General features: G+C 67.1%; 196 protein-coding genes, 1 pseudogene and 1 riboswitch. Of the genes and pseudogenes, 121 read left to right on the forward strand and 76 right to left on the reverse strand.

The genetic code is table 11. The features are described from left to right. The 18 genes from dnaA to SriyCCGPB3_RS00090 all read left to right on the forward strand — a co-directional run bounded on the left by dnaA (window position 1) and on the right by SriyCCGPB3_RS00090 (window position 22,960). A complete protein-coding gene (gene dnaA / locus SriyCCGPB3_RS00005) occupies window positions 1-1,332 on the forward strand; it encodes a chromosomal replication initiator protein DnaA (RefSeq protein WP_005411730.1) in 1,332 nt (443 codons plus the stop codon). 275 nt (window positions 1,333-1,607) lie between these two features. Beyond that, window positions 1,608-2,708 carry a DNA polymerase III subunit beta gene (dnaN, locus tag SriyCCGPB3_RS00010; RefSeq protein WP_005411731.1) on the forward strand — a complete coding sequence of 367 codons (1,101 nt, stop codon included), beginning with the start codon at window positions 1,608-1,610 and terminating at the stop codon, window positions 2,706-2,708. Window positions 2,709-3,700: 992 nt separating this feature from the next. Next, window positions 3,701-4,795 carry a DNA replication/repair protein RecF gene (gene recF, locus SriyCCGPB3_RS00015; RefSeq protein WP_350259716.1) on the forward strand — a complete coding sequence of 365 codons (1,095 nt, stop codon included), beginning with the start codon at window positions 3,701-3,703 and terminating at the stop codon, window positions 4,793-4,795. A 112-nt stretch (window positions 4,796-4,907) separates the two neighbouring features. Then, window positions 4,908-7,367 carry a DNA topoisomerase (ATP-hydrolyzing) subunit B gene (gyrB, locus tag SriyCCGPB3_RS00020; RefSeq protein ID WP_164161464.1) on the forward strand — a complete coding sequence of 820 codons (2,460 nt, stop codon included), beginning with the start codon at window positions 4,908-4,910 and terminating at the stop codon, window positions 7,365-7,367. A gap of 67 nt (window positions 7,368-7,434) precedes the next feature. After that, window positions 7,435-8,280: a CPBP family intramembrane glutamic endopeptidase gene (locus SriyCCGPB3_RS00025; RefSeq protein WP_153856644.1), complete on the forward strand. Its 846-nt coding sequence runs from the start codon at window positions 7,435-7,437 to the stop codon at window positions 8,278-8,280. A 71-nt stretch (window positions 8,281-8,351) separates the two neighbouring features. Further along, complete coding sequence (locus SriyCCGPB3_RS00030) at window positions 8,352-9,158, forward strand: M48 family metallopeptidase (RefSeq protein WP_110710624.1); 807 nt, start codon at window positions 8,352-8,354, stop codon at window positions 9,156-9,158. 132 nt (window positions 9,159-9,290) lie between these two features. Further along, window positions 9,291-10,478 (forward strand): tetratricopeptide repeat protein, encoded by a 1,188-nt coding sequence (locus tag SriyCCGPB3_RS00035; RefSeq protein WP_049447424.1) that lies wholly within the window; start codon window positions 9,291-9,293, stop codon window positions 10,476-10,478. Between the two features lie 143 nt (window positions 10,479-10,621). After that, a complete protein-coding gene (locus SriyCCGPB3_RS00040; protein ID WP_094001762.1) occupies window positions 10,622-11,290 on the forward strand; it encodes an energy transducer TonB in 669 nt (222 codons plus the stop codon). A gap of 94 nt (window positions 11,291-11,384) precedes the next feature. Next, entirely contained in the window at window positions 11,385-12,146 is a 762-nt protein-coding gene (gene exbB, locus SriyCCGPB3_RS00045) for a TonB-system energizer ExbB (protein ID WP_005411738.1), read from the forward strand. 62 nt (window positions 12,147-12,208) lie between these two features. After that, on the forward strand, window positions 12,209-12,634 hold the full coding sequence (locus SriyCCGPB3_RS00050) for an ExbD/TolR family protein (protein WP_005411739.1): 426 nt from the start codon (window positions 12,209-12,211) through the stop codon (window positions 12,632-12,634). 3 nt (window positions 12,635-12,637) lie between these two features. Next, window positions 12,638-13,051: an ExbD/TolR family protein gene (locus SriyCCGPB3_RS00055; protein WP_005411740.1), complete on the forward strand. Its 414-nt coding sequence runs from the start codon at window positions 12,638-12,640 to the stop codon at window positions 13,049-13,051. Window positions 13,052-13,211: 160 nt separating this feature from the next. Continuing rightward, window positions 13,212-14,672, forward strand: a complete 1,461-nt coding sequence (gene cls / locus SriyCCGPB3_RS00060; protein WP_248858546.1) for a cardiolipin synthase — start codon at window positions 13,212-13,214, stop codon at window positions 14,670-14,672. 40 nt (window positions 14,673-14,712) lie between these two features. Beyond that, entirely contained in the window at window positions 14,713-14,982 is a 270-nt protein-coding gene (locus SriyCCGPB3_RS00065) for a hypothetical protein (protein ID WP_153856648.1), read from the forward strand. 9 nt (window positions 14,983-14,991) lie between these two features. Then, window positions 14,992-15,735 (forward strand): pyridoxine 5'-phosphate synthase, encoded by a 744-nt coding sequence (locus SriyCCGPB3_RS00070; RefSeq protein WP_164161457.1) that lies wholly within the window; start codon window positions 14,992-14,994, stop codon window positions 15,733-15,735. Between the two features lie 142 nt (window positions 15,736-15,877). Further along, on the forward strand, window positions 15,878-16,969 hold the full coding sequence (locus SriyCCGPB3_RS00075) for a PA0069 family radical SAM protein (protein ID WP_110710628.1): 1,092 nt from the start codon (window positions 15,878-15,880) through the stop codon (window positions 16,967-16,969). A 349-nt stretch (window positions 16,970-17,318) separates the two neighbouring features. Then, window positions 17,319-20,420, forward strand: coding sequence for a DUF6531 domain-containing protein (locus SriyCCGPB3_RS00080; protein ID WP_239496510.1), 3,102 nt, complete (start codon window positions 17,319-17,321; stop codon window positions 20,418-20,420). A gap of 15 nt (window positions 20,421-20,435) precedes the next feature. Further along, window positions 20,436-22,598 carry an RHS repeat-associated core domain-containing protein gene (locus SriyCCGPB3_RS00085; RefSeq protein ID WP_350259717.1) on the forward strand — a complete coding sequence of 721 codons (2,163 nt, stop codon included), beginning with the start codon at window positions 20,436-20,438 and terminating at the stop codon, window positions 22,596-22,598. Then, window positions 22,595-22,960 carry a hypothetical protein gene (locus tag SriyCCGPB3_RS00090; protein ID WP_162621978.1) on the forward strand — a complete coding sequence of 122 codons (366 nt, stop codon included), beginning with the start codon at window positions 22,595-22,597 and terminating at the stop codon, window positions 22,958-22,960. The genes SriyCCGPB3_RS00085 and SriyCCGPB3_RS00090 overlap by 4 nt, the downstream gene beginning before the upstream one ends. Before the next feature lie 10 nt (window positions 22,961-22,970). Here SriyCCGPB3_RS00090 and SriyCCGPB3_RS00095 read toward each other — a convergent pair. From SriyCCGPB3_RS00095 to SriyCCGPB3_RS00110, 4 genes and pseudogenes are all read right to left on the reverse strand, one after another. Then, a pseudogene (locus tag SriyCCGPB3_RS00095) lies at window positions 22,971-23,159 on the reverse strand (hypothetical protein); the annotation flags it as partial. 737 nt (window positions 23,160-23,896) lie between these two features. Beyond that, window positions 23,897-24,607: a 2OG-Fe(II) oxygenase gene (locus tag SriyCCGPB3_RS00100; protein ID WP_110710630.1), complete on the reverse strand. Its 711-nt coding sequence runs from the start codon at window positions 24,605-24,607 to the stop codon at window positions 23,897-23,899. Between the two features lie 108 nt (window positions 24,608-24,715). Continuing rightward, window positions 24,716-25,732 (reverse strand): class 1 fructose-bisphosphatase, encoded by a 1,017-nt coding sequence (locus SriyCCGPB3_RS00105; protein ID WP_014035428.1) that lies wholly within the window; start codon window positions 25,730-25,732, stop codon window positions 24,716-24,718. Window positions 25,733-25,997: 265 nt separating this feature from the next. Further along, window positions 25,998-27,200, reverse strand: a complete 1,203-nt coding sequence (locus SriyCCGPB3_RS00110; protein ID WP_088022996.1) for an aromatic amino acid transaminase — start codon at window positions 27,198-27,200, stop codon at window positions 25,998-26,000. A gap of 171 nt (window positions 27,201-27,371) precedes the next feature. Here SriyCCGPB3_RS00110 and SriyCCGPB3_RS00115 point away from each other — a divergent pair, with 171 nt between their 5' ends. Continuing rightward, window positions 27,372-29,462: a TonB-dependent receptor family protein gene (locus SriyCCGPB3_RS00115; RefSeq protein ID WP_350259718.1), complete on the forward strand. Its 2,091-nt coding sequence runs from the start codon at window positions 27,372-27,374 to the stop codon at window positions 29,460-29,462. A 79-nt stretch (window positions 29,463-29,541) separates the two neighbouring features. Here SriyCCGPB3_RS00115 and SriyCCGPB3_RS00120 read toward each other — a convergent pair whose 3' ends face one another. Then, window positions 29,542-29,886 carry a hypothetical protein gene (locus tag SriyCCGPB3_RS00120; protein WP_110710632.1) on the reverse strand — a complete coding sequence of 115 codons (345 nt, stop codon included), beginning with the start codon at window positions 29,884-29,886 and terminating at the stop codon, window positions 29,542-29,544. Window positions 29,887-30,032: 146 nt separating this feature from the next. Here SriyCCGPB3_RS00120 and SriyCCGPB3_RS00125 point away from each other — a divergent pair, with 146 nt between their 5' ends. From SriyCCGPB3_RS00125 to ligD, 3 genes are all read left to right on the forward strand, one after another. Then, a complete protein-coding gene (locus tag SriyCCGPB3_RS00125; RefSeq protein WP_032954739.1) occupies window positions 30,033-30,431 on the forward strand; it encodes a hypothetical protein in 399 nt (132 codons plus the stop codon). Window positions 30,432-30,595: 164 nt separating this feature from the next. Continuing rightward, window positions 30,596-31,501 (forward strand): Ku protein, encoded by a 906-nt coding sequence (locus SriyCCGPB3_RS00130; protein ID WP_110710633.1) that lies wholly within the window; start codon window positions 30,596-30,598, stop codon window positions 31,499-31,501. 3 nt (window positions 31,502-31,504) lie between these two features. Continuing rightward, the gene (gene ligD / locus SriyCCGPB3_RS00135; RefSeq protein WP_110710634.1) at window positions 31,505-33,991 is read left to right on the forward strand and encodes a DNA ligase D; all 2,487 of its coding nucleotides are present in this window, start codon (window positions 31,505-31,507) and stop codon (window positions 33,989-33,991) included. A 71-nt stretch (window positions 33,992-34,062) separates the two neighbouring features. On the opposite strand, the gene SriyCCGPB3_RS00140 is transcribed toward ligD, so the two are convergent. The 4 genes from SriyCCGPB3_RS00140 to SriyCCGPB3_RS00155 form a co-directional block, all read right to left on the reverse strand. After that, the gene (locus tag SriyCCGPB3_RS00140; protein ID WP_164162916.1) at window positions 34,063-34,455 is read right to left on the reverse strand and encodes a hypothetical protein; all 393 of its coding nucleotides are present in this window, start codon (window positions 34,453-34,455) and stop codon (window positions 34,063-34,065) included. Window positions 34,456-34,582: 127 nt separating this feature from the next. Next, on the reverse strand, window positions 34,583-35,611 hold the full coding sequence (gene adhP / locus SriyCCGPB3_RS00145; RefSeq protein ID WP_164162915.1) for an alcohol dehydrogenase AdhP: 1,029 nt from the start codon (window positions 35,609-35,611) through the stop codon (window positions 34,583-34,585). A 96-nt stretch (window positions 35,612-35,707) separates the two neighbouring features. Further along, window positions 35,708-36,346, reverse strand: a complete 639-nt coding sequence (gene eda, locus SriyCCGPB3_RS00150) for a bifunctional 4-hydroxy-2-oxoglutarate aldolase/2-dehydro-3-deoxy-phosphogluconate aldolase (RefSeq protein WP_164162914.1) — start codon at window positions 36,344-36,346, stop codon at window positions 35,708-35,710. A 116-nt stretch (window positions 36,347-36,462) separates the two neighbouring features. Then, a complete protein-coding gene (locus tag SriyCCGPB3_RS00155) occupies window positions 36,463-37,053 on the reverse strand; it encodes a cysteine dioxygenase family protein (RefSeq protein ID WP_088023016.1) in 591 nt (196 codons plus the stop codon). A 239-nt stretch (window positions 37,054-37,292) separates the two neighbouring features. Between SriyCCGPB3_RS00155 and SriyCCGPB3_RS00160 the strand changes: the two genes are divergently transcribed. After that, window positions 37,293-38,348: a LacI family DNA-binding transcriptional regulator gene (locus tag SriyCCGPB3_RS00160; RefSeq protein ID WP_110710637.1), complete on the forward strand. Its 1,056-nt coding sequence runs from the start codon at window positions 37,293-37,295 to the stop codon at window positions 38,346-38,348. Between the two features lie 110 nt (window positions 38,349-38,458). On the opposite strand, the gene phhA is transcribed toward SriyCCGPB3_RS00160, so the two are convergent. After that, window positions 38,459-39,352: a phenylalanine 4-monooxygenase gene (gene phhA / locus SriyCCGPB3_RS00165; RefSeq protein WP_110710638.1), complete on the reverse strand. Its 894-nt coding sequence runs from the start codon at window positions 39,350-39,352 to the stop codon at window positions 38,459-38,461. A 125-nt stretch (window positions 39,353-39,477) separates the two neighbouring features. Between phhA and SriyCCGPB3_RS00170 the strand changes: the two genes are divergently transcribed. Further along, window positions 39,478-39,960, forward strand: coding sequence for an Lrp/AsnC family transcriptional regulator (locus tag SriyCCGPB3_RS00170; protein WP_004153377.1), 483 nt, complete (start codon window positions 39,478-39,480; stop codon window positions 39,958-39,960). Window positions 39,961-40,047: 87 nt separating this feature from the next. Then, window positions 40,048-42,057 carry a hypothetical protein gene (locus SriyCCGPB3_RS00175; RefSeq protein ID WP_164162913.1) on the forward strand — a complete coding sequence of 670 codons (2,010 nt, stop codon included), beginning with the start codon at window positions 40,048-40,050 and terminating at the stop codon, window positions 42,055-42,057. Window positions 42,058-42,096: 39 nt separating this feature from the next. Here the strand turns inward: SriyCCGPB3_RS00175 and SriyCCGPB3_RS00180 are convergent, their stop codons facing one another. Both SriyCCGPB3_RS00180 and SriyCCGPB3_RS00185 read right to left on the reverse strand, forming a co-directional pair. After that, on the reverse strand, window positions 42,097-43,089 hold the full coding sequence (locus SriyCCGPB3_RS00180) for a patatin-like phospholipase family protein (protein ID WP_019337382.1): 993 nt from the start codon (window positions 43,087-43,089) through the stop codon (window positions 42,097-42,099). Window positions 43,090-43,422: 333 nt separating this feature from the next. Next, on the reverse strand, window positions 43,423-44,439 hold the full coding sequence (locus SriyCCGPB3_RS00185) for a TIGR00266 family protein (protein ID WP_164162960.1): 1,017 nt from the start codon (window positions 44,437-44,439) through the stop codon (window positions 43,423-43,425). 159 nt (window positions 44,440-44,598) lie between these two features. On the opposite strand from SriyCCGPB3_RS00185, the gene SriyCCGPB3_RS00190 reads away from it, so the two are divergent. Then, window positions 44,599-46,869, forward strand: coding sequence for a TonB-dependent receptor (locus tag SriyCCGPB3_RS00190; protein ID WP_164162959.1), 2,271 nt, complete (start codon window positions 44,599-44,601; stop codon window positions 46,867-46,869). 189 nt (window positions 46,870-47,058) lie between these two features. Here the strand turns inward: SriyCCGPB3_RS00190 and SriyCCGPB3_RS00195 are convergent, their stop codons facing one another. Then, window positions 47,059-47,904: an acid phosphatase gene (locus SriyCCGPB3_RS00195; RefSeq protein WP_180854268.1), complete on the reverse strand. Its 846-nt coding sequence runs from the start codon at window positions 47,902-47,904 to the stop codon at window positions 47,059-47,061. Between the two features lie 261 nt (window positions 47,905-48,165). Here SriyCCGPB3_RS00195 and SriyCCGPB3_RS00200 point away from each other — a divergent pair, with 261 nt between their 5' ends. Both SriyCCGPB3_RS00200 and SriyCCGPB3_RS00205 read left to right on the forward strand, forming a co-directional pair. After that, on the forward strand, window positions 48,166-49,044 hold the full coding sequence (locus tag SriyCCGPB3_RS00200) for a hypothetical protein (RefSeq protein ID WP_164162922.1): 879 nt from the start codon (window positions 48,166-48,168) through the stop codon (window positions 49,042-49,044). Between the two features lie 11 nt (window positions 49,045-49,055). Continuing rightward, entirely contained in the window at window positions 49,056-50,258 is a 1,203-nt protein-coding gene (locus tag SriyCCGPB3_RS00205) for a DUF4785 domain-containing protein (RefSeq protein WP_164162923.1), read from the forward strand. A 143-nt stretch (window positions 50,259-50,401) separates the two neighbouring features. Here SriyCCGPB3_RS00205 and SriyCCGPB3_RS00210 read toward each other — a convergent pair whose 3' ends face one another. Further along, window positions 50,402-51,223 (reverse strand): ABC transporter ATP-binding protein, encoded by an 822-nt coding sequence (locus SriyCCGPB3_RS00210; protein ID WP_110710645.1) that lies wholly within the window; start codon window positions 51,221-51,223, stop codon window positions 50,402-50,404. A gap of 151 nt (window positions 51,224-51,374) precedes the next feature. On the opposite strand from SriyCCGPB3_RS00210, the gene SriyCCGPB3_RS00215 reads away from it, so the two are divergent. From SriyCCGPB3_RS00215 to SriyCCGPB3_RS00235, 5 genes are all read left to right on the forward strand, one after another. Then, the gene (locus SriyCCGPB3_RS00215; protein ID WP_110710646.1) at window positions 51,375-52,577 is read left to right on the forward strand and encodes a DesA family fatty acid desaturase; all 1,203 of its coding nucleotides are present in this window, start codon (window positions 51,375-51,377) and stop codon (window positions 52,575-52,577) included. Beyond that, window positions 52,574-52,906 carry an EF-hand domain-containing protein gene (locus SriyCCGPB3_RS00220; RefSeq protein ID WP_110710647.1) on the forward strand — a complete coding sequence of 111 codons (333 nt, stop codon included), beginning with the start codon at window positions 52,574-52,576 and terminating at the stop codon, window positions 52,904-52,906. Before SriyCCGPB3_RS00215 ends, SriyCCGPB3_RS00220 begins: the two co-directional genes overlap by 4 nt. A 68-nt stretch (window positions 52,907-52,974) precedes the next feature. After that, window positions 52,975-53,625: a hypothetical protein gene (locus SriyCCGPB3_RS00225; RefSeq protein ID WP_180846551.1), complete on the forward strand. Its 651-nt coding sequence runs from the start codon at window positions 52,975-52,977 to the stop codon at window positions 53,623-53,625. Window positions 53,626-53,677: 52 nt separating this feature from the next. Then, complete coding sequence (gene mutM, locus SriyCCGPB3_RS00230; RefSeq protein WP_049422377.1) at window positions 53,678-54,490, forward strand: bifunctional DNA-formamidopyrimidine glycosylase/DNA-(apurinic or apyrimidinic site) lyase; 813 nt, start codon at window positions 53,678-53,680, stop codon at window positions 54,488-54,490. A 104-nt stretch (window positions 54,491-54,594) separates the two neighbouring features. Further along, window positions 54,595-56,199, forward strand: a complete 1,605-nt coding sequence (locus SriyCCGPB3_RS00235) for a glucan biosynthesis protein (protein ID WP_164162924.1) — start codon at window positions 54,595-54,597, stop codon at window positions 56,197-56,199. 522 nt (window positions 56,200-56,721) lie between these two features. Here SriyCCGPB3_RS00235 and SriyCCGPB3_RS00240 read toward each other — a convergent pair. Next, complete coding sequence (locus SriyCCGPB3_RS00240; RefSeq protein WP_008264720.1) at window positions 56,722-57,342, reverse strand: thymidine kinase; 621 nt, start codon at window positions 57,340-57,342, stop codon at window positions 56,722-56,724. 101 nt (window positions 57,343-57,443) lie between these two features. Here SriyCCGPB3_RS00240 and SriyCCGPB3_RS00245 point away from each other — a divergent pair, with 101 nt between their 5' ends. The 3 genes from SriyCCGPB3_RS00245 (at window position 57,444) to SriyCCGPB3_RS00255 (ending at window position 60,785) form a co-directional block, all read left to right on the forward strand. Next, window positions 57,444-59,420, forward strand: coding sequence for a UvrD-helicase domain-containing protein (locus SriyCCGPB3_RS00245; protein WP_164162856.1), 1,977 nt, complete (start codon window positions 57,444-57,446; stop codon window positions 59,418-59,420). Window positions 59,421-59,768: 348 nt separating this feature from the next. Continuing rightward, the gene (locus SriyCCGPB3_RS00250) at window positions 59,769-60,308 is read left to right on the forward strand and encodes a GNAT family N-acetyltransferase (RefSeq protein ID WP_350259719.1); all 540 of its coding nucleotides are present in this window, start codon (window positions 59,769-59,771) and stop codon (window positions 60,306-60,308) included. Between the two features lie 159 nt (window positions 60,309-60,467). After that, the gene (locus SriyCCGPB3_RS00255) at window positions 60,468-60,785 is read left to right on the forward strand and encodes a hypothetical protein (protein WP_024958820.1); all 318 of its coding nucleotides are present in this window, start codon (window positions 60,468-60,470) and stop codon (window positions 60,783-60,785) included. A 75-nt stretch (window positions 60,786-60,860) separates the two neighbouring features. On the opposite strand, the gene SriyCCGPB3_RS00260 is transcribed toward SriyCCGPB3_RS00255, so the two are convergent. Then, window positions 60,861-61,514, reverse strand: coding sequence for a YceH family protein (locus SriyCCGPB3_RS00260; protein ID WP_153856668.1), 654 nt, complete (start codon window positions 61,512-61,514; stop codon window positions 60,861-60,863). Between the two features lie 101 nt (window positions 61,515-61,615). Between SriyCCGPB3_RS00260 and SriyCCGPB3_RS00265 the strand changes: the two genes are divergently transcribed. The 4 genes from SriyCCGPB3_RS00265 to plsB all read left to right on the forward strand — a co-directional run bounded on the left by SriyCCGPB3_RS00265 (window position 61,616) and on the right by plsB (window position 67,313). Continuing rightward, on the forward strand, window positions 61,616-62,539 hold the full coding sequence (locus tag SriyCCGPB3_RS00265; protein ID WP_110710654.1) for a 5'-nucleotidase, lipoprotein e(P4) family: 924 nt from the start codon (window positions 61,616-61,618) through the stop codon (window positions 62,537-62,539). Beyond that, entirely contained in the window at window positions 62,536-63,261 is a 726-nt protein-coding gene (gene pyrF, locus SriyCCGPB3_RS00270) for an orotidine-5'-phosphate decarboxylase (protein ID WP_110710655.1), read from the forward strand. The genes SriyCCGPB3_RS00265 and pyrF overlap by 4 nt, the downstream gene beginning before the upstream one ends. Before the next feature lie 462 nt (window positions 63,262-63,723). Next, entirely contained in the window at window positions 63,724-64,677 is a 954-nt protein-coding gene (locus tag SriyCCGPB3_RS00275) for a hypothetical protein (RefSeq protein ID WP_110710656.1), read from the forward strand. Then, window positions 64,677-67,313 (forward strand): glycerol-3-phosphate 1-O-acyltransferase PlsB, encoded by a 2,637-nt coding sequence (plsB, locus tag SriyCCGPB3_RS00280; protein WP_350259720.1) that lies wholly within the window; start codon window positions 64,677-64,679, stop codon window positions 67,311-67,313. The genes SriyCCGPB3_RS00275 and plsB overlap by 1 nt, the downstream gene beginning before the upstream one ends. A gap of 121 nt (window positions 67,314-67,434) precedes the next feature. On the opposite strand, the gene SriyCCGPB3_RS00285 is transcribed toward plsB, so the two are convergent. Further along, entirely contained in the window at window positions 67,435-67,638 is a 204-nt protein-coding gene (locus tag SriyCCGPB3_RS00285; protein WP_004153435.1) for a YdcH family protein, read from the reverse strand. Window positions 67,639-67,729: 91 nt separating this feature from the next. On the opposite strand from SriyCCGPB3_RS00285, the gene ttcA reads away from it, so the two are divergent. From ttcA to SriyCCGPB3_RS00300, 3 genes are read left to right on the forward strand one after another with little or no spacing between them, the layout of a single operon-like run. Continuing rightward, window positions 67,730-68,650: a tRNA 2-thiocytidine(32) synthetase TtcA gene (gene ttcA, locus SriyCCGPB3_RS00290; protein ID WP_180846548.1), complete on the forward strand. Its 921-nt coding sequence runs from the start codon at window positions 67,730-67,732 to the stop codon at window positions 68,648-68,650. Window positions 68,651-68,686: 36 nt separating this feature from the next. Next, complete coding sequence (locus SriyCCGPB3_RS00295) at window positions 68,687-69,592, forward strand: recombination-associated protein RdgC (protein ID WP_005411825.1); 906 nt, start codon at window positions 68,687-68,689, stop codon at window positions 69,590-69,592. A gap of 59 nt (window positions 69,593-69,651) precedes the next feature. Next, window positions 69,652-70,431, forward strand: a complete 780-nt coding sequence (locus SriyCCGPB3_RS00300) for a M48 family metallopeptidase (RefSeq protein WP_110710658.1) — start codon at window positions 69,652-69,654, stop codon at window positions 70,429-70,431. A gap of 331 nt (window positions 70,432-70,762) precedes the next feature. Here SriyCCGPB3_RS00300 and SriyCCGPB3_RS00305 read toward each other — a convergent pair whose 3' ends face one another. After that, complete coding sequence (locus SriyCCGPB3_RS00305) at window positions 70,763-71,629, reverse strand: methylglyoxal synthase (RefSeq protein ID WP_180846547.1); 867 nt, start codon at window positions 71,627-71,629, stop codon at window positions 70,763-70,765. A gap of 168 nt (window positions 71,630-71,797) precedes the next feature. Here SriyCCGPB3_RS00305 and SriyCCGPB3_RS00310 point away from each other — a divergent pair, with 168 nt between their 5' ends. Continuing rightward, window positions 71,798-74,203, forward strand: coding sequence for an ATP-binding protein (locus SriyCCGPB3_RS00310; RefSeq protein WP_350259721.1), 2,406 nt, complete (start codon window positions 71,798-71,800; stop codon window positions 74,201-74,203). On the opposite strand, the gene SriyCCGPB3_RS00315 is transcribed toward SriyCCGPB3_RS00310, so the two are convergent. The 3 genes from SriyCCGPB3_RS00315 to SriyCCGPB3_RS00325 form a co-directional block, all read right to left on the reverse strand. Further along, window positions 74,189-75,634 (reverse strand): FAD-dependent oxidoreductase, encoded by a 1,446-nt coding sequence (locus tag SriyCCGPB3_RS00315; RefSeq protein ID WP_350259722.1) that lies wholly within the window; start codon window positions 75,632-75,634, stop codon window positions 74,189-74,191. The genes SriyCCGPB3_RS00310 and SriyCCGPB3_RS00315 overlap by 15 nt on opposite strands. A 61-nt stretch (window positions 75,635-75,695) precedes the next feature. Beyond that, the gene (gene gltB / locus SriyCCGPB3_RS00320) at window positions 75,696-80,150 is read right to left on the reverse strand and encodes a glutamate synthase large subunit (RefSeq protein ID WP_350259723.1); all 4,455 of its coding nucleotides are present in this window, start codon (window positions 80,148-80,150) and stop codon (window positions 75,696-75,698) included. Between the two features lie 175 nt (window positions 80,151-80,325). Beyond that, the gene (locus SriyCCGPB3_RS00325) at window positions 80,326-80,715 is read right to left on the reverse strand and encodes an I78 family peptidase inhibitor (RefSeq protein WP_110710661.1); all 390 of its coding nucleotides are present in this window, start codon (window positions 80,713-80,715) and stop codon (window positions 80,326-80,328) included. Between the two features lie 111 nt (window positions 80,716-80,826). On the opposite strand from SriyCCGPB3_RS00325, the gene SriyCCGPB3_RS00330 reads away from it, so the two are divergent. Beyond that, window positions 80,827-81,882, forward strand: a complete 1,056-nt coding sequence (locus SriyCCGPB3_RS00330) for a DNA topoisomerase IB (RefSeq protein ID WP_350259724.1) — start codon at window positions 80,827-80,829, stop codon at window positions 81,880-81,882. On the opposite strand, the gene SriyCCGPB3_RS00335 is transcribed toward SriyCCGPB3_RS00330, so the two are convergent. From SriyCCGPB3_RS00335 to SriyCCGPB3_RS00345, 3 genes are all read right to left on the reverse strand, one after another. Beyond that, window positions 81,860-82,168 (reverse strand): hypothetical protein, encoded by a 309-nt coding sequence (locus SriyCCGPB3_RS00335; RefSeq protein WP_099552786.1) that lies wholly within the window; start codon window positions 82,166-82,168, stop codon window positions 81,860-81,862. The two genes, SriyCCGPB3_RS00330 and SriyCCGPB3_RS00335, sit on opposite strands and share 23 nt — an antisense overlap. A 140-nt stretch (window positions 82,169-82,308) precedes the next feature. Then, window positions 82,309-83,376, reverse strand: coding sequence for a serine hydrolase domain-containing protein (locus SriyCCGPB3_RS00340; protein ID WP_110714234.1), 1,068 nt, complete (start codon window positions 83,374-83,376; stop codon window positions 82,309-82,311). Window positions 83,377-83,521: 145 nt separating this feature from the next. Then, window positions 83,522-84,469: a helix-turn-helix transcriptional regulator gene (locus tag SriyCCGPB3_RS00345; protein WP_110710663.1), complete on the reverse strand. Its 948-nt coding sequence runs from the start codon at window positions 84,467-84,469 to the stop codon at window positions 83,522-83,524. A 127-nt stretch (window positions 84,470-84,596) separates the two neighbouring features. Here SriyCCGPB3_RS00345 and SriyCCGPB3_RS00350 point away from each other — a divergent pair, with 127 nt between their 5' ends. The 5 genes from SriyCCGPB3_RS00350 to SriyCCGPB3_RS00370 all read left to right on the forward strand — a co-directional run bounded on the left by SriyCCGPB3_RS00350 (window position 84,597) and on the right by SriyCCGPB3_RS00370 (window position 90,955). After that, complete coding sequence (locus SriyCCGPB3_RS00350; RefSeq protein ID WP_239496512.1) at window positions 84,597-84,989, forward strand: hypothetical protein; 393 nt, start codon at window positions 84,597-84,599, stop codon at window positions 84,987-84,989. After that, window positions 84,979-86,199 (forward strand): MFS transporter, encoded by a 1,221-nt coding sequence (locus SriyCCGPB3_RS00355; RefSeq protein WP_110710664.1) that lies wholly within the window; start codon window positions 84,979-84,981, stop codon window positions 86,197-86,199. Before SriyCCGPB3_RS00350 ends, SriyCCGPB3_RS00355 begins: the two co-directional genes overlap by 11 nt. 17 nt (window positions 86,200-86,216) lie before the next feature. Then, the gene (locus SriyCCGPB3_RS00360; protein ID WP_350259725.1) at window positions 86,217-88,472 is read left to right on the forward strand and encodes a TonB-dependent receptor; all 2,256 of its coding nucleotides are present in this window, start codon (window positions 86,217-86,219) and stop codon (window positions 88,470-88,472) included. A 107-nt stretch (window positions 88,473-88,579) separates the two neighbouring features. Beyond that, window positions 88,580-88,966 carry a BlaI/MecI/CopY family transcriptional regulator gene (locus tag SriyCCGPB3_RS00365; protein WP_180855496.1) on the forward strand — a complete coding sequence of 129 codons (387 nt, stop codon included), beginning with the start codon at window positions 88,580-88,582 and terminating at the stop codon, window positions 88,964-88,966. Between the two features lie 3 nt (window positions 88,967-88,969). Further along, on the forward strand, window positions 88,970-90,955 hold the full coding sequence (locus SriyCCGPB3_RS00370; protein WP_197611612.1) for a M56 family metallopeptidase: 1,986 nt from the start codon (window positions 88,970-88,972) through the stop codon (window positions 90,953-90,955). A 67-nt stretch (window positions 90,956-91,022) separates the two neighbouring features. Here SriyCCGPB3_RS00370 and SriyCCGPB3_RS00375 read toward each other — a convergent pair whose 3' ends face one another. The 3 genes from SriyCCGPB3_RS00375 to SriyCCGPB3_RS00385 form a co-directional block, all read right to left on the reverse strand. Then, window positions 91,023-91,337, reverse strand: coding sequence for an I78 family peptidase inhibitor (locus SriyCCGPB3_RS00375; protein ID WP_153856681.1), 315 nt, complete (start codon window positions 91,335-91,337; stop codon window positions 91,023-91,025). 66 nt (window positions 91,338-91,403) lie between these two features. Next, complete coding sequence (locus SriyCCGPB3_RS00380; RefSeq protein WP_180846539.1) at window positions 91,404-92,420, reverse strand: ribonuclease H-like domain-containing protein; 1,017 nt, start codon at window positions 92,418-92,420, stop codon at window positions 91,404-91,406. Continuing rightward, a complete protein-coding gene (locus SriyCCGPB3_RS00385; protein ID WP_180859378.1) occupies window positions 92,417-94,906 on the reverse strand; it encodes a DEAD/DEAH box helicase in 2,490 nt (829 codons plus the stop codon). The genes SriyCCGPB3_RS00380 and SriyCCGPB3_RS00385 overlap by 4 nt, the downstream gene beginning before the upstream one ends. A gap of 212 nt (window positions 94,907-95,118) precedes the next feature. Here SriyCCGPB3_RS00385 and SriyCCGPB3_RS00390 point away from each other — a divergent pair, with 212 nt between their 5' ends. After that, window positions 95,119-95,637 carry a hypothetical protein gene (locus SriyCCGPB3_RS00390; RefSeq protein WP_153856683.1) on the forward strand — a complete coding sequence of 173 codons (519 nt, stop codon included), beginning with the start codon at window positions 95,119-95,121 and terminating at the stop codon, window positions 95,635-95,637. A 9-nt stretch (window positions 95,638-95,646) separates the two neighbouring features. Here the strand turns inward: SriyCCGPB3_RS00390 and SriyCCGPB3_RS00395 are convergent, their stop codons facing one another. The 10 genes from SriyCCGPB3_RS00395 to SriyCCGPB3_RS00440 all read right to left on the reverse strand — a co-directional run bounded on the left by SriyCCGPB3_RS00395 (window position 95,647) and on the right by SriyCCGPB3_RS00440 (window position 110,413). Then, a complete protein-coding gene (locus SriyCCGPB3_RS00395; protein WP_153856684.1) occupies window positions 95,647-97,779 on the reverse strand; it encodes an IgaA/UmoB family intracellular growth attenuator in 2,133 nt (710 codons plus the stop codon). A 249-nt stretch (window positions 97,780-98,028) separates the two neighbouring features. Further along, window positions 98,029-99,870, reverse strand: a complete 1,842-nt coding sequence (locus SriyCCGPB3_RS00400; protein ID WP_153856685.1) for a hypothetical protein — start codon at window positions 99,868-99,870, stop codon at window positions 98,029-98,031. Continuing rightward, complete coding sequence (locus tag SriyCCGPB3_RS00405; protein ID WP_153856686.1) at window positions 99,867-102,035, reverse strand: hypothetical protein; 2,169 nt, start codon at window positions 102,033-102,035, stop codon at window positions 99,867-99,869. The genes SriyCCGPB3_RS00400 and SriyCCGPB3_RS00405 overlap by 4 nt, the downstream gene beginning before the upstream one ends. After that, the gene (locus SriyCCGPB3_RS00410) at window positions 102,032-103,153 is read right to left on the reverse strand and encodes a BatA domain-containing protein (protein WP_153856687.1); all 1,122 of its coding nucleotides are present in this window, start codon (window positions 103,151-103,153) and stop codon (window positions 102,032-102,034) included. Before SriyCCGPB3_RS00410 ends, SriyCCGPB3_RS00405 begins: the two co-directional genes overlap by 4 nt. Further along, a complete protein-coding gene (locus tag SriyCCGPB3_RS00415; protein WP_248858634.1) occupies window positions 103,150-104,046 on the reverse strand; it encodes a DUF58 domain-containing protein in 897 nt (298 codons plus the stop codon). Before SriyCCGPB3_RS00415 ends, SriyCCGPB3_RS00410 begins: the two co-directional genes overlap by 4 nt. 7 nt (window positions 104,047-104,053) lie before the next feature. Then, a complete protein-coding gene (locus SriyCCGPB3_RS00420; RefSeq protein WP_153856688.1) occupies window positions 104,054-105,037 on the reverse strand; it encodes an AAA family ATPase in 984 nt (327 codons plus the stop codon). Between the two features lie 16 nt (window positions 105,038-105,053). Continuing rightward, window positions 105,054-105,761: a DUF4159 domain-containing protein gene (locus SriyCCGPB3_RS00425; RefSeq protein WP_049398588.1), complete on the reverse strand. Its 708-nt coding sequence runs from the start codon at window positions 105,759-105,761 to the stop codon at window positions 105,054-105,056. Further along, window positions 105,761-107,095, reverse strand: a complete 1,335-nt coding sequence (locus SriyCCGPB3_RS00430; RefSeq protein ID WP_153856689.1) for a TldD/PmbA family protein — start codon at window positions 107,093-107,095, stop codon at window positions 105,761-105,763. The genes SriyCCGPB3_RS00425 and SriyCCGPB3_RS00430 overlap by 1 nt, the downstream gene beginning before the upstream one ends. 21 nt (window positions 107,096-107,116) lie before the next feature. Continuing rightward, on the reverse strand, window positions 107,117-108,751 hold the full coding sequence (locus tag SriyCCGPB3_RS00435; RefSeq protein ID WP_110710676.1) for a TldD/PmbA family protein: 1,635 nt from the start codon (window positions 108,749-108,751) through the stop codon (window positions 107,117-107,119). 30 nt (window positions 108,752-108,781) lie between these two features. Then, window positions 108,782-110,413, reverse strand: coding sequence for a TldD/PmbA family protein (locus SriyCCGPB3_RS00440; RefSeq protein WP_350259726.1), 1,632 nt, complete (start codon window positions 110,411-110,413; stop codon window positions 108,782-108,784). A gap of 791 nt (window positions 110,414-111,204) precedes the next feature. Between SriyCCGPB3_RS00440 and SriyCCGPB3_RS00445 the strand changes: the two genes are divergently transcribed. Beyond that, window positions 111,205-111,819, forward strand: a complete 615-nt coding sequence (locus SriyCCGPB3_RS00445) for a DUF938 domain-containing protein (RefSeq protein WP_350259727.1) — start codon at window positions 111,205-111,207, stop codon at window positions 111,817-111,819. A gap of 73 nt (window positions 111,820-111,892) precedes the next feature. Here the strand turns inward: SriyCCGPB3_RS00445 and SriyCCGPB3_RS00450 are convergent, their stop codons facing one another. After that, a complete protein-coding gene (locus SriyCCGPB3_RS00450; RefSeq protein ID WP_350259728.1) occupies window positions 111,893-115,579 on the reverse strand; it encodes an indolepyruvate ferredoxin oxidoreductase family protein in 3,687 nt (1,228 codons plus the stop codon). Between the two features lie 168 nt (window positions 115,580-115,747). Here SriyCCGPB3_RS00450 and SriyCCGPB3_RS00455 point away from each other — a divergent pair, with 168 nt between their 5' ends. Further along, the gene (locus tag SriyCCGPB3_RS00455) at window positions 115,748-116,383 is read left to right on the forward strand and encodes a tetratricopeptide repeat protein (RefSeq protein WP_110710679.1); all 636 of its coding nucleotides are present in this window, start codon (window positions 115,748-115,750) and stop codon (window positions 116,381-116,383) included. 555 nt (window positions 116,384-116,938) lie between these two features. On the opposite strand, the gene SriyCCGPB3_RS00460 is transcribed toward SriyCCGPB3_RS00455, so the two are convergent. Then, entirely contained in the window at window positions 116,939-118,423 is a 1,485-nt protein-coding gene (locus SriyCCGPB3_RS00460) for an AAA family ATPase (protein WP_071228822.1), read from the reverse strand. A 123-nt stretch (window positions 118,424-118,546) separates the two neighbouring features. On the opposite strand from SriyCCGPB3_RS00460, the gene SriyCCGPB3_RS00465 reads away from it, so the two are divergent. From SriyCCGPB3_RS00465 to SriyCCGPB3_RS00505, 9 genes are all read left to right on the forward strand, one after another. Next, entirely contained in the window at window positions 118,547-119,176 is a 630-nt protein-coding gene (locus SriyCCGPB3_RS00465; protein ID WP_005420986.1) for a ParA family protein, read from the forward strand. Window positions 119,177-119,225: 49 nt separating this feature from the next. After that, window positions 119,226-119,702, forward strand: a complete 477-nt coding sequence (locus SriyCCGPB3_RS00470; RefSeq protein ID WP_110710681.1) for a SixA phosphatase family protein — start codon at window positions 119,226-119,228, stop codon at window positions 119,700-119,702. 4 nt (window positions 119,703-119,706) lie between these two features. After that, the gene (locus SriyCCGPB3_RS00475; protein WP_153856694.1) at window positions 119,707-120,324 is read left to right on the forward strand and encodes a YceI family protein; all 618 of its coding nucleotides are present in this window, start codon (window positions 119,707-119,709) and stop codon (window positions 120,322-120,324) included. Beyond that, window positions 120,321-122,372 carry a phospholipase D-like domain-containing protein gene (locus SriyCCGPB3_RS00480; protein WP_180855020.1) on the forward strand — a complete coding sequence of 684 codons (2,052 nt, stop codon included), beginning with the start codon at window positions 120,321-120,323 and terminating at the stop codon, window positions 122,370-122,372. The genes SriyCCGPB3_RS00475 and SriyCCGPB3_RS00480 overlap by 4 nt, the downstream gene beginning before the upstream one ends. Window positions 122,373-122,382: 10 nt before the next feature. After that, complete coding sequence (locus SriyCCGPB3_RS00485; RefSeq protein WP_010487227.1) at window positions 122,383-122,817, forward strand: hotdog fold thioesterase; 435 nt, start codon at window positions 122,383-122,385, stop codon at window positions 122,815-122,817. A 119-nt stretch (window positions 122,818-122,936) separates the two neighbouring features. Beyond that, the gene (locus tag SriyCCGPB3_RS00490; protein WP_110710684.1) at window positions 122,937-123,728 is read left to right on the forward strand and encodes a lysophospholipid acyltransferase family protein; all 792 of its coding nucleotides are present in this window, start codon (window positions 122,937-122,939) and stop codon (window positions 123,726-123,728) included. A 52-nt stretch (window positions 123,729-123,780) separates the two neighbouring features. After that, window positions 123,781-124,770 (forward strand): YheT family hydrolase, encoded by a 990-nt coding sequence (locus SriyCCGPB3_RS00495; protein WP_350260387.1) that lies wholly within the window; start codon window positions 123,781-123,783, stop codon window positions 124,768-124,770. 56 nt (window positions 124,771-124,826) lie between these two features. Beyond that, complete coding sequence (locus SriyCCGPB3_RS00500) at window positions 124,827-126,896, forward strand: tetratricopeptide repeat protein (protein ID WP_350259729.1); 2,070 nt, start codon at window positions 124,827-124,829, stop codon at window positions 126,894-126,896. Window positions 126,897-126,906: 10 nt separating this feature from the next. Then, complete coding sequence (locus SriyCCGPB3_RS00505; RefSeq protein WP_110710687.1) at window positions 126,907-127,515, forward strand: YbhB/YbcL family Raf kinase inhibitor-like protein; 609 nt, start codon at window positions 126,907-126,909, stop codon at window positions 127,513-127,515. 64 nt (window positions 127,516-127,579) lie between these two features. On the opposite strand, the gene SriyCCGPB3_RS00510 is transcribed toward SriyCCGPB3_RS00505, so the two are convergent. The 3 genes from SriyCCGPB3_RS00510 to SriyCCGPB3_RS00520 all read right to left on the reverse strand — a co-directional run bounded on the left by SriyCCGPB3_RS00510 (window position 127,580) and on the right by SriyCCGPB3_RS00520 (window position 129,944). Next, entirely contained in the window at window positions 127,580-128,113 is a 534-nt protein-coding gene (locus SriyCCGPB3_RS00510; protein ID WP_110710688.1) for an NADPH-dependent FMN reductase, read from the reverse strand. Window positions 128,114-128,248: 135 nt separating this feature from the next. After that, entirely contained in the window at window positions 128,249-129,076 is an 828-nt protein-coding gene (locus SriyCCGPB3_RS00515; RefSeq protein WP_110710689.1) for an META and DUF4377 domain-containing protein, read from the reverse strand. 73 nt (window positions 129,077-129,149) lie between these two features. Then, complete coding sequence (locus tag SriyCCGPB3_RS00520; protein WP_110710690.1) at window positions 129,150-129,944, reverse strand: undecaprenyl-diphosphate phosphatase; 795 nt, start codon at window positions 129,942-129,944, stop codon at window positions 129,150-129,152. 224 nt (window positions 129,945-130,168) lie between these two features. On the opposite strand from SriyCCGPB3_RS00520, the gene glnA reads away from it, so the two are divergent. The 14 genes from glnA (at window position 130,169) to SriyCCGPB3_RS00590 (ending at window position 142,338) form a co-directional block, all read left to right on the forward strand. Continuing rightward, window positions 130,169-131,578 (forward strand): type I glutamate--ammonia ligase, encoded by a 1,410-nt coding sequence (glnA, locus tag SriyCCGPB3_RS00525; RefSeq protein ID WP_004153533.1) that lies wholly within the window; start codon window positions 130,169-130,171, stop codon window positions 131,576-131,578. 350 nt (window positions 131,579-131,928) lie between these two features. Then, on the forward strand, window positions 131,929-132,267 hold the full coding sequence (locus SriyCCGPB3_RS00530; protein ID WP_004134334.1) for a P-II family nitrogen regulator: 339 nt from the start codon (window positions 131,929-131,931) through the stop codon (window positions 132,265-132,267). Window positions 132,268-132,288: 21 nt separating this feature from the next. Then, a complete protein-coding gene (locus SriyCCGPB3_RS00535) occupies window positions 132,289-133,719 on the forward strand; it encodes an ammonium transporter (RefSeq protein WP_153856695.1) in 1,431 nt (476 codons plus the stop codon). Between the two features lie 125 nt (window positions 133,720-133,844). Then, window positions 133,845-134,405, forward strand: coding sequence for a hypothetical protein (locus SriyCCGPB3_RS00540; RefSeq protein ID WP_350259730.1), 561 nt, complete (start codon window positions 133,845-133,847; stop codon window positions 134,403-134,405). Window positions 134,406-134,459: 54 nt separating this feature from the next. Continuing rightward, window positions 134,460-134,876, forward strand: coding sequence for an imm11 family protein (locus SriyCCGPB3_RS00545; RefSeq protein WP_324187365.1), 417 nt, complete (start codon window positions 134,460-134,462; stop codon window positions 134,874-134,876). 51 nt (window positions 134,877-134,927) lie between these two features. Then, window positions 134,928-135,434 (forward strand): hypothetical protein, encoded by a 507-nt coding sequence (locus SriyCCGPB3_RS00550; protein WP_075675710.1) that lies wholly within the window; start codon window positions 134,928-134,930, stop codon window positions 135,432-135,434. Between the two features lie 163 nt (window positions 135,435-135,597). Beyond that, window positions 135,598-135,906: a hypothetical protein gene (locus tag SriyCCGPB3_RS00555; RefSeq protein ID WP_162621982.1), complete on the forward strand. Its 309-nt coding sequence runs from the start codon at window positions 135,598-135,600 to the stop codon at window positions 135,904-135,906. A 122-nt stretch (window positions 135,907-136,028) separates the two neighbouring features. Further along, entirely contained in the window at window positions 136,029-136,775 is a 747-nt protein-coding gene (locus SriyCCGPB3_RS00560; RefSeq protein WP_110710695.1) for an N-acetylmuramoyl-L-alanine amidase, read from the forward strand. Between the two features lie 67 nt (window positions 136,776-136,842). Further along, complete coding sequence (gene mltA / locus SriyCCGPB3_RS00565) at window positions 136,843-138,009, forward strand: murein transglycosylase A (protein WP_110714237.1); 1,167 nt, start codon at window positions 136,843-136,845, stop codon at window positions 138,007-138,009. Between the two features lie 108 nt (window positions 138,010-138,117). Continuing rightward, on the forward strand, window positions 138,118-138,432 hold the full coding sequence (locus SriyCCGPB3_RS00570; protein WP_049435403.1) for a hypothetical protein: 315 nt from the start codon (window positions 138,118-138,120) through the stop codon (window positions 138,430-138,432). 81 nt (window positions 138,433-138,513) lie between these two features. After that, window positions 138,514-139,575, forward strand: a complete 1,062-nt coding sequence (locus SriyCCGPB3_RS00575; RefSeq protein WP_110710696.1) for a two-component system sensor histidine kinase NtrB — start codon at window positions 138,514-138,516, stop codon at window positions 139,573-139,575. Then, a complete protein-coding gene (ntrC, locus tag SriyCCGPB3_RS00580; protein WP_153856699.1) occupies window positions 139,568-141,016 on the forward strand; it encodes a nitrogen regulation protein NR(I) in 1,449 nt (482 codons plus the stop codon). Before SriyCCGPB3_RS00575 ends, ntrC begins: the two co-directional genes overlap by 8 nt. A 93-nt stretch (window positions 141,017-141,109) precedes the next feature. Further along, window positions 141,110-141,679, forward strand: a complete 570-nt coding sequence (locus tag SriyCCGPB3_RS00585; protein WP_110710698.1) for a superoxide dismutase family protein — start codon at window positions 141,110-141,112, stop codon at window positions 141,677-141,679. A gap of 32 nt (window positions 141,680-141,711) precedes the next feature. After that, a complete protein-coding gene (locus tag SriyCCGPB3_RS00590) occupies window positions 141,712-142,338 on the forward strand; it encodes a superoxide dismutase family protein (RefSeq protein ID WP_110710699.1) in 627 nt (208 codons plus the stop codon). Window positions 142,339-142,473: 135 nt separating this feature from the next. On the opposite strand, the gene SriyCCGPB3_RS00595 is transcribed toward SriyCCGPB3_RS00590, so the two are convergent. Both SriyCCGPB3_RS00595 and SriyCCGPB3_RS00600 read right to left on the reverse strand, forming a co-directional pair. After that, window positions 142,474-142,752, reverse strand: a complete 279-nt coding sequence (locus SriyCCGPB3_RS00595) for a hypothetical protein (RefSeq protein WP_350259731.1) — start codon at window positions 142,750-142,752, stop codon at window positions 142,474-142,476. A 99-nt stretch (window positions 142,753-142,851) separates the two neighbouring features. Continuing rightward, window positions 142,852-143,739 carry a hypothetical protein gene (locus SriyCCGPB3_RS00600; RefSeq protein WP_110710700.1) on the reverse strand — a complete coding sequence of 296 codons (888 nt, stop codon included), beginning with the start codon at window positions 143,737-143,739 and terminating at the stop codon, window positions 142,852-142,854. A gap of 93 nt (window positions 143,740-143,832) precedes the next feature. Here SriyCCGPB3_RS00600 and SriyCCGPB3_RS00605 point away from each other — a divergent pair, with 93 nt between their 5' ends. After that, window positions 143,833-145,128 carry an acetyl-CoA C-acetyltransferase gene (locus SriyCCGPB3_RS00605; protein WP_180846204.1) on the forward strand — a complete coding sequence of 432 codons (1,296 nt, stop codon included), beginning with the start codon at window positions 143,833-143,835 and terminating at the stop codon, window positions 145,126-145,128. Between the two features lie 118 nt (window positions 145,129-145,246). Here SriyCCGPB3_RS00605 and SriyCCGPB3_RS00610 read toward each other — a convergent pair whose 3' ends face one another. The 3 genes from SriyCCGPB3_RS00610 to SriyCCGPB3_RS00620 form a co-directional block, all read right to left on the reverse strand. Further along, window positions 145,247-146,542, reverse strand: a complete 1,296-nt coding sequence (locus SriyCCGPB3_RS00610; protein WP_110710701.1) for a heme biosynthesis HemY N-terminal domain-containing protein — start codon at window positions 146,540-146,542, stop codon at window positions 145,247-145,249. 6 nt (window positions 146,543-146,548) lie between these two features. Then, window positions 146,549-147,526 carry a uroporphyrinogen-III C-methyltransferase gene (locus SriyCCGPB3_RS00615; RefSeq protein WP_110710702.1) on the reverse strand — a complete coding sequence of 326 codons (978 nt, stop codon included), beginning with the start codon at window positions 147,524-147,526 and terminating at the stop codon, window positions 146,549-146,551. Between the two features lie 104 nt (window positions 147,527-147,630). Further along, on the reverse strand, window positions 147,631-148,440 hold the full coding sequence (locus SriyCCGPB3_RS00620; protein ID WP_350259732.1) for a uroporphyrinogen-III synthase: 810 nt from the start codon (window positions 148,438-148,440) through the stop codon (window positions 147,631-147,633). A gap of 35 nt (window positions 148,441-148,475) precedes the next feature. Here SriyCCGPB3_RS00620 and SriyCCGPB3_RS00625 point away from each other — a divergent pair, with 35 nt between their 5' ends. From SriyCCGPB3_RS00625 to SriyCCGPB3_RS00645, 5 genes are all read left to right on the forward strand, one after another. Further along, a complete protein-coding gene (locus tag SriyCCGPB3_RS00625) occupies window positions 148,476-148,943 on the forward strand; it encodes a YiiD C-terminal domain-containing protein (protein WP_110710704.1) in 468 nt (155 codons plus the stop codon). Window positions 148,944-148,975: 32 nt separating this feature from the next. Further along, the gene (locus tag SriyCCGPB3_RS00630) at window positions 148,976-149,401 is read left to right on the forward strand and encodes a hypothetical protein (RefSeq protein WP_110710705.1); all 426 of its coding nucleotides are present in this window, start codon (window positions 148,976-148,978) and stop codon (window positions 149,399-149,401) included. Window positions 149,402-149,458: 57 nt separating this feature from the next. Next, the gene (locus SriyCCGPB3_RS00635) at window positions 149,459-149,896 is read left to right on the forward strand and encodes a rhodanese-like domain-containing protein (protein ID WP_004153552.1); all 438 of its coding nucleotides are present in this window, start codon (window positions 149,459-149,461) and stop codon (window positions 149,894-149,896) included. A 100-nt stretch (window positions 149,897-149,996) separates the two neighbouring features. Then, a complete protein-coding gene (gene secB, locus SriyCCGPB3_RS00640) occupies window positions 149,997-150,515 on the forward strand; it encodes a protein-export chaperone SecB (protein WP_005407596.1) in 519 nt (172 codons plus the stop codon). Window positions 150,516-150,535: 20 nt separating this feature from the next. Next, on the forward strand, window positions 150,536-151,561 hold the full coding sequence (locus SriyCCGPB3_RS00645; protein WP_004134677.1) for an NAD(P)H-dependent glycerol-3-phosphate dehydrogenase: 1,026 nt from the start codon (window positions 150,536-150,538) through the stop codon (window positions 151,559-151,561). Window positions 151,562-151,649: 88 nt separating this feature from the next. Here the strand turns inward: SriyCCGPB3_RS00645 and SriyCCGPB3_RS00650 are convergent, their stop codons facing one another. Continuing rightward, window positions 151,650-152,126 carry a YybH family protein gene (locus SriyCCGPB3_RS00650; protein WP_164162372.1) on the reverse strand — a complete coding sequence of 159 codons (477 nt, stop codon included), beginning with the start codon at window positions 152,124-152,126 and terminating at the stop codon, window positions 151,650-151,652. 113 nt (window positions 152,127-152,239) lie between these two features. Here SriyCCGPB3_RS00650 and SriyCCGPB3_RS00655 point away from each other — a divergent pair, with 113 nt between their 5' ends. Continuing rightward, complete coding sequence (locus SriyCCGPB3_RS00655; RefSeq protein WP_197611584.1) at window positions 152,240-152,905, forward strand: Ivy family c-type lysozyme inhibitor; 666 nt, start codon at window positions 152,240-152,242, stop codon at window positions 152,903-152,905. Window positions 152,906-152,965: 60 nt separating this feature from the next. Here the strand turns inward: SriyCCGPB3_RS00655 and SriyCCGPB3_RS00660 are convergent, their stop codons facing one another. The 5 genes from SriyCCGPB3_RS00660 to SriyCCGPB3_RS00680 all read right to left on the reverse strand — a co-directional run bounded on the left by SriyCCGPB3_RS00660 (window position 152,966) and on the right by SriyCCGPB3_RS00680 (window position 156,606). Further along, window positions 152,966-153,340 carry a hypothetical protein gene (locus SriyCCGPB3_RS00660; RefSeq protein ID WP_110710708.1) on the reverse strand — a complete coding sequence of 125 codons (375 nt, stop codon included), beginning with the start codon at window positions 153,338-153,340 and terminating at the stop codon, window positions 152,966-152,968. Between the two features lie 480 nt (window positions 153,341-153,820). Further along, the gene (locus SriyCCGPB3_RS00665) at window positions 153,821-154,111 is read right to left on the reverse strand and encodes a hypothetical protein (protein ID WP_110710709.1); all 291 of its coding nucleotides are present in this window, start codon (window positions 154,109-154,111) and stop codon (window positions 153,821-153,823) included. A 210-nt stretch (window positions 154,112-154,321) separates the two neighbouring features. Beyond that, a complete protein-coding gene (locus tag SriyCCGPB3_RS00670) occupies window positions 154,322-155,014 on the reverse strand; it encodes a hypothetical protein (RefSeq protein ID WP_350259733.1) in 693 nt (230 codons plus the stop codon). 157 nt (window positions 155,015-155,171) lie between these two features. Next, window positions 155,172-155,444 carry a hypothetical protein gene (locus SriyCCGPB3_RS00675; RefSeq protein WP_010487149.1) on the reverse strand — a complete coding sequence of 91 codons (273 nt, stop codon included), beginning with the start codon at window positions 155,442-155,444 and terminating at the stop codon, window positions 155,172-155,174. Between the two features lie 211 nt (window positions 155,445-155,655). Next, window positions 155,656-156,606: a DUF2268 domain-containing putative Zn-dependent protease gene (locus tag SriyCCGPB3_RS00680; RefSeq protein WP_350259734.1), complete on the reverse strand. Its 951-nt coding sequence runs from the start codon at window positions 156,604-156,606 to the stop codon at window positions 155,656-155,658. Between the two features lie 206 nt (window positions 156,607-156,812). Here SriyCCGPB3_RS00680 and SriyCCGPB3_RS00685 point away from each other — a divergent pair, with 206 nt between their 5' ends. From SriyCCGPB3_RS00685 to SriyCCGPB3_RS00715, 7 genes are all read left to right on the forward strand, one after another. Next, window positions 156,813-157,388 (forward strand): OmpO family porin, encoded by a 576-nt coding sequence (locus SriyCCGPB3_RS00685; protein WP_004134798.1) that lies wholly within the window; start codon window positions 156,813-156,815, stop codon window positions 157,386-157,388. Between the two features lie 125 nt (window positions 157,389-157,513). Then, on the forward strand, window positions 157,514-158,278 hold the full coding sequence (locus SriyCCGPB3_RS00690) for a DUF6597 domain-containing transcriptional factor (protein ID WP_350259735.1): 765 nt from the start codon (window positions 157,514-157,516) through the stop codon (window positions 158,276-158,278). Window positions 158,279-158,349: 71 nt separating this feature from the next. After that, a complete protein-coding gene (locus SriyCCGPB3_RS00695; RefSeq protein ID WP_110710713.1) occupies window positions 158,350-158,718 on the forward strand; it encodes a VOC family protein in 369 nt (122 codons plus the stop codon). A gap of 60 nt (window positions 158,719-158,778) precedes the next feature. Next, window positions 158,779-159,105, forward strand: coding sequence for a hypothetical protein (locus SriyCCGPB3_RS00700; protein ID WP_180860422.1), 327 nt, complete (start codon window positions 158,779-158,781; stop codon window positions 159,103-159,105). Between the two features lie 99 nt (window positions 159,106-159,204). After that, window positions 159,205-159,525 (forward strand): hypothetical protein, encoded by a 321-nt coding sequence (locus SriyCCGPB3_RS00705; RefSeq protein WP_180860425.1) that lies wholly within the window; start codon window positions 159,205-159,207, stop codon window positions 159,523-159,525. Window positions 159,526-159,616: 91 nt separating this feature from the next. Further along, window positions 159,617-160,591, forward strand: a complete 975-nt coding sequence (locus SriyCCGPB3_RS00710) for a Dyp-type peroxidase (RefSeq protein ID WP_110710715.1) — start codon at window positions 159,617-159,619, stop codon at window positions 160,589-160,591. Window positions 160,592-160,676: 85 nt separating this feature from the next. Further along, window positions 160,677-161,090, forward strand: a complete 414-nt coding sequence (locus SriyCCGPB3_RS00715; protein WP_350259736.1) for a hypothetical protein — start codon at window positions 160,677-160,679, stop codon at window positions 161,088-161,090. A gap of 106 nt (window positions 161,091-161,196) precedes the next feature. On the opposite strand, the gene pnuC is transcribed toward SriyCCGPB3_RS00715, so the two are convergent. From pnuC to SriyCCGPB3_RS00740, 5 genes are all read right to left on the reverse strand, one after another. Next, window positions 161,197-161,766, reverse strand: a complete 570-nt coding sequence (gene pnuC / locus SriyCCGPB3_RS00720; RefSeq protein WP_164162367.1) for a nicotinamide riboside transporter PnuC — start codon at window positions 161,764-161,766, stop codon at window positions 161,197-161,199. A gap of 8 nt (window positions 161,767-161,774) precedes the next feature. Further along, window positions 161,775-163,964, reverse strand: coding sequence for a TonB-dependent receptor (locus SriyCCGPB3_RS00725; protein WP_350259737.1), 2,190 nt, complete (start codon window positions 163,962-163,964; stop codon window positions 161,775-161,777). Between the two features lie 70 nt (window positions 163,965-164,034). Beyond that, window positions 164,035-164,130, reverse strand: a riboswitch (TPP riboswitch). Window positions 164,131-164,239: 109 nt separating this feature from the next. Continuing rightward, window positions 164,240-165,364 (reverse strand): phosphotransferase enzyme family protein, encoded by a 1,125-nt coding sequence (locus SriyCCGPB3_RS00730; RefSeq protein WP_153856712.1) that lies wholly within the window; start codon window positions 165,362-165,364, stop codon window positions 164,240-164,242. 127 nt (window positions 165,365-165,491) lie between these two features. After that, the gene (locus tag SriyCCGPB3_RS00735; RefSeq protein WP_014035547.1) at window positions 165,492-165,899 is read right to left on the reverse strand and encodes a glycine zipper 2TM domain-containing protein; all 408 of its coding nucleotides are present in this window, start codon (window positions 165,897-165,899) and stop codon (window positions 165,492-165,494) included. A gap of 190 nt (window positions 165,900-166,089) precedes the next feature. Next, window positions 166,090-166,728, reverse strand: coding sequence for a response regulator transcription factor (locus SriyCCGPB3_RS00740; RefSeq protein WP_110710719.1), 639 nt, complete (start codon window positions 166,726-166,728; stop codon window positions 166,090-166,092). A 75-nt stretch (window positions 166,729-166,803) separates the two neighbouring features. On the opposite strand from SriyCCGPB3_RS00740, the gene SriyCCGPB3_RS00745 reads away from it, so the two are divergent. Continuing rightward, window positions 166,804-170,403, forward strand: coding sequence for an ATP-binding protein (locus SriyCCGPB3_RS00745; RefSeq protein WP_350259738.1), 3,600 nt, complete (start codon window positions 166,804-166,806; stop codon window positions 170,401-170,403). Here the strand turns inward: SriyCCGPB3_RS00745 and SriyCCGPB3_RS00750 are convergent. Next, on the reverse strand, window positions 170,397-170,798 hold the full coding sequence (locus SriyCCGPB3_RS00750; protein WP_110710720.1) for a c-type cytochrome: 402 nt from the start codon (window positions 170,796-170,798) through the stop codon (window positions 170,397-170,399). The genes SriyCCGPB3_RS00745 and SriyCCGPB3_RS00750 overlap by 7 nt on opposite strands. Window positions 170,799-170,863: 65 nt before the next feature. Continuing rightward, a complete protein-coding gene (locus SriyCCGPB3_RS00755) occupies window positions 170,864-172,540 on the reverse strand; it encodes an electron transfer flavoprotein-ubiquinone oxidoreductase (protein WP_350259739.1) in 1,677 nt (558 codons plus the stop codon). A gap of 258 nt (window positions 172,541-172,798) precedes the next feature. On the opposite strand from SriyCCGPB3_RS00755, the gene SriyCCGPB3_RS00760 reads away from it, so the two are divergent. Beyond that, the gene (locus SriyCCGPB3_RS00760) at window positions 172,799-173,962 is read left to right on the forward strand and encodes an acyl-CoA dehydrogenase family protein (protein ID WP_071228793.1); all 1,164 of its coding nucleotides are present in this window, start codon (window positions 172,799-172,801) and stop codon (window positions 173,960-173,962) included. A 334-nt stretch (window positions 173,963-174,296) separates the two neighbouring features. Here SriyCCGPB3_RS00760 and SriyCCGPB3_RS00765 read toward each other — a convergent pair whose 3' ends face one another. Together SriyCCGPB3_RS00765 and SriyCCGPB3_RS00770 are read right to left on the reverse strand one after the other, a co-directional pair. Next, the gene (locus SriyCCGPB3_RS00765) at window positions 174,297-174,776 is read right to left on the reverse strand and encodes a tRNA (cytidine(34)-2'-O)-methyltransferase (protein ID WP_005407625.1); all 480 of its coding nucleotides are present in this window, start codon (window positions 174,774-174,776) and stop codon (window positions 174,297-174,299) included. 69 nt (window positions 174,777-174,845) lie between these two features. Then, window positions 174,846-175,322 carry a hypothetical protein gene (locus SriyCCGPB3_RS00770; RefSeq protein WP_014035556.1) on the reverse strand — a complete coding sequence of 159 codons (477 nt, stop codon included), beginning with the start codon at window positions 175,320-175,322 and terminating at the stop codon, window positions 174,846-174,848. Between the two features lie 416 nt (window positions 175,323-175,738). Here SriyCCGPB3_RS00770 and SriyCCGPB3_RS00775 point away from each other — a divergent pair, with 416 nt between their 5' ends. The 4 genes from SriyCCGPB3_RS00775 to SriyCCGPB3_RS00790 all read left to right on the forward strand — a co-directional run bounded on the left by SriyCCGPB3_RS00775 (window position 175,739) and on the right by SriyCCGPB3_RS00790 (window position 181,268). Beyond that, window positions 175,739-178,588, forward strand: a complete 2,850-nt coding sequence (locus SriyCCGPB3_RS00775; RefSeq protein ID WP_110710723.1) for a M16 family metallopeptidase — start codon at window positions 175,739-175,741, stop codon at window positions 178,586-178,588. 211 nt (window positions 178,589-178,799) lie between these two features. Then, window positions 178,800-179,117, forward strand: a complete 318-nt coding sequence (locus SriyCCGPB3_RS00780) for a DUF4156 domain-containing protein (RefSeq protein WP_005407628.1) — start codon at window positions 178,800-178,802, stop codon at window positions 179,115-179,117. Window positions 179,118-179,220: 103 nt separating this feature from the next. Next, on the forward strand, window positions 179,221-180,237 hold the full coding sequence (locus tag SriyCCGPB3_RS00785; protein WP_014035559.1) for a 3-oxoacyl-ACP synthase III: 1,017 nt from the start codon (window positions 179,221-179,223) through the stop codon (window positions 180,235-180,237). 140 nt (window positions 180,238-180,377) lie between these two features. After that, window positions 180,378-181,268 (forward strand): alpha/beta fold hydrolase, encoded by an 891-nt coding sequence (locus SriyCCGPB3_RS00790; RefSeq protein WP_180854566.1) that lies wholly within the window; start codon window positions 180,378-180,380, stop codon window positions 181,266-181,268. Window positions 181,269-181,368: 100 nt separating this feature from the next. Here the strand turns inward: SriyCCGPB3_RS00790 and SriyCCGPB3_RS00795 are convergent, their stop codons facing one another. After that, window positions 181,369-181,794, reverse strand: coding sequence for a YkgJ family cysteine cluster protein (locus tag SriyCCGPB3_RS00795; RefSeq protein WP_097048174.1), 426 nt, complete (start codon window positions 181,792-181,794; stop codon window positions 181,369-181,371). Between the two features lie 104 nt (window positions 181,795-181,898). Between SriyCCGPB3_RS00795 and oleC the strand changes: the two genes are divergently transcribed. The 3 genes from oleC to SriyCCGPB3_RS00810 all read left to right on the forward strand — a co-directional run bounded on the left by oleC (window position 181,899) and on the right by SriyCCGPB3_RS00810 (window position 184,784). Next, window positions 181,899-183,557, forward strand: coding sequence for an olefin beta-lactone synthetase (oleC, locus tag SriyCCGPB3_RS00800; protein ID WP_164162952.1), 1,659 nt, complete (start codon window positions 181,899-181,901; stop codon window positions 183,555-183,557). After that, window positions 183,554-184,546 carry a 2-alkyl-3-oxoalkanoate reductase gene (gene oleD, locus SriyCCGPB3_RS00805; protein WP_197611574.1) on the forward strand — a complete coding sequence of 331 codons (993 nt, stop codon included), beginning with the start codon at window positions 183,554-183,556 and terminating at the stop codon, window positions 184,544-184,546. The genes oleC and oleD overlap by 4 nt, the downstream gene beginning before the upstream one ends. Before the next feature lie 82 nt (window positions 184,547-184,628). Further along, window positions 184,629-184,784 (forward strand): DUF1328 domain-containing protein, encoded by a 156-nt coding sequence (locus SriyCCGPB3_RS00810; protein WP_049429804.1) that lies wholly within the window; start codon window positions 184,629-184,631, stop codon window positions 184,782-184,784. An 88-nt stretch (window positions 184,785-184,872) separates the two neighbouring features. Here SriyCCGPB3_RS00810 and ddlA read toward each other — a convergent pair whose 3' ends face one another. Continuing rightward, window positions 184,873-185,967, reverse strand: a complete 1,095-nt coding sequence (gene ddlA / locus SriyCCGPB3_RS00815; protein ID WP_197611573.1) for a D-alanine--D-alanine ligase — start codon at window positions 185,965-185,967, stop codon at window positions 184,873-184,875. Window positions 185,968-186,391: 424 nt separating this feature from the next. Between ddlA and SriyCCGPB3_RS00820 the strand changes: the two genes are divergently transcribed. The 4 genes from SriyCCGPB3_RS00820 (at window position 186,392) to SriyCCGPB3_RS00835 (ending at window position 190,138) form a co-directional block, all read left to right on the forward strand. Beyond that, window positions 186,392-187,027 (forward strand): ubiquinone biosynthesis accessory factor UbiJ, encoded by a 636-nt coding sequence (locus SriyCCGPB3_RS00820; protein WP_110710727.1) that lies wholly within the window; start codon window positions 186,392-186,394, stop codon window positions 187,025-187,027. Then, a complete protein-coding gene (gene ubiB / locus SriyCCGPB3_RS00825) occupies window positions 187,024-188,679 on the forward strand; it encodes a ubiquinone biosynthesis regulatory protein kinase UbiB (RefSeq protein ID WP_110710728.1) in 1,656 nt (551 codons plus the stop codon). The genes SriyCCGPB3_RS00820 and ubiB overlap by 4 nt, the downstream gene beginning before the upstream one ends. 5 nt (window positions 188,680-188,684) lie before the next feature. Further along, a complete protein-coding gene (locus SriyCCGPB3_RS00830; RefSeq protein ID WP_153856723.1) occupies window positions 188,685-189,263 on the forward strand; it encodes an O-methyltransferase in 579 nt (192 codons plus the stop codon). 107 nt (window positions 189,264-189,370) lie between these two features. Beyond that, on the forward strand, window positions 189,371-190,138 hold the full coding sequence (locus SriyCCGPB3_RS00835) for a pseudouridine synthase (RefSeq protein ID WP_433963282.1): 768 nt from the start codon (window positions 189,371-189,373) through the stop codon (window positions 190,136-190,138). 75 nt (window positions 190,139-190,213) lie between these two features. Here the strand turns inward: SriyCCGPB3_RS00835 and SriyCCGPB3_RS00840 are convergent, their stop codons facing one another. Further along, the gene (locus tag SriyCCGPB3_RS00840; protein WP_010487093.1) at window positions 190,214-190,741 is read right to left on the reverse strand and encodes a DUF2059 domain-containing protein; all 528 of its coding nucleotides are present in this window, start codon (window positions 190,739-190,741) and stop codon (window positions 190,214-190,216) included. Window positions 190,742-190,874: 133 nt separating this feature from the next. On the opposite strand from SriyCCGPB3_RS00840, the gene arfB reads away from it, so the two are divergent. From arfB to dcp, 3 genes are all read left to right on the forward strand, one after another. Further along, window positions 190,875-191,306, forward strand: a complete 432-nt coding sequence (arfB, locus tag SriyCCGPB3_RS00845; protein WP_153856725.1) for an alternative ribosome rescue aminoacyl-tRNA hydrolase ArfB — start codon at window positions 190,875-190,877, stop codon at window positions 191,304-191,306. 4 nt (window positions 191,307-191,310) lie between these two features. After that, complete coding sequence (locus tag SriyCCGPB3_RS00850; protein WP_014035575.1) at window positions 191,311-191,913, forward strand: lysophospholipid acyltransferase family protein; 603 nt, start codon at window positions 191,311-191,313, stop codon at window positions 191,911-191,913. A 111-nt stretch (window positions 191,914-192,024) separates the two neighbouring features. Further along, entirely contained in the window at window positions 192,025-194,181 is a 2,157-nt protein-coding gene (dcp, locus tag SriyCCGPB3_RS00855) for a peptidyl-dipeptidase Dcp (RefSeq protein ID WP_153856726.1), read from the forward strand. A 183-nt stretch (window positions 194,182-194,364) separates the two neighbouring features. Here dcp and SriyCCGPB3_RS00860 read toward each other — a convergent pair whose 3' ends face one another. After that, on the reverse strand, window positions 194,365-194,811 hold the full coding sequence (locus SriyCCGPB3_RS00860) for a 3-dehydroquinate dehydratase (RefSeq protein ID WP_004153636.1): 447 nt from the start codon (window positions 194,809-194,811) through the stop codon (window positions 194,365-194,367). 3 nt (window positions 194,812-194,814) lie between these two features. Beyond that, window positions 194,815-195,216 (reverse strand): hypothetical protein, encoded by a 402-nt coding sequence (locus SriyCCGPB3_RS00865; protein WP_110710732.1) that lies wholly within the window; start codon window positions 195,214-195,216, stop codon window positions 194,815-194,817. Between the two features lie 182 nt (window positions 195,217-195,398). Here SriyCCGPB3_RS00865 and lepB point away from each other — a divergent pair, with 182 nt between their 5' ends. Both lepB and SriyCCGPB3_RS00875 read left to right on the forward strand, forming a co-directional pair. Then, on the forward strand, window positions 195,399-196,025 hold the full coding sequence (gene lepB, locus SriyCCGPB3_RS00870; protein WP_014035578.1) for a signal peptidase I: 627 nt from the start codon (window positions 195,399-195,401) through the stop codon (window positions 196,023-196,025). A gap of 124 nt (window positions 196,026-196,149) precedes the next feature. Further along, window positions 196,150-197,406, forward strand: a complete 1,257-nt coding sequence (locus SriyCCGPB3_RS00875) for an MFS transporter (protein ID WP_153856727.1) — start codon at window positions 196,150-196,152, stop codon at window positions 197,404-197,406. A gap of 82 nt (window positions 197,407-197,488) precedes the next feature. Here SriyCCGPB3_RS00875 and SriyCCGPB3_RS00880 read toward each other — a convergent pair whose 3' ends face one another. Then, complete coding sequence (locus SriyCCGPB3_RS00880; RefSeq protein ID WP_032956221.1) at window positions 197,489-198,397, reverse strand: LysR family transcriptional regulator; 909 nt, start codon at window positions 198,395-198,397, stop codon at window positions 197,489-197,491. Between the two features lie 275 nt (window positions 198,398-198,672). Beyond that, on the reverse strand, window positions 198,673-199,641 hold the full coding sequence (locus tag SriyCCGPB3_RS00885) for a LysR family transcriptional regulator (protein WP_012509737.1): 969 nt from the start codon (window positions 199,639-199,641) through the stop codon (window positions 198,673-198,675). Between the two features lie 109 nt (window positions 199,642-199,750). On the opposite strand from SriyCCGPB3_RS00885, the gene aceB reads away from it, so the two are divergent. The 4 genes from aceB to SriyCCGPB3_RS00905 all read left to right on the forward strand — a co-directional run bounded on the left by aceB (window position 199,751) and on the right by SriyCCGPB3_RS00905 (window position 206,682). Next, on the forward strand, window positions 199,751-201,373 hold the full coding sequence (aceB, locus tag SriyCCGPB3_RS00890) for a malate synthase A (protein ID WP_110710736.1): 1,623 nt from the start codon (window positions 199,751-199,753) through the stop codon (window positions 201,371-201,373). A gap of 64 nt (window positions 201,374-201,437) precedes the next feature. Continuing rightward, a complete protein-coding gene (aceA, locus tag SriyCCGPB3_RS00895; RefSeq protein ID WP_004153647.1) occupies window positions 201,438-202,739 on the forward strand; it encodes an isocitrate lyase in 1,302 nt (433 codons plus the stop codon). A 417-nt stretch (window positions 202,740-203,156) separates the two neighbouring features. Next, a complete protein-coding gene (locus SriyCCGPB3_RS00900; RefSeq protein WP_110710737.1) occupies window positions 203,157-204,197 on the forward strand; it encodes a GGDEF domain-containing protein in 1,041 nt (346 codons plus the stop codon). Between the two features lie 16 nt (window positions 204,198-204,213). Then, window positions 204,214-206,682: a putative peptide modification system cyclase gene (locus tag SriyCCGPB3_RS00905; RefSeq protein ID WP_350259741.1), complete on the forward strand. Its 2,469-nt coding sequence runs from the start codon at window positions 204,214-204,216 to the stop codon at window positions 206,680-206,682. Between the two features lie 10 nt (window positions 206,683-206,692). Here the strand turns inward: SriyCCGPB3_RS00905 and SriyCCGPB3_RS00910 are convergent, their stop codons facing one another. After that, on the reverse strand, window positions 206,693-206,977 hold the full coding sequence (locus SriyCCGPB3_RS00910; protein ID WP_110710739.1) for an NHLP-related RiPP peptide: 285 nt from the start codon (window positions 206,975-206,977) through the stop codon (window positions 206,693-206,695). Between the two features lie 126 nt (window positions 206,978-207,103). Here SriyCCGPB3_RS00910 and SriyCCGPB3_RS00915 point away from each other — a divergent pair, with 126 nt between their 5' ends. Beyond that, the gene (locus SriyCCGPB3_RS00915) at window positions 207,104-208,261 is read left to right on the forward strand and encodes a putative peptide maturation dehydrogenase (RefSeq protein ID WP_350259742.1); all 1,158 of its coding nucleotides are present in this window, start codon (window positions 207,104-207,106) and stop codon (window positions 208,259-208,261) included. A gap of 39 nt (window positions 208,262-208,300) precedes the next feature. On the opposite strand, the gene SriyCCGPB3_RS00920 is transcribed toward SriyCCGPB3_RS00915, so the two are convergent. The 3 genes from SriyCCGPB3_RS00920 to SriyCCGPB3_RS00930 are packed head-to-tail and all read right to left on the reverse strand — an operon-like array spanning window position 208,301 to window position 213,094. After that, entirely contained in the window at window positions 208,301-210,283 is a 1,983-nt protein-coding gene (locus SriyCCGPB3_RS00920) for an acetyl/propionyl/methylcrotonyl-CoA carboxylase subunit alpha (protein ID WP_350259743.1), read from the reverse strand. Window positions 210,284-210,309: 26 nt separating this feature from the next. Further along, on the reverse strand, window positions 210,310-211,920 hold the full coding sequence (locus SriyCCGPB3_RS00925) for a carboxyl transferase domain-containing protein (RefSeq protein ID WP_350259744.1): 1,611 nt from the start codon (window positions 211,918-211,920) through the stop codon (window positions 210,310-210,312). Between the two features lie 10 nt (window positions 211,921-211,930). Then, a complete protein-coding gene (locus SriyCCGPB3_RS00930) occupies window positions 211,931-213,094 on the reverse strand; it encodes an isovaleryl-CoA dehydrogenase (protein WP_014645571.1) in 1,164 nt (387 codons plus the stop codon). Window positions 213,095-213,254: 160 nt separating this feature from the next. Between SriyCCGPB3_RS00930 and SriyCCGPB3_RS00935 the strand changes: the two genes are divergently transcribed. The 3 genes from SriyCCGPB3_RS00935 to SriyCCGPB3_RS00945 all read left to right on the forward strand — a co-directional run bounded on the left by SriyCCGPB3_RS00935 (window position 213,255) and on the right by SriyCCGPB3_RS00945 (window position 216,206). Beyond that, a complete protein-coding gene (locus SriyCCGPB3_RS00935; protein WP_180846182.1) occupies window positions 213,255-213,863 on the forward strand; it encodes a TetR/AcrR family transcriptional regulator in 609 nt (202 codons plus the stop codon). A 205-nt stretch (window positions 213,864-214,068) separates the two neighbouring features. Continuing rightward, the gene (locus tag SriyCCGPB3_RS00940) at window positions 214,069-214,587 is read left to right on the forward strand and encodes a c-type cytochrome (protein ID WP_005407662.1); all 519 of its coding nucleotides are present in this window, start codon (window positions 214,069-214,071) and stop codon (window positions 214,585-214,587) included. Between the two features lie 173 nt (window positions 214,588-214,760). Continuing rightward, window positions 214,761-216,206, forward strand: coding sequence for an ExeM/NucH family extracellular endonuclease (locus SriyCCGPB3_RS00945; protein ID WP_350259745.1), 1,446 nt, complete (start codon window positions 214,761-214,763; stop codon window positions 216,204-216,206). A 60-nt stretch (window positions 216,207-216,266) separates the two neighbouring features. Here the strand turns inward: SriyCCGPB3_RS00945 and SriyCCGPB3_RS00950 are convergent, their stop codons facing one another. After that, on the reverse strand, window positions 216,267-217,124 hold the full coding sequence (locus tag SriyCCGPB3_RS00950) for an EamA family transporter (protein ID WP_110710743.1): 858 nt from the start codon (window positions 217,122-217,124) through the stop codon (window positions 216,267-216,269). Between the two features lie 43 nt (window positions 217,125-217,167). Here SriyCCGPB3_RS00950 and SriyCCGPB3_RS00955 point away from each other — a divergent pair, with 43 nt between their 5' ends. Both SriyCCGPB3_RS00955 and zapE read left to right on the forward strand, forming a co-directional pair. Next, entirely contained in the window at window positions 217,168-217,839 is a 672-nt protein-coding gene (locus SriyCCGPB3_RS00955; RefSeq protein WP_153856736.1) for an alpha/beta hydrolase, read from the forward strand. Then, window positions 217,836-218,936 (forward strand): cell division protein ZapE, encoded by a 1,101-nt coding sequence (zapE, locus tag SriyCCGPB3_RS00960; RefSeq protein WP_049429774.1) that lies wholly within the window; start codon window positions 217,836-217,838, stop codon window positions 218,934-218,936. Before SriyCCGPB3_RS00955 ends, zapE begins: the two co-directional genes overlap by 4 nt. Window positions 218,937-219,011: 75 nt before the next feature. On the opposite strand, the gene SriyCCGPB3_RS00965 is transcribed toward zapE, so the two are convergent. Continuing rightward, entirely contained in the window at window positions 219,012-219,848 is an 837-nt protein-coding gene (locus SriyCCGPB3_RS00965; RefSeq protein ID WP_350259746.1) for a DUF2884 family protein, read from the reverse strand. A gap of 552 nt (window positions 219,849-220,400) precedes the next feature. On the opposite strand from SriyCCGPB3_RS00965, the gene SriyCCGPB3_RS00970 reads away from it, so the two are divergent. The 3 genes from SriyCCGPB3_RS00970 to SriyCCGPB3_RS00980 all read left to right on the forward strand — a co-directional run bounded on the left by SriyCCGPB3_RS00970 (window position 220,401) and on the right by SriyCCGPB3_RS00980 (window position 224,812). Further along, entirely contained in the window at window positions 220,401-222,803 is a 2,403-nt protein-coding gene (locus tag SriyCCGPB3_RS00970) for a ribonucleoside-diphosphate reductase subunit alpha (protein WP_075675636.1), read from the forward strand. Between the two features lie 140 nt (window positions 222,804-222,943). Then, window positions 222,944-223,963, forward strand: coding sequence for a ribonucleotide-diphosphate reductase subunit beta (locus SriyCCGPB3_RS00975; RefSeq protein WP_008264781.1), 1,020 nt, complete (start codon window positions 222,944-222,946; stop codon window positions 223,961-223,963). Window positions 223,964-224,179: 216 nt separating this feature from the next. After that, complete coding sequence (locus SriyCCGPB3_RS00980; protein WP_180859430.1) at window positions 224,180-224,812, forward strand: hypothetical protein; 633 nt, start codon at window positions 224,180-224,182, stop codon at window positions 224,810-224,812. 34 nt (window positions 224,813-224,846) lie between these two features. On the opposite strand, the gene SriyCCGPB3_RS00985 is transcribed toward SriyCCGPB3_RS00980, so the two are convergent. Continuing rightward, complete coding sequence (locus SriyCCGPB3_RS00985; protein ID WP_110710749.1) at window positions 224,847-225,482, reverse strand: LysE family translocator; 636 nt, start codon at window positions 225,480-225,482, stop codon at window positions 224,847-224,849. Window positions 225,483-225,485: the final 3 nt, after the last annotated feature.

The raw sequence follows: 225,485 nt of genomic DNA on the forward strand, positions 1-225,485 counted from the left end.
ATGGATGCCTGGTCCCGTAGTCTCGAGCGCCTCGAAGCGGAGTTCCCGCCGGAAGACGTTCATACCTGGTTGAAGCCGCTGCAGGCCGATCTGCGCGTGGACAGCCTGGTGCTGTATGCACCGAATGCCTTCATCGTCGACCAGGTCCGCGAGCTGTACCTGGCCCGGATCCGCGAACTGCTGGCGCATTTCGCCGGTTTCAGCGACGTTTTTCTTGAAATCGGCTCGCGCCCGCGTCCCGTGGAGGCGCAGAACGCGCCGGTTTCCACGCCATCGGCGCACGTGTCCAGTGAACCGCAGGTGCCGTTCGCCGGCAACCTGGACAATCACTACACGTTCGCCAACTTCGTTGAAGGCCGCAGCAACCAGCTGGGCCTGGCCGCCGCCTTCCAGGCAGCGCAGAAGCCGGGCGACCGCGCGCACAACCCGCTGCTGCTGTACGGAGGCACCGGCCTGGGCAAGACCCACCTGATGTTCGCCGCCGGCAACGCCATGCGCCAGGCCAATCCCGGTGCGAAGGTGCTGTACCTGCGTTCGGAACAGTTCTTCAGCGCGATGATCCGGGCCCTGCAGGAAAAGACCATGGATCAGTTCAAGCGCCAGTTCCAGCAGGTGGACGCGCTGCTGATCGATGACATCCAGTTCTTCGCCGGCAAGGACCGCACCCAGGAAGAGTTCTTCCACACCTTCAACGCGTTGTTCGATGGCAAGCAGCAGATCATCCTGACCTGCGACCGCTATCCGCGCGAAGTCGAGGGCCTGGAAGCGCGCCTGAAATCGCGGCTTGCCTGGGGCCTGTCGGTCGCGATCGAACCGCCGGACTTCGAGACCCGCGCCGCGATCGTGCTGGCCAAGGCACGCGAGCGCGGTGCCGAGATTCCCGATGATGTTGCGTTCCTGATCGCCAAGAAGATGCGCTCCAACGTGCGCGACCTCGAAGGTGCGCTCAATACCCTGACCGCCCGCGCCAATTTCACCGGCCGCGCGATCACCACCGAATTCGCGCAGGAAACCCTGCGCGACCTGCTGCGCGCCCAGCAGCAGGCGATCAGCATTCCCAACATCCAGAAAACCGTTGCCGACTACTACGGCCTGCAGATCAAGGATCTGCTGTCGAAGCGTCGGACCCGCTCGCTGGCCCGCCCGCGCCAGGTCGCCATGGCCCTGACCAAGGAACTGACCGAGCACAGCCTGCCCGAGATCGGCGATGCCTTTGCCGGTCGCGATCACACCACGGTGCTGCATGCCTGCCGCCAGATCCGGACCCTGATGGAAACCGACGGCAAGCTCCGCGAGGACTGGGACAAGCTGATCCGGAAGCTGAGCGAATGATGCACGGATGCCGATGAGGCGTCATCGCACAAAACGGTGCAGAATCCGGTAGCAAGCGCGGGACACGTTGTGGATAAAAATGGCGTCTGAAATGGCGCCAGATCTATCCACAGCTTTCCCCCCCCCCTGGGGGTCGGTAATACAGAGGGTTTCGATGCATGAAACTCTTTTATTTACAAAGACTTAGCGTTGTTTTCCAGCGATTCTGTCTCTACCAGCACCACCAAGCTTTTGATTTATTCCACATTTTTTAAAGCATAGGGGCACGGAACCACATGCGTTTCACACTGCAGCGCGAAGCCTTTCTCAAGCCGTTGGCACAGGTCGTCAACGTGGTCGAACGCCGCCAGACCCTTCCGGTTCTGGCCAATTTCCTGGTCCAGGTGCAGAACGGCCAGCTGTCGCTGACCGGTACCGACCTGGAAGTGGAGATGGTGTCGCGGATCGCGGTTGAAGATGCCCAGGACGGCGAAACCACCATCCCCGCCCGCAAGCTGTTCGAGATCATCCGTGCTCTGCCCGACGGCAGCCGGATCACCGTCTCGCAGACCGGTGACAAGATCACCGTGCAAGCCGGCCGCAGCCGCTTCACCCTGGCCACCCTGCCCTCCAACGACTTCCCGTCGGTTGACGAAGTGGAAGCCACCGAGCGCGTGGCCATCGGCGAAGCGACCCTGAAGGAACTGATCGAGCGCACCGCGTTCGCGATGGCCCAGCAGGACGTGCGCTACTACCTCAACGGCCTGCTGTTCGATCTGCGCGGCGATGCCCTGCGTACCGTCGCCACCGACGGCCACCGCCTGGCGCTGTGTGAAACCGACCTGGCCAAGCCCAGTGGTTCCAAGCGCCAGATCATCGTGCCGCGCAAGGGCGTGACCGAACTGCAGCGCCTGCTGGAGAGCGGCGATCGCGAGATCGAGCTGGAAGTCGGCCGCAGCCACGTCCGCGTCAAGCGCGACGATGTCACCTTCACCTCGAAGCTGATCGACGGCCGTTTCCCGGACTATGAAGCGGTGATCCCGATCGGTGCCGACCGCGAAGTGAAGGTTGATCGCGAAGCACTGCGTGCCTCGCTGCAGCGTGCCGCAATCCTGTCCAACGAGAAGTACCGCGGCATCCGCGTGGAAGTCTCGCCGGGCAACCTGAAGATCAGCGCGCACAACCCGGAACAGGAAGAAGCCCAGGAAGAGATCGAAGCCGACACCACGGTCAGCGATCTGGCCATCGGCTTCAACGTGAACTACCTGCTGGACGCCCTTTCCGCCCTGCGCGACGAGGAAGTCATCATCCAGCTGCGCGACTCCAACTCCTCGGCGCTGGTGCGTGAATCCAGCAGCGAGAAGTCGCGCCATGTGGTGATGCCGCTGCGTCTCTGAGAGCAGGCTGTTCCACGTGGAACCGAACGACGCCCGGGATCTTCCCGGGCGTTTTTTTTTGCAGGTTCCACGTGGAGCATCGCGATGGCCGGATCTCCAGGTATGGGTGAATGGCTTCCTTGAGATTGCTGGTTGCCGATTGATCCTGGCTGCCCTTCCGATGCAATCGGTGCTGAGCGATTGGAATCCAGGTTGTGAGCTTGGGCGCTGTCCAGCCGCTTTCGATCGAGTATGCCGTTCTGGGTCTTCAGCCTGATGCACGTTCCCCGAACTTGCCGGAGGGGTGAAGCAGATCGTGGGGCGCAACGCTGCGGTTGCTTCATCTGCAGACGCCACTGTCCACAGGTCTCGTTGGGGTCGGATCGGGGCCGGCCTAGCTTCTAAATCTGGGTATAAATCTAAAGCATGGTGGTGATGGTAGGCCCAGATTTCGTGGAGAAATGTATTATCTATTTGATTTTGAAGAGATTTATGCACCTGAAACCCCCTGTATAGAGGCCCCTCAGGCTGGGGGGGAACCTGTGGATAGTTTCGCAGGTCGGGCAAAAGGGCTTTTTTATCCACAGCTTGCCCATACATTGTGTATAAGTCATACAGACCTGCTGTGGACAGCGTGAAACGGCGGGCTCGAATTCTTTGAAATCTGTGGAACCCTCCAGGGCATCGCATCGTAGATTTAAAGAAATCTGCGCGGTGCTCGCGCAAACCACTGTCGGGGCACCTGGCGATGCTCGCGGAATGGGGCTGAAATCGCTGAAATCTGAGGGACGGTACCCTGCGCCGCCGCTCAGAATTCAAGGATTCCCGGGCGTATCCAGACCCAGGCGAGCCCAGGTGAGGGAGCGCCACCACGTGGAACACGCGTAGGGTTGCCAGGCGGAGGCTTCAGCACAGTGGCGATGTCTGGCGCGGCACGGCTGGCTTGACCGATGCAGTAAGCTGATGGATTCCCTGCCCCTCTACCGCCTTGTGCGGATGGTCTTTCGCGCCCCATGCAGATCCGCCGCCTCGCCTTGCATCAACTGCGTCGTTTCAGTGCGGTGGACCTGTCGCCCCAGCCGGGATTGAACCTGCTGACCGGCGACAACGGTGCCGGCAAGACCAGCGTGCTCGAAGCCCTGCACTTGATGGCCTATGGCCGCAGCTTCCGTGGCCGGGTGCGCGACGGTCTGGTACGCCAGGGCCAGGAAGCGCTGGAAATCTTCGTGGAATGGGACGAACAGCGTGCCCATCACCCGCCCCACCGCCGAAAAGCCGGCCTGCGCCACAGTGGTCAGGACTGGAAGGGGCGACTGGACGGCGAAGATGTCGCGCAGCTGGGCAATCTCTGCGCAGCGCTGGCGGTAGTGACCTTCGAGCCCGGTAGCCATGCGTTGGTCAGCGGTGGTGGTGAACCCCGCCGCCGCTTCCTCGATTGGGGCTTGTTCCACGTGGAACCGGATTTTCTGTCCCTGTGGCGCCGCTACTCCCGGGCGCTGAAGCAGCGCAACGCCCTGCTCAAGCAAGGCGGGCCGTCGCGGATGCTCGATACCTGGGATCATGAGTTGGCCGAGGCCGGAGAACCGCTGACCAGCCGTCGGCAGCACTACCTGGAACGCCTGCAGCAGCGCACCGTGGGCCTGGCCGCGAGCCTGGCTCCGCAACTCGGTATCCAGGGATTGGAGCTGAGCCCCGGTTGGCGGCGGCATGAGTTTCCCCTGGCGGATGCCCTGCTTCTCGCCAGGGAACGTGACCGGCAGGCCGGGTATACCTCGGTCGGCCCGCACCGGGCGGACTGGAGTGTGGATTTCCACAGCATCCCGGGTCGTGATGCGTTGTCCCGCGGCCAGGCCAAGCTGACGGCATTGGCCTGCCTGCTGGCCCAGGCCGAGGACTATGCGGAACAACGCGGCGAATGGCCCGTGATCGCCTTGGATGATCTGGCCTCGGAGCTGGATCGCACCCACCAGGCGCGGGTTCTGGAGCGCCTGGTGGGTGGACCGGCACAGATCTTCATCACCGCCACCGAAACGCCGGCGGCGCTGGAAGAGCTGACCCACATCGCCCGGTTCCACGTGGAACATGCACAGATCGTGGCTGTGCCATAGTGGGCACACCAGGGCCGCTCGACCCCGGCTGGTATAATTCGGGTTGGAATCCTTTCATTCTCGGCGCATCGCCCCAAGCGGTGCCCGACCTGCGGAGCCTACGGCAAGCGCAATGAGCGACGAACAGAACACCCCGGCAAACAACGGCAATTACGACGCCAACAGCATTACCGCCCTGGAAGGCCTGGAGGCTGTCCGCAAGCGTCCCGGCATGTACATCGGCGACGTGCATGACGGCACCGGTCTACACCACATGGTGTTCGAGGTCGTCGACAACTCGATCGACGAAGCGCTGGCCGGCCACGCCGACCACGTTGCAGTGACGATCCACGCCGACGGCTCGGTTTCGGTATCCGACAACGGCCGCGGTATCCCGACCGGCAAGCACGAGCAGATGAGCGCCAAGCTCGGTCGCGAAGTGTCCGCCGCCGAAGTGGTCATGACCGTCCTGCACGCAGGCGGCAAGTTCGACGACAACAGCTACAAGGTTTCCGGCGGCCTGCACGGCGTCGGCGTCAGCGTGGTCAACGCGCTGTCGCAGAAGCTGCTGGTGGATGTGTTCCAGAACGGCTCCCACTACCAGCAGGAATTCAGCAACGGCGCAGCCGTGACCGCACTGGCCAAGCTGGAAGCCACCACCAAGCGTGGCACCACCGTGCGCTTCTGGCCGTCGACCGTCGCCTTCCACGACAACGTGGAATTCCACTACGACATCCTGGCCCGCCGCCTGCGCGAACTGTCGTTCCTGAATTCCGGCGTCAAGATCGTCCTTGCCGACGAGCGTGGCGATGGCCGTCGCGATGATTTCCATTACGAAGGCGGCATCCGCAGCTTCGTGGAGCATCTGGCGCAGCTGAAGACCCCGCTGCACCCGAACGTCATCTCGGTCACCGGCGAGCACAACGGCATCGTCGTGGATGTGGCGCTGCAGTGGACCGACTCCTACCAGGAGACGATGTACTGCTTCACCAACAACATTCCGCAGAAGGACGGCGGTACCCACCTGGCCGGTTTCCGCGGTGCCCTGACCCGTGTGCTCAACAACTACATCGAGCAGAACGGCATCGCCAAGCAGGCCAAGATCAACCTGACCGGCGACGACATGCGCGAAGGCATGATCGCGGTGCTGTCGGTGAAAGTGCCGGACCCGAGCTTCTCCAGCCAGACCAAGGAAAAGCTGGTCAGCTCCGACGTGCGTCCGGCGGTGGAAAACGCCTTCGGTGCGCGTCTGGAAGAGTTCCTGCAGGAGAACCCGAACGAAGCCAAGGCGATCGCCGGCAAGATCGTCGACGCCGCGCGTGCACGTGAAGCGGCGCGCAAGGCCCGCGACCTGACCCGCCGCAAGGGCGCGCTGGACATCGCCGGCCTGCCGGGCAAGCTGGCCGACTGCCAGGAAAAGGATCCGGCGCTGTCCGAACTGTTCATCGTCGAGGGTGACTCGGCAGGTGGCTCGGCCAAGCAGGGCCGCAACCGCAAGAACCAGGCGGTGCTGCCGCTGCGCGGCAAGATCCTCAACGTGGAACGCGCGCGTTTCGACCGCATGCTGTCTTCCGACCAGGTCGGTACGCTGATCACTGCGCTGGGCACGGGCATTGGCCGTGACGAGTACAACCCGGACAAGCTGCGTTACCACAAGATCATCATCATGACCGACGCCGACGTCGACGGCGCCCACATCCGCACCCTGCTGCTGACGTTCTTCTACCGTCAGATGCCGGAGCTGATCGAGCGCGGTTACGTCTACATCGGCCTGCCGCCGCTGTACAAGATCAAGCAGGGCAAGCAGGAGCTGTACCTGAAGGACGACCCGGCCCTGGACAGCTACCTGGCCAGCAGCGCCGTGGAAAACGCCGCACTGGTGCCCGCCACCGGCGAACCAGGCATCGAAGGCCTGGCGCTGGAGAAGCTGTTGCTGGCCTATGCTGCCGCCCTCGATTCCATCGAACGCAACGCGCACCGCTACGACCGCAACCTGCTCGAAGCGCTGGTTGATTTCGTGCCGATGGATCTGGACAGCCTGCGCAGCGCTGGCGAAGGCGAAGGCCTGGATGCACTGGCCAAGCGCCTCAACCAGGGCAGCCTGGGCAGCCCGCGCTTCAGCCTGGAGCTGCAGGAAGCCAATGACGAGCGCCCTGCAGCGGTGCTGGTGACCCGTCGCCACATGGGCGAACAGCACACCCAGGTGCTGCCGATGTCGGCCTTCGAAAGCGGTGAACTGCGCGCGATCCACCAGGCATCGAAGCTGCTGCACGGCCTGGTCCGCGAAGGCGCGACCATCTCGCGTGGCGCCAAGTCGATCGAAGTGGACAGCTTTGCCAAGGCGCAGAACTGGCTGCTCGAGGAGGCCAAGCGCGGCCGCCAGATCCAGCGATTCAAGGGTCTGGGTGAAATGAATCCGGAGCAGCTGTGGGACACCACTGTGAACCCGGAAACGCGCCGGCTGCTGCAGGTCCGCATCGAAGATGCCGTCGCCGCCGATCAGATCTTCAGCACCCTGATGGGCGATGTGGTCGAACCGCGCCGCGACTTCATCGAGGACAATGCACTGAAGGTCGCCAACCTGGATATCTGACACAATCTGGTGACGGCCGGTGCGCGGGGAGGCGCGCCGGCCTTCGACCCTTGAACGCAGGTACCTGATGTCCGCATCCGCCCCGGTTTCCGCCCCGCCCCCGATTCCACCGGCCTCGGTCGCGCCGCGTGCCGGCTCCCCGTTGGCGGGCTTCTTCATCGACCTGGGCATTGCCGCCATCACCCTGTTCGGCCTGAGCCTGGTCACCGGGCTTTTCTGGGGTTTCTACCGCGCGATCATGGTCAGCCGTGCCAATGCCGAGGCCAATGGCGGCGTGCTTTCGCCTGACGCAGTCGGCGCGGCGGTTGGCCAGCCGGGTGCCCTGGCGCAGATCCTGATGGCATTGATCGCTACCGGAGGCGCCGCACTGCTGTTGTACTTCTGGCGCCGTCCCGCCAATGCGGACGAACGCCTCGCCTCCCGCCAGGCACTGCGGCGTCCCTCGACCTGGGGCTGGACCCTGCTGGTGGCCACGCTGATCGTGCTCGGCAGCAACGGCATCGCCTTCCTGGCCAAGCAGTTCGGCATCGAGCCGGTACCGACCAACGTGGAACTGATGCAGAACGCGATCGCGCGTTTCCCGCTGTTCCTGGTGCTGTTCGCGGTGGTGCTCGCCCCGGCTTACGAAGAACTGCTGTTCCGCCGTGTGTTGTTCGGGCGCCTGTGGCAGGCAGGCCGCCCCTGGCTGGGCATCGTCCTCAGCAGCCTGGCCTTCGCCCTGGTCCACGAAGTGCCCGGCCTGAGCAAGAATTCACTGCTGGGCATGGCCCAGCTGTGGCTGGTCTATGGCGGCATGGGCGCCGCGTTCTGCTGGCTCTACCAGCGTACCGGTACGCTGTGGGCGGCGATCACCGCGCATGCGCTGAACAACGCTGTCGCACTTGCAGCGATGGTGTTCCTAGGGTCAATGTAACGCCGTGTCCGCTTGACGAAAGATTAAGCCGTTACGCTACACACTGCGCACATGAACACGGGGGAGCTTCCATGAAACACCTGCTGCTGGCCCTTGTCATCACCACTCTGGTCAGCGCCTGCGCGACCACGACCTCCCCGACCGGCCGCCGGCAGATGGTGGGCGGCGTATCGCAGGCGCAGCTGGACCAGCTCGGTGCACAGGCGTTCGCCGAAACCAAGCAGAAGGAAAAGATCAGCACCGACGGGCGCCAGAACGGCTACGTGCAGTGCGTGGTCAACGCGCTGGTCGCACAGCTGCCGCCTCAGTACCGTGGCGTACGGTGGGAGACCGCGGTGTTCGTGGACAAGGAACCCAATGCCTTCGCGCTGCCCGGCGGCAAGGTCGGTGTGAACACCGGCATCTTCACCGTCGCGAAGAACCAGGACCAGCTGGCTGCCGTGATCGGCCATGAAATCGGCCACGTCATCGCCCGCCACCACGAAGAGCGCATCACCCGCCAGATGGGCGCGCAGACCGGGCTGGCCGTGCTCGGTGCACTCGCCGGCGCCGCCTACGGCGAGGGGGCGGCCAGCACCGTGAACCAGCTTGGCGGGATGGGCGCGCAGACCGCCTTCCTGCTGCCCGGCTCGCGTACCCAGGAGAGCGAGGCCGACGTGATCGGCCAGCGACTGATGGCCCAGGCCGGTTTCAACCCGGCACAGGCGGTCGATCTGTGGCAGAACATGATGGCCGCCAGTGGCGGTCGCAGCCCACAATGGCTGTCCACCCACCCCGACCCGGCCAACCGGATCCAGGAACTGCGACGCGATGCACCGGCCCTGGCGCCGGTCTATCAGCAGGCGCAGGCGGCCGGGCTGCGGCCAAAGTGCGGATGAGTGCGCAGTTTCATGCTGTATTGCAGCACATAAAACGATTTCTCACGCCATCTGTTTCTGATACGTTTGGCGGCTCAGATTTTTCTGACAGTCCGACTTTGCCGCTAACCGGCGGTTCGATCGAGGTGAACGATGATTTTCCGTAACCACAAAGCTGTGCTTTCCGTCCTCGTCGCGACCGCCCTGACCGGCGCCGTGGTCACCGATGCCTTCGCGCAGTCCTCGCGCTCGTCCGAGCGTGGCAACCGCGGCGGCAAGCAGGCCAAGGCCGAGGTGCTGTACCCGAACGCGACCCGCCAGGAGCCGACGGTCAAGGCTTCGGCCAAGCTCGGCAGCAAGCTGCAGAAAATGATCGACAGCTACAACAAGGAAAAGTTCCCGGAGACCCGCACCCAGGCCGACGCGATCCTGGCCGACAGCGCCGCGAACGAGTACGACAAGTCGCTGGCTGCGCAGCTGGCCTCGCAGGCCGCGTACCAGACCGACGACACCGCTGCGGCGATCGCCTACCTGAAGCAGGTCCTGCAGTTCAACGGCCTGGACAACAACGGCCACTTCCAGTCGATGCTGATGCTGGGCCAGCTGGAGCTGCAGGAAGACAAGACCGCCGAAGGCCTGGCGACGCTCGACAAGTACTTCGCCGAGAGCAAGTCGACCAAGCCGGAAGAGCTGATCGCCAAGGGCCAGGCGCTGTACCAGCTGGAGCGCTACCAGGAAGCGATTCCGGTGCTGAAGCAGGCCATCGCCGGCTCGACCGAACCGAAGGACAACTGGAACCAGCTGCTGATGGCGGCCCTGTCCGAAGCCGGCCAGTCCGGTGAAGCGGTCAAGGAAGCCGAGGCCCTGGCCGCCAAGAACCCGAACGACAAGAAGGCCCAGCTGAACCTGGCCAGCATGTACATGCAGGCCGACCAGATGGACAAGGCGGCCGCGGTGATGGACAAGCTGCGCAGCAGCGGCCAGCTCACCGAAGAGCGCGAGTACAAGCAGCTGTACTCGATCTATGCCAACACCGAGCACAAGGAAAAGGACGTCATCGCGGTCATCAACGAAGGGTTGCAGAAGGGCATCCTGAAGCCGGATTACCAGGTTTACCTGGCGCTGGCCCAGTCCTACTACTACTCCGACCAGGTGCCGCAGGCGATCGATGCGTGGCAGAAGGCTGCCCCGCTGTCCAAGGACGGTGAGACCTACCTGAACCTGGCACGCGTCCTGCATGCCGAAGGTCGCATCCCGGAGGCCAAGCAGGCCGCCCAGCAGGCGCTGGCGAAGGGTGTGAAGAACCAGGCTGATGCCAAAAAAATCATCAACCTGAAGTAAGTAGGAATAACGCCTGAATGCCTGCTCAGTTGATGCGCAGGCGCTCAGGATTGGTATAAGCTTGGAGGTTCCTGCGGTGTCATGCACCGCTGATCAGGGATTCCGCCCCCGGCATCCCGGCCCCACTATTGAGCTCTTGGCGCATGACGGAACAACTAGTCGTTCACCGGTACGAACAACCCGATGACAAGGGGCTGAGCTGGCCTCGCATCGTCGGCATCGCGTTTGTAATTGCCCTGCATCTGGCCGCCTTCATGATGCTCCTCATTCCTGCCGTGGCTCCCAAGGCCGTTGCGGAGAAGGAGCGCAACGTCATGGTGACCATCGTCGATGCGCCGCCGCCGCCGCCGCCGCCGCCGCCGCCGCCGCCGCCGACCGATACTCCGCCGCCGCCGGTGAAGAATCTGTCGCCGCCGAAGCCGTCGCCGGTCCCGCCGCCGCCGCAGGCGCCGGTCGTGGATGTGCCGGAACCGCGTCCGAACGATATCGTCACCCCGCCGTCGCCGCCTGCGCCGCCGGCACCTGCGACCTCGATCGAGGCCAGCGTGGACATCTCGTCGAAGGCCATGAATCCGCCGCGCTACCCGCCGGCAGCCTTCCGCGCTGGTATCCAGGGCGAAGTGATCCTGATCATTGATGTCGATGCCAGCGGCAACGTCACCAATGTCACGGTGGAAAAGTCCAGCCGTAACCGCGACCTGGACCGTGCTGCGATGGAAGCAGCTCGCAAGTGGCGCTTCAACGCCGCTGAATCTGGCGGTAAGAAGGCGGCAGGTCGCGTTCGCGTCCCGGTCAACTTTGCGCTGAACTGATGCGTCCGGGTGGCCGCCTGGCCACCCCCGCTCCCGGTTCGATTGTTTAGCTTAGCTACACCCTTTATCACCACACACAACAAAGGTAAGCGTCATGCTGCAGGAAATTTTCATCGCCGCTGCTGCCGGGGGCAATCCGTCCAACGCCCTGTCGCAGATGGGCTTCGAGCACCTGATCCACGAAATGACCACCAAGCCGGGTGATTTCGCGGTTTCCTGGGTCGTGCTGCTGACCCTGATCGCCATGTCGGCCATGTCCTGGTACTGGACCGTCATCAACATCTTCCGTGCTACCCGCCTGAAGAGCGCCGCTGATCGCGTCGTCAGCCTGTTCTGGGACACCCCGAACGCGCAGGACGCCATCCGTGCGATGGAAGAACAGCCGGCTTCCGAGCCGTTCTCGAAGATCGCCCTGGACGCTGCCCAGGCAGCTGCCCACCACCAGCGCGCTGAAGGCGGTGCTACCGGCGGCGTCGGTGAGAACCTGAGCCGTTCGGAGTTCGTCGACCGCGCTCTGCGTCAGGCCGTCACCCGCGAAAGCAACAAGCTGCAGTCGGGCATGACCCTGCTGGCCACCGTCGGTGCAACCGCTCCGTTCGTCGGTCTGCTGGGTACCGTGTGGGGCATCTACGGCGCGCTGATCAAGATCGGTGCCACCGGCTCCGCTTCGATCGACGCCGTTGCCGGCCCGGTGGGTGAAGCGCTGATCATGACCGCGATCGGTCTGTTCGTCGCGATCCCGGCCGTGTTCGCCTTCAACTTCTTCAGCAAGATCAACAGCGCGACCATCAGCAAGTTCGATACCTTCGCGCACGACCTGCACGACTTCTTCGCCACCGGCTCGCGCGTCCGCTAATTGCGGCGCGCGTCACCCAGCGACGAACGTAAGTAGTCACCAAGATCTAGACGGAGCCCGTTATGGCTTTCAGTAGTGGTAACAGCGGCGGCCCCATGGCCGACATCAACGTTACGCCCCTCGTGGACGTGATGCTGGTGCTGCTGATCATCTTCATCATCACGGCGCCCCTGATGTCCCACAAGGTCAAGGTGGATCTGCCGGAAGCCAACCTGATCCAGAAGCCGGAAGACGCTGAAAAGCGTTCCGGACCGATCACCCTGGCAGTCAAGGAAGACGGCTCGATTTACTGGAACGACGAAGAAATCAACAAGCAGACTCTCGAGTCGCGCTTGGCGACCGCCGCCCAGCAGACCCCGCAGCCGCCGCTGAACCTGCGTGGTGACCGCACCACCAAGATGCGCGTCATCAACGACCTGACCAAGGTCGCGCAGGAGCAGGGCATGCTGGACGTCGGCTTCGTCGCGACCAAAGAAAAGGGGCAATAAGCCATGGCATTCAGTAGTGGTGGTGGCAAAGGCCCCATGGCAGACATCAACGTCACGCCCCTCGTGGACGTGATGCTGGTTCTGCTGATCATCTTCATCGTGACCGCGCCGATCATGACGTACCCGATCGCCGTGGACCTGCCGCAGCGCGTGCTCAACCCACCGCCGCAGCTGGTCGAACCGCCGCCGCCGATCGAACTGAAGATCGACGCCAGCAACCAGGTCTCGTGGAACAACAGCCCGATCAATACCAGCGAGCTGCAGCAGCGGATGGAGCAGGAGGTCCAGCGTGACCCGACCAACCAGCCGGAACTGCGCATCGACGCCAGCCCGGATTCCGAGTACGACGTGATGGCCAAGGTTCTGGCCGCCGCGAAGAATGCTCAGATGAAGAAGATCGGTTTTGTGCAGCAGTAATCGCAACACCGCAATACAACAGTCATGACGCGACTGCAGACGCCCCTGGAAACAGGGGCGTCTTTTTTTGTGTCCGAGGGGTCCCATCGGGGTCAGATCCCTTTTCCTGCGGAAAAGGGATCTGACCCCAACAGGCAGCATGCGCCGCTATGATCGGCGGATGCTCGCCCTCTTCGACTCCCTGCGCCATTGGCTCGACGGCATCGCCCACCTCGGCACGATCCTGGCGGTGGCCTACCTGCTGTACCTGTTCGCGCTGGCGGGCTGGATCATGCTGCAGAAGCGCGAGCCGGTCGCCACGCTGAGTTGGATCCTGTCACTGGCGCTGCTGCCCTACCTGGGCCTCTTCATCTACTACCTGCTGGGTCCGCAGAAGGTGAAGCGGCAGCGCCTGCGCCGTGGCCGCGCGCGTTCGGGCATGGAGCATTACAGCGATGTCTGCCCGCCCGATGCCGACTGCACCGAGCTGGCGAAGATCGCCCAGGCCACGACAGGACTGGCACCGAGCAGTGCCACCGAAGTGACCTGGCTGGTGGACGGTGCGGCGACCTACGCCGCCTTGCTGGAAGCGGTCGCACAGGCGCGCGACCACGTGCATCTGGAGTACTACATCTTCAACCCGGACCACGCTGGCACCGCCCTGCGCGATGCCCTGGTCGAGCGCGCCCGCGCCGGTGTGCAGGTGCGCCTGCTGCTCGATGCCGTGGGATCGTCGGCCCTGCCCCGCCGCTTCCTGCAGCCCCTGCTGGAGGCGGGCGGCGAGGCGGTCTGGTTCCACCCGCGGCAGCTGCTGAAGCCGTTCAAGCGCCCCTGGTTGAACCTGCGCACCCACCGCAAGCTGGTGATCGTCGATGGCCGCCTGGCGTTCACCGGTGGCATCAACATCACCGACGACGAAGACGAGAGCCGCAAGTCGGACGCCTACCGCGATCTGCACATGCGGATCCGCGGCCATGTGGTGCGCAGCCTGCAACTGGTCTTCGCCGAGGACTGGCTGTATGCCAGTGGCCAGGATCACTCGCGCTTCGACATCGCCCGCCTCTGGCCCGCCGACATGCCGCTGCGCGCGGATGGCCCGATCAACGCCCAGGTGCTGGTGTCCGGCCCGGATTCGGGCTGGGAAACCATTCACCGCCTGCACGTGGCGGCGATCCAGGAAGCGCACGCGCGGGTGTGGCTGGTGACGCCCTATTTCGTGCCCGGCGAAGCGGCGCGGATGGCACTGACCTCGGCCGCACTGGGCGGACTGGACGTGCGCCTGCTGGTACCGAAGATGAGTGATTCCTGGTTCGTCACCCAGGCCGCACGCTCCTATTTCGACGAGCTGCTGCACGCCGGCGTGAAGATCTACGAGTACGGCCCGCGCATGCTGCACACCAAGGCGTTCATCGCCGACGACGATGTCTGCATCGTTGGCAGCGCCAACTTCGACCACCGCAGCTTCCGGCTCAACTTCGAGCTGTCGATGATGATCAGCGACCGTGACCGTGTCGCCGCGCTGGCCGAACTGCTGCAGGGCGAATTCGACCGCGCCACCCGCGTGCATGACCAGGCCGGCCGCTCGCTGTGGCTGCACCGCCTGCCGGAGGCCTTCGCGCGGCTGGCCTCGCCGCTGCTCTGACGCAGCGCTACACTGCGGCGATCATCCGGGGAGCCCGACTATGTACTGGTTGTACCTGCTGCTGGCGCTGGGCTGTTTCGCCTTCGCGCTGAAGACGCCCAGCGCCGGGCTGATGAGCCTGTGCCTGCTGGCCGCCCTCGCCTTCCTGCTGGCCTGGGTACGCGGCCGCTATGTGGCCCGCTTCGGCGACCTGCAGCGCGACCCCGCCACCCTGGTCGATGCCGAGGAACTGCGTCGCCTGCGCGAGCAGGCCCAGGCCCGGCGCAATGATGACGCCACCGACCACGATCCGTCCCCTCTTTCCAAGTAGTCCCGTTCCATGACCCAGCTCAGCGTCAACGTCAACAAGATCGCCGTCCTGCGCAATTCGCGCGGCGGCGCCGAACCGGACGTGGTGCGTGCCGCCCAGGCTTGCCTGGATGCCGGTGCGCATGGCATCACCGTGCACCCGCGACCGGACCGCCGCCACATCACCGCCGAGGACGTGCTGGCCCTGTCCACGCTGACCCGCGCCCGAGGCGTGGAGTTCAACATCGAAGGCAATCCGTTCGCGCCGCCGCGAGAGGGCTACCCCGGCCTGCTGCCGCTGTGCGCGCAGACCCGCCCGGCGCAGGCCACCCTGGTGCCCGACAGCGACGGCCAGATCACCTCCGACCACGGCTTCGACTTCGAGCGCGACGCCGAGCGGTTGCGCCCATTGATCGCCGAACTGAAGGCGATGGGTTGCCGGGTCAGCCTGTTCGTAGACGCGGGCAACCCGCTGCTGGAGCAGGCGGCCGAAGTGGGTGCGGACCGCATCGAGCTGTATACCGGGCCCTATGCGGAGGCGCATGCGGCTGGCGATGCCGACGCGATGCTGGCGTTGTTCGCCACTGCTGCTCGACGAGCGCAGGCTGTCGGCCTGGGCGTCAATGCTGGCCACGACCTGTCGCAGGACAACCTCCGCGAGTTCCTGGCCCACGTGCCAGAGGTACTGGAGGTGTCGATCGGCCACGCGCTGATCGGCGAAGCGCTGTACGACGGGCTGGATGCCACGGTGCGCGGGTACCTGGCGCTGCTTTGATGCATTGCAGCCGAGCGTAGGCTCGGCTCTACAAGGTCTCTGCATCAATTGTAGAGCCGAGCCCATGCTCGGCTCAGCACAGTCCTGAACCCTTCAGGCGGCCGTCGCAGCCAATGAGACAGCCTCGACGTACCCTGCCGCAATGGGTATCGCGATCAAGGGCCGAGGTTCCACGTCCCACCTTGCCGGGCGCTTTGAAAGCACCGTCAGCGAGGCGGTGGACGACGGCTGGGCGGTCGACGAGAGCGAGGAATTCCTCGCCCCGCGCCTGCGCACCGAGGTGCGTGCCGAAACCGCACGCAGCATCATCACCCGCAACAATTCGCCGGACGTCGGCTTCAGCCAATCGGTGAATCCGTACCGCGGCTGCGAGCATGGATGCTCGTACTGCTTTGCACGCCCCTCGCATGCCTATCTGAATCTGTCGCCGGGCCTGGATTTCGAGACCAAGCTGTTCGCCAAGACCAATGCGCCGCAACTGCTGCGCAAGGAGCTGTCGAAGCCGGGTTACGTGCCGCAGCCGATTGCGCTGGGCATCAACACCGATGCGTACCAGCCGATCGAGCGCAAGTTCAAGCTGACGCGCCAACTGATCGAAGTGATGCTGGAGACCAAGCATCCGTTCTCGCTGATCACCAAGAACGCACTGGTCGAGCGCGACATCGATCTGCTCGCGCCGCTGGCCGCGGAGAACCTGGTCAGCGTGCATTTCTCGGTGACCTCGCTGGACCCGCATCTCTCCGCGAAGCTGGAGCCGCGTGCATCAGCGCCACATGCACGGCTGCGCGCGATGAAACGCCTGCACGAAGCAGGCATTCCGGTGGGCGTGATGGTGGCGCCGGTGATTCCGTGGATCAACGACAGCGAGCTGGAAGCCGTGCTGGAGGCCGCGCACGACGCAGGTGCCAGCACCGCAGGCTACGTGCTGCTGCGCCTGCCGCTGGAAGTGGCGCCGCTGTTCCGCGACTGGCTCGATACCCATCATCCCGATCGCGCCGCACATGTGATGAGCACGATCCAGCAGCTGCGCGGCGGCAAGGACTACGACAGCCAGTTCGGCACGCGCATGCGTGGCCAGGGCGTGTATGCGGAGCTGTTGAACAACCGCTTCAAGCTGGCACGCAAGCGGTTGGGCTTCAATGCGCAGAACAGCCATTGGCCGAAGCTGGATTGCAGCCGGTTCCAGAAGCCGCTGCCGCCGCGCAAGGACTCGCCGCAGGGTTCGTTGTTCTGAGGCAACCATCGGCGGGACCGATCACATTCAGCCGGATGACAGCGATGCGATGTACTTCGCAGTATCGGCGACCGACATTCGCGGACGCGCACTTCTGCGCTGTTCAATCCGCTGAACATCAGATTACTATTCATGCCCCTGAACCACTTGTTCAGGCGCGAGTTGGCACTGATCCAGAAATTCAAGGAACACCAAGAGCATGAAGCTCCGTTCGACAAGTACGTCTGTTACCGCCCTTCTGTTGATCCCATTGATGGTGACAAGTACCTGTTGGGTCCCTGTCGCTTCTGCGAGGAAGGCAACTCACGTCTATCTCCAGAATAACAATGGCAGTTCCGACGCCAAGGACATGGACAGGATCACCGTCACCCATACACGTGGCCCGGCGATCGGATCATCGGGTGTAATCTCCATCGGCCGAGGCGTCACCTACCACTCCGATATCTCCATGCCTGCCAAAACGGCGCTGGAACAGCAAACGGATGATCGCCGTGACGACTGCAGTGAGCGCAAGGGCAATCCTGTCGTGCTCTATACCGGCAACAAGGTAGAGATCGAGCGCGACTTCACCGTCAATGGGGAAATGGGCCTGTTCCTCGAGCGCACCTACAATCACCACTGGAGCGCTGCGGGCCTGTTCGGCAATCACTGGATCAGCAACTTCGACTACAGCCTGGCGTTCTCCAACGCGCAGAAGACGGCGTGGGCACAGCGCCCGGATGGCCGACGCATCAAGCTGATCTGGAATGAGGCCCAAGCGCGATGGAACGAGGATCGTGCCAAGCCGATCGCGTACCTGGTGAAGAACAGCGATGGAAGTTTCACGCTGAACAACGAAGAGCTTGGAATCGAGCGCTACAACACAGACGGCTACATAACCGAACTCCGTAACGAGCAAGGTGTGTACTGGAGCTTTGCCTACATCAACAAGTATCTGCAGACGGTCACCCACTCGTCAGGTCGCAGCATCCAGTTCACGTGGAACAATGGTCTGCTGACTCAGGCCAAGGACCCGGCTGGGAATGTCTACCAGTATGGCTATACCGCCGACGTGTTCGGAGCGGGCCGCGCCCGCCTTGCCAGCGTAACGTTGCCAGGTGCGCCGCAGACGACCATTACCTATCACTATGAAGACGCGCGCTATCTGGGGGGATTCACCGGAAAATCCTATAACGGCGTGCGGTACTCCACCTTCGCATACGATGCCAACAAGCGAGCGACGCTGTCGGAGCATGCCGGTGGGATAGAGCGGCATACCTTCAGCTACCTGGTCGAGAGCAGTGCGCCGGTGGCAGCACCTCCTGCGCCTGCCCGGCCGGGCGGTGTCCGCGGCAGCGAAGAGACCGGGTGGTGTGAGTACAACCCACGCCAGGGTCAGATCTGCATTCAACCCCGCTCGCTGCCGGGTGGTCCGATCCAACTTGCTGCACGTAGCGGGTCACAGAGCACGCTTCTGGCGGCAACGGATGACCGGACACGTCCGGTCAAGCTGAAAGTCAGCGAGACCAACCCACTGGGACGTACCACCACGTATGCCTACGAGGATGGTCGTCAGGTGTCGGTGACCGGAAGCCGGTCATCGACCTGCCCTGCGAGCTACAAGGAGCGAACGTACGATGCCAACGGAAACCCGGACATCGTTCATGACTTCGTCGACAACATCACCGACTTCGACTACAGCCCCGAAGGCAACCTGTTGAAGAAAAGCGAGGCCGTTGGAAGCTCGGCCGAACGCGCCACGCTCTATCAATGGGACGCGGCAGGACGTCATTTGCTGAAAGAAACGCTTGTCGGCGATGGCGAAACCACCTTCACCTACGATGGCAGAGGCAACGTCAGCTCTGCGACGATACGAAATTTGACGGCGGTGGGTGTAAACGGCCAAGCAAGAACCACACATTACACCTACACCTATCACGCTAACGGGCTGACGGCTTCCATCAAAGAGGATGGTCCTCTGGCACAGGACGACATCACGTCCACATTCGATGCGAAGGGAGATCTGTCCAGCGTCACCAATGCATTGGGACACAAGGTGACGTACTCGGCCTACAACGAACTGGGCTTGCCGGGTCGCATTACCGGTATCAATGGTGACGTCCGTGAAATTACCTATGACGCTCGTGGGCGTGTGTTGACGGATCGAATCAATACGGGCTCGGGTTGGGCCACGACGACGACGACCTACAACGCGACCGGCGACATCGCCAGCGTAACCACACCTGTTGGAATCAGGACCCAGTACAGCTACGACGCAGGACGTCGACTGCTGACCGAAGTGTATCCACTGGGCAATGGCACCTGGTCATGGACGCGCCATAGCTACGATACGGCTTCAAACCGCACCCGCACTGAGAAAGCCTTCACCGACTATGCCGGTGACAGCATGGTCAAGGGCGTCGTCGATGGCGTCATCCACGATACACAGTGGAACTGGTTCGTCAGCGGTTGGGCGTGTTCAACGGGTTCACGGAGCTCCATTCTGGTAGACGCGTATGCAGATGGTGGTGTGTACCTTGGAGGTTCGCAGGCAAACCTGGCGAGTGAGCCTGGCGTCGCAGCGGAGTGCGGTACCAGTGGAACGAGCTATCGGTTCGAGATTCCACTGACGCTGGCCAACCGGCAGAAGCTGGGGGATCGCAAGATCGTGGTGTACGGCGTCTCGCCGCTTGGCAGCAGCAGCAATCGTTCGCTGGGCAACTCGGGAGTATTTGCAATACCCAGCGCAAACATCACCGGAGATATCGGAGGTGTTGTGCAGGATGCCGGTTGGAACTACACCGTCGAAGGCTGGGCATGTTCGATCGGTGTGGATGCGTCGATCGACGTGCACGTATACGCGGGTGGAGCAGCGGGCGGCGGTACCTACGTGGCGAGTGCACGCGCGAATCATGCCTCTGATGCGAACATTGCCAACGCGTGTCAAGCGCAGGGCCGTGCTTACTACTTCCGTGTACCCCTGGATGCAGGCATGCGCGCTTCCCATGGGGGAAAGAGCATCTACATCCATGGCATCTCCCCCGTCGGCGGCCACAATCTCACCATCAATCGATCAGGTGCCTTCTCCATTCCGGCCATCACACGGACCGCCGACCTCGTCACTGCTTCTGCTGCGCCCACGCATATCTTCAATGGCCAGTCATCGAGCGTGACCTTCCAGTTCCGCAATACCGGCAATGTCATCTGGACTCCTGGCGACACCTACATGGTGCTCAAGACTCTGCGCACCAGCGATGCCATCGGGCTTTCAGGTCCGGTAGCGCCTGGCGCGGTCGCAACGTTCACCGTGAATGTTGCGCCGGTGAACAGTGGTAGTGGCGTGGCTCAGTTCCAGTACCTGGGTCAGCTGGCGTCGGGGCCTACTGCCTGGGGCCCACAAGGCCAGGTAACCGTGAGAGCAGAGAACGACAAGGGCAGTTGCAACCCGAAATTCTGTGAAGAACCGCGCTAAGGAAAGCCCAGGAACATGTCGAGCATCGCTTTGGCCCTGATAGGGCTCAATACCATTGTTTCCGCAGTGAACTACGAGTATGACGAGCTGGGACGGCTTGTAGCCGAGCGAACCGATCAAGGGCGGAACATCCGTTACGCCTACGATCTGGAGGACCGTCTGATCCAGACGACCGATTCACAGAATCGTGTGACGAAGTTTTCCTATGATCCTCGTGGACGCCTTCTGGTTCAGATCGACGCCAATGGTGGAACGACGCGCCTTGCCTATGACAAGGGAGATCATCTCACCTCCGTCACCGATCCTCGTGGACTGACAACGACCTATCAAACGGACGGCTTCGGGCAACTGTGGGCGCAGAACAGCCCCGATACGGGGCGAACCGACCATGAGTACAACGCGGTCGGTCAGCGGATCGCGACAGTGCGCAGCGATGGTAGTTCGATTGGCTATGGCTATGATGGTCTCGGCCGTTTGATTTCCCAGAATGCGGAAGGTCAGCAACAGACCTACGCCTACGACAATTGCCTCAATGGCAAGGGGCGGCTGTGCTCGCATGCCGCACCGGGTGCCAGTGCTCGATTCACTTACTCCCCGCAGGGACAACTGGTGAGCCGAACGGATCAGACCGGGCTGGCAGGCAAGGTCAGCGAAGGTACGGTCAGCTATACGTACGACGGCATCGGAAGGAACAGCACCATTACCTATCCCGATGGAGCCGTTGCCAAGTACGCCTACAGCAGCCTTGGCTACCCGTACGCACTTTCACTGACCAAGGGCGCCGTGACCCAGGAGATCATCGGTGCGAGCGAATACACCGCACTCGGCACGCTTCAACGCATGCCCTATGGCAACGGACTGGTGCAGAGTTACGCACTGGATGCGTCCGGCAGGTTGGAGGCCAAGGCCGTGCGCAACCATCAGACCACCGCGTTGAGCCGCACTTCGTATCGCTACAACGGTGACAATGAGATTGTTGGGATCAGTGACGATGTGACCGCGAACCTCAGCCAGACACTGGGATACGACCGCCTGGGGCGGTTGAATACGTTGGCGCGCTCCGGTGTTACCTATACGCTCAGCCACGACGCGGGTGGGAACTACACTGCGCTCAATGCCGCGACGGAAGCAACGCGCTACGCCATTGATGCGAAGAGCAACCGCATGCTGGAGTTCACCAACCAGGATGGAACCCGCACCTATCAGTACGACGCGCTCGGAAACCGCATCAGCGAAACGTCCGGTAGTCGCGTCTCCACCTTCACCTATGGTCCATTCAACCGCATGGTGCAGAGCAGTGTTGGTGGGCAGCGTACGGACTATCTGCTCAATGCGCAGGGCCAGCGCGTGGGTAAGAGCGGCGCAAGCTCAGCCACTCGCTTTTTCTACGCTGGACAGAACCAGCTGCTGTCCGAGCAGACGGGAACAACCTGGACGAACTATCTGTGGTTCGGGGGCGAGCTGGTCGGTATCGACCGCAATGGCGCGGTCAGTTTCGTGCACAACGACCACCTTGGCCGACCTGAGTATGCGACCAACAAGGCCCAGCAGGTGGTGTGGAAGGCGTACAACTACGCATACGGTCGCAGCGTTCTGAAGGACGAAATCGGCGGCCTGAACATCGGTTTCCCGGGGCAGTACTACGATGGTGAAAGTGGGCTCTGGTACAACGGATTCCGCGACTACGACGCGAGTGCGGGACGGTATGTGCAGAGTGATCCGATTGGGTTGGCGGGGGGGATGAATACGTACTCCTACGTTGCGGGAAATCCAGTTAGCTACATTGATCCGCTCGGATTGGCCCCTGCTTCGGGTGCGATGGCGGATTGCTTGGAGATGATATTTGGCCAGTCAGTTGCAAAGGTAAATATCCGCAACAAGGCTGTTGTTAAGAATGACTTCGTCACAACTCGTAAGAACTCGATTAGGCTTCCATCGTCTGTTTCTACAGAGGATTTCTTCGCCGACCATAGTTTGGTTCTACATGAGTACTATCATGTGCTTCAGCAGTGGAACACTGGTGAGTTGACGCGAGCCGGCTATCTTGCTGAGGTAGCGCGCTCCAGATCGTGGGAGCAAGGCAACAGGTTTGAGGATGCAGCGATAGCTTTTTCCAAGAGCCATGCCCAGGCTCTGAAGGAATGCCTGCAGCAGCAGACCGAGGAATGTGCCGAATGAAAATGAATCTTTCAGCCGCATTGAGTGTGCTGATTATGTCGGGTTGCTCGACTATCGGTGGAGATATGGTCATCCGAGTGTCGGGGTCGATACCATCATCTTCGACCACATCCCAGCAGGAGAAAGAATGTCAGTTGGAAATGATCTCTGCTGAGACCGGAGACATTCTGAGCTCCAAAGGTGTACGAAGCGAGTTCTCCACGATAATGATGGTTGTCTCAGGACAAAAACCGAAGAATTATTATTTCTCTGCTAAATGCAGTGATGGCAGGCTCTTCCGTTCAGAAGATGTTGCCGTTAGTAGTCGTCGTTCGTACAGCAGGGCGTTCGATCTTGGATCCCTTACCGAAGAATCGCCTTGATCGCATAATCTCATCGACCCAATAAATGGACTGACAGGGGCTTGCGCGGCGCGAAGGCACCAAACAACTGGGACAGGATCCGGTCGGTGGCGATGAACTTGTCGCGACCCTGCGGACGGTTGCCGCGATGAGCGAGGGTGAATGCAGCCGGCGCGGTTAGTTGGCTGCCGGTGCGCGGTGCGATCCTGCGGCCTTGGAACCGGATATCTCTGGGAAGTGGACTGTGCCAACAAGGCTGGTAATCACGCTTTTCCTCGGATTGATTTGCAGCGCGTGCGCATCGCTTTCTGGAAGCCAGAGATCAAGCAGCTTCTTTGTCTGGAATGCCAATTCTGATGTGGCTTGCTGTGAAAGGCCTGACTACAGGGAAGTTTCACTTGCGTGCCACCGGATTGTTGATGGTGACAATGTCGTAGTGGCGTTGCGCGAGTACACAGCGGCCAAGGTTGAGAATGAAAGATACAGGAAGCTGACATTGATCCTTCCCCCGAATCTGGCGGAGGGCGATGTCTTCAGTTTGTCGGAGGGTGATACCAGAGCGTTCTACAGCACTGGTCTTAGCCTGAGACCTGGCAGCACTGGATGCTACGGAAAGGCTGTTTCAGGTAGCGTCGAGATCGTCAGGAAATCCAACCAAAGATCTGATGCGGGTTCGCATCAACGCACGCTTTGATCTCGATAGCCCAGCAGGCTGGAAGGACCACTGCAAGATGCGCGAGTTCAGTTACGAATTGAATGCCATTCAGAGATCGCTGGGTCAGCTGGATGCATGGGAGGGAGTGCAAGCACCTGGGGATTCTCTTATCAGCGAGGGCAGCCCGGGTAGCGGTCTGCCTTAAGGGATAGCACCAACCGCTCGCGCCACGGCACAGGGTCTGGCCGGCGTGCTCCATGATTCAAACGCGGGTGCTGAGATCATCGAGTGACCAGCTTGTATCAACCACCCCCAAACAGCTTCTGCGCACTCTGGAACAGGATCCAGCTGGTCGCGATGAACTTGTCGCCGCCCTGTGGCCGATTGCCACGATGGGTATGAGTAAACGCAGTCGGCGCAATCAGCAGACTGCCGGTGCGCGGCGCGATCTTTCGGCCCTGGAACAGGAACTCGGTTTCGCCCTCTTCGAAGTCGTCGTTGAGGTATAGCGTCCATAGCATGTGCCGGTGCAGGGTCTCGGCCTGCGCGTCCTTCGGGTACAGCTCGCAGTGCCAGTACGGGTAGCCGCCCTCGCCTGCCGCATACCACTGCAGGTTGATCGCGCCCGGGCGCAGGCAGGTGCGGGCCAGATCGGCCAGCTGCTGCGGCGGCATGTCGGGAAAGTCCTCGGCAGACAGGCGTCGCGGTTGGCCGTTGCTGTCCTGGATCTGCAACATCAGCGGCGCAATCAACGCCTGTGGATAACGGCGTAGATAAGTCAGCAGGCCGTTGAACACCGCGATCTGCAGCTGCTGGTCGACATCCTGCCAGCCGTCCAGGCCACTGATGCGCAGATCCTTGCTGTGCTTGAGTTCCGGGAACACGCCACTGCCCACCGCACCGGGCTGCAGGCCACGCGTGGCGCGCAGGCGTTCAACGATCGCCACGCAGACCTCGCTGGGGACGGCGTTGTGGATGACTTCGATGAAATCGACCGGGCCCTGCTGGTGCATGCGTGCATTCCTTAGGCGGCAACGGCTTGATGGTGCCGTTTGCCGCCCTCGGTGTCACCCCACGGTCATGTCATCGAACGGCCATGACCGCTGTCAGGCGATCGGCCGTCAGCCCTGCGCGTCGTCGTGTGCGTGGTGGTAGCGCACGGCTTCGGCCACTTCCTCGCGCGAACCCAGGAACACCGGCACGCGCTGGTGCAGCTGGTCGGGCTGGATGTCGAGGATGCGCTCGCGGCCGGTCCAGGCGGCGCCGCCGGCCTGTTCGACCAGCAGGCCCATCGGGTTGGCCTCGTACATCAGGCGCAGCTTGCCGGCCTTGGACGGATCCTTCTTGTCCCACGGGTAGATGAAGATGCCGCCGCGGGTCAGGATGCGGTGCACGTCGGCGACCATGCTGGCGATCCAGCGCATGTTGAAGTTCTTGCCGCGCGCGCCTTCCTTGCCCGCCAGCAGGTCGCCGACGTACGCCTGCATCGGCGCTTCCCAGTGGCGCTGGTTGGACATGTTGATGGCGAACTCCTGGGTGGCCGCCGGAATCTGCATGTTCTCGGTGGTGAGCACGAACTCGCCCTTCTCGCGGTCCAGGGTAAAGGCGTGGGTGCCATGGCCGACGGTCAGCACCAGCTGGGTGCTGGGCCCATAGATGCAGTAGCCGGCGGCGATCTGCTTGCTGCCCGGCTGCAGGAACGCGTCATCGCCCGGCAGTTCGACGTTGGTCGGGCAGCGCAGCACGGAGAAGATGGTGCCGACGGAGACGTTGACGTCGATGTTGGAGCTGCCATCGAGGGGATCGAACAGCAGCAGGAAATCACCGCGCGGATAGATGTCCGGCACCGGCTGGCTGTGGTCCATTTCTTCCGAGGCGCAGGCGGCGAGGTGGCCGCCCCAGGCGTTGGCTTCGAGCAGGATCTCGTTGCTGATGACGTCCAGCTTCTTCTGCGCTTCACCCTGCACGTTGCCGGTACCGGCGTCGCCGAGCACGCCACCGAGGGCGCCCTTGCTGACGGCGATGGAGATGCTGGTGCAGGCGCGGGCGACGACCGCGATCAGCTGGCGCAGGTCGGCATTGATGCGGCCGGCGTGCTGTTCCTGGATCAGGAAGCGGGTCAACGAAGTACGGGACATGAGCGGGCAGGTCTCGGCAGCGGGAAAACGCCTATTGTCGCCCGTATGGTGGGGCCGTGCGTGAGCGCGGGAAGGCGTAATCGTTTCCAGATGCGTTGCGCTGTAGAAATGGGGCACTCTGCCTCTGTAGAGCCGAGCCCGCGCTCGGCTGCGCTTCGTCCGTCATACCGCGCAAGCCGAGCGCAGGCTCGGCTCTACAGGAACCAGGATCCAAAAACAAAGGCGCCTTTCGGCGCCTTTGTCTTCAAGCGACTGGAGCGTTGCTTCAGCCCTTGGCGACGGTGGCCACGGCCTTGGCGACGTATTCCAGGTTGTTCTGGTTCAGCGCGGCCACGCAGATGCGGCCGGTGCCGACGGCGTAGATGCCGAACTCGTCGCGCAGGCGTTCGACCTGCTCACGGCTCAGGCCGGAGTAGGAGAACATGCCGGCCTGTTCGTTGATGAAACCGAACTGCGGGGCACCGGCAGCGGCCAGCTTCTCCACCAGACCCTGGCGCAGGGCGTGGATGCGCTCGCGCATCTCGGTCAGCTCCTGCTCCCACATCGCGCGCAGTTCCGGGTTGGTCAGCACGCCGGCCACCAGCGCGGCACCGTGGGTGGACGGGCTGGAGTAGATGGTGCGGATCACGCGCTTGACCTGCGACTGCACGGCCTTGGCGTCAGCGGCGGTCGGCGCCACCATCGACAGCGCACCCACGCGCTCGCCATACAGCGAGAACGACTTGGAGTACGAGTTGGCGACGATGAAGCTGTCGATGCCGGCTTCGGCGATGATGCGCACGGCGGCGCCGTCCTGCTCGATGCCCTTGTCGAAGCCCTGGTAGGCCATGTCGATGAAGGGGAACAGCTGCTTCTCCTTCAGCAGCTGCGCGACCTGCTTCCACTGGGTGACCGTGAGGTCGGCGCCGGTGGGGTTATGGCAGCAGGCGTGCAGCAGCACCACGGTGCCGGCGTCCAGCTTGCCCAGGTCGGCCAGCAGGCCGTCGAAGTTGACGCCATGGGTGGTCGGGTCGAAGTAGGTGTAGTCCACCACCTCGAAGCCGGCCGCGCTGAACACGGCGCGGTGGTTTTCCCAGCTGGGGTTGCTCAGCGCAACGGTGGCGTGCGGCAGCAGCTTCTTCAGCACGTCGGCGCCGACGCGCAGCGCACCGCTGCCACCGACGGTCTGTGCGGTGGTGACGCGGCCGGCGGCCAGCAGCGGCGAGTCCTTGCCGAACACCAGCTCGCGCGTGGCCTGCGTATACGCCGGCAGGCCATCGATCGGCAGGTAGCCGCGCGGTTTGGCTTCAGCGGCGAGCTGCTGCTCGATCTGCTTGACGGCGCGCAGCAGCGGAATGCGGCCGCTCTCGTCGTAGTAGATGCCCACACCCAGGTTGACCTTGGTCGGGCGGCTGTCGGCGTTGTACGCCTCGGTCAGGCCCAGGATCGGGTCGCCTGGGACCAGTTCCACGTTTGCAAAGAAGGACACGGCGGTACTCGTTCGGTAGACGGAAAGGGGGAGGAATTGCGCCACGCGGCTTACGGCTTTGGGGCCGGAAACAGCCCATCGTAACAAAGCCTGCCGGGGCTGGCCGCCGCCATCGTCATCTGCCGCCCCGTACCATGGCGTGCGTTGCCGCCCGATCCATCAACCTGAATCATGAATCCTGCCGCACGCCGCCGTTGCCTGCCGTTGTCCGCTCTGCTGCTGTCGCCATTGGCGGCCATGGCCGAGCCTGCGCCCACCGCCCTGCCCGCCGTGCAGGTGCAGGCTGCGCGGGTGCCGGGCATCGACCCGTTCGCGCTGCCGGCCAGCCAGGACACGGTCTGGATCGACGCCAGCCGTGCTGGCACCGGCGCACAGCTGTCCGAGGCACTGGCCGGTGTACCGGGATTACTGGCGCGCGACCGGCAGAACTTCGCCCAGGATACGCAGCTGTCGATCCGTGGCTTCGGCGCGCGCTCGACCTTTGGGGTGCGCGGGGTGCGGGTGTTGATCGACGGGGTGCCGGCGACCATGCCCGATGGCCAGGGCCAGCTGTCGCACGCCAGCTTGTTGGGCGCCGAACGCATCGAGGTGCTGCGCGGGCCGTTCTCGGCGCTGTACGGCAATTCCTCCGGCGGCGTGCTGCAGGTGTGGAGCGCGCAGGGCCAGGCCGGCGACCCGTGGCGGTTGCGCGTGAACGCCGGCGCCGACACCACGCTCAGTGTCGGCGCGCAGCTGAAGGGTGCCGGCCAAGCGTTGGACTACAACATCGCCGCCAACCACTTCCGCACCGATGGCTGGCGCGACCACAGCCGTGCGCGCCGCGAATCGCTCAATGCGCGCATCGGTGGTGATCTGGGCGGTGGGCGGTTGGAGCTGCTGCTCAATGCGCTGGATGCCCCCGATGCGCAGGACCCGCTGGGCCTGAGCCGCGCCCAGGTGGCGGCGGATCCGCGCCAGGCCACCGCCGTGGCGCACCAGTACAACACCCGCAAATCGGTGCGCCAGCAGCAGGCCGGTCTGCGCTGGACCCGGGAGACAGGGGCGCAGCGCTGGCAGCTGATGGGCTATGCCGGCCAGCGCAAGGTGACCCAGTACCTGCCGATTCCGCCGACTGCTCAGGCGAACCCGCTGCACGCTGGCGGAGTGATCGATCTGGAGGGCGGCTATGGCGGCCTGGACGCGCGCTGGGGCTGGCACGGTGACCTCGCCGGCCGACCGTTGGACCTGGTGGCCGGGCTCAGCGCAGACCGCCAGCGCCAGCACCGCACCGGCTACGAGAACTTCATCGGCAGCGCCCTCGGCGTGCGCGGGCGCCTGCGCCGCGACCAGGTCGACACGGTGCAGAACGTGGACCAGTTCGCCCAGGCCTGGTGGCAGTGGAGCCCGCGCTGGTCGTTGCTGGCGGGCGTGCGCCACAGCGCGGTGCGCTTCGCGTCCGACGACCGCTACATCGTCGGTGCGAACCCCGACGACAGTGGCCGCCGCCGCTACCAGGCGACCACGCCGGTGGCAGGCGTCAGCTTCGAGGCCAACCCGCAGTGGCGGCTGCACGCCGCCGTGGGACGTGGTTTCGAGACCCCCACCTTCAACGAACTGGGCTATCGCGCCGACGGCCAGGCGGGATTGGCACTGGATCTGGCGGCGGCACGCAGCCGCAGCCTCGAGGTAGGCAGCAAGTGGCACGCACAGGATGGAACCCAGCTTGATATCAGCCTGTTCCGCGCAGATACCGACGATGAGCTGGCAGTTGCCAGCAATTCTGGTGGGCGCAGCACCTATCGCAACATCGGCCGCACCCGCCGCCAGGGTGTGGAACTGCAGTACCGACAGCCGCTGGCCGAGCAGCTGGAGCTGCAGCTGGCGTGGACCTGGCTGCAGGCGGAGGTGCGTTCGCCGTACCTGACCTCGAACACCCTGGTTGCTGCCGGCAGCCGCCTTCCCGGGGTACCGCGCCAGCAGGCCTTCGCCAGGCTGCAGTGGTCCCCCGCCGACTGGCAGTGGGCGCTGGAGGCCTCGGCCAGTAGCGATACCATGGTCAACGACGTGGCGACCGAACGTGCGCCCGGCTTTGCCCTGCTGCATCTGGAGGCCGGCCGTCGCTGGAACCTGCCGGGTGGCGAGCTGCGGGCCTTCGCACGGTTGGAGAACGTGCTGGACCAGGCCTACATCGGCTCGGTGATCGTCAATGACGGCAATGGCCGCTTCTACGAGCCGGGACCCGGACGGCGGGCCAATGTCGGCCTGCAGTGGTCGTGGCGCTGAAGTGGTAGTGCCGGCCGCTGGCCGGCATCGCGCGGTGCAGGACGTCAGGAGGTTGCCGGCCAGCGGCCGGCACTACCCGTCAGTCGGGGGCCTTGGCCGGCACGAACGGCGAGGTCGGGTCGCTGGCCGGGAACGTCTCCTCCAGCGCCTCGTCCTGATTGTCGCTGGCGCGCTGCTTGCGCTCACGCCGCTTGAGCGGGCTTTCCTGGCCGCCACGATGGCGGTCACCGCCGTCCTTGCGGTCCTGGGCGGCCTGTTCAGCCACATGCTTCACCGGCAGGTGGTCGTCACCGTGCTCGGCGTCGAAGAACGGTGCGCCGGTGCCGCGGTAGTCGGCGTTGTCGGCATCGCGCTTGCCGCGCTGCTCGCCGGGAATGGGCGGATGGTTCGCGCGCAGCGGGTCGCGGGAGGTCTCTCGGCTCATGGTCTGGCTACCTGCGCTCGGGGCTCCCACTACACCGCCCTGCAGGTAAAGCCGCCGCGAACCTGGCGTCATGAACATCTCGCTCACCCGCTGGTAACGCCACCGCGCGTATTCCTGCCCACCCGCCCCCGCTGCAGGAGCCGGCCATGCCCCGTCTTGAACGACCCGCACCGTCCGTGTTCAACGCCCTGCTCGATCCGCTCGGCCAGCGCACCGCGCAGCGCCGCACGCGCCGCCATGAGGATCCGCAGGCGGTGGCGCAGGACTACCTGCAGTACATGCTCAGCGACTACGAAGAGCGTCGCGGGCAGAACCACCGCAACTGGCGTGACCTGTGCCCGGTGTATGCCTTCGCGCTGACCACGCACGCCGCTGACTGGCCGCGTGGCGACGCTGCCGATACCTGCGAGGAACTGGCCGAGCACTGGGAACAGATGCGTGGGCAGTCGCGGCTGAGCTGGTCGCAGGCGCGGCCGGTGGTGGAAGACGCCTGGCGCGCGCTGGACCATATTCCGGCGGCGGCGGTGAGGCCGTTGCTGCAGTAGTGCCGGCCGCTGGCCGGCAACCCCAGGAAACTTCAGGCCGCGAGCCTCGGCCGGCCAGCGGCCGGCACTACCGCTTTCCGTAGAACCCACGTGCACGGCACGGACACGGCTGGTTTACGCTCTCCGGCCCACGCTGGGCACCCTGCCCCGCCAAAGGTGCGCCCATGGCCCGCCCGATCTGGACCGGCACGTTGTCGTTTGGCCTGCTCAACGTGCCGGTGTCACTGATGTCCGGCGAACGCAAGGTCGATCTGCAGTTCCGCATGCTCGACTCCCGCGACCGCAAGCCGATCCGTTTCGAACGGGTCAACGCCGACACCGGCGAGGAAGTGCCCTGGAGGGACATCGTCAAAGCCTATGAGTACGACAAGGGCAGTTATGTCGTGCTGGAGGAAGGTGATATCCGTTCGGCGGCGCCGGAAAGCCACGAAGCGGTGGAGGTGGAATCGTTCGTGGATGCGGCGCAGATCGACCCACGCTACTACGAGAAACCGTATCTGCTGGTGCCCGGCAAGAAGGCCGAAAAGGGCTATGTGCTGTTGCGCGAAACGCTGCGCAGTACCGGCAAGGTGGGCATCGCGCGGGTGGTGGTGCGCACGCGCGAATACCTGTGCGCGGTGATGCCGCATGAGGACGCGCTGGTGCTGATGATCCTGCGCTATCCGCAGGAGCTGGTGGATCCCGAGGACTACAAGCTGCCCACCGGAAAACTGTCCGACTATCGCATCACCAGCAAGGAAACGGCGATGGCCGAACAGCTGATCGAATCAATGGCCGGTGACTGGGATCCTTCGGATTATCACGATGAGTTCCGCGAGCGTCTGCAGCTGGTATTGAACAAGCGCATCAAATCCAAGGGCGGCACTACCCGGGTGGAAGACGAGCCCGCACCGCGTGAAGATGCCACCACCAATGTGGTGGATTTCATGGCGTTGCTTCAGAAGAGCCTGGACGCCAACAAGCGCACGCCGGCGAAGAAGACGGCAATGCGCAAGGCACCGGCGAAGAAGGCTGCGAAGAAGGCCGCCAAAAAGGCCGTAAAGAAGACCACGCGGCGCAAGGCAGGTTGAACCATGTCGCTGCACCAGTACCGGCGCAAGCGCAGACTGGGTGGTGGCGCCGGGCAGACGCCGGAGCCTGACGACACGCCCGCACGCGGCGATCCGAAGCGGCGGCCGACCTTCGTCATCCAGCTGCATCACGCAAGCTCGCGTCACTATGACTTCCGCCTGGAAATGGACGGCGTACTGAAGAGCTGGGCCGTGCCCAAGGGGCCTTCGCTGCGCGTCGGTGAGAAGCGGCTGGCCGTGGAGGTGGAAGATCACCCGTTGTCCTACGCCGGTTTCGAAGGAGACATTCCTGAAGGCCACTATGGCGCTGGCCACGTGGATGTCTTCGATCACGGCACCTGGGCCTGTGAAGTTGATCCACAGCAGGCGCTGGCGGCTGGAAAGATCGACTTCGTGCTGCACGGGCAACGCCTGGCCGGTGGCTGGAAGCTGGTGCGTACGGCAATGAAAGGGCGTCAGGTGCAGTGGCTGCTGATCAAGCGCGATGATGGCGAAGCGCGCGACGCGGAGGCGGATGACCTGCTGACGGCACCCACGCCGAAACGAGCACCTGCGGCGAAGAAGCGTTCCACAGCAAAGGCGGCGCGTGCTGCACCCGTCGCACGCACGACCACGCGCAAGGCCGATGCGCGTTGGCATGCACGCGCGCTGCAACTGCACGGCGCACGTGATACGCCCTATCCCCTTGGGTTCAAACCGCAGTTGACCGATCATCGCGACAGTGCCCCCGACGGCGAGCGCTGGCTGCATGAGATCAAGTGGGACGGCTATCGTCTGCTGGCCGATCTGCACGATGGCGAGGTGAAGCTCCGCTCGCGCAACGGCCTGGACTGGACGGCCGATTTTCCCGAGGTCGCGCAGGCCGTGCTGGCGCTGCCGGTGCGCGATGCGCGCCTGGATGGCGAGCTGGTGGTTCTGGACAAGGAAGGACGCAGCGATTTCGCAGCACTGCAGCGCGTGATCGATGGAAGCTCGAAGCAACCGTTGCGTTACATCGTGTTCGATCTTCCGGGTGTGGCCGGCGTGGACATCAGTCGTGCGCCGTTGCTGGAACGCAAGGCGCTGCTGAAGGATCTCATCGGGCCGGCGCCCGGCACACTGGCCTTCAGCGAACACGTGGTCGACCATGGGCCGCAGGTGTTCGATGCCAGCGGCGATGCCGGCTTCGAAGGCATCGTCAGCAAGCAGGTGGATGCGCCGTACGTAAACACCCGCGCGCGCAGCTGGGTGAAGGTGAAGCACGAAGACACCGACGAGTTCGTGATCGTCGGCTATACGGCACCCAAGGGTTCCCGGGTGGGATTCGGCTCGCTGCTTCTGGCCACGCCGGACAAGGCCGGGCTGCGCTATGTGGGCCGCGTGGGTACCGGCTTCGACGACGAGCGCCTGCGCGCGCTGCTCAAGGCACTGCAGCCTTTGGCAGTGAAGACGCCGGTGCTGCAGCTGCCGGCGCATGTGCCGTTCCGCGCCGCCAGCGTACGCTGGGTGAAACCGGTGACGGTGGCGGAGGTGGCGTTCCGTGGCTGGGGCAAGGAAGGCCTGCTGCGCCAGGCCAGTTTCAAGCGGCTGCGCAGCGACAAGCAGGAGGAGGACCTGGGAATGAGCACCGCAGATGCCGAACCCGGAGGTGAGGTCCAGATCACCCATCCTGAGCGGGTGGTGTTTCCAAAGCAGAAACTGAGCAAGGGCGACGTGGCCGACTACTACCAGCGCATGGCGCGCTGGATCCTGCCCGAACTTGGCGGACGTCCGCTGTCATTGCTGCGCTGCCCGGACGGCGTGGGCAAGGCCTGCTTCTTCCAGAAGCATCATGGCCCCGGCCTGGGCGATGCGGTACATGCGGTGCCCCTCCTGCAGAAGAGCGGCCGCGAGGATTACGTCTACATCGACGATGCGCGGGGCCTGCTGCAACTGGTGCAGATGAACACGCTGGAGCTGCATCCCTGGGGTGCGACCGTGGCCGACCCGGAGCATCCGGATCGACTGGTGTTCGATCTCGACCCTGGTGACGGCGTCAGCTGGGCACAGGTGAAAGCCGGTGCACGCGATGTGCGTGACCGCCTGCAGCAGGTGGGTCTGGAGAGCTTCGTACGCCTGTCTGGCGGCAAGGGGGTGCACGTGGTGGTGCCACTGCAGCCCAAGGCTGGCTGGGACGAAGCCAAGGCATTCTGCGAGGCGTTCGCACAGGCGATGGCGGAGCAGGCGCCGGACCGCTACGTGGCGACGATGAGCAAGGCCAAGCGCAATGGCGTCATCTTCATCGACTGGCTGCGCAACACCCGAGGCGCCACCAGCGTGTGCTCGTGGTCGCTGCGTGCACGCGATTCTGGCGGCGTGGCGGTGCCGCTGCGCTGGGAAGAACTGGCGCGGGTGAGCGCGGCTGACGCGTTTCCGATGGCCAAGGCGCTGGCGCGTGCGAAGCGGCTGAAGGGTGACCCATGGCAGGGCATCGCGCGATTGAAGCAGACGCTGCCGTCGCTGAAGCGGTAGTGCCGGCCGCTGGCCGGCACCTGTAGCGTGGCCGGGGTTGCCGGCCAGCGGCCGGCACTACCTGGATGCGCTCAGCGCGGATCGCGCGACGCGCGGCGGCCGAACCACCAGCCGGCCAGCAGCTGCAGCGGCAGTGACGCCAGCAGCGAAATGACGAACCACAGCGGGAAATCCGCGCCTGCGGTCCACATCGCGTAGCCGCAGCCGAGCGTGATCAGTGACCAGATCGAGAACCCATGCGAACGCGGCCAGCACGGTGCGTAGTAGGTGGCGAAGGAAATGCCGGCGATGCCGCCCAGCACACTGAAGGCCAGGTCCCATCCCAACTGCACGCTGTTGTCGCCCGGCGACATGCCCAGCAGCGGGGGCAGCCAGCTGGCGACGCTGCTGACCAGCGCAAGCGACAGCACGCCGCCGATCAGGGCGACGATGGACAGGAACAGGGTCTTGAGCAGGCCGGGCATGCGCGCATTGTACGGCTGCGCGAAGCGCCTGGCGTTGCCGGCCAGCGGTCGGCACAACCGGGGGATAGGCATGGCCGCCGCGTCCGTGGGAGAGGGGGACGGAGCGACGGCGGCCATGCACAGGCGGTCAGGCGGCGAAGTCGAGCACCACGCGGCCTTCGATCGTGCCCGCATGCATGCGCGCGAACACGTCGTTGATGTTTTCCAGGCGGTCGGTGCTGACCGTGGCCGCGACCTTGCCTTCGGCGGCGAACTGCAGCGACTCCTGCAGGTCCAGCCGGGTGCCGACGATCGAGCCGCGCACGGTGATGCCGTTGAGCACCATGCCGAAGATGTCCAGCGGGAAGTTGCCCGGCGGCAGGCCGTTGAGCGAGACCGTGCCGCCACGGCGCACCATGCCCAGTGCCTGCTCGAACGCCTTCGGTGACACCGCAGTGACCAGCGCACCGTGCGCGCCGCCGATCTCCTTCTTCAGGAATGCGGCCGGGTCGGTGGTGCGCGCGTTGACGGTGATCTGCGCGCCGAGCTGCCGGGCCAACGCCAGCTTGTTGTCGTCCACGTCCACCGCGGCTACGTTCAGGCCCATCGCGCGTGCGTACTGCACGGCCATGTGGCCGAGGCCACCGATGCCGGAAATCACCACCCAGTCACCGGGTCTGGTGTCGGTGACCTTCAGGCCCTTGTAGACGGTCACGCCGGCGCACAGCACCGGCGCGATCTCGACGAAGCCTACGTCCTTCGGAAGCAGGCCGACATAGTTGGCATCGGCCAGTGCGTACTCGGCGAAGCCGCCGTTGACCGAGTAACCGGTGTTGCGCTGCGTTTCGCACAGCGTTTCCCACCCACCCAGGCAGTGTTCGCAATGGCCACAGGCCGAGTACAACCAGGGGATGCCGACCCTGTCGCCTTCCTTGACGTGCCCTACCCCGCCTCCCACGGCCACGACGTGCCCCACGCCCTCGTGGCCGGGGATGAACGGCGGGTTCGGTTTCACCGGCCAGTCGCCCTCGGCGGCGTGCAGGTCGGTGTGGCAGACGCCACAGGCCTCGATCTTGACCAGCACCTCGCCCGCCCCCGGGCGCGGTACCGAGACTTCCTCGATCACCAGTGGCTTGCCGAACTCGCGCACGACAGCGGCCTTCATGGTCGAATTCATGTTCGGATCTCCGTAGTGCGCTTGCCCACAGAATGACGCCGGCACGAGGCCGGCGCTTTGATCACGATCAAACCTCTGACGATTCGTGCAGCAGGTTCAGCTGGCCAGCACTGACGCCTCGCGGGCCAGGCGCTCGATCGCATCCCAGTCGCGGGTCTGCAGCAGCGCCGGGGTGGTCAGCCACGAGCCGCCCACGCACAGCACGTTGGGCAGGTGCAGGAACTGCGGCGCAGTCTGCGCGCTGATGCCGCCGGTCGGGCAGAAGCGCACATCGGCGAACGGGCCGTGCCAGGCCGCCAGCAGCGCAGCGCCACCGGCCTGCACCGCCGGGAAGAACTTGAAGGTGTCGTGGCCGTGCTCCACGCCCAGGATCAGGTCCGAGGCGGTGGCGGCACCGGGCAGGTACGGCAGGTCGGCATCGCGTGCGGCGGCATACAGCGCCGGTGTCGCACCCGGGGATACGGCGAAACGCGCACCGGCCTGCTTCGCTGCCTGCATCTGCGCGGCATTGAGTACCGTGCCGGCGCCGATCACGGCATCGGGCACGGCCTCGACCATCGCCTTGATCGCATCCAGCGCCTGCGGCGTGCGCAGCGTCACTTCGATCACCGGCAGGCCACCGCGGAACAGCGCCTGGGCCACTTCGACCGCTTCATTCACATCTTCGGGGGTGTACACCGGAATCACCGGTGCCAGCTTCAACAGCGCGCGCAGGCGCGGATCAGCGCTGGACATCGTCTTGCTCCTTGCCCGACCGGGCATCGCGGATCGCCGCCGGGTCCGGCAGCGCAGCGGCGCATGATGCCACGTGGCTCACGACGGTGCTGGTGGTGCCCCGCCCTGCCCCCGGCTCAGGCCGGGTCGGCCTGCAATGCCTGGATGCGACGCTGGTACCAGTCACCACCGAGCGGATCGAACACCGCCGAGCGCTCCATCTGTGCCTCGTACACGTGTACCGAAATCGCCAGTGCTTCGTCGCTGGCGTTGCGCAGGGTGTGGTACTCGTGCGGCGGAATCAGGCTGCCGGCACTGCCGCAGCCCCCGCGCAGCACGGCGTGGCGGCGGAAACGCCAGCGCTCGCCGGCGCACTCCAGCAGTTCATAGCGGGTGATCTCCAGCTCGCCTGACCACACTCCCTCCACACACCACATGGCATCGTGGTCGTGCAGCGGCGTGCCCTGCCCTGGGCCCCAGCTCATGGCAATCACGCTGTAGCCGTGTTCGCGGCTGTGGTACAGCGGGCGTCGCGCGTAATGATCACTGACCGGACGGTGCACGCACTCGGGCAATTCGATGCGGCTGTCCGCGATGGCTTCCTGCAGCGCCAGCTGCAGGTCGGCGGTGATGCGTTCGGCATCACCGGAGGTCATCGCCGCGTCGACTGCGGCGATCAACCGGTCGCGGCCACGGAACGCCGGAAACGGAGAGGTCTGCAGGTCCATGCCCCGACTGTAGCGGAGCCTGGTTAAGGGAATGTTGGCGTTCGCGCGCGTCGCGTCCGCATTCAGGGTGAACACGCGCGGAAGAACGGTTCAGATGCACATCCAGTAGAGCGATCACAATGGAACCTCACGCAGCCGGGTCGGTCGAACACGACACGATCCACATCCGCTGCGACATTCCGCAACTTCGCGCCCACCGGGCGCAAGGCTAGACTTCTCCGACTTACCTGGTTCTATACATGTCAGTGCGAATTATTAGCGATGCCGCGTTGCCGGCATCGAAGGGCAAGGCTGCCACGATCAACGACATCGCACGACTGTCGGGAGTTTCCAAGAAAACGGTTTCAAGAATCATCAACAACTCGCCGCTGGTGCGCAAAGACACCCGCGACAAGGTCGAGGCGTTGATGCGCGAGGTCGGTTACGTGCCCGACCCGCTGGCGCGCGGCCTCGCGTTCCGCCGCTCCTTCCTGATCGGCCTGGTGTATGACGACCCGGGCGCCCAATGCATCGTCGATCTGCAGCATGGCGCGCTGGAAGCGCTGCGCGGCACCGGCTATGAGCTGGTGGTGCATCCCTGCGACAGCCAGTCTCCGGACTGTGCGCACGGTGTGCGGCGCTTCGTGCAGCAGCAGAAGCTGCACGGCGTGATCCTTGGCCCGCGTGCCTCCGAGTCGGCCGCGTTGACGGAGATGCTCGACGGCATCGAATGCCGCTACGTCCGCATCAACGCGCATGTGTCGGATGACGAGGCACAGGCCGTGGTCACCCACGATCGCGACGGTGCAGCCGCGGCAGCGGGCTACCTGCTCTCGCTCGGCCACCGCGATATCGCGGTGATTGCCGGTCCGGGCGATCGCCGTACCGCACGCGAGCGCACTCATGGCTTCCTCGACCGGCTGGCCCAGGTGGGCCTGACCCTGCCGGGTGAGCGCGTGCTGGAAGCGGGCGATACGTTCGAGTCGGGCGTGCATGCCGCCGAACGGCTGCTGATGGGCGGACAACGGCCCAGTGCGATCTTTGCCGGCAACGACGAAATGGCCGCCGGCGTGTACCAGGTGGCGTTGCGTGCGGGTATCGCGGTGCCGCAGCAGTTGTCGATCGTCAGCTACGACGACAGCCCGCTGGCGTCGCGGCTGTGGCCGCCGCTGACCTCGGTGCGTCGCCATGTGTCCGACATCGGCCGCGTGGCGGCGGCGATGCTGGTGCAGGCCGACGTGCCGGATGCGCCGACCGCAACCAGCGTGCATCCGCAATTGATGGTGCGCGGTTCCTGCCGGGCCGTGGACGCCTGATCGCCCTGCCCTCGCCTGTACTGCCGTGACGGTGCAGGCAGGCAGCAACGAAAACGGCGCATCCAGGTGCGCCGTTTTCTTTTCAGTGCGAAGTGCTGTGCGCCGTGGGCTTACACGTCGCCGCCGTCGGCCCAGCCTTCGCCGGTGCCCTTCTGGAACACGCGGTCATCGCCCTGCACATCGCCTGCCGGCAGATGCGCCTGGTCAGACAGTGCCGCGTAGATCGGGGTGAAGTCCGGTGACGTCGCCTGCATCAGCTGTTCGAAGCTGTCGATGACGAAGTAGGTCTTCTGGAAGGTGTCGATGCGGTACTTCGTGCGCATGATCCGCTGCAGGTCGAAACCGATGCGGTTGGGCGCGGCCGATTCCAGCGAGTACAGCGATTCGCCCTTCGACGACACGATGCCGGCGCCGTAGATGCGCAGGCCGTCGGGTGTATCGATCAGGCCGAACTCCACCGTGTACCAGTACAGGCGGGTCAGGTTCTGCAGGGCGTCCGGGCCGATCGCGTGGGCTTTGACGCCGCCACGGCCGTACGCCTCCATGTAGTCGGCGAACACCGGGTTCATCAGCAGCGGCACATGGCCGAAAAGATCGTGGAACAGGTCCGGTTCGGCGATGTAATCGATCTGGTCCGGGCGACGGATCCACCAGGTCACCGGGAATCGGCGGTTGGCCAGGTGGTCGAAGAAATCCAGTTCCGGCAGCAGGCCTTCGACGCCGACCAGGGTCCAGCCGGTGGCCGCGCCCAGTACTTCGTTGAGCTGGTCGAAGCGCGGAATCATGTGCGCGTTCATGCCCATCTCGTCCTGTGCATCCAGGAATTCCTGGCAGGCGCGGCCGACCAGCAGTTCGCGCTGGCGCTGGTACAGCGTGCTCCAGGTGGCGTGGTCGTCGGCGCTGTAGGTGTCCCACGGTTGCTCGACGAGCGCGGTGGTATACACCGGCACGTAGCCCTTGTCGGTCTGCTGGTGTTCGACGCGGCGGGGCTGGGCGAGGTCCATGGGGCACTCCTTGACGGGATACCCACGATGCTAGGGCAGGGCGCGCGCAACAGGGTTGCAAAAGTTGCGCCGATTGGCCTTGTTGGCGCAATATCCTTGCGTACTCACCATGTTGCGGGGCAACAATGGCCGGAGAAGTCCAGTTCGATCGCACGGATATACGTCTGCTGGCTGAAATCCAGCGGGATGGGCGCGCCACCAACGCCGAGCTGGCGACACGGGTGAACCTCTCGCCCTCGGCCTGCCTGCGTCGCCTGCAGCGGTTGGAAAGCGAGGGCGTGATCGTCGGCTATGGCGCGCGGCTGGAACCGCGCCAGCTGCGCCTGGGCCTGCAGGCCTTCGTGCGCGTGCAGCTGGAAAAGCACGACCAGGCCGCCATCGGCCACTTCGTGGACAGCGTGCAGGGCTGGGATGAAGTGGTGGCCTGCCATGCACTGACCGGCGACATGGACTACCTGCTGCACGTCTACGTGCGCGACCTGGAGCACTTCTCGCACTTCCTGCTGGACCGGCTGCTCAACGCCGGTGGCGTGGCCGATGCCAATTCCAGCTTCGTGCTGCGCACGGTGAAGGGCTTCCAGGCATTGCCGCTGTCGCAGCTGGAATGAACGCGCCGCTGCGATTTGACGGCGCCGGGCGGGTAGCCGAGCATCTCCGCCCTGCGCGCGTCGCAGCGTTCCTTTCCGGTTCCACGCATGTCCGAACTCCAGCACCCGCTGCCCACCACCACGTTCCTGCCGCTGCAGCGCAAGTCGCTGGCGCGCTACGTTGCCCATGGCACGCCACCGCAGACCGCAGTGGAGCAGGCCGGGCTGATGGCCGCGCAGCTGTGCCGGACGCGCCTGCATCCGGCGGCCGAGATCGAGCGCCTGCTGCATGATGCCTGCGCGTTGTTTGCCGGCAACGAAGGCGCGGCTGCACAGCTGGCCGGGCCCGGTGGCGGTGGCCAACCGGAGCTGGATGCCTGGCTGACCGCATTGGCTGCCCACGGCGTGCTGCTGGCGCCGGCGGAGATCCTGCAGGACGTCATCGCGCAGTCGCCACGGGAGTACCCGGGCCTGGCCCTGCAGCAGGCCTGCCAGGAAACCCTGGTCGAACATGAGATCCGCTTTCCCGCCACCTTTTCCAGTGACGATGACGAGGCCACGCAGGATGACGTCTCCGCCGCGGATGCGCGGTCGGTCGAGCACCATGGCCTGTACACCTCCGAGCAGGCCCGCGTGCTGCGCGCCATCGCCGCCAACCCCGATGAGCTGATCGACCTCGATGGCTATGCCGGCACCGGCAAGGGCCACCTGGTGCTGGCGCTGATGGATGCGCGGCCGGGCCGCTACACCTACGTGGCGCCCTCGCGTGGGCAGGTGGAAGCCTTCCGCGCCCGCGTGCCGACCAGCACTGCGGTGCGCCTGCTGACCCAGATCGAGTTCGCCAACCGCGTGGCCCAGCACGCCGCGCGCAGCGGCCAGACCGGTGGCTTCGTTGCCAGCTACCGGCGCAGCACCCGTACTCCGCGCGAGATTGCCGGCCGCATCGGACTGCAGGGCATCGGTGGGCGCAGCCCGGAGCAGGTGCTGCTGACCGCGTTCGAGGCCATCAACCGTTGGTGCGCGTCGTCGGCCCCGGGCTTGGCGTTCCAGCATTTCGACCGTTCGGTGCCCGCTGCGATGCTCGATGTGTCGCCGTACATGGCGGCCGCCGAGCACGTCTGGCGCTGCATGTTCGACGCCGAACTGCAGCGGGGCACGCTGCTGAGCCTCAGCCCGGCGCACATCGGCAAGTGGTTGGCCCTGCGCGGCGTCACCCCGCCGCTGGACATGGGCATGCTGCTGGTGGACGAGGCGCACGACCTGAGCCCGTCGTGGAAGCAGTTGCTGGCCGGCCATGCGCCTGGCGTGGTCAGCCTGGGTGATCCGCACCAGTGCCTGACCGGTACGGTGCCGCGCTGGGCCGCGTCGAAGGTGCTGGAAATGCACCAGTCGGTGCGCCAGGGCAACCAGGTCGAGGGCCTGGTCAACCAGACCCTGGCACTGGATGGACTGGGCCAGGAAAGTGGGCCGTTCGTCGGTGCCACCGACCGCGCCACCGGTGTGCTGCATTACCGCGACTGGGCGCAGGTGCCGAGCGAGGGCCTGCGCATCCATGGCAGCGTCGCCGATCTGGCCCTGGACGCGGCACAGCTGCACGCACTCGGGCTGCGGCCCTACCTGCATCCGGCATCGCTGCGCGCGCTGCGCGCGCTGCGCAGCGTGCTGCAGCGGCCACTGGATGCGTGGCGCCGGCGCCGCGACAGCGCATCGGACCAGGAATGGGAGCGCTTCCTGGCCACGCAGGCCGACGAAGGGCAGGGCGCGCTGGTCGAACTGTTCGGGTCTGCCGATCGGGTGCAGTCACTGCTGCTGGCGCTTGATGACCAGGACACGCCCGCTGAAGGGCGGGTGGCGCTGTGCCTGGCCGAACACGCGAAGAACCTGCAGTTCGACGTGGTCTCGCTGTCGCCCGGTTGCTTCAGTGCGGGGCAGGGCAGGCACATCTGGCACAACCCGGTGCGCGCGGTCTATCTGGCGCTGACCCGTGCGCGACGCCAGCTGCATGTGCCGGCCGATGGCATGGAACAACTGCAGCATACGGCGGCACTGCAGGAGCAGGCCCGCCAGATGCGCAGGCGCGAGCGGCAGCAGGCCAGCGGTTACCGGCCCGCGCGCTAGCACGCGCGTCGCTGTCTGGCAGCGACACGCCGGCTCAGGTCAGCACTTGTCCTTGCGGCCCATCAGCTTGCCCAGGCGCGAGGCTTCCTCGCACTTCGGCGCGGCCACCGGTGCCGGTGCGGCCGCCGCGGCACGTGCGCGCTGCAGCTGCTGGATCTTCGCGCGGATCTGCGGCATGGCTGCCATCGCGGCCTTTTCGCCTTCCAGGATTGCGGTGCCACGCTGGCTGAAATCGGCGGCGCCGATGTCCAGCACCTTCGGGCGGATGACGATGTCGGCGCGTGCCAGTTCCTGCTCGCCCAGGCGTTGGCCCATGATCGAGATGGACTGGTTGACGATGCCCAGCATGTCGGTCGGCGCCTTGCCGCTGGCCTTGCTGGAGATGTCCACGGCGATCACGAAGTCGGCGCCGAGCTGGCGCGCGGCATCCACCGGCACCGGGCTGACCACGCCGCCATCGATGTAGTTGCGGCCGCCGATCTTCACTGGCTCGAACACACCGGGAATGCTGCTCGACGCGCGCACCGCCTGGCCGACGTTGCCGCGCACGAAGATCGCACGCTCGCCGGTCTCCAGCTGGGTGGCGACGGCGGCGAACGGCTTCTTCAGGCGCTCGGCAGGACGGTTGGCAACCTGCTCGTTGACGTAGTCCTGCAGCTTCTGGCCCTGCACCAGGCCGCCGGAGAACAGGCGCACGTCGCGGATGCTGGCTTCGTCCAGCGCGACCGCCTTGCTCTGCATCTGGAACGCGTCCATGCCGCTGGCATACAGCGCACCGACCACGCTGCCGGCACTGGTGCCGGACACCACGGCCGGCTCGAAGCCATTGGCCTCCAGCATCTTGATCACGCCGATGTGGGCGAAGCCCTTGGCCGCGCCGCCTCCGAGGGCGATGCCGATCTTCACCGGCTTGGCCTGCGGCACCACGGTGGGTGCCGGCGGCGGCGTGGGACGGACCGGATCGCCACCGCAGCCGGCCAGCAGGCCGATCAGGGCGACGGACAGCAGCATGCGGGGGCGGAACAGGCTCATCGGCAGTGCGCTCGCGGCGCCGGATTCAGGAAAGGGCGCCAGCATACCGAAGCCGTGGCGGGGCGGGCAGGGTGGGAAACATCGCCCATTCATAAAGGTAGTGCCGGCCGCTGGCCGGCAATCATTGGGAACCTGGCAACGGTCCATGGGGCTGCCGGCCAGCGGCCGGCACTACCGGGACGCTCGCCAAGGTCCATGGGGCTGCCGGCCAGCGGCCGGCACGACCGGGATGCGCGCCAAGGTCCATGGGGCTGCCGGCCAGCGGCCGGCACGACCGGGATGCGCGCCAAGGTCCATGGGCTGCCGGCCAGCGGCCAGCACGACCGGGGGCGGTCAGAACCGGTTGTCGCCGTCCAGCATCCGGCCCAGGCCGCCCAGTACCGAGCCTTCGCCGCGGTTCTGGCCACCGCCCTGCGGCGCGGCCATCCACATGCGGCCGGCCAGACGCGAGAACGGCAGCGACTGCAGCCAGACCTTGCCCGGACCGGTGAGCGTGGCCAGGAACACGCCTTCGCCACCGAACAGCATGCTCTTGATGCCGGTGACCCGGCGTACGTCCATGTCCACGGTCGGGTGGTAGGCCACCACACAGCCGGTATCCACATCCAGCCGCTCGCCGGCCGCCAGCTCGCGCTCCACCACGCAACCGCCGGCATGGATGAACACCCAGCCGTCGCCTTCCAGCTTCTGCATGATGAAACCTTCGCCGCCGAACAGGCCGGTCATGATCTTGCGCTGGAACTGCACGCCGATCTGCACGCCGCGCGCGCCGGCCAGGAAGCTGTCCTTCTGGCAGATCAGGCGGCCGCCATGCTGGTCCAGCTTCATTGCCAGCACGGTGCCGGGGTAGGGCGCGGCGAAGGCGACCTTGCCCTTGCCGTGGCCGCTCTGGGTGTAGACGGTGGCGAACAGGCTCTCGCCGGTCAGCACGCGCTTGCCGGCGGCCATCACCTTGCCCATGAAGCCGCCGCCCTGGTCGCCGTTGGCGGCGCCGAACACCGTGTCCATCTGCACCGTGGCGTCCTTGAACATCAGCGCCCCCGCCTCGGCGATTGCGCTTTCGCCGGGGTCGAGCTCGATCTCCACGAACTGCATTTCATGGCCGACGATGCGGAACTCGATGTCGTCGGCGCGGCCGCTGGCCGCGGCGGGGACCGGCGGCGGGGTGTTCGGCATGCCCGGGGCCGCGGACTGCAGTTCGGGCACCTCGGCAATCGAGGTCCACCCGCTCATGCCCTGGCACCAGGCCAGGGCGCGCGGGTTGGCCTGCGCATAACGGCGCGCGGCCTCGTCATCAAGCGGGCCGATACGCTCGGCCTGGGCGGAGGCATGGAAGTACCACTGGGTCATCGCGGCGGCTCTGCAGGGCTGGAAAACCCCGAGTCTAGCGAGTGCACCGGGCGCCGGGAGGCGCGGCCATGAACGGCCGGCATTTGCGGGGCAGGTGCTGTATTGCAACAATTATCTGGTAGCGCCGTTTTACCACCCCTCCAAACACAGCCTACCGCCATGTCCCCGACCCGCACTTCCCGTGGCCGATTTCCGGTCGCGCGCCCCCTCGTTGCCGCTCTTTCCGCCCTGCTGCCGCTGGTAGCAGCCGCCCAGGAAACCCCCGCTGCCAAGGATCCGGTTGCCCTCGACGCCCTGCAGGTGACCGCGCAGCGCCGCGTCGAGAACGCCAAGGACGTGCCGGTCGCGGTCTCCGCGATCCAGGGCGAGAAGCTGGATGTGCTCGGCTCGGCCGGCGATGACATCCGCTTCCTGGCCGCACGCGTGCCCAGCCTCAACATCGAGTCGTCCTACGGTCGTGCCTTCCCGCGCTTCTACATCCGCGGCCTGGGCAACACCGACTTCGACCTCAATGCCTCGCAGCCGGTGTCGCTGGTGTACGACGACGTGGTGCAGGAAAGCCCGCTGCTGAAGGGCTTCCCGCTGTTCGACCTGGCCAACGTGGAAGTGCTGCGCGGTCCGCAGGGCACGCTGTTCGGCCGCAACACGCCGGCCGGCGTGGTGAAGTTCGATTCGGCACGTCCGTCGCAGGATGCCGATGGCTACATCCGCGTCGGCTACGGCAGCTACAACAGCTGGAATGTGCAGGGCGCCTACGGCGGTCCGTTGACCGACCGCTGGTCGGCACGTGTCTCGGCGATCTACCAGCGCCGCGACGACTGGGTCGACAACACCCGCGTCGGTGCCCCCAACAGCGGCTTCGAAGGCTATGACGAAGCCGCCGGCCGCGTGCAGTTCCTGTACGAAGGCGACGACTTCGAAGCGCTGTTCAACCTGCACAAGCGCAAGCTCAACGGCACTGCGCGCCTGTTCCGCGCCAACATCATCCAGAAGGGTGGCAATTCGCTGGTCGAGAACTTCGATCGCGACAAGGTGGCCAACGATGGCGTCAACTTCTCCGACCTGAAGACCTGGGGCGGCAGCGCGCGCCTGCAGTGGAACCTCGGCTCGGTGACGCTGCACTCGATCACCGGTTATGAAACCGCCGAATCGCTCAACCGTGGCGACATCGACGGTGGCTACGGTGCGGCGTTCCTTGGCGCCGGCAACTACGGCCCGGGCCTGATTCCATTCTCCTCGGAGTCGGCTGACGGCCTGCCGCACCATCGCCAGTGGACGCAGGAATTCCGCATCGAGTCCAACGAGTGGGGCCGCTTCGACTGGCAGGCCGGCGTCTTCTATTTCGATGAAGACGTGACCATCAACAACTTCAACTACGACTCGCTGACCCCGGGCAACCCGCAGACCGGCCACGTGGTGCAGAACCAGCGCAACAAGGCGTGGGCGGTGTTCGCCTCGGGTGACTTCGACGTCACCGACCGCTTCAAGCTGCGTGCCGGCGTGCGCTACACCCAGGACAAGAAGGACTTCAGCGCCAGCGTGCTGCAGGCCGTTCCGTTCGGCACCCCGGTCAGCGGGCCGTACCTGGCCAACACCGACGTCAACGACGTCAGCTGGGATGTCAGTGGCGTGTACAAGCTGACCGACAACGTGAATGCTTACGCCCGCGTGGCCAAGGGCTTCCGCGCGCCGTCGATCCAGGGCCGCCTGGCCTTCGCGCCGGGCCTGTCGCAGGCCGATTCGGAGAAGGTGATCTCGTACGAAGCCGGCATCAAGGCCGACCTGTTCGAGCGCCGCGCGCGCCTGGGCCTGAGCGTGTTCCGCTACAACGTTGACGGCCAGCAGTTGATCGCGGTGGGCGGCACCAACAACACCGCCACCCTGCTCAACGCTGACAAGACCATCGGCCAGGGCGTGGAGCTGGACCTGGAAGCCTATCTGGCTGACAACGTGCTGCTGACCTTCGGCAGCAGCTACAACGACACCGAGATCAAGGACAAGGATCTGGCGGTAGCGATCTGCGGCGGTGGCTGCACCATCAACGACCCGACCACCGTCATCAACGGTGGCACCTATGCGCTGGTGAACGGCAACCCGCTGCCGCAGGCGCCGAAGTGGATCCACAACGCGACCCTGCGCGTGGGCTTCCCGCTCAGCGATGGCAGCGAGCTGTATGCCTACACCGACTGGGCCTACCGCAGCGCGGTGAACTTCTTCATCTACGAGTCGCCGGAATTCCGCGGCCGTAGTTCGCTGGAAGGCGGCCTGCGCCTGGGCTACAACTGGGATTACGGCCAGTACGACGTGGCCGTGTTCGGCCGCAACCTGACCAACCAGACCCGCGTGGTCGGCGCGATCGACTTCAACAACCTGACCGGCTTCCTCAACGAGCCGCGTACCTGGGGCGTGGAGTTCACCGCGAAGTTCTGATGCGGTTGCTGCGTTGATGCAATGAAGAAGGGCCGGCGCAATGCCGGCCCTTCTGCTTCACACCCACCGGTTGCCGAATGGGGTCAGAGCCCTTTCCAGCGGAAAGGGATCCGACCCCGATGGCATCGGCATTCCGCGCTGGGGTCAGATCCCTTTCCGAAGGGAAGGGCTCTGACCCCGGATCACCGCTTACAGCGCGCTCTGCGGGCGCACCTTCAGCACCGCTTCCTCGGCCGCGCAGTCGCGGCTGGAGTGCAGGCCGGCCTTGCGCGCGGCAGCGATCTCCTTGCGTGCGGCCAGCAGGTCCTTGTTGAACGCGGCGTTGTCATGCAGGCGGGCCACGGCGGCGGCGCCCATGAAGCGGCCTTCGAGGATGTCGCTCTGCCAGTGCACGTTGCAGACCAGGCGGCTCTCGCCGTAGTTGCGGCCGCGGGCCTGGATGGCATCGGCGCGATCCGGTGCGATCTCCGACAGGATCAGGGCCCAGGCCCAGCCGATCGAGGTGTGGCCGGACGGATACGAGCCGTTCTTGCGCAGGCCTTCTTCGTCCTTCGGCGAGCAGGTCGGTTCACCATTGACCATGAACGGGCGCGGGCGCTGGTAGTGGTTCTTGGCGGCCTTGGTGGCGGCGCTGGCGTCGATCCGGCTGCGCTCCAGCAGGCGGTACAGCGCCGGGGTCTTCACCGCATCGACGTCGATGTCGGCGGCGCAGGAGAAGTGGTTGGCGCCTTCTGGGAAGCCGAGTTCCGCATCGACACCGGCCTGGGCGAAGCGCGGGCTGCCACGCAGCGCGCGGGCTTCACGGCTGACCTGTTCGTCGAGGGCGAGGGCGGCCGAACCGGCCACCGGCGGCGCCGGCACCAGGTCGAGGCTGGCCGGTACCGCGCTCTTGTCCAGATAGCCCACCGCCTTGGTGGTGATGTTGGCTTCGACGGCGGTCGGCTTGGTGGCGGTGGCGGTGGCGGCACAACCGGCCAGGGCCGCGATGACGGCGAGGCCGAGCAGCGGGCGGGCAGGGTGGGAAAGCAGCGACATGGACGGGCTCCGGAGGAAAAACATCGCGTCATGATCGCAGCCCGTATGCGGCACCGCAGTGGCCATCGGTCATACGGCCAGACCCGGCATGGTCATCCCGGCGATATGAAAAGCGTCATCGATTGACGTCAGTCTCCTGAATCCGGGCGCAGCGCACGGACTTTCACGCGACTGCACCGCGAGCATCGGCACAACAGCCAGCGCCAGGGCCGTCCAGTTCCAGCCGGGTCGGGGGGATCCGCTGACAGAGGGAGAGAAGCGATGCGCAGCACCGCAACAGGAAGTACCGTCCTGGCCCTGCTCCTCGGGCTGGCAATCGCGCCGACGCAGGCCGCCGATGTGGTCGGCGTGGCCTTCGTGCACGGCACTGGCGCGCAGACCAATGCGACCCAGGACTACTGGCAGCCGGCGATCATCGACACCGTGCGCCAGGGCCTGCCGAACAGCAGCAACTACGTCGTCATCAACTGCGACTTCACCCAGTACATGTGGAAGCCGGAAGCCGCCGGTTGCCTGGCCAACCAGCTGACCAGCTTCATCGACAGCCGTGGCATCACCCAGCTGGTGGTGATCACCCATTCCAACGGCGGCAACGTGATGCGCTGGATCCTGTCCAACCCGACCTACGACAGCCGCTATCCGAAGATCATCCGCACGGTGCGCAAGGTCAACGCGCTGGCACCGTCCTCGGCCGGCACGCCGCTGGCCGATGCGGTGCTCAGCGGCAACACCTTCGAAACCTCGCTGGGCTGGCTGCTGGGCTACAAGAACGACGCGGTGCGCCAGCAGCAGGTGGCGAGCATGGCCACCTACAACGCGCAGAACCTGTACGGCACCGCCGGTCGTCCTGCGCTGCCCAAGCCGTTCCGCGCCGTGGTCGGCAGCGACGTGGAATCGGCGGTGTGGGACAGCAACAGCTACTGCGGTGGCTACGCCGCCAATGTCGGCCTGGAGTTCACCCAGAACTGGCTGTCGTCCTGCTCCGATGGCTTCCTGGAGTGCAGCAGCCAGAAGGCCGCCGGCACCACCTGGTTCACCGACAAACAGCGCACCAAGGATGCCGAGCCGCTCAGCCACAACCAGAGCCGCCGCGAGTGCTTCGGCCTCGGCACGATCCTGCGCAACGACCTGGCCCAGTGAGGGAGATGACCATGACGATCCATTCCACCCTGCTGGCCAGCGCCGTGCTGGCAGTGCTGTCCCTTTCCGCCGCGCAGGCCGCGCAGCCGCTGCAGGCCGCCCGTGCGGGCGATCAGGTGCCTGCCGCCCTGGTGGCCGCACCGCTGCCCACCGATGAAAGCGAACACGCGCCACTGGCCTTTGCCTGGGCGCTGGACCCGGGACAGCCGCTGCAGGCGACCACGCCGTATGCCTCGGTCAGCCGCAGCTACTGGCAGCAGGTCGATGGCACGCAGCTGCAGCGCGGCCTGGACCTGCCGCTGACGGCACCGGATGCGGTGATCCAGCTGAGCCCGGCCGACGGTGCCCGCGCGCTGCCGGCCAACACCCTGCAGGTGCGCGACCCGGCCGGCCGTAGCAGCGTGGCGCGCAGTGTCGATGCGCGCGCACTGCAGGAGGCCGGCATGCCGGTGGGTGATGGCAGCAGCATGCTGCGTACCGGCGCGACCAGTGCAGTCGGTGCGTACACGCTGCAGAGCGCGCAGGCACAGGGCCGCTACGTGGTGCAGGTGCTGGAGCCGAACAGTCCGCTGCGGCTGGAAGTGCAGGCCAACCAGGCGCAGGTGCTGGCCGGTGGCAACGTGCAGCTGCAGGCACGGTTGCTGGAAGATGGCGCCACCACCGCGCAGCTGGCATCGCGTCGTGGCGGCCTCGGCGGTGAAGCCCTGCTCGTCGCACCGGATGGCCGCAGCTGGCCGCAGCGGCTGCTGCGCACCACCGATGGCAGCCTGCGCGCGCAGGTGCGGATCCCGGCCGATGTCGGCAGCGTGCAGGGTCTGTGGGAGCTGCAGGTGTTCGCCCAGGCCGATGGCGTGCTGCGCGATGGCAAGGTCGCCTTTGCGGTCGCACGGCCGACTGCCCGTTTCAGTGGCCAAGCGGCACCGGACCCGGCCAGCCGCCAGGTGGCGCTGCCGCTGCAGGTGGCAGCGGCCGGACGCTATGAGGCGCGGGGCACGCTGTATGCCACCGCCCGCGATGGCCAGTTGAAGCCGGTCGCACAGGCACATGCGGCCGCGTGGTTCGATGGCCCGGGCGCAGGCCAGCTGGTGCTGCCGTTCGACCAGGCCGCGTTGCCAGCCGGCTTCGGCGCACCGTACGAGCTGCGCGACCTGCAGCTGCAGGACCAGAGCCGGATGGCACCGATCGAGTCACGCGCGCTGGCGTTGCGGTTCTGAGGTTGCGTACAGCGGGCCGGGGTTCCGGCCCGCTGCATTGGATCCTGTAGAGCCGAGCCCATGCTCGGCTGCTTCTGCTCGCGGCGAACGGCAGTCGAGCATGGCTCGACTCTACAGACGGTTACGGAGAGCGATGCATCTGTCTATCCCGCGTACGCAGTCAGCCGCCCTTCCTGCTCGACCACCGTGATCGCGCCACCGAATACCGCGGACAGCGGTTCATTGCGCAGCAGTTCGGCGCGGGTGCCATCGGCCAGTACGCGGCCGTCGCGCAGCAGCACCACCCGCTCGATCTCGGGAATGATCTCTTCGATGTGGTGGGTCACCAGCACCAGGGTGATGCCCTGCTGTGCCAGCACCCGCATGGTCGCCACCAGCTGCTCGCGGGCGACCAGGTCCAGCCCGGTGGAGGGTTCATCCAGCAGCAGGGCCTGCGGCCGGTTGACCAGCGCGCGGGCGATCAGCACGCGGCGGGTCTCGCCGGCCGACAACTCGGCATAGGCGCGTTCGCGCAGCGACAGCGCGCCGGTCATCGCCAGTGTCTCGCCAACGCGTGCACGCATGTCGGCGGTTACCTCGCGGAACGCCGGCACCACGTAGCTGGCGAAGAAGCCGGACAGCACGGCCTGTTCCACGGTCAGCCCGGGCATGTCGGAGAGGTTGCTGCTGAGGTCGCCGGTGACGATGCCCAGCTGTGAGCGCAGGCGATCCACCTGCCAGCGGTTCTGGCCCAGCACCTTCACCGCCACCGAGCCGTCGCCCTGGGCCAGCGGGTACAGCTCGCGGGTGATCAGCTTGATGAAGGTGGACTTGCCGCAGCCGTTGGGGCCGAGCAGGGCGGTGTGCTGGCCCTGTGCGATGCGCAGGCTGAGCCCGTGCAGCACCTTCACCTGGCCGCGTACCACGGTGGCGCGGTCCAGTTCGATCAAGGGGGGCAGCTCCGCCAGGGGCGGGGCGGCGGTCATGGCGCTGGCGCGTGGATCAAGGCTCGACAACTCAGGTCCCCAACTGTGAACGGTGCCACGGAAGGCGGTGGCAATCACCGCCGCAGGGATGCAGTTTGCAACGCAAGCGCCCATCATGTCTGCCATCCCCGCGTCGATCCGGAGAGCCGCCATGCCAGATGCCCTGATGTCCCTGTTGACCGGTGGTGTGCTCGGCCTGGGCTGGTGGGCCATGCTGGGCGTGCTGCTGGTCTTCACCCAGATCACCATCTTCGCGGTGACCCTGTACCTGCACCGCAGCCAGGCCCATCGCGGGGTCGATTTCCACCCGGCGCTGGCCCACGTGTTCCGTTTCTGGTTGTGGCTGACCACCTCGATGATCACCCGCGAGTGGGTGGCCATCCACCGCAAGCACCATGCCAAGGTAGAGACCGAAGATGACCCGCACAGCCCGGTCACCCGCGGCATCGGCACGGTGTTCTGGCATGGCGTGGAGCTGTACCGGGAAGCGCGCGGCATGCGCGCGGACATCGAGCAGTACGGGCGCGGCACCCCGGACGATGTGATCGAGCGCCACCTGTATACCCCGCACGCCACGCTCGGCCCGGTGCTGCTGCTGGTGATCAACAGCGTGCTGTTCGGCCTGCCCGGCGTGGCCCTGTGGGCGATCCAGATGGCGTGGATTCCGTTCTGGGCCGCGGGCGTGGTCAATGGCCTGGGTCACTGGTGGGGCTACCGCAACTACGAGTCGGCCGATACCTCCACCAACCTCACGCCGTGGGGGTTCTGGATCGGTGGCGAGGAGCTGCACAACAACCATCATGCCTTCCCCAGTTCGGCGCGCTTCGCGATGCGGCGCTGGGAATTCGACATTGGCTGGAGCGCGATCCGCCTGCTGCAGGCGCTGCGCCTGGCCAAGGTGCTGCGGGTGGCGCCGGCCATGGATGTGCGCCCGAACATCGCGGTGCCCGATGCCGAAACCCTGAAGGCGCTGCTGTCGCACCGCTTCCAGGCGATGACCGATTACCAGCGCAATGTGTTCATGCCGGCTCTGCGCGAGGAAGCCGTGCAGGCTGGGGCCAAGCTGCGCCGCCTGCTGCCGCGCCGCCTGCGCCGTGGCCTGGTCAACGATGGCCGCTGGCTGAAGCCGGACAGTCGTGCCCAGCTCAGCGAATGGGTGGCCCAGCGCCCGCGCATCCGCACACTGGTCGAGTACCGCGCGCGGCTGGCGGTGCTGCTCGAGGCCCGCGGCCACGATGCCGCCGAGCGCCTGCATCAGCTGCAGGCGTGGTGCCGCGAGGCCGAGGAAAGCGGGATCGCTGCGTTGCAGGCCTACGCCGCACGGTTGAAGGGCTACAGCCTGGTGGGCGCGTGAGGGCAGGGTACGGGCTTGTGCTGGCGGTGCTGCTGCCGGGCGCGGCGCTGGCCCAGGTCACCGATACCACCAGCTACCTGCAGCGGATGGACAGCGATGGCGACGGCAAGGTCAGCGAGGCCGAGTACGTGCAGTGGATGCTGTATGCCTTCGACCGCATGGACCGCAATGGTGATGGTGTGCTGAGCGCCGATGAGCTGCCCGGTGGCAAGGGCAGGGCGATCAGCCGCGAGCAGCAGCGGCAGGTGATCGTGCAGCGCTTCCATAAGCAGGATGCCAACGGTGATGGCTATCTGGATGCACGCGAGCTGTCGGCGCCACCGCGCTGAGTGCAGGCTGGCCCACGCGCGGCCCGCCGGGCGATCATCGCGGCCACATGTTTCCGCAGGAGCCCCCCATGGATGATCGGATCGACGAGGAGCTGTTCGCCGAATGGCTTGAATTCTGCGCTGGCCGCAGCGAGCAGGAGGACTGGTACTTTTCCGGCCTGCTGCAGGGTGTGACTGACCCGGACACGCTGGCGGCGGTATTCGCCCGTTTCCCGCATGCCGATGCGCTGCAGTCGCGCGCGCTGGACGTGCTTGGCGCAGGCCACTGGGGCGAGCACCTGTACCTGCAGCCGGCCATCGCCGGCGATGCGCAGGCCGTGGCGGCCGCCGCGCGGACCTGGCTGGATGAGCTGGCGAGGGTGGCCGGGAGGGCCGGTGAGCCCGGGCTGCAGGCGACCTTGCGCGACGTACCCGTGGTGGCAGCCACCGCCGGTCAGCTGCAGGCGGCCTGGCGCGAATCGGGCCCCGCCGCCTATCTGCATGATGTCGTCTGTGATGTGGTGCGCGAGGCGCGCACGCTGGATACCCCACAGGTTGCCGCGCTGGACGAGGCGCTGTACCACATCGCTTCGGACCTCTACCTGGGCTGGTATATCGCCCAGCCGCTCTCCCCGGCAGCCGTCGACTTCGCGCCCTATCTGGCGTTCTGGCGCCTGGGCGGACGTGGCGCACTGGTCGAGGGCGCCTTCCTGGTGGAAGCGGCCGGCCTGGTGCCGTAGCTCGCCCCGGCCCCACCCGGCGGCTTCGTCTGGCCCCGCGTAGAATCAACCCATGCCTGAACTGCCCGAAGTAGAAACCACCCGCCGCGGCCTGGCGCCGCACCTGCAGGGCCGTCGCGTGCATGGCGTGATCCTGCGCCGCGCCGATCTGCGCTGGCCGATCCCGCCGGAAGTGGCCGAGCTGCTGCCGGGACAGCGCATCGAGGAGATCCGCCGGCGCGCCAAGTACCTGCTGCTGGATACCGCCATCGGCAGCGCGGTGCTGCACCTGGGCATGTCCGGCAGCCTGCGTGTGCTGCCCGGTGATACGCCGGTGCGCGCCCACGACCACGTCGACATCAGCCTGGACAACGGCCGCCTGCTGCGCTTCAACGACCCGCGCCGCTTCGGCAGCCTGCTCTGGCAGCCGGCCGGCGAGATCCACCCGCTGTTGCAGGGGCTGGGCCCGGAGCCACTGGACGACGCGTTCGACGGCGACTACCTGTTCGCCCGCAGCCGTGGCCGCAGCGCGCCGGTGAAGACGTTCCTGATGGACCAGGCGGTGGTGGTGGGGGTGGGCAACATCTACGCCGCCGAGAGCCTGTTCAAGGCCGGCATCAGCCCGCTGCGCGAGGCCGGGAAGATCTCGCGCGGGCGCTACCAGCGGCTGGCCGATGCGGTGAAGGAGATCCTGGGCTACGCCATCACCCGTGGCGGCACCACGCTGCGCGATTTCATCAGCCCTGACGGCGCGCCGGGCTACTTCGAACAGGAACTGCTGGTGTACGGCCGCGACGGCCTGCCCTGCCCGAACTGTGGCCGCGCGCTGAAGCACGCCACCATCGGCCAGCGTGCCAGCGTCTGGTGCAGCCACTGCCAGCGCTGAGCCGGCGGCCAGCGGCAGCTGAACGGGCAGGGCACGTCTCCGCTGCCCGTTAACGTTTGTCTGCCTATGATGGCCGACCTTCCCTCTGTGCCTGACGCGCCTGCATGCAACGACGCGACTTCATCCGCAATGCCTCCCTCGCCCTGGCTGCATTCGGCCTGCCGTCCCTGCCCGCATGCGCGGCCAGCAAGAGCGGCCAGATGGGCCTGCGCCGCCTCGGCCAGCCACAGCCGTTCGACTTCGCCACCCTGAAGGGCCAGGCGCGCGCGCTGGCCCAGGCGCCCTACAAGAGCCACAAGCGGGTGCTGCCGGGCCGCCTGGAGGGACTGGACTGGGACCAGTACCAGTCGATCGGCTATCGCCAGGACCATGCGCTGTGGGCTGACCAGCCGGGCAAGTTCCAGGCCAAGTTCTTCCATCTGGGCCTGTACTTCCATTCGCCGGTGCGCATGTTCGACGTAGTCGACGGCAAGGCGCAGGAGCTGGCGTATGACGGCGCGGCGTTCAACTACGGCAAGAGCGGCATCAAGGACGGCGAGCTGCCGGCCGACCTCGGCTTCGCCGGTTTCCGCCTGAACACCCGCAAGGACACCGACCGCGACTTCGCCGCCTTCCTCGGCGCCAGCTACTTCCGCGCGGTCGGCAAGGAGGGCCAGTACGGCCAGTCCGCGCGCGGCCTGGCGATCGACACCGGCATGGGCAAGCCGGAGGAATTCCCGGACTTCATCGCCTACTACCTGGAACAGCCGTCGGCCGATTCGGAGACGATCGTGGTCTACGGCCTGCTGGATTCGCCCAGCGTGGCCGGTGCCTACCGCTTCGCCATCACCAATGGCGACGTGCTGCTGATGGACATCGACAGCGCGCTGTACCCGCGCAAGGCGATCGAGCGGCTGGGCATCGCCCCGTGCACCAGCATGTACCAGGTGGGCGAGAACGACCGCCGCATGGCATGGGACTGGCGCCCGGAGATCCACGACACCGACGGCCTGTCGCTGTGGACCGGTGCCGGCGAGTGGATCTGGCGGCCGCTGCTGAACCCGCGCAACCTGCGCTTCAACATGTTCGTCGACCGCAACCCGCGTGGTTTCGGCCTGCTGCAGCGCGACCGCAACTTCGACCATTACCAGGACGACGGCGTGTTCTACGAGAAGCGCCCCTGCCTGTGGGTGGAGCCGAAGGGCGAATGGGGCGAAGGCTCGGTGCAGCTGGTGGAGATTCCCACCGTGGACGAGACCTTCGACAACATCGTGGCGTTCTGGAACCCGAAGGAAAAGCCGCAGCCGGGCCAGGAGCTGCTGGTCGGCTACCGTCTGTACTGGGGCGCCGAACCGCCGGCACGGCCGCCGCTGGCGCACTGCGTGGCCAGCCGCACCGGCCTGGGGGGCGTGGTCGGCAAGAAGCGCGAGTACTTCAGCTGGCGCTTCGCGGTGGACTTCGAAGGCGGCGAACTGGCCGGGCTGATCGACAAGGGCGAGGTCGAAGCGGTGGTGGAAGCCAGCCGCGGCCGGGTCGAGATCGTGTCGGCACGCCCGTTGCGCGAGATCAACGGTTACCGCGCGATGTTCGACCTGGTGCCGCCGGAAGGCAGTACCGAGCAGATCGACATCCGCCTGTTCCTGCGCAGTGGCGGCAAGACCCTCACCGAGACCTGGCTGTACCAGTACACGCCGCCGCCGGCGGGCGCGCCGGAGCGCACGCTGTACTAAGAGGGGTGTTGGGTTTGCAGGGCTTGCAGCCCTGCACCTGCTCAACGCAACAGCAACAGCGAAAGCTGGTATCCCGTGGAATGGCGGGGTGGGTCCGGTGGCGGGAGACGCCGTAAACCCATCCCTGGGGGCTTGGCCGCGGCATCCATGCCGCGGACACTCCCGCCACCGGACCCACCCCGCCTTCGACAGATCTCCGCGATCTGTGGGAATTGCTCTTGGGGTCAGATCCGTTTTCCGAAGGAAAACGGATCTGACCCTAGATCTATTTCGATATCTGACAGATGTGTCGACCAAGGTCGACACCTACCAACAGCCGTGGGGACCTGTCGAAGGTGGGGCGGTGTGGGTGGGCAGGACCGTTGGCGCCATGGATGGCGCCATCGAGCCCCCATGGACGGGTTTACGGCGTGTCCTGCCCACCCACACCGCCCCGCCATCCCACGGAATGCCGCTTTGGCTTTGGCCGTTGCCGTTGCGTTGAGCAGGTGCAGGGCTGCAAGCCCTGCAAAAGAACACCCTTTACAGCGGCAGGGGCGCCTGCGCCGGATCGATCCGGCCTTCGCCGCGGGTGATCTTCTTGAACTCGGCGCGGCTGACCGACACGTAGCGGTCGTTGCCACCGATCTCCACCTGCGGGCCGTCCTGTACCGCGTGCCCATGCTCGTCCACGCGCACCGTCATCGTCGCCTTCTTGCCGCTGTGGCAGATGGTCTTGATCTCCTGCATCTCGTCGGCCCAGGCCAGCAGGTACTGGCTGCCTTCGAACAGCTCGCCGCGGAAGTCGGTGCGCAGGCCGTAGCACAACACCGGAATGCGCAGCTGGTCGACCACTTCGCTGAGCTGCCAGACCTGGGCGCGGGTCAGGAACTGCGCCTCGTCCACCAGCACGCAGCCCATCGGGCCGTTGGCTGCCAGATCCTGCTCGACCCAGCGCTGCAGGTCGGTATCGCGGTCGAAGGCCATGCCGTCCGCACGCAGGCCGATCCGCGAGGCGACCACGCCGGCGCCGGCACGATCGTCCAGGCGCGGGGTCAGGATCGCCACCCGCATGCCGCGCTCGCGGTAGTTGTGGGCGCTCTGCAGCAGGGTGGTGGTCTTGCCGGCATTCATTGCCGAATAGTAGAAGTAGAGCTTGGCCATCGACGGATTGTACGCCGCAGCCCCGCTTCGCCGAAGCCGTTCAGCAACCCCACCGGCGACCGGCTGTGGTCGTCACCCGGCCCCGCTACAATCCCCATCCCATGCACGGTCTCAATCCCCCCCAAGCCGCCGCCGTCCTGCACATCGAAGGTCCGTTGCTGGTGCTCGCCGGCGCGGGCAGCGGCAAGACGCGCGTGATCGTGGAAAAGATCGCCCACCTGATCGGCTGCGGCCGCTATCCGGCGCGCCGCATCGCGGCGATCACCTTCACCAACAAGTCGGCCAAGGAAATGCGCGAGCGCGTGGCCAAGCGCCTGCGCCAGCAGGACGCCGACGAGGTGACCATCTGTACCTTCCATGCGCTGGGCCTGAAGTTCCTGCAGATCGAGCACGCCGCGGTGGGCCTCAAGCGCGGCTTCTCGATCTTCGATGCCGACGATGCCGCCGCGCAGATCAAGGACCTGATGTACGGGGCCAAGCCCGATGACATCGAGGACATGAAGAACCTGGTGTCGCGCGCGAAGAACGCCGGCCTGTCGCCCGAACAGGCGATGGCCGCCGCGCGCAGCAATCGCGAGAAGGAAGCGGCCAGTGTCTACGAGCGTTACCAGCTGCGGTTGACCGCGTTCAATGCAGTCGACTTCGACGACCTGATCCGTTTGCCCGTGCAGATCCTGGAGGAGAACCCGGAGATCGCGCTGGCCTGGCGTGAGCGCATCGGCTACCTGCTGGTGGACGAATGCCAGGACACCAACGATGCGCAGTACCGGCTGCTCAAGCAGCTGGCCGGCGACAAGGGCAACTTCACCTGCGTGGGTGACGATGACCAGTCGATCTATGCCTGGCGCGGCGCCAATCCGGAAAACCTGCAGCAGATGGGGCGCGACTATCCCACGCTGGAGATCATCAAGCTGGAGCAGAACTACCGCTGCTCCAACCGCGTGCTGCGCGCGGCCAATGCGCTGATCGCCAACAATCCGCACGAGCATCTGAAGAAGCTGTGGAGCGACCAGGCCGACGGCGAGCGCATCCGCGTGTGGGAGTGCCGCAACAGCGAGCACGAAGCGGAAAAGGTCGCTGCCGAGATCGCCTTCGTGGCGCAGTCGCGCAATGTGCCGTGGAGTGATTTCTGCATCCTGTTCCGCGGCAACTTCCAGTCGCGCCCGCTGGAAAAGGCGATGCAGCTGCTGCGCATCCCGTATCACCTGACCGGCGGCACCATGTTCCTGGAACGCCAGGAAGTGAAGGACACGCTGGCCTGGTTGCGGCTGCTGGTGAACCCCGACGACGACACCGCGTTCATGCGTGCGGTGCAGTCGCCCAAGCGCGACGTCGGTGCCGGCACGCTGGCCAAGCTGGCCGAGCTGGCGCAGGAAAAGGACATGCCGATGGCACAGGCCGCCGAGGCGATCGGCGCCCTGCAGCAGTTGCCGCCGCGCGCGGCCAACAGCCTGGCGCGCTTCACCGACATCCTGCGTGACCTGCGTGCACAGACCCGGCAGGTCACTTCCGGCGACATGATCCGCAAGGTCGCCAAGGAATCCGGCCTGCTCAGCGAGCTGCGCCAGCAGGCCAAGGAAGAGGCCAGCTACCAGCGTCGCGCCAACAACATCGAGGAACTGGCGCAGTGGTTCGAGGGTGGCCCACGTGGTGCTACCGCCGCCGACCTGGCCGGCCAGCTGGCGCTGCTGTCGCGCAGCGACAAGGACGAGGGCGGCAACCAGGTGCGCATGATGACCATGCATGCTTCCAAGGGCCTGGAATTCCCGTACGTGTTCATCGTCGGCTGCGAGGATGGCGTGCTGCCGCACCAGGTCAGCCTGGACGAGGGCAACCTGCAGGAAGAGCGGCGCCTGCTGTACGTGGGCATCACCCGCGCCAAGATCCAGCTGTGGATGAGCTACAGCAAGCTGACCCGCAAGTTCGGCGAGCACGTGCGGCTGAAGCCGAGCCGGTTCTTCGAGGAGATTCCGGCCGAGGAGATCCAGCGTGATGGCGCCGATCCGGTGGCGGATGCGGTGCGCAAGAAGGAACGGGCGAGTGCGGGGCTGGCGGCGATCGAGGCGCTGTTCGATTGACCGGCGAACGGCGCAGCCCCTCGTGGCTGGCGTCGTCCGCAGTGCATTCGTGAGCGGGCCAGGCGGGTGGGCTGGGCGGGACACGCCGTAAACCCGTCCTTGGGGGCTCGGCCGCGGCTTGCTCGTGTGCGCTGTCCTGCGCACACGGCAAGACCGGGGTTGGGCGTCCTGCCCAACCCGCCCGAGGCATGCCTCGGGCCCATGCCGCGGACGGTCCCGCCCAGCCCACCCGCCCGGCCTCTGACAGGTTCCGTGCGCGCCAGCCACGGAAAAGAAAAAAGAAAATCAAAAGCAACAGCAGCAGCCGGGGGCTGAGGCAGAATCGGGGTTTCGGCTGGAGGTCTGCGCGTGCATCCCATCGAAAGTGAACGCCTGCGCCTGCGTGCGATTGAACCTGATCGCGATGCGGCGCCGATGCTGGCGCTGTTGAATGATCCGGGCTTCGTGCGCTTCATCGGTGATCGAGGCGTGCGTACGCAGCAGGAGGCGCGCGACTACGCGGCGATGCGGGTACTGCCGGCCTATGCGCTGCATGGCTATGGCATGTATGCCATCGAGCGGCTGGCCGATGGTGCCTGGCTGGGCAATGCCGGGCTGGTGCGGCGGGATGGCCTGCCGGGGCCGGATATCGGCTATGCGGTGCTGTCGGAATTCGCCGGGCAGGGCTACGCCGGTGAGGCGGCGCGGGCGGTGTTTGCCTATGCGCGCGCGGAGCTGGGCCTGCACGATCTGTATGGCATTACCGATTTGGACAATGTGGTGTCCGGGAAGATCCTGCTGGGGCTGGGCATGGAGGAGCGTGGGGTGATCCAGCTGCCGGGCGTGGACAGCCCGAGCCGGCTGTATGCCACGCCGGGTGCGGTGGCGGTACCCATCGGGGGGGCATGACGCATCTGGACAAGCCGAATGAGGATTCTTGCATTTGGCGATAAACCGGCGAGTCGTCCGGTTCGCCGCCGATGCTTCCGGGTTTCATGAGGATGACCCACCTGCTGCGTTGGGCAGCGCTGTGGTCATTCCCGAAACCCGGAAACTCCAGGAGTTCTCATGAAGCTCATGCCTTTGGTCACGACGATGCTGTTGAGCGTGGTATCCGCGTCTGCATCTGCGTTCACGCTTCCCCAGATGAGTGACCTTTCACCGCACTCGAGCACGCAGGCCTGCCAGGGCGCGTGGAACGCGTCATCAGCCAGCCGCAGTTGCCATGTCAACCGTATTGATGGACGACCCGGCACGCAGTGCTACGTCGATGTCAGGTGTGTGCGCAACAACGGCAGCCAGCTGACCAATCAGTACACGATGGAGGAATGGGGCGTGCGCGCGCTTGCGAACTGCGATGGCTTCCTGAGAGTGGGAGGCTGCTGAACCGCCGATCGGTCCCGGGCGGATTGGTCCCGAGGGGGTGCCGGCCGGTGGCCGGCACTACCCTGCGGCTGCGCCTCAGTTACCGCGCAGTTCGGCCAGCTGCGCCTGCAGCTCGGCCACGGCCGCTTCCAGCTGGGCCACGCGCTCGGCCAGGCCTGGATCGGCCGCATCGCTGCCACCGCCGCTGCTGGCGTACCTGGCCGCAAGCGCCGCGCCATCCACTTCACCGCACAGCAGGTGCATGTAGCGGTCTTCGCGCTGGCCGCTGGCGCGCGGCAACACCACCAGCAGCGCGCGCTGCTGCAGGCGCTCGATGGCGTGGCGGGCTTCGTCGGCGTCGGCGAAGCGGTGCAGGCGCTCGCTGCGCGTGACCAGTTCGCCCAGGGTCTGCGGCCCACGCAGCAGCAGCATCGCCAGCAGCACGGTCTGCTGCCGGGTCAGGTCCAGCGCGGCCTGCAGGCGGTGCTCGTAGCGGTCGGCACGCGAAGAGAAGTGCTGGCGGGCCAGGCCCAGTGTCTCCAGTTGGCGCAGCGCGTGCTGCACGCTCCCGGCATCGACGTTCATCACCGGCTCGCGGGCGGTCTTCTGGTTGGCGGCCGACTGGGCGGCGTTGACCGTCAGCGGGTAGGTGTCCGGGGTGGTCGCCTCCTTCTCCACCAGACAGCCCAGCAGGCGGGCCTGCACCGCGTCGAGCAGGGGGACGTCGGGGGTCTGGACGGAATCGGTCATGGCGGCCTCCGGAAGGGCAACGGGTCAACCGCCAAGCATAGCCGTCCCCGGGCCGGCTTTGCCGGTAAAATGCGCCGGTATATCTGATTGCCGGTGAATCCATGCGTCGTCCCGTTTCCCTGTCCCTGACCCTGCTCGCCACCGCGGCGCTGGGCCTGTCCGCCTGCAAGCGCGTGGATGTGCCTGCCGCCGAAGCCACTGCGCCGGAGGCCCCGGCCGCCGCTGCCAAGGCCGATGGCGCGCTCGATGCCACTGCCAACGACAACCTCAATGCGGTGCTGTGGATGCAGCGTGCGCAGGAGTACAAGGCAATCACCGAGCAGACCTACCGTGCCGCCGCCGACCACCTGGATGCCGCGCTGAAGGAAGCCCACTGGGATGCGCTGGTGCCCGAAGAACGCGGCAACGAGGCCAAGGGCCTGAAGCCGGCCGTGGTGCTGGACGTGGATGAGACCGTGCTGGACAACTCGCCCTACCAGGCGCGCCTGGTCCGCGACGGCAAGGAATACGACGAGCTGACCTGGGACCAGTGGGTGGCCGAAAAGAAGGCCAAGGCCATTCCGGGCGTGGTTGATTTCGCCAAGGCCGCCAACGCCAAGGGCGTGACCCTGCTGTACATCTCCAACCGTGCCGTGCACCTGAAGGACGCGACCCTGGCCAACCTGCGCGAGCAGGGCCTGCCGGTGGCCGATGACAGCGTGTTCCTGGGCCTGGGTACCGTGGTCGAAGGCTGTGAGCAGGCCGGCAGCGAGAAGAACTGCCGCCGCCGCCTGGCCGGGCAGAAGTACCGCGTGCTGATGCAGTTCGGTGACCAGCTGGGCGACTTCGTGGAAGTGACCGCCAACACCAATGAAGGCCGTGACGCCCTGCTGCAGCAGTACCACGACTGGTTCGGCGAGCGCTGGTGGATGCTGCCGAACCCGACCTACGGCGGCTTCGAGCCGGCGCAGTTCAACAACGACTACAGCCAGTCGCGCCAGGCCCGCCACGACGCCAAGCGCGCCGCCCTGGACTACGCACCGTGAGCCGCGCGCCGCTGCCGCTGCGCGATGACGAGCGCCTGATCTTCGCGCTGGACGTGCCTGATCGCGTGCAGGCGCTGGAGTGGGTCGATCGCCTCGGCGACAGCGTGGCGTTCTACAAGATCGGCATGGAACTGCTCGCCTCCGGCGAGTACTTCCAGGTGCTGGACGAGCTGGCCCGCCGCGACAAGCGCGTGTTCGTCGACCTGAAGTTCTTCGACATCCCGGCCACTGCCGCGGCGGTGATCAAGCGCCTGTCGCAGTGGCCGGTCAGCTACGCCACCATCCACGGCTGGCACCCGACGATGATGGAAGCCTGCGCCGCCGCCAACAGCGGTGACATGCGCCTGCTGGCGGTGACCGTGCTGACCTCGATGGGCCGTCCGGACCTGGCGCAGATGGGCATCGATCGTGAACCGGTCGACGTTGTGGTTGAGCGCGCGCTGGCTGCCCAGGCCGCAGGCATCGATGGCGTGATCGCCTCGGGGCAGGAAGCCGGCCCGATCCGCGCCGCTACCGGCGCCGGGTTCTCGATCGTCTGTCCGGGCATCCGCCCCGGCGGCCCGGTCGGCGATGACCAGAAGCGTACCGTTGGCGTAGCCCAGGCCTTTGCCGATGGCGCCGATGCCATCGTGGTCGGCCGCCCGATCCGCCTGGCCGCTGATCCGCAGGCTGCGGCGCGGGCCATCCAGCAGGAAATCGCCTCCGCGCTGGCTGCGCGCTGAGATTCCGCTGCCAGGGCTGCAGGCTCGAACGCCATCCCGACCCGCGCGGGATGGCGTTTCTGCATCTGACCCGGGGAGCGGTTGTGCCCGAATCGCCGCAAAACCTGCCGTAGATGTCATGGACATCACTATCAGATGCCATGTAAATCAATAAAATCAATAATTTATACAATACTACGTGAAGTGTTGCCTTAACTTGAGCGGCAGCGTAGGATCGCCGCCATCCGGTCCTCGGACCGGACATGTGCCACAACACTGTCCTCCGGCCTCGTGCCGGCTTGAAGAGCCTGAGATCCCCGTGATCCCGGCTCTTTTTTTATGCCGGTGGCGGTTCTGGGGTCAGATCCCTTCTGCCTGCGGCAGAAGGGATCTGACCCCATTGGTTGGAAACCGTGACCGCGCGGCTTGCCGCTGTCACGTCGCAGGCCGCAAGATGCGGACCGGTCCGGGGAGTCCGAGTGAATGAGCGTGGCAGTGCGAGGAAGGTCTGCGCGTGGATGGGGGCTGGCAGCCATGCTGTTGCTGGCCGTGGCCGCCTGCCGTGAATCGGTCAACGATCCGGCCAAGCCGGCGGCCGAGCCGGTTGCGGCGGTGCAGGCGATGGCCCTGCGCCTGGCCGAAGACGATCTGGTCGGCTACGCGAAGCTGTCGGTACCGCCGAACCAGTACCAGCGCCTGCAGCAGGCCTGGGCCGAGGGCCACAGCCAGTGGCCGCTGACCGAACTGCCACTGGGCGACCAGCTGCTGCCGATGCTGGCCGCACTGCGCAAGCCCAATGCCGGTGCCGAACTGCAGCGCAGCTTCGATCGCCAGCTGGCTGGCCAGGCCAGCGCCGTACGCCAGGCCGCGCAGTCGATGGGCAACTTCGGCGTGCAGTACCTGCGCCACCAGAAGGGCTATACGCCCGGCCAGCAGGCCCATTACATCGCCCTGGTCGAAACCCTCGCCAGCTGGGCGCAGGGCGCGCCGATCAGTGACCGTGCGCGTGCACGCAGCACGATCGCCGCGCTGGTGGGCGCCGCCGGCAAGGTCGGCTTCGATGACGAGGCCGGCCTGCAGGCCGCGGGCATGGAAGGCAGCCTGCAGCAGCTGGCGCCGTTCATCCACACCCTCAAGGCGGTGCTGGGCAGCTACGGGTTGGGCGTGGATGACGCGCTGCGCAGCGTGCGGGGCGAGCTGCTGTCGGTGGAAGGCGACAACGCGCTGGTGCGCCTGCACTACGATCTGGCGGGGCGCGAGATGAGCCTGCAGCTGCCGCTGAGCCGGCGCGAGGGCCATTGGTACCTGACCCGCACCCTGGCCGACACCGATGCCCTGCTGCGCAAGGCCGACGCGGCCCGTGCCGCAGCGGCGCCGGCACCGGCCGAGACCCCGCCCGAGGGTGGGGAAGCGGCAACACTGCCGCCTAAGCCATAATGGCGCCGATGTCGAAACAGAACCCGCTGCCGTTCCCCGGCGAAGAATCCCAGTCGACGCCCGCCGATACGGTGCCGGCGTCCCCCTCGACCGGTACCGGCCCGAACCCGGTACCGCCGCCCGCGCACGCGCGTCCGGCCGGCCGCCGCCCGCTGTGGGCTCGGCTGCTCGGCCGCCTGGTCGAGCCGTGGCTGTCGCTGAAGATCGAGCCGGAAGACCCGGGCCAGTACAACGATGGCCGCCCGGTCATGTACGTGCTGGAAGACTACGGCCTGTCCAATGCGCTGATCCTGGACAAGGCCTGCCGCCAGGCCGGCCTGCCGTCGCCGCTGGTGCCGCTGGCCGGTGACCCGACCGGCCGCAAGCGCGCCTACCTGGCGCTGTCGCGGCGCAGCTCCAGCAACTCGCTGATTCCCGAGCAGCGCGGCGCCAAGACCCACTCCGATTCGCTGGCGAAGGTGCTGCAGGCCCATCGCGTGCGCGATGACCTGGACGTGCACCTGGTGCCGGTGTCGATCTTCGTCGGTCGCGCGCCGGACAAGCAGAGCGGCTGGTTCGCCGTGCTGTTCTCGGAAAACTGGGCGCTGGTCGGCCGCTTCCGCCGCCTGCTGGCGGTGCTGCTCAACGGCCGCAGCACCATCGTCCGCTTTGCCCCGCCGATCTCGCTGCGCAGCACCGTGGACGAAGGCCTGGAGCCGGAGCGCACGGTGCGCAAGCTGCAGCGCGTGCTGCGTACCCATTTCCGCCGCATCCGTGAATCGGTGATCGGCCCCGACCTGTCGACGCGGCGCCTGCTGGTCGACCAGGTGCTGGCGGCCGAACCGGTGCGCGAAGCGATCGCCGCACAGGCCAAGCGCGACAATTCGAAGCCGGCCGATGCCTGGAAGAAGGCGCACGCCTACGCCTGGGAAATCGCCGCGGACTATTCCAGCCCGGTGGTGCGTTCGGCCAGCTTCATGCTCAGCCACGTGTGGAACCGCATCTATGCGGGCGTGCTGGTGCACCACCTGGACAAGTTCAAGGCCGCCGCGCCGGGCCATGAAGTGGTCTACGTGCCCAGCCACCGCAGCCACATGGACTACCTGCTGCTGTCGTACCTGCTGTACGACCGTGGCATCGTGCCGCCGCACATCGTGGCGGGCATCAACCTGAACCTGCCGGTGGTCGGCACCCTGCTGCGCAAGGGCGGTGCGTTCTTCATCCGCCGCTCGATCCGTGGCAACGCGCTGTACTCGGCGGTGCTCAGCGAATACGTCGCGCAGCTGGTGGCCGGTGGCTACTCGCTGGAGTACTTCGTCGAAGGCGGCCGCTCGCGTACCGGCCGATTGCTGCAGCCCAAGGGCGGCATGATCTCGATGACGCTGCGCGCGTTCCTGCGCCAGCCGCGCAAGCCGGTGCTGTTCCAGCCCATCTACATCGGCTACGAGAAGCTGATGGAGGGCGGCAGCTACCTGGACGAACTGTCCGGCCGGCCGAAGGAAAAGGAATCGATCTGGTCGCTGCTGTGGGGCATCCCCAAGGTGCTCAAGCAGAACTACGGCCAGGTGGTGGTGAACTTCGGCGAACCGATCGCACTGAACGACGTGCTGGCCGAGAAGGCGCCGGAGTGGAAGGGCGAGGCGGTCTCCGAGGACGAGAAGCCGGCGTGGCTGTCGACCACGGTGGATACGTTGGCCGAACGCATCCAGGTGCGCATCAACGGCGCCGCCGACGTCAACCCGATCAACCTGCTGGCGCTGGCCCTGCTGTCCACGCCGAAGCACGCGATGGGCGAGGCCGACCTGATCGCGCAGATCGAGCTGTGCAAGACCCTGCTGGTCGAGATGCCGTATTCGGACCGGGTGACGGTGACCCCGCACTCGCCGGAGCGGATCATCGCCCACGCCGAGGAAATCAACGTCCTCACCCGCATCAAGCACCCGCTGGGCGACGTGCTCAGCGTCAGCGGCGATACCGCGGTGCTGCTCAGCTACTTCCGCAACAACGTGGTGCACCTGTTCACCGCCTCGTCGTGGGTGGCCTGCTGCTTCCAGAACAACCGCCGCATGAGCCGCACCGGCCTGGTCCAGCTGGGCCGTACGGTGTACCCGTTCCTGCAGGCCGAGCTGTTCCTGCCGTGGAGCGAGGACGAGTTCGCCCAGCGCATCGACCGGACCATCGATGTGTTCGTGCGCGAAGGCCTGCTGCAGAACGTCAACGATGACGACGGCGGCATCCTGGCGCGCAATACCGGGCAGACCGACGAGGTGTTCCGCCTGCGTGCGATCGGCCATTCGCTGCAGCAGGCGTTCGAGCGCTATTACATCGCCATCTCGGTGCTGGTGAAGAACGGCCCCGGCGTGCTCGGCGCTGCCGAGCTGGAAAGCCTGTGCCAGCAGGCGGCGCAGCGGCTGAGCCTGCTGTATGCACCGGCGGCACCGGAGTTCTTCGACAAGTCCCTGTTCCGCGGCTTCATCCACAAGCTGCGCGAGCTGCGCCTGGTGTGGCCGGACGAGAACAGCAAGCTGCTGTTCGACGAACGCCTGGATGCCTGGGCCAAGGACGCCAAGTTCATCCTCGGCCGCGAGCTGCGCCACACCATCGAACGGGTCAGCCCGGAAGCGGCACGCCCGGACGAGCCTGCGCCGCAGGATTGAAAGCAGCGCCGGGCGATGCGGTGGGTGTGGACCTTGGTCCACACCTTCCAGCCGTGCCAACCAAGGTTGGCACCTACCAGAGCAGTAGGCCAACCAAGGAGGGCACCCACGAGGGCCGTCTTTAGGCCGGTTCGTCGGGAATCTGCAGGCTTTCCAGCCTGGCGATGCAGTCCTTCAGCTGCAGCTTGCGCCGCTTCAGGCGCTTGGACTCCAGCTCATCCTCGCCATTGGCCGCCATGCGGGTGATCTGTTCATCCAGCAGGCGGTGCTCGGCGCGCAGGGCGGCGAGGTGCTCGACGATCTCGGCGGGGCTGTAGGTGTCCACAGCCTCCGAGCATACACAGCGTTGATGACTGCCGGGAGAGGGGAATCCCGACCCCCGGCCGGGGCGGCTCCGAGCCGTTAGAATGGAACCCATGAGTGCCGTGATTTCTCTTCCCGATCCCCAGCCGCGTGCCGTCCGCGATCCGCGCGTGGCCGAGCGCGAGCAGCACAAGCTGGCCAAGCGCCTGCGCCGCCAGGTCGGCGAGGCGATTGCCGACTTCGGCATGATCGAGGCCGGCGACAAGGTCATGGTCTGCCTGTCCGGCGGCAAGGACAGCTACACCCTGCTGGACGTGCTGCTGCAGCTGCAGAAGAAGGCGCCGGTGCCGTTCGAGCTGGTGGCGGTGAACCTGGACCAGAAGCAGCCGGACTTCCCCGAGCACGTACTGCCGGAATACCTGGCAGGCCTGGGCGTGCCGTACCACATCATCGAGCAGGACACCTATTCGGTGGTCAGCCGGGTCATTCCGGAAGGCAAGACCATGTGTTCGCTGTGCTCGCGGCTGCGTCGTGGCGCGCTGTACAACTACGCCGAGACCCACGGCTTCACCAAGATCGCGCTGGGCCACCACCGCGACGACATGGTGGCCACGTTCTTCATGAACCTGTTCCACCACGCCAAGCTGTCGGGCATGCCGCCGAAGCTGCGCAGCGATGATGGCAAACACGTGGTGATCCGGCCGCTGGCCTACGTGCGCGAAAGCGACATCGTCGAGTACGCACAGGCACGCCAGTTCCCGATCATTCCCTGCAACCTGTGCGGCAGCCAGGAGAACCTGCAGCGCCGCCAGGTCGGCCTGATGCTGAAGCAGTGGGAAAAGGACCACCCGGGCCGCATCGAGCAGATCGCGCGTGCCATGGGCGAAGTTCGGCCCTCGCAGCTGGCCGACACCACCCTGTTCGACTTCATGGCGCTGGGCCGTCGCGACGACGCGCCGCTGCCCGATGCCCATGCCTGGCTGGCCGGCTCCCCGGCCGACGCCGACGCAGATCCCGAGACGCCCACCGTCTAAGGTCCGTCGCCCTTCCTCTTTGCCATCCGGAATTCCATGTTCTTTCGCAACCTGACGTTCTTCCGTTTCCCGACCACCACCGATTTTTCCGAAGTCGATACCCTGCTGCCGCACGCCCTGCTGAAGCCGGTCGGCGCGCTGGAAATGAACTCGCGCGGCTTCATCTCGCCGTTCGGCCGCGAGGAGAAGGAACTGCTCTCCCACCGCATCGCCGAACACCTGTGGCTGACTGTGGGCGGCGAGGACAAGATCCTGCCGGCGGCCGTGGTCAACGACCTGCTTGAGCGCAAGCTGGAGGAGATCGAGGAGAAGGAAGGCCGCCGCCCGGGTGGCCGCGAACGCAAGCGCATGAAGGACGACCTGCTGCATGAACTGCTGCCGCGTGCCTTCGTGAAGTCCTCGCGCAACGACGCCTTCATCGACCTGCAGCACGGCTACGTCGCGGTGGATACCTCCAGCCGCAAGACCGGCGAGTACTTCATGTCCGACATCCGCGGCCTGCTCGGCAGCTTCCCGGCGATGCCGCTGAACGCCGAAGTCGCACCGCGTTCGATCCTGACCGGCTGGATCGCCGGCGAGCCGCTGCCGACCGGGCTGAGCCTGGGCGAAGAGTGCGAGATGAAGGACCCGGTGGAAGGCGGTGCGGTGGTCAAGTGCCAGCACCAGGAACTGCGCTGCGACGAGATCGACAAGCACCTGGACGCCGGCAAGCAGGTGACCAAGCTGGCGCTGATCTTCGAAGACAACCTGTCCTTCGTGATCGGCGACGACCTGATCGTGCGCAAGCTGAAGTTCCTCGACGGCGCCCTGGACCAGCTGGAGCATGCCGACGAAGACGGCCGCCGCGCCGAGTTCGATGCCCGCTTCGCCCTGCAGAGCGCCGAGATCCGCCGCCTGTTCCTGTTGCTGGAAGAAGCCTTCAAGCTCAGCAAGGCTGACTGAACAGGCAGCCCGACGGCCGCCGGTCATCCGGCGGCCCGAAGCGGCGCTATGCTGGGCGCATGAGCCGTCTGCTGCGCCGCCTGATCAGCCCGACCCCGCCCGCCACCGTACAGCGCGACACCGTTCGCCTGCGCCTGGAGGATGCCGAGATCGAGGTACTGCGCGTGCGCGATCCACGTGCGCGCCGCATCAAGCTGAGCGTGGACGAACGCGGCGCACGCTTGACCCTGCCACCGCGCGCAAGCCTGGTGATGGGCGAACGCTTCCTGGAACAGCACCGCGACTGGCTGGCATTGCAGCTGCGCCAGTACCAGGGCCAGGGCCTGCCGGCACCGCTGCGGCCGGGCGAAGACGGCGTGCTGCCACTGCGCGGCGAACTGTTGCCGCTGCGCTGGCAGGAAGGCCGCTACGCGCGCCTGGAGATCGACGCGCATGGTGCCTGCGTGCAGTGGCCGACCCGTGGTGGTGACGCCACCCTGCGTCGCCTGCTGCGCGAGTTCTACGAAGCACAGACCCGCGCCGACGTCGGCCGCTGGCTGCCGAAGTACCTGCCCACCCTGCCGCGCGCACCCAGTCGCCTGCGCCTGAAGGTGATGTCCTCGCAATGGGGATCGCTGGCCCCGGATGGCAGCATGGCACTGGACCTGGCACTCGTGCTCGGCCGCTCGGCCGCGTTCGAGTACGTGCTGGTGCACGAACTCTGCCACCTGATCCAGCCGAATCACTCACCCGCGTTCTGGCACGAAGTGGAACAGCGCTTCCCCGCCTGGCGCGAACAGCGCGATTACTTCCAGCTCGAAGGGCGCCGCTTGAAAGCTATGCTCCGCCAGCTGTTGTAGAGCCGAGCCTATGCTCGGCTAACGCGCGTAGCGCGGATATTCAGCCCTCGCGATCAACAGCAGCCGAGCATGGCTCGGCTCTACAAAAGCGCGCGCAGCGCGCGGCCCGCTTTCGCTCCTGCTCTTCTTTCTTTCTTCCGTGGTGGGCACACCGGAAAGTGTCCGTGGCCGGGTGGGGTGGGTTGCGCAGGGGCGTGAGCCGCATGGATGCGGCGACCGAGCTTACAAGGACGTACTTGCAGCGACCCCTGCGCAATCCACCCCACCCGGCCGAGCACGGCTTCTGATCTGAACGACCCACCACGAGGGGCTCAGCCGTTGGCCGAAACCCTCACCCCGCCCGCAACGCCGCCGCCGTCGCCCACCGCGCCGCCACCCGCGGCGCCGTAATGCACACCGCCTGATCGGTCACCGTCGTCACCGCGCGCTCCAGCAGCTGGATATCCGCCTCATGCTGGCGCGCCACGTGTGGATCCTCGAAGAAGATCGCGCGCTGGCAACGCCCCTCCAGCACCCGGTCGGCAATCTGCGCATCACCCCCCATCGGGCCGCTCTGGTAGCGCGTCACCCACGGCGCATCACTGGGCCAGCCGCGGCCCCAGGCCAGTTCGTTCAAGCGCTGGCCAGTGGTGCCGGTCGCCACGCGCTCGCCGAACCGTGCCAGCACATCGAAGTGCTCGTCGGCGAAGGCCAGCATCGCCGGCTTCATCGCATCGTGCGCGATCAGCGCCAGCGTCTGCCCTTCGAACGCATGCAGGTCGTCGGCGCCAGCGTCGGCAGCCAGTCCGGCATGGACGCGCTCCACCTCCACCCAGTCGCGTGCGGTGGCCACGGTCGAAATGAACGGCTTGCCGTGGATCACGCACTGCCGTTTCAGAGCCGTGGCTTCCGGAAACACCGAGGACGGATCGACCGGATCGATCAGATAGATCGCACCATCCAGTGTCCGCTCCGGGCCCATCCCGACCACCTCGGCCACCAGTTTCATCAAGCCACCCTCGCGGCCATAGGGATAGCGGTGCAGGCCGCCATAGCCGGCCAGGAATCCCTGCCGTTCGATCGCATCGTGGGTGCGCCCGACCGCATGCAGTGACACCCCCAGTTCGCGCAGGCCGGGTTCGCTGACACGCAGCCAGCGGAACAGGGCGGCGCGCGCGTCGTGGTGGTGGAGACGGTTGGCAGCCAGGCCGATGCGCATCGAAAGCTCCGCAGATACGGGTGAAGGCGGCAGTGTATGTCGGCATTCCCCTCTCTGGATGCTTTTACAACTTTCTTCATTGCGGCCTGTCCACACGTCGCTAGCGTGGCAGGCAGCGGTACCGCTGCGCGGCCGTGTACTTCCGCCCGCGAAATGAGGATGCCCATCGTGAACGTCGCTGGCCTGCCTGCCGCCGTGGTCATGGCCTGCCTGCTGCTGCCTGCGACTGCCGCCGCCGCTGGCTGTGAGTCGCCACTGCGCATCGCGTGGCCTGCCGACCGCGCACCGTTGTCCTCCAGTGAGCAGGGCCAGGCGCGTGGGCTCAGCGCAGGGTACCTGGCACTGCTGGAAGCACAGCGTCCGCTGCAGATGCAGCCGTTGCCGGGCGTTGCGGTGGCCGAGGGGGCATTGCCCCACGGCACCCAGGCACTGCTGGGGTGGCCACGTTCACAGGTGCCCGCCGGCTGGGTGGCCAGCGCGCCCTACCTGCAGCTGCCGAAGGTGATCGTGCGGCGCCGGGATGCGCCACCGGTCATCGGACTTGAGGCGCTGCGCGGGCGCACCGTGGCCAGTCCCGACCCACTGCCGCTGGCTGCGGCGCTGGCCGAGCAGGCGCCCGGTGCGCAACTGCTGCCCCCCGCACCGATGGACCACGCGCTGTCGCTGCTGGGCACCGGCCTGGTCGACGCGGTGATCGCCAATCTCGGCGAGGTCGAGGCCGCGTTGCGCCGCTACCAGGGAGACCCGCTGGTGGTCGCGGCACCGGCGGGAATCGACGACGCGCTGGTGCTGGCCACCGTGCCCGCCTGTGCCGATGTCATCCGCGGGTTCGACCACGCCGTGTCGCAGCTGAGTGATTCGCAGCGCGAGGCGATCCGTGCAGCCTGGTTGCCGGCCGTGCCACGCAGCCAGTCGCCATCGTCACCCTTGCGCTGGCTGGTACCGGCCTCGCTGATCCTGCTGGCGCTCGCATTGGTATACGCCTTCGGCTATTGGCGCGTGCATCGTGAAAGCGCGCGCCGCCGCGTAGCCGCGCAACGCTTGCAGGAGGTAACCTCGAATCTGCCTGCCGTGGTCTACCAGGCACGACGCTCCGCCGCGGGCTATTACAGTTTTCCGCAGATTGCAGGTGACGTGCAGACCTTGTTCGGGATCAGCGTGGAAACCGCACTGATCGACCAGCAGCGCCTGCTGGCAGCGGTCCACCCTGATGATCGCAATCGGCTGATGGACGCGGTCGATGCCGCCGCGCTGGCGCGTGGCCCGATCGACGTCACCTTCCGCACGCGATCGCCACAGGGCTGGCGTTGGGTGCGCTCGCATGGGCGGCCGCTGTCCTGCGATGACGGCGATGTCGAATGGAGTGGCTACTGGATCGACGTCAGCGAAGCCCAGTCGCGCACCCGCGCACTGGCCGAAGCGCGCCGGGAGGCCGAGCAGGCAGCGCAGGCCAAGACCCACTTCCTGGCCACGATGAGCCACGAGATCCGCACGCCGATGAGCACCCTGCTGGGCATGCTCGAACGATTGGCCGGCAGCGCGCTGGACCCGGGCCAGCAGCAGGTGCTGGCGACGGTCGGTGATGCAGCGCGGATGCTGCGGCAGATTCTCGACGATGTGCTGCACAGCCAGCGATTGCAGGTTGCACCGCTGCAGCTGCGGCCCACGGATCTGGGGGCACTCGTGCGGGCGGTGCAGCAGCTGTTGATGCCGGTGGCGGCCAGCCGTGGTCTGTACCTGCGCGCCGAGCTGGATCCGGCGTTGCAGGTTGGATCGCTTGCCGACGGCCTGCGCCTGCGCCAGATCCTGTTCAACCTTGCCGGCAACGCGCTCAAGTTCACCGAGCACGGGGGCGTGGAACTGCGGGTGCAGGTGCTGCGGCCGTTCGATGGCGGCCAGCGCCTGCGCCTGCAGGTGAGTGACAGCGGTGTGGGCATCAGTCCGGAACGGCAGCAGGCGGTATTTGCCGCCTACACCCAGGCCGAGGCATCCACAACGCGCCGCTTCGGCGGCAGCGGCCTGGGCCTGGCGATCTGCCGCGAGCTGGCCGAGTCGATGGGCGCGGACCTGCAACTGTGCAGTACGCCAGGCGAGGGCACCACGGTAAGGATGGAGCTGGAGCTGGCTGCCTGTGCGTTGCCCGTGGAGCCACTGCCTCTGCCGATCGTGGCAACGCGGCGGCTGTCACCGGCCCGGGTACTGGTGGCCGATGACCATCCCACCAACCTGCTCCTGCTGGAGCAGCGCCTGTGCGACCTGGGACTGCAGGTGCATGCCTGCGAGGATGGACGGCAGGCCCTGGAGGCCTGGCGGGCGCAATCGTTCGACCTGGTCATCACCGACTGCCACATGCCGCACATGGACGGCTTCGCGCTGGCACGGGCGATCCGCGCCGACGCTTGCCCGACGCGTGCGCAGGTGCCGATCATCGCCCTCACTGCCAGCGTGCTGGATCGCACCCGCGAGGCCTGTCGTGCCGCCGGCATCGACCACTTCCTGGCCAAGCCGGTGGAAAACCAGGAACTGCGCGCGCTGTTGACCGTGCTGCTTGCGCCGGATTCAGCGGCTCAGTAGCCGCACGATGCTGGCGGCGGCATCGCGGCCTTCGGCCACGGCGGTCACCACCAGGTCGGCGCCGCGCACCGCATCACCACCGGCGAACAGGCGCGGATGCGCGGTCTGGAACGGCAGGCGGTCCTTGCCACCGGCCACGATGCGGCCGTTGGACTGGCCTTCCACTCCCAGTTCGGCCAGCCACGCCGGCACGCTGGGCGAGAAGCCGAAGGCGATGATCACCACATCCGCCTCCAGCAGCGATTCACTGCCGTCGATCGGCACCGCGTTCTGGCGGCCATTGGCATCGGGTTCGCCCAGCCGGGTTTCCACCACGGTCACGCCGATCACTTCATCGTCGGCGCCGGCTTCGATCGACAGCGGCTGGCGGTTGAACAGGAAGCGCACGCCTTCCTCGCGTGCATTGGCCACTTCGCGCGCGCTGCCAGGCATGTTGGCTTCGTCGCGGCGGTAGGCACAGGTGACCTTGGCCGCGCCCAGGCGCACTGCGCTGCGCACGCAGTCCATGCCGGTATCGCCACCACCGAGCACCACCACGCGCTTGCCGTTGAGGTCGGGCAGGGCAATGGTGTCTTCCCAGCCGGCAATCGGCCGACCCTTCGGGTCATCGCCGCCAACGATGCGGCTGTTCTGCACTAGGAACGGCAGGGCCGGCAGCACGCCCTTCAGGTCCTGGCCGTCGAGGCCACCGTCGGTGTAGCGGTAGGCGCCGGTGCCGACGAACACCGCATCGTGGGTCTCCAGCAGTTGCTGCACGCTGAGGTCGCGTCCGATCTCGACGCCAAGGCGGAACTGCACGCCCATGCCCTCCAGCACTTCGCGGCGGCGATGGATCACGTCCTTGTCCAGCTTGAAGCTGGGAATGCCGAACTGCAGCAGGCCGCCGATCTGCTCATAGCGGTCGTAGACCACGGCGGTAATGCCGGCGCGGGCGAGGCGATCGGCGCAGGCCAGGCCGGCCGGACCCGCGCCGATCACCGCCACGCTGTGGCCGCTGGGCTGCACCGCGCCCAGGTCAGGGCGCCAGCCGCTGGCCAGCGCGGTATCGACGATGTACTTCTCCACCGCACCGATGGTGACCGCCCCGAACTCTTCCAGCGTGCAGCTGCCTTCGCACAGGCGGTCCTGCGGGCAGACGCGGCCGCAGACTTCCGGCAGCGGGTTGGTGCTGTGGCACAGCGTGGCCGCTTCGTGGATGCGGTTCTCCTGCACCAGCTGCAGCCACTGCGGAATGGCGTTGTGCACCGGGCACTTCCAGCTGCAGTAGGGGTTGCCGCAATCCAGGCAGCGACCGGCCTGGTACTGGGCATCTTCCTTGCCGAACTTTCCGTACAGCTCGCCCCAGTCGCCGGACGTGCGCAGTTCCACCGGGATGCGCTGCGGCATGGTGCGGGGCAGGTCGAGGAACTGGAAGGCGTGCTTGCGGCTCATGGCGGGCTCTGGAATGCGAGGGGGAACGTTGCCGGCCAGCGGCCGGCACTACCGGAAAACATCACGCAGCGCGTCGCAGGGTTTCGGTCAGCGACTCGATGCTGGCGGCCTTGGGTTTGACCAGCCAGAACTTGCCGATGTAGTCGCGGAACTCGTCCAGGATCTGCTGCGCCCAGATGCTGCCGGTCAGCTCGCGGTGGCGGCCGATCAGGCGGTGCAGGTGCTGGCGGTAGTTCTCGAAGCCTTCGGCGGACACGCGATGGATGTCGATCAGCTCGTGGTTGTAGCGGTCGACGAAATCGCGGTCGACGTCCAGCACGTAGGCCAGCCCGCCGGTGAAACCGGCACCGAAGTTCAGGCCGACCTTGCCCAGCACCAGTACCACGCCATCAGTCATGTACTCGCAGCAGTGGTCACCGGCGCCTTCCACCACCGCCAGCGCGCCGGAATTGCGAACGGCGAAACGTTCGCCCGCGCGGCCGGCGGCAAACAGCTCGCCCCCGGTGGCGCCATACAGGCAGGTGTTGCCGATGATCGCGGTGCTGCGTGCCTCGAAGCGGGCGCCACGCGGTGGACGCACCACCAGTCGGCCGCCGGCCATGCCCTTGCCGACGTAGTCGTTGGCTTCGCCTTCCACTTCCAGGTGCAGGCCACCGACGTTGAACGCGCCGAAGCTCTGCCCGGCACTGCCGCGGAAACGCAGTTCCAGCGGCGCCTCGGCCATGCCCTGGTTACCGTGTGCGCGTGCCACCGCACCGGCCAGGCGGGTGCCGATGCTGCGGTCGGTGTTGTGGATCAGGAAGCGATGTTCGCCACCGCGCTTGTGTTCGATGGCCGGGGCCAGCAGGCCGTCCATCTGCGTGGCCAGGCTGTCCGGCGATTCGTACAGGCGCTGCGCGGCACAGTGACTGCCCTCGTAGCGGGCATCGGCCAGCAGGCGTGACAGGTCCACGCGCACGCCGTCGCGCGGCGCGGCGTCGATCTGCCGTAGCAGGTCGGTACGGCCGACGATCTCTTCCAGCGAACGCGCGCCCAGGTACGACAGCCAGCCACGTACTTCCTCGGCCAGCAGGCGGAAGAAGTTCTCCACGCGCTCGGGCTGGCCGGTGAAGTGGTTCTCGCGCAGGCGCTCGTCCTGGGTGGCCACGCCGGTGGCGCAGTTGTTGAGGTGGCAGATGCGCAGGTACTTGCAGCCCAGCACGATCATCGGTGCGGTGCCGAAGCCGAAACTGTCCGCACCCAGCAGCGCGGCCTTGACCACGTCCAGGCCGGTCTTCAGGCCGCCGTCGGTCTGCAGCAGGGTACGCCCGCGCAGGTCGTTGGCCAGCAGCGCCTGGTGCGCTTCGGCCACGCCCAGTTCCCACGGTACGCCGGCATAGCGGATCGAGCTGACCGGCGACGCGCCGGTGCCGCCGTCATGGCCGGAGATGGTGATCAGGTCCGCACCGGCCTTGACCACGCCCGCGGCAATCGTGCCGACGCCGGCATGGCTGACCAGCTTCACCGACACCAGCGCGGTCGGGTTGACCTGCTTGAGGTCGTAGATCAGCTGCGCCAGGTCCTCGATCGAATAGATGTCGTGGTGCGGCGGCGGCGAAATCAGGCCGATGCCCGGACGCGCATAGCGCAGCCGCGCGATCAGTTCGTTGACCTTGTGGCCGGGCAGCTGGCCACCTTCGCCGGGCTTGGCACCCTGCGCGACCTTGATCTGCAGTACCTCGGCATTGACCAGGTATTCGGCGGTGACGCCGAAGCGGCCCGAGGCCACCTGCTTGATCTTGCTGCGCTTGGCGGTGCCATAGCGTGCGGGGTCTTCGCCGCCTTCGCCGGAATTGCTGCGGCCACCGAGGCGGTTCATCGCAATCGCCAGTGCCTCGTGTGCTTCCGGTGACAGCGCACCGAGACTGATCGCCGCGGTATCGAAGCGCGGAAACAGTTCGCTGGCCGGTGCCACGTCATCGATCGGCGTCGGCGAGGCGGCCGGTACCAGCTGCAGCAGGTCGCGCAGTGCAGACGGCGGACGCGCGTGCACGGCATCGCAGTACTGCTGCCAGGCACGCGGGTCACCGCTGCGCGCCGCGCGCTGCAGGGTGGTGACCACGTCCGGGTTGTACATGTGGTACTCGCCGCCGTGCACGTACTTCAGCAGGCCGCCGACATCCACGTCCTGCTGTGCGTCCCAGGCCTGCGCGCACAGCTCGCGTGCGTCGGCATCCAGGCGCGCGAAACCGGCACCACCGATGCGCGAAGCGGTATCCGGGAAGCACAGGTCCACGACCTCCGGTTCGAGGCCGATGATCTCGAACAGCTGCGCGCCGCGATAGCTGGCCACGGTACAGATGCCCATCTTCGAGATGATCTTGGACAGGCCCTTGTACACGCCCTTGCGATAGCGGCGGCCGATCTGCGACTGCTCCCCCCCCTTGCTCAGCTTGAGGATGCCGCGGCGGCCCAGGTCGAACAGGGTCTGGTAGGCCAGGTACGGATACACCGCGGTGGCGCCGAAGCCGAGCAGGCAGGCCATGTGGTGCGGGTCGCGCGCGGTGCCGGTCTCGACGATGAGATTCACGTCGCAGCGCAGGCCCAGCCGCGAGAGGTGGTGGTGGACGGCACTGGTGGCCAGCAGCGCATGCACCATCGGCCGCCCGGCCACCGGGTAGCGGTCGGACAACAGCAGCATCACCATGCCCTCGCGCGCGGCCTGTTCGGCCTCGGCACAGATACGCTCGATGCCGGCGCGCAGGCCCTCGTCTTCGCTGTAGGACAGGTCCAGCAGGCGGTTGGCCTGCACGTACTGGTCCATCTTCAGCAGCTGGCGCAGCTTGCGCTGGCTCAGTACCGGCGAGTTGAGGATGACGTGGTTCACCGTCTCCGGGCCGGCATGGAAGATATTGGTCTCCCTGCCGAGCTGGGTGGACAGCGACATCGCGCAGTCTTCGCGCAGCGGATCGATCGGCGGGTTGGTGACCTGCGCGAAGGCCTGGCGGAAATAGTCGTACAGCGGGCGGCTGCGCTGGCTCAGCACTGCCATCGGCGTGTCGTCGCCCATCGACCCGGTGGCTTCCTGCTCGGTTTCGGCCAGCGGCCGCAGCACCTGTTCCACTTCCTCGCTGCTGAGCTGGTACAGCTTGTGGTAGCTGCGCAGGGTGCCTTCGTCGAAGGGCTCTTCCACCAGCGATGGATCGATCAGTTCGGTCTGCAGGTAGGTCACGCCCTGTTGCAGCCACTGCTTGTACGGCGCGCGGCCACGGTTGATGCGGTCCACCGCATCGGAGTCGAGCAGGTCGCCGCGCTTGAGATCGATGGCGATCATCTCGCCTGGGCCGAGCTTGCCCTTGCGCACCACGCGCTCGGTCGGCACTTCCCACACGCCCGCTTCGGAGGCGACCAGGAAGTGGCGGTCGGCGGTCAGCATCCAGCGCGCCGGGCGCAGGCCGTTGCGGTCCAGCGTACACACCGCATAGCGGCTGTCGCAGGCGACGATGCCGGCCGGGCCATCCCACGGTTCGCTGTTCAGGCCGTGGAATTCGTAGAACGCGGCCAGGTCCGGATCCTTGAATTCCAGTGATTGCGTGGCCGGCGGCACCAGGATGCGCAGCGCCTGGATCAGCTCCATGCCTCCGGCGACCATCAGCTCCAGCATGTTGTCCAGGCTCTGCGAGTCCGAGCCATGCATGGAGATGACCGGGTCGAACTCGGCGATGTCGAAGCGCGGCGTCTTCCACACCTTGCTGCGCGCCTGCGCCCAACGCCGGTTGCCTTCGATGGTGTTGATCTCGCCGTTGTGGGCGAGCATGCGGAACGGGTGCGCCAGCGGCCAGCGCGGCAGCGTGTTGGTGGAGAAGCGCTGGTGGAACACGATCGCGCTGGAGGCCAGCTCGCGGCGCTGCAGGTCCGGGAAGAAGCGGCTGAGCTTGTCCGGCAGCACCATGCCCTTGTAGCTGATCGCATCCGGGGTGAGGGTGGTGACGTAGAAGTCGGCGTGTTCGCGCAGCTGCTGTTCGCTGCGGCGGCGGGCCAGGAACAGCGCCAGCGCAAAGCCGGCATCATCCTGGCCGATGCCCGCGTCCACGAACACCTGCTCGATGCGCGGCAGCGTGTCGCGCGCGAGCTGGCCGCAGACGCTGTCATCGGTGGGCACCTCGCGCCAGCCGGCGACCTTGCAACCTACGGCTTCCACCTGCGCCTGCAGCTGCGCGCGGCATGCCTGCGCGGCATCGGCGTCGTGCGGCAGGAACACCACGCCGGCGGCGAAACGTGCGGCGACGCTGATGCCGGCTTCACTGGCCAGCAGTTTCAGGAACGCATCCGGGCGGCGCAGCAGCAGGCCGCAGCCATCACCGGTCAGGCCATCGGCGGCGACACCGCCACGGTGGGTCATGCGCGAAAGCGCGGCGATGGCGGTATCAACCAACAGGCGCGATGGTTGATCGTCGAGCTGGGCGACCATGCCAAATCCACAGGCATCGCGCTCGGAGCGCGGGTCGTAAAGCCCTTGGCGGTTGCGGGGGGCCATCTCTACCTCGATGCGGAATGAATTGAACGGGGACACTCAAGCCCGCTCAATCCCTGGAGCGCATCGTGAGGCCACCGGATGCCTCGACTAGATCACAGGTTGCTGCAACGCCGCAATACACGGTTGCAGGTGCAACAGAAAGCGCCGGCACCCGTGTGCCGGCGCGGGGTCTGACTCAGCCGCAGCGCGCGCCACTGACGGCGCCCTTGTCGTCCACTTCGATGTTCAGGCGGTCGCCGAGGAACTCCATCGTGGCCACGTCGTTGGGCTTGAGCACGCGCACCTGGTTGGCGCCGGCGTCTTCCTGCGCCTGCTTGCCGAGCGCGTCGGTGTAGGCCTGGCCGACCAGGCTCTGCACCTGGCTGGCGTCGCAGGTGCCGACCGGCGGTGCCTCGGTGGCCTTGCCGGTGTCGTCGGCCGGTGCCTTGGCGGCCTCGGCCGCCTGCTGGGCATGGGCCGTGGCCGAATCCTGTTCATCCAGCGCCGGTGCCTGGCAGGCGGTCAGCGCCAGCACGGCCGGCAGCAACAGGGCGGAGAGCGAACGGGCGCGAATCGGGAACGACATCATGACTCCGGAAGGGGTTGTGAAGACCCGAGCATAGCGGCGAACCGGCCCTCACGTGTTTGTCTTGTGTTATCGACAGGATCGCGGCATGGCGACGGCGACACTACCGACATGCCAACCCCCTCTACTCCCGAACGACAGGCCGCACGCGCGGCCGGCCTGCGCTATGTCGACGATACCCAGCCGGGCATCAGCCGGCGCCGCGCCGGCAAGGGTTTCAGCTACCGCGATGCCGATGGTCACGCGATACGCGACGCCACCACTCTGCAACGCATCCGTGCGCTGGCGATCCCGCCGGCCTATACCGCGGTGTGGATCTGTACCCACGCCAACGGCCACCTGCAGGCCACCGGCCGCGATGCACGCGGACGCAAGCAGTACCGCTACCACGCCGACTGGGCCAAGGAGCGCGACGCCGGCAAGTTCGACCGCATCATCGCCTTTGGCGAGGCCTTGCCCACGCTGCGGCGGCGGTTGTCGCGGGATCTCAAGCGACCTGGGTTTCCGCAGGAAAAGGTGCTGGCCATGGTGGTGGCGCTGTTGGCGGACACCCTGGTGCGGGTCGGCAATGAAACCTATGCACAACAGAACCGTTCGTTCGGACTGACCACGCTGCGCAACCGCCATCTGGAGCTGCTGCGCGGCGGCCGGGTGCGCATGCGCTTCCGCGGCAAGTCCGGGCAGCTGCAGGAGGTGACCGTGGGCGACCGCAAGCTGGGGCTGCTGGTGCGGCGCCTGCAGCAGCTGCCGGGGCAGGCGCTGTTCCAGTACCGCGATGACGACGGTGCGCTGCAGCCGGTGGATTCCGGCGCGGTGAACGACTACCTGCGCGAGGTGATGGGCGAGGACTTCACCGCCAAGGATTTCCGCACCTGGGGCGGCACCGTCGCGGCGGTGCAGGCGTTCGCCGCCACCGAGCTGCCGGAACCGGCCAGCCAGCGCGCGCTGGCCCAGGCGCAGCGCGCGGTGGTGTGCGAAGTGGCATCGCTGCTGGGCAACACTCCGGCGGTGTGCCGCAAGGCCTACATCGACCCGTGCGTGTTCGCCGGCTGGGAGCGCGGTGAACTGGCAAAGCTGGCCGGCCTGCGTGGGCCGCGCCAGTGGGAACAGGCCACCCTGCGCGTGCTGCGCAGGGCGCGGCGGCTCAGCCGCAGTAGATCGCGGTGATGTTGTTGGTGCGGCCCTTCTCGATGGTCAGGCGGTCACCGCCTTCGTGCGCCGGTGGCACCCGCGGACCGTCGTGACGCAGCACCCGTACATGCAGGCTGTCGCTGTCCACGCGGGCGCGGGCCACGGTGGCATCCGAGGCGGCCAGGCCGAGTGCGCCACGCACCATGTCGCTATGGCACTGGCCGGAAATCACGCCGTCGATCGGCTGCACCTGGGCCATCGGTGTGCTGCTGCAGGCGGCGAGGGCGAAGCAGACGGCGGCGGTGGCGATGGCATGTTTCATGGTGGTGTTCCTTGTGTGGTTGCGTGCAGCGTGCGACGGCGCACGTGGTGGCGGAATGAATACCGCCAACAGCATAGGTGGAGACACTGAAGAAGCGGCGTGTGCGGCCCCCGGTAGTGCCGGCCGCTGGCCGGCAGCGCTCAGAGCGCTGTTTCAGCAGTCGCGTAGAAGTCGGCAATGCGTGGAATGAACAGCTGCGGATTGGCGCCGACCAGATTGGTCAGCACCACCACCGCGACGTCGCGGTCGGGGTACACGACGAAGGCCGAGCGCGCGCCGCCGATACCGGCCACCTGCAGGTCGGGCGATGCGCGCAGCACCGGCCAGCCGCCCGCCCATGGTCCAGCACGGCCATCGGTGAGGCGCTCTGCGGTCCACATCCTCTTCCGAGGTGCATCCCGAAGCAGGCGCCCTTCGGTCAGCGCGACCAGCCAGCGCGCGGTGTCGTCGGCGGTGGTGAGGATGCCGCCGCCAGCCCACAGGCTCGGCGGCATGTCGTAGAACCAATGCGACAGGCGCGGCGGCATGTCGGCCGCATCGGTGGCGCGCGGAGCCAGGCTGTACATCGTCGCCACATCCGGAATCAGGTCATAGCTGTCGCCGAAGGTGGTGCGGGCCATGCGCGCGCTGCCGAACTGACCGCTGGCGAGGAAGCGTTCGTAGGACATGCCCGATTGCTGCGCGATGATCCGTGCCAGCAGCACATAGTTGGTCTGGTTGTAGGCAAAGCGCTGCCCGGGCGCTGCTTCGATGGGGCGCGCGGTGACTGCCGTCCATGCCTGCGCTTCGGAGCCCCCTCCCAGCAGTCCGCCTGCATCCAGGATGTCCGGCAGTCCCGAGGTGTGTGCCAGCAACTGACGCACGCGCACCTCCCTCCATGTGGCCGGAAGATCATCCAGGTAACGCGAGGCGGGCGCGTCCAGATCCAGTTGCCCCTGTTGTGCCAGCTGCGCGGCAGCCACGCCGGTGAACGCCTTGGTGGCCGAATTGAGCGGGAAGCGGGTGTCGCGCGAGGCAAGCACACCGTTCTCGACATTGGCCAGGCCATAGGCTTCGGAGAGCACGATCTGCCCTTGCTTGACCACGGCGACCTGCAGCCCGGGAATGCGCTGCTCCAGCATGATCTGGCGGATCAGGCGGCGGGTCTGGTCGTTGGCCTGGTCCTGGCTGGCGGAGATGGCGGCGAAGGGCAGGGCACTGATGAGCATGAGCACGACTCGAAGCGTTGGGCGGAACATGCGGAATTCCGGCGGGGGCGTCGAGGATCGGATGCAGCGGGTGCGTAAAAGGTTTAAGCAGTACCTGCGCTGCGAGGCAGGTACTGGTTGTGTGCGCGGGGCGTGCCTGCTGCGGCTAGCGGATCCGGGAAGGAGACCTTCCGAACTGCCGCTTGAACGCGGCACTGAAGCTGCTGGTATGGGCGTACCCGGCCAGGCTGGCCGCCACGTCCACTGACACCCGTCGTTGCAGCAGGGCATCGTGTGCCCGTTGCAGGCGCAGAGCACGCAGCCAGGCGGCGATGCTGCTGCCGTGCAGCTGCTGGAAGGTGCTTTGCAGGTCGACGGCGTTCGTACCCAGCCTGCGCGCCATCTGGTTGATGGTCAGGCCATCGGCCTCGCCGCTCTGCAGCCACTGTTGCAACTGGTCCACGCAACGCCGCAGATGCGCGCTGGGGGCAGGCGCCTCGCGTTCGGCGATCACGGATCGAACCACGCTGGCCGCGACTTCCAGCGCAAAGCTCTCGCGTTGCAGGCTGGCCAGCAGAGGCGGCTCCGCCGTTTCCGCCCCGAACAACGCTGCGGCCCGCCGCAGCAGTGGCGCAGGCGGTTGCCACGCCTGGTTGCGTGCGTGGCTCAGTCGCAGGCGGGTGAGTCCGGCCGATGCAATGCCATCGAGCTGGCGCGACAACCAGTCCTGGCCGAGGTGCAGGCTGACCTTGGTTTCCTCACGACCCGCCTGCCAATGGCGCTGGAACGCTTCCTCCTCACGAAGGTGGACCAGCATCGCCGGGCTCCCGTCCCGGCGGCTGTCCATCTGCAAGCGCTGGTTGGCGATGACCACTTCGGCCTGCCCCTGCAGCAGGAAACTGGCGGTGATACCCGCAGGCAGGCAGTTCTGGCTGCGGCCGCCGACCATGTCCTGGCTGCGGCTGAGGTAGAGCACCAGGCCGCTGTCCATCGACTGCACCTGCTGCCAGCCGGCCAGCACCGGCAGCGCATCGGGGAGGCCCGATTCAAAGTCGACCCGGCCGCCCAGCGCGTGGGCGGCGCTCATCAGTTCGGCGCAGGAATAGACCTGCATGCAAGGCACCCGCGAATGCTGTCGTGCCTAAATTTTCTTTTGTCGCGCCTAAACTTTCAATGGTATTGCAAATTATTCTCATTTGCGGGGGCTCGCTGCCCCTTTCCCCTGTTCAGCAAGAAGGTCGATGGCGATGGGTCTGGTGATCAACGAGGCGGTGGTGCTGCGTGCCGTCTTCCATGGCGCGGTGGATGCGCACCAGATCCGGTACTGGCTGGACCGCGTGCAGGCGCTGATCGATGCCCACCGCCCCTTCTACTTCGTTGCCAGCACCGCGCCCGGTGCCACCTTCTGCGACGACTACCGTGCCCTGCAGGCGGTCTGGTACAAGCGGTACAAGGCCGCCTTCCGGCAGTACTGCCGGGGCCTGGTGCGCATCGCCAGCGATGCCGCCGAGCAGCAGCGGCTGGACACTCCGGCGCTGCATGCGGCCTGGGCCGTGCCGTACTTCGTCACCGCCGATGCCGGCGCGGGCATGCGCTGGATTGGCGAGCACCTGGAGCAGGCTGATGCGCACTGAGCGCGCCGCCGCTTCGCCGTTCGGCCTGGGCGTGATCGTCGCGCTGTACATGGCGCATGCCTTGCCCCTGTATTTCTACAACGTGGCGGTGCCGGCCATCCTGCGCAGCCAGGGCGTGGATCTGCGCTGGATCGGCATGTTGTCGCTGCTTTACCTGCCGTGGGCGCTGAAGTTCCTGTGGGCGCCGCTGGTGGACCGCTGGCATCTGCCGGCCCTCGGTCGCCGCCGCAGCTGGCTGTGGCTGACCCAGCTGTTGCTGCTGGCCGGCATCCTGGTGCTGGCGTTCACCGGCCTGGATCATGGCCTGGTCGTGTTCGTGCTGGTCGGCATGTGGATCTCGACCATTGCCGCCACCCAGGACATCGCCATCGACGGCTATACCGTGGAGGCGCTGGCGCCGGCCGAGCACCGGCTGGGCAGCATGGCGCAGAGCGTGGGCGTGGCCCTGGGCAGCATGATCGGTGGCGCCGGTGTGCTGTGGCTGTATGAAACCCGCGGCTGGAGCGTGGCCCTGCTGAGCCTGGCGGCAATGAGCGCACTGACCCTGCTGGCAGTGCAGCAGATCAACGAAACGCCGGCCAGGCCCGACGCGCCGCAGCCGAGCATCCTGCGTGCGCTGCGTCGTCGCGAACTGCGCTGGGCGCTGCTGCTGATCGTGCTGTATCGGTTGGTGGAAGCACCCGCAATGGCGATGATCAATCCGCTGCTGGTCGACCAGCAGTTCAGCCTGACCGAGATCGGGCTGCTGATCTCGGTGGGTGGTGCCGGTACCGGCATGCTGGCTGCGGTGGCCGCCGCCTGGCTGCTCAAGCAGCGCCGGGCCGAGCAGTTGCTGATGCACGCTGGCTGGTGGCGCACCGTGTTGTATGTACTGCTGGCGTTGATGCTTTACAGCGGTGCGATGGCGACGTCACGGTGGGGCCTGGGCGCGCTGGTGATCGCGCTGCTGGCGCTGCGCTATGTGGCGATGACCAGCCTGTATGCCCTGTTCATGCGGGTCAGTTCGCGTGCCCAGGCCGGCACTGATTTCACCCTGCTCGTGTGCTTCGAACTGCTGGTCAATTTCATCGGCGGCGCGTTGTCCGGCTTCCTCGCCAAGGGCCTGGGCTACCCCATCTACTACATCGCGCTGGCGGCAGTTTCGGCGCTCGGGTTGCTGCTGTGCCGGCCGCTGATGCGCCGCTTCGCAGCGCCTATCGATTCCCCCTGATACGCAACGAGGACACCATGCGGCAGACCGCAGCAACCCTTCCGCTGGCGATGCTGGCGTTGGCCATCAGTGGCCAGCTGGCGGCGCAGAATACGTCCGCTACGGCTGGCACCCGGCAACTGGATGCGGTGAGTGTCACCGCCGTGCGAGGCGCACGCAGCGTAGCCGAGATCGCCGGCACCGTGTATGCCATCGAGCGTGAGCAGATTGCCCAGCAGATCACCGCCGGGCGCAGCACCGCCGACATCCTCGGCCAGCTGGTGCCGTCGCTGGCGCCGGCCAGCGGGACCACCAGCAACTACGGCATGACCATGCGTGGCCGCAGCGTGCAGGTGATGATCGATGGCGTGCCGTTGACCGGCGCACGCGATGGGTCGCGCCAGCTCAACAGCATCTCGCCGACCATGATCGAGCGCATCGAGGTGATCTCCGGCGCCACCGCGCTGTATGGCGCCGGTGCCAGTGGCGGCATCATCAACATCATCACCCTGCAGCCCGGCGATCAGCCGGTCCAGCTGGCAAGCCAGTTCGGCCTGCGCAGTCCCTCGCATCTGTCCAGTGACACGCTGGCCTGGAACGCAGCGCAGACCATGACCGTGCGCGGCGATCAGTTCAGTGGCGCGTTCGGCTTCGCCTATGGCCGGCAGGGCGCATCGCTGGATGCGCATGGCCGCCGTATCGGTCCGGAGATCGCGCAGACCGATCGGCAGGACACCGAGACCCGCGAACTCAATGCGCGCTTTGACTGGACCCCGACGGACAGCCAGCAGTTGAGCGTGGGCGTGCGCTGGTTCGACGATCAGCAGGACAGTGATCATGGCCCCGACTATGGCCCGCGCCTGACTGCGCTGTTCAACCCAGCATTCACGCCCAGCCACCAGGCGCTGCCCGGCCTGCTGCTGGAGGCGCAGCCGCGTACCCGGCACCAGGGAGTGAATGCGCAGTACCGCAACCGCGATGTACTGGGCGGGCAGGAACTGAGCGTGGAAGCCTATTACCGCAACGAGCAGGGCCGCTGGTTCCCGTCGGTGTCGACGCTGGTGCACCCGGCACTGCGCGGTGGCTTCGCCTATGTGGCGATGCAGTCCAATACCGATATCGATGTGTGGGGCCTGCGCACCGCGCTGCACAAGGGCTTCGACGTGGCGGGCCGCAGCCTGCAGCTGTCGTACGGCGTGGACCACGAGCGCGAGCAGGACAGCCAGCGCGGGCAGATGTATGACATCAACCGCTTCATCGCCAGCAACGGTCTCGATTACCAGCCCACCGCGCAGTACGCGATGGGGCCGGACGTGCGCGTGGATACCACCGGCCTGTTCCTGCAGGCCGACCATTCGCTGAGTGAGCGCTTCAGCATGCAGGCCGGCCTGCGCCACCAGATCCTGCGCAACCGCGTAGAAGACTCGCTTCCCTACACCGAAGCGATCACGGCCGACGCCGTTGCGGGGTACACGCCGCACCTGCTGCGGGGCGGCCGCGTGCGCCACTCGCAGACCCTGTTTAATGCCGGCGTGGTGTACCGGCTGGATGCATCGCAACAGCTGTTCGCCAACGTCTCGCAGGGCTTCAGCCTGCCGGACACCCAGCGCATGCTGCGCGATGTACCGGCAAGCTTCGTCATCGACAGCCGCAACGTCGGCCCGATCAAGGTCGACAGCTATGAGCTGGGCTGGCGCCGCAGCGATGCATCGCTGCAGAGCGCGGTGACCGCGTTCTACAACCGCTCGGACAAGACCGTGCAGTTCAACCGCGACTACAGCGTGTCGGTGGCCGACACTGATGAGCGCGTGTGGGGCGTGGAGGCCAACCTGCGCTACACGCCGACGGCGCAGCTGGAGCTGGGCGCAAGCCTTGCCAGCACCCGGGGCCAGTACCGCGATGCTGCCGGGCGTTGGCGTGAGCTCAATGCGTTCCGCGTTTCACCCTTGAAGGCGGGTGTGCATGGGCAGTGGCGCTTCGCCAATGACAGCCTGCTGCGCTTGCAGGGACAAGTGGTGGGCGGGACCGATCGTGCCTCGCGCGATGCGCCGCTCGCAGCGATCAGTCCCAGCATCCGCGCTACCCCGGCGGCGAAGATCCACGGCTATGCGGTGTTCGACCTGATCGGCGAACTGCCGCTGGCAGGCGGCCGCTTCAGCGCGGGCATCTACAACCTGGCTGATCGTGACTACCGCACGGTCTATGGCCAGCAGGCCGAGGCGACCTACGGAAAGATGTCCAGCCTGCCGGCGGCAGGGCGGACCTTCTCGATCGGGTATCGGGTGGAGTACTGAGCCGGGCGGCGTCCCCCGACCGTTCGTCGGCCCATGACTTCCGGGGGGTTGACTACAGTTGTCGTCACGCAGAAAGTGGCGACACGTGTAGTCAAGGGAGTGGTGTCATGCGTGGCAAGACGATCGGGGACCAGGAGCTGGCCCTGCTGCAGTACATCGATGAACATGCGCCGGCCAGCGTCGGCGAGGTTGCCAGCGGCTACGGCGAGGCCCGCGGCCTGGCCCGCTCCACCGTGCTGACGATGATGGAGCGGCTGCGGGCGAAGGGGTATCTTCAGCGCCAGCAGCAGGACGGCGTCTACCGCTACCAGGCCACCCGTGGCCCGGAGAGCGTGCTGCAGGGTGCCGTGGCCCAGTTCGTCGACAACACCCTGCAGGGCTCGGTGTCGCCGTTCGTGGCCTACCTGTCGCAGCGCCAGCAGGTCAGCGACAACGAGCTGGCCGAGCTGGAAGCGCTGGTCGCCCAACTCCAATCGCGTCGCCACGAGGGCTGAGCCATGGACACCACAATGCTGATCCCGTTGCTGGAACGGCTGGGCTGGACCAGCCTGCAGACCGTGCTGCTGGTGGCCCTGGTGTACGGCGTGTGCCGCGCGCTGCCGTCGCTGTCGGCGGCCACCCGCTGCCGCCTGTGGTGGCTGGTGTCGCTGCAGGCCGTGCTCGGCCTGTTCTGGAGCCAGCCTCTGCAGCTGGCCTGGCTGCCGGCACCGCAGGCGGTGGCGATGACCGCCACCGACGTTGCCGCAGATCTGGTCTACCCGCTGGCGCCGGAAGCCTCGGCGCAGCTGCTGGCGACGATGCCGATGCCTGCAGCGGAGGTGCCGGCAGTGGCGTGGTGGGCCGTTGCACTGGCCGCGCTGTGGATGTCTGGCGTGCTGCTGATGGCCCTGCGCACCTTCGGTGAATGGCGCCGCTGCCGCGCGCTGCTGGCCGCCGCCTATCCCTGCGAGGACGAGGCGCTGGTGCAGGCCCTGCAGCTGGCCTCCGATGCGCACGGCGTGCGTCCTGCGCCGCGGTTGTGGATGAGCACGCAGGTGGACGCACCGCAGCTGGTCGGGCCGTTCCGCCCGGTGCTGCTGCTGCCGGCCGGCGACAACGCCCTGCAGGGTGATGCGCTGGACCTGGCACTGACCCACGAACTGCAGCACCTGCAGCGGCGTGACCTGCAGTGGGGCCTGCTGCCCGCACTGGCCCAGCACCTGTTCTTCTTCCACCCGCTGCTGCGTCTGTCGGTGCGCGAATACGCACAGGCCCGCGAGGAAGCGGTGGATGCGGCCGTGGTTGGCCAGCATGGCGCCAGCCGTCAGGCCTATGGCCGGCTGCTGCTGCAGCTGGGCGTGGCACCGCAGCCGCATCTGGGCGTGGCGAGTGCTGCACCGAACACCACCAGCCTCAAGCGCCGCCTGCTCTCGCTGCAGCCGCGCCGGGCCTGCCCGCGCATTCTGGCAATGGCGCTGACCGCCGCCGTGGTGCTGGTGGGCGTGGCGCCGATGCGGCTGGTCGCTGCGCCAGTGCCACCGGCACCGCCTGCGCCTCCGGCGGCACCGAAGGCGGTGGTACCGCCGCCGCCGAAGGCTCCGAAAGCGCCGCCCGCACCGCCTTCGTCCGCGCGCATTCCGGCCGTGCCGGTGGCGCCCGCGCCGCCGGTCGAGCCGGCTGATGTGGAAGAACCGTCCGGTCCTGATGATGCCGACGTGGCCTACCTCGACGATGCCTCTGGCATGGATGAGGACCATGACGGCACGACCACCACCTCCATCACGACCTACGGTCGCCTCGATCTGGGCAAGTCGCCCCGGGAGGCCTTCGTGCTGGTCGATGGCGATTCGACCTTCGCCAACGGCGGCATGGACGACGTGACGGTGGCCCGCAGGCAGCTCGGCAAGGGTCCGGCGCTGTGGTTCCGCCAGGGCGACAAGCGCTACGTGGTGCGTGATCCGATGATGATCCAGACTCTGCAGCGTGCCTACAGCGGCGCGGCCGATCTGGGCCGCCAGCAGAGCGAACTGGGCCGCCAGCAGAGTGCGCTGGGTCGCGAGCAGGGCGAACTCGGCAGGCAGATGGGCGAGATGGGGCGTCTGCAGAGCGAGGAGGCACGCCGCATCGCACTGGCCGCTGCCGAGGCCGCGCGCAGCGCGATGGCCGCGCATGACATCAACCGCGAGGCGGCGGCGGAAGCGGCGAAGGCGGCGCGCGGCGCGACCAGCGATATGGCCGTGGCGCGAGAGGCTGCACGTGAGGCCGCCGCCGAGGCACGTCGTGCGATGCAGGAAGCCCGCAGCGAGGCCGCGCAGTCCGGCCGTACCCGTGACATGCAGCGCCTGGCCAGACAGCAGTCTGAACTGGCCAACCGACAGGCGGCACTGGGCAGCCAACAGGCCGCGTTGGGCGAGCGCCAGGCGCGCGTGCATGCGCAGGCATCGCAGCAGGCACAGCAGGTGATCGCGCGCGCACTGGCCAGCGGCAAGGCCGAGCGACTCTGAGCGGTAGTGCCGGCCGCTGGCTTGCAATGTGGGGTGCCGGCCAGCGGCCGGCACTCCCCTGAGGCGATCAACCGCAGCTGGCGCGTTCGATGCGGTTCTGCGCATCCACCTGCACGGTCACGCGGTCCTGGCGGAAGTCCATGGTCACCGCCATGCCGGGTTTGACCACCCGTGCACCGCGCGCGCCGCTGTCAGCCACCAGTTTCTTGATCGTGGCTTCGTCGGCGGTCTTGCCGGTGAAGGCTTCCAGCGCCTCCGGCCTGCATTCGTGCGCGGCATCGGCCACGGGTGCTGGCGCGGGATCGTGAGAGGTGCTGCTGCCAGCGTGACTGCAGGCGGCCAAGGGCAGGATGGCGAGCAGGACCAGGGGATTGAGGCGCATCGTCGGGCTCCAGGCGTGGATGGTGGCGGCAGTGTCACCGCTGCCACCGTCAGGCCGCGTCAACGCTTACTGCCCAACCAATGCCAGCGTCTCGCGCTCGCGTTGCTCCTCGCGTACCAACCGTTGCAGCAGCAGGGCCAGGGTCACTACGTCCTGGTGGTTGTGGTCGGCTACCCGGCGCAGGTTCACGGCGTCGCCGCCGCGCAGGAAACGCAGCCATGCGCCCGGCGCTTCAGAACCGGGCAGGTCGTCTTCGCGCACCACGCGCAGCAGCTGGCGTTCGATGGTGGACAGCTTGCAGTTCTCCCACGTGCCGCGATAGCGGCGGCGGGTCGGATAGAGCAGGTCGACGTGATCCAGCGCGCTGATCGGGCAACGCTGGCGGGCCAGCCGGTAGCGCGCCTTCAGCAGCGGCGCATCGTAGCTGCGGCCGTTGTAGCTGCAGAACACGGTGGAGGGCTGCAGCCAGCGGGCGAAGGTGGCCAGCATCGCGTCCTCGGCGGCCATCGTCGCCATCAGCAGCTGGCGGATGCGCAGGCCTTCGCCGCGTTGCGGGCACACATGCCAGTCGGCGGCGCCGATCATGAAGGCGCGGGTGCCGGTGCCGCCGGCCAGGCCGGTGGTTTCGGTATCGAAGAACAGCAGGTCGCGCGGGGATACGTGTTCGCCTTCGCGGCGGGCGAAATCCAGCGACAGCGGCTGTGCCGGAATGGGCTGCGGCTGCAGCGATTCGATCAGGAACAGGCCCGGTGCGATCTCCTCACCGGGCAGCTGGCGATCCTGCGCGCTGGCGCGTGCCGGCGCGGCTCCACCCCGCGAACGCAGGCCGAGCAGGCGATGCAGGCTGCCCACTTCCGGCCGACGCAGCGGTGCGGCGGCTGTCACGGGCGCAGCAGCGCCGGTCGGCTTGTGGCGGATCTCCTGCTCGACCCAGGCGAACACCGAACGCTCGGCCGGTGGCTGCTGTGCATCGTTGGCGGCTACCGGGGCCGGCGCTGGCGGCTCGGGCGTCACCGGCGTGACTGCTTTCGGGTCACCGGCCTGCTTCCGCAGCAGGCGCAGCTTGTCCAGGCTCAGGCTCACGGGGCCAGCAGCTCCATCGGGTCGCGCGCGGTCACCACCACGTCGCGTACGTGCTGGCAGGCCTCGGCATCGAACAGATCCAGCACGCGCAGCGCCAGCGCACGCGGCGAGGTGTCCTCCTCTTCCTGCGCGGCCAGCACCGGGCCGACACAGGCCGGGCAACCGGCCTTGCAGTCGCAGCGCTGCACCAGTTCGCGCGCGCGCTGCACCAGCTCGGCCTGGCGCTGCCACAGCGGTTCGCTCAGGCCGACGCCGCCGGGGAAGTTGTCGTACAGATACACGGTGGGCACGAATTCCTGCAGCAGCTCGACGACGCCGGGATCGCCCTCGCTGCCGCGCAGCTGGCCACGGCCGCTCTGGTCGGCGATCGCGAACCAGGAACCATCGCCGTTGCCGACCGACTTCTGCAGGTCGCGCGCATCGGCCATCACCGCCACGGTGGCGACGATGTGCAGCGCATAGGCGGCGCCAAGGAAGCCATCCAGCGCATCCTGCTTGCTGGCGAAGGCGCGCAGCAACAGTGCCTGCGGCAGCTGCCACCACACCGCAGTGGTATGCAGTTCCTGGTCGGGCAGGTTCACCGGCCCGTAGCCGATGTTCTCGTGGGTGTAGTAGCGGATCTTCTTGTAGCCAGCCACGCGGCGTACCACGTGTACTTCGCCATGATGCGAATCACCACGGCCGGCCACGCCGCCGTCGAAGCGGTCCAGTACCTTGAGCTTGGTGAAGTCGATGCTGTCGGTGTAGTAATCCACATGCGTGCGGGTGACATAGGCCTTGCGGCCGTCCCAGTCGAGCGTCTCCACCTGGTACGGGGTGGACTGCACCATGTGGATGGCGCCCTCGTACAGGGTGAGCGCGGCGGCGGAGTAATCCACTTCGGCGATGATCTGCTGGCGGCCATCGCTGCGATCGACCACCACGAAGTTGCCATCGGCCACCGCACGCAGACTGACCGCGTTGGCCGGATAACTGTCGGCGATCCATTCCCAGCGTTCGCCCTCGCGGTGGATCACCTCGGTTTCGGCCAGCGCTTCCAGGAACACTTCCGGGTCGATCGGGCCGAAGCCATCGCCGACCCGGAACGGCAGCTCGAAGGCTGCGCAGCGGATGTGGTCGAACAGGATCAGCGGCTGGTCCGGCGCAATGCGTGCGTGTTCGGGCGAGGCCTCGGCGAAGAAATCCGGATGGCGCACCACGTACTGGTCCAGTGGTTGCGAGCTGGCCACCATCACCCCCAGCGCCGGCTGCTGGCGGCGGCCGGCGCGGCCGAAGCGCTGCCAGGTGGCGGCCACGCTGCCCGGATAACCGTTGAGGATCACCACGTCCAGGCTGCCGATATCCACGCCCAGTTCCAGCGCCGAGGTGCTGACGATGCCGTCGATGGTGCCGGCGCGCATCGCACGCTCGGTCTCGCGGCGCTCGGTGGGCAGATAGCCGCCACGGTAGGCGCGGATGCGCGGCGGCTTGCGCGGGTCGTGGTCGAAGATGTCCTTCAGGTACTTGGTCAGCACCTCGACCATCAAGCGTGTCTGCGCGAACACCAGGGTCTTCAGCCCGGATTTGATCGCAATGCGTGCGATGCGGTTGCTCTGCGAGCGCGCCGAGGCGCGCAGGCCCAGGTCCGGATTGATCACCGGCGGGTTCCACAGCAGCACCTGCTTGGGGCCGCTGGGCGCGCCGGACTCGGTGATGGCGGTGACCGGTGCCTCGATCAGTGCCTCGGCATGCGCCTGCGGGTTGCCGATGGTGGCCGAGCACAGGATGAACTGCGGTTGCACGCCGTAGAACGCGCAGATGCGCTTGAGCCGGCGCAGCACGTTGGTGACGTGGCTGCCGAACACGCCGCGGTAGGTATGCACCTCGTCGATGACGATGTAGCGCAGGTTCTCGAAGAACTGCGCCCACTTGGTGTGATGCGGCAGGATCGCCTGGTGCAGCATGTCCGGGTTGGAGACCACGATGTCGCCGTGCAGGCGGATCGCCTGGCGTGCATCGCCGGGGGTATCGCCATCGAAGGTGAAGGCCTTCACCCCCAGATCGCCGGCGCGGTTGAGCTCCAGCAGCTCGGCCACCTGGTCCTGGGCCAGCGCCTTGGTCGGGAACAGGTACAGCGCCTTGGCCTTGTCCTGCATCGCCGCGCTGACCACCGGCAGGGTGTAGCACAGCGACTTGCCGCTGGCGGTGGGGGTGACGATGGCCACGTGCTCGCCGCGCTGGCTGGCCTCCCAGGCTTCGGCCTGGTGGCTGTAGAGCTGCTCGATGCCCCGCGCCTTCAGCGCGGCAGCCAGGGCCGGCGGAACCGAATCGGGAATGGGCGCATAGCGGCCTTCCCGGCCGGGAAGGGCAAAGCTGCCGGTAATGCGGTCCTGGTAGCGGCGCTGCAGGCGCGCGCTGAGCAGGGCGCCGTCACGGGCGGGCAGGCCATCGCGGGTGGCGAGCTTCTGCTCGGCATCGGCGGTGCGCTTGGCGAGTTCGTAAGCCATGGAAGATGGAGCCGGGACGTTTTACGAGGGGTCACATGGCACCACAAAGACGTCTCAGGATGTGAGACACGATCATGGGATGGAGTGAACCGTTCAGTGCGCGCAGGCCATGTCATCAAAGCATCTCCCCTGGCTGAACAGCCACCGACGCAGCAACGAAATCTGAAGCCTGCATCCGTATCCTTGGGTGCTGGACGCAACCAACAGGGTGGATGGCTGTGGCACGACGTGGAACGCAGGGAGCAGTCCTGGCCGGCATGCTGCTGGCTGGCATCGCGCAGGCACAGCAGTCCACGCCGGTAGTGGTGCCCGACCCGGCGCCCAAGCCTCCTGCAGATGCGCCGGCGGCAACCACCACGCCGGTTTCCACCGCACTGCCGCAGGACAACGTCACCACTCTCGGCGAAGTGCGTGCGCTCAAGCCTGAAGACGAGCCGCTGGACCTGTACCGCTTCAAGAACCCGGTGAAGTTCGGCGACAACCGTTTCAGCCGCGACTGGAGCGAACCGCCGTCGCCGGAGCAGGTCAGCATGAGTGGCGGCTACATCATGATGGGTGTGGTCAAGGGGGTCATGGCGGCCGCCAAGGGCGTGAACAAGCTCACGGGTGGACCTTCGCAGATCCAGGCCGCCGTGGCGCGGCCACCGCCGGAACTCAGTGCGGAGCAGCAGCGGCGCGCGCTGCTGTTCTCCCAGGAACAGAATGCTGGCGACGCGCCGCCGGTGAAGTAGCCGCGCCGCTCAGGCCGGTTGGCCCGGTGCCGGGCGTGACTGCAGGTCGGCGTCCAGCGCGCGTCGCCGGGCGCGGGCGCGCAGGATGCCCCGCGCCAGCAGGGCCGCCTGCACCACGATCAGCGTCAGTGACAGCAGCAGCATCAGGCTGCTGGCCACTGCACGCTGGATGCGGTCATCGGAGGCGCCGGGTTCCACACGCAGGCGCAGACCGCCTGCGTCCTGCCGGGTGGACAGCACGAGCCCCTGCAACGAGAACGGTACAGGGGTTGCGACCACCGCCCCTGCCTCCTGCCAGTGATCGAGCAGGGTGTCGGAACGCACGGGGTCCCGCGGTGCGTGCTGCGCTCCGTCACGCAGGTCATCGGGGGTTTCCAGCACCACGCCGCCGCGCTGCAGGCTGATCAACTGCGGTGTGAGCGCTGCCAATCGGGTGGCGATGGCGGCACCGGCATGCTCGCGGGCGATTCCACGCAGTGCGGCGAGGTCGCTGCCGGTCATGTACATACCGTCCTCGCCCTCCGTGGCCAGCCGGCGCATGTGCTGGGCCAGTTTCGGCCAGTCGTCCAGTGCAGTGTCCTGGCCGTCCACCTCCACCGATGCACCGAGCGCGCGAACGATGGACTGCTGCAACCCTGCGCAGTCACGCAGGCCGACCGCGCAGGCGGCTTCGACCGTATCGATCATGCGGCCGAGCGCCGTCACTATCTGCTGCTCGCCGCGCGCGGCCATCAGCGCCTGCTGATAGGGATCGCTGATCTGCTGCATCATCAGCATGCGCAGCATCGTCGAATAGCCGTCTTTCTGCGCATCGACGAAACTGCCGCGATACAGCGACAGCAGCGGGTCGGGCACCGCCAGCGCAGGCAGCACCACCGTGGTGGCGCCCCAGCGCATCCGCGCGCAGTCCGGAAGCACCACCTCCGTGCCGGTATCGGCCAGCGGGGTCAACGCGAGTTCGCATTGGCCTTCTCCACTGAGCCGCACGCGGTCACCGGGCTGCGGAGGATCCTGCAGCACGCTGTCGGCACGGCTGTCAGTCCGCGTCTGGGTGCCCTGCAGCCCATGCCAGGCCAGGCGGAGGTCGTCGCCGTCACCGGCCAGCAGTGCGGTCACCGCCCCCAGCAGCGCGATCACCAGGAGCAGCAGAGTGCCGCCCCAGCGGATCGGCGGGAAACGGCGCTGTTCATCCACCCGCGACCAGTGCGGGCCGATCGACAGGACGTCGCCGGTGTCCTGGGCGATGTCCAGCTGCACGGTCTGCTGCAGCGGAAGGCGCCCGCACTGCTGCCAGTGCACCGGGACCTGTACCTGCAGGCTGTCGCCGACGAAGAAGCGTTGCAGCCGCAGCGCGGCATTCATCGGATTGGGCATCTCCAGCCGATGCAGGACGCCCTCTACGCGACGGACCCGGCCAGGCCGGATCTTGCGCAGCGGCGGGCGGAGCTGGCACACGATACCGGCCAGGGCCGCCGCAATGGCCAGCAGCATGACCAGCGGCAACGCATCTCCCAGGTCGGCGATGGTGGCCGTCAACAGCAGTGAAAGCGCGACGATCCAGAAGCCAGCGGGCAGCCATCCGAACGCGGGCCGCCGCCGCAGCTGCGCTTCCTCGAAGGTCTCGGCACGCTCTTCCAGTGTCGTGACCGGCTGGGCGGCCAGCGACGGGGGCGCGGGCAGTGGCGGGGCACCAGGCGGGAGCCCGTCGCCGCGGCCGTCGTGCAGGCTGCGGCTGCGTCCTTCGACAACGGAAAAATCATTGAGCCGCACCACGATGGCCTGGCGCTCCGTCAGCACAACGTCGGCGTCGTTGTCCTCGGCCAGGAACAAGGGCGCATCGTAGGGCAGCAGCACGTCCACGCCCCCGAGGGTGTCGTGGAGTGTTTCGACGCCGTTGGCGATGATGCCGTGGCGGCTGAAGCGGCCACGCAGGCGACGCACACCGGTTTCCCACGCGAGGCCGTGGGCGACGCGGAGGGACTCCAGGGCCAGCGCTTCGTCGTCCTGCAGTTCACGGACGACCTGGGTGCGGCGCAGGGCGGCCAGCGCATTCTGGTTGTCCTTGCGCCGCGACTGGTAGTTCAGCCAAGCCACCAGCGCCACGAGCAGCAGGATGATCTTGACGATGATGAAGACGCTCATCGGCGCACCCCGGCCGAAGGCTGACGATACGCGATGGCAGGGGATGGGAATGGGAATGTGCGTGATGCACACGACATCGTGTCGATCATGGCTCCCTCCAATGGAGCTGTCCGTCCGCGTACCAGTCTGCCTTGGGTGGCCGGTACAGGGCAAACCCAGCGGTTCCGGCACTGCCCGATCCGGGCACGCCTGTTGTTGATATGCGCAGAGGCGGACTATCGAGGAGGGGGCTACCTGCCGTCGCCTGCCCTACGGTGCTGGTTGCGTCAATCGAGGGGCGTGCATGCGCCGCCGTTCCAGCCACCACAGCAGCGAGGCGCACAGCACGAACGCCAGCCACCACGGCCAGCGCGATCCTGGCACGGGTTGCATCACCAATGCGTTCGCCGGCGTGCTGGAGACCAACGCCTGAGTCGTCGCATCGATCATTGCCTGCCGATGCAGCACGGTCGCGGCTCTTGGGTCGAACACATAGCGCCAGACGATGCTGTCGCCATGCTGCAGGCGCTGCCAGCCTGCGTCACGTGGCCACCAGCCGGCGCAGCGCAGGGTCGAGGTCGCGCCATCGACGACCAGCGGTACTCCGTCGCCACCTTCGTTGAAGACCTGCAGCGGCGCCTGCACGCCGCACAGCGTCTGCCGTTCGCCTGCCCAGCTGATCGGCTGCGGTGACCACAGCGCATCAGCGCTGCCCTGTGCACGCGCCAGCGTGGCCACCACGCTGCTCCACAGTTCGCCGTGGCGGTCGTCGCGCCCGGCCAGCACCCAGCGCCAGCTGTCGGTCATCGGCAGCAGGCCGATGCGGCCCTTGCCAGCCGCGCGCCAGCCGCCGATGGCGTTGCCAGCACGATCCTGCAGCAGCGCGCTGCTGCCCGGCACCTGCAGCGCCAGGGCTTCCAGCGCGGGCAGGGTGGCACTGTGCGAACGGCGGTCGGCCTCCTCACCGTAGCCGGTCGGCAACGTGCCGGCGGCGAGCGGGCCGCGTCGTGCGGCGAGGATCGTGCTTTCGCCATCGCCGGGAAGTTCAAGGAGGTGGCTGCTGCCATCGCCCAGCACTGGCAGGCCCAGATCGCGCAGTCGCTGGCGCGCGCTGGCCGAAGGTGCGCCTGCACTGCGCACCAGCACGCCGAGTCCCTCGCGCAGCGCCTGGCGCACGGTAGCCAGCTGGCCTGCACTCAACGCTGCCAGGCTGCGTTCGTCCAGCAGCAGCAGGTCGCTGCGTGCCAGTGTTGCAGCATCGAGCGAAACCGCGCCATCACCCACGCTGAGCCCAGCGCCGGTATCGGCCTGCACCTGCACGCGGATGCCGGCATCGGCGGCCCAGCGGCGCAGGTACTTCAACTCCGGGCCCGGCGCACTGGCACGCACCAGCAGCCGTATGGGGGCGGCCGGCAGGGTCTGCTGCGGCACCGGCGCGCTGTCCACCACATGGCCTTCGGTATCGAGCAGGCGCAGCTGGAACACGCTGCGGCCTTCGGCGCGGGCGATGCCGCTGAGCTGCACGCGGCCGTCTTCGGCAACCGCCGTGCGATCAACCACGCTGCCCGCCGGGTCGAGCAGTTCGGCTTTCGCCTTTGCAGCACCACGCGCCTGTGCGTGCACGTCGAAACGAGCACCGGGTGCGGCATCGGCAGGGGGTTGCAGGACGATCCAGCCGCGCGGCTCCGGTGCGGCCTGCCAACGTACATCCGGTGGCAGCACCGCGTCGCGGTCACGCGCGACCAGGCCCGCACCGACCAGGGTCAGCGTGGACGCCGGATGCTGGCGCAGCGCGGTGGCCAGGTCGGGAACGCGCTGTGCGCCGGCCACATCGGCAGCTTCCGGCAACAGCAACAGCGGGCCTTCGCTGGCCGGGAGCGCGCCGGCCTTGCCGGCATCGGTTCCGAGCACCACCAGCCCGCCTGCAGGTTGCTGGCGGGTGGGCGGCACCAGGCAGAAATACAGCAGCGCGGCGACGATGATCTGCAGTGCGATCACGATCCACCGGCGGCCGGGGTGCGCGGTGTTTCCTCGCAGCTGGCGCACGCTGGCGATGACCACGATCAGGGCGAGGGCCAGCGCAATCCACAGGTTCACAGCGGAGGCGTTCATGGCTGCGCCTCCAGCGCGTCGAGGTAGCGCTGGCCCATCGCATCGGCGGCACTGCGCCGCATCGCCTGCGGCAGCGGACGCTGCAGCGCCCGCCACAACTGTGCGCGCAGGCGCTGGCGACAGTCGTGGCAACCGGGCTCGATGCGCAGCTGCTCGATGGCCGCAGCCAGATCGAGTGCATCGGGCAGGTAGGCGGCGTTGCGCTGCTGCCAGGCCGCGAGCGCATCCAGATCCGGCGCGTCGGTGTCATCGCCGAGGCGCTGCCAGGCTTCGACGATGGCTGGATCGGGCAGGGTGCGGGCGGCCAGCGGCAGTTCACGACTGGCCAGCCCGGCACGGTCACCGCCGAGGCGGCGGCCCTCATCGATCGGTGGCAGCTCCGGTCCGACACGGGCCAGATAGATGCGCTCGGCCTGCTGCACCTGCTTGATGAAGCCCAGTGCCTTGTAGGCGAAGGGCAACGCCTGCTCCGGTCGGCCCTGGCGCAGCTCGCCTTCGGCCGACCACATCTGGTCCAGCGCGGCCTTCAGCGTGGCGCGGGTCTGCGGATCGAGCAGGGTGGTCGCCTCGGCGTGGTCATGGGTGTGGCCGTATTCGGAGAGCACGTCGGTGTCGCTGCCGAACACCGGTGGCGTATCGGCATTGGACGCCTTGCCGCCGTGATCGTGGCCATGCTCATCGTGCGCTCCGGCCCCGGCCCCGGCGCCATGGTCGTGATCGTGATCGTGGTCGTCTGCGGCCGGCGTATCGCTGGTGGGCAGGTCGCTGGTCGGCGGTGGCTTCGGCGCACCTTCGCTTTCCTCGCCCAGGAACTGGCCATAGCGCAGGCGCAGGATGCGCTGGTCGACACCGATCGCATCGCTGCGCTTCACGAAGCCTTCCGCAGCCAGACTGCGACGCTGCCGGATCAAGGCTTCAGCATCGATGATGATCTGCCGCTGGCTGCGGAAGTACGCAGGCAGGGTCTTCTTGATGCGGCCTTCCAGCTCCGCACCGAGCGCGACCTCGGCGCTGGGCAGGCGCAGGATCACGCTGCTGCTGCGCCCGGTCTGCGGCGTGGGTGTGTGGTTGTCGCGCACTTCCAGCTGGGCGATCACATCGTTGCCCGGCTGCGCGCCCAATGCAGCCAGATCCAGCGTATGCGCGAAGCGCCGTGCGGTCGGCTCGCCATTGCCGGTGAGGCTGACGCTGCGGCGGACGAAGGTGATGTTCTCACCGCTGCCCTGGGTGGTGGTGATCGACAGCGTTGCCTGCACGGCCACGCCGTAATCGTCGCTGGCCTCGAAGCGCAATGCCCACTGCCGTTGCCCGGGCGTGCCCAGTACCAGGCTGGCCGCGGGCTCCAGCACGCGCACGCTGGGTGCGCGGTCAGCCACTACATCCAGCCGATGCAGGCGGGTCTCTGCCAGTGCCGGTTCGCTCACCACGCGGTACAGCACCGGCGTGCGTGCCACATCCTGCGCCTGCCACTGGCCATCGTGCTCGCTCAGTGGCAACCGGCGACCATCGTGGAACTGCAGCCATGCCTTGTCCGGTGCGCGGTCGAAGCGCAGGGACCAGGACAGCCGGCTGTCGGCGGCGACCTTGGCGTCCAAGGCATTCTGGGTGAGCGTGGCCTGGCCGGTATAGGCCGGCGCGTCGATGCGAAGGCGGGTGGACTGCAGGTGCAGCGGGCCCGCGGCGGCGGTGCTGCCAGGCGCCGACGTGCGGGCAGGCGCGGAACCGGGATTCGAACGTGGCCAGCCGAGTGCCAGCACAACGATGGCCAGGCCAGCGATCCAGCACAGCGCCAACGCCCCACGCGGCCAGCGCGGACGCAGTTCCGGCATCGCGCGCTCCAGCGTGGCCTGCACATGCGCGCGCTGGCGCTGCTGCAGCGGATTGAGCGTGGCGCTATCGGCGAACAGCAGGTCGGCACTGTCCTCGCTGGCGCCGCTGCCATCGAGCTGGCGCTGCAGCCACTGGCGGTCCAGCCGGCGGGCGCGTGCAGTGGCGAGGGCCGCGCAGGCGAGCAGGCCGATCGTGCCGACCACGCAGGCGATGTCGAAGCCCGCCAGGCGCAGCGCCAGCACCGTTGCGGCCAGCGCCCACGGCAGGCCCAGCAGCAGGGTGACGAGCGCATGGCGGCGGCGCGCGCGTTGCCAGGCGTGCTGCAGGGTGTTCATGCGGGCCCCCTGCGTCGGCTACTGCTGGCCATCCAGCGTTCCAGCGCGAACAGCAGCACGATGGCCAGCAACAGCCAAGGCGTCGGCTCTCGCAGCGGCGGTGTTGCAGCAGGCAATGCGGTTCGGCGCGGTGCCTGGTCACGTGCATCGCCCAGGCGCGGAGCCGTGGGCGGCTGCAGCGCCAGCAGCAGGGCACGCGGCAACTGCGGATCGCGCAGCGCAGCGTTGCTGGCGGCATTCCAGTCACCCGGCAGCGCCAGCACATAGCCGTGGCCGATGCGTTGCTGCCACAGCAGCGGTGCGCCTTGGGCGTCGCGCAGCAGGATGCTGGCGCTGGCAGCAGGCTTGCCGGCAGTCATGACACGACCGCCATCGCGCAGCCACGCCTGCCAGTGTGCTGGCAGTGCATCGCTGCGGCTCCACACGCCGATTTCGCCGCGCTCGGGCACAGCATCCCCGGCCAAGGGCGAGGGCGGTGCCTGCACACCCCACGCGCGTTGCAGTGCGTTCAACCAGTGCTGGGCAGTGGCCGAAGCATCGCTGTGCACGCGTAGGCGCGGCGACGTCGCGGCACTCGGTTGCGCAGTGGCCGGCATCGGCTGCGTGTGCCATCGCACGTCGCGCGACAGCTGCAGGCGTGCGCCGTCCAGGCCGGGCAGGGGATCGGGAACGTGCACGGTCAATGCGGTGCCCGGGGGCAGTTGTGCATCCAGTTCGCGCAGCAGGCTGGGCAGGGAGGCCGTGGACGCAGGTGGCACTTGATCAATGGCCGGGAAACCGGGCGCCAGCCAATGCCAGTTGCCCGCTTCGGCGGTCCCGCGTAGTGCGGTCGCGTCCAGCCCTGGAGCAACGACCGTCCACGCAGCGGGGGCTGGCGCGGGCCCGGTCAATGCGGGTCGTGCCAGCAGCAAGGCGAGCGCGGCCAGCAACAGCAGGCGCACCAGCAGCAATGGCCAGTCATCGAAGCGGATGCGCTGGCGCGGCCGGATCTGTGCACGCAGCCAGCGCAGCGCGGCGAAATCCAGCGGTGTGTACGGATGGCGGCGGGCGAGGTGGATCAGCAGCGGCAGCAGCCATGCGGCGAGCGCAGCCAGGCCGAGCGGGAACAGCAGGTTCATCCGCCGCCCCCACGGGCAAACAGTGCCTGCAGCGGCTGGTCCAACGGTTGGTCGAGCCAGCCGGTGGCACTGGCGATGCCGCTGGCTTGCAGGCGCGACTGCAGCGCACTGCGTGCGTCGGCGAAGCGCTGCAGGTAGTCGGCGCGGATCGCCGCACCATCGCCCAGCAGTTCCTCGCCGGTCTCGGGGTCGCGGAAGCGATGGCCGGCGTCGAACGGGAAGTCGCGCTCGTCGGCGGTCAGGATCTGCAGCAGTGCCACTTCGCGGCGTGCGCTGGCCAGTTGCTCCAGCAGCGTGATGCCGGCCTCGTCGAAACCATCACCGATTGCCAGCAGCAGGTCGCCCGGGCGTACGCGCTCCCACAGGGGACGCAGGCGATCGGCCGCAGGCCAGCCACCGCGTGCCTGCAGGGCATGCAGTTGCAGATGCACGCGATCACGCTGGCGTGCGCCGTTCGCTGCGGGCACCAGCTGCAGGCCATCGCCATTGATCGCCAGTAGGCCGAAACGGTCGCCCTGCTGCAGGGCCAGCTCCACCACGCACGCGGCCACGCCGCGCATGTGGTCCAGGCGCGTGCGCTGCGGTGCCGCGCGATCGGCCTGGCCGGCGGAAGCAGTGGCATCGAGCAGCAGCCAGACCGTGATCGGGCTTTCGCGTTCGGATTCGCGCACGAAGAAACGATCCGAGCGGGCGTACAGCTTCCAGTCGATCTGGCGCAGTTCGTCGCCCGGCTCGTAGGCACGGTACTGGGCGAATTCGAGACCGGCACCGCGGCTGCGGCTGGCGTGCTGGCCGATGCCGCTTGCGCCGCTGGCCAGGCGCGGCCGCAACCGCAGCGTGCGCAGGCGCGCACGCAGTTCCGGTGGCAACGTCAGCGGGGCACCTGCGTTCACGCGTGGCTCAACCCGGGAACGGCACGGCCTGCAGCAGGGCGGCGACCACGTCGTCGGCACGCTTCTGCTCGGCCTCGGCGGCGAACGACAGCAGCAGGCGATGACGCATCACCGGCGTGGCGAGTGCCTGCACATCCTCGCGGGTGGCGGCGAAGCGGCCCTGCAGCAGTGCGCGTGCTTTCGCCGCCAGCACCAGCGACTGCCCGGCGCGCGGGCCGGCGCCCCATTTCACCCACTGGTTGATCGCCGCCGGTGCGCCTTCGCCGGGGCGGCTGGCGCGCACCAGGCGGGTGATCCAGGCCAGCACATCCGGGCTGACATGCACCTGGCGTACTGCGGCCTGCAGGGCGATCACGGCCTCGGCATCCATCACCTTCGGCACCGCGTCGGTGGCGCCGCCGGTGGTCTGTTCCAGAATCTGCCGTTCCTCGTCTTCGCTGGGGTAATCCACCAGAACGTGCAGCAGGAAGCGGTCCAGCTGTGCTTCCGGCAGCGGGTAGGTACCGGCCTGCTCGATCGGGTTCTGCGTCGCCAGCACGAAGAACGGTGCGGGCAATGCGTAGGTGGTGCCGGCGTAGCTGACCGTGCGCTCCTGCATCGCTTCCAGCAGCGCGGCCTGGGTCTTGGGCGGGGTACGGTTGAGTTCGTCGGCCAGCAGCAGGTGGGTGAAGATCGGGCCCTGCTGGAAGCGGAAATGGCGATGGCCGGTGCCGTGGTCTTCCTCCAGCAGCTCGGTACCGAGGATGTCGCTGGGCATCAGGTCGGGGGTGAACTGCACGCGCCGGAACTGCAGTTCCAGCGCCTGCCCGAGCGAGCGCACCAGCAGGGTCTTGCCCAGTCCCGGGGCGCCTTCCAGCAGGCAGTGGCCGCCGGCCAGCAGGCCGATCAGTAGCTGTTCGACCACGGTGTTCTGGCCCACCACTGCGCGTGCAAGCGCGGCGCGCAGATCGTGCAGGCGCGGCAGCAGGGAATCGAGGTCGGGGGAGGTCATGGGCGTGCAGGTCCTATCAATTGTTCAACGCGTACATCACGATGTTGACGCCGAAGCGGGTGTTGTCTTCGGCCAGGAAGCGCTTGTTGCGCCAGTCGTAGTCCCACTCGCAGCCGTAGTCCTTGTTGCTGTAGAGCAGGCCCAGGCGGCCATCGACCTCGATGCCCTTCAGGTAGTCGTGCACCAGGTCGTCGCCCCAGCCGTTGAGTTCGAAGCTGGTGGCGGGCGGGCCATCGGGGAAGCGGAAGAAACTGCGGTACAGCGGATGGCTGTTGGGCAGCTTCTGCAGTGCCTTCGGACCGAACAGGCGACCCATCTGCGCCTCGAACGAGGTGGCGAACAGGCCGTCGATATCGTGGTTGCAGTCGTCGACGAAGACGAAGCCGCCATTGCGCACGTAGCGCACGAAGTTCTGCCGCTCGGCGGCGTTGAACTCCACCAAGGTGTGTCCGGCCAGGTAGCAGAACGGCGCTTCCAGCATGCGTGGGTCGGCCAGTGCGACAACATGCTCCTGCGGATCCACCCGCAATGAGGTGTAGTCGATCAGCGAGGTGATCAGGTTGGACGGCATGCGCGCGTCCACGTCCCAGTCGCCGGAGTCGTACTGCAGGCGGGTGAACCAGAAGTCGTAGCGCGAACTGCGCGGGCCTGACTGCGCCCAGGCTGGCAGCGCCGCCGCCGAAGCGGCAGCGGCCAACCAGCGCAGGCAGGCCCGGCGATCCATCAGACCGCGTCGGACAGCGAGGTGAAGGTGAAATCGCGCAGCTTCATCGGCGGGATCATCATCACGTAGCTGGATTCATCACCGGCCACGCGCACCGGCTTGCCCAGCTCTTCGATGTTGTTGAGCATGATCACCGGCGATTCGTTGAAGCGGAAGTTCTTCACCGGGTGCTTGATCTGGCCGTTCTCGATGTAGAAGGTGCCGTCACGGGTCAGGCCGGTCAGCAGCACGGTCTGCGGATCCACCATGCGGATGTACCAGGTACGAGTGACCAGGATGCCCTTCTGGGTGCCGCGCACCAGCTCGGCGGTGCTCTTGTCGCCACCACTCATCAGCAGGTTGCCCGGCGTTGCCTTGGCGGTCTTGCCCTGCTTCTGTGCCCAGAAGCGCGAGTAGTCCAGGTTGGCGATCTTGCCGTTCTCGATGATGGCCATGCGCTCGCGCGGCATGCCTTCGCCGTCCCACGGCAGCACCGGCGCGTCCGGATGCCACGGGTCGGCGATCATGGTCACGCGCGGGTCGTAGACCTGCTCGCCCAGCTTGTTGCCACCGCCCTTCTTCGACAGGAAGCTGCGGCCTTCATCGGCCGAGCGTGCGCTGAAGAAGTTCATCATGAAGCTGATCAGGCCCGCGGCCGCGGCCGGCTCCAGGATCACCGTGTACTTGCCCGGCTCCAGCGCCTTGGCTTCGGCCGATTCAGTGGCCTTGCGCATGGCGATGCGGACGTCCTGGTCGGCCTTGAAGTCCGCCGCATCCTTCAGGTTGCGGCCGACCCAGCCCGAACCGCGGCCATCTTCGGTGCGCACGGTGCAGGTGTAATCGAAGTTGGTGGTGCGCTGGTAGGCGAAGTTGCCATTGCTGTTGGCGGTGGCCTGGAAGCCCTGGCCGTCCTCGAGGAAGCCGGCGGCGATCAGGCCGTGGCCACGGCACGGGGCGATCGAATCGGCGGCGACCTTGGCGCGGAACGCCGGATCGATCGCTGCGGTGGATTCGCTGAAGGTCGGGCTGGCGCGGTAGCTCTGCTTGCCGATGGCCGGCATGAACTCCGGGTTCTCCGGGGCCAGGCGGGCCAGGTCTTCGGCACGGCGCACCACGCGCTCCAGCGCGGCATCGTCGAACTCGTTGATCGATGCGGTACCGACGCGCTTGCCGAAGGCGACGGTGACCGCCAGCTCGGTGTTGTCGACGATGCCGCTGGTGGAGACGTTGTTCAGTGCGAAACGGATGTTGCCGCTGATCGCGCCGGCCAGCACGGCGGTGCACTCGTCGGCCTTGGACAGGGCGATGACCTTGTCGAGGATGGCCTTGGCCTGGGCTTCGGTGAAGATACTCATGGTGTAAGGGCTCCTGACCGGTCAGCCGAGGCTGCGTGCGGTGTTGATGACGTTGATGCCGTTGAAGCGCGCGGTGGACGAACCGTGCGAGACCGCCGAGACCTGGCCCGGCTGGCCCTTGCCGTCGAAGAACGAACCGCCCAGGCGGTAGTCACGCTCGTCGGCCACGGCGGTGCAGGCGTTCCAGAACTCCGGCGTGCGGATCTGGTAGGCCACGTCTTCCAGCATGCGGGTGATCTGGCCGTTCTTGATCTCGTAGAACAGCTGGCCGCCGAACTGCGCGTTGTAGCGCTGCTGGTCGATCGAGAACGAACCGTCACCGATGATGTAGATGCCGTTCTCCACGTCCTTGATCAGGTCGGGCACGCTCAGCGGCTTCTTGCCCGGTGCCATCGACACGTTGGCCATGCGCTGGAACTGCACGCTGGACCACGAATCTGCATAGCAGCAGCCGTCGGACTCGGTCTTGCCGAGGATGTGGGCCTGGTCGCGGATGGTCTGGTAGTCCACCAGCTTGCCGTTGCTGATCAGGTCCCAGCGCTTGCACTTCACGCCTTCGTCGTCGTATGCCACCGCGCCGAGGCTGCCCGGCTGCGTCTTGTCGGCGAAGATGTTGACCAGCTCGCTGCCGTACTGGAAATGCTGTTCGCGCTTGTCCAGGGTGGCGAAGCTGGTGCCGGCGTAGTTGGCTTCGTAGCCGAGCACGCGGTCCAGTTCCAGCGGGTGGCCGATCGATTCGTGGATGGTCAGCCAGGTGTGCGATGGGTCGAGCACCAGGTCGTACTTGCCCGGCTTCACCGACGGTGCCTTCAGCTTCTCCTGCGCCTGCTTGGCCGCGGCGATGGCGTCTTCCTTCATGTCGTAGGAAGAACTGTAGTTGACCACGCCATTGGGGCTGACCACCTTGCCGGCGGCGGCGCCATCCAGGTACTCGTAGCCCAGGCCCATCGGCGAGGACAGGCCCGAGCGGGTGCGGAACTTGCCGCTGGACTTGTCGATGGCGGTGACCGTCATCGGTGCCCAGATGCGGTGCACGTCCTGGTCGATGTAGGAACCATCGGTGGACGCGAAGTACTTCTGCTCGTTGACCAGGAACAGCATCGAATTGACGAAGCTGGCGCCGGCGCCCATCGCTGCGGCGTTGACGTCCAGCAGCAGGCCGACCTTGTCCTTGATCGGCACCTCCATTGCATTCTTGCGGATCGGCGTGCGCCAGCTCACCTCACCCACGCCCGGCGCCTTGGCCAGCTGTACGGGAGCGGTCTGCACGCCGGCATTGGCCTTGGCGATCGCCGCGGCCTGCTGCGCGGCCCTGGCCACGTCGGCGGTGCCCAGCGCATTGGTGGCGGCGAAGCCCCAGGCGCCATTGACGATCACGCGGATGCCCACGCCGGTGGACTCGGTGTTCACCACGTTCTGCACCTTGTCCTCGCGGGTGATCACGAACTGGCGCAGGTAGCGGCCAATGCGCACGTCGCAGTAGGTGGCACCGGCGCTGCGTGCGGCCTGCAGGGCGGCGTCGGCCAGGCGCTTCTTCAGCCCCAGGTCCAGCGTGCTCTGCAGTTGTTCGGCGGCAATCGCCTTGCCGAAGAAGGAGGGCACGATCAGCCCGCCCGCGGTAAGCCCGGTCAGGGCCAGGAAGTCACGTCTTTGCAAGGCTGCTCTCCATGTCGAAGGATGGGTGGCTCAAGCGCCGAGACTGCGCGCGGTGTTGATGATGTTGATGCCGTTGAAGCGGGTGGTGGACGAACCGTGCGAGACCGCCGAGACCTGGCCGGGCTGGCCCTTGCCGTCGAAGAACGAACCGCCCAGGCGGAAGTCGCGTTCATCGCAGATGGCGGTGCAGGCATTCCAGAATTCCGGCGTGCGGATCTGGTAGGCCGCATCCTCGACCATGCCGGCGATCTTTCCGTCCTTGATCTGGTAGTACAGCTGGCCACCGAACTGCGCGTTGTAGCGCTGCTGGTCGATCGAATACGAACCGCGGCCGTGGATGTAGATGCCGTTCTCCACGTCCTTGATCATGTCCTCGACGCTGAGCGGCTGCTTGCCCGGCGCCAGCGAGACATTGGCCATGCGCTGGAACTGCACGCTGGACCAGGAATCGGCGTAACTGCAGCCATGCGATGCATCGCGGCCGAGGATATGGGCCTCATCGCGGGTGGCCTGGTAGTCGACCAGGATGCCGTCGCGCACCAGATCCCAGCGCTGGGTCTTCACGCCTTCGTCGTCGTAGCCGACCGCACCGAGGCTGCCCGGCTGGGTCTTGTCGGCGAAGAAGGTGACGATGTCGCTGCCCCAGCGGAAACCGGCATCGCGCTTGTCCAGCGTGGCGAAGCTGGTGCCGGCGTAGTTGGCTTCGTAGCCGAGCACGCGGTCCAGCTCCAGCGGGTGGCCGACGTTCTCGTGGATGGTCAGGAACAGGTTGGACGGATCCAGCACCAGGTCGTACTTGCCCGGCTTCACCGACGGCGCCTTCAGCTTCTCGCGCGCGTGGCGGGCGGCGGCAATGGCGTCCTCGACCGGGTCGTAGGAATCGCGGTAGGCAGTAATGCCACCGGGCAGGTGCACCTTGCCGCGCGCATCGCCATCCAGGAACTCATAGCCCATGCCCATCGGCGAGGACAGCCCGGCACGGGTGCGGAACCTGCCGCTGGCCTTGTCGATGGCGGTGGCGGTGAACGGCAGCCAGATGCGGTGGATGTCCTGGTCGATGAACGAGCCGTCGCTGGACGCGAAGTACTTCTGTTCGTTGACCAGGAACAGGGTGGAATTGATGTAGTCGGCACCCGCATTCAGCGCGGCGGCGTTGAGCGCCAGCAGCAGCTCGACCTTGTCCTGGATCGGCACCGCCATCGCGTTCCTGCGGACCGGGGTCTGCCAGCGCACCTCACCCACCGAGGGCGTCGGCGCCAGCTGCACCGGCCGGGTCTGGATGCCGGCGTTGGCGCGGGCGATGGCCGCCGCCTGTTCGACCGCAGCACGCACGGCGGCCTCGGTCTGCTGGTGGGTGGCAGCGAAGCCCCAGGCCCCGTTGACGATCACCCGGACGCCGACACCGGACGATTCGCGGTTGGTCACATTGCCGACCTGGTGCTCGCGGGTGATGACCGACTGGTTGAGATAGCGGCCGATGCGGACATCGCAGTAGCTGGCCTTGGCGGTGCGTGCGGCGGCGAGCGCCACATCCGCCAGGCGCCTGCGCTGGGCGGTATCGACCGGGGCGAGCAGCTGCTCGGCGGCGATGGCACGGGAATGCGGCAGCAGCAGGCCCGCCAGGCCCAGACCGGAAAAAGCCAGGAACTCACGTCGTTGCACAGCGTTTCTCTCTCTCGCTTGCGTGCGGCCGGCAACAGGCCGAGCCGATCACGTCAACCACTCGACTTTCGCCAGCGCAGCGCGTCCGGGCAAGTGACTGCAGTCATGGTTGGGTGGGTTTCGGCAGGGCTTGCAGCCCTGCACCTGCAGAGGCCAAAGCAACAGCAACAGCAACAGCGGGCATTCCGTGGGTTGGCGGGGCGGTGTGGGTGGGCAGGACACGCCGTAAACCCCGCTCCGCGGTCCGGCCCAGCCGCTGGCGGCTGTGCGTTCGGGCGCTTGCGAAGCACTGCTTCGCAAGCAAAGCGCCCTCACCCCTGGGGGCTCGATGGCGCCATCCATGGCGCCAACGGTCCTGCCCACCCACACCGCCCCACCTTCGACAGATCTCCGCGGCTGTTGGGAACTGCGATGGTTGTCCGCGCGGCTGTTGGTAGGTGTCGACCTTGGTCGACACAATCTGTCAGATATCGAAATGAATCCGGGGTCAGATCCGTTTTCCTGCGGAAAACGGATCTGACCCCAAGAGCCGTTCCAACAGATCGCTGGAAACTGTCGAAGGCGGGGTGGGTCCGGTTGCGGGGGTGTCCGCGGCATGGATGCCGCGGCCAAGCCCCCAAGGACGGGTTTACGGCGTCCCCCGCAACCGGACCCACCCTGCCATCCCACGGAATGCCAGCTTTTGACGTTGCTCTGGCTCCCGCTTCGGCTTCGGCGGGTGCAGGGCGCAGCCCTGCCGAGCAACACCCCCTCGTGCACAATGGGGCCGACCCCGCCTGGACACCGTCCTGATGTCGAGCAAGCCGTATTCAGAAGCCTGCGAGCGCAACCGCGAACCGATCGCCGCCGCACTCGACCCGTGGATGGGCGATCGCCACCGGCTGCTGGAGATCGGCAGCGGCACCGGACAGCACGCGGCGTTCTTCGCCGAGCGCTGGCCGTGGCTGCGCTGGCAGCCCAGCGATCATCCTGACCATCTGCCCGGCATCGAGGCCTGGCGCGCGGAGGCGGCGCTGCTGAACCTGCTGGCGCCGATGCCGCTGCAGGTGGAACTGCCGCCGGCGCCCGGCCTGTCGTTGCCCGAGGGCAGCACGTTCGACGCGGCGTTCACTGCCAATACCCTGCACATCATGGGCTGGGAGCACGTGCAGGCACTGTTCGGCGCGCTGCCATCGGTGCTGCGGCATGGTGCGCTGCTGGCGGTGTACGGCCCGTTCAACTACGGCGGCCGCTACACCAGCGACAGCAACGCGCAGTTCGATGCCTGGCTGAAGACGCGCGACCCGCGCAGCGGCATCCGCGATAGCGAAGCGGTGCAGGCGCTGGCCGCCGACCACGGATTCACCCGCCTGGGTGATGTGGCGATGCCAGCCAACAACCGGCTGCTGCTGTGGCGGTTGGGCTGAACCGCCGGTAGTGCCGGCCGCTGGCCGGCAACCGATTGCCTGGATGGATGCCGGCCAGCGGCCGGCACTACCTTCAAGCCACCTGCACGATGTGCAGCGCCTTCGGATTGCGCCACTGCGCCAGCAGGGCGGCTTCGCGCGCCTTGGCCTGCTCGAAATGCGCTTCCTTGACGTGGCCGAAGCCGCGGATGTGCTCGGGCACGCTGGCGATTTCCACCGCCAGCGCCAGGCGGTCGTCATCCAGCCCGTCCAGCAGCAGCTGCACGGTGGCCTCGTAATCGCCGATCAGCTTGCGCTCCATGCGGCGCTCCGCGGTGCGCCCGAACACGTCGAAGCGGCCGCCGCGCAGGAACTTCAGCCTGGCCAGCAGGCCGAAGGCCTTGAACATCCACGGGCCGTACTCCTTCTTCAGCAACCGGCCCTGCTCGTCCTTCTTGGCGAACAGCGGCGGTGCCAGGTGGAACCGCAGCTGGTAATCGCCCTCGAACTGCTGCTGCAGGCGGCGCTGGAAGTCGCCGCTGGTGTACAGGCGGGCCACTTCGTACTCGTCCTTGTACGCCATCAGCTTGAACAGGTAGCGGGCCACCGTCTCGGTCAGCGCAGTGGAACCGCCGATGCGCTCGGCTTCGGCGGCGCGCACGCGCTCGACCAGGCCGCGATAGCGGTTGGCGTAGGCGTCGTCCTGGTACTCGACCAGGAAGGCGGCGCGGCGTTCGATCATTTCATCCAGCGAGCGCGACAGGCGGGCATCGTCCAGCGGCAGGAACGCCACGTCGCCACTGTGCGAAGGCAGGCCGCGCAGTTCGCGTTCGTCGCCGGTGTCGCGCGGTGCCGCGGTGGCGCCCCATTCGTTGCCCTCCCACTCGCCCGGCGGCAGCGGATGCAGCGGGCCCGGGGTGGATTCGGTATCGGTGTGGCGGTTGCGCACCAGGCCGGCGGCCTGCTGCACGGCCTGCGGATCGACTACGGCCAGGCGGCCCCAGGCGAAGGCCTGCTGGTTCATCGCCACGGCGGCGCCGTTGAGCTCGATGGCGCGCATCAGTGACTCGAACGACAGCGGCACCAGGCCCTGCTGCCACGCGTAGCCGAGGATGAACAGGTTGGCGGCGATCGCATCGCCGAGCAGCGCGGTGGCCAGCTGGGTCGCATCCAGCAGCAGCGGCTCCTGGCCGCCCAGTGCCACGCGCACACCGGCCACGATGTCGGCGGCGGGGAACTGCATGTCCGGGCGGGTGGTGAAGGTACCGGGCATCGCTTCGTAGGTGTTCAGCACCACCTGCGAACGGCCGGCGCGCACCTTCGACAGGGCCCAGTAGTCGTTGACCACCACCATGTCGCAGCCCACCACCAGGTCGGCTTCGCCGGCGGCGATGCGCACGGCGTGGATGTCTTCAGGGCGACGGGCAATGCGGATGTGCGTGGTCACCGCGCCGCCCTTCTGTGCCAGGCCGGTCTGGTCGAGCACGGTCGCGCCCTTGCCTTCCAGGTGGCCGGCCATGCCCAGCAGCGCGCCGATGGTCACCACGCCGGTACCGCCGACACCGGTGATCAGGATGTTCCAGGGCTGTTCCAGCGTGCCGCGGAGGGTCGGCGCCGGCAGATTGTCCAGCAGGGTGGAGGCATCGCGCTTGCTGCCCTTGCGCGGCTGGCCGCCGTGCACGGTGACGAAGCTTGGGCAGAAGCCGTTCACGCACGAATAGTCCTTGTTGCAGTTGGACTGGTCGATCTCGCGCTTGCGCCCGAACTCGGTTTCCTTCGGCAGCACCGACACGCAGAAGCTCTTCTTGCCGCAGTCACCGCAGCCTTCGCAGACCAGCGAATTGATCAGCACGCGCTTCTGCGGGTCTTCCAGTTTGCCGCGCTTGCGGCGGCGGCGCTTCTCGGTGGCGCAGGTCTGTTCGTAGATCAGGATCGAAACACCCTTCACGTCGCGCAGGCGCTTCTGCACTTCGTCCAGCTCGCTGCGGTCGTGGAACTCGACATCGCTGGGGAAGTGCTCGCGCTGGCCGGTCCACTTGCCGATGTTGTCCGACAACACCACGATGGTGTGGATGCCTTCGGCGCGCATCTGCTTTGCGATGTCGGGCACGCTCAGCGGGCCGTCCACCGGCTGGCCGCCGGTCATCGCCACCGCGTCGTTGTAGAGGATCTTGTAGGTGATGTTGACGCCGGCGGCGACTGCCTGGCGGATCGCCAGCGAGCCGCTGTGGAAATAGGTGCCGTCGCCCAGGTTCTGGAACACGTGCGGGGTGTCGGTGAACGGCGCCTGCCCGGCCCAGGTCACGCCTTCGCCACCCATGTGGGTGAAGGTGTCGGTGCTGCGGTCCATCCAGGTCACCATGTAATGGCAACCGATGCCGGCCAGCGCACGCGAGCCTTCCGGCACCTGGGTGGAGGTGTTGTGCGGGCAGCCCGAGCAGTAGTGCGGTACGCGCGGGAAGCTGGCGCGCGGCAGCGCAAGCTCGGCTTCCTTTTCCTGCATCCACTGCAGGCGCTGCTCGATCGATTCGTTGTTGAAGAACTTCTGGATGCGGCGGCCGATCACGCCGGCGATGGTGGCCGGGGTCAGTTCGCCGGTGGACGGCAGGATCCATTCGCCGCTCTCGTCGTACTTGCCGACGATCGACGGGCGCTGGCCCCAGCTGGCCGGCCAGTTGAAGAACTGTTCCTTCATCTGGCGCTCGATGAAGGCACGCTTCTCCTCCACCACGATGATGTCTTCCAGGCCCTGCGCGAAGCGCGCGATGCCCTGCGGTTCCAGCGGCCAGGTCATGCCGACCTTGTACACGCGGATGCCGATGTCGGCGCACGCGGCTTCATCCAGGCCCAGGTATTCCAGCGCCTGCAGCACGTCCAGGTAGCTCTTGCCGGTGGTGACGATGCCCAGCCGCGCGCGCGGCGCATCCATCACCACCTTGTCGATGCCATTGGCGCGGGCGAATGCCTGCGCCGCCTTCACCGCATAGCGGTGCAGGCGCATTTCCTGGTCCAGCGGCGGGTCCGGCCAGCGGATGTTGAGGCCGCCCGACGGCATCTCGAAGTCTTCCGGCAGCACGATGCGGCGCGCCATTGGATCGACCTCGACCGACGCCGACGACTCCACCGTTTCGGCAATGGTCTTGAAGCCGACCCAGCGGCCGGTATAGCGGCTCATCGCCCAGCCGAGCAGGCCCATGTCGAGGATGTCCTGCACGCCGGCCGGGTTCAGCACCGGCATCATCGCGCTGACGAATTCGTCCTCGCTGCCGTGCGGCAGCGTCGAGCTGCGGCAGGCATGGTCGTCGGCGGCCAGGGCCAGCACGCCGCCGTAGCGCGAGGTACCGGCGGCATTGGCATGCTTGAACACGTCGCCGCAGCGGTCCACGCCCGGGCCCTTGCCGTACCACATGCCGAACACGCCCTGCACGTTGGCGCCAGGGAACAGGTTGGTCTGCTGGGTGCCCCACACCATGGTGGCGCCCAGGTCCTCGTTCAGGCCCGGGGTGAACTTCACCTTGGCCGCGTCCAGGTGCTTGCGCGCGCGCCACAGTTCCAGGTCGAAGCCACCCAGCGGGCTGCCACGGTAGCCACTGACGAAGCCGGCGCTGTCGATGCCTTCGTGCGCGTCGCGCAGCCGCTGCATCAATGGCAGCCGCACCAGCGCCTGCACGCCACTCAGGTAGATCCGCCCCTCGCTGCGGGTGTACTTGTGGTCGAGCGTGTAATCACGGTCGAGCAGGTCGGCGGAAGAGGGCGAAGTGAGTTGCGCGGTACTGGTCATGGCTGGCCCGGTAGGATCGGCTGGCACCGGCCGCGTGCAGGCACGCGGCGGGAAAGGCGCGAATTGTAGCAGCGGGGCCGCGAGGCCCCGGCACTCGCGCCCGCGGCGGTGCTGGGGTTAGGATCGGGGAGAGAGAGGGAGGCTGCAGTTGCGGCCTGGGGAGAAGGGATGTCAGTTCCAGGAAAGATCCTGGCCAGCGTGCTGCTGGCCTCGGGAGCGGCCACGGTGTGGGCCGCGCCGGCCGTGCCGGCACCACAGGAGTTCTACTTCGACAACGATCCGGCCGCCACGCCGATGGTGGCGGTGCAGGGCGAGGGCGATGATCTGGTGGCGCAGCTGGTCAAGCTGCGTGAACGCGGCCGGCGTGCGGTGGAAGCGACGGTGCAGCTGGCATCGGTGGCCGGCGCGCAGGGCCGTGGCGAGCTGGCCGAGCAGCTGTATGGCGAGGCCATGAAAGAGGCACCGGCACAGAGCAGCAGTGGCCGCAGCGTGCGCTGGAACTACGGTTGGGACCTGCTGCGCCAGGGCAAGCCGGAGGCGGCGCTGGAACAGTGGCTGGCCTCGGCCGGCAATGCGCGCACGAAGCCGAGCTGGGTGCCACCGACTTATGCATTGGCGCTGTGGCGGCTGGGACAGAAGCAGGAGGCGGTGCAGTGGTATGCGGCTGCGGTGCGTACCGAGCCGACGCAGTGGAGCACCAGTGCCCACCATGCGCAGCTGCTGCCGCAATGGCGCGAGGATGAGCGCGCGTCGCTGGCCGAGGTGCAGCAGGCCTGGGCGGCCGCACCGCCTGCCTGGCCCTGAGGGAAGGGGTTCGGCCGGGTTGCACCCGGCACCCGCAGAGGCAACAGCTGAAGCAACAGCGGGCTTCCTGCGGGATGGCGGGGCACTGTGGGTTTGCGGGGCCGCCGTAAACCCGTCCTGGGGGCTTGGTCGCCGCATCCATGCGGCTCACACCCCGCAAACCCACAGTGCCCCGCCTTCGACAGATTCCGGCAGCTGTTGGTAGGTGTCGACCTTGGTCGACACGGTAGATCCACGCCACGCGTGGATGAATCTGTAACGGAATCGACTATTCGATATCTGATCGAAGAGCAGCCGAGTGTGGGCTCGGCTCTACAAAGAGCGGCCGGCCAAGCGCTTTTGCTCTTCTTCTTTCTTCCACGTGGCTGATCGTCCCCGGAGACTGTCAGGGGCCGGGTGGGTAGGCTGCGCAGGGGCGTGAGCCGCATGGATGCGGCGACCGAGCTTACATGGACGTACTTGCAGCGTCCCCTGCGCAGCCTACCCACCCGGCCAACCACGGCTGTTGCTTTGAGCGACCAGCCACGAGGGGCTGCGCCGTTCGCTGGAAACCCCTCAGTCGTCCGCGGACACCGTCCGCCCCGACGCCCACGCCCGCAGTGCCTCTACCTGCTCGGCCATCAGCACCGACAGCGGTCGCGTGGCGCGGATCTCGTTCATCAGCAGCTCGGTGTCCAGCGGCCGGCCTTCGGCGTGTGCCGCATACAGGCCAGCCACGATCGCCTGCTCGATCTCGGCGCCGGAGAAGCCATTCGCGGCCGCCGCCAGCGCGGGCAGTGCGAAGTCGTCGGCGTTGAGCTGGCGCCGGCCCAGGTGCAGCCGCAGCAGTTCCACGCGCACGTCAGGCGAAGGCAGGTCGACGAAGAAGATCTCGTCGAAGCGGCCCTTGCGCAGCAGCTCGGCCGGCAGTTCGTGCACCTGGTTGGCGGTGGCGACGATGAACACCGGCGCCTTGCGTTCGGCCATCCAGGTCAGCAGGTAACCGAGCACGCGGCGTGACACGCCGCCATCCTCGCCACCGCTGGCCAGGCCCTTCTCGATCTCGTCCATCCACAGCACGCAGGGCGCGAGTTGTTCGGCCGAGGCCAGTGCCTGGCGCAGGTTGGCTTCGGTCTCGCCGTGGTACTTGTTGTACAGCGCGCCCACGTCCAGGCGCAGCAGGGGCACGCCGAAGCCGGCGGCGGTGGCCTTGGCCAGCATCGACTTGCCGCAGCCCTGCACACCCAGCAACAGCATGCCGCGCGGCGGATCCAGCCCGGCCGGCGCCGAGCCGGCGATGAACGCGACCCGCCGCTGGTTGATCCAGCGCTTGAGCCGGTTGGCGCCGGCCACATCGCCGAAGCGCGCGCTGTCATGTTCGAAGAACAGGTGGCCGCTGCGGTTGAGCAGCTCGAACTTCAGCCGTGCCAGCTGCGGCAGGTCGTCGTCGCGCAGTGCGCCGTCGGCGTAGATCAGCTGGCGCGCGATGCGCCGGGCATCGACCAGGCTCAGGCCCTGCAGGTTCTTCAGGATCTTCTTCACCGCCTCGCTGTCGACTTCCACCCGTCGGCCGCCATGCTCGCGCGCATAGGCGTCGGCCTCCTCGCGCAGCATCTTCAGCAGGGCATTGGCATCGGGCAGGCGCGGGTTGAAGCGCACCGCCAGCGCTTCCAGCTCGGCCGGCAGCTCCACCTTGGCACCGATCAGCACCAGCACATGCGGCTCGCTGTGGCGGCGCTGGATCAGGTCGCGAAGGGCGCGCTGGTGGCTGGCATAGCCCAGGTAGGGATGGAAATCGAGCAGCAGGTAGACGCCGCGCTGGTCGGCCTGGCGGATCATCTGCAGGGCCGCGCTGGCATCGGGTGGCCCGACCGGCGGGTCCTCGCTGTCCAGGTCGATGCGGCGCAGGCCCTCGGTGATCGACCAGCGGTGCAGCGCCCGCCACACGTGCATCAGCGTCTGCCGGAACAGCTCGACGATGCGACCCTCGTCCTGGGTCTCGATCACGATCAGGGGGGTATTGGCGCGGATCAGTGCGCTCAGGTCCTGCAGTTCGCTCATGCCGGTTCGATCCTTCGGGGGCGCCACGATAGCAAAGGCGATGGCCACAGGTTCAGCACGGTGCTACCTCCCGTCACCACCGCCGGTGTACGCTCGGGGCACGTACCCGGAAGCGAGGCTGGCATGAAGACGATCCTGGTGGCCGGTTCCAAGGGCGGGGTGGGCAAGACCACCGTCGCCACCCACCTGGCCGCGTACGCGGCATTGCAGGGCAAGGCCACGGTGATTGCCGATGCCGACCCGCAGGGCTCCAGCACCCGCTGGGCGCAACGGCGTGCCGGGCTGGAAAGCGCGGTGCTCCCCATCGACGTGTACCGGAAGAAGCAGTGGGCGCAGAAGCTGCCCGACGGCACCGACACCGTCATCATCGACGCACCCGCCGGTGCGTTGGCCGACGATATCCCCCATTTCCTTGACGCTGCCGACGCGGTGGTGGTGCCGGTGCTGCCGTCTGCGCTGGACATTGAAGCGATCGTCGGCTTCCTCAACAGCCTGGCCCAGAACCCACGGGTACACAGCCGCAAGCTGCCGGTGGGGCTGGTCCTGAACCGCACCAAGCCCTGGACCCAGACCTCGCAGCAGGCGCTGCAGATGCTGGCCGAATGGCCGTACCCGGTGGTCGCGCAGCTGCGTGACAGCCAGAGCTACGTGGTCATGACCGGCCTGGGTCGCAGCCTGTTCGATTACCGCTCCGCCCAGGTACGCGAACACCAGGCCGACTGGGAACCGTTGCTGTCCTGGCTCAAGCTTTGATGCCTGCCTCACTCTTTCTGCTGCATCCTCTTCTTCATGGAAACCCGCGATGCGTGAACTGATCCTGCTGCGCCATGCCCATGCCGAACCGGCCACCCCCGGCCAGGCCGACCTCGACCGGCCGTTGTCGCCGGTAGGCCTGGCCGAAGCCGAAGCCGCCGGCAAGTGGCTGAAGGAAAACAACCTGCTGCCGGACTGCGTGCTGTGCTCGCCGGCACGGCGCACCCGCGAGACCCTGGAGGCCGTGCTCGGCACCATCGGCTACGTGGAGAAGCGCCTGGAAGACCGTATCTATGAGGCCACCCCCGGCACCCTGGCGGCGCTGGTGGACGACCGCCGCGACCTCGACCGGGTGCTGGTCGTCGGCCACAACCCGGGCCTGGAGCGCCTGGTGGCGCTGATGACCGAGGGCACCAGCAGCGACTACCGTGGCATGCCGCCGGCCGGCATCGCCGTGCTCGGCTTCCCGCGCGAGGCCTCGATCGAGCCGGGTGTGGCCAGCCTGAACGCGTTCTGGTGGCCGTGATCCAATGAGCCTGGCGCGGCGCAGCCGCTTCCTGCTGCCCGTGCTGCTGGCATTCGGACCGGCCTGGGCTGCGGCGCCACCGCCAACGCCCTTGCCGCCGGTGGTCGCCGAAGCGCACCGGGTCCTGCGCCTGGATACCCAACGCTCGCAGATCGGTTTCGAGGTGCGCACCCGCTTCGGGCAGCGCATCGAAGGCCTGTTCCCACACTTCGAAGGCCGCATCGAGATCCTCTCCGATGGCCGTCACCAGGTGCACCTGAAGATGTTCACGCGCTCGGTCGAGATCCCCGGCAAGGCGCGCTACACCGGCTGGATGCGCGGCGAGGAGTTCTTCGACGCGGGCCGCCACCCGGTGGTCGAGTTCGACTCGCTGCCGTACTGGCCGGAGACCGTGGAAGACGGGGGCGACATCAACGGGCGGCTGACCCTGCGCGGGATCAGCCATCCCGAGACACTGAAGGTCGAGAAAGCGGAGTGTGCCCGACCCGGCTATGATTGCGACGTCGTCAGCCGCGGTACCGTGCAGCGAGGCCGGTATGGAATGGACAGCTGGCAGCTTGCCTTGAGTGACCGAGTGACCTTCGTATTGCGAGCGCGCCTGAGCGAGGCGCCGAAACCGTGAACCTCCTGCTGCGTGTACTGGCGCTGGCAACCGTGTTGCTGGGCAGCGGTTGTGCATCGCTGTCCCATGCCGAGCGTGACCGCGCCGAAGCGATCGCCGTGCAGGCGCGCTCGACCCAGGTGGATTGCCAGCGCGCCGACCGCTGCGCACAGGATTCACCGCTGCGGGCGCTGGCCGGCCGGGCGTTCACCGAATCCACCCCCGGGCGGCCGCGCCACTACGCCACCCTGCTGGACGAGGGCGAGGGGGCCCTTGTCGCACGCCTGAACCTGCTGCGCAGCGCCACCCGCAGCATCGACCTGCAGACCTATATTTTCGACAAGGACGACAGCGCCCGCCTGGTCATCGACGAACTGCTGGCCGCCTCGCGGCGCGGGGTGAAGGTGCGGGTGCTGATCGATCAGCTGTCGGCGATCTCCGACCTGCAGATCCTCGGTGCATTGTCCGGTGCCCACGAGAACTTCCAGCTGCGGGTCTACAACCCGACCTTCGGCAAGGCCCGGCTGAACTACTTCGACTACGCCGGCAGCGTGCTGTGCTGCTTCCGTCGCTTCAACCAGCGCATGCACAACAAGCTGCTGGTGATCGACGATGCGATCGGTGTGGTGGGTGGCCGCAACTACCAGGACGACTATTACGACTGGGACCGCGAATACAACTTCCGCGACCGCGACGTCATGATTGCGGGGCCGGAGGCGCGGGCGATGGCGGCCAACTTCGATGCCTTCTGGCGCGCCAAGCGCAGCGTACCGGCCGAACGCCTGAACGATGTTGGCCGCACGCTGTTGCGTGAAGGGGTGCCGGTGCTACCACCGGCCACCTTCCGGCGCCCGGAACGGGTGCAGCGGGTCAGCGCCGAAGCCAACGATACCGAGTTCGTCACGCGTTCCTTCGTGGACACCGCGCTGCCGGTGGCCTCGGTGCGCTATGTGGCCGACCTGCCGCGCAAGCATCGCCGAGAGAAGGCCGATGCGCCGCTGGCCGGCCAGCACGTGACCGAGCCGCAGCTGGATGCACTCATTGCCGGCGCGCAGAAGGAAGTGATCCTGCAGACGCCGTACCTGGTGCTGTCCAAGCCGGCACAGAAACTGTTCCGCGAGCTGCGCAAGCGCCCGCAGCCACCGCGCGTGGTGGTGTCCAGTAACAGCCTGGCGGCCACCGACAACCCGATCGTGTATGCGCTGTCGTACAAGTACAAGCGGCGCAACATGCGCGAACTGGGCTTCAACATCTTCGAATACAAGCCGTTCCCGCTGGATGCACCGGTCGACTACCGCAACCTGCTGCCCGACCCGATCGCTGCGCCCGAGGGCGACGACGACGGCGGGCGCAATCCGCTGATCGGCGGCAGCGCCGCTGGCAGCAATGCCGGTGGTGGCAGCGACGGAGATCTGGCCGCGCCCCGCAAGCAGGTGCCGGTGAATCATCCGCGTACTGGTAGCGCCTACCAGAACGCGCGCGAACGTCGCCGTGCCGCCGGCAGCGAGGTGGAAACGCGCCTGCTGCGCACCGAGACACGACCGTCGTTCCTGGGCAGCAAGGCGGTCAACAAGCCGTTGCCGGTCACCCGCAAGGGCGCCCGCATGGGCCTGCACGCCAAGTCGCTGGTGGTCGATCGCCGCATCGGCGTGGTCGGCACCCACAACTTCGATCCGCGCAGCGAGAACTACAACACCGAAGGCGCAGTGATCATCGACGACCCGGTATTTGCCGAGCAGCTGGCCGAGAGCATCCTGCGCGATACCCATCCGCAGAACTCGTGGACGGTGGCGCCGCGGGCTAAGCCGCCGGTGCTGTCGGGCCTGAACTACAGTGTCGGCAAGGCCTCCGAAGCGTTGCCGATCCTCGACTTCTGGCCGTGGCGTTACGCCACCGACTACGAATTCAAGCCGGGCCCCGACTGTCCGCAGCCGCTGCCCCGGCAGGACCCGGCGTTCCACAACTGCTACGTCGCCGTCGGCGACTTCCCCGAAGTCAACGTCGGCCCGAAGTGGCTGCTGGTGCGCATGCTGACTGCATTCGGCGCCGGCCTCGTTCCCATCCTCTGAAGGTGCCCGCATGACCCAGGTATTCCGCGAAGCCGTTTCCATCGAGCAGCTCAACGCGCTCAGCCGCAACACGGCGATTGAATCCCTGGGCATCGTCTTCAGCGCTGCGGGCGAGGACTGGCTGCAGGCCACCATGCCGGTGGATGAGCGCACCCGCCAGCCGTACGGCATCCTGCATGGCGGTGCCTCGGTGGTGCTGGCCGAGACCCTGGGCAGCAGTGCCGGAAACCTGTGCGTGGATACGGCCAAGCAGATCTGCGTGGGCCTGGAAATCAACGCCAATCACGTACGCGCAGTACGCTCGGGCACGGTCACCGGTACTGCCCGCGCGCTGCACGTGGGCCGCAGCACCCAGCTGTGGGAGATCCGTATCGAGGATGAGCAGGGCCGGCTGGTATGCATCTCGCGGCTGACCCTGGCCGTGGTGGCGGCCGGCCACGGCTGAGCCCCTGGAGGCTCGTTGACGGTGGCAGAACCCAGCGTTCCCCATCGATTGCCCCGGTCGATCGGTCTTATGGCCTAAATCGGCTGGCAGCGATGACGGCCCTCCGGTATCGTGCGCGGATGACTTCCCCCACTCCGGCCCCCCGCGGCGGCGTGGCGCGTGTGTGCCGTTACCTGTACCGCGTACCGCTGCTGTTGGTCCACATCACCGTGTTCCTGCCGCTCATCCTGATCGGCATGCTTCCGCCGTGGGGCGAACTGCGCGTGGGCGAAGCGACCTTCGGCGCCAAGGTGGTGAACTGGTGGCAGGGTGGGCTGATGTGGATCTTCGGCTTCCGCCTGGTGCAGATCGGCAAGCCGCTGCCCGGCGCCGTGCTGTTCGTCGCCAACCATGTCAGCTGGGTGGATATCTGCATCCTGCACAGCCAGCGCATGATGGGTTTCGTCGCCAAGCGCGAAATCGCCAGCTGGCCACTGGTCGGTTGGCTCGCTGCGCGCGGGCAGACCATCTTCCACCAGCGCGGCAATACCGAATCGCTGGGTGGCGTGATGCAGGTGATGGCCGATCGCCTGCGTGCCGGCAGAGCCGTCGGCGTGTTCCCCGAGGGCCGCACCCGCGGTGGCCACGAAGTGGGGCCGTTCCATGCCCGCATCTTCCAGGCCGCGGTCGAAACCGGTGTTCCGGTGCAGCCGGTAGCACTGGTGTATGGCGTGCATGGCAATGCGCAGACCATCGTCGCATTCGGTCCGGGCGAGAGTTTCTTCGCCAATTTCCTGCGCCTGCTCGGTGAGCCGGCGCGACGTGCGGAAGTGCACTTCCTGGCGCCGATCGGTGCCCAGGACCTGGAAGGCCGTCGGCGCATCGCGGAAACCTCGCGCGCGCGCATCGTGGCGGCCATGAGCACGCAGTGAGGGTGCGGTGGCCCTGATCCCGCCACCTGTCCTGGACGCCGGTACGCCGACGCTGCACGCGGCTGACTATCAGCCGCCGCGCTGGCTGCGCAATCCGCACCTGCAGTCGATGCTCAGTTCCAGCCGCATGCGCCTGCAGCGTGGCCTGCTGCTGCTGGCCGCCACGGGTGCGGTCAGCGAGGAGCTGATCCTCGATGGCGGCGACGGCGTGCGCCTGCAGGGCTGGCACAGCCATGTCGAAGGCCGCGAACCGAAAGGCATGGCCCTGCTGCTGCATGGCTGGGAAGGCAGTGCCGAATCCAGCTACATGCGCATGGCGGCCGCGCGCATGCTGGAACAGGGCTTCGACGTGGTGCGCCTGAACTTCCGCGACCACGGCAACACCCATCATCTCAACCCCGGCATCTTCCATTCCAACCTGATCGACGAAGTGGTGCATGCCGCCGGCGATATCGCCCAGCGCTGGCCGCAGCTGCCGCTGGTCGCCGCCGGGTATTCGCTGGGCGGCAACTTCGTGCTGCGGCTGGCCCTGCGCGCGCCGGCCGCTGGCGTACCGCTGCTGCGGGTGGCGTCCGTATGCCCAGTGCTGGACCCGGCGCTGACGATGGACAGCATCGAGAACGGCCCGGCGATGTATGACTGGTACTTCCGCCGCAAATGGGCCGGTTCGCTGCGCCGCAAGCGCGACCTGTTCCCCGAGCTGAGCGACTGCGACGACCGCGTGCTGAAGCTGGACATCCGCGCGCTGACGGCATGGCTGGTCGAGCGCCACACCAACTTCGGCTCACTGCAGGCCTATTTCGATGGCTACTCGATTGCCGGCGACCGCCTGTCCACCCTGCAGGTGCCGGCCGACATCCTGATGGCGCAGGATGACCCGGTGATTCCGTACGCGACCTTCAGTGACTGGCAGCTGCCGCGCCAGGCGCGCCTGGAAACCGCGTGTTGGGGCGGCCACTGCGGATTCATCGAGAACTGGCGGGGCGACGGCTTCTCCGAGCGCTGGGTTGCGCAACGCCTGCAGCGTGTCCTGCAGGCCTGAACCGGCAGCGGCGCGCAGCCCGCTACAATGCGGGTTTGCACTTGAAGCGGACTGCCATGCAAGACCAGATCATCCAAGCGTTGCGCCAGAACCAGGCCGACCAGGCCGTGCAGCTGGCCCAGGCGTGGACCCGTGACGAACCCGGCCTGGCCGACGCCCACCGCTGGCTGGCGCTTGCGCTGCAGCAGCAGGGCAAGGCCGAGGACGCGATGGAGGCGCTGCAGCAAGCGTTGCAGCTGGCCCCCGATGATGCCCAGCTGCACCTGCAGCACGCTGGCCTGCTGCTCGCCCTGCGCCAGTACCAGGGCGCTGACGAAGCGCTGGCACGCACCACCGGGCTCGACCCGAACTCCTTCTCCGCCTACCTGATGCAGGCCCACCTGGCGATCGGCCGCAACGACTTCGATGAAGCCCAGCGCCTGTCCACGCTGGCCTCGCGCGTTGAGCCGGACCACCCGGAACTGCTGACCATCGACGGCATGATCGCGCTGCGCCGCGACGACCCGGACCGCGCGCTGACGCTGTTGTCGGCCGCCAACCAGGCGCAGCCGAATGACACCCGCGTGCTCTATGCACTGGGCTTCGCCTACCTGGGCAAGGACATGCTGGCGTTCGCCGAGCAGGCGTTCCGCCGCGTGCTGGAACTGAACCCGGCCATCAGCTCGCTGCATGGCCTGGTGGTGCAGCTGGCGCTGCGCCAGGGCAACGTGGAGGCGGCTGCCGAAGCGATGCAGATCGCTCTGCAGCAGGAAGGCATGGATACGCCGTCGATGCGTCGCCTGGCCGGTGAACTGGCGCTGCGCGGCGGCCAGCCGCTGCAGGCGCTGGACCACCTGCTGCCGCTGCTGGAATCGATCCCCGATGACCGCCAGGTGCTGCAGCTGCTGCTGATGTCCTGGCAGCGCCTGGGTCGCGAAGACGAGGCGCGCGCGCGCCTTGACGCCGCCCTGGAGCAGCATCAGCAGCTGCACGATCTGTGGCTGGCGCGCCTGTCGGTGGAAGAAGTGGGCAGCCCCACCGCCGCGGCGACGGTCGAACGCTGGATGGACGCCATGCCGGGCCACCTGCCGGCACTTGAAGCACGCCTGCGCCTGCATGACATGGTGGGCGAGCGCGAGCAGGCTGAAGCCATCGCCGAGCGCATCGTCAGCCTGGAGCCGGGGCGCGTGAGTGGTGAGACCCGCCTGGTCGAAGGCCTGCTGCAGCGTGATCCGGCTGCCGCAGTTGCCCGCGTGCAGGCGTTGATTGAGATGGCGCCGGAAGCTCATCGTGCCGACCTGCGTACCTGGCTGGGTGAAATCCAGGATCGCGCTGGCCAACCGGAACAGGCGCTGCAGACGTGGCTGGCGCTGCAGGCTGACCAGGCGCCACAGCGCCTGCCATTGCCGCCGCAGGCCAAGTCGCCGCCGAGCTGGCCTGACAAGGGCAGCATCGAGGGCGACGCCAGCTCTGCGCCGATCTTCCTGTGGGGTGCGCCGGGTTCGGGCGTGGAACGCGTGGCGACTGGCCTGGCCGCTGCCAGCCCGGTGCTGCGCAGTGATCGCTACACCAACCAAGCGCCCGATGATGCGTTCCAGAATTACCACACGCTGCAGGACCTGGCCTCGGGCGTACTGACCCCGGAGCGGCTGGTGCAGCGCTGGCGCGAGCAGCTGCCGGCGCGCGGCTTGCAGAGCGACACCGTGATCGACTGGCTGCTGTGGTGGGACAACGCCCTGCTGTGGGCGCTGCGCCCGCAACTGCCGCAGGGGCGCCTGCTGCTGGTGCTGCGTGATCCGCGCGACATGCTGCTGGACTGGGTGGCCTACGGTGCCGCCGCACCGCTGGCGATGACCTCGCTGGCCGAAGCCGGCGAATGGCTGACGCGCGCACTGACCCAGATCGCCACGCTGCACGAGGAAGACCTGTACCCGCACGTGCTGCTGCGCATCGATCAGATCGGCAACGATCCGCACGCGATGGCCGAACTGCTGGGCCGCCTGTTCGAGCGGCCGATGCCGCCGGCCGCACAGCTGGGCGCACCGCGCTTCCCGCCGGGCCATTGGCGCAACTACCGCGACGTGATGAGCGCCGCCTTCGCCCAGCTCACCCCGGTTGCGGTGCGCCTGGGCTACCCGGAAGAATGAGGAGAGTGCAATGCAGCTGAGCAGCAACAGCCTGACCAACGGCGCACCGATCGACCGTGAGTTTGCCGCCGGCGATGCCGCCGGCTTCGCCCCGGACCGCAACCCGCACCTGGCATGGAGCAGCGTGCCCGATGGCACCCGCTCGTTCCTGCTGGTGTGCGTGGACCCGGATGTGCCGACCGTGCCAGAGACAGTGGGCCGCACCGACATGACCGTACCGCGCGACCAGCCGCGCTGCGATTTCGTGCACTGGGTGATGGCCGATATCCCGGCCTCGGTGCAGGAGATCGCCGCCGGCAGCTGCAGCGATGGCTTCGTGGTGAAGGGCAAGCCCGCGCCTGCGGGTCCGGCCGGCAGCCGCCAGGGCCTGAACGACTTCACCGGCTGGTTTGCCGGCAACCCGGACATGGCCGGCGATTACCTGGGCTACGACGGCCCGTATCCGCCGTTCAACGACGAGCGCGTGCACCGCTATTTCTTCCGCGTGTTCGCGCTGGACGTGGCGACGCTGGACCTGCCGCCGCGCTTCACCGCCGCCGATGCCTACCGCGCGTCGCACGGCCACGTCCTGGCCGAAGCCACCCTGCACGGCACCTACACGCTGAACCCCGCGCTGTAACCGCAACCCGGTAGCGCCGGCCGCTGGCCGGCGTTGCTTCTGTAGAGTCGAGCCATGCTCGACGCTACAAAGACGAACGGCAATACCCCGCAAACCCCGCCAGAAATGCATCGGCCTCGGCGCGATGCGCCTGCGAACGCAGCACATCCGCCACCTGCTGCGGCTCCAGCCCCAGCACCGGCACGCGCAGGAACAGTCCGGCATTGAACGCCGCACTCACCGTCGACAGCACCGCGCGCAGCGCCTGCAGCATGTCCTCGCCACGATGCGAGGCGTGCACCAGCGCGATCGGCCGGCCCACGATCTGGTCACCGGAGACCAGCCAGTCGATGGCGTTCTTCAGCCCGCCGGGAATGCCGCGCACGTACTCCGGGCTGCACACCAGCACGCCGTCGCTCTGCGCGATCGCCGCCTTGAAGTCGGTGACGCTGCCCGGCTCATCGGCGCCTTCGAGGTCGGGCGAGAACACGGGCAGATCGCCAATGCCGGTGTAGACCTCCAGCTCCATGCCCGTCGGTGCGATGGCCTGCAACGCCCGCAGCAGCGCCGTGTTGGTCGATTGCCGGCGCACGCTGCCGGAGATGGCGAGAATCTTCATCGCCGCAAGGCTAGCACGCGGGTTCGCGTCCTCCTGGTAGAGCCGGCCGCTGACCGGCTTTGCTTCTGCAGAGTCGAGCCATGCTCGACTCTACACAACGAAGAAGGGCGGCCTTTCGGCCGCCCTTCTGTCGTCTTACTTCTTCTCGATGGCCGACTCGACCACCATGTCCAGCACGTACGCCTGCGACGGCGCGTCGGCCGGCGGGTTCTTCACGTCGTAGCGCTTCACGCGCACCACGTTGCGCACGCCGTCCTCGTGGGTGTAACCCTCGATGTTGCCGTAGAAGTTCTCGAACTTGCCCGGCTCACCCTGCTTCAGGCCCTTGTCGTCGAACTTCACTTCACGCACCTGCAGGCACTGGTAGTCCGGGATCAGCGGGTGCGAGCACTTCTCGGTCTTGGCGGCCACTTCCAGGAACACGGTTTCGCCGGCGCCGCCGTAGCGGGTTTCAGCGGTCGGTTCCGGGTTGAACACCAGCACGTCGCCCTTCGCGTTGGTCAGGGTCAGCTTGCCATCGGCATCCTGCTCGGCCTTCAGCTCGCCCTGCAGGCGGCTCGACACGGCCTCGTCCAGCGCCATCAGCGCCTTGTCGGTGCAGGCCATCAGGGTCGAGGCCATCGCACCGACCGTCAGCTTGCCGTCGGCCAGGGTGTAGCCGCCACCCATGTGGTTGCAGGCGTTGCTGACCGACAGGCGGCCATCAGCGAAGTCCAGGGTGACCGGCTTGTCTTCGCGGGCGAACAGCGCGTCGATGCGCTTGCCGTCGGCGCCGGTGGCCTGCTGCAGCAGCCAGTGCTGGCTCTGCAGGCGCTGCGCATCCAGGTGCGCCAGCGTCTGCTGGTCTGCTGCCTTGGCCGCGGCCGGGGCCACATCGTCGCCGCCGTTGCCGGCCGGGGCCGGAGTCTGGCTGCAGGCGGCCAGCAGGGCCAGCGGGAGGAGCAGGGTGAGCTTGCGGTTCATGGTGATTCTCCTTGGGGAACCGTGGGGGAAACGGGGTGGGGCCGGCAATGGGGTTGCCGTGCCCCGGCGCTGTTCAGCTGCCGGAGGGCAACCACAGCAGCAGCGCCGCGCCCAGCGCGATGCGGTAGATAGCGAAGGCGGTGAACCTGTGCGACTTGATGTAGCCCATCAGCCACTTCACTACGACGAAGCCGGTGACGGCCGCGGCAAGGAAGGCCACGCCCACGTCGGTCCAGTTCTCGCTGCCCAGCTGCCCGGCCTTGGCCATTTCCAGGAAGGTGTAGGCGCTGGCGGCGAACATGGTGGGAATGCCGACCAGGAACACGAACTCGGCGGCGGCGGCGCGGCGGCTCAGGCCCAGCAGCATGGCCAGGAAGATCGCCGAGGCCGAGCGCGAAGTGCCGGGGAACACGCCGGCCACCACCTGCGCCAGGCCGACGCCGATCGCCACTGTCCAGGTCACCTGGTCGCGGTCGGGCAGGCGCGCGGTGTAGGCCTCCACCAGCAGCATCCAGACGCCACCGATGATCAGCGCCCAGGCCACCGGGCTGACCGTCTCCGGCAGCGACCAGCCCGCCTTGCGCACCACCAGGCCGACCACGGCGGTGACCAGGAAAGCGGCGCCCAGTTTGAACACGTACTCGCGGTTCTCGCGCTGGTTGAAGCCGGTGGCCAGCTGCAGCAGGCGTTGGCGGAACACCAGCACCACGGCCACGATCGCGCCGGCCTGGATGACGATGTTGAAGAAGTCCGAGCGGGCACCCAGCCAGTGCTGGGCGATGAGCAGGTGGCCGGTACTGGAGATCGGCAGGAATTCGGTCAAGCCTTCGAGGATGCCCAGCAGCAGGGCGGAGAGCAGGTCGGACATGGACGGTGCGGGCACGCGCGGCAGGAAGAAAGAAGGTCGAGAGGATAGACGATCCCTGCTGCACCAAACGGGTGCGTCGGGTGATGGGTGCACCCGTTTGGTGCGCGCCGTTCTGCACCGGTCCGGGGCGCTCTTTTTCAAATCAATGACTTGCGGGCCGCAAAAAGTTGGCACGGTCGTTGCTGTACCTCAGCAGGCATTCATCCCCATCCGAGGTCGTACCGATGTCCGTGGAAAACGTAGAAAAGCTGATCAAGGACAACCAGATCGAGTTCGTCGACCTGCGCTTCGTCGACATGCGTGGTGTCGAGCAGCACGTGACCTTCCCGGTCAGCATCGTCGAGCCGTCGCTGTTCGAAGAAGGCAAGATGTTTGATGGCAGCTCGATCGCCGGCTGGAAGGGCATCGCCGAATCGGACATGGTGCTGCTGCCGGATACCGCCAGCGCCTACGTCGATCCGTTCTACGCCGATCCGACCATCGTGATCAGCTGCGACATCCTCGATCCGGCCACCATGCAGCCGTACGGCCGTTGCCCGCGCGGCATCGCCAAGCGCGCCGAGGCCTACCTGAAGTCCTCCGGCATCGCCGAAACCGCGTTCTTCGGCCCGGAGCCGGAATTCTTCATCTTCGACTCGGTCCGCTTCGCCAATGAAATGGGCCACACCTTCTTCCAGGTCGACTCGGAAGAAGCGGCGTGGAACAGCGGCGCCAAGTACGACGGCGCCAACAGCGGCTACCGTCCGGGCGTGAAGGGCGGTTACTTCCCGGTGCCGCCGACCGACACCCTGCACGACCTGCGCGCCGAGATGTGCAAGACCCTGGAACAGGTCGGCATCGAAGTGGAAGTGCAGCACCACGAAGTGGCCACCGCCGGCCAGTGCGAGATCGGCACCAAGTTCAGCACCCTGGTGCAGAAGGCCGACGAACTGCTGCGCATGAAGTACGTGATCAAGAACGTCGCGCACCGCAACGGCAAGACCGTCACCTTCATGCCCAAGCCGATCGTCGGCGACAACGGCAGCGGCATGCACGTGCACCAGTCGCTGTCCAAGGGCGGCACCAACCTGTTCTCCGGTGACGGCTACGGCGGCCTGAGCCAGCTGGCGCTGTGGTACATCGGCGGCATCTTCAAGCACGCCAAGGCCATCAACGCCTTCGCCAACTCGGGCACCAACAGCTACAAGCGCCTGGTGCCGGGCTACGAAGCACCGGTGATGCTGGCCTACTCGGCCCGCAACCGTTCGGCTTCGTGCCGCATTCCGTGGGTGTCCAACCCGAAGGCACGCCGCATCGAAATGCGCTTCCCGGATCCGATCCAGTCCGGCTACCTCACCTTCACCGCGCTGATGATGGCCGGCCTGGACGGCATCAAGAACCAGATCGACCCGGGCGCACCGAGCGACAAGGACCTGTACGACCTGCCGCCGGAAGAAGAGAAGCTGATCCCGCAGGTCTGCTCCTCGCTGGACCAGGCGCTGGAAGCGCTGGACAAGGACCGCGAGTTCCTGAAGGCCGGCGGCGTGATGAGCGATGACTTCATCGACGGCTACATCGCGCTGAAGATGCAGGAAGTGACCAAGTTCCGCGCGGCCACCCACCCGCTGGAATACCAGCTGTACTACGCCAGCTGACCCGTAGCGATGGCGGTGGGCTTCCCCTTCCCACCCTCCGCCATCGCTTCCGTTCTCGCGGCTGGGGAGCCGCGGTCAGATCGGGGTTGTTGCATGGGGTCGGATCCCTTTCATGCGTGAAAGGGCTCTGACCCCACGTCAAGGATCCCTGATCCAGGGGCAAGAGAAAGACCGGATACGCGACCAGGGCCGCCCTCCCTCCCGCGTCGGTCGTGCAAGGAGAGAGGCACGGCCGTCCCGGCCCTGTACGTGTCCGGTGCAACAGCCACGGCCATCACCCTGATGGCCGCTGGTTGCCTGATGCCAACGCGCGCTGGCGCGCTGGCCCCATCCACCCTCGGGACATGCGCATGAAACTGATCTCCGCCATCATCCGGCCGTTCAAGCTCGACGAGGTCCGCGAGGCCCTGTCCGACGCAGGCGTGTCGGGCATCACCGTGACCGAAGTGAAAGGCTTCGGTCGCCAGAAGGGCCACACCGAGCTGTATCGCGGCGCCGAGTACGTCGTCGACTTCCTGCCCAAGATCAAGATCGAAACCGTGGTCACCGATGAGCGTGCCGACGCGGTGATCGAAGCGATCCAGTCGTCGGCAGGCACCGGCAAGATCGGTGACGGCAAGATCTTCGTCACCGCCGTCGAACAGGTCATCCGCATCCGCACCGGCGAAATCGGTGCCGACGCGCTGTAACCCCCTTCCGGAGACTCCCCCATGAAGATGCGCCTTCTCACCGGGTGGCAAGCCCGGTTCCACTTCGTGTGCCTGTTGATGCTGCTCAGCGCGCTGGCCGCCGGTGCGTGGCCGGGCAATGCCCACGCGCAGGTCCAGGTGTCGCCGCTGCCGAGCGAAAGCGTGGCGGTCGAACCACTGCAGGATCCTGCAGCGGCAGCCGCTGCACCGGCCGTGGCCGAAGCGGCCGCCGCCTATGACCGCGGCGACGTGGCGTGGATGCTGACGTCCACCCTGCTGGTGCTGTTGATGGTGGTGCCGGGGCTGGCGTTGTTCTACGGCGGCCTGGTGCGTTCGAAGAACGTGCTGTCGGTGCTCAGCCAGATCCTGGTGGTGTTCTCGCTGGTGCTGCTGCTGTGGGTGGCCTATGGCTACAGCGCGGTGTTCAGCGCCGGCAACCCGTTCTTCGGCTCGTTCACCGAATTCGCCTTCCTCAAGGGCTTCACCCCCGATTCGGTGGGCAACACGCCGATCAAGGGCCTGCCGGACTATCTGTTCGTCGCCTTCCAGTCGACCTTCGCCGGCATCACCACCGCGCTGATCGTCGGTGCCTTCGCCGAGCGCATCAAGTTCCGTGCGGTGCTGCTGTTCTCGGCGCTGTGGTTCACTCTCAGCTACATCCCGATGGCGCATATCGTCTGGGGCGGCGGCTATTTGGGTGAACTGGGCGCGATCGACTTCGCCGGTGGCACCGTGGTCCACATCAATGCGGGCGTGGCTGGCCTGGTGGCCGCATGGTTCGTCGGCAAGCGCCTGGGCTATGGCCAGACCGCGCTGAAGCCGCACAACGTGCCGTTCACCTATATCGGCGCGATGCTGCTGTGGGTCGGCTGGTTCGGCTTCAACGCCGGCTCCGCCGCCGCCGCCGATACCGTCGCCTCGCTGGCCTTCCTCAACACCGTGCTGGCCACGGCCGCTGCCGTGCTCGGTTGGACGCTGGTGGAGGCGATCAGCAAGGGCAAGCCGTCGGCACTGGGCGCAGCCTCGGGCGCGGTGGCCGGCCTGGTCGGCATCACCCCGGCCTGCGGCACCGTCGGCCCGCTCGGCGCGATCATCATCGGCTTCGTCGCCGGCGTGGTCTGCGTGTGGGGCGTGACCGGTTTGAAGCGCCTGCTGAAGGTGGACGACACCGCCGACGTGTTCGGTGTGCATGGTGTCGGCGGCATCGTCGGCGCGATTCTCACTGGCGTGTTCAGTGCGCAGTCGCTGGGCGGCACCAAGGCCGATCTGGATATCGCCCATCAGGTCTGGGTGCAGGTGGTCAGCGTCGGCCTGACCGTGGTCTGGTCGGCGGTGGTGACCACGCTGATCCTGCTGGTGGTGCGCAGCGTGGTCGGCCTGCGCGTCACCGAGGAAGCGGAGCGCACCGGCCTGGATGTGACCTCGCACGGCGAATCCGCCTACGAGGCCTGAGGTATCGGCGGGCGGCCCTGCGGGGCCGCCTGCCGCCGCCACGGTGGGTGCCGACCGTTGGTCGGCACTTCTACTGCTCTGGTAGGTGCCACGCTTGCTTGGCACTGTCGGCGACTCAGCCACGCATGGCGTGGCTCTACCGTTCCTGCTCCAATGGCTGTCTGCAGGTGTGCGTGTTCGCCACCAACGACTTCGATGGACTACAGAACGGAGCAGGTGTGATCCAGGCGACTTCCGCAGCAGTGATGGAAGACATCGAATGGTATGTCTACCTGCTGACCCTGGGCGACTACAGTCCGCATGCGTTTGTGGACGGCGCGGCTGGCGCAGCAGATCGAGAACGCTGGAGCTTCGCCGTGGAGCTCACCTATCGCTGCCTTTCCTCCGGTCTGTGGCGGCTGACCTACCACGACCTGCTGGCAGATCTGGGGCTTCCCAGCATCGATGCCTTCTGCCACAAGCTCTCGGTTGTCCGTCCGGATCAGCTTTCCGACGAGGGGCAGGTGCTGTGGCTGGATACCTACATGGAAGCGACGGAGCTGTGCCTGGATCTGGTCTCGCGTTACCTGCGTTCGCAGTCGAGCGATGAGACGACCTTTCATCCAGGATTCTACGATGAGATCGAACGGATGTTCTCCGGTGCCGGAGTACCCTGGAGCCGTGGGCCGGTATTTCCCATCGGCTGAAGCACTTCCACGTGTGAACGGTTGCTCGCAGAAGATGCCTTTTTCCTTCAAGCTATGCTCTGGATCAGGGTGTCCTGTCCCGTTGCCATCGTGAGTGCCCGGTGCCGTAGCGCACTGGAAGGTCCGCCAGAAGTCGACGGGCTCCATGCGAATGCCGCAATGGAACCTGTCGTGATTGAAGGCCAGCGCACGCGGGGAAGCTACTTTGTATTGATTGTCGAAACCTGCGTCGACTGTGTCGGCGAATCACGCTCCGAATTCGGGAGATTCGAGCGGGATGATCCCGTGAGACCTGATCTCGCAGGGCAGTATCGCGCGTTTGCGAAGCTGGCTCTGGGTGGCGGGAAAGTGGGCTCGTGGCATATTTTCAGGATTGGCGGATTCGGTGCCGCACTGATCGTCAGTGGGGAAGTGAAGTCACGCCTTGAGTGGGCTGGCGTGACTGACGTGATCTTCGAGCAGGTCGGGTAGACCGGAAGTGGGACAGGGGTTTCCGTTGCGGCAGCAGGGAATGGGTTTCGAATGACTATCCAGGCAGTTCTCTTTCCCTACTGGACCGGCGATTGCCACGTTCCATCCAGCGAAGAGAAGATCGGTGACGCGCCGGTGGTACACCATGGGCAGGGACGGGGTGTCGGTGAAATCGCAGCGTGGCTGGATGGAGACTTCGGTCATCTCGGGCGCGGAAGCGAACTGCGGACCCGCAGTGCCTTTGCTGCGCCCACAAACGGTGACGAGGGCAGCGCATGCGTCCACTATGGAGAGGGACATGCTGTCCTGCGGGCGGCCGATTTCTTCCTGGTGCATTCGCGATGGAACTCTCAGGACGTTGTCTTGTTGACGCGACCCCAGATACTGGCTGTGCTTGAGGGCTATGCAGTGTTTCGAAGCATGAATCCGCGGAAGAAGCATCGTCCGCCCATGCCGTTCGCCATCGAGTACGAGGCCGAGGATGAAGAGGCGATCCGATTGTTCACCCAGGTTGGGGGCTGCTTCGAACCGGAGATGGATACTGGACCGGAGTACTGAATGACAGCTGCGCGGCTCCGGCACCCTGATGTTCCCGCGCATGTGCGCTGCACGAAGGAGCGACATGGCGGGCATGAGTAGCGGATCGTGGAAGTCTGCTCCAGGCAGCATGTGCATCGGTCATTGATCGGTACAGGTTCGATCAACCCGAATGGGGACGAAAATGAGTGTCGCAGGTAGACGGACCTTGTTTCTATCAAGCGCCAGTGCACTGGCCTGGCTTTTCCTGCTCGCCCTTTGGGGGGCGGTCACTTTCAATCGGAACACCGACAACTCCCTCGGAATCTACGAGCTGTCCACTGTGCCGGGTGTAGAAGCACTCTTCTGGGTCTGCTTCTTCGGGCAGCCCATGCTGACCGTGGTGATGTTCATCCGGATGGCGTTGCGGCACCGCTCCGCGTTCTGCGAGATCCCACTCGCGATCGCGGTCTGGGGCCTGTTCCTGTACAACCTGTCGTTCTTTCGAAGTTGAGCGGCACGCCGGCGTTGGCCTGACCAGGTCCTGCTGTCCCTGTGTGGACAGCGCGACCATCGGTGGCGTCGTCCGGCACATGGCCTCGAACGATAGACTCGATCCGTGGTTAGAATCTGCCCATGATCAGCCCCCGCCTCCTGGCTCCCACACTGCTGGCCCTGGCCCTTTCGGCCTGCACCGCCACCGCGCCCGTGCAGCACAACCCGCTCGCCACCTGGGTGCCATCGCCGAACCAGAACGCGCGCACGCCCGTCATCATCGTCATCCACCACACCGAACAGAAATCGGTGCAGCAAAGCCTGCATACGCTGCGTACCGCCAACAGCGGTGGGCCGGTCAGCGCGCACTACCTGATCGGTGCCGATGGCCATCGCTATCAGCTGGTTGCCGATGAGCGCCGTGCTTGGCACGCCGGCGCCGGGCGTTGGGGCACCATCACCGATCTCAACTCCGCCTCGATCGGCATCGAGCTCGACAACGATGGCCGCAGCCCGTTCAGTGCGGCGCAGATCGAATCGCTGATCGTGCTACTGCGCGATCTCACCACCCGGTTGAACATCCCACCGCGCCAGGTGATCGGCCATGCCGACCTGGCGCCGACGCGCAAGCAGGACCCGAGCCGGTTCTTCCCGTGGCAGCAGCTGGCCGAGGCCGGTTTCGGCGTCTGGCCGCGCGCGGCCGACGGCGCGGCGCCGGAAGGCTTCGACGCGTGGAATGCGCTGGCCCGCTTCGGCTATCCGCTCGACAACCGGGACGCCACCGTCGCCGCCTTCCACCGCCGCTTCCGTGGCCGCGACGACCTGCCGAAGACGCTGGATGCCGAAGACGCCCGCATCCTGCATTCCCTGCTGCTGCAGACGCCCTGATCCGGCGCATGAACGCTTGACCCCGCGCTGGGTTGCCGCCCAGCGGCCGGCACTCCACCATGGCGACATGATCGATTCCGCCACCTTCTTCAAGCGCAGGCACTGCATCCTGCTGGCAGCGGCCGTGCTCGCCGGCTGCTCCACCACCGCTCCCCGCACCGGAACCGAAGTGCCGACGCCGGTCACGCCGCCCGCGGCCACCTATGCCAAGGCCGCATGGAGTGCACTGCCACCGGTCTCCGACAGCGATCTGCAGGCCGGCTTCGTTGCGTGGCGCAGCAGCTGCACGCGCCTGAAGAACGATGCGGTCTGGGCAAAACCCTGCGCCACCGCCGCGACGGTTTCGGACAAGGACCCGGCGGCGATCCGCCAGTTCCTGCAGCGCGATTTGGATGTCTATGCACTGCGTGCCGGCGGCCACCAGGCCGACGGGCTCATTACCGGCTACTACGAGCCGATCTACCCCGGCAGTCTTACCCGTACCGACAAGGCGACGGTGCCGGTATACGGCACGCCGGATGATCTGATCGTGGTGCAGTTGGAGAGCGTCTACCCGGAGCTGAAGGGCAAGCGTCTGCGCGGGCGCGTCGAGGGCAAGGTGCTCAAGCCCTATGACGACGCCGGCACCATCGCGGCCAAGGGCGCCAAGGCCCCGGTACTGGCCTGGCTGACCGACCCGATGGACCTGCAGCTGCTGCAGATCCAGGGGTCGGGCAGGGTGCGCCTGGGCGACGGCACGCAGGTACGGCTGGCCTATGCCGAGCAGAATGGCCACCCCTACCGCGCCATCGGTCGCTGGCTGGTGGACCAGGGCCAGCTGAAGAAGGAAGACGTCACCATGGATGCGATCCGCGCCTGGGCCCGGGCCCATCCCGCGCGCGTGCCGGAACTGCTGCGCAGCAATCCCAGCTACGTGTTCTTCGTGCGCAACCCGGACAGCCCGGAGGGTCCACGTGGTTCACTGAACGTGCCGCTCACCGCGGGTTACAGCGTGGCGGTGGACCGCACCGTGGTGCCGCTGGGCAGCCTGCTGTGGCTGTCCACCACGCGCCCCGACGGCAGCCCGGTGGTGCGCCCGGTGGCCGCGCAGGACACCGGCGGCGCCATTGCCGGCGAAGTGCGCGCCGACCTGTACTGGGGCAGCGGCGATGCCGCCGGCAAGCTGGCCGGTGACATGAAGCAGAAGGGCAACATCTGGATGCTGTGGCCGAAGGGCGTGGCCTTGCCGAACTGAACCGACAGGGGGCGGATCCCTTTCCGCAGGGAAGGGCTCCGACCCCGGATGCCTGATAATGGCGCCATTCCGAACTCTCCGGCCGCCGCTGCGGCCAGGACCCCTGCAATGACCTACGCAAAGCACAACGCAAAATCCGGCGCGAAATCCGCCGCGAAGAAGTACTACAAGCACTGGGCCGAATCGGGCCTGGGCAAGGGCAACGTGCTGATGGAAGCCCGTGGCGAGAAGATCGTGCGCCAGGTGGAGATCTACGGCACCAAGATGGTCTGGGCCGACGAGCATGCCCACAGCGACGACCGCTTCCTGCTGGCCGACCAGCCGGTGTCGTTCCTGGATTTCGACGAAGACGACGAGATCAGCGCGCGCGAATTCGAAAGCGCCTGGAAGAAGGCCCGGGAAGCCACCGGCTACCCGGTGTAACGCTGCCCGGCCGGGGTCAGAGCCCTTTCCTGACGGAAAGGGATCCGACCCCGGATCCGCGTTTTGCACTACATTGGTGCAATGTCCGACCCCGCGCCCCCACCGTCCCTCGATGCCCTCGGCACGCCGCTGGCCTGGGCCGGGGCCGATGGCTGCATCGCCGGCTGCAATCCGGCCTTCGCCCGCTGGCTGGGCGTCAGCGTCCGGCGCTTGCTGGGGCGGCCGCTGGCCGCACTGGAAGTGCAGGGCGAGGCACTGGCCCATTTCCTGGCTCGCGATGAGCGCGACAGCCTGCGCCTGAACCGGCTGGCGCTGGCGGTGCCCGGCGAGGCGCCGCGCTTCGCCGAGGGCTGGATGAGCCGCCGCGACGATGGCGGCTGGCTGCTGGAGGCGCATCCGGTCGATGAATTCCCCGGGCTGGACCCGACCCAGGCCCTGCCCAGCGCGCTCAGTGCGGCGTTGAAGGGCTTGGCCCACGAGCTGCGCAACCCGCTGGCCGGGCTGAAGGGCGCGGCCCAGTTGCTGGCCCGCCGCGCGGCCCAGCGCGACGCCAGCGAACGTGAGCTGATCGAACTGATCGGCTCCGAGATCGAGCGCCTCAACGGCCTGCTCGACCAGCTGCTGTCGCCGGCCCCGGCTGCACCGCATGCCGAACTGAACATCCACGCCGCGCTGGAACGCGTGCTGCGCCTGGCCGAGAACGAGGCCGGCTGGGCGGTACGCCTGCAGCGCGACTACGACCCCAGCATTCCCGAATTCCACGGCGACGCCGACCGCCTCACCCAGGCGGTGTGGAACCTGGTGCGCAATGCGATCCAGGCCGGCGCCGGCAGCATCACCCTGCGCACCCGCGTGGAGCATGGCGTGCGCATCGCCGAGCAGCTGCACACGCTGGCGCTGCGCCTGGAGATCGCCGACGACGGCCGTGGCGTGCCCGAGGAGCTGGCCGAGCACCTGTTCCTGCCCTTGGTCAGTGGCCGCGCCGAAGGCACTGGCCTGGGCCTGGCGCTGGCCCAGCAGGTCGCGCGCGAGCATCGCGGTACGCTGACCTACCGTTCGCGCCCGGGCCATACCGTGTTCACCCTGCTGCTGCCGATCATCAGCGGCGCCGCCCCGGCCGAGGAGGCCCCGCGCGATGTCTGAACCTTCCACCGTCGCACAGCGCATCTGGGTGGTCGATGACGATCGTGCCGTGCGCTTCGTGCTGTGTACCGCGCTGCGCGAAGCCGGCTACCAGGTCGTCGATTTCGACAGTGCCGCTCCCGCCCTGCAGGCGTTGAGCGAAGGCCCGCCGCCGGCGCTGCTGTTCACCGATGTGCGCATGCCCGGCGACGATGGCCTGGTGCTGTTGGACAAGCTCAAGGCCGCGCTGCCACAGCTGCCGGTGGTGGTGATGTCGGCCTACACCGATGTGGCCAGCACGGCCGGTGCGTTCCGCGGTGGCGCGCATGAATTCCTGTCCAAACCGTTCGACCTGGACGACGCGGTGGCGCTGGCGCAGCGTGTGCTGCCGGCGGTGGCGCCGGCATTGGCTGCCCCCAGCCCCGCAGCTGAAACTCCCAGCGACCAGCCGCCGCAACTGGTGGGCGATACCCCGCCGATGCGCGCGCTGTTCCGTGCCATCGGCCGCCTGGCGCAGGCGCCGTTGGCGGTGCTGATCACCGGCGAGACCGGCACCGGCAAGGAACTGGTGGCCAATGCGCTGCATCGCGAATCGCCGCGTGCGCAGGGCCCGTTCGTCGCGCTCAATACCGCCGCGATTCCGGCCGAACTGCTGGAAAGTGAGCTGTTCGGCCACGAAGCGGGTGCCTTCACCGGTGCGCAACGCCGCCATATCGGCCGCTTCGAGCAGGCCAACGGCGGCACGCTGTTCCTGGATGAGATCGGTGACATGCCGTTGCCACTGCAGACCCGCCTGCTGCGCGTGCTGGCGCAGGGCGAGTTCTTCCGCGTCGGTGGCCGTGAACTGATCCGCGTCGATGTGCGCGTGGTGGCCGCCACCCACCAGGACCTGGAAGGCCTGGTCGCGCAGGGCAAGTTCCGCGCCGATCTGCTGCACCGCCTGGACGTGGTGCGCCTGCAGCTGCCGCCGCTGCGCGAGCGCCGCGAGGACATCGCGCAATTGGCCAGCACGTTCCTGGCGGCCGCCGCGCGCAAGCTGGATACGCCGCCGAAGCGCCTCACCGCTGCGGCCCTGCAGGCGCTGCGCGAACACGACTGGCCGGGCAACGTGCGCGAGCTGGAGAACGTGTGCTGGCGGATGGCTGCGCTGGCCGCCGCCGACACCATCGGCGTGGCCGATGTCGATACCGCGCTGAACCGCGCGCGGGGCCGCCGCAACAGTGCCAGCGCAGCCGATCCGGGCCAGTGGGAAGCGCTGCTGGCCGAATGGGCGCGCCGTCAGCTGGCCGAAGGCGTGGAAGGGCTGCACGCGCAGGTGCGCGAGCGGGTCGACCATGCCCTGCTGGAGGCCGCGCTGCAGATCACCCACGGCCGCCGTGCCGAAGCCGCTGCCCGCCTGGGTCTCGGTCGCAATACCCTTACCCGCAAGCTGGGCGCCGGGCGCCGCCGCGGGGGCCATTGAACGGTCCCTGCACGCGATCCTCGCGCCCGCTTGCCGAACCGTTGATCGTTCATGGACGATGCCGTCCGTAGTGTCACCTGCAAGGAGTCTTCGATGCGTCTGTCCTTTGCCATCCTGCCGTTGTCCGCCGCCGTGCTGCTCTCTGCCTGTGGCAGCGCACCGAAGAAGGCCGGGCCCACCCCGCCGCCGCCGACCGTGGTCAGCGCCGCGAAACAGGGCGAGGCCAACCTGTCGCCGGCCTCGGCCAGCATCGTCAGTGGCCGCATCGCGCTGATGGTGGAGCCCGGTGGCATCCACATCACCGGCCTGATCGGTGGCCTGCAGCCGATGCAGCAGGCCGGTTTCCACATCCACGAGCGCGGCGACTGCAGCGCGGTGGATGCCAGCAGTGCCGGCAACCACTTCAACCCCGGTGGCGCCGCGCATGGTCGCGCCGGCACCGGCAAGCACCACCTGGGCGACATGGACAACCTGCGTGCCGATGCCCAGGGCCGCGCCAACGTCGATATCCACCTCAAGGGCGTTACCCTTGGCGGAGGCGCCGCCACCGATATCGCCGGACGTGCACTGGTCGTGCATGCCAACGCCGACGACTATCGCAGCCAGCCCGCCGGCAATGCCGGTGTCCGCATCGCCTGTGGCGTGATCCGGGTTGTCCGCTGATCACCGCAGGCTTCATCCAGGGAGAGATTCCAATGCGTCTGATCCACACTTCGCTGTTTGCGGCCATCGCCGCGCTGGGCCTGGCGGCCTGCGGCCAGCAGCCGGCCGCTCCGCAGACTGAAACCCCGCCGGCCGCGCCGGCCGAGGGTGCAACCACCGAACCGGCTGCAACCCCGGCACCTGCTGCCGCCCCGGCGGCCGATGCGTCGGCCACCGCCGAGCTGGCACCGACCCAGGGCAACGAGGCCAAGGGCAGCGTTACCTTCAAGGTGGTCGACGGCAAGGTCCACGTGACCGGCCAGATCAGTGGCCTGAAGCCGGGCAGCGAGCACGGCTTCCACATCCACGAAAAGGGCGACTGCAGCGCGCCGGACGGCATGAGCGCCGGCGGCCACTTCAACCCGGGTCACCAGGATCATGGCAATGTGGCCACCGATCCGCACCACGGCGGCGACATGCCCAACATCAAGGCCGACGACAAGGGCGTGGCCACCATCGACGGCCCGGTGTCGAGCAACGTCAACATCGGCAAGGGCGATGACTTCGACATCATCGGCCGCGGCCTGATCGTCCACGCCGATGCGGACGACTACAAGACCCAGCCGACCGGCAACGCCGGCGCGCGCCTGGCCTGCGCAGTGATCCAGAAGGCGCCGTAAGAGCGCTCCTGCTGGAAGTGGAAAACGCCGGCGCAAGCCGGCGTTTTTCCTGATCGGTAGTGCCGGCCGCTGGCCGGCAATCGCAGATCCGGAGGTTGCCGGCCAGCGGCCGGCACTACCAACAGGCCACCCGCATCAGCGCGCCAGCAACTCGCGCGCGTCCTGCCCGGCCTCGCAGTGCACGAACAGCACTGCGGCCATTTCTGCTGGAAATGGAAAACGCCGGCGCAAGCCGGCGTTTTTCCTGATCGGTAGTGCCGGCCGCTGGCCGGCAATCGCAGATCCGGACGTTGCCGGCCAGCGGCCGGCACTACCCGTCTTCAGCGCGCCAGCAGCGCGCGCGTCCTGGCCGGCCTCGCAGTGCACGAACAGCACTGCGGCCATTTCTGCTGGAAACGGAAAACGCCGGCGCAAGCCGGCGTTTTTCCTGATCGGTAGTGCCGGCCGCTGGCCGGCAATCGCAGATCCGGAGGTTGCCGGCCAGCGGCCGGCACTACCAACAGGCCACCCGGATCAGCGCGCCAGCAACTCGCGCGCGTCCTGCCCGGCCTCGCAGTGCACGAACAGCACCGGCACGCCGTGCGCTTCCAGCACCGCGGCCATCTGCCGCTGGCGCATCAGGAACTGCTCGTAGATGCCCTTCAGGCGGTCACAGTCGTTCTTGCCGTGGTTGTAGTGGGCGCACCAGCCGGCCGGATCGAACAGCGCCATGCGTGCCTCGCCGTGCGTGTAGCGCAGCAGCGGCTCGGGCGCGGCGTTGAGCCATTCGTCCTCGCCCGGGGCCATGATCGCGGTCTCGATCAGCGGCCACAGCGCGGCCAGGCCCTGGTTGTCGTACTGCATCGACATCATCGCGGCCAGGTCGTTCACGGTGAAATAGCGCGCATGCTCGATGCGCGCACCGAAGGTGTTCTGCGCCATCAATGCGGTATCGGCATGCGCCATGCCGTTGGCCAGCAGTGTTTCTTCCAGCGCATTGGCCACTGCGTTGGTGGTGGCCACGTCGCTGCCGGTCAGCAGGAACGGCACCACGCGCAGGCCACCGCCCACCAGGCTGGCATCGGCCTGGAACGGCAGCGGCACGTCACCGTTGGCATCGGTACCGAAGGCCAGCAGGCGCGGGCCCTGGTTACGGCCCGGGGCACGCATCTGCAGTTCTTCCAGGCGGCGATGGATCGGCCAGCCCGGGCGCAGTACTTCGGCCGGGTCGAAATGGGCGGCGGCGAACACCAGGTCCAGCTCGGCCACCTGCGGCACCAGCTTGGAAAGGTCACGGCCGACGCGTTCGGCCAGTTCACCGGCCTGTTCAGCGCTGAGCACCGCCTGGCGGGGGATTTCGCCGCCGGCCAGTTCCAGGGCCAGCACGCCAAGGGCATTCATCGCGGGGTCGGGTTTGCTCATGGTTCCACGGTTGGCCCATCACAGGGCGGCAGCTACACTTGGCTCCATTATGCCTGCTCCGTCGTGCAGGCCATGTTGCAGACACCCTCATCCATGCCAGGTATCTCCATGCCCAACGCTCGTCCCGTCGCCATCCTCGGTGGCGTCCGCATTCCGTTCTGCCGCCAGAACACCGCGTATTCGGATGTCGGCAACCTCGGCATGTCGGTCCGTACGCTGGGCGCGCTGGTCGAACGTTTCGGCCTGCATGGCCAGCAGCTGGGTGAAGTGGCGATGGGTGCGGTGATCAAGCACTCCAGCGACTGGAACCTGGGCCGTGAAGCCACGCTGTCTTCCGGCCTGTCGCCGTTGACCCCGGGCATCACCCTGCAGCGCGCCTGCGGCACCTCGCTGGACAGCATCATCACTGTCGCCAACAAGATCGCGCTGGGCCAGATCGAATCGGGTATCGGTGGCGGTTCGGATACCACCTCCGACGTGCCGATCGTCTACGGCAAGAAGCTGCGCGCGCGCCTGCTGGCCGCCAACCGTGCCAAGAGCACTGGCGACAAGATCCGCGCGCTGACCGCTGGCTTCAAGTTCTCCGAGCTCAAGCCCGAGTTCCCGGGCGTGGCCGAGCCGCGCACCGGCAAGAGCATGGGCGACCACTGCGAGGACATGGCCAAGGAATGGAACATCTCGCGTGACTCGCAGGACGAGTGGGCGGTGTCGTCGCACAAGAAGCTGGCCGCGGCCTATGAGCGCGGCTTCTTCAACGACCTGATCGCACCGTTCCGTGGCGTCGAGCGTGACAACATCCTGCGCCCGGATACCTCGCTGGAAAAGCTGGCGACGCTGAAGCCGGCGTTCGACAAGGTCTCCGGCCGCGGCACGCTCACCGCCGCCAACTCCACCCCGCTGACCGACGGTGCCGCCGCGGTGCTGCTGGCCAGCGAAGAGTGGGCGCGTGCACACGGCCATGAGCCGCAGGCCTACCTGCGCGATGCGCATGTCTCTGCGGTGGACTTCGTGCATGGCGAAGGCCTGCTGATGGCGCCGACCGTGGCGGTGCCGGAGATGCTCAAGCGCAACGGCCTGACCCTGCAGGACTTCGACATCTACGAGATCCACGAAGCCTTTGCCGCGCAGGTGCTGTGCACCCTGCGTGCGTGGGAGAGCGAGGACTACTGCCGCACCCGCCTGGGCCTGGATGCACCGCTGGGCCGCATCGACCCGGACAAGATCAACCTGCTGGGTTCGTCGCTGGCCACCGGCCACCCGTTTGCCGCCACCGGCGCGCGCGTGATCGCTACCGCAGCCAAGCAGCTGGCCGAACGCGGCGGTGGCCGCGCGCTGGTGTCGATCTGCACCGCCGGCGGCATGGGCGTAGTGGCGATCGTCGAGCGCTGATCGCTGCGACCGCGCGCCAACCAAGGTTGGCGACTACCGGGTTCCACAGATGAAAACGCCGCCCGATGGGCGGCGTTTTTTCTTGCTCCGGTGGGTGCCGACCGTGGGTCGGCACGCTTCACGGCAACCGTGGATTGCCGAATTCATCGCGCTCTTCGTTGGCGTCATACACCGGCGGCTGCACCGTAACCGGCTGCTCCTCCACCGTGGCACGCAGCGGCGCTTCAGTGCCGCGCACCAGCTCCACGCTGTCCTCGCCGCGCTGCAGGCGCAGCGCATTGGCCAGGCACTGCGCGGCAAGCGCATGATCGCCACGCTGCGCAAACAGTTCACCCAGCGCTTCCCATGCCGGTGCACCCGCGCCCGCGGCAATGGCTTCGTGCAGGAACGCATCGGCGGCATCCCACTGCTGCTGGCCCAGTGCCACGCGGCCTTGTGCCAGGCGCAGCGCGGCCGAGCTGTCGTGCACGTTGCGCCAGCGCGCCAGGTTGGCTTGGCGCGTCGCCAGGCGCTCGGCGGGCAGACGGCCATACAAGGCCACCAGCTCATCGTCCCAGCGCTGGTCCAGAGCGTGTTCCAGTGCCAGCAGCGCCGGCTCATCCCAGTTCAGGGCCACCGCACGGCTGGCATACGCACCCACCACGTCCGGGGTCGGTCGCAGTGCCTTCGGCGTGGCTTCCCATTGCGCGGCCAGCGCATTGACGTCGGCTGCTTCCAGCAGCGCCTGTGCGGCCAGGCGTGCTTCCAGTTCGCTGTTGGCGTCGGCCGGCAGCACCTTGCTCTGGCGCAGTGCACCCAGCTGGCCATAGGCCTCGTGGGCGCGGCCGGCCTGTGCCAGCGCTTCGGTACGCAGCCACAGGCCGCGCGGCGGCAGCGGCTGGATCGCGGCTACGTCCAGCGCGTTGATCGCATCCACCGGCAGATCGCGCGCCAGCAGCTGTTCTGCACGCAGCAGCGCCTGCAGGGTGGCATCGCTCTCGCCCAGGCGCTGCAGCAGCGCCTCGCCAGCGGGGCCATCGGCACGTGCCTGCGCACTGCGCACGGCATTGGCCAGCGCCACCGCGCTCACTTCCGGATCCTTGGCGGCGCCGTCCAGCAGCTTCTCCGCACGCTGCCACTGGCCATGCTCATAGGCCTGCAGGCCGTCGATCAGGCGCACCCGGCCCTGCTTGCGGCGGTAGCGGCCCCAGGCACGGAACGGTGCGGCGATCAGGCTCCACAGCAGCCACAGCACCAGCACCGCGATCACCGACAGCAGCGCCACCTTGGGCAGGTTGCTGTGGTAGTCGTAGCCGCCGTAGCGCAGGGTCACTTCGCCGAAGCGGTTGAGGTCATCGGCGCCGAGCCATTGCGCGGCCACCACGCCGATGGCCACGGCCAGCAACAGCACGACCAGGGATTGCAGGGGTTTCATGCGGGATTACCTCCGGTCGGTCTGGGTGCGCAGTTGCTGCAGGGTGCTGCCAAGAATGCTGTTGCTGGCCTGCAGCGGAAGCTCGCGCAAGGCCTTCAGTTCAGCACGTTGCGCGCGCAGGGCCGGTGAATCCGGCCAGCGCCGCTGCGCCCAGTGCTCCACGCGTTCCAGTGCGGTATCGCGGCCGGTGCGGTCGCCGCGTTCGATCGCGGCGCGCGCCAGGGTCAGTTCCAGCTGCAGCGCGTCGTCGGCGTTGCGGCGTTCGGCGGCGGTCAGCGGGCCATTCTGGCGGCTCGGGGTGATGTCCACGAACGGTGCCAGCGTGGACTGCCACCACGGTCTGGCGGTGTTGGTCGCAGCGCTGCCGCTCACCTGCGAGGGCAGGCCCTGCAAGGCCTTGGCCAGCGCATCCAACCGCTGCAGCGATTGCACGCGCGGGCCGGTGCCCAGCGCATCCAGTGCATCGCGTTCCTGTACCAGTGCCTGGCGCAGGTTCAGGCCGTCGCTGTCAGGCAGATCGGCCAGTGCGGTGGCGGCCTGTGCATACAGGCGGCGCGCGCCTTCCACGTCATCGGCGTAGTTCAAGCGCTGCGCCGCCTGGGTCAACAGCAGTTCGGCTTCATCGCGCTGTACCGCCTGGCGGCCCTGGTTGGCGCTGTCGGCCAGCTTGGCCAGGTTCTCTTCCAGCAATGCACTGCGCTGGGAAAGGCCCAGCATCTCGTCGCGCAGCACGCGGTTGGTGGCGGCTGCGTCCTGCAGGCGCTGGCTGCTGGCGCGCTGGTCGCGGCGCAGCGCGTCCAGCGTGGCCTCCAGGCCCTGCAGCTGCACGGCGGTGGTCTGTGCCTGCGCCGCCTGTTCGCTCTGTTGCTGCTGCCAGACGTACCAGCCGGCATAGCCGCCCACGCCAAGCACGACCACACCGGCCAGCGGCAGCAGCCAGCGCACGGGTCGACGGGGCGGGGAAACGGGCGGAGTGTCGTTCATCGGGCTTCCTTGTCGGCAACGTCGCCGGTCGAGGGCCGGCAGGCCGCGTTGTGCACAGCATCACTGTTGCCGACGGCAGCGGCAAGCGTGACCCACGTCCCTGTTCAGGTCGCTGCCGGGACGGTGAGCGTGGCGTGTGCAGCTGCCACCAGCTGCGCGGTGGTGGGGCCGGCCGCGCGCACAACGTGCTGCAGGCCCAGTGCCCGGGCCTGTTCGCCGAGGCGATCACTGGCCACCACCGCAGTCGCGCGCGCCTGCAATCGCTGCCGCAATGCGGGCGGAAGCTGCTGCCAGAAATGCTGCAGCGCTTCGCCACTGCTCACCGCCAGTACCCACGGCTGCGCGGAATGCGCCAATCGAGCCAGCGTGCGGGGCGGCAGGCGCAGCAGGCGGCGCTGGTAGACGTCGGCGCGTTCGATCGTGGCGCCCGCCGCCTGCAGCTGCGCGGCAATCAGTCCGCGGCCACCGGGGGCGGTGACCAGGCCGATCCGCAGGCCCTGCACGTGCGCCAGTACCGGCAGCGCCAGCAGGCCTTCGCTGTCCATCCGCTGCGGTGCGTGCACATCGGTGATGCCGTGCGCCTGCAATGCGCGCGCGGTGCCTTCGCCCACGGTCAGCCACGGGCTGCGCTGCGCCTCGGCCAGCGGCAGCAGGGAAGCGGCCGCGACAACGGCGGCCGGGCTGGTGAACACCACCCGATCGCAGTTCAGCGCGCGTTGCAGCTGGCGCACCACTGGCGTGCCGTGCAGGCGCTGCAACCGCCACGGTGAAAGCGCCAGTACATGCCCGCCCAGCCCAGCAACGGCGCGGCGCAGCGCCACATGCTGGCCCTGAGGACGCAGTGAAACGAGGGTCCAGCCCGCGTCGGAACCGGCGGCGCCAGTGGGTATCGTATGGTCGGCCATTGCCTGCATTATGCGGGCCCTTCGTTGTCGTGGTCGCTGCTCCAATGCCCGTTGATGCCCTGACTTCCTCGTTGGCCGCCCTGCAGGACGTGCTGGACTGCATGCCGGCGGTCCGCGCCATGCAGATCCAGCTCGACGGCTATGCAGATGGCGTGCTGCGCATCACCGCGCCGCTGGCCGCCAACGTCAACGACAAGGGCAACGCCTTCGGCGGCAGCCTGGCCTCGGTGCTGACCCTGTCCGGCTGGGCGCTGGTCAGCCTGCGCCTGCGTCTGGCCGGCCACGACGCCGAGGTCTACGTGGCCGACAGCAACCTGCGCTATCTGGCACCGGTCTACGAAGACCTGCACGCCCACGCCGAGGCGGCCGAAGCCACCGGCTGGGATGCCTTCCTGAATACCTTCCGCCAGCGCCGCAAGGCCCGTATCAGCATCATCGCCACCCAGCCCGGTGCCGATGGCAAGCCCGCCGCCGAGTTCAGCGGTCGCTTCGTTGCCTTCGCCAAAGGGTAGGATGGCAGGCTGACGTTCTGGGGAATCCACCGATGCGCCGCCTGATCCAGTTCCTGATCTGTTCCCTGCTGCTGGCCAGCGCCGTGGCCTCGGCCGACGACCTCAGCCGCAAGCAGCGCAAGCTGCTGGAAGAGACCCAGATCGCCTACGGGGCGACCATCCGCTGGGGCAGCATGGACGATGCCATCGGCTACCTCGACCCGAAGCTGCGCAAGGAAAAGCCGCCCACCGAGTTCGAGCTCAACCGCTACGCGCAGCTGCGCGTGTCGTCCTACCGCGAGCGCAGCAGCGCCTCGCTGGACGGGGGCCAGGTCGAGCGCCGGGTCGAAATCGGGGTGATCAACCAGAACACCCAGGCCGAACGCACCGTGGTGGTGGTCGAGCGCTGGCGCTGGGACCCGGAGGCCAAGCGCTGGTGGCAGACCGCTGGCCTGCCGGACCTGTGGAAGGGGCAGTGACGGGCCGCGTCCGGCTTGTGCGACAATCGGCGCCCGCTTAATCGACCCGTGACCTGAGTGAATTACGAAGAGTTGCTGGCCTTTGCAGGCCGAAACCCGATGCTGTCCGCGGCCCTGGTCGGCCTGACCGTGGCCATCATCGTCACCGAGATCCGCCGCCTGTTCCGGGGCTTCAAGGGCATAAAGCCCGCCGAACTGACCCAGCTGATGAACGCGGGCGGCACGGTGGTGGTCGACCTGTCGGCCAGCGGTGACTTCGAGAAGGGCCACATCGCCGGCAGCCGCAACGCCCAGGCCAGTGCCTTCGGCCCGGACAACAAGCTGGTGGCCAATGCCAAGCAGTCGCCGGTGGTGCTGGTGTGCCGCAGCGGCAACGCCTCGGAAACCGCCGCCAAGGCGCTGAAGAAGGCCGGCTTCGAGAAGGTCTACGTGCTCGACGGCGGCATTCCCGCCTGGCAGCAGGCCGAGCTGCCGCTGGTCAAGGGCCGCAACTGATTGCCGCAGGTGGCGGATCCGGCCTTGTATGGGCCTGATCCCGCCCCCATCGCAGTAGTTCGACCATCGTTTTCATTGCATTCACCTGGAGTTACTGGAAATGTCCGAAGAGATCACCAACGGCGCCGCTGCGCCGGTCGATGCCGCCACCGGCCCTGCTTTCACCGTCGAGAAGATCTACGTCAAGGACGTCTCCTTCGAGTCGCCGAACGCTCCGACCATCTTCAATGACCAGGTGCAGCCGGAACTGCAGCTCAACCTGAACCAGCAGGTGCAGCGCCTGGGCGAGAACGCCTTCGAAGTCGTGCTGGCCGTGACCCTGACCTGCCAGGCCGGTGAGCGCACCGCCTACGTGGCCGAAGTGAAGCAGGCCGGCGTGTTCGGCCTGGTCGGCCTGGACCCGCAGTCGATCGACGTGCTGCTCGGCACCCAGTGCCCGAACATCCTGTTCCCGTACGTGCGCCAGCTGATCAGCGACCTGATCCAGGCCGGCGGCTTCCCGCCGTTCTTCCTGCAGCCGATCAACTTCGAAGGCCTGTACGCAGAAACCCTGCGCCAGCGCCAGGAGCAGGGCGACGCACCGTCGCTGGCTGACTCCGAGCCGGCTGGCAACGCCTGATTCCTGCCGCGACGTCACGGATGAGCACTACCGCTGACAAGATCGCCGTGCTGGGCGCCGGTTCCTGGGGAACCGCGCTGGCCAGCCTGCTCGCACGGCACGGTCACCCGACCGTGCTGTGGGGGCGCGACGCTGCCATGGTCGAGGCCATCGACCAGCGCCACGAGAACCCGCGCTACCTGCCGGGCATCCCGCTGCCGGACAGCCTGCGTGCCACCACCGACCTGGCGTCGGCGGTGGAAGGCGCGGCCTGGATCCTGGTGGTGACCCCGTCGCACGCGTTCGGTGAAACCGTGCGCGCGCTGGCGCCGCTGCGCCCGGCCGGTGCCGGCGTGGCCTGGGCCACCAAGGGCTTCGAACCCGGTTCGGGCCGCTTCCTGCATGAAGTGGCGCGCGAAGTGCTGGGCGAGGACGTGCCGCTGGCCGTCGTCACCGGGCCGTCGTTCGCCAAGGAAGTGACCCAGGGCCTGCCGACCGCGATCACCGTGCACGGCGACGTGCCCGAGTTCGCGCAGACGGTGGCCGAGGCGATGCATGGCCCGGCGTTCCGCGCCTACACCGGCGACGACATGGTCGGTGCCGAGCTGGGCGGCGCGATGAAGAACGTGCTGGCCGTGGCTACCGGCGTGGCCGATGGCATGCAGCTGGGCCTCAACGCCCGTGCCGGCCTGATCACCCGTGGCCTCAACGAGATGCTGCGCCTGGCCGCTGCCATCGGTGCCAAGCCGGAAACGCTGATGGGCCTGGCCGGCCTGGGCGACCTGGTGCTGACCTGCACCGGTGACCTGTCGCGCAACCGCCGCCTGGGCCTGGCCCTGGGCCGTGGCCAGACGCTGCAGGACGCCGTGCGCGAAATCGGCCAGGTGGTCGAGTCGGTGCAGACCGCCGACGAAGTGATGCGACAGGCGCGCCGCCATGGCATCGACCTGCCGATCTCCGACCGCGTGCGTGCCGTGCTGCACGGCGAGCAGACACCTGAAGAAGGCCTGCGCGCATTGCTGGCGCGGGAACAGAAGCCGGAATATCCGGACACGCTGTTCAAGTGAATCGAAAAACCCCGGCCACGTGCCGGGGTTTTTTCTGCGCGATCCATCCACGCATGGCGTGGATCTACCTCGGAACCTGCGGCGTCCATCACCGCGCCCGCGGCGGCGCGTTGCCGTTGTCCATGTCCGAGAAGATCAACCAGGGTCCATCGCCCACGCGCTTCAGCGTCAGCGTGAACTTGCCGATGTCTCCTACGGTGTTGCCATAGGTGTAGGCACCGATGATGTAGCCGACGTTCCCCTCCACCGAGTACGCCAGCGCACGCAGCCGCAACGGGCTGCCGCCCTGGCCGGCATAAGCGGCTTCGATCGCACTGCGTCCACGCACCGGCGGCTGGTTGCTCTGCAGGATGAAAGCATCTTCGGCGAACAGTGCTGCCAGCGCCCTGGCATCGCCCGTGCGCCACGCCTGCTCGTAGTCGCGCAGTACGCGGTCCAGCGGCGCGGGCAGGGCTGCACCCGGGAGGGGCTGTGCAGGCTTCGCGCCTTCAGCATCGTGGGCGATGGCCGGCGATGCCAGCAGCAGGGCACTGCAGAAGATCACGGCGAGTCGTGTGCGGCGCATGCATCCAAGCCCTGACGATGAGGGGAAGTGGCGAACCATCCTAGCGCGCCGCTGGTTAGAATCACGCAGCCGCCCGCGTGGCGCCGGCACCGCAGATCAGACAAGGACACGGAATGAAGATTCGAATCACAGGGATGGCACTGACGGTCGCACTGCTGGCCGCCTGCGGACAGGCACCGGCACCCGATGCAGCACCCGCCGCACCGGCACCGGCCACAGAAGCACCTGCGGCCACGGCAACGGTGGTCGAGAAGGCGCCGTCCATCGAAGACGGCGTGGACCCTTCGGTGTGGGACAACGAAGGCGAACCGGAAGACCCGAGCGCCGGCGGCGAACTCACCTGCGCGGACAACCCGCTGGCGACGCATTTCTTCACCCTGGTGGGCGGCAATACCGTGGACGACTGCGGCCGCAAGGACCCGAAAGTGCTGGCCGCGTTCAACGCCCTGATGAAGAACACGGCGGCGGCCGAATCCGCCGACAAAGAGATTCCGTCGCTGCGCGAACGCCTGTTGAGCGGGCCCAGCGGGCCTGGCGAACTGGTGGTGCTGCAGGGCGAGCCGTGGTGGTTCTATACCGCCTGCCAGGCCCACGACTGTCCCGGCACCGCGCTGGCGATGCTGTATTCGCCCGATCAGTCGAAGATGGTCGGCCGTCTTACCGCGCGCTGCCGTGTGTGGTGGCTGGGTGAGCCGACCGCGGAACAACGTGAGCAGATCGAACAACGCCGGCCACTGCAGGATGCCGCGTTGAAGGAAGACAGCGCGCTCTGCGAGTGATGTGGCGCCCGCTGCAGCGCCGGGCCATGCCCGGCGCAACAGCAGGCGATGTTCCCGGTATCACCCTTCCGGCCGCATCCGCATGCCGATCTGCGCGTTCAACGCCAGCGAGGCCATGGCCAGCCCTTCCAGTACGCGGTCACCCACGTATTCGCTCTCCGCGCCGTTCTGCCGAACACGCTCGGCGGCCAGCAGCAGTTCCAACGTTACGCGCTGGCCCGCCACGGCACAGTCCGCATCCCCCATCGCCATGCGCCGGCCGGGCATCTGATGACGTTCGGGCCAGGGCTGGCCATCGGCGGCAGCTCCTTTGCCGATGCGATGGAGCGTGGCGACGAAGGCGTTCGGATCGGCCGCAGGTGCCTGGTCTGACGGCTCACCGGCATTGGCGGGCGAGTGATGTGGATGCAGGCGAGGGAAGTCCGGTGTGGTCATGGCAATGCTCCGTGCAGGACAGACGGTAGCCGCCACGCAAAGGTGGCGGGCGGAGACGTGGCTCGAAAACCGGGAGATCACGAACAAGACCGGCAGGCGCAAGGCCTCCACGCTCCGCCCGCCATAGCCGGCAGACGGAATGCCAGCCGGCGCCACGCGGGGTGACGCCGGCTGGCAAGCGCAAACAACGTTCGTGATCTAACGGGTTTTCGAGGCCCGGCCACCCATTTTCCGGCGGCCCACCATCTGTACCGCCGTCGCTGCACAACGCCAATCAGAAGAGTTGCAAACAGTTTTTGATCAAAGACGCTTTTGGCATTCTTGCATGCTGTTAAGCCGTCGCAGACGCAGGCGCCGCAACGGCCGTAGCAGCATGGGGAATATGCGACATGGGTCGAAGTTGATGACGTGGCGTAAGGGTGTCGCACCAAGCCGATGACGACAGAGCGGGGCCGAGAACGCAGTTGGACATCGACAGTGTCAGACCGCCGTCCAGTCGATGATGAGCGGCGAAGAGACCTTCCCCGCGTCGACATCAAAACACTCGGTGTAGTCACCAAAGAACAGGAATCGATTGCCGCCAGTCACGTCAAAGAGTCGGGTTCCGGCCTCGGCATACTGGGCGGGTGGCAGGGTGGTGGAAACCTGCATGGAACTGAGTCCAGCGGACTTCATCAGCCTGGCAGCATCCTCCGGCGAGATCAGCTGGGGATTGCTTGGCGTACCGTAGGACCAGCCACTGTAGCCATTGTGGACATAGTAGTGCGACATGTTTCACCGCCAGCCGGATGCCGGAACAGGGCCGAGTCGCCCGGCGATATCGGCGTGATTGAAGAGGGGACTGCCAGCCTGGTGTCTGCAATCGACCAGACGCCGGCATCAGCCAATGATGGCACCCAGCGAAGACGCGTGCCGTTGGTTCTGATCGTGCTTGGACAGGCTTGTTCGCGGAGAAACCGCGAGGCAGCATGTCAGCGTGTTCTATCTGCTCGCGCGCCGCGCGCCCTTCTCGTCTTCGCCCTTTGCATCGCCCCGGCTCTGCGCGAATTCCGGGAACGTCTTCGCGATCGAATCCTTGTCCGGCAGGATATAGAACACGCCGCCCTTCTCGAACGTGGACTGCACGATCTGCTCGTAGAACGCGGGCGAGACGTTGATGCAGCCGTGGGTGACACGGTTGTCGTCCGGCGTGGGCGTTGCCAGTCGCTCGGCGCGCTTTTCCTTCGGACTGCCCGGCGGCAGCGGGTGCATCGAGACTGCGGAATCGTAGTCCACCCACAGCACGCGCCCGGCATCGTCGGAGGGGCCGTAGCCGCCAATGAAGCGGCCGGCAGGCGTGGTGCGGTCGTGGCCGGGAATCGCGCTCAGTGCGAGCTTGGCGACGCCCGGTGCGGAATGATCGCCGATGGCCGAACCGAACAGCGCCGGCGCCGCGCCCCGCAGCTTGCCGTCTCCACCGAAGACCAGTACCTGCGCAGCCGCCTTGTCCATGATCGCGAACGGATACCCCTGGTTGTCCTTGCTGGCGACCACCCAGCCGGCCAGTTCGATCACCGTCTCGGCGACGCTCTGGTCGGGCGGAAGCTCATCGACCGCGGCAACCGGTTGCGTGGGCGCGTCCTTGTCCTTGTCCTTGGCGTTGGCTACGCCGCTGCACGCAACGGCCAGTGCCACGGCCAGTGCGGCATGGAGGGCGCGGCGTGCAGGGGAGGAGGAAGTACGAATGGGACGGCTCCTTGCAATGCAATCTTGGTCGGAAGGATGCCAGTGGCCGGCGAAGGCCACTGGCTCCCGATACAGAGGTGGATCAATTCAAACGGTGAGGGAGCGATTACCCGCGCGGCTTGCGGCCGGCAGGTGCCCTTTCAAGCTGCTGGACGCGGCCTTCGATCTGGTCCAGGCGCTGATTGGCCTGCTGTGCGGACTGGTTGGCGGACTCCGCGCTCTGCGCAGCGCCCTGTACCTTGACGTCGAGCTGATCGAGACGCGAGTTGATGGTTGCAAACTCGTTCTTGTATGAGGCGCAGGCGCCAAGGCTGACGGTGGCGATGAGCGCTACAGCAAGTGCGCGGGCCGTCTTCATGTGTTGCGGGTTCAGGTTCATTGCACTCCCTCCTTCGTCTGGGGAAGCTGGAATATAGCGGCGTTTGTTCCCGGCGCTACCAAGCGCTTTCAGCTGGAATTTGAGTACGTGGAAGCACTGTGAAGCCCGCTTCTGACCCTGCATTAACAAGCGGGATCAGGCGAGCTGATCCAGACCGGCGCAGCGCCTTGCGCCTGTTCAGAACTGCCAATTCATCAGTATGAAGCGGGTGTCACAACGTCTGCGTTTCCGTGCGTTCGCCGGCAGGACACGCGGGTTGCCATCCGCTCGCGTTGAGCAGTAACGCGGCTGTTTCGGGGCGCACGTCCAGCAACGCGATGATGGCCTTCGTCCTGTCTGGTGCGTGCGAAATGTAGTCGCGGGCAATGCGGTAGCCGATCCAATAGCCGAGGTCTCCACGGCGAGCGTCATCGCCAGGACCGTTGTACAGCCATTTCGAAAGATCGGTGCCTGCGGCCTCGTTCGCGAACTCACGCTCCAAGGCGCATTCGCGGCCCTGCGTCCAGCGCTGCAGATGCGCATTGGCCGGTTGCCCGGAGATCAGCTCGCCCACGTACTCGGCGCCGCCTTCCAGCAGGGTCTGATAGAGCAGGGTGGGCTGCTCGACTTCGACGCTCGCGCCGCGCTGTTGAACGTGCACATATTCATGGGCGATCAGGTGCACGAAGCGGTCACCCACATCGGCCTGCATCCAGTCTGCGTTGCACAGCGCTTCCAGGCCGATGACCACACCTTCTCCGGTGGTAACGCCGCCGCTGTTGCCGCGGCCCACCAGCACCGTGACCGGGGGAAAGCGTGCAGACGGCAACAGCGTGCCCAACCGATCGACGGCCGCGGTGACGCGCGTGCGGATCGTTGGCAATGCTGTCGCGCAGGTTCTCGCTTTTGCGAACAACGCGGGTTTGTCCCGGAGGGCCTGGGCAAGGCGCTCCATCGAACCGATACGGCTTCCGGTGAAGCTGCGCAGTGCATCGGTACCCGCATCCAGATAGCCCTGCTGCAGGTCGTCGGCGCTCGGGCGTCCGTGGTTGGCATCCAGCACCTGGAAAAAGCGCGTGACATCGTCTGTCTGCACGACGACGTGCCCGGCAGGAACGACGCGCTCGGTTGCCTGCACTGCGGGCAGGGCGATCGGTGAAGCGATCAGGATCAGGGCTCGCATCAAGCGTCGAGCCTTGCGCCTACACGAAGCTGACAGCAATGGCATGAGGAGTTCCCTGAACGCCAGCCTTATTTATACACCAGTCAGTTCAATATTCAGGGGCGATTAGACCCCCTAACGGATAATTCACACCTGTCGACCGCCTCCTCTCTCTCCCCCTCCCAGGGGGCGGCCGACAAAACCAAAATAATTAAAGGTGTGTCCCGATGAACAAGAATTCGCTGCTTGCCCTGGGTCTTCTGGCTGCTCTGCCGTTCGCTGCATCGGCAACCGATGGCCTGTCGTACAACTACGTTGAAGGCGGCTACGTGAACACCGATGCCAAGGGCGGCGACGCCGATGGCTGGAAGGTGAAGGGTTCCGTTGCGGTGCACCCGAACTTCCACGTCTTTGGCGACTACAGCGCGCAGGAGACCGACAAGTTCAAGAATGACGTCGACCAGTGGCGCCTGGGTGTCGGCTACAACTACGGCATCGCACCGAACACCGACCTGGTGGCCCGTGTTGCCTACCAGAAGTACGACGAGAAGCGCGGCCTTGACTTCAACGGCTACTCCACCGAAGTGGGCGTGCGCACCGCGTTCAACCCGTACGTGGAAGGCTACGTGATGGCCGGCTACGAAGATTTCAGCAAGAAGCACGGCTACAACCCGGACGGCGAGTTCTACGGCCGCGTCGGTGCCACCGCCAAGTTCAACCAGAACTGGGGCCTGAGTGGCGAAGTGAAGCTGGCCAAGGCCGGCGACCGCGAGTGGTTCGTGGGCCCGCGCTTCACCTGGTAACAAACGCCTGTCGTTAGTGCGTGTTGTGCTGGCGTGTGACTCTCTCTCTCTCTCCCACACGCCAACCGAAGCCCGGCCTCGCGCCGGGCTTCACTTTTATGGGCGCTGGGGCGCCACAATGCGGCATGGGCGATCCTTCTTCCCTCGCAGGTACTGGCACGACCTACCAGGAGCATCCGGCGCCTGCGCCGTTGCGTGGTCACTTCGGCCAGCTGTGGCAGAGCCAGCTTCCTGAAGATGCCGATGGGCACATCACCGTATTGCCCGATGGCTGCGTGGACATCCTGTGGCGCGACGGTGCGCTGTTCGTGGTCGGTCCGGACCGGGTGGCTGCACATCCGGCACTGGCACCCGGTGCGCAGGTACTGGGTGCACGCTTCCGTCCGGGGCAGGCGTTGGCTGCATTGGGCCTGCCGATGGCCGAGATCATCGGCCAGGCGGTACCGCTGGCTGATCTGAAGGGGCGATGGGCGGTAGAGGCTGCGGCCTCCATCGGCGACACCGCGCCTGCGCAGCGCCTGCAGCGGATGGCGCAATGCCTGCAGCTGCGCATGGGTGCGGCCGCGCTGGATACTCCGGCGCAGCGCGCACACGCTTTGTTCCAGGCGCTCGCCCGTGGGAACGTCACGCTGGATGATATGGCGGCACATCTGAGCCTGAGCCCGCGCAGCCTGCGGCGCTTCAGCCAGTCGCAGTTCGGCTACGGGGTGAAGACGCTGGAGCGTATCCTGCGCCTGCAACGTTTCCTGCGTCATAGCCGCGCACTACCGCAGCACTCGTTGGCGATGCTGGCCGTCGAGGCCGGCTATGCCGACCAGGCCCATCTCAGCCGCGAGGCGCGCGAGCTTGCCAGCATGACCGCACGGCAGCTGCGCCTGGAATGGGGCTGATGATGGCCGTTTCGTTCAAGACCGCCGTGCCGCGCTGACCGAAGCTGGGGTTCCAACCACGGAGCCACGCCATGAGCCATGCAGCCGCCCACGATGCCGAACGCCGCATCGACAACATCGAATTCAACGTTGCCGACATCGCCCGCAGCAAACGTTTCTACGGCGAGGTGTTCGGCTGGCACTTCACCGACTACGGTCCGGCCTACACCGAGTTCGACGACGGCCGCCTGAAAGGTGGTTTCGTTTCCGACGCACCGGTGCGCGCGCACGGCGGTCCACTGGTGATCCTGTACTGCGCGGACCTGGCCGATGCACAGCAGCGTGTAGTCGCTGCCGGTGGCGAAGTCGTACAGGCGGTGTTCGCGTTCCCCGGTGGCCGCCGCTTCCACTTCCACGATCTGGATGGCTACGAGCTGGCGGTCTGGAGTGATGTCGGTTGAAACGTGCCGGGGCACGTCGCGGACCGGGCATACTGGGCCGAGTCCGGAAGAGTACACCGCATGCTGATCCCCATTCCCGCGTATGTGCAGCAGGCCGACGGCAGCACCGTGCAGGTGGTGGTGCTGGACGCAGGCGTGCTCGTGGCGCTGCATACCCTTGGCTTCCAGGGGCAGGCACCCACCTTGCGTGCTGAAGTGGGCGACGACATCGGCAAAGCTCGTCTGTTCGCTGGCCTGCGCGATCTCGGCGTAGCGTTCTCGGCCGGCCGTGAATGGTGCCCGGCGGAGGTGTTTGCCTGGCTTCGCGACCGCGGCCTGCTTGAAGGGCCGTGCCTGCGCATCGCCTGGACCGGTCCGCAGCAGTACTACGTCTGCAGCGACCCGTGATGCGTCCTGGCGGATACGGCCCAGGCGGACCGGCTTGCGATACGCCTCCGGCAGCGTGGCCTTGTACTGTGCCAGCGGTTGCAGCCCCTAGGTCCTGCTGTGTTCGCCGCCGTCGGGAAAGTACCCGCCGCGCTGCAGCAGATCACCGGACTGTCGCGCACATCCGCTGAAATCATCGGCGCCATAGCGATCGAGCGCGGTGAAGAACGGATCGCTCGGCAGCGACAGGCCCGTGAAGGGGTGCTCAACACCAGTGCGAGGGCACGGTTGTGGCAGATGCGATACAGCCACCGCATCGATGCATGGGACATCGGCGTCTGCCTTCGTGAAGTGCATGGACCGATGCTGCAGGCCTCGTGGACGCAGGCTGGCAGCGTCATGGCGCTGTCTCAAGCGCAAGCGGCATCGACCGCGTACTGAGAACCGCTCCGTCGCCGGTCAGGGGCTTCGGCTATGATCGCCGGCACATCGCCCTGCGCGATGCGCCCGCCTCAAGCCAGCAGGAACCGCCGTGAACTCCCAGCCCGCACCGATCACCGCCCTCAACCACACGCTCGACAACGAGCCGCAGCAGATCACCGCACCGCTGACCCATTCGGCCGCGTTCCTGGTGCTGAAGGTGAAGGATGACGAGGCGTCGATCGCCAAGGCGCGCGAGGTGCTGGCCAGCACCGACGACCTGATCAAGAACACCGCCATCCGCGAGATTGAACGCACCTTCACCTGCAACGTGGCCATCGGCCACCGCGTGTGGCAGCCGTTGGTAGGCACCACGCCGCCGCGTGAACTGAAGCCGTTCCGCGAGATCAAGGGTGCCACCCATACCGCCGTCTCCACGCCGGGCGACCTGCTGTACCACATCCGTGCGCGCACCATGGATCTGATCGTGGCGTTCGAGCGCAACCTGCTGATGGCCTTCGGCGATGCAGTGGAAACGGTGGATGACGTGGCCGGCTTCCGCTACTTCGATGGCCGTGACCTGCTTGATTTCGTCGACGGCACCGCCAACCCGGAAGGGCTGTCACTGCCGGAAGCCACCATCGTTGGTGACGAGGACCCGGACCACGCGGGTGGCAGTTACGTGGTGGTGCAGAAGTACCTGCACAACCTCGATGCCTGGCGCGCACAGAAGACCGAGGCGCAGGAGGCGATCATCGGCCGCACCAAGCACGACAACATCGAGCTGGACGATGCGCCGGCGGATGCGCAGAAGTCGCACAAGACGCTGTGCACCATCGAGGACGCCGACGGCGAGCACGAGATCCTGCGTGACAACATGCCGTTCGCCAATCCGGGCCGCGGCGAGTACGGCACCTACTTCATCGGCTACACCCGTCGGCTGTGGGTGATCGAGACGATGCTCGAGCGCATGTTCATCGGTAATCCTGCGCCGCTGCACGACCGCATTCTCGACTTCTCCACCGCCACCACCGGCGTGACCTTCTTTGCGCCTTCGCGCAAGGTGCTGGCCGACCTGGGCGAGTAACCGCGCCGGCCATCACTGCCCGCCATCTGCCTGTCATCTGCGGCGCCGACCATGGTCCGCTGGATGGAAGCGCAGGAGACGGGCGATGACCATGGCAGGGAACAGGACCGGCGCGCGCCGCTGGTGGCGGCCATGGGCTGCGCTGTTCGGCGCGTTGGCACTGGGCAGTGCCGGTGTTTCCGCGCAGGAAGCCCCCGCGCACTGGATGGCCTATGCCGCCGCCGTGGGCGGCCAGCTGCAGCAGCGCCTGCAGCAGGAGGCGCCGCAGGCGCAGCGCGTGCTGGAATGGATGCAGGCACACCCGGACACGCCGACGCCGTTGCCGGTGAGTGTGTGGATCGCGGCGGACGGCCGCATCTCGAAACTGGAATTCGACAGCCTGGGCGATGCCCAGGTCGACGCCGATCTGCGCGCGACCCTGCAGAGCGCACCCCTGCAGGCCGCGCCACCGGCCGACATGCGCCAGCCGCTGCGGCTGGGCCTGCTGCTTACCCAGTAGAGCCGCGCCATGCGTGGATGCGCCTGGTAGATGCCGACCTTGGTCGGCACGCACGCCAACCAAGGTTGGCGACTACCGGTAAACCCCGGCCACGCATGGCATGGCTCTACTGCGTTGCCACCTGCGGCTCGCGAGCGGCCGCGCTCCACGCGCGCAGGCCGAACACGGCCAGGCCGAGGAAGAACACGTACAGTGCTGCGGTCACGTGCAGCGACTTGAACAGGTAGGCACCCACGTAGACCACGTCCACCGCGATCCACACCCACCAGCAGGCCACGTGGCGGCGCGCCTGCCACCACTGGCCGACCAGGCTCAGCGCGGTCAGCATCGCGTCCAGCCACGGCAGCGCCGCATCGGTGAAGGTGTGCATGGCCGCACCCAGCGCCACGCCGCCGCACAGGCCGATGGCCAGGTCACGCAGCAGCTTGCCGCGTGCCAGTGGCACGATGCGGACGCTGCCCTCATCGGCGGCGTGCTGCCGCCAGTTGAGCCAGCCATAGACCAGGAAGCCACCGAAGGCGACCTGCAGCAGGGTGTCCGAGTACAGCTTGGCCTCGGCGAACACCAGCCCGTACAGCGCCACCGACAGCAGGCCGACCGGCCACGCCACCAGCCGGCGCTTGGCCATCAGCCAGACGCCGAGGATGCTGCACAGCGCGGCGGTCCACTCGAGCATGACGCCGCTCACAGCGCGAACGTCACCGACAGGCGGGCCTGTCGCGGTGCGCCGGGGAACAGGTAGTAGTCACCGCCGCTGCTGCCGGTATCGCGCCAGTAGAAGCGGTTGAACACGTTGTCCACCGACAGGTTCCAGGTCACCGCGCGTTCGTGCAGGCGATGCTGGAAACGCAGGCCGGCATCGAACACCGAGTAGTCCGGTGCGCGTACGCCGCCGTCGGCGCGGGCCACGTTGGCACCGGCATAGCGCCAGCCGCCGGTCACATCCAGGCCCTGCACGAACGGGAGCGCATAGGCCACGTGCACGCTGGCGCGCACCTTCGGCACGTTCACCAGCTGATGGCCTTCATAGGCCGGGGTGCCGGTGTCGCGCGCGCGCGCCTGCAGCACGCTGGCGCTGGCCACGATCTGCAGCGCTTCGGTCAGCTGGCCGTTGGCGGTCAGCTCCAGGCCGGTGTGGGTCTGCGTGCCTTCCTCGACGAAGCTGTAGCCGACGTCGCTGCTGTCCGGCTTGGCGTACTGGTACGGCTGCGAGATGCGGAACACGGCTGCGCCCAGCGTCAGCGCCTCGACCGGCACGTACTTCACGCCCACTTCCAGCTGCCGCGACTGCACCGACGGCAGGAAGGTGTCGGCGTTGCTGGTCCAGAACGGCGCTTCCTGGCCCAGTGAAATGCCGCGCACGTAGCTGGCATAGGCATTGAGCTGGTCGGTGGCCTTCCACACCACGGCGGTCTGCGGCAGGAAGCGCGACAGGCGGCTGTGCCGCTGCGGGATGCCCCGCTTGTCGTAGGCGCGCTCGTCCAGGCGCACGAAGCGGCCACCGGCCAGCCACTGCCAGTCATCGCCGAAGCTCATCCGGTCCAGCGCGAAGAACGCGGTCTGGCGGCTGTCCAGGCGCCGTGCGGAGGGGCCGGGCATCTTCGGCGACGGCGCGAACACCGGCACCTGCGCGACGTGGATGTTGCTGGTGCCGACGTACTCGTTGACGCTCGGGCGCTTGTCCACGGTACGGCGGAAGTAGTCGGCACCGAGGGTCAGCTGGTGGCCGACGTTGCCGGTCTCGAAGCGGCCGCGCAGCTCGGCACGGGCCTGCTGGTTGCGGCGGGTGTCGTCCGGGCTGCGGTAGTCGTAGACGTCGTAGTCGCCATTGGGCGCGAAGTAGTTGCCCGGCACGCTGCCATCGGCGCATTGCGCGGCGTAGTAGCAACCGTAGGCGAAGGCGACGTTGTCATCGATCACCGAGCGGCTGTGGCCGACCGAGACGCGCGACTGCCAGGCATCGTTGAAGTCGTAGGTGTGCAGCGCGGTGATGTTGGTGCTGGCGATATCCACGGGGCGCTGCCACGGCTGGTAGCCGAGCAGGTGCTCGCGGTCGACGCCGCGCGGCAGGTCACGCGCGCCCAGCAGCTGGTAGCCGGACACCGAGCGCTGCGAGCTGGTCTGGTAGTTGGCATCCACTTCCAGCTTGCCGCGCTCGCCGATCAGCCAGTCGGCGGCCAGCGAGTAGAAGTTGCGGCGGCCATCGGCGTGCTCGACGTAGGAATTGCTGGAATCCCATGCGGCATTCAGGCGCAGGCCGAAGCGCGGGGTGATCCAGTGGCCGACATCGACGGCGACGTAGCGCGAGCCTTCCGAATCGGTGCCGAGGGTGGCGGTGCGCACTTCGGCCGGGCGCTTGCCGATGTAGTTGATGATGCCGCCCGGCGCCATCACGCCTGCCGCCAGGCCGGCTTCACCCTTGAGGATCTCCACCGACTGCACGTTCTCTAGCGCCAGGCGCTGTTCGCCGGCGATGGACAGCCCGTTGAAGCGGTAGCCGGTGGCGGCGTCCAGCGCGAAGCCGCGGATGGCGATGTTCTGGTAGTAGCCCACCGGTGCATAGGCATCACCCAGCGAGGCATCGTTGCTGGCCAGCTCGGACAGCGAACGCACCTGGCGGCGGTCGAGGTAATCGCGCTCGAGCACGTTCACCGAGGCCGGCGTGTCCTTCCAGCTTCCACCACCGAAGGCGTTCACGCGTGAGGTATCGGCCTTCGGTTTGCCGGCCTGCACGCGCACCGCCGCCAGTTCGGTGGGCGAACGATCGGCGCCGGTGGCAGCCGCATCGGGAGCAGCGTCGGCCTCGCTGGCATGCAGCGGCAGCGCGGCGCAGAGGGCGAGGGAGAGCAGGGTGGGGCGCAGGCAGCGGTTCATTCGGTTCGTCTTCGGACAACAAGGGAGACGAAGCGACGGCGCGCAGGTGCACCGGCCCATGACGGGGGTGTGGCTGCGGCTCAAAGCTCCCTACGCCGGTGCAAACCGGATCAGGTTCCAAGGGACTCTCTCAGCCTGGCAGATCCAGGCACCCCCGCTTCAGGTGACCATTTCACTACAAATGGTACGGATTTGCGAGCCGGTGTCCTTCAGGCTGCGGGGTCAGATCCCTTTCCGCAGGAAAGGGATCTGGCCCCAACGGTGCGCCAACCGGGTCACGCCGCCGCGTGCAGGGCCTGCAGCAGCGTCTGCCCCGGCGCGGTGCGGAACCATGCCGGGTGCCCCAGCATGAAGGGCTGCCAGGCCACGTCGGCATTCGCGGTCGAGCCGGTGATGCCTTCGAAGTACTCCACTTCGGACAGTGCGAAGTCGAAATGGACCATGGGCAGCAGGTCGGCCAGCAGGTGCACGCGTGCCGCCGACAACGGCAGTACCTGGCGGTAGCCGTCGAGCAGGGCCAGCGCGATATCGATGCGCACCGCCTCCATGCCGCGCTCCAGTTCCAGCCACGCCACCGCGTTGCGCTCGATCGCCGTGGCGAGGTCGAACAGTGCGCTGGTGGGTGAAGCCAGCCCGAAATCCAGCACGGTGCTGACCTGCCCCTCGCGCCACAGCAGGTTGGAGACATGCCAATCGTTGTGCGCCCACAGGCGCGGTTCGTCGCGCAGGCGCGTGGCCAGGCCGGCATGCCACGGCAGCACGTCGCGCTGCAGCTGCGCTTCCCACGGAATGCGCGCGAGATAGCGGGCCAGGCCGGGGCGCTCGTGCAGCCCCGCTTTGATGGCCGCGATCGGATCATCGGCGCGGATCAGATCGTCGCGCGCGACCAGCAGGTGGGTGCTGCGCTGTGGCGCGTGGTAACTGGCCGCGGCACGGTGCAGCTGGGCCAGCATGCGGCCGGCTTCGCGGGCCTGTGCGGCATCGGTCAGCAGCGACCACGACACGGCGTCGCGGTACAGGTCCTCGCCGACGCCGACCGCATGCAGCTCGAAGGTCCATTCGCCGTGTTCGAGCGCCGTGTGGCCATCGGTGGCCGCCAGCACCTGCACCACCGGTACGCCGGCGGCGGCGAGATGGGCGATGAAGTGGTGTTCTTCTTCCAGGCAGGCCGCGCTGCGCACGCTGTGGTGGTGGCGCTTGATGAACACCGGCGCGCAAGCGCCATTGACGATGGCAGCGGCCGAGAGTGGCCGGGGGCTGTGCCAGTGCGGGGGGCTGTCCGCATCCAGTTGCGGGAAGCGCTGGCGCAGCCACGCGAGGTCTGCGGCGCTGATCGGCGGCCAGTCGGCGGCGACCTCATCGTTGTTGAGGCCCTGCACGCGGTGGGAGGAAGAAGTCATGCCGCAGCCCGAGAGGGAAAGTCACATCCAAGGCTGCGCATTCAACGCCATGCGCGTGGTCAACGCAAACGGGCGGGTCATCGACCCGCCCGTCCCTGCATCGGCGCCGGCGTTGCCGATGCGCTGTTTACCAGCCGCGATGGCGGCCGCGGTCGTTGTAGTAGCGGTTGTCGTAGTAGCGCTCACGCTGCCAGCGACGGTCGTCACCGCGGTCGTAGTAGCCGCTGCGGTAGTAGCCACGGTCGTAACGGCGGTCGTAGCGATTGTCGTAGTAGCGGTTGTCGTAATAGCGACGGTCGCGGCGGTCGGAGGTGGTCAGGTTGCCGATCGCACCGCCGGCCACGGCACCGCCGACGGTTGCGGCGGGATCACCGTTGGAGAGCAGGTTGCCGGCTACGCCACCAACCACGGCGCCGACCAGGGTGCGCTTGTCCTTCCTCGACATCGCGCTGGCATCGCTGACCACGGCGACACCGGCAACCAGTGCCAGGGCCATCGCCAGACCACGGAAGCTGAGTGTGGAAGTACTGAGCATGTTCGTTCTCCTGTGAGGTGCATGCCACGCTGGGCAGGGAGGGCGTTGGGGCGCCCCGGCTGCCGTGGTGTCCACGCTGGCGTTCCAACATTGCCGGAACATTGCCTGGCCCACCGTGCGGCTTGCGCATTCATCTAGCGGCAGGCGGCATGAAGCAAGGCTGAAAGTTCAACCGTCCGATGTGCGGGGTTCAGATTCTGCCGTCACGCAGGTAGTCGAACAGTTCGGCGTCGCCTTTCAGGCCCAGTTTGAGCATGGCGTCACCCTTCTGCCGGCTGATGGTGCTGACGCTCTTGTGCAGTTGCAGCGAGATTTCCTTCACGGTCATGCCGGTGCCAAGCAACCGCAGCACTTCCACCTCGCGCGGCGACAACGGCTTGCCGTCACCTTCGCGCATGCGCCAGCTGCCGGCGGCCTCCACGCGCTCACGCAGGCTGCGGCTGATATAGGGCTGGCCGCGATAGACCGCCTGGATGGCCTGCGGCAGCTCGTCCATCGATGAGCTCTTGTCGACCAGGCCGAGCACCCCGCTGTCGAGCACCATGCGCAGGATGGCCAGGTTGTTGGAGACGCTGAGCATCAACACCGGCAAATCGGGATGGCGGCGGCGGATCATGCCGATCATGGCGAAGCCGTCGGCCTGGGGGCTGCCAGGCATCGAGTAGTCGGTGACCAGCAGGTCGCAGGGCTGGCTGCCAAGCAGGCCCATCAGCGCCTGTGCACTGTCGGCTTCGCCGACCACGCGGCCGACCCCGCTCGATTCGATGACGGCGCGGGTACCGATACGGACCACCGGGTGGTCGTCTGCGATGATGATGCGCAAGCTCATGCTCTAGTATGGCCACCGGGCTGGCCGGGCCGCGACCATCGCGGTCCCTGGCAGGATTCTAGGAGATCGATGCCGATGCGTAGCTGGGCTGTTCGCGGGCTGGTCCTGCTGCTGGCCGTACTGGCGCTGCCGGCAGCGTTGGCGCAGGCCGTTCCAGGCCTGCTGCCGCTCAGTCCCCTGCAGCGCGAGTACCTGGCCACCCATCCGAGCATCGTCGTGGGGCAGTATGACAGCGGCTGGCCGCCGTTCGAGTCCCTCCATGATGGCCAGCAGGTGGGTCTGGGTCCGGATTATCTGTCGCTTCTTGCCCGTCAGTTGGGCGTGAAGGTCGAGGCCCGTCGCTTTCCCGATTGGACCGCCGTGCTGGATGCGGCATGTCGTGGCGAGATCGATGTGGTGATGAATGTCGGTCTGAGTGCCGACCGTACCCGTTGCATGGTCTACACCGCCGCCTACGGCGAGGCGCCGCTGGCGCTGGTGGGCCGCCCCGACGACCTGCGTGCTTCCGACAATCCCGATCTGGATGGCCTGCGGGTGGTGATCGAGCAGGACTTCCTGACCGGCCCGCAGGTGCGGGCGCGTTTCCCGCAGGCCCGGCAGCTTGTCGCAAACAGCTCGTTGGCGGCGCTCGAGATGGTCAGAGACGACAAAGCTGACGTCTACATCGGCAATGCCTATGTCGCCACCGAGCTGATCGCCATCCACCGCCTGCGGGGCGTGGTGCTGCTGCGGCCGAGTGATCTGCCCCCCGAACGCCTGCACTTCGGCATACCCAACAGCAAGCAGCCGCTGGCCGAAGCGTTGGATCTGGCGCTGGCTGCAACCAGCCAGGCCCAGCGCGATGCCCTGGCGAAGCGCTGGCTGCCGCCACCGCAATGGTCGGCATCGGCCCGGATGGCGTTGAGCCAGGCCGAAAAACGGGTTCTGGAGCAGCCGTTGAGGATCGGTTTCGCACCGAACGCAGCGCCGCTGTCGTTCACCGACAAGGAAGGCAAGCCCAGCGGCCTGGCCAGTGAGTACCTGCGGCGGCTGATGCAGGCCGGCGCCAACCTGCAGCCGGAAAGCAGCCACGACTGGTATGAGGTGCGTGAGAAGGCCCGCCGTGGCGAGCTGCAGGCGGTGATGGGCATTCCCGCCGATTCGCGCTATCTGGGGCCGGACTGGGTGTTCAGCCAGCCCTTCATCAGTGTGCCGAACGTGATCGTCAGCCGCGTCGACAGCCCTGCGCTGCTGGGCCTGTCGGACCTGCAGGGCAAGCGTGTGCTGCTGTCCGATCCCGAGCGCGTGCGGGGTTACGTACTGCAGCAGGCACCGCAGGCCCGGATCATGGCGGCACGCAGTGCGGAGCAGGCGATGCAGCGGCTGCTTGATGGCGACGCCGATGCCTACGTGGGCAATCTGGCGCTGGTCGACCACCTGCTGCGCACCCGTTTCCCCGGCCGCCTGCAGGTCGCAGCGCCGGCAGGCTTCAACGATCAGCTGGTGCTGGCCGTGGAGCGCCGGCATGCCGCGCTGGCGACCACCTTCGACCGCCTGCTGCTGCAGATCACGCCGCGCAAGCATGAGGCGCTGCGGGGTGATTGGCTGGCGGTGGAGTATCGCCATGGCGTTGACTGGAAAAGCGTGCTGCGCTGGGGCCTGCCACTGCTGCTGGTACTGCTGACCGCGCTGCTGGTGCACAGCATCGGCTACTGGCGCCTGCGCCGCGAAGTGGCTGGGCGGCGTCATCTGGAACAGCGGCTGGCCGAGGTTACCGACAACCTGCCTGCGGTGGTCTACCAGGCACGCCGCGACGCCAATGGCATGCTCAGCTTCCCGTTCATCGCCGGCGATCTGCAGGCGTTGTTCGGCATCAGCCGGCAGCAGGCCGAGCAGGACGCCAGGACACTGCTGGAACGCATTGAAGAAGACGATCGCGCACACATTCTGCAGGCCGTCGAACAGGCCGCGCGCCAGTTCGCGCCGCTGATCCTCGAGTTCCGCCTGCGCGCCGAGGGCGAAGGCGCGCGCTGGGTGCGCAGCGAGGCCCATCCGTATGCCACGGAAGCCGGCGCGGTGACCTGGAGTGGCTACTGGGTGGATGTCAGCGAAGCACGTGCACAGGCCGACGCCCTGGTTACCGCCAAGGCCGAGGCCGAGCAGGCGGCGGAAGCGAAGTCGCGCTTCCTGGCGACCATGAGCCATGAAATCCGCACGCCGATGAGTGGCGTGCTGGGCATGCTGGAAGTACTGGCGCATTCGCCGCTGGACGCCGAACAGCAGCGCATCCTGGGGGTGATCGAAGACTCGGCGCAGATGCTGCGGCAGATCCTGGACGACATCCTCGACTACTCACGGCTGGAGGCTGGCGCACTGCGTCTGGAGCCGGTGCCGCAGCCGCTGCGGCCGTTGCTGGAAAGTGTGTGCCGCCTGCTCTCCGCGCAGGCCAGTGCACGTGGGTTGGCGCTGCACGTGCAGATCGACCCGCAGTTGGCGCCGGCCCACGAAGTGGATGGCGTGCGCCTGCGCCAGATCGTGTTCAACCTGCTCAGCAACGCCATCAAGTTCACCGCGCAGGGCGAGGTTCGCCTGCAGCTGGACGTGGTGGGGCCGACCAGCGAGGAAGGGGGGCAGCCACTGTGCCTGAGCGTCACCGATACCGGCATCGGCATCGCACCGGAACAGCTGCAGCACTTGTTCGCGCCGTTCACCCAGGCCGGCGCCTACATCCAGCGTGACCACGGCGGCACCGGGCTGGGCCTGAGCATCTGCCAGCGCCTGGTGCAGATGATGGACGGCGAGCTGGCGTTGCACAGCACGCTGGGCGAGGGCACCCGCGCCGAGGTGCGGCTGTCGCTGGTGGAGGCCGGCAGCGGCGATGTCGAGGCGCTGGTGGCCGAGCAGGATCAGGCGGCGCTGCTGCCCGCGCCGCTGCGCGAGGCACGGGTGCTGGTGATCGAGGACCACCCGACCAACCAGGCCATGATGGCCTGGCGCTTGCAGCAGCTGGGCGTGCCGCACGTGATGGTCGGCGATGGCCAGCAGGGACTGGATCGTCTGGCATCGGAACATTTCGACCTGGTGATCACCGACTGCCGGATGCCGGTGCTGGATGGCTTCGGCTTCACCCGCCTGCTGCGCGAACGCGAAGGCCGCAATGGCCAGCCGCGGCTGACCGTGCTGGCGCTGACCGCCAGTGTGCTGGATGACGATGCACGTCGTTGCCGCGAGGCGGGCATGGACGAGGTGCTGGCCAAACCGTTGTCGCTGGCCACGCTGCGCGCCGCGCTGCTGCGCTGGTTGCCGCAGGCGCAGGGCCAGTCATTCGAGGCGCCGGTGGTCGAGGCGGCAGGCGACGATGGTGATGCGCTGCCCGATCTGGCGACGCTGCAGCAGCGCTTCGGCTCGCGCGCAGTGGCCGAGCAGCTGAGCGAGAGTCTGCTGCGCGCCAGTGAAGGTGATCTGGCGGCCGTGCAGCGTGCGCTGCAGGCCGGTGACCGCACGTCTGCCGCGCTGCACCTGCATCGTCAGGCCGGCGGGCTGGGCGCCGTGGGGGCAACGGGACTGGCCGGGCAGGCCAACGCACTGGTCGAGCGCCTGCAGGATGCGGCGGAAACCGATGTGGCGCCGTTGTTCACAGCAGTGGCGGAATTCGTGGTGCGGCTGCAGCAACAGCTGCAGCGCCTGGCTCACTGAGCCGACTGCTGCTGCAGGTAGGCGATCACCAAGGCGCGGCGTTCGGCGCTGGGGAAGGCGTTGTACATGCGCGTGCCGGGCACCAGGTGGGTTGGCGACTGCAGGAAGGTATCCAGGGTCTGCGCGGTCCAGGTGATATCGGCGCGGCGCATGCCGTCGGAATAGCCATAGTCCGGCAGGCTGCCAGCGCGGCGGCCGATCACGCCGTGCAGATTGGGTCCGAAGCGGTGGATGCCACCAGGTTGCACGGTGTGGCAGCCGGCACACAGTTCGAATGCGCGTTGCATGGCCTGCTGCTGCGCCTGTTGCGGCGTGGTGGGTGCCGCAGGCGGGCGCTGGCAGGCCGTGGCAGCCAGCGCCACGGCAACGGTGATGAGCAGGCGGAAAGCACGCATGGGCGGGCAGGATAGCGGTGCAGTGGAGCGGCCGGGCTGCGACACGCGGTCGCAGCCCGGAGCGATCACATGCCCGAGTAGTTCGGGCCGCCGCCGCCCTGCGGGGTCACCCAGACGATGTTCTGGGTCGGGTCCTTGATGTCGCAGGTCTTGCAGTGCACGCAGTTCTGCGCGTTGATCTGCAGGCGCGCGTTGTCGGCTTCGCCGACGAACTCGTACACGCCGGCCGGGCAGTAGCGGGCTTCCGGGCCTGCGTACTCGGCCAGGTTCACCTTCACCGGAATGCTGGGGTCCTTCAGCGTCAGGTGGCTGGGCTGGTTCTCGTCATGGTTGGTGCTGCTGAGGAACACCGAGCTGAGACGGTCGAAGGTCAGCACGCCATCCGGCTTCGGGTAGGCGATGCGGGTGTGCTTGGCCGCCGGTTCCAGGCAGGCATGGTCCGGCATCGTGCGGTGCAGGGTCCACGGCGGGTTGCGCACGCCCAGCTTCGGCAGCAGCCACTGCTCCACGCCGGTCATCAGCGTGGCCACGGTCTGGCCCTTCTTGAACCACTGCTTGAAGTTCTTGGCCTGCTGCAGCTCGGTGAACAGCCAGCTGGCTTCGAAGGCCTTCGGATAAGCGCTCAGTTCGTCGTGCTGGCGGTCGGCAGCCAGTGCATCGAACGCGGCGTCGGCGCACAGCATGCCGGTCTTGATCGCGGCGTGGCTGCCCTTGATGCGGCTGGCGTTGAGGTAGCCGGCCTCGCAGCCGACCAGCGCGCCACCGGGGAACACGGTCTTGGGCAGCGACAGCAGGCCGCCGGCGGTGATCGCACGCGCGCCGTAGCCGATGCGGGTGCCGCCTTCCAGGTGCTTGCGGATGGACGGGTGGGTCTTGAAGCGCTGGAACTCTTCGAACGGGCTCAGCCACGGGTTCCTGTAGTCCAGGCCGACCACGTAGCCGATGGCGACCTTGCCGCCGTCGGCGTGGTACAGGAACGCGCCGCCATAGGTATCGCTGTCCAGCGGCCAACCGGCGGCGTGCACCACCAGGCCCGGCTCATGCCTGGCCGGGTCGATCTGCCACAGTTCCTTGATGCCGATGCCGTAGGCCTGCGGGTCCTTGCCTTCGTCCAGCTTGTAGCGCGCGATCAGCTGGCGACCGAGATGGCCGCGTGCGCCTTCGGCGAAGATCGTGTACTTGGCCTGCAGCGCCATGCCGCGTTCGAAGGCCGGGCCGATGCTGCCGTCCTTCTCGATGCCCATGTCGCCGGTGGCCACGCCGATCACTTCACCGTTGTCGCCGTACAGCACCTCGGCTGCGGCGAAGCCGGGGAAGATCGCCACTTCCAGCGCTTCGGCCTGCTGCGCCAGCCAGCGGGTCACTTCACCCAGGCTGATGATGTAGTTGCCTTCGTTGTGGAAGCACTCCGGCAGCAGCGCATTGGGCGTGCTGCGTGCGCCGGTTTCGCTGAGGAACAGGAATTCGTCGCGGGTGACCTTCTGCTTCAGCGGTGCGCCGCGCTCGGCCCAGTCCGGGAACAGTTCGGTCAGTGCGCGCGGATCCATCACCGCGCCGGACAGCACGTGCGCGCCCGGTTCGGAGCCCTTCTCCAGCACGCACACCGACAGGTCGCGGCCGGCTTCGATCGCACGCTGGCGCAGGCGGATCGCGGTGGCCAGGCCGGCGGGGCCGGCGCCGACGATCACCACGTCGAACTCCATTACTTCACGCGGGGGCAGGGCGTTGGCTTCAGCGCTCATCGATTGCATGACTCGTGGGTAGTGCCGGCATCGGGGCCACCGGCGGTTGCCTGGGAATCGCGCGTGCAGCCACGAGCGAAACGGTTGTTTGAATGTGTCAGGGTACCGGGCCGCGCGTGATCGAGCTAGATCGACGATGTTCACACCCGGATTGCTGCAACGCAGCGTAGGGCCGCCGCTCTGGTGGGTGCCGACCTTGGTCGGCACGCTCTGCCCGGATGACCGACAATGGCCGGGTCCTGACTGCGCGTGAGTGCCATGGCTTTGCATCCGTACGATCTGTTCGATGTCCGTTCCCTGCTCAACGAGGAAGAGCGCGCGGTGCAGGAGAGCGTCGCCCGCTTCACCAACGAGCGCGTGCTGCCGATCATCGGCGATGCCTTCGACCAGGCCCGCTTCCCTTCAGAGCTGGTGCCGGAGATCGCCGCGCTGGGCCTGCTGGGCGCCACCCTGCCGGCCGAATACGGCGGCGGCGATCTGGGCGCGGTCAGCTATGGCCTGATCTGCCAGGAGCTGGAGCGCGGCGATTCAGGCCTGCGCAGCTTCGTCTCGGTGCAGAGCTCGCTGTGCATGTACCCGATCTATGCCTACGGCAGCGAGGAGCAACGCCAGCAGTGGTTGCCGGCGATGGCGCGCGGTGAGCTGATCGGCTGCTTCGGCCTGACCGAGGCACACGGCGGTTCCGATCCGGCCAGCATGAAGACCCGCGCGGTGCGTGACGGCAGCGACTGGCGCATCAGCGGCAGCAAGATGTGGATCACCAGCGGCCCGGTGGCCGACCTGGCCATCGTCTGGGCGCAGACCGAAGACGGCATCCAGGGCTTCGTGCTGGAAAAGGGCATGGCCGGCTTCACCACGCAGGAGATCAAGCACAAGATGAGCCTGCGTGCGTCGCTGACCGGCGCGCTGTTCTTCGATGACGTGCGCGTGCCTGACAGCCATCGCCTGCCGAACGTGAAGGGCCTCAAGGGCCCGCTGGGTTGCCTGACCCAGGCCCGCTACGGCATCAGCTGGGGCCCGATCGGCGCTGCCATTGCCTGCCTGGATGAAGCGCTGGGCTATGCCAAGGAACGCGTGCTGTTCGGTCGCCCGCTGGCGGCCACGCAGAGCGCGCAGATCAAGCTGGCCGAAATGGCCCGCCGCATCACCACCGCGCAGCTGCTGGCGCTGCAGTTGGGCCGCTTGAAGGAAGCCGGCCAGCTGCAGCCGCAGCAGGTCAGCCTGGCCAAGTGGAACAACTGCCGCATGGCCATCGACATCGCCCGCGAGTGTCGCGATCTGCTGGGTGGGGCCGGTATCACCACCGAGCACGTGGCGATCCGGCACGCGCTGAACCTGGAATCGGTGATCACCTATGAAGGCACCGAGACCGTGCACCAGCTGGTGATCGGCCGTGAGCTGACCGGCATCAACGCGTTCTAGGCGGTGCGGGGAACACCATCCACGCATGGCGTGGATCGACTGCGCATGGCACCTGCCACGGCCACCTGGGATGTGCTTTGGTAGGTGCCAACCTTGGTTGGCACATTCCTTCAGCGCGCGACCGGGCATCGGTGCGGACCAAGGTCCGCACCCACCAGAAGCGATCCACAGCCATCAGAGGTTCTCGGCGGCTGCCTGGACCTGCCTTTGGTAGGTGCCAACCTTGGTTGGCACATTCCTTCAGCGCGCGACCAGGCATCGGTGCGGACCAAGGTCCGCACCCACCAGAAGCGGTCCGTGCCCACCAGAGCGGTCCACACCCACCTGAGGCGGTTTACGCCCCGCCGGCAAACCCATGCTGGCGCCAGGCTTCGTACATCACCACGGCCACGGTGTTGGAAAGATTGAGGCTGCGGTTGTCCGGCCGCATCGGCAGTCGCAGGCGGCGGCCATCGGGCAAGGCATCGAGCACGTCCTGCGGCAGGCCGCGGCTTTCCGGGCCGAACAGGAAGGCATCACCGTCTTCGAACGCCACGCTGTCATAGCGGACGCTGGCACGCGTACTGAGGGCGAACAGGCGCTTTGGTGCGATCCGCGCCAGCGCGGTGTCCAGGTCGGGGTGGACCTGCAGGCGCGAGTACTCGTGGTAGTCCAGGCCGGCGCGCTTGAGCTGCTTGTCTTCCAGTGCGAAGCCGAGCGGCTCGACCAGGTGCAGCTGCGCGCCGGTGTTGGCGCAGAGCCGGATCACATTGCCCGTGTTGGGCGGGATTTCCGGTTGGAACAGGATCACGTGGAACTGGGGCGCGGCATTCATCGGCGCAGTGTACCTGCGACGACCGCCGCCTTTACGGCGCACGCCCTGCACGGGGCAGGGCGGCACCGGTTACGGGCGCAGCAGGACCTGGGCGGTTTCGGTGGCCAGGGCCTGCAGGTCGGCGGCGCTCGGGCGCACCTGCAGGGCCGGCAGGTTGACGATGACCGAGTTGGCGACGTTGGTGGCAGCGGCAGCCAGGGTGGCGGCGTAGCGCTGCGCTTCCAGCTCGGCGGCCAGGGCGACGCGCTGTTCCAGGCTCGGGCGCACTTCCACCGAGGCCAGGGTGGTGATCGGCATCGCGGCGGCGACCGGGGCGGCGACGTAGCCGTTGCGCTCGGCCAGCTGGTCGGCGCTCGGGCGCACTTCCACGGTGGCCAGGGTCGGGATGCCGCTGGCCTGTTCCCAGGCCTGCTGGGCCAGCTGGTCGGCGGCCGGGCGGACCTGCACGGTGGACAGGGTCTTGATGGATTCGGAGGCCTGCACCGACGAAACAACCGCGGTGCCGGCGATCAGGGCGATGGCGATGGCAATGGTCTTGGCGTTCATGACGGGGCCTGTTTAGTGTTGGTGATCAGTGGTGTGGTAGTAAGGTAGTACACCGATTCTGGGCTTGCAAGGAAAATTTTCGGTTTCCTGCATTTGTTCAGTCTTCAGTCAGCTTTCGTCTGAAGCCCTTCTTGGCGCAGGAAGTACCAAGCAATCCCCGTGCCAACTTTTAGTTGTTGATTTGCAAGGGTTTTTGTTTGACCGAGAAGTGTCCGGTGGGCGGACACCTGTCCACTCGATGTGCCGCGGACACTGTCCGGACGATGGCTGCCGGTGCATGTGACCGCCCAGGACACGGCGGCGCGCGACCGCGGATGGTGCACAGGGGCAAACACCCCCAGTGACTGCCGACCGATTCCTGCCGCTGCGTGCGCAGGCTAGGATCGGGGTTCACCTATGTGACCAAGGATCCGGATATGTCTCTCGCCCTTCGCCCGCGCGCTGCACTGCTGGCCGTCGCCCTCAGCACCGCCCTGGGCTCGCTTGCGCCCACTCCTGTGTTGGCCGCCAAGCCGGCGGCACCGGCCAAGGTCGATATCCCGTATGAGCAGTTCACCCTGCCCAACGGCCTGCGCGTGATCGTGCACACCGATCGCAAGGCACCGATCGTCGCGGTCAACGTCTGGTACCACGTGGGCAGCAAGGATGAACCGGCCGGCCGCACCGGCTTCGCGCACCTGTTCGAGCACTTGATGTTCCAGAGCAGCGAAAACCACGACGGCGAGTACTTCGAGCCGTTCAAGCAGGTAGGCGCCACCGGCCAGAACGGCACCACCAACACCGACCGCACCAACTACTTCGAGAACGTGCCGACCACCGCGCTGGACATGGCGCTGTGGATGGAGTCGGACCGCATGGGCCACTTGGTGGGTGCGATCGACCAGGCTGCGCTGGACGAGCAGCGCGGCGTGGTGCAGAACGAGAAGCGCCAGGGCGAGAACCAGCCCTACGGCCAGGCCTGGGACCAGATCAACAAGGCGCTGTATCCGGTCGGCCACCCGTACCACCACGGCGTGATCGGCTCGATGAACGATCTCAACGCGGCCTCGCTGGACGACGTGAAGACCTGGTTCCGCACCTGGTATGGCCCGAACAACGCGGTGCTGGTGCTGGCCGGTGACATCGATCTGGCCACCGCCAAGGAGAAAGTCGCCAAGTACTTCGGCAGCATCCCCGCTGGCCCGACCATGGCGCAGCCGGCGGTGAACGTGGCCAAGCGCAGTGCCGATACCCGCGAGACGATGACCGACAAGGTGCCGCAGGCACGCATCTACCGCGCCTGGAACGTGCCGCAGGTCGGCACCGCCGACATCGACCAGTTGCAGCTGTTCTCCGAAGTGCTGGGCGGCGCCAAGTCCTCGCGCCTGAGCCAGCGCCTGCAGCACCAGGACAAGCTGGTGGACAGCATCGGCTCGGGCCTGTCGACGTCGCAGCTGGGCTCCAACTTCGTGATCGTGGCGACCGTGAAGCAGGGCCAGGACCCGGCCAAGGTCGAGAAGATCATCGATGAGGAACTGGACCGCCTGATCAAGCAGGGCCCGACCGCGGCCGAGCTGGCGCGCGCCAAGACCGGCGCCCGCGCCGGCTTCATCCGTGGCATCGAGCGCATCGGTGGCTTCGGTGGCAAGGCCGATGCGCTGGCCGAATGCGCGGTGTTCACCGGCGACCCGGGCTGCTTCCGCACCTCGCTGGCCAACATCGAGAAGGCCAGTGCCGCCGATCTGAGCCGCCTGGGTGCACAGTGGCTGGACAAGGGCAGCCACACCCTGGTGATCGCACCGGGTGAGCGCGTGGCGCTGAAGGAAGATCCGAGCCAGACGCCGAAGCCGTTCACCGTGCCGGCGGTGGACCCGAAGTACAGCACCCTGCCGGAGCAGGTGGACCGCAAGGCCGGCGTGCCGCAGACCCGCGAGTTCCCGCAGCTGAAGTTCCCGGCACTGCAGCGCGCCACCCTGAAGAACGGCACCCAGGTGATCCTGGCCGAACGCCACGAGATTCCGGTGGTGCAGTTCAGCTACCAGTTCCCGGGTGGCTTCAGCGCCGACCAGGGCCGCAAGCCGGGCACCGCCAACTTCACCATGAGCCTGATGACCGAAGGCGCCGGCAAGCTCGGTTCGCTGGCCTTCGCCGATGCCGCCGACGCGCTGGGCGCGAGCCTGGATGCTTCGGCCGGCCTGGATTCGATGAGCGTGGACCTGTCGGCACTGAAGGAGAACCTGGCCCCGTCGCTGGCGCTGTACCGCGACCTGCTGCGCGAACCGCGTTTCGAGCAGGGCGAGATCGACCGGGTCAAGGCGACCTGGATCGCCGGCATCCAGCAGGAGAAGGTGAACCCGGGTGCGGTGGCGATGCGCGTGCTGCCGCCGCTGCTGTACGGCAAGGGCCACCCGTACGCCATTCCGTTCACCGGCAGCGGTGACGAAGCGGCAATCAACGGCCTGACCCGCGAGGACCTGGTCGACTTCCACCACGACTGGCTGCGTCCGCAGAACGGCACCCTGATCGTGGTCGGTGACACCACGCTGGCGGAAATCGTGCCGCTGCTGGACAAGCAGCTGGGCGACTGGAAGGCTGCGGGCGATGCCCCGCAGGTGAAGGCCGCCACCGACGTCGCATTGCCGAAGGGCCCGCGCGTGTTCCTGATCGACCAGCCGGGCGCGGTGCAGGCCAACCTGTTCGCCGGCCAGGTGGTGCCGCCGTCCAGCGCCGCCAGTTCGACCCGCTTCGATATCGCCAACGGCGTGATCGGTGGCGACTTCACCTCGCGCCTGAACATGAACCTGCGCGAGGACAAGCACTGGTCGTACGGCGCGCGCAGCAGTGCGACCAACTCGGTGGGCCAGCGCCCGTGGATGGCCAGCGCGCCGGTGCAGATCGACAAGACCGGCCCGGCGCTGGCGGAAATGCGCAAGGAGATCGCCGCGTTCGCCGACGGCAGCAAGCCGGCCACCGCCGCCGAGGTCAATCGCATCCGCAACATCCAGACCCTGAGCCTGCCCGGTGCCTACGAGACCGCCAGCGCGGTGGCGTCGACCATCGGTTCGATCGTGCAGTTCAAGCGTCCGGATGACTACGTGCTGCGTCGCAAGGCCGAGATCGAGGCGATGACCCCGGCGCAGGTGCAGCAGGCCGCCGCCGAGATCAAGCCGCAGGCGCTGACCTGGGTGGTGGTGGGTGACCTCAAGCAGACCGAAGCGGCCGTGCGTGCGCTGAACCTGGGCGAGGTGACGGTGATCGACGCCGAAGGCAACCCGGTGAAGAAGTAAGGCACTACCCGGCCCGCCCTGTGGCGGGCCGGCTCCCCGGCAGTGCCGGCCGCTGGCCGGCAACCTTGCCGTGGTAGTGCCGGCCGCTGGCCGGCAACTCCGTGACCCGAAGGCGGGGTCAGAGCCCCCTGCGGGGGATCCGACCCCCACCGGCTACCCCCGATTCAGGCTGTTCAGGCAGAATCCCCCCATACCCTTCCAGGATCTGCCCATGCGCGTTCTGCTGCTTTCCTCCCTGCTGCTCACCGTCACCGCCTGTACCTGGGTGCCGATCGAACCGGCCGGCAAGGCGACCCGCGTGCTGCCGGCAGGTCCGGTTCCGGCCGGCTGCATCGCCAAGGGCGAGGTGGTGGTCACCGTGAAGAGCAAGGTCGGCTTCTACAACCGCAACCCGCTGCGTGTGCAGGAAGAGCTGGAAACCCTGGCCCGCAACGAGGCGCCGAGCGCCGGTGCCAATGCCGTGCAGGCCGCCGCGGCTCCGGCCGATGGCAGTCAGCGCTTCGCCGCTTTCCAGTGCCCGCCGCGCTGAACGCTTCACCATACGGCCAAGCCTGAATTCGTAAAGATGCGGTGAAGGCTCCGGGGGTTATAGAATAGCGCCCCCTTTTGCCTGAGCCTTGGCGCTAACCTCGATGCTCTTCAAGAATGTCTCGATCGCCGGCCTGGCACACGTTGATGCGCCGCATACGCTGACGACCAAGGAAATCAACGAGCGGCTGCAGCCGACGTTGGATCGCCTCGGTATCCGCACCGACGTGCTCGGCGATATCGCCGGCATCCATGCCCGCCGCCTGTGGGACAACGGCGTGCTTGCGTCCGATGCCGCCACCATGGCCGGCCGCAAGGCGCTGGAAGACGCGGGCATCGATGCGACGCAGGTCGGCCTGCTGGTCAACACCTCGGTCAGCCGCGACTACCTGGAGCCGTCCACGGCCTCCATCGTGTCGGGCAACCTCGGCGTCAGCGACGAGTGCATGACCTTCGACGTCGCCAATGCCTGCCTGGCCTTCATCAACGGCATGGATATCGCGGCGCGCATGATCGAGCGCGGCGACATCGACTACGCGCTGGTGGTGGATGGCGAGACTGCCAACCTGGTGTACGAGAAGACCCTGGAGCGCATGACCGCCCCGGACGTCACCGCCGACGATTTCCGCAACGAGCTGGCCGCCCTGACCACCGGTTCGGGTGCCGCCGCGATGGTGATGGCGCGCTCGGAGCTGGTGCCGGACGCACCGCGCTACAAGGGCGGCGTGACCCGCTCGGCCACCGAGTGGAACCAGCTGTGCCTGGGCAACCTGGACCGCATGGTCACCGATACCCGCCTGCTGCTGATCGAAGGCATCAAGCTGGCCCAGAAGACCTTCACCGCCGCCAAGATCGCCTTGGGCTGGGCCGTGGAAGAGCTGGACCAGTTCGTGATCCACCAGGTCAGCCAGCCGCACACCGCTGCGTTCATCAAGAACTTCGGCATCGACCCGAAGAAGGTCATGACCATCTTCGGTGAGCACGGCAACATCGGCCCGGCCTCGGTGCCGATCGTGCTGAGCAAGCTCAAGCAGCTGGGCAAGCTGAAGAAGGGCGATCGCATCGCGCTGCTCGGCATCGGCTCGGGCCTGAACTGCTCGATGGCTGAAGTGGTCTGGTAAGCAGCCCGCTGCCCGACCTCCTGTAGAGCCGAGCCATGCTCGGCTCACGCGCGCAGCGCGGCTCTTCCGCAGCGGACCGGAGAGCAGCCGAGCATCGGCTCGGCTCTACATCGCGCCGCGACTCTCCTTAGGTGCTCCGCATGCGCGATCTTCCCGGTTACCCCGCCCACCCGCAGCGCTTCGAGGTCCGCCCCGGCCTGTCGATGAACTATCTCGACGAAGGCCCGCGCGATGGCGACGTGGTGGTGATGGTGCACGGCAACCCGTCGTGGAGCTATTACTGGCGCACGCTGGTGGCCGGCCTGTCGGACACGTACCGCTGCATCGTGCCGGACCACATCGGCATGGGCCTGTCGGACAAGCCGGACGATAGCCGCTACGAATACACCCTGCAGTCGCGCGTGGACGATCTCGACGCGCTGTTGAAGCACCTGGGCATCACCGGCCCGGTGACGCTGGCTGTGCACGACTGGGGCGGCATGATCGGCTTCGGCTGGGCGCTGTCGCACCACGACCAGGTGAAGCGCCTGGTGGTGCTCAACACCGCCGCGTTCCCGATGCCGGCGGCAAAGACGATGCCGTGGCAGATCGCGCTGGGCCGCCACTGGAAGATCGGCGAGTGGATCATCCGCACCTTCAACGCGTTCTCGTCCGGCGCCTCGTGGCTGGGCGTGGAGCGCAAGATGCCGGCCGATGTGCGCCGCGCCTACGTGTCGCCATACAACAGCTACGCCAACCGCATCAGCACCATCCGTTTCATGCAGGACATCCCGCTGTCGCCGGCCGACAAGGCCTGGTCGCTGCTGGAGCGGGCCGGCAAGGCGCTGCCGTCGTTCGCCGACCGCCCGGCCTTCCTCGGTTGGGGCCTGCGCGACTTCGTGTTCGACCACCACTTCCTGAAGGGCTTCCAGGCCGCGCTGCCGCAGGCCCAGGTGCATGCCTTCGAGGACGCCGGCCACTACGTGCTGGAAGACAAGCACGAAGTGCTGGTGCCGGAAATCCGCGCGTTCCTGGACGCCAACCCGCTCTGATCGGGTCCCGGGTCGGATCCCGGTAGTGCCGGCCGCTGGCCAGCAAGCGCGCAATGCGCGCCGGGTTCATGAGGTTGCCGGCCAGCGGCCGGCACTACCCCTACGCCGCGACCGGCGCCTGCGGCGACGGGCTGTTGCCGTTGTCGTCCGGATGGTCGTCGTCGTTGTCGGCCGCGTCGCGCCAGCGCCAGTCGGCCAGGGTCAGCGGATCCAGGCCGTAGGCGATGCGCGCCTTGTCGCACTGCGGGCTGGCCTTGCCGTACTCCCACGACGCATCCACCTCACGGCACACACTGGGCCGGTTGGGGTGGATGGTGCAGCGTGAGTACACGCCGATCTGCGCATCCAGCGCCACGCAGCGCACAGGCTTGGAGTGGGTGCCGCGCATGCACAGGCGATGCGGGTCCAGCACCTCGGTCAGCTGGTGCGGTACGCCGCCGGGGGTGACCTCGTCCGATTCCATCCAGTGGAAGGCCACGCGGTATTGGGTGCAGCAGGCGCCGCAGGTCATGCAGGGATGTTGCATGGGCAAGCCGCCTCGGGCGGCAGTCGGAATCAGGAACGAAGGTGCGGATTTTCCACGAAGTGGGCCGCCGCGCAAGAAATTCCGTAAGCGGCGACAATGAACGGATGAACCGACCCTGCAACATTGCCGCCCGTTTGCCTGAACTGGCGCGTGAACGACCCGACCAGATCGCCATCCGCTGCCCGGGCCGCCGTGGCGCCGGCAACGGCATGGCCGCCTACGACGTGACCCTGGATTACCGCCAGCTGGACGCCCGCAGCGACGCCATGGCGGCTGGCCTGGCCGGCTACGGGATCGGCCGCGGGGTGCGCACGGTGGTGATGGTGCGGCCGTCGCCGGAGTTCTTCCTGTTGATGTTTGCCCTGTTCAAACTGGGTGCGGTGCCGGTGCTGGTCGACCCGGGCATCGACAAGCGCGCACTGAAGCAGTGCCTGGACGAGGCGCAGCCGGAGGCCTTCATTGGCATTCCGCTGGCGCACGTGGCGCGATTGGTACTGCGCTGGGCGCCCTCGGCGACCCGCCTGGTTACCGTCGGCCGCCGCCTCGGCTGGGGCGGGACCTCCCTGGCTGCGCTGGAGCGCGCCGGCGCCAACGGGGGGCCGATGCTGGCCGCCACCGATGGCGAGGACATGGCCGCGATCCTGTTCACCAGCGGCTCCACCGGCGTGCCCAAGGGCGTGGTCTACCGCCACCGCCACTTCGTCGGCCAGATCCAGCTGCTTGGCAGCGCCTTCGGCATGGAAGCGGGCGGGGTGGACCTGCCGACCTTCCCGCCGTTTGCCTTGTTCGACCCGGCGCTGGGCCTGACCTCGGTGATCCCGGACATGGACCCGACCCGGCCGGCACAGGCCGACCCGGCACGCCTGCATGACGCCATCCAGCGCTTCGGCGTGACCCAACTGTTTGGCTCGCCTGCGCTGATGCGGGTGCTGGCCCGTCACGGCCGGCCGTTGCCGACGGTGACCCGGGTGACCTCGGCCGGCGCCCCCGTGCCGCCGGATGTGGTCGCCACCATCCGCAGCCTGCTGCCCGCCGACGCGCAGTTCTGGACCCCGTACGGCGCCACCGAGTGCCTGCCGGTGGCGGTGGTGGAGGGACGCGAGCTGGAGCGTACCCGCGCGGCCACCGAGGCCGGCGCCGGGACCTGCGTGGGCAGCGTGGTGGCGCCGAACGAGGTGCGCATCATCGCCATCGATGACGCACCGTTGGCCGACTGGTCGCAGGCGCGCGTGCTGGCCACCGGCGAGGTGGGCGAGATCACCGTGGCCGGGCCGACCGCCACCGACAGTTACTTCAACCGCCCGCAGGCCACCGCGGCGGCGAAGATCCGCGAGACGCTGGCCGATGGCAGTGCCCGCATCGTCCATCGCATGGGTGACGTGGGTTACTTCGATGCGCAGGGCCGCCTGTGGTTCTGCGGTCGCAAGACCCATCGCGTGGAAACCGCACAGGGGCCGCTGTACACCGAACAGGTCGAGCCGGTGTTCAACACCGTGCCCGGCGTGGCGCGCACGGCACTGGTTGGCGTTGGCCCGGCGGGTGCGCAGGTGCCGGTGCTGTGCGTGGAACTGCAGCGTGGCCAGAGCGACAGTCCGGCGTTGCGCGAGGCGCTGCGCGCCCAGGCCACCCTGCGATTGCCCGAGGCGAACCTGCAGCACGTACTGATGCATCCCGCGTTCCCCGTCGATATCCGTCACAACGCCAAGATCGGCCGCGAGAAGCTCGCCGTCTGGGCCAGCGCCGAACTGGAGAAGCGCGCATGAAGATCCTGGTCACCGGTGGTGGTGGTTTCCTTGGCCAGGCGCTGTGCCGCGGGCTGGTCGAACGTGGCCACCAGGTGCTGGCGTTCAACCGCAGCCACTATCCGGAACTGCAGGCCATGGGCGTGGGCCAGATCCGTGGCGATCTGGCCGATGCGCAGGCGGTGCTGCATGCAGTGGCCGGCGTCGATGCGGTATTCCACAACGGCGCCAAGGCCGGCGCCTGGGGCAGCTATGACAGCTACCACCAGGCCAACGTGGTCGGTACCGACAACGTCCTCGCGGCCTGCCGCGCGCACGGCATCAGTCGCTTGGTCTACACCTCCACGCCCAGCGTGACCCACCGCGCTACCCATCCGGTGGAAGGCCTGGGGGCTGACGAGGTGCCATACGGCGAGGACTTCCAGGCACCGTATGCGGCCACCAAGGCGATCGCCGAACAGCGCGTGCTGGCCGCCAACGATGCCTCGCTGGCGACGGTGGCACTGCGCCCGCGCCTGATCTGGGGCCCGGGCGACCAACAGCTGGTGCCGAGGCTGGCCGAGCGTGCGCGGCAGGGGCGCCTGCGTCTGGTGGGTGATGGCAACAACAAGGTGGATACCACTTACATCGACAATGCCGCGCTCGCGCACTTCCTCGCTTTCGAAGCATTGGCGCCGGGCGCCGCTTGTGCGGGCAAGGCCTACTTCATTTCCAACGGCGAACCACTGCCGATGCGCGAGCTGGTCAACAAGCTGCTGGCCGCCGTTGGTGCGCCGACGGTGGACAAGGCGATCAGCTTCAAGACCGCCTATCGCATCGGTGCGGTCTGCGAGCGGCTGTGGCCGCTGCTGCGCCTGCGTGGCGAGCCGCCGCTGACCCGCTTCCTGGCCGAGCAGCTGTGCACGCCGCACTGGTACAGCATGGAGCCGGCGCGCCGTGACTTCGGCTACGTGCCGCAGGTCAGCATCGAAGAAGGACTGCGCAGGCTGAAGGCTTCATCTGCTGCATAGATCGCCATCACTGGCTGCACACCGCCAGATCGGGAGGATGGACCCACGCCATCCAACGGCCCGGACATCTGCGAGGAGCGCCATGCTGCATTACGCCGTCATCTTTTTCGTCATCGCCATCATCGCCGCCGTGCTCGGCTTTTCCGGCATCGCCGGTGCCGCCAGCAACATCGCCTGGATCCTGTTCGTGATCTTCCTGGTGCTGGCGGTGATCTCGATGTTCCGCAAGCGCGGCTAGAAGACCGCAGGGTAGTGCCGGCCGCTGGCCGGCACGCCCTCTCTGTAGAGTCGAGCCATGCTCGACTCTACAGAGACACAGAGCGCCCCTACACGGCGCTGTGCAATCCGCGATCAGCTTCATGGCGCTCCAGCGCCAGTTCGATCAGGCGCGTGATCAGCGTGGTGTAGTCCACACCGCTGGCGCCCCACAGCTTCGGGTACATGCTGATGCGGGTGAAGCCCGGCAGCGTGTTGACCTCGTTGATGACGATCTCACCGTCTGCGGTGAGGAACACGTCCACGCGCGCCATGCCCGCACACTCCAGCGCCTGGTAGGCCTGCAGCGCGATCTGCTGGATGCGCGCCTGGGTTGCGGCATCGATGTCCGCCGGCACCACCACCTCGGCGCCATCCTCGTTGATGTACTTGGTGTCGTAGGCGTAGAACTCGTCGTGCACCACCACCTCGCCGCACAGGCTGGCCTGCGGCTGTTCGTTGCCCAGCACCGCGCACTCGATCTCACGGCCGACCACCGCCGATTCCACCAGCACCTTGTGGTCGTAGCGCAGCGCCAATGCCAGTGCCGCGGCGAAGCCCGCTGCATCCTTGACCTTGCTCACACCCACCGACGAACCCTGGTTTGCCGGCTTCACGAACAGCGGCAGGCCGAGCTGCGCGATCACCGCATCGACATCGACGTCAGCGGCCTGGTGACGCCTGATGCACAGCCACGGCGCAACCTTCAGCCCGGCGTCGCGCAGCAGGCGCTTGGTCACGTCCTTGTCCATCGCCACCGCCGAGCCCAGCACCGGCGAACCGACGAAGGGCAGGTTGGCCATGCGCAGCAGCCCCTGCAGCGCACCGTCCTCGCCCAGCGGCCCGTGCACGATCGGCAGCACCACATCGATCTGGCCCAGCGCGCTGGTCGCATCGGAGGGCTGCAGCTGTGCCTGTTCCACACCCGGGCGCACCGCCAGCGACGTACCGGACCGATGCAGCGCGATGCGCGACGGATCATCGGCATTGATCAGGAAGGTATCCGGCTGGCTCAGATGCCACTGGCCCTGCTTGTCGATACCGACCAGCACCGGCTCGAAGCGCTCGCGATCGAGCGCATCGAGGATGTTCTTCGCCGACTGCAGCGAAACTTCGTGCTCGGAGGACTTGCCCCCGAAGATGATGCCGACCCGGGTCCGTGCCATGGTGTTGCGATGTCCTGTGCGTTGCGTGGCCTCATAGCATGAACCTTCATCGGCCCTCCGCGTGAGGCACAGATGAACCAGAAATCCATCCACGCATGGCGTGGATCTAGCGTCCTCCATGGCCCATCAATAGGGGGGTCAGAGCCCGTTGCGCAGCAACGGGATCCGACCCCGGATAGCCTGACAGATCGCAGGAACCTGTCGAAGGCGGGATGGGTCCGGTGGCGGGGGTGTCCGCGGCATGGATGCCGCGGTCAAGCCCCCATGGATGGGTTTACGGCGTCCCCCGCCACCGGACCCACCCCGCCAACCCACGGAATGCCCGCTGTTGCTGTTGCTTCGGCTGTTGCCGCTGCCGTTGCCTCTGCGGGTGCCGGGTGGCAGCCCGGCCCAAGCCCACCACCCACGCAGGTAGAATGCGCACATGGCTCTCTCCCTGCTCAAGTCCCTCAAGCCGGTCGCTGGCCGCGCCCTGCAGATCGCCCTGAACCGCGCGCTGGCGCTGGATCCGGATACCCGCCATGCACTGGCCAGCCTCGACGGCCGGCACATCGATCTGACCCTGGAAGCGCCCTTGCTGGCGATGCGCATCAGCGTCGATGGCGACCAGCTGCGGGTCGGCCCCGTGGACGCACAGGAAGCCGATCTGGCCGTGCGCAGCAGCCTGGCCGGCGTGCTCGCGCAGCTGCCGCTGCTGGCCAACGCACGGCGTGCCGACAACAACGGCAAGGGTCGCGTGCGCGTGGCCGGCGACGCCGAACTGGCGCGTCGCCTGCAGCAGCTGGCCAAGGGCTTTGACCCGGACTGGCAGCAGCCGTTCGTCAGCGTGTTCGGCGACGTGCTGGGCGTGCAGGTGGCCAACACCCTGCGCAGCGCCCTGCAGCATGCGCGCCAGGGCGCGATCGACCTGGCCCACAGCGCCGCCGAGTTCATCACCGAGGAATCGCGCGACGTGGTGCCTCGTGCCGAGCTGGATGCCTTCCACGACGATGTGGACGTGCTGCGCGATGACGTCGAACGTCTCGGTGCACGCGTGCAGCGCCTGCGGGGTGCCGCATGAAGGCCGTGCTGCGCGCCAGCCGCATCGGCCGGGTGATCCTGCGTTACCGCCTCGACGACCTGCTGCAGGGCACCCCGGCCGAGCGCTGGTTGCGCCTGGCCAAGCCGTTCGTGCCGCGCGCCTCGGCCGACATCGCCGCACAGTCGCGCGGTGCGCGCCTGCGCCTGGCGCTGCAGGATCTGGGCCCGATCTTCGTCAAGTTCGGCCAGATCCTGTCCACCCGCCGCGACCTGGTGCCGCCGGACGTGGCCAATGAACTGACCCTGCTGCAGGACCGGGTCAAGCCGTTCGATGGCGAGACCGCACGCCGTATCGTCGAGGAAGCGCTGGGCCTGCCGGTCAGCGAGGCCTTCGCCAGCTTCGATACCGAACCGCTGGCCTCGGCCTCGATCGCGCAGGTGCACGCAGCGACGCTGGCCGATGGCCGCCAGGTGGTGGTCAAGGTGCTGCGCCCGGGCATCGAGAAGCAGATCGACGCCGATATCGCGTTGCTCAACTCGCTCGCTGCCCTGGTCGAGCGCACCCATCCGCGCGCTGACAAGATCCGCCCGCGCGAAGTGGTGGCCGAAGTCGAGAACACCCTGGCTGCCGAGCTGGACCTGCAGCGCGAAGGCGCCAATGCCAGTGTGCTGCGCCGCTTCTGGGAAAACAGCGACGATCTGTACGTGCCGGAAGTGATCTGGAGCCACACCGCGGAGCGCGCGCTGACCCTGGAGCGCGTGTGGGGTATCCCGTCCGATGACATCGCTGCGCTGGACAAGGCCGGCATCGACCGCAAGGCGCTGGCCGCCAAGGGCGTGCGGGTGTTCTACACCCAGGTGTTCCGCGACAACTTCTTCCACGCCGATGCGCACGCCGGCAACATCTGGGTCGACACCGATCCGGCGCGCCGCGCCAACCCGCGTTTCATCGCGCTGGACTTCGGCATCATGGGCCAGCTCTCGCAGGAAGATCAGTACTACCTGGCCGAGAACTTCATGGCCATCTTCAACCGCGATTACCGCCGCATCGCCGAACTGCACGTGCAGGCGCGCTGGATGCCCGACAACGTGCGCATCGATGACCTCGAGGCCGCCGTGCGTTCGGTGTGCGAGCCGTACTTCACCCGGCCGTTGTCGCAGATCTCGCTGGCCGAAGTGCTGATGAAGCTGTTCCGCGTGGCCCAGCGTTACCAGCTGACCCTGCAGCCGCAGCTGATCCTGCTGCAGAAGACCCTGCTGAACATCGAAGGCGTCGGCCGCCAGCTCGACCCGCAGATCGACATCTGGGCGGTGGCCAAGCCGGTGTTGGCAAAGATCCTGCGCGAACGTTACAGCCCGCGCCGGGTGGTACGCGAGATCGGCAAGCGCCTGCCGGAAATCATGACCCATGCACCGGACATGCCGCGCCTGGTGCACGCCTGGCTGACCCAGCAGGTGGAAGGCCGCCACGAACTGTCGATGCGTTCGCGCGACCTGGCCGCACTGGATGCCAGCGTGCAGCGCCTGCAGAAGCATGCGGTCGGCGCGATCACCGGCGTCGGCCTGCTGGCCATCGCTGCACTGATGTATGTGCTGCAGCCGCCGGGCTGGTACTGGGGCGACGTGCCGGCGTGGAGCTGGCTGTCCGGTGCGGTCGGCGCAGTGGCGCTGCTGCGCGCGTGGTGGAAGTAGGCCCCATGCTGCAGGCACTCAAGGACGAACTGGTCCGCTTCGGCGCCGACAACGACGCACGCGAAAGCGAGCGCGGCCGACGAATGCTCAACATCACGCCGGAGACCGGTGAATTCCTGTTGGTGCTGGTGCGCTTCGGCAACACTCGCCGGGTGCTGGAAATCGGTACGTCCAACGGCTATTCCACGTTATGGCTGGCCGAGGCCGCCGCCGCCATCGACGGCCACGTGACCACGCTGGAGTACGCCGAGGACAAGGTGGCGATGGCACGTGACACCTTCGCGCGCAGTGGCCTGGCCGATCGCATCACGCTGGTCCACGACGATGCCGGGCAGTGGCTGGCACAGGCCGCCGATGCCAGCATTGACCTGCTGTTCCTCGATTCGGACCGCGGGCAGTACGCCGGCTGGTGGCCACAGCTGCGCCGCGTGCTGCGCCCGGGTGGCCTGCTGGTGGTGGACAACGCCACCTCACATGCGGAAGAGATGCAGCCGCTGCGCGTGCTGCTGGACGCTGATCCGGACTTCAGCACCAGCCTGGTGCCGGTGGGCAATGGCGAGCTGCTGGCCGTGCGCAACGCCTGACTGCCGCGTTGCCCGCGTCTGATCCGGTAGTGCCGGCCGCTGGCCGGCAACCGCAGCCATCCGACTGCCCGGAGGCAGCCGGCCAGCGGCCGGCTCTACCCCATTCAATGCCCAGCCCCGATAATCCTGCCGTGAGCACCGAACCCGATACCCTCGCCGCGGTCGAGACCGACACCGCGCCCCTGCAGCTGCTGCACCTGGATGAACGCCTGGCCGTGGTCAACAAGCCTGCCGGGCTGATGGTCCACGACAGCAAGCTGGCCCGTGGCGAAGACGACTTCCTGGCCGACCGCCTGCGCGAGCAGCTGGGCCGCCCGATCTTCCTCGTGCATCGCCTGGACCGGGCCACCAGTGGCTGCCTGCTGCTGGCCTTCGACCGCGATACCGCCAGTGCGCTGGGCAAGGCCCTGATGGGCGGCGAAGTGCTGAAGGACTACCTGACGGTCTGCCGGGGCTGGCCGGCCGAGCTCACCTGGCAGGTCGATCATGATCTGGACGGCGGCCCGGGCAAGCCGGTGAAAAAGCCGGCGATCACCGACTTCCAGCGCCTGGCCACCGGCGAGCTGTCGGTGCCGGTCGGTGAATTCACCAGCTCGCGCTACGCACTGCTGCGCTGCCAGCCGCAGACCGGACGCTTCCGGCAGATCCGCCGGCACCTCAAGCACCTCTCGCATCACATGATCGGCGACACCAGCCACGGCGATGGTCGCCACAACCGCATCTTCCGCATGCAGGGCGTGCACCGCATGCTGCTGCACGCCGAGCGCCTGCGATTCCCATATCCGGAAGGCGGCACCGTGGACGTGCGCGCGCCGCTGGACCGTGAGTTCCAGAAGGCACTGGACCTGTTTGGTTGGCAGGTGGATACCGATTGACGGTCGTGCCGGCCGCTGGCCGGCATCTGCGCGATTCCAGATGTAATGGGGAGCCGGCCAGCGGCCGGCACTACCTCATTTCTTTTCCGGCTCGTTGACGATCGCTTCCAGATCCTTCTGCAGGTCCGCGAACAGCGGCTGCATGCGCGCCTGGATCGCTACCATCACGTTCTGCATCAGCGCCGGGGTCTTGTCCAGCAGGCTCTGGCCGGCCGCGCTCTCGTAGAACTCGGCCATCGCCAGCACGTCTTCCTTGCTGAAGGTCTTCTTGTACAGGTCCACGTACATCGGCCGCAGCTGCTGCCAGGACAGGGCCTGGCGCAGGGTCTGGCTGGTCCGCGCCTGGATCCGCTTCAGCTGCTCCTGCTGCTGGGCGTTGAGCTGGCGCTGCGCGGCCACCTGCTGGAACTGCTGCTGCTGCATCGCCTCGATCTGCGGCAGCATGGTGTCGATCATGCTCTGCGCGCGCGAGGCGGACAGCAGGCGGTTGATGTCGCCATCGGTCGGCGGCGCAGCCAGGGCCGGGACGCTGGCCACGGCCAGCGCCAGCAGCAGGGCGGCGCGGCGCAGCAGGGACGGCAGGGCGGGTGCGGTGCGGGTCATGCGGGCTTCCTGCGGTACATGGGACGGCCAGCATACCCGCAGCCAAGGCGAAGGCGGCGTGTTCGGTACCTGATCGGCGGCATACGGGGCGCGATGCCGCACTCCGGTGCGTGGCTGCCGCTACAATGCGCGGATGGGCAGTGGACCGGTCACCATCAGCGCGCAGCTTGAAATCCCCGACGGCGAGATCGTCGAGCGGTTCGTGCGTGCCAGTGGCGCCGGTGGCCAGAACGTCAACAAGGTCTCCACCGCGGTGGAACTGCGTTTCGACGTGGCCAACTCGCCCTCGTTGCCCGAACCGTTGCGCGCGCGCCTGCTGGCGCGGCGTGACCGGCGCATGACCGGCGAAGGCGTGCTGGTCATCGACGCGCAACGTTTCCGCACCCAGGATCGCAATCGCGAGGATGCGCGCGAGCGGCTGGCGGCCTTCATCCAGGCCGGGCTGAGCGTGCCCAAACCGCGCAAGGCCACCAAGCCGACCCTCGGGTCGAAACTGCGTCGTCTGGACGCCAAACGCGGGCGCGCGCAGGTCAAGCGCGGGCGCTCATCACGTGACTGGGAGTGATTGCTTGAACAACCCGACTTCGTTGCTGCCGGCCGTGCCGCCGCAGATGCCGCAGGTCAAACCCAACGCCTTCCTGCGCTGGCTGGCGCGCTGCACCCTGCGCATGGGTGGCTGGAAGGTGACCGGCACCCTGCCTGACATCCCCCGGCTGGTCTTCATCATCGCTCCGCACTCGTCCAACTGGGACGGCCTGTGGGGCATGGCGGCCAAGATCGCGCTGGGCATGAAGGTGAAGGTGCTGGGCAAGGCCTCGCTGTTCTGGTGGCCGCTGGGCCCGCTGCTGCACAAGCTGGGCGTGATCCCGCTGGACCGCAGCTCGCCGCAGGGCACTGTCGGCCAGGCCGTGGACCTGCTGCGCAACAACGAGAAGATGTGGTTCGCCATCACGCCCGAGGGCACCCGCAAGGCCGTGAAGGACTGGAAGGCTGGCTTCCTGAAGATCGCCCGGATGGCCGACGTGCCGATCCTGGCCGCGTATTTCCACTACCCGGAAAAGACCATCGGCATCGGCCCGCTGTTCACGCCAACCGGCGACGACGTGGCCGACATGGCCGCCATCCGCGAGTTCTACCGGCCGTGGATCGGCAAGACCCGCGGCACGGTCTGAGCCGGCCGCAGGCCGCCGCATAGACGCCACGTCCGGCACATGCCGGGCGAGCGCGACAGGAGTAGGGTGGAGGGCTGGTATCCCGTACCGTCTGCCCAAGGAGCGTTTCACATGTCGCGTACCGTAGTCCTGGCCGCCGCCATCAGCCTGGCGCTGGCGGCCTGTTCCGGCAAGGAGTCCACCCCCGTGTCCGAAGCCCAGAAGACCCCGGCCCAGCAGCCGGCCGAAGCCTCCACCAATCCGCTGCTGAGTGCGAGCACGCTGCCGTTCCAGGCACCGCAGTTCGACAAGATCAAGGACAGCGACTACCTGCCGGCGTTCGAAGAAGGCATGCGCCAGCACCTGGCCGACGTGCGCAAGATCGCCGACAGCAGTGAGCCGGCCACCTTCGACAACACCATCGTGGCGATGGAGCGCAGCGGCGAGACGCTGAACCGCGTGTCGCGCATCTTCTTCGGCCTGGTCCAGGCCGATACCAACGATGCGCGCCAGAAGATCCAGGAAGAAGTGGCGCCGAAGCTGGCCGCGCACCAGGACGAGATCAACCTCGATCCGAAGCTGTTCGCGCGCGTGAAGTCGCTGTACGACCAGCGTGACACGCTGGAGCTGGACCCGGTGCAGAAGCGCCTGGTCGAGCACTACTACGATGGCCTGGTGCGCGCCGGTGCGCAGCTGTCCGACGCCGACAAGGCGACCCTGCGCAAGCTCAACGTGGAAGAGACCACCCTTTCCACCCAGTTCCATACCCGCCTGGTGGCCGCCACCGCCGCTGCTGCCGTCGTCGTCGACGACAAGGCCAAGCTGGCCGGGCTGGACGAGGACGCGATCAACAACGCTGCGGCGGCTGCCAAGGAGCGCAAGCTGGATGGCAAGTTCCTGCTGCCGCTGCAGAACACCACCCAGCAGCCGGTACTCGGCTCGCTGAGCGACCGCGACCAGCGCGCCGCCGTGCTGAAGGCCTCGGAAACCCGCGCCGAGCGCGGCGATGCAAATGACACCCGGCAGACCGTGCAGCGCCTGGCCCAGCTGCGTGCGCAGAAGGCCAAGCTGCTCGGCTTTGACACCTTCGCCGACTACCAGCTGGGCGATCAGATGGCCAAGACCCCGGCCGCCGCGCTCAAGCTACTGACCGACACCGTGCCGGCTGCCACCGCCAAGGCGCGTGCCGAAGCCGGCGAGATCCAGAAGGTGATCGACGCGCAGAAGGGGGGGTTCCAGGTAGCCGCTTCGGACTGGGACTTCTACGCCGAGCAGGTGCGCAAGGCCAAGTACGATCTGGACGAGTCGCAGATCAAGCCGTACTTCGAACTGGACAACGTGCTGCAGAACGGCGTCTTCTACGCCGCCACCCAGCTGTACGGCATCACCTTCAAGCCGCGTACCGACATTCCGACCTACAACCCGGACATGAAGGTGTACGAAGTGTTCGACAAGGACGGCACCTCGCTGGCCCTGTTCTACACCGACTACTTCAAGCGTGACAGCAAGTCCGGCGGCGCCTGGATGGACGTGTTCGTCGAACAGGATGGCCTGACCGGTGCCAAGCCGGTGGTCTACAACGTCTGCAACTTCACCAAGCCGGCCGCCGGCCAGCCTGCGCTGATCAGCTTCGACGACGTCACCACCATGTTCCATGAGTTCGGTCATGCGCTGCACGGCATGTTCTCGAACGTGAAGTACCCGTCGATCGCCGGCACCGCCACCTCGCGTGATTTCGTCGAGTTCCCGTCGCAGTTCAACGAGCACTGGGCGCTGGATCCGAAGGTGTTCGCCAACTACGCCAAGCACTACAAGACCGGCGAGGCGATGCCGCAGGAACTGGTCGACAAGATCCTCAAGGCACGCAGCTTCAACCAGGGTTATGCGACCACCGAGTACCTGTCGGCCGCACTGCTCGACCTGGCCTGGCACACGCAGAAGGCCGATGCGCCGCTGCAGGATGTCGGCGCCTTTGAAGCCAGCGCGCTGAAGAAGTTCAAGGTCGACCTGCCGCAGGTGCCGCCGCGTTACCGCACCACCTACTTCGACCACATCTGGGGTGGCGGTTACTCGGCCGGTTACTACGCCTACTTCTGGGCCGAAGTGCTGGACCATGACGCCTACCAGTGGTTCACCGAACACGGTGGCCTGACCGCGGCCAATGGCCAGGAGTTCCGCGACAAGATCCTCTCGCGCGGCAACAGTGTGGAGCTGTCGACCCTGTACCGCGATTTCCGCGGCAAGGACCCGTCGGTGGAACCGCTGCTGAAGTTCCGCGGGCTGAAATAAGAAAACGAAAACGGCGGGGGCAACCCCGCCGTTTTTCTTTCTGTGGCGTCGAGCCATGCTCGACGTTCTTCTGTAGAGCCGAGCCCACGCTCGGCTGCGATTCCCGCCCTTGTAGAGCCGAGCCATGCTCGGCTGCCTTTCGATGAAAAACCAGTCGAGCATGGCTCGACGCTACAAACAGCGTTACGTCCCCACGTGCACGCGGTTCGCCTGTTCGGCCAACCCCAGGTGATCCAGCGCGATGTCCAGCGCCAGCACATAGCTCTGTGCACCGTAGCCGGCGGCGATACCCAAGCGCTGGCCGACGCCGGCCGGCAGGCACGGCTCGGCCACTGCGCCGTCGTCATGCACTTCCACATAGGCGTTGTGCAGGTACGGCAGCAGGCGCTGCAGGCGCAGGCTGTTGGCACACGCACCTGGGTCCAGCAGGGTCACCTCGCCGCGGCTGTGGTCGGCCACGCGCAGCGCGTCCAGCAGTTCCTGTTCCGAACCGCAGGCACGGATCGCCACACTGGTACCGGCGTCGATCGCGCGGTGCACCAGCGATTTCAGTACCGGCGCCGGCAGCGGCATCGCCGTGCGGATCAATGCACCGGCTGCTTCCGGGCCACGGATGATGAAGATCGACATGGCTCAGCCCTCCTGTGCCAGGCGGCGGCCGACAATGGCCAGCGACAACGGGTAACCGGCCTGCTGGCTGCGCTGGTCGACCACTACCGCGGCAGGACCATGCTGCAGGCGCAGGCGCGAATCCAGGCCGGGTTCGCTGGGGGCCTGCAGCTCGATGTACTGCGCCGGCAGCCGTTCCAGCGCCGCCTGCAGCGCGCCACCTTCGGCCTGCCATTGCGCCTCGTCGGCGGCGCCGACATCCAGCAGTACCCAGTCGGCCGAGCGCGCCTGCGGCTGGCACAGGCACTGGCGCACTTCGGACAGGCTGGCGCAGTCGCTGCACAGCACGCGATGGCCGCTCAGCTGCGCCGGCAGCTGCGGGCGCGGCGCCGACGGAGACGCGTGGCGGATCACCAGGAGGGTCATACAACACCTTGCGGAATGCGCCCTGTGGCGCGGTGGGCACACGATGCGCGTGCTGCCCGTAAAGGTGCGATGCCCGCTGCCGCGCCGGGGCGTAAAACCTGCGTAACCCGTGTCCGGCGCTACCGGGAACCTGCGGCGCCTGCGTGTGGTCTGATACCGCTATCACCTACCCGGAGCCTGTCATGGATGCTGTTGCCCGCCCTCCCTTTTCCGAACGCGCGCTGGCCTGGCTGAAGAAGGAAGCATTGCCGCTGCTGGTGATGCTCGGCCTGCTCGCCGCCGCCCGCGATACCCTCGCCAACCACTACGTGGTGCCCAGCGGCTCGATGCAGCCGACCCTGCAGCCCGGCGACCGGGTGGTGGTGGACATGCGCGCCTATGGCCTGCGCCTGCCGTTCACCGGCAAGGAACTGATGTCGACCGGCGTTCCGCAGCGCGGTGAAGTGGCGGTGTTCGATTCACCGGCCGACGGCACCCGCCTGATCAAGCGCGTGGCGGCGGTGGCCGGTGACCATGTGCAGATGCGCGAGGGCCATCTGAGCATCAACGGCCAGCCGCTGCAGATCGCCGACCTGCAGGACGTGGAAGCCTTCGGCGAGCGCCGTGCCCGCCTCGACCTGGACATGGGCGGCGGTCCGGACATCGCCGATCTGGTGGTGCCGGCCGGCAAGGTGCTGGTGCTGGGTGACCACCGCGGCAACAGCTTCGACGGTCGTTTCTTCGGCTTCGTCGACGCCGACAAGCTCTACGGCCGCGCCGTGGCGGTGTACTACCGTCGTGGCGACGGTTTCGAGTGGCAGCGCCTGTAAGCTGAATTGATACTTCCTGCATATCAATCCTGACCTATCAGGTTATGGATCGACTGGATGGACGGGCCTAGTCTGAGGCCCGTTCCCTCCCACGCCCGGCCGCCCCCACCGGCCCATCGATCCCATGACTGGCGAAACCGCGGCGGCCCTCGAACGCCGCCCCCCCACTGTCGATCCCATCGCCGAGACCCGCATCCAGCAGGGCACGCCGGCCTTCCGCCGCACCGCGCTGGCGCTGTTCCTGGCCGGCTTTTCCACCTTCGGCCTGCTGTACACCGTGCAGCCGCTGCTGCCGGAGTTCAGCCGTCACTTCGGCGTGTCCGCCGCCGGCAGCGCGATGTCGTTGTCGCTGACCACCGGCACGCTGGCGGTGGCGATGCTGTTGGCCGGCCTGCTGTCCGATGCGGTCGGCCGTCGCCCGATGATGATCGCCGCGCTGCTGGCCTCGGCCACGCTGTCGCTATGCACGGCGCTGGTGGATGACTGGACCACGCTGCTGGTGCTGCGCACGCTGCTCGGTCTGGCGCTGAGCGGCGTGCCGGCAGTGGCGATGACCTACCTTGTCGAGGAAATGGACAGCCGCGCGTTGGGCCTGGCGATGGGCCTGTACATCGGCGGCAACGCCATCGGTGGCATGAGCGGGCGCCTGCTGGCCGGCATCATCGCCGACCACTGGGGCTGGCGGTGGGGCATCGGCGTCGTCTCGATCATCGCCGTGGCCAGTACCGTGCTGTTGTGGTTGCAATTGCCGCCGTCGCGGCATTTCCAGGCGCGTCGTGGCGGCCTGCGCCAGTTGCCATCACGCTGGCGCACGCTGTTCGCCGACCCGGGCCTGCCGTGGCTGTTCGCCACGTCCTTCGTGCTGATGGGCGTGTTCGTCACTCTCTACAACTACCTGGGTTACCACCTGCTGGCACCGCCGTACCGCCTCAGCCAGACCGTGGTCGGCCTGATCTTCAGCGTGTACCTGGTGGGCACCTTCAGTTCGGCATGGATGGGCCAGCAGGCCACGCGTTACGGGCGCGGTCGCATCCTGTCGATCTCGTTCGCACTGATTGGTGCCGGCATCGTGCTGTTGGCGATGCCGTGGCTGAGCACGATGGCACTCGGTATCGCGCTGGTGACGTTCGGCTTCTTCGGCGGTCACTCGGTGGCCAGCAGCTGGGTCGGCAGCCGCGCCGGCGCGATGCGCGCCGAAGCCTCGGCGCTGTACCTGTTCGCCTACTACCTGGGTTCGAGCGTGCTCGGTGGTGTGGGCGGCCTGGCCTATGCAGCGTGGGACTGGCTGGGTGTGTGCCTGTTCGCCGCCGTGCTGACCCTGATCGGCGGTGGCATCGTCTGGGCGCTGCAGCAGCGCGCCCCGCAGCCGGTGACGGCGTGAACCTGCTCTGGTAGATGCCGACCTTGGTCGGCGCTGTGGCCGTGGGCCAACCAAGGTTGGCCGCTACCGGGTGGGTTGCACCTCACCCTTCCGCGAACGCCTCACGCAACAGCCCGGCGAAGTTGCGGATCAGCGGCGTCACACCCTCGCGGTGCCACGCCAGCTGCACCTCCGAATGCGCACCGGCATCGGCCAGCGCCACGAAGCGTGCGCCTTCCACCCGGATGTGATCGCAGGACGACGGCAGGATCGCCGCACCCAGGCCAGCAGCGGCCAGACTGATCAGCGTTGACGCCTCACCGGCCTCCTGCACGATACGCGGGGTGAAGCCCGCCGCCGCACACAACGCGATCATGTGGTCATGGATGCCCGCACCGGCACTGCGCCGGAATGCTACGAACGGCTCCTGCGCGAAGTCGCGCAGCGACAGCGTGCCCTGTTTCGACAGTCTGCGCAGGGCAGGGTGATCGGCATGCACGATCAACGCCAACGGATCGACGAACAGGCTGTGCGCCACCAGTTCCGGCGGCAACGCGCGCTTGCGGATGATGCCCACGTCCAGGCTGCCATCGAGCAGTGCATCGATCTGCTGCAGGGTGTTCATCTCGCTCAGCTGCAGCCGCACCTGCGGGTACTGCTGGCGGTAGCGCAGGATCGAACGCGGAATCTGTGGCGACAGCGGCGTGGCGCGGGTCAGCCCGATGCGCAGCTCACCCTGCTCGCCGCGCTGCGCGCGCTGCACCTCGTCCACCGCCGTTTCCACCTGCTGCACGATGGCGCGTGCACGTTCCTGCAGCAGCTCACCGGCAGGCGTCAGCTGCACACGACGATGACTGCGCACGAACAGCCGCGCACCGATCAGATCTTCCAGCTGGCGGATCTGCTGGCTGAGCGGCGGCTGCGACATACCCAACCGCTCCGCCGCCTGGCCGAAGTGCAGCGTATCGGCAACGGCGAGGAAGTAGCGCAGATGGCGGAGTTCGATGGACATGGGGCCAGTTTATTCATCGCCAGCCGGAAATGGGGTCAGAGCCCGTTGCGCAGCAACGGGATCCGACCCCGACAGATCGCGGCCAACTGTCGAAGGCGGGGTGGGTCCGGTTGCGGGGGCGTGAGCCGCATGGATGCGGCGACCGAGCTTACATGGACGTACTTGCAGCGTCCCCCGCAACCGGATCCACCCCGCCATTCCACGGAATGCCCGCTTTTGACGTTGACGTTGACGTTGATTCGGCAGGTGCAGGGCGCAGCCCTGCCGAACATCCCTCACCGCTCCGAATGCCCGCTCTGGTCGTAATCGCGCGGGCTGAACAACTCCGGCTGGATCAGCTCGATGAACGCCCGCGCCTGCGCCGACAACGCCTTGCCACGCCGCACGATCACCCCGTAACTGCGTTCCGGGAACCAGCGCTTCATCGACCGCGCCGCCAACCGCTCGCGGTCGGCCTCGTTCAGGCACAGCGCCGGCACGATGGAAATGCCCATGCCCATCGCCACGTACTGCTTGATCACCTCCCAGCCGCCCACCTCCAGCGCCACGGTGTAGGCGATGCGGTGGCGCTGGAAGACCTGGTCCACCAGGCGGTAGGTGATCTGCCGCTTCGGCGGCAGCACCAGCGGATAGCGCGCGATGTCGGCCAGTTCCAGCTCGCCGCCACTGGCCAGCGGATGGTCGTGCGGCGCGATCAGCACCTGCTCGAAGCGGTAGGCCGGGGCGTAGCTGAGGTCGGCCGGCACATCGGTCATCGAGCCGATCGCCAGGTCGGCGGCGTCCTCGCGCAGCAGGTCGGTGCCATCGGCGCTGATCGCGTTGTGCAGGGTCAGGCGCACGTCCGGATGATGCAGGCGGAAGCGTTCGACGATCTTCGGCAGCAGGTAGAGGATGGTCGAGCTGTTGGCGGCGATGTTCAGCTCGCCCGCGTCCAGGCCGCGCACCTTGTCGCGGAACCGCGCCTCCAGCCCGTCCAGGTTCTCCACCAGCGGCTGTGCCATTTCGTACAGCAGCTGACCCTCGCGGCTGGGCACCAGGCGGCGCCCGCTGCGCTCGAACAACGGCACCCCCAGTTCACGCTCCAGCGCCTGCAGCTGCAGGCTGATGGCCGGCTGGCTGACGAAAAGTGCCTCAGCCGCCCGTGAGACCGAGCCCAGGCGCACGGTCTGGCAGAACGCGCGCAATGGCTTCAGCCGGTCGGATTTGTAGGAAAAACGCGGACTTGGCGGGGGGCGTGTGGTCATCGCGTCACAAGTATTAGCACAATTTATGTAGAACATTGCAAAAACTGTTTTGCCAAATACTCGGCCCCGGCGGCACCGTGGAGGCGTTCCCCCACTGCTGGAGTCGCCCATGTCCGCCGTCGCTTCCGCTGTTCCCACCCCCGCCAGCAAGGCCACCCCCGGCATCGCCCTGGCGACCCGCGTGGCCGGCCAGGACACCCTGCTGCCGGCGCCGCTGCTGGCCCTGCTGGTGTCGCTGCACCGTGCGGTGGAACCGGGCCGGCAGGCACGGCTGCAGGCACGCCGCGAGCGCCAGGCATTCTTCGACCAGGGCGGCCTGCCGGACTTCCGCGGAGACACCACCGCGATCCGCAGCGGCGACTGGCGCGTTGCGCCGCTGCCGACCGCGCTGCAGGACCGCCGCGTCGAGATCACCGGCCCGACCGACCCGAAGATGGTCATCAATGCGCTGAACTCCGGCGCCAAGGTGTTCATGGCCGACTTCGAGGATTCGACCTCGCCGACCTGGCGCAACCTGCTGGCCGGGCAGCAGTCGCTGGCCGCCGCGGTGCGTGGCGATCTCGAATACACCGCACCCAATGGAAAGCACTACGCCCTGCGCCCCTACGACGAGCAGGCGGTGCTGATCGTGCGCCCGCGTGGCTGGCACCTGGACGAGAAGCACGTGCGCATCGATGGCCAGTTCATTGCCGGTGGCCTGTTCGACGCAGCGGTGTTCGCCTTCCACAACGCCCGCACCCTGCAGGCGAAGGACCGTGGCCCGTACTTCTACCTGCCCAAGCTGCAGAGCATGGAAGAGGCAGCGCTGTGGGAAACCGCGCTGTCGCACATCGAGGGCATGCTCGGCCTGCCGCACGGCCAGATCAAGGTGACGGTACTGATCGAAACGCTGCCGGCGGTGTTCGAGATGGACGAGATCCTGCACGCGCTGCGTGACCGCATCGTCGGCCTGAACTGCGGGCGCTGGGACTACATCTTTTCGTACCTGAAGACCTTCCGCCGCCACGCCGACCGCGTGCTGCCCGAACGCGGCCAGGTGACCATGACCCAGCCGTTCCTGAAGGCGTACTCGGAGCTGCTGATCCAGACCTGCCACCGCCGCGGTGCGCATGCGATGGGCGGCATGGCCGCGCAGATTCCGATCAACAACGATGCCGCCGCCAACGAGCAGGCGATGGCCCGCGTGCGCGCTGACAAGCTGCGCGAGGTCACCGCCGGCCACGACGGTACCTGGGTGGCGCACCCGGCGCTGATTCCGGTGGCGATGGCGATCTTCGACGAACACATGCCCGGTGCGAACCAGCACAGCGTGCTGCGCCAGGATGTGCGCGTGGGCCGCGACGAACTGATCGCGCGGCCGCCCGGCACCATCACCCGCGCCGGCTTCGAAGGCAACGTGGAAGTCTGCGTGCGCTATCTGGCGGCGTGGCTGGATGGCAACGGCTGCGTGCCGATCCACCACCTGATGGAGGACGCGGCCACCGCCGAGATCAGCCGCAGCCAGCTGTGGCAGTGGCTGCATACGCCGGGCCAGCAGCTGGACGATGGCACTGCGATCGATCTGGCGTTGCTGGATTCCACCCTCTCGCAGCTGCCGGCACGGCTGGGCGATACCGCCGCGCTGCCCGGTGGTGCACGCATCGGCGAGGCCATCACCCTGCTCGGCGAACTGAGCCGCAGCGAAGAACTGACCGATTTCCTGACCCTGCCGGCCTACGCGCGCATCGACTGATCGCCGCCCGCGTTTCCCGCCATTTCCCTCCCCGCTGCACGCACGAACCGAACTGGAGAAAGACATGAGCAAGCTGCCCACTGCCGAACAGATCCAGCACGACTGGGACACCAACCCGCGTTGGGAAGGCATCCAGCGCAACTACAGCGCCGCCGACGTGGTGCGCCTGCGCGGCACCGTCCACATCGAGCATTCGCTGGCCCGCCTGGGCGCAGAGAAGCTGTGGGCGTCGCTGCATGAGCGCGAGTTCGTCAACGCGCTCGGTGCATTGACCGGCAACCAGGCCATGCAGCAGGTCAAGGCGGGCCTGAAGGCGATCTACCTGTCCGGTTGGCAGGTGGCGGCCGACGCCAACCTGGCTGGGCAGATGTACCCGGACCAGTCGCTGTACCCGGCCGATTCGGTGCCGGCGGTGGTCAAGCGCATCAACAACACGCTGCTGCGCGCCGACCAGCTGCACCACGCCGAAGGCAAGGACGACATCGACTTCCTGCAGCCGATCGTGGCCGATGCCGAAGCCGGCTTCGGCGGCGTGCTCAATGCGTTCGAACTGATGAAGGCGATGATCGAGGCCGGTGCCGCCGGCGTGCATTTCGAAGACCAGCTGGCCTCGGTGAAGAAGTGCGGCCACATGGGCGGCAAGGTGCTGGTGCCGACCCGCGAGGCGATCGAGAAGCTCAACGCCGCGCGGCTGGCCGCCGACGTGCTGGGCGTGCCGACCCTGCTGGTGGCACGTACCGATGCCGAAGCCGCGGATCTGCTGACCAGCGACATCGATGGCAATGACAAGCCGTTCGCCACCGGCGAACGCACGGTGGAAGGCTTCTACAAGACCCGCAACGGCCTGGACCAGGCGATCAGCCGTGGCCTGGCCTACGCGCCTTATGCCGACCTGGTGTGGTGCGAGACCGGCAAGCCGGACCTGGAGTTCGCACGCAAGTTCGCCGAGGCGATCCATGCCAAGTTCCCGGGCAAGCTGCTGGCCTACAACTGCTCGCCCAGCTTCAACTGGAAGAAGAACCTGGACGACGCCACCATTGCCAAGTTCCAGCGCGAGCTGGGCAGCTACGGCTACAAGTTCCAGTTCATCACCCTGGCCGGCTTCCATGCGCTGAACTACGGCATGTTCAATCTGGCCCACGGCTACGCGCGCCGCCAGATGAGCGCGTTCGTCGAGTTGCAGGAAGCCGAGTTCGAGGCGGCAGAGCGCGGCTTCACTGCGGTCAAGCACCAGCGCGAGGTCGGTACCGGCTACTTCGATGCCGTGACCCAGGCGATCCAGCAGGGCCAGTCGTCGACCACTGCGCTGACCGGCTCGACCGAGGAAGAGCAGTTCCACGGCGGGCGCAGCGAACGCGCGGCGTGATGCGGTAGTGCCGGCCGCTGGCCGGCAACCCGTCGATGTTCCCGGAGTCCACGTGGTTGCCGGCCAGCGGCCGGCACTACCGGGCCATAGAGCGATCAGGGTGGCCAGGGAAGGGCCAGACAACGCCGGCCGGTCGGGGGACCTGCCGGCGTTGTTGTATCGATGGAACAGCCGTGAACGCGGGCAGCGTCAATCCGGCGCACCCCCAGGCCCTGCAACTTGGCCGAAAGCCCGTGAAGATGGCCATCGGATTGATCCAGCAGGACTTTTGTGCGGACAGGCATGCCCAGAACGGGTCACCACGCATCTTCACATCAGAGAAGTGGGTCCGAAGGCTCAAAATGAGATAGGGCGCACACTTTAAAGCGGTGCTATGCTCCGCGGCTCACCAGGGGACGCTGGCGGCGGGTGCAGGGAATGACCGGCAGGGGTGCGGCCGAGAACAGTGATGTGACGTCAGGTATCGCCCGGGTGGCGATGGCCGAGATCGTGCACGCGCTGCTGTCCGCTGCCGAGGTCGCATTGTTCGCCAGATATGCCCGTCCATGCAAGCTTCATGCCGGACAGTGGTTGTTCCAGCGTGGCCATCGCGGCGAACGGATGTACGTGATCCTCGAAGGCCAGATCGAACTGGACTTCGGCGAAGACCTGGTGATCAAGACCCTCGGCCAGCATGAGTTCTTCGGTGAGCTTGGCCTGCTGGTCGGCGACCACCTGCGCAGCGCCAGTGCCCGCGCGCTGGCCGACTGCGAAGTGCTCGAGCTGGGCCCGGCCGACTTCCATCGCCTGGTCGAATCCGATCCTGGCCTGGTCGCCTATTTCCTGCGCCGCACGATCATGCGCGTGCTGACCAACGAGCAGGCGCTGATCAGCCAGCTGCGCCGGCGCAACCATGATCTGGAAACCGCGCTGGACAACCTGTACATCACCACCCATCAGCTGACCCACACCCGCGAGCTGGTGCGCACCGATGAGCTGACCGGGCTGCACAACCGCCGCGGCCTTACGCTGTACCTGCAGGAATGCCGTGCCGACGGCGATGGGTTGCCGCAGGCACTGCTGCTGATCGACTGCGACCGCTTCAAGCAGATCAACGACCGCCATGGCCACCAGGCCGGTGACCGCGTGCTGCAGAGCATGGGCAACATCCTGCGCTCGATGGCCGGTGAGCAGGATCTGGCCTGCCGGCTCGGCGGCGATGAGTTCTGCCTGATCCTGCGCCGTGGCAACCACGAGATCGTGCAGCACGCGGCCGAGTTCATCCTCAGCGCGGTGCATGGCCTGCTCGAGCGCAGCCACGGTACGCCGCACGTCAGCCTGGTCAGCATCGGTGCCAGCCTGCTGGCGCCGGAGGCCGGCTGGAGCGAGTGGTATGCCAGCGCGGACCGCGCGCTGTACCAGGCCAAGCGCGATGGCGGCAACTGCCTGCGCTGGGTGGATGCAGCGGATACACCTTGATCGGGAGAGTCAGGCGATGAATGGCGACAACGGAACGTCGACGCCGCACAACCAGCAACTGCGCGCGCTGTTGTTCACGGATCTGTGCGACTCCCTGCTGCTGGTTGAACGTATTGGCGATGTCGCCGCCGCCGAACTGTTCCAGGAACACGACCGGCTGGTATTGGCGCTGCAGCAGCGCTGGAACGGCCAGTTGATCGACCGTTCCGATGGATTGTTCATGCTGTTCGAGCGCCCGATTGATGCGCTTGGGTTCGCCCTGGATTACCAGCGTGGGCTGCAGCCGCTGGGGCAGTCGCGTGATCTCCGGTTGCAGGCGCGGGCCGGGTTGCACGTGGGTGAGGTGATTCTGTGGAACAACAGCGCTGAGTCCGTTGCGTTGGGGTCCAAGGCCGTAGAGGTGGAAGGTCTGGCGAAGCCGATGGCGGCGCGCCTCATGCAGCTGGCACGACCGGGCCAACTGCTGTTGTCGGCAGCGGCCGAATCGCTGGTCCGGCGTGCAGCCTCCCAGCTTGGCGAGCCGGCCGACCGGTTGTACTGGAAGTCATTCGGCCGCTGGCGCTTCCGTGGTGTGGCGCAGCCGATGGAGGTGATCGGCGTCTCGGCGGTCGGCAAGGCCGCGCTGCGACGGCCGCGTGCGAGTGACAAGGCCAGGCCGGATGTCCCGTTCTGGCGTCGCCCGATGGCGATGGCGGCGCAGGTAACGCTGGTGGCAGCCTGCGCAATGGGCTTGTGGTTGCTGACTCGTCCACAACCGGCCATCGCCTTTGCCGAACGCGACTGGGTGGTGATCGCGGAGCCGCGCAACCTGACTGGCGATCCTCTGCTGAGCGAGTCGATCAACCAGGCGTTCCGCATCAGCCTGGAGCAGTCGCGATATGTGAACGTGCTGAGTGACCTGAAGGTGCGCGACACCATGCAGCGCATGCTGATCAGTCCTGGGGCCGGGCTGGACCGGGGGGTTGCCAGCGAGGTGGCCCAGCGTGATGGTGCACGCGCGGTGCTGGCGCCTTCGGTCCTGGAGGTGCATGGCCGCCTGCGGGTGGCGGTCGATGTGATCGATCCGTCGACCGCGGCCACCGTCTACACCGTGCATGTCGATGGCAAAGGCCTGGACTCGCTTCTGGCATCCACCGATGAAGTGGTGGGGCGTCTGCGCGAGCGTCTTGGCGAAGGCGGTATGGAGATTGATCGACATTCGGTGAATCTGCCGCAGGTGGCGACGTCCAGCCTGGACGCGCTGCGTGCTTACGCCGCAGGCATCAGGGCGCTGGACCGGCGCCAGACCGATGAGGCGCTGGGCTTTCTCGCGCAGGCGGTGAAGGTCGACCCGGACTTTGCGATGGCCCATGTGGCAATCATGCGCATCCACTGGATGCGCGGTGAAAGTCGCATGGCACTGGATGCCCATGCGCGTGCGCAGGCATTGCGGGCGCGACTGACGCCGCGCGATGCACTGTACCTGGACGGATGGGCAGGGCAGGCCAGCGATCTGCCGGAGGCTGACATCGCCCGACGCTGGAAGCTGTTGACCGACCTGTATCCCGACTACCACGGTGGATATGTCAATCGGGCGCTGGCGTTGTCCGGAATGGGGCGCTACGCCGAGGCGGTGACCGTGGTGCAGCCGGCGCGGGTTCCGCAGGCATGGGCCCGCAGCCACACGCTGGATTTCTCAGGACGGTTGAAGCTGGCTGCGGGCAACACCAACGGTGCGGTTGCGGATTTCCGCATGGCCGGTGATGTCGGAGGCTGGAGAACCAGTGCCAACCTAGCTACGGCGATGGCCGTACTCGGAGACTGGAGCGCTGCACGTGCCCAGCTGGCGGGCGTGTCGGCCGATGATTTCGGCGCCCGCATGCAGCAGGCAGCGGTGCTGGTCGATCTCGGTGAGCTGGACAAGGCCGAAGAGGTTGCCCGATCACTGCAGGCGCAGTGCAATGAGCCGGCCCTTTGCCGGCTGGCGTCGGCCTGGCGCGCCAGCATTGCCGGCATGGCAGGAGAGCGGTCGGATCCCGCAGCGAGCCGCAAGCGGATTGGAGAGGCGTTGGCCGACCTGCGCCAGCAGCCCAGCGGCAATCTGCACACCCGGCAGTTCATGGTTCTGGGCCTGATTCGCCTGGCTCAGCGCGAAGGCGTGGACGTGACGCCCCAGCTGCGCTTGGCGCGTCGCGCGATCGACCTCAGGAGCGACCCACGCTCGCGCCAGTTGCTGGACATCATCGAAGCCACCCGCGAGTTGCATGCCGGGCAGGCGGTCGCGGCCGTCGAGCGCCTGCTGCCGTGGGCCGACGGCACGGAGTTGTACCAGTTGCACGTGGCGCTGCGCGATGCAAGGCATGCCTCGGGAGATTCCGCGGCGGCCGCTGCAGAAGCACGCTGGCTGGCCGCGCATCGCGGTCGTGCCTATGCCGAGGATTCCGGCAATTACATCCTGCAGGCGCTCAATGTCCGTGACAGCCGCGCACCGCTGGGCGCGGACTGACAGCGCAGCATCAGCTGTCGGCGCCGGCTTCGAAGAAGTGCGGCAGGACGAAGGCGCCACAGGACTGCAGGTGCTGGTTCAGGGCCTCGGCAGTAGCGGCAAAGGCTTCCTTGCTGGCCAGCGCGTCCACTGGAGCGCACATCGAGCCATCGGCATTGGGAGCAATGCCCAGACCCTGCAGCGCAAGGCTGGGAGAAGCGGCGAAGGCACTGCGGAAGCCGTCATCGCTCTGCAGCAGCGACAGTACCTGGGCGGCTTGTGCAGCCGTAAGCAGGGTCTTGTCGGAAGTACTCATGGTGATCGCGCTGGCCGTTGCAGGTAGGGTTCTCTTGTTTCGGCCTGTTGCAGGGAAAGTTTAGCCTCAGCGCGCCCTGGGGCGATGCATGGCATCCTGCGCGTCCCGCTCCACACCGATGCCTCCATGCAGATCAGACGTTGCTCCATCGTGATGTTCGAGCCCCGTGCGGAAGTGGCGCTGGACCTTGACCTGCTGCTCAAGGGAGAGGCCGGCCTGGGCACCACGATGCAGTGGTACGCGCTGGCCGCGCACCTTGATGCGCCGCTCAGGGTGGAGGCTGGCGACGTGGAGCTGTTGGGCCGTATCGTGCCCGACGCCTGGGTCGACGCGGCGCACAGCAACATTGGCGAAGCCGATCTCGACCGGTTGCTGCACAGTGGTCTGCTGATCAGTGACGGCGCAGCCTACGCTGGGCACCGCCAGCGAGACCAGCGTGTACGCGATGCCAGCTGGTGGCCGCTGTCGGCGCTGGCCCATCGGCTGGGGCGCTGGAACGGCATCGACAGCGCGCAGCAGATGCGCGAAGAGAAACTTGTCACGGCGCAGGACCTGCGACGTAGATTCGGTCCTCCACCACCAGCCGTGATGCCCCCCGCCACCGAGCCGCTGGCACTGCCCCTGCCAGAAGACGAGCCGCGTGATCTGCTCCTTGCGAGGCGCGCGACCTGCCGCAACTTCGATACCGCACGATCATTGCCGTTGCGCATGCTCGCCCAGGTGTTCAAGCGGACGGTGAAGGCGCACGCCGTGGTGGAGCCCGGCGAAGACATGGCCTTTCTGAAGAAGCATGTTCCTTCCGGTGGAGGCCTGCATCCGCTGGAAACCTATGTCATCGCCGTGGACGTCGATGGCCTTGCCGCAGGTGTCTATCACTATCACGCGCTGGAACACACCTTGCGGCCGCTGCCGGTGGATGGCACCGGTCTTCGCGGCAGCGTGCTGACGCTGCTGGCTGGACAGGACTGGTTCGCGGCTGCGCCACTGCACATCATCCAGGTTGCGCGGTTCCCGCGAAGCTTCTGGAAGTATCGCAACCATCCCAAGGCCTATCGGGCAGTGCTGCTGGATGCAGGCCACCTGTCACAGCAGTGGATGTTGTCTGCCACCGAACTTGGGCTGGCGGCCTACGTCACCGCTGCCATCAATGAAGTGGATATCGAAGCCCTGCTGGGCCTGGATGGCATCGACGCCAGTCCGGTAATGATGTGTGGATTGGGGTGGCGGGCAGCGGACCAGACCACCAGCGAGTTTGATCCACTGCAGCGGGTCTGGCCGGGTTGAGGCGTGGCGCGCCGTTGCCAGCACGCCACTGCCACTTCATCAGGTCGCTTCGAAGTCCACCAGCACCGCACCGTCACCCACCTGGTCGCCGGCCTTGGCGCGGTAGCCCTTCACCGTGCCGTCTGCCGGTGCCTGCAGGGTGTGCTCCATCTTCATCGCTTCCAGCACCACCAGCGGCGTGCCGCGCTTGACCTCGGTGCCGGCCGCGACCAGTGTCGCGACGATCTTGCCCGGCATCGGCGCCAGCAGGCTGCCCGCGTCGGCCACGGCGTGGTCCGATTCGCCCACCGGGTCGTGCAGGATGAAACGGTGCTGGCCATCGGCACCGAACAGATACAGCTGGTCGCCTTCGCGCAGCAGCTGCAGCTGCCAGCGGCGGCCGTCCAGCTGCACTGACAGGCTGCTGCCCTTGGCACTGCCGAGCACCGTGGCCGGCGCAGCAGCATCGCACTGCACGCGCCAGCCATCGGCCTGCACCCATACCTGCAGCGTGTGCTTGCGTTCGCCCTGCTGCAGCGGCAGCACGCGCGGTGCCGATGCGCCAAGGCGCCAGCCGTTCTGGGCCTGCCACGGCGAATGCGGATCTCGCGCGTCGGTGCTGGCGCCGCCCGTGCTTGCAACCGCAGCCACCGCAGCCAGCTGCCACAGGGCATCATCTGTGTCGCCCACCGCATTCAACGCGACCTGCTCGCGCTCGATCAGCGCGGTATCCAGCTTGGCGTGCGCGAACGAATCGGTGTTCACCAGCCGGCGCAGGAAGCCGGCATTGGTGGTCACGCCCACCACCTGGCAGTCGGCCAGGGCCTGGCTCATGCGGCGCAGTGCGGCGTCGCGGTCCACGTCCCAGACGATCAGCTTGGCAATCATCGGATCGTAGTACGGCGTGATGCTGTCGCCTTCCTCCACGCCGGTATCCACGCGCACATGGGCCGACGGCGTCGGCAGGCGCAGGCGGCGCAGGGTGCCGGTGGAGGGCAGGAAGCCCCGGTCGGCATCTTCGGCGTACAGGCGCGCTTCGATGGCGTGGCCGTGGATGGCCAGCTGTTCCTGGCGCAGTGGCAGCGGCTGGCCCGAGGCCACGCGCAGCTGCCACTCCACCAGGTCGGTGCCGGTGATGTACTCGGTCACTGGGTGCTCGACCTGCAGGCGGGTATTCATTTCCATGAAGTAGAAATCGCCGTCCGGGCCGGCGATGAACTCCACCGTGCCGGCACCGACGTAGCCCACCGCGCGCGCGGCATCGACCGCCGCCTTGCCCATTGCAGCACGACGTTCTGCGCTCATGCCCGGGGCGGGTGCTTCTTCCAGCACCTTCTGGTGGCGGCGCTGCACCGAGCAGTCGCGCTCGAACAGGTAGACCGCCTCACCGTGGCGGTCGCCGAACACCTGGATCTCGATATGGCGCGGGCGCTCGACATACTTCTCGACCAGCACGTGGTCGTTGCCGAACGCCGAGGCCGCCTCGCGCTGGCAGCTGGCCAGTGCATCGACGAAGTCCTCGCTGCGCTCGACCCTGCGCATGCCCTTGCCACCGCCGCCGGCGCTGGCCTTGATCAGCACCGGGTAGCCGATGCCGTCGGCCTGTGCGCGCAGGAAGTCCGGCGCCTGCTGGTCGCCGTGGTAGCCCGGGGTCAGCGGTACACCGGCCTTGGCCATCAGCGCCTTGGCCGCGCTCTTGTCGCCCATCGCGCGGATGGCGCTGGCCGGCGGGCCGATGAAGGTGATGCCGGCCGCCGCGCAGGCATCGGCGAAGTCGGCATTCTCGGACAGGAAGCCGTAGCCGGGGTGGATCGCCTGCGCGCCGGTCAGGCGTGCGGCGTCGAGCAGGGCATCGCTGCGCAGGTAGCTCTCACGCGCGGCGGCAGGTCCAATGTGGATGGCTTCGTCGGCCAAGCGCACGTGGCGCGCGTTGCGGTCGGCATCGGAATACACCGCCACGGTGGCGATGCCGAGGCGGCGGCAGGTGGCGATGACGCGGCAGGCGATCTCGCCGCGGTTGGCGATCAGGACTTTGGTGAACATGGCAACAGGCTCGGTCATGGCACGGGTTACATGCGGAACACGCCGAAGCGCGTCTGCTGCGGGGCGGCGTTGAGGCTGGCCGACAGCGCCAGGGCCAGCACCCGGCGGGTGTCGGCCGGATCGATCACGCCGTCATCCCACAGGCGCGCGCTGGCGTAGTACGGATGGCCCTGCTGCTCGAACTGCTCGCGGATCGGCGCCTTGAACGCATCCTCTTCCGCTGCCGGCCACTGGCCGCCCTTGGCTTCGATGCCATCGCGCTTGACCGTGGCCAGCACGCTGGCGGCCTGCTCGCCGCCCATCACGCCGATGCGTGCGTTCGGCCACATCCACAGGAAGTTCGGCGAGTACGCGCGGCCGCACATGCCGTAGTTGCCGGCACCGAACGAGCCACCGATGACCACGGTGAACTTCGGCACCTTGGCGCAGGCCACCGCCATCACCAGCTTGGCCCCGTCCTTGGCGATGCCGCCCTGTTCGTACTTGCGGCCGACCATGAAGCCGGTGATGTTCTGCAGGAACACCAGGGGGATGTTGCGTTGGGTGCACAGTTCGATGAAGTGCGCGCCCTTCAATGCCGACTCGGAGAACAGGATGCCGTTGTTGGCGATGATGCCGATCGGGTAGCCGTTCAGATGGGCGAAGCCGGTCACCAGCGTTGCGCCGTAGCGCGGCTTGAATTCATCGAAACGCGAGCCATCGACCAGCCGCGCGATGACCTCGCGCACGTCGTAGGGCTTGCGCGTATCGGCCGGGATCACCCCGTACAGTTCGTGTGCGGGCAGCAGTGGTTCTTCGCTGGCCTGCATCGCCATCGCCGGTTCCGGCTTGCGCCAGTTCAGCTGCGCGATGATCGCGCGCACCCGTGCCAACGCCTGCAGATCGTTGTCGGCCATGTGGTCGGCCACGCCGGAAATGCGCGTGTGCACATCGGCGCCGCCGAGTTCCTCGGCCGTCACCACTTCACCGGTGGCCGCCTTCACCAGCGGCGGGCCACCGAGGAAGATCGTGCCCTGCTCGCGCACGATCACGGTCTCGTCGCTCATCGCCGGCACATAGGCGCCACCGGCGGTGCAGCTGCCCATCACGCAGGCGATCTGCGGAATGCCCTGCGCCGACAGGTTGGCCTGGTTGTAGAAAATGCGGCCGAAATGGTCGCGGTCGGGGAAGACTTCGTCCTGCAGCGGCAGGAACGCGCCACCGGAATCGACCAGGTAGATGCACGGCAGGTGGTTCTGCTCGGCGATCTCCTGCGCGCGCAGGTGCTTCTTCACCGTCATCGGGTAGTAGGTGCCGCCCTTGACCGTGGCGTCGTTGGCCACGATCACGCATTCCACCCCGCTCACGCGGCCGATGCCGGCCACCACCCCGGCGGCGGGCACGGCGTCTTCATACATGCCATGCGCGGCCAGCGGCGCGATTTCCAGGAAGGCGCTGCCCGGGTCGAGCAGGGCGTCGATGCGGTCGCGCACCAGCAGCTTGCCGCGCGCGGTGTGCTTGGCACGCGCGGCCTCGCTGCCGCCCAGCGCGGTGCGGGCGAGGGTGGCATGCAGGTCATCGACCACGGCCTGCATGGCCGTGCGGTTGCTTTCAAACGTTTCGCTGCCCGGTTGCAGCTGGCTGTTCAGGACGGTCATCGCGGTGGCCTTACAGGGTGCGCTGGAACAATTCGCGGCCGATCAGCATGCGGCGGATCTCCGAAGTGCCGGCGCCGATTTCATACAGCTTGGCGTCGCGCCACAAACGGCCGGTCGGGTATTCGTTGATGTAGCCGTTGCCGCCCAGGATCTGGATCGCCTGGCCGGTCAGCCAGGTGGCCTTCTCGGCGGCGTACAGGATCGCACCGGCGGCGTCCTGGCGGGTGGTGCGGCCCTGGTCGCAGGCGCGCGCCACGGCATACACATAGGCGCGGCACGCGCCCAGGCCCACGTACATGTCGGCGATCTTGGCCTGGATCAGCTGGAAGCTGCCGATCGGTTCGCCGAACTGGTGGCGCTCGTGCACATAGGGCATGACCACGTCCATGGCCGCGGCCATCAGGCCCAGCGGGCCACCGGACAGCACCACGCGCTCGTAATCCAGGCCGGACATCAACACGCGCACGCCACCACCGACCTGGCCCAGCACGTTTTCTTCGGGAATCTCGCAGTCCTGGAACACCAGCTCGCAGGTGGGCGAAGAGCGCATGCCCAGCTTGTCCAGCTTCTGCGCGGTGGAGAAGCCCTTCATGCCCTTCTCGACCAGGAACGCGGTGATGCCCTTGGCGCCGGCCTCCATGTCGGTCTTGGCATAGACCACCAGCACGTCGGCGTCAGGGCCGTTGGTGATCCACATCTTGTTGCCGTTGAGCACGTAGCGGTCGCCGCGCTTGTCGGCGCGCAGCTTCATCGACACCACGTCCGAACCGGCACCCGGCTCGCTCATCGCCAGCGCGCCGACCAGGCTGCCGTTGCACAGGCCGGGCAGGAAGCGCTGCTTCTGTTCTTCGTTGCCGTTCTTGCGCAGCTGGTTCACGCACAGGTTGGAGTGCGCGCCATAGGACAGGCCGATGCCGCCGGAGGCACGCGAGATCTCTTCCATCGCCACCACGTGGGCCAGGTAGCCCATGCCGGTACCACCGTATTCTTCCTCCACGGTGAGGCCGAGCAGGCCCTGCTCGCCCAGCTTCGGCCACAGGGCCAGCGGGAACTGGTTGCTGGCATCGGCCTCGGCGGCCAGCGGCGCGACCTCGGCGGCGGCAAAATGGGCCACGCTCTGGCGCAGCAGGTCGATGTCTTCGCCAAGATCGAAGTTCAGGGATGGCACGTGCATTGTGGTGGCTCCACGGCGGGATGGCAGGAAATGGACGCACCCGGCGGGGGAGCGGGCGGCGGTCTGCAGGACCGCGACCCGCACGGGCGATGGGCCCCAGCGTAGCGGGGTTCGGGTAAGAAGTGAATACGAATTCAAAAATTGAAACTAGAATCAGAACATGGCCTATAAACGCTCTGCATTGATGGAAGAACGCCTGGCGGGCGCCCGTGAACGGATCCTGCTGGCCACCCGCGAGCTGGTCGCTACCGGCGGCTGGCGCAACGCCCCGGTGACCGCCGTGGCGACCCAGGCGGGGGTATCCACCGGCCTGATCTATCGCCATTTCCCGTCCAAGGCCGAGCTGTTCGTGGAGGTGCTCAACGCCGCAGTGGCCCACGAGGTCGCGATCATGGAACGCATCGCCAGCGGCCCGGAGGTGGCCAGCGAGCGCCTGCGGCTGGCGATCACCGCCTTCGTCCGCCGCGCCCTGGCCGGGCCGGGGCTGGCGCATGCCTTCATCGTCGAACCGGTCGACCCGGACGTGGAAGCCGAGCGCATGCGCGGTCGTCGCGCCTTCGGCGACGTGTTCCTGCGGCTGGTGGAGGAGGGCGTGGCCGCCGGTGAGCTGCCGGCGCAGGACGCGCACGCCACGGCCGCGTGCCTGGTCGGCGCCTTCACCGAAGCAATGGTCGGCCCGACCGCGCCCAGCCGCGAAGCGCACCGCGACGAAGGCGCGCTGGTGGATGCGATCTGCAGCTTCTGCCTGCGCGCGATCGGCGCCCGGTAATTCGGTAGCGCCGGCCGCTGGCCGGCTTCTGCACGATCCATCCGGCGGGATGGCGATGCCGGCCAGCGGCCGGCTCTACCGGGTAGGCATGTTGCGCCGCACCAGCAGTGACGCCTGTTGTCGCACGCAAAGCGCGTTCTATACTCGGTCCATCACGCAGTCGCTCAGCCGTGGTCCAACGACTATCAGCCAGGGGTAACGAAGAGTGCGGAATTACGATCTGGAGTTCCTGAAACGCTTCTCCATGGTGATCGCGCTGCTGGCGACCATCACCCTCGGCCTCATCCTCCTAGCCGCCTACATCCACACCCGGATTCCGCCCGAGGTGTCGCCGACCGCGGCCAAGCGCACCGAACAGCGCATCTCGCCCACCGGCGCGGTCTATGCCGGCAGCACCGGCGCCGCCGCGCAGGCTGCGGCCAAGGCCGCCGCGCTGGCCAAGGCCGCCTCGCAGGTGGCCTACGGCGGCACCAAGGACGGCAAGGTCATCTTCGACAACCTGTGCACCGCCTGCCACACCACCGGTGTGGGCATGGCGCCGACGCTGGACCATTCGCACTGGGACAAGCGCATCGCACAGGGCAAGGACACCCTCTACAAGCACGCCATCGAGGGCTATACCGGCCCGGATGGCGGCATCATGCCGCCCAAGGGTGGCAACCCGGCCCTGACCGAGGAACAGATCCACGCCACCGTGGACTGGATGCTGGGTAACCTGAAATAACCGGTAGTGCCGGCCGCTGGCCGGCAACCACGCATCGCACGAAGGTCATGAGGTTGCCGGCCTGCGGCCGGCACGACCCAGGCTTTGCCCACCAAGGTCAAAACCCTGCCCGCAGGCGGGGTTTCGCATTTCAGGGTTAGTCTGTGCGCCCTCTTCCAAGGAATCGCCCGTCGATGCGCCGCCGCTCCCTCGCTCTTGCCCTGACCCTGCTGCTGCCGGCCAGCGCCTTTGCCCAGGCCCAGCCGCAGGCCGCACCGGTCGCGACCACCCCCGCCGCGCGCAGCAGCGCCATCGTGGTGCTGACCACCGCGCCGGCCGACTGGCGTGCGCTGGATGGCCAGCGCGTGCGCATCGCCGCACCGCTCACCCTGGCCGGTACCGATGGCCTGGAACGCTTCGGCCAGCTCACCGTGGCCTTCGATGGCCGCCTCTGGCAGCCGACCGAAGTGGCTGCGCCGGGTACTGCCGGCTATGAGCAGGTGATGGCCGACAACCAGCGTCGCCGCCTGCTGCTGGACGACGGCAGCGAAGCCCGCGACCCGGCCAGCGTGGCCTACCTGCCGGCCAACCCGGTGCTGCGCACCGGCATGCAGCTGCGCAATGTGGAAGGCGTGGTGCACGTGGACGCGCAGGGCCGTCCGCGCCTGCAGGTCGAAGGTGTGCTGAAGCTGACGGAACTGAAGCGCCCCGCGGTACCCCAGGTGCCGGGCAGCCTGCACGTGGCGGCCTTCAACCTGGAGAACTTCTTCAACGGTGATGGCCAGGGCGGTGGCTTCCCGACCCTGCGCGGCGCGCGCACGCTGGACGAGCACAAGGCGCAGGTGGCCAAGCTGGTCACCACGGTCAACGCGCTGGGTGCCGACGTCGCCGCGCTGATGGAGCTGGAGAACGACGGCTACGGTCCGCAGTCGGCCATCGCCGAACTGGTCGACGCGCTCAACCGCGATCGCGGCGCGCAGGGCGACTGGCGCTTCGTCGACGCCGGCAATGGCCCCGGCGACAACCCGATCCGGGTCGGCATCATCTACCGCAGCACGCGCCTGCAGCCGGTGGGCACGCCGGCCACGCTGACTGGCGGCCCGTTCGTCGAGCACAGCCGTGTGCCGCTGGCGCAGGCCTTCCAGGGCAAGCACGGTGCACCGTTCGTGGTGGTCGCCAACCATTTCAAGTCGAAGGGCTGCCGCGACGCGGCCGGTGCCGACGCCGACCACAACGACAACCAGGGCTGCTGGAACGCCACCCGGGTGACCTCGGCGCAGCAGCTGCACGCCTGGCTGCAGACCGATCCGACCGGTACCGGTGCCAAGGACGCGGTGCTGTTGGGTGACTTCAACGCCTACGCGATGGAAGACCCCATCCGCACCCTGCATGAGCTGGGCTGGCAGGACGCGTTCAAGGTCGCCAAGGTCGAGCATCCCTACAGCTACGTCTACAACGGCTATACCGGCCGCCTCGACCACGCGCTGCTGAACCCGGGCATGGCCAAGCGCCTGCGTGGCGCCGCCGAATGGCACAGCAACGCCGACGAGCAGGACGCCAGCGGCTACCAGGGCCGCAACGTGCAGGGCCCGTGGCGCAGCTCCGACCACGATCCGCTGCTGCTGGGTTTCGACAGATAACGCCCAGCGCCGGGGTCGGATCCCATTCCAACGGAATGGGATCCGACCCCGAGGCCGCGCTCACCCCCAGGCGATCAACCCGATCGCCAGCACCGCCAGTGCAAGGCCGGCGCGGTTCCACTTCGTGGTGGCCTCGCCGAAGGCGAACACGCCCACCAGCGCGCCCAGCACCACCACGCCGATGTTCATGCCGGCGAACACGGTGGCCGGGCTGTCCGGCATGGACTGATGCGCGTGCACATAGAAAAGAATGTTGCCGCCGTTGAGCAGGCCCAGCAGCGCGCCCGCACCGAGGTTGCGCCAGGCCAACCGGCTGCGGCCACTGGCGTGCCGCCACAGCTGCAGTGCCAGCATCAGCACGAAGGCCACGCTGAAGCTGGCCAGCACCGCCGCCATTGACGGCGTGCCGGACAGCGCCACCTGCTTGAGCAGCACGTCGACCACCGCGAACCCGGCCCATACGCCCAGCAGCCAGCCCCAGCCGCCGGGTGAGGACGCCACGGCCGGGCCGCGCGGGCGCAGGCTGATCGCCACCATCGCCAGCAGGCCCAGGCCGAGACCGGCCAGCTTCCACGGCGTCGCAGTCTGGCCGAAGAACAGGAACGCGGCGGCCAATGACAGCAGCAGCGACAAGCGCTGTGCCACGTCGCTGCGGACGATGCCAGCCACCGCCACCGCGCGGCCCAGCACCAGGAAGATCGACGGCAGAACCACCGCCAGTGCCAGCAGCGACAGCCACGGCGCATGCGGCGCGCGCAGCGCATCCAGCGGCGGCTGCAGCACCACGGCGGTGAGCGTTGCCGCCACCAGATAGTTCCAGGTGACCATCTGTGAAACATCCAGCTGGCGGCGTCCGGCCACCTTCAACAACACCGAAACCAGCACGCTGCAGATCACGGCCAAGGACAGGTAGAGCATGGGGCGGGCACAGGGCAGGGGCGGGGGACGGTATCATGGTGCCATGCACAAGCCTTCGTTCCCCGTCGCCCCCGGCGAAACCGCCTGCCTCGAACTGGCCGGCCCGGCCGGCCCGCTGGAAGTCGTCGTCGACCTGCCCAAGGCCGATGTGCCGGCGCAGCCGATCGTGGCCATCATCTGCCATCCGCTGTCCACCGAAGGCGGCACCCTGCACAACAAGGTGGTCACCATGACCGCCACCACCCTGCGCGAGCTGGGCATCGCCACGGTGCGCTTCAACTTCCGCAGCGTCGGCGGTTCGGCAGGCGAGTTCGACCACGGCGTGGGCGAGCAGGACGACCTGAAAGCCGTCGCCGCCTGGGTGCAGAGCCAGCGCCCCGACGACCGCCTGTGGCTGGCCGGTTTCAGCTTCGGCGCGTTCGTTTCGTTGAAGGCCGCTGCCGCGCTGCAGCCGGAAGCGCTGATCTCGATCGCACCGCCGGCCGGCCGCTGGGATTTCGATGGCATCGCGCCGCCGGCCCGCTGGCTGGTGATCCAGGGCGAGCAGGATGAGATCGTCGATCCGCAGGCCGTCTACCAATGGCTGGACACGCTGGACGTCCCGCATGAGCTGGTGCGCATGCCCGAAACCAGCCATTTCTTCCACCGCAAGCTGATCGACCTGCGCGGCGCGCTGACCCACGGCGTCAAGCACTGGCTGGGCGCGGCGGCATGAGTGCAACCGAGTTGACCCCGTCGCAGCGGTACGCGGAAGGGGTTGCCCGTGGCGACTGGCAGAACGACCCGGCCCAGCACGCGGCGCTGGCCGAGCTGGACCGCATCCACCTGGGCCTGCTGGACAGTGCCGAGGACGGTTGGCTGGACCGTCTGTCCTCGTTCTGGAAGAAGCCCGAGCCGGTCAAGGGCCTGTATTTCTGGGGCGGCGTCGGCCGTGGCAAGACCTTCCTGGTCGACCTGTTCTACGACGGCCTGCCGATCAAGCAGAAGTACCGCACGCATTTCCACCGCTTCATGCGCAGCGTCCACGAGCGCCTGCGCGAGCACCAGGGGCAGAGCGATCCGCTGGCGAAGATCGCCCAGGAATGGCGCAGCAACCTGCGCGTGCTGGTGCTGGACGAGTTCTTCGTCACCGACATCGGCGATGCGATGCTGCTGGCACGGCTGCTGGAGCGCCTGTTCGCCGAAGGCGTGACCCTGGTCACCACCTCCAACACGGCGGTGGAGAACCTGTACCTCAATGGCCTGCAGCGTGAGAGCTTCCTGCCGGCCATCGGCCTGCTGCAGCGCTTCTGCGTCGAGCTGTACGCCGAGGGTACCGAGGACTACCGCATGCGCGCGCTGACCCGCTCGCCGGTGTACCGCGCACCGCTGGCCGCCGACAGTGATGACTGGCTGGCCACGCGCTGGAACGAACTGAGCGGCGGCCAGCCGGCCAAGCCCGGCAACATCGAGATCGAAGGCCGCAAGATCCCGGTGCGCGGCCGTGGCAAGAGCATCGCCTGGTTCGATTTCGCCGCGTTGTGCGAAGGCCCGCGTGGCCCGTCGGACTACATCGAGATCGCGCACGAGTTCAACACCGTGCTGCTGGGCGGCATTCCCGCCTTCGATCGTTTGAACGAAGATGCCGCGCGCCGCTTCGTCAACCTGATCGACGAACTGTACGACCGCCACGTCAACCTGGTCTGCACCGCCAGCACCTCGCCGATCGAGCTGTACACCGGCCAGCGCCTGCAGGGCGCGTTCGAGCGCACCGCCTCGCGCCTGATCGAAATGCAGAGCGCCGAGTACCTGGGTACCCCGCACCGGGCGTGAGGGCGCCACCCAGGTAAATGCGTTGCCGGCCAGGGTTCCGGTAGTGCCGGCCGCTGGCCGGCATCCGCCGCGCGGTTACCGGGTCGGCGCCACGGCGTTCCCACGCGGCCGCTCATCCGGCCCGGCCGACACATGCAGGCCCGAGCCATCGCCGTGCTCTACCCGTACGCTCTCGCCGCGCTCCAGCAGCCGCAGTGGCTGGCCTTGGTAGCGCACTTCCAGCGCGTCATGAGTGTCGGCCAGCGACTGCACCAGCGGGCAAAGCGACTGTGCTTGGGCCTCGATGCGTTCGGCGCGGCCTTCCAGCTGCTGTTCCATCCGCGCGTCCAGACGGTCGGCGCGTGCCTCCATCGCATCGCTGCGGCCGGTGAACACCTGCCACAGCACGCTGCGGGCGATGGACGCGGACAGCGACTCGGCCATGTCCTGCACCTTGGCCTCGAAGCCCGGCCCGAACACCGCCTGTTCCCAGTAGCCCTTGCCCAGCGTGCCGCCGATCCAGTCATCGGCCTGCCGGCGCAGGCGCCGGACCTTGCGGCTGTTGGCGGTGCCGGTGAGGCTCTCATAGACCCCGTCGAGCACGTCGAAGCTCAACCCGCTCACTTCATGGGCCAGCGCGGTGGCCGCCGGCATCAGCTGGCGCGCACCGGCCTCCATCTGCCGCAGGCGGGCGGCGTCGGCCTCGCTGACCGGCACGACCGTGTCGTCCAGGCTCAGCACGCCATCGTGGAACACCACCTCGTGCGGTGCCTGCGGGCCATGCCGCAGCCAGATGCCACCGCTGTCCACCAGCACGTCATAGTCGGTGTGGATACCGCACTGGTCCGCGCGCAGCTTCGGGGTGTCAGCGGCAATTGCAGGTACGGTGACCACAGCAGCCAGCAGGGCCAAGGCGGGTGCTGACAGGCGCATGGTGGAATCCTTTCCGGTCATTGCAGGACCCCAGCATCCCGCGTTCGGCAGGCGCCGTCACCCGCCGAAAGTCACTGCGCGATGGCGATTCGTCCGGCCATACCGGCTTTCCCACCGGCTGCCCACCACCTATCCACAGGGTTGTCCCTAGCCAGCTTCATCACTGTCATGTGAAGCTGTCATTGTTCCGTTTCCGCGCGGCGTTGTACCACCGCGATGACGCCTTTCGGGCTTGACTGCGCAGCCCGTTCCGGCAGGTCTGAAGCGTCTGATCCGGGCGCCGATGGCACGATCCTTGCGGCGCAAGGGATTGCCGAATTTCACTACATTTGGCGTTGACGGACCCAATTACCCCCACTATCTTGTGGCCGTCGGTCGCAGCAACCCCAATTCCAGGGGGTGCCCGGGGTACCCATCCGCGATCGTCAACGGCAGTGGCAGGCGCAGGGTCTCATCCCCTGCGACGCCGTCCTGCCATCCTGGGCTGTCATGTCCCGGGCTGCGTCACCCGATGCATCGAGCACCCCCAATCACGCCAAGAGGACACACGCCGTGAGCACCGAATCCAGCGCCACCATCGAGAAGGAAAGCGAATTCCTGTTGACGTCGCCGCCGACGGCCAACGCGATGAGTGTGACCAAGCGCAATGGGACCACCGAACTGGTGGACCTGAACAAGATCGTGCGCGCGGTGCAGCGTTCCTCCGAAGGCCTGCACGCCGTCGATCCGATGCGCGTGGCCACCCGTACCATTTCCGGCCTGTACAACGGTGCCACCACCCGCGAGCTGGACGAACTGTCCATCCGCACCGCCGCCCTGCTGATCGGTGAAGAGCCCGAGTACGGCCGCCTGGCTGCGCGCCTGCTGGCCAACTACATCGCCAAGGAAGTCTCGGGCCAGGAAATCTACGCCTTCTCGCAGTCGGTCAGCCGTGGCCATGAAGTCGGCCTGATCAACGACCGCCTGCTGAACTTCGTGCAGACCAATGCGCGCAAGCTCAACGACGCCATCGACGGCGCGCTGGACCTGAACTTCGATTACTTCGGCCTGCGTACCCTGTACGACCGTTACCTGCTGCGCCACCCGCACACCCGCAAGGTGATCGAGACCCCGCAGCAGTTCTTCCTGCGCATTGCCAGCGCACTGAGCGAGGACGTGTCCGAGACCCTGGCGCTGTACAAGCGCATGGGCAATCTGGATTACCTGCCGTCCAGCCCGACCCTGTTCAACTCCGGCACCACCCACGAGCAGCTGTCCTCGTGCTTCCTGCTGGATTCGCCGCAGGACTCGCTGGAGTCGATCTATTCCAAGTACGGCGACATCGCCCAGCTGTCGAAGTTCTCCGGCGGCATCGGCGTCAGCTACACCCGCGTGCGTTCGCGTGGTTCGCTGATCAAGTCGACCAACGGCCACTCCAACGGCATCGTGCCGTGGCTGAAGACCATGGATTCGTCGGTGGCTGCGGTGAACCAGGGCGGCAAGCGCAAGGGCGCGGCCTGCGTGTACCTGGAAACCTGGCACGCCGACATCGAGGACTTCCTCGAGCTGCGTGACAACACCGGTGACGAAGCCCGCCGTGCGCACAACCTGAACCTGGCCAACTGGGTGCCGGACCTGTTCATGAAGCGCGTCGAGGCCGACCAGGAATGGTCGCTGTTCGATCCGCGCGTCGTGCCGGAGTTCACCGACCTGTTCGGCGAAGCCTTCGAGCAGGCCTACCTGCAGGCCGAAGCCCAGGGCAAGGCCAACCGCACCATCTCCGCGCGCAAGCTGTATGCCCGCATGATGCGTACGCTGGCCGAGACCGGCAACGGCTGGATGACCTTCAAGGACAAGTGCAACCGCGCCAGCAACCAGACCCTGCGCGCCGGCAACGTGATCCACCTGTCGAACCTGTGCACCGAGATCCTGGAAGTCACCTCCAACGATGAAACCGCGGTGTGCAACCTGGGTTCGATCAACCTGGGCAACCACTTCGACGAGCACAACGAGTTCGACTTCGAGAAGCTGGCCGAGACCGTGCGCCTGGCCGTGCGCCAGCTCGACCGCGTCATCGACCTGAACTTCTACCCGATCGAAACCGCCCGCCGCGCCAACCTGCGCTGGCGTCCGGTCGGCCTGGGCTGCATGGGCCTGCAGGACGTGTTCTTCCGCAAGCGCCTGCCGTTCGACAGCGCCGAAGCCCGCGCCCTGTCGAAGAAGATCGCCGAAGCGATCTACTTCCACGCGCTGGAAACCTCCTGCGAGCTGGCCCAGGAACGCGGCAAGCACCCGTCGTTCAACGACACCCGCGCCGCCGGTGGCGAACTGCAGTTCGACGCCTGGAACGTGGTGCCGGAAGATGCCGAGCGCTGGGATGCCCTGCGTGCCCGCATCAAGGAACACGGCCTGCGCAACTCGCTGATGATCGCGATCGCCCCGACCGCGACCATCGCCTCGATCGCCGGCTGCTACGAGTGCGTCGAGCCGCAGGTGTCCAACCTGTTCAAGCGCGAGACCCTGTCCGGTGACTTCCTGCAGGTCAACCGCTACCTGGTCAACGAGCTGAAGAAGCTGGGCCTGTGGACGCCGGAAATGCGCGATGCCATCAAGCTGGCCGAAGGCTCCATCGCGGGCGTGGCACAGATTCCGGAAACGCTGCGCGAGGTCTACCGCACTGCGTGGGAACTGCCGATGCGTTCGTTGATCGACATGGCCGCCGAGCGTGGTGCCTTCATCGACCAGTCGGCCTCGCTCAACCTGTTCATGGAAAGCCCGAACATCGGCGCGATGTCCTCCATGTACATGTACGCCTGGAAGCAGGGCATCAAGACCACCTACTACCTGCGTTCGCGCCCGGCCACCAAGATCGCCAAGACCACGGTCAGCGCTGCGGCCCCGGCCAAGGTGTTCAGCCCGGACGAAGCCATCGCCTGCTCGCTGGAAAACCCGGAAGCCTGCGAGGCTTGCCAGTAAGAGCGGCACCGCCGCGCGGTAGTGCCGGCCGTTGGCCGGCACACCCCTTTGTAGAGTCGAGCCATGCTCGACTGCAGAAAACACCAAGGTAGCGCCGGGCCATGCCCGGCGTTTTGACCCGAGAAGACAAGGAAACACCCATGGCCGACAAGCCCAAGCAGATGCTGCTCGATCCCGGTTTTGAACTGACTCTGCGCCCGATGCGCTACCCGCAGTTCTATGACATGTACCGGAATGCGATCAAGAACACCTGGACGGTGGAAGAGATCAACTTCCAGATCGACATCACCGACCTGCACAGCAAGATGTCGCCGGGTGAGCGCCACCTGATCCACCGCCTGGTCGCGTTCTTCGCCACCGGCGACTCGATCGTCTCCAACAACCTGGTGCTGAACCTGTACCAGCACTTGAACGCGCCCGAAGCGCGCATGTACCTGTCGCGCCAGCTGTATGAAGAAGCGCTGCACGTGCAGTTCTACCTGACCCTGCTCGACAACTACCTGCCGGATCCGGAAGAGCGCGTCAAAGCCTTCGCCGCGGTGGAGAACATCGACTCGATCAAGAAGAAGGCCGATTTCTGCTTCAAGTGGATCGACTCGATCCAGGACCTGAAGCGCATCGAGACCCGTGCCGAGCGTCGCCAGTTCCTGCTCAACCAGATCTGCTTCGCTGCGTGCATCGAAGGCCTGTTCTTCTTTGCTGCGTTCGCCTACGTGTACTACTTCCGTTCGCGCGGCCTGCTGCCGGGCCTGGCCTCGGGCACCAACTGGGTGTTCCGCGACGAAAGCGCGCACATGGAGTTCGCGTTCGAGTCGGTGCGCGTGGTACGTGAGGAAGAGCCGGACCTGTTCGACGACGAGATGAAGCAGCAGGTCTACGACATGCTGGCCGAAGCCATCGAATGCGAAGTGCAGTTCGCCGAGGACGTGCTGTCCGGTGGCGTGGCCGGCATCTCGACCCGTGACATGCGCCAGTACCTGCAGCACTGCGCCGACCAGCACTTCGCCAAGCTGGGCATGGAGAAGAAGTACAACGTGCGCAACCCGCTGCCGTTCATGGAGCTGCAGGACGTGCAGGAGCTGACCAACTTCTTCGAACGCCGCGTCTCGGCCTACCAGGTCGGCGTGCAGGGCGAAGTCGCCTTCGACATGAACTTCTGATCGAACCGGTCAGGCCTGTCGCAACGAGAAACCCCGGCCAGCGCCGGGGTTTTTTTGTGCTTGCTGCGCTCGCCGGGCATGGCCCGGCGCCACCGGCCGGCTTCGCGCGCGCCTGTGTAGAGTCGCGCCATGCTCGACTCACGCGTGTGGCGCGCAAGGGCATAATCTGCATTGATGGTCGATCATGGCCCAGTGTCGACTCTGGTGGAGTACAGGATGTTGATCGTCGAAAGCGAATTTTTGAATGGCCATCTTGCCGCGCTCAGGGAGGAGTTCCATTCATTCGCCGCGGCAATGGAATCGGCACTTTCGGCGTGCAGGGACAAGGTCGTCGATTGGAAGTACTCCGTGGGCGAGGCCTTGGAGCTTGTTCCCTATGAGCATCTTGTTCCCAGCGTTCTGGAGACGAAGGGGCGTGTGCTTCGCGAGCCGACGCGGAAGGAATTGAACTCCAAGCGCCTGGTGAAGCATGGGCTTGATGGAGGCGGGTTGCCGATCATCGAGATCCGCCGGCTGGATGCGGATGTTGAACGCTATGGGGAGCTGGTGAGATTCATCAGCGGTGACATGATCGTGAGCTGCCACCTTTTCGATAACGAGAAGCACCGCAACAGGTTGATGTCACTGACCAGAGTGATCAGGCAAAGCGATGCCGTACATTACGTATCTGCGAACCCGCCTCATCAATGGGCAGTGAGATCCGACCAGCTGCTTGGCAGCAGGATCTCCAGAAGTTCAATCATGGCGACAAGCTGGTACAAGCAGATGGACTATGACTTCGTGTACGGCACAACAGGACGGCTTGATGCAATCCTGATCGGTGACCATACGCATTGGTCGGCCGAGTAAGCCCGCAGCGATCAGGCAAGCGTCCCGTCCGCCGCTACCGCCGCCCTTCCACCGCCATGCGCACCGCCAGCCCGGCCAGCACCGTGCCCATCAGCCAGCGCTGCACCACCTGCCAGGTCGGGCGCGCGGCCAGGAAGCCGGCGATGCTGCCAGCGGTCAGCGCGATGATGCCGTTCACGGTCACACTCACCGCGATCTGGGTGGAACCCAGCACGATCGACTGCATCAGCACGCTGCCTTCGCCGTCCGGATGCAGGAACTGCGGCAGCAGTGACAGGTACATCACCGCCACTTTCGGGTTCAGCAGATTGGTCAGGAAGCCCATCGTGAACAGCTTGCGCGGGCTGTCCTGCGGCAGGTCGCGTACCGCAAATGGTGAACGGCCACCGGGCTTGAGCGCCTGCCAGGCCAGGTACAGCAGGTACAGCGCGCCACCGATGCGCAGCGCGTCGTAGGCGAACGGTACGGTCATCAGCAGGGCGGTGATGCCCAGCGCCGCGCACAGCATGTAGAACACGAAGCCCAGCGCGACGCCAGCCAGCGAGATCAGGCCAGCGGTCGGCCCCTGGCAGATCGAGCGCGAGATGACGTAGATCATGTTCGGCCCGGGCGTGAGCACCATCGCCAGCGAAACCAGCGCAAAGGCCAACAGGTCGGAGGTGGCGGGCATGGG

This window comes from Stenotrophomonas riyadhensis, from assembly GCF_040256885.1.
Taxonomy (GTDB): Bacteria; Pseudomonadota; Gammaproteobacteria; order Xanthomonadales; family Xanthomonadaceae; genus Stenotrophomonas; species Stenotrophomonas riyadhensis.

Excerpts from the sequence above, each read along its gene's own strand:
- SriyCCGPB3_RS00370 (WP_197611612.1), top strand. The coding sequence starts at position 88,970 with ATGGACACCACAATGCTGATCCCGTTGCTGGAACGGCTGGGCTGGACC.
- SriyCCGPB3_RS00160 (WP_110710637.1), top strand. The coding sequence starts at position 37,293 with ATGTCAGTGCGAATTATTAGCGATGCCGCGTTGCCGGCATCGAAGGGC.
- SriyCCGPB3_RS00600 (WP_110710700.1), bottom strand. The coding sequence starts at position 143,739 with ATGAGCAAACCCGACCCCGCGATGAATGCCCTTGGCGTGCTGGCCCTG.
- SriyCCGPB3_RS00240 (WP_008264720.1), bottom strand. The coding sequence starts at position 57,342 with ATGGCCAAGCTCTACTTCTACTATTCGGCAATGAATGCCGGCAAGACC.
- SriyCCGPB3_RS00355 (WP_110710664.1), top strand. The coding sequence starts at position 84,979 with ATGCGCACTGAGCGCGCCGCCGCTTCGCCGTTCGGCCTGGGCGTGATC.
- SriyCCGPB3_RS00755 (WP_350259739.1), bottom strand. The coding sequence starts at position 172,540 with ATGAGCGCTGAAGCCAACGCCCTGCCCCCGCGTGAAGTAATGGAGTTC.
- SriyCCGPB3_RS00335 (WP_099552786.1), bottom strand. The coding sequence starts at position 82,168 with ATGAAACATGCCATCGCCACCGCCGCCGTCTGCTTCGCCCTCGCCGCC.
- SriyCCGPB3_RS00505 (WP_110710687.1), top strand. The coding sequence starts at position 126,907 with ATGCAGCTGAGCAGCAACAGCCTGACCAACGGCGCACCGATCGACCGT.
- SriyCCGPB3_RS00500 (WP_350259729.1), top strand. The coding sequence starts at position 124,827 with ATGCAAGACCAGATCATCCAAGCGTTGCGCCAGAACCAGGCCGACCAG.
- dcp (WP_153856726.1), top strand. The coding sequence starts at position 192,025 with ATGTCGCGTACCGTAGTCCTGGCCGCCGCCATCAGCCTGGCGCTGGCG.
- SriyCCGPB3_RS00190 (WP_164162959.1), top strand. The coding sequence starts at position 44,599 with ATGTCCCCGACCCGCACTTCCCGTGGCCGATTTCCGGTCGCGCGCCCC.
- SriyCCGPB3_RS00665 (WP_110710709.1), bottom strand. The coding sequence starts at position 154,111 with ATGTCGCACTACTATGTCCACAATGGCTACAGTGGCTGGTCCTACGGT.
- SriyCCGPB3_RS00210 (WP_110710645.1), bottom strand. The coding sequence starts at position 51,223 with ATGACCGCCGCCCCGCCCCTGGCGGAGCTGCCCCCCTTGATCGAACTG.
- SriyCCGPB3_RS00170 (WP_004153377.1), top strand. The coding sequence starts at position 39,478 with ATGGCCGGAGAAGTCCAGTTCGATCGCACGGATATACGTCTGCTGGCT.
- SriyCCGPB3_RS00070 (WP_164161457.1), top strand. The coding sequence starts at position 14,992 with ATGACCCAGCTCAGCGTCAACGTCAACAAGATCGCCGTCCTGCGCAAT.
- SriyCCGPB3_RS00620 (WP_350259732.1), bottom strand. The coding sequence starts at position 148,440 with ATGCAGGCAATGGCCGACCATACGATACCCACTGGCGCCGCCGGTTCC.
- SriyCCGPB3_RS00795 (WP_097048174.1), bottom strand. The coding sequence starts at position 181,794 with ATGCAACATCCCTGCATGACCTGCGGCGCCTGCTGCACCCAATACCGC.
- SriyCCGPB3_RS00085 (WP_350259717.1), top strand. The coding sequence starts at position 20,436 with ATGTCGAGCATCGCTTTGGCCCTGATAGGGCTCAATACCATTGTTTCC.
- SriyCCGPB3_RS00885 (WP_012509737.1), bottom strand. The coding sequence starts at position 199,641 with ATGACCACACGCCCCCCGCCAAGTCCGCGTTTTTCCTACAAATCCGAC.
- SriyCCGPB3_RS00245 (WP_164162856.1), top strand. The coding sequence starts at position 57,444 with ATGCACGGTCTCAATCCCCCCCAAGCCGCCGCCGTCCTGCACATCGAA.
- SriyCCGPB3_RS00780 (WP_005407628.1), top strand. The coding sequence starts at position 178,800 with ATGCGCGTTCTGCTGCTTTCCTCCCTGCTGCTCACCGTCACCGCCTGT.
- SriyCCGPB3_RS00935 (WP_180846182.1), top strand. The coding sequence starts at position 213,255 with ATGGCCTATAAACGCTCTGCATTGATGGAAGAACGCCTGGCGGGCGCC.
- SriyCCGPB3_RS00540 (WP_350259730.1), top strand. The coding sequence starts at position 133,845 with ATGGCGTGGCTCTACCGTTCCTGCTCCAATGGCTGTCTGCAGGTGTGC.
- plsB (WP_350259720.1), top strand. The coding sequence starts at position 64,677 with ATGGCGCCGATGTCGAAACAGAACCCGCTGCCGTTCCCCGGCGAAGAA.
- SriyCCGPB3_RS00420 (WP_153856688.1), bottom strand. The coding sequence starts at position 105,037 with ATGACCTCCCCCGACCTCGATTCCCTGCTGCCGCGCCTGCACGATCTG.
- SriyCCGPB3_RS00880 (WP_032956221.1), bottom strand. The coding sequence starts at position 198,397 with ATGTCCATCGAACTCCGCCATCTGCGCTACTTCCTCGCCGTTGCCGAT.
- SriyCCGPB3_RS00875 (WP_153856727.1), top strand. The coding sequence starts at position 196,150 with ATGACTGGCGAAACCGCGGCGGCCCTCGAACGCCGCCCCCCCACTGTC.
- SriyCCGPB3_RS00125 (WP_032954739.1), top strand. The coding sequence starts at position 30,033 with ATGCCCCGTCTTGAACGACCCGCACCGTCCGTGTTCAACGCCCTGCTC.
- SriyCCGPB3_RS00535 (WP_153856695.1), top strand. The coding sequence starts at position 132,289 with ATGAAGATGCGCCTTCTCACCGGGTGGCAAGCCCGGTTCCACTTCGTG.
- gyrB (WP_164161464.1), top strand. The coding sequence starts at position 4,908 with ATGAGCGACGAACAGAACACCCCGGCAAACAACGGCAATTACGACGCC.
- SriyCCGPB3_RS00860 (WP_004153636.1), bottom strand. The coding sequence starts at position 194,811 with ATGTCGATCTTCATCATCCGTGGCCCGGAAGCAGCCGGTGCATTGATC.
- SriyCCGPB3_RS00645 (WP_004134677.1), top strand. The coding sequence starts at position 150,536 with ATGAGCACTACCGCTGACAAGATCGCCGTGCTGGGCGCCGGTTCCTGG.
- mutM (WP_049422377.1), top strand. The coding sequence starts at position 53,678 with ATGCCTGAACTGCCCGAAGTAGAAACCACCCGCCGCGGCCTGGCGCCG.
- SriyCCGPB3_RS00185 (WP_164162960.1), bottom strand. The coding sequence starts at position 44,439 with ATGACCCAGTGGTACTTCCATGCCTCCGCCCAGGCCGAGCGTATCGGC.
- SriyCCGPB3_RS00225 (WP_180846551.1), top strand. The coding sequence starts at position 52,975 with ATGGATGATCGGATCGACGAGGAGCTGTTCGCCGAATGGCTTGAATTC.
- SriyCCGPB3_RS00030 (WP_110710624.1), top strand. The coding sequence starts at position 8,352 with ATGAAACACCTGCTGCTGGCCCTTGTCATCACCACTCTGGTCAGCGCC.
- SriyCCGPB3_RS00920 (WP_350259743.1), bottom strand. The coding sequence starts at position 210,283 with ATGTTCACCAAAGTCCTGATCGCCAACCGCGGCGAGATCGCCTGCCGC.
- SriyCCGPB3_RS00965 (WP_350259746.1), bottom strand. The coding sequence starts at position 219,848 with ATGCGCCTGTCAGCACCCGCCTTGGCCCTGCTGGCTGCTGTGGTCACC.
- SriyCCGPB3_RS00470 (WP_110710681.1), top strand. The coding sequence starts at position 119,226 with ATGCGTGAACTGATCCTGCTGCGCCATGCCCATGCCGAACCGGCCACC.
- SriyCCGPB3_RS00750 (WP_110710720.1), bottom strand. The coding sequence starts at position 170,798 with ATGCGTGCTTTCCGCCTGCTCATCACCGTTGCCGTGGCGCTGGCTGCC.
- SriyCCGPB3_RS00610 (WP_110710701.1), bottom strand. The coding sequence starts at position 146,542 with ATGAAACCCCTGCAATCCCTGGTCGTGCTGTTGCTGGCCGTGGCCATC.
- SriyCCGPB3_RS00545 (WP_324187365.1), top strand. The coding sequence starts at position 134,460 with ATGCTCTGGATCAGGGTGTCCTGTCCCGTTGCCATCGTGAGTGCCCGG.
- SriyCCGPB3_RS00835 (WP_433963282.1), top strand. The coding sequence starts at position 189,371 with ATGCCCAGCCCCGATAATCCTGCCGTGAGCACCGAACCCGATACCCTC.
- SriyCCGPB3_RS00080 (WP_239496510.1), top strand. The coding sequence starts at position 17,319 with ATGGACAGGATCACCGTCACCCATACACGTGGCCCGGCGATCGGATCA.
- arfB (WP_153856725.1), top strand. The coding sequence starts at position 190,875 with ATGGGCAGTGGACCGGTCACCATCAGCGCGCAGCTTGAAATCCCCGAC.
- SriyCCGPB3_RS00605 (WP_180846204.1), top strand. The coding sequence starts at position 143,833 with ATGCCAGGTATCTCCATGCCCAACGCTCGTCCCGTCGCCATCCTCGGT.
- aceA (WP_004153647.1), top strand. The coding sequence starts at position 201,438 with ATGAGCAAGCTGCCCACTGCCGAACAGATCCAGCACGACTGGGACACC.
- ligD (WP_110710634.1), top strand. The coding sequence starts at position 31,505 with ATGTCGCTGCACCAGTACCGGCGCAAGCGCAGACTGGGTGGTGGCGCC.
- zapE (WP_049429774.1), top strand. The coding sequence starts at position 217,836 with ATGAGTGCAACCGAGTTGACCCCGTCGCAGCGGTACGCGGAAGGGGTT.
- SriyCCGPB3_RS00695 (WP_110710713.1), top strand. The coding sequence starts at position 158,350 with ATGAGCCATGCAGCCGCCCACGATGCCGAACGCCGCATCGACAACATC.
- SriyCCGPB3_RS00075 (WP_110710628.1), top strand. The coding sequence starts at position 15,878 with ATGGGTATCGCGATCAAGGGCCGAGGTTCCACGTCCCACCTTGCCGGG.
- SriyCCGPB3_RS00325 (WP_110710661.1), bottom strand. The coding sequence starts at position 80,715 with ATGTCGTTCCCGATTCGCGCCCGTTCGCTCTCCGCCCTGTTGCTGCCG.
- SriyCCGPB3_RS00430 (WP_153856689.1), bottom strand. The coding sequence starts at position 107,095 with ATGAGTATCTTCACCGAAGCCCAGGCCAAGGCCATCCTCGACAAGGTC.
- SriyCCGPB3_RS00735 (WP_014035547.1), bottom strand. The coding sequence starts at position 165,899 with ATGCTCAGTACTTCCACACTCAGCTTCCGTGGTCTGGCGATGGCCCTG.
- SriyCCGPB3_RS00450 (WP_350259728.1), bottom strand. The coding sequence starts at position 115,579 with ATGACCAGTACCGCGCAACTCACTTCGCCCTCTTCCGCCGACCTGCTC.
- SriyCCGPB3_RS00115 (WP_350259718.1), top strand. The coding sequence starts at position 27,372 with ATGAATCCTGCCGCACGCCGCCGTTGCCTGCCGTTGTCCGCTCTGCTG.
- gltB (WP_350259723.1), bottom strand. The coding sequence starts at position 80,150 with ATGGCCCCCCGCAACCGCCAAGGGCTTTACGACCCGCGCTCCGAGCGC.
- dnaA (WP_005411730.1), top strand. The coding sequence starts at position 1 with ATGGATGCCTGGTCCCGTAGTCTCGAGCGCCTCGAAGCGGAGTTCCCG.
- SriyCCGPB3_RS00570 (WP_049435403.1), top strand. The coding sequence starts at position 138,118 with ATGACCTACGCAAAGCACAACGCAAAATCCGGCGCGAAATCCGCCGCG.
- recF (WP_350259716.1), top strand. The coding sequence starts at position 3,701 with ATGCAGATCCGCCGCCTCGCCTTGCATCAACTGCGTCGTTTCAGTGCG.
- SriyCCGPB3_RS00105 (WP_014035428.1), bottom strand. The coding sequence starts at position 25,732 with ATGTCCCGTACTTCGTTGACCCGCTTCCTGATCCAGGAACAGCACGCC.
- oleD (WP_197611574.1), top strand. The coding sequence starts at position 183,554 with ATGAAGATCCTGGTCACCGGTGGTGGTGGTTTCCTTGGCCAGGCGCTG.
- SriyCCGPB3_RS00490 (WP_110710684.1), top strand. The coding sequence starts at position 122,937 with ATGACTTCCCCCACTCCGGCCCCCCGCGGCGGCGTGGCGCGTGTGTGC.
- SriyCCGPB3_RS00390 (WP_153856683.1), top strand. The coding sequence starts at position 95,119 with ATGGCTGTGGCACGACGTGGAACGCAGGGAGCAGTCCTGGCCGGCATG.
- SriyCCGPB3_RS00485 (WP_010487227.1), top strand. The coding sequence starts at position 122,383 with ATGACCCAGGTATTCCGCGAAGCCGTTTCCATCGAGCAGCTCAACGCG.
- SriyCCGPB3_RS00180 (WP_019337382.1), bottom strand. The coding sequence starts at position 43,089 with ATGAGCCTGTTCCGCCCCCGCATGCTGCTGTCCGTCGCCCTGATCGGC.
- SriyCCGPB3_RS00660 (WP_110710708.1), bottom strand. The coding sequence starts at position 153,340 with ATGACCACACCGGACTTCCCTCGCCTGCATCCACATCACTCGCCCGCC.
- SriyCCGPB3_RS00785 (WP_014035559.1), top strand. The coding sequence starts at position 179,221 with ATGCTCTTCAAGAATGTCTCGATCGCCGGCCTGGCACACGTTGATGCG.
- phhA (WP_110710638.1), bottom strand. The coding sequence starts at position 39,352 with ATGGACCTCGCCCAGCCCCGCCGCGTCGAACACCAGCAGACCGACAAG.
- dnaN (WP_005411731.1), top strand. The coding sequence starts at position 1,608 with ATGCGTTTCACACTGCAGCGCGAAGCCTTTCTCAAGCCGTTGGCACAG.
- SriyCCGPB3_RS00770 (WP_014035556.1), bottom strand. The coding sequence starts at position 175,322 with ATGAACGCCAAGACCATTGCCATCGCCATCGCCCTGATCGCCGGCACC.
- SriyCCGPB3_RS00360 (WP_350259725.1), top strand. The coding sequence starts at position 86,217 with ATGCGGCAGACCGCAGCAACCCTTCCGCTGGCGATGCTGGCGTTGGCC.
- SriyCCGPB3_RS00520 (WP_110710690.1), bottom strand. The coding sequence starts at position 129,944 with ATGTCCGACCTGCTCTCCGCCCTGCTGCTGGGCATCCTCGAAGGCTTG.
- SriyCCGPB3_RS00680 (WP_350259734.1), bottom strand. The coding sequence starts at position 156,606 with ATGCGAGCCCTGATCCTGATCGCTTCACCGATCGCCCTGCCCGCAGTG.
- SriyCCGPB3_RS00295 (WP_005411825.1), top strand. The coding sequence starts at position 68,687 with ATGTTCTTTCGCAACCTGACGTTCTTCCGTTTCCCGACCACCACCGAT.
- SriyCCGPB3_RS00530 (WP_004134334.1), top strand. The coding sequence starts at position 131,929 with ATGAAACTGATCTCCGCCATCATCCGGCCGTTCAAGCTCGACGAGGTC.
- SriyCCGPB3_RS00065 (WP_153856648.1), top strand. The coding sequence starts at position 14,713 with ATGTACTGGTTGTACCTGCTGCTGGCGCTGGGCTGTTTCGCCTTCGCG.
- ttcA (WP_180846548.1), top strand. The coding sequence starts at position 67,730 with ATGAGTGCCGTGATTTCTCTTCCCGATCCCCAGCCGCGTGCCGTCCGC.
- SriyCCGPB3_RS00050 (WP_005411739.1), top strand. The coding sequence starts at position 12,209 with ATGGCTTTCAGTAGTGGTAACAGCGGCGGCCCCATGGCCGACATCAAC.
- glnA (WP_004153533.1), top strand. The coding sequence starts at position 130,169 with ATGTCCGTGGAAAACGTAGAAAAGCTGATCAAGGACAACCAGATCGAG.
- SriyCCGPB3_RS00195 (WP_180854268.1), bottom strand. The coding sequence starts at position 47,904 with ATGTCGCTGCTTTCCCACCCTGCCCGCCCGCTGCTCGGCCTCGCCGTC.
- SriyCCGPB3_RS00040 (WP_094001762.1), top strand. The coding sequence starts at position 10,622 with ATGACGGAACAACTAGTCGTTCACCGGTACGAACAACCCGATGACAAG.
- SriyCCGPB3_RS00975 (WP_008264781.1), top strand. The coding sequence starts at position 222,944 with ATGGCCGACAAGCCCAAGCAGATGCTGCTCGATCCCGGTTTTGAACTG.
- SriyCCGPB3_RS00945 (WP_350259745.1), top strand. The coding sequence starts at position 214,761 with ATGCGCCGCCGCTCCCTCGCTCTTGCCCTGACCCTGCTGCTGCCGGCC.
- pnuC (WP_164162367.1), bottom strand. The coding sequence starts at position 161,766 with ATGCTCGAGTGGACCGCCGCGCTGTGCAGCATCCTCGGCGTCTGGCTG.
- SriyCCGPB3_RS00840 (WP_010487093.1), bottom strand. The coding sequence starts at position 190,741 with ATGACCCGCACCGCACCCGCCCTGCCGTCCCTGCTGCGCCGCGCCGCC.
- SriyCCGPB3_RS00025 (WP_153856644.1), top strand. The coding sequence starts at position 7,435 with ATGTCCGCATCCGCCCCGGTTTCCGCCCCGCCCCCGATTCCACCGGCC.
- SriyCCGPB3_RS00930 (WP_014645571.1), bottom strand. The coding sequence starts at position 213,094 with ATGCACGTGCCATCCCTGAACTTCGATCTTGGCGAAGACATCGACCTG.
- SriyCCGPB3_RS00690 (WP_350259735.1), top strand. The coding sequence starts at position 157,514 with ATGGGCGATCCTTCTTCCCTCGCAGGTACTGGCACGACCTACCAGGAG.
- SriyCCGPB3_RS00630 (WP_110710705.1), top strand. The coding sequence starts at position 148,976 with ATGCGCCGCCTGATCCAGTTCCTGATCTGTTCCCTGCTGCTGGCCAGC.
- mltA (WP_110714237.1), top strand. The coding sequence starts at position 136,843 with ATGATCGATTCCGCCACCTTCTTCAAGCGCAGGCACTGCATCCTGCTG.
- SriyCCGPB3_RS00900 (WP_110710737.1), top strand. The coding sequence starts at position 203,157 with ATGACCGGCAGGGGTGCGGCCGAGAACAGTGATGTGACGTCAGGTATC.
- SriyCCGPB3_RS00405 (WP_153856686.1), bottom strand. The coding sequence starts at position 102,035 with ATGAACACCCTGCAGCACGCCTGGCAACGCGCGCGCCGCCGCCATGCG.
- SriyCCGPB3_RS00395 (WP_153856684.1), bottom strand. The coding sequence starts at position 97,779 with ATGAGCGTCTTCATCATCGTCAAGATCATCCTGCTGCTCGTGGCGCTG.
- SriyCCGPB3_RS00980 (WP_180859430.1), top strand. The coding sequence starts at position 224,180 with ATGTTGATCGTCGAAAGCGAATTTTTGAATGGCCATCTTGCCGCGCTC.
- SriyCCGPB3_RS00035 (WP_049447424.1), top strand. The coding sequence starts at position 9,291 with ATGATTTTCCGTAACCACAAAGCTGTGCTTTCCGTCCTCGTCGCGACC.
- SriyCCGPB3_RS00515 (WP_110710689.1), bottom strand. The coding sequence starts at position 129,076 with ATGAACCGCAAGCTCACCCTGCTCCTCCCGCTGGCCCTGCTGGCCGCC.
- SriyCCGPB3_RS00925 (WP_350259744.1), bottom strand. The coding sequence starts at position 211,920 with ATGACCGTCCTGAACAGCCAGCTGCAACCGGGCAGCGAAACGTTTGAA.
- SriyCCGPB3_RS00585 (WP_110710698.1), top strand. The coding sequence starts at position 141,110 with ATGCGTCTGTCCTTTGCCATCCTGCCGTTGTCCGCCGCCGTGCTGCTC.
- SriyCCGPB3_RS00590 (WP_110710699.1), top strand. The coding sequence starts at position 141,712 with ATGCGTCTGATCCACACTTCGCTGTTTGCGGCCATCGCCGCGCTGGGC.
- SriyCCGPB3_RS00460 (WP_071228822.1), bottom strand. The coding sequence starts at position 118,423 with ATGAGCGAACTGCAGGACCTGAGCGCACTGATCCGCGCCAATACCCCC.
- SriyCCGPB3_RS00345 (WP_110710663.1), bottom strand. The coding sequence starts at position 84,469 with ATGCAGGTCTATTCCTGCGCCGAACTGATGAGCGCCGCCCACGCGCTG.
- SriyCCGPB3_RS00400 (WP_153856685.1), bottom strand. The coding sequence starts at position 99,870 with ATGAACGCCTCCGCTGTGAACCTGTGGATTGCGCTGGCCCTCGCCCTG.
- ntrC (WP_153856699.1), top strand. The coding sequence starts at position 139,568 with ATGTCTGAACCTTCCACCGTCGCACAGCGCATCTGGGTGGTCGATGAC.
- exbB (WP_005411738.1), top strand. The coding sequence starts at position 11,385 with ATGCTGCAGGAAATTTTCATCGCCGCTGCTGCCGGGGGCAATCCGTCC.
- SriyCCGPB3_RS00465 (WP_005420986.1), top strand. The coding sequence starts at position 118,547 with ATGAAGACGATCCTGGTGGCCGGTTCCAAGGGCGGGGTGGGCAAGACC.
- SriyCCGPB3_RS00550 (WP_075675710.1), top strand. The coding sequence starts at position 134,928 with ATGACTATCCAGGCAGTTCTCTTTCCCTACTGGACCGGCGATTGCCAC.
- oleC (WP_164162952.1), top strand. The coding sequence starts at position 181,899 with ATGAACCGACCCTGCAACATTGCCGCCCGTTTGCCTGAACTGGCGCGT.
- SriyCCGPB3_RS00790 (WP_180854566.1), top strand. The coding sequence starts at position 180,378 with ATGCGCGATCTTCCCGGTTACCCCGCCCACCCGCAGCGCTTCGAGGTC.
- SriyCCGPB3_RS00315 (WP_350259722.1), bottom strand. The coding sequence starts at position 75,634 with ATGAGCCGCAAGCACGCCTTCCAGTTCCTCGACCTGCCCCGCACCATG.
- SriyCCGPB3_RS00455 (WP_110710679.1), top strand. The coding sequence starts at position 115,748 with ATGTCAGTTCCAGGAAAGATCCTGGCCAGCGTGCTGCTGGCCTCGGGA.
- SriyCCGPB3_RS00760 (WP_071228793.1), top strand. The coding sequence starts at position 172,799 with ATGGCTTTGCATCCGTACGATCTGTTCGATGTCCGTTCCCTGCTCAAC.
- SriyCCGPB3_RS00985 (WP_110710749.1), bottom strand. The coding sequence starts at position 225,482 with ATGCCCGCCACCTCCGACCTGTTGGCCTTTGCGCTGGTTTCGCTGGCG.
- SriyCCGPB3_RS00830 (WP_153856723.1), top strand. The coding sequence starts at position 188,685 with ATGCTGCAGGCACTCAAGGACGAACTGGTCCGCTTCGGCGCCGACAAC.
- ubiB (WP_110710728.1), top strand. The coding sequence starts at position 187,024 with ATGAAGGCCGTGCTGCGCGCCAGCCGCATCGGCCGGGTGATCCTGCGT.
- lepB (WP_014035578.1), top strand. The coding sequence starts at position 195,399 with ATGGATGCTGTTGCCCGCCCTCCCTTTTCCGAACGCGCGCTGGCCTGG.
- SriyCCGPB3_RS00365 (WP_180855496.1), top strand. The coding sequence starts at position 88,580 with ATGCGTGGCAAGACGATCGGGGACCAGGAGCTGGCCCTGCTGCAGTAC.
- SriyCCGPB3_RS00120 (WP_110710632.1), bottom strand. The coding sequence starts at position 29,886 with ATGAGCCGAGAGACCTCCCGCGACCCGCTGCGCGCGAACCATCCGCCC.
- SriyCCGPB3_RS00730 (WP_153856712.1), bottom strand. The coding sequence starts at position 165,364 with ATGACTTCTTCCTCCCACCGCGTGCAGGGCCTCAACAACGATGAGGTC.
- SriyCCGPB3_RS00275 (WP_110710656.1), top strand. The coding sequence starts at position 63,724 with ATGAGCGTGGCAGTGCGAGGAAGGTCTGCGCGTGGATGGGGGCTGGCA.
- SriyCCGPB3_RS00200 (WP_164162922.1), top strand. The coding sequence starts at position 48,166 with ATGCGCAGCACCGCAACAGGAAGTACCGTCCTGGCCCTGCTCCTCGGG.
- SriyCCGPB3_RS00155 (WP_088023016.1), bottom strand. The coding sequence starts at position 37,053 with ATGGACCTGCAGACCTCTCCGTTTCCGGCGTTCCGTGGCCGCGACCGG.
- SriyCCGPB3_RS00350 (WP_239496512.1), top strand. The coding sequence starts at position 84,597 with ATGGCGATGGGTCTGGTGATCAACGAGGCGGTGGTGCTGCGTGCCGTC.
- SriyCCGPB3_RS00810 (WP_049429804.1), top strand. The coding sequence starts at position 184,629 with ATGCTGCATTACGCCGTCATCTTTTTCGTCATCGCCATCATCGCCGCC.
- SriyCCGPB3_RS00255 (WP_024958820.1), top strand. The coding sequence starts at position 60,468 with ATGAAGCTCATGCCTTTGGTCACGACGATGCTGTTGAGCGTGGTATCC.
- SriyCCGPB3_RS00575 (WP_110710696.1), top strand. The coding sequence starts at position 138,514 with ATGTCCGACCCCGCGCCCCCACCGTCCCTCGATGCCCTCGGCACGCCG.
- SriyCCGPB3_RS00090 (WP_162621978.1), top strand. The coding sequence starts at position 22,595 with ATGAAAATGAATCTTTCAGCCGCATTGAGTGTGCTGATTATGTCGGGT.
- SriyCCGPB3_RS00475 (WP_153856694.1), top strand. The coding sequence starts at position 119,707 with ATGAGCCTGGCGCGGCGCAGCCGCTTCCTGCTGCCCGTGCTGCTGGCA.
- SriyCCGPB3_RS00140 (WP_164162916.1), bottom strand. The coding sequence starts at position 34,455 with ATGCCCGGCCTGCTCAAGACCCTGTTCCTGTCCATCGTCGCCCTGATC.
- ddlA (WP_197611573.1), bottom strand. The coding sequence starts at position 185,967 with ATGGCACGGACCCGGGTCGGCATCATCTTCGGGGGCAAGTCCTCCGAG.
- SriyCCGPB3_RS00775 (WP_110710723.1), top strand. The coding sequence starts at position 175,739 with ATGTCTCTCGCCCTTCGCCCGCGCGCTGCACTGCTGGCCGTCGCCCTC.
- SriyCCGPB3_RS00560 (WP_110710695.1), top strand. The coding sequence starts at position 136,029 with ATGATCAGCCCCCGCCTCCTGGCTCCCACACTGCTGGCCCTGGCCCTT.
- SriyCCGPB3_RS00055 (WP_005411740.1), top strand. The coding sequence starts at position 12,638 with ATGGCATTCAGTAGTGGTGGTGGCAAAGGCCCCATGGCAGACATCAAC.
- SriyCCGPB3_RS00330 (WP_350259724.1), top strand. The coding sequence starts at position 80,827 with ATGCCAACCCCCTCTACTCCCGAACGACAGGCCGCACGCGCGGCCGGC.
- SriyCCGPB3_RS00235 (WP_164162924.1), top strand. The coding sequence starts at position 54,595 with ATGCAACGACGCGACTTCATCCGCAATGCCTCCCTCGCCCTGGCTGCA.
- SriyCCGPB3_RS00650 (WP_164162372.1), bottom strand. The coding sequence starts at position 152,126 with ATGCGCCGCACACGACTCGCCGTGATCTTCTGCAGTGCCCTGCTGCTG.
- SriyCCGPB3_RS00905 (WP_350259741.1), top strand. The coding sequence starts at position 204,214 with ATGAATGGCGACAACGGAACGTCGACGCCGCACAACCAGCAACTGCGC.
- adhP (WP_164162915.1), bottom strand. The coding sequence starts at position 35,611 with ATGAATTCGACCATGAAGGCCGCTGTCGTGCGCGAGTTCGGCAAGCCA.
- SriyCCGPB3_RS00385 (WP_180859378.1), bottom strand. The coding sequence starts at position 94,906 with ATGGCTTACGAACTCGCCAAGCGCACCGCCGATGCCGAGCAGAAGCTC.
- SriyCCGPB3_RS00305 (WP_180846547.1), bottom strand. The coding sequence starts at position 71,629 with ATGCGCATCGGCCTGGCTGCCAACCGTCTCCACCACCACGACGCGCGC.
- eda (WP_164162914.1), bottom strand. The coding sequence starts at position 36,346 with ATGTCCAGCGCTGATCCGCGCCTGCGCGCGCTGTTGAAGCTGGCACCG.
- SriyCCGPB3_RS00175 (WP_164162913.1), top strand. The coding sequence starts at position 40,048 with ATGTCCGAACTCCAGCACCCGCTGCCCACCACCACGTTCCTGCCGCTG.
- SriyCCGPB3_RS00300 (WP_110710658.1), top strand. The coding sequence starts at position 69,652 with ATGAGCCGTCTGCTGCGCCGCCTGATCAGCCCGACCCCGCCCGCCACC.
- SriyCCGPB3_RS00510 (WP_110710688.1), bottom strand. The coding sequence starts at position 128,113 with ATGAAGATTCTCGCCATCTCCGGCAGCGTGCGCCGGCAATCGACCAAC.
- aceB (WP_110710736.1), top strand. The coding sequence starts at position 199,751 with ATGTCCGCCGTCGCTTCCGCTGTTCCCACCCCCGCCAGCAAGGCCACC.
- secB (WP_005407596.1), top strand. The coding sequence starts at position 149,997 with ATGTCCGAAGAGATCACCAACGGCGCCGCTGCGCCGGTCGATGCCGCC.
- SriyCCGPB3_RS00100 (WP_110710630.1), bottom strand. The coding sequence starts at position 24,607 with ATGCACCAGCAGGGCCCGGTCGATTTCATCGAAGTCATCCACAACGCC.
- SriyCCGPB3_RS00765 (WP_005407625.1), bottom strand. The coding sequence starts at position 174,776 with ATGAATGCCGCGCCCCAGTTCCACGTGATCCTGTTCCAACCGGAAATC.
- SriyCCGPB3_RS00740 (WP_110710719.1), bottom strand. The coding sequence starts at position 166,728 with ATGAGCTTGCGCATCATCATCGCAGACGACCACCCGGTGGTCCGTATC.
- SriyCCGPB3_RS00820 (WP_110710727.1), top strand. The coding sequence starts at position 186,392 with ATGGCTCTCTCCCTGCTCAAGTCCCTCAAGCCGGTCGCTGGCCGCGCC.
- SriyCCGPB3_RS00215 (WP_110710646.1), top strand. The coding sequence starts at position 51,375 with ATGCCAGATGCCCTGATGTCCCTGTTGACCGGTGGTGTGCTCGGCCTG.
- SriyCCGPB3_RS00445 (WP_350259727.1), top strand. The coding sequence starts at position 111,205 with ATGTCGAGCAAGCCGTATTCAGAAGCCTGCGAGCGCAACCGCGAACCG.
- SriyCCGPB3_RS00700 (WP_180860422.1), top strand. The coding sequence starts at position 158,779 with ATGCTGATCCCCATTCCCGCGTATGTGCAGCAGGCCGACGGCAGCACC.
- SriyCCGPB3_RS00265 (WP_110710654.1), top strand. The coding sequence starts at position 61,616 with ATGCGTCGTCCCGTTTCCCTGTCCCTGACCCTGCTCGCCACCGCGGCG.
- SriyCCGPB3_RS00555 (WP_162621982.1), top strand. The coding sequence starts at position 135,598 with ATGAGTGTCGCAGGTAGACGGACCTTGTTTCTATCAAGCGCCAGTGCA.
- SriyCCGPB3_RS00865 (WP_110710732.1), bottom strand. The coding sequence starts at position 195,216 with ATGACCCTCCTGGTGATCCGCCACGCGTCTCCGTCGGCGCCGCGCCCG.
- SriyCCGPB3_RS00725 (WP_350259737.1), bottom strand. The coding sequence starts at position 163,964 with ATGAACCGCTGCCTGCGCCCCACCCTGCTCTCCCTCGCCCTCTGCGCC.
- SriyCCGPB3_RS00915 (WP_350259742.1), top strand. The coding sequence starts at position 207,104 with ATGCAGATCAGACGTTGCTCCATCGTGATGTTCGAGCCCCGTGCGGAA.
- SriyCCGPB3_RS00955 (WP_153856736.1), top strand. The coding sequence starts at position 217,168 with ATGCACAAGCCTTCGTTCCCCGTCGCCCCCGGCGAAACCGCCTGCCTC.
- SriyCCGPB3_RS00425 (WP_049398588.1), bottom strand. The coding sequence starts at position 105,761 with ATGGATCGCCGGGCCTGCCTGCGCTGGTTGGCCGCTGCCGCTTCGGCG.
- SriyCCGPB3_RS00625 (WP_110710704.1), top strand. The coding sequence starts at position 148,476 with ATGCCCGTTGATGCCCTGACTTCCTCGTTGGCCGCCCTGCAGGACGTG.
- SriyCCGPB3_RS00910 (WP_110710739.1), bottom strand. The coding sequence starts at position 206,977 with ATGAGTACTTCCGACAAGACCCTGCTTACGGCTGCACAAGCCGCCCAG.
- cls (WP_248858546.1), top strand. The coding sequence starts at position 13,212 with ATGCTCGCCCTCTTCGACTCCCTGCGCCATTGGCTCGACGGCATCGCC.
- SriyCCGPB3_RS00260 (WP_153856668.1), bottom strand. The coding sequence starts at position 61,514 with ATGACCGATTCCGTCCAGACCCCCGACGTCCCCCTGCTCGACGCGGTG.
- SriyCCGPB3_RS00655 (WP_197611584.1), top strand. The coding sequence starts at position 152,240 with ATGAAGATTCGAATCACAGGGATGGCACTGACGGTCGCACTGCTGGCC.
- SriyCCGPB3_RS00205 (WP_164162923.1), top strand. The coding sequence starts at position 49,056 with ATGACGATCCATTCCACCCTGCTGGCCAGCGCCGTGCTGGCAGTGCTG.
- SriyCCGPB3_RS00375 (WP_153856681.1), bottom strand. The coding sequence starts at position 91,337 with ATGCGCCTCAATCCCCTGGTCCTGCTCGCCATCCTGCCCTTGGCCGCC.
- SriyCCGPB3_RS00615 (WP_110710702.1), bottom strand. The coding sequence starts at position 147,526 with ATGAACGACACTCCGCCCGTTTCCCCGCCCCGTCGACCCGTGCGCTGG.
- SriyCCGPB3_RS00675 (WP_010487149.1), bottom strand. The coding sequence starts at position 155,444 with ATGAACCTGAACCCGCAACACATGAAGACGGCCCGCGCACTTGCTGTA.
- SriyCCGPB3_RS00715 (WP_350259736.1), top strand. The coding sequence starts at position 160,677 with ATGACCATGGCAGGGAACAGGACCGGCGCGCGCCGCTGGTGGCGGCCA.
- SriyCCGPB3_RS00340 (WP_110714234.1), bottom strand. The coding sequence starts at position 83,376 with ATGCTCATCAGTGCCCTGCCCTTCGCCGCCATCTCCGCCAGCCAGGAC.
- SriyCCGPB3_RS00950 (WP_110710743.1), bottom strand. The coding sequence starts at position 217,124 with ATGCTCTACCTGTCCTTGGCCGTGATCTGCAGCGTGCTGGTTTCGGTG.
- SriyCCGPB3_RS00410 (WP_153856687.1), bottom strand. The coding sequence starts at position 103,153 with ATGAACCTGCTGTTCCCGCTCGGCCTGGCTGCGCTCGCCGCATGGCTG.
- SriyCCGPB3_RS00685 (WP_004134798.1), top strand. The coding sequence starts at position 156,813 with ATGAACAAGAATTCGCTGCTTGCCCTGGGTCTTCTGGCTGCTCTGCCG.
- SriyCCGPB3_RS00745 (WP_350259738.1), top strand. The coding sequence starts at position 166,804 with ATGCGTAGCTGGGCTGTTCGCGGGCTGGTCCTGCTGCTGGCCGTACTG.
- SriyCCGPB3_RS00130 (WP_110710633.1), top strand. The coding sequence starts at position 30,596 with ATGGCCCGCCCGATCTGGACCGGCACGTTGTCGTTTGGCCTGCTCAAC.